Origin of the sequence: Stenotrophomonas sp. SI-NJAU-1 (genome assembly GCF_020883215.1) — a bacterium.
Lineage (GTDB): Bacteria > Pseudomonadota > Gammaproteobacteria > Xanthomonadales > Xanthomonadaceae > Stenotrophomonas > Stenotrophomonas indicatrix.
The window spans coordinates 170,859-362,500 of sequence record NZ_CP086598.1 but is presented as its reverse complement, the minus strand read 5'-3'; the positions used below and the strand labels follow the sequence as shown (position 1 = coordinate 362,500).

The window sequence follows — 191,642 nt, the reverse complement described above, 5'->3', positions numbered from 1 at the left end:
ACTTCACCGTCCACCTTCACCGCACGCTCCTTGAGCTTGCGGTTGGCCTCGGAGTTGCTCGGGGTCAGGCCGGCGGCGGTCAGCAGCGCCGCGATGCGCAGGCCCTCGGCCGGAACGGCCACATCCTGCAGCGGCAGCTGGGTGATGTCGCCCTGCCCGGTAACGGCCGCTTCCCAGCCGGCAATCGCCTGCTCGGCCGCTGCCGCATCGTGGAACCGGGTAGCCAGTTCACGGGCCAGGCGCAGCTTGACCACGCGCGGATTCAGGCCGGCGGCGATCTGCTCGCGCAGGGAGGCCGCTTCGGCCTGGCTGATATCGAAGGACAGCAGCTCGATCCAACGCCACATCAGGGCATCATCGACCTTCATGGTCTTGGTGACGATGTCGATGGCCGGCTCGCTGATGCCGATGTAGTTGCCCAGCGACTTGGACATCTTGTTGACGCCGTCCAGGCCTTCCAGCAGCGGCATGGTCAGCACCACCTGCGGCTTCTGGCCGTGGTGTTCCTGCAGGCCACGGCCCATCAGCAGATTGAACTTCTGGTCGGTACCGCCCAGCTCGACGTCCGCTTCCAGGGCCACCGAGTCGTAGCCCTGCACCAGCGGGTACAGGAATTCGTGGATGGCGATGGACTGCTGGGCGGCATAGCGCTTGGCGAAGTCGTCGCGCTCGAGCATGCGTGCCACGGTGTGCTGGCCGGCCAGGCGGATCATGTCGGCCGCGCTCATCTTGCCGAACCACTCCGAATTGAAGCGGACCTCGGTGCGGCTGCGGTCCAGCACCTTGAACACCTGCTCCTCGTAGGTACGGGCGTTGGCCAGCACGTCGTCACGGCTGAGCGGCTTGCGGGTCAGGCTCTTGCCAGAGGGGTCGCCGATCATGCCGGTGAAGTCGCCGATCAGGAAAATGACCTGGTGGCCGAGGTCCTGGAACTGACGCATCTTGTTCAGCAGCACCGTGTGGCCCAGGTGCAGGTCAGGCGCGGTGGGGTCGAAGCCGGCCTTGATGCGCAGCGGGCGGCCTTCCTGCAGGCGCGCGCGCAGATCCTCGAGCTTGAGGATCTCGTCGGCACCGCGGCCGATCAGGGCAAGGGCTTCTTCAATCGAGGACACGTGACTACTCCCGGCAACGCCGTTTCTTATGTGGGGTGTTAAAGCGAAGTTAACCCGATCGGCTTCACAAAAGCCAATAGGCACAAGGGTTTGACGCGAATTTGTTAGGTGTCTATGTTACCGGCGTTTGGGCCCGCGTTCCCGGGTCAGCCAGAGACCGACATCTGATGCTCAATTCCGATCAAGGCCGCGCTCGCAAGCAGCGCTTCCAGGAACGACTCCACGTCCTGCACGACAACGCCCTGCACCGGAAGCTGAGGCAACACCTTCCCGCTGCGTTCAATGAGCGCTGGACGCGGCGTCATTGGATGCACGCCAGCCTGTTTGTGACCATCGGTGCGCTGGTGGCCACGATCGTGCCGGGCTTCTCGCACACCATCGATGCACCCTACGCCGACAGCCACACCAGTCTGGTGCTGCCGCTGCCGCCGTTGGCAATGGCGCGCCAGCAGCAGATTCCCGGCGACAGCTGGCAGGTGCTGCGGGTGCAGCGCGGGCAGACGCTGAGCGACCTGTTCGACAAGGCCGGCATCTCCGCCACCACCCTGCACCGGGTGCTGGACCATCCGGGTGCGCGCGAATCGCTGACCAAGCTGCGCCCGGGTGCCGAGATCGCCTTCGACATGCCGCTGTCCGGTGACCTGCGCAGCATCCGCTTCGACCGCGATGCCGACAACCGGGTCGAACTGAGCCTGATCGGTGATGACATCAAGGAAACGGTGACCAAGCGCGAGACATCCACGCGCACGGTGGTCACCAGCGGCGAGATCACCAGTTCGCTGTATGCGGCCGCGCGCCGCGCCGGACTGTCACCGTCGGCGATCGCGACGATGACCGACGACATCTTCAAGTACGACATCGACTTCTCCAAGGACCTGCAGCCGGGTGACCGCTTCAGCGTGGTGATGGATGAGACCTGGCGCGAGGGCGAGAAGGTCGATACCAGCAAGATCCTGGCGGCGACCTTCACCACCGGCGGCAAGACCTATTCCGGCTTCCGCTTCGACCGCAACGGCAAGTCCGAGTACTACGACATCAATGGTCGTTCGCTGAAGAAGAGCTTCATCCGCATGCCGATCCCGTTCGCGCGGCTGAGTTCGACCTTCGGCGCGCGCAAGCACCCGGTGCTGGGCAAGATGCGCATGCACAAGGGCGTGGACTACGCCGCGCGCACCGGTACCCCGATCATGGCCGCCGGCGATGCACGGGTGCAGTTTGTCGGCGTGCAGCGCGGTTATGGCAACGTGGTGATCCTCGACCACGGCCGTGGCCACACCACCCTGTACGGCCACATGTCGCGCTTTGCCGGGATCAAGAATGGCCAACGCGTGGCCCAGGGCACGGTGATCGGCTACGTCGGCTCGACCGGCCTGGCCACCGGCCCGCACCTGCACTACGAATTCCGGGTCAATGGCGAGCACCGCAACCCGCTGACGGTGACCATGCCGCCGCCGGAGCCGTTGAAGGGCGCCGAGCTGGTGGCCTTCCGGGCGCAGACTGCGCCGGCGATGGCCCGCATCCAGGGCATGGAGAAGCTGATCTACGCCGACGCCAGCCCCGCGCCGGCCGCCGAAAGCGCGAGCACCGAGGTGGCCAGCGCCAAGGACAAGGCGCCGGCAGGCCGCAAGCGCGGCTGAGGCCTGCGTTGACGAAGGAGGACACGGCAGCACAAGCTTGCCGTGTCCTTTTTTTATGCCCGCCATGAACACCACTGCCGATCCGTCCCTTCCCCTCTACCTGGGCCTGATGTCGGGCACCAGCGCTGACGGCATCGATGCCGCGCTGGTGCAGTTCCCGGCCGACGGGGGATGCCGCTTCGTGCATGGGCTGACTGCCCGCTGGGAACCGGTACTGCGCGCACGGCTGGTGGCCCTCGGCGAGGGCGGCCCGCTGCAGTCGATTGAGGAGCTGGGCGAACTGGACGCGCGGATTGCGATCAGCTTCGCCGCCGCCGCCAACCAGCTGCTGGAAGAAGCCGGTGTCGACCGTGCGCAGGTACGGGCCATCGGCTCGCACGGGCAGACGGTGCGCCATCGACCGTTGGCCGACCCGGCTTTCACCGTGCAGCTGGGCGACGGCAACCGCATCGCCGAACTGACCGGCATCACCACCGTGTGCGATTTCCGCCGCCGTGACGTTGCCGCCGGCGGCCATGGGGCGCCGCTGATGCCGGCTTTCCACCTGGACATGCTGGGTGCGGCCGATGAGGACCGTGCGGTGCTGAACCTGGGCGGGATCGCCAACCTGACCCTGATTCCGCGCGAAGGCGTGGTGCGTGGCTTCGATACCGGCCCGGCCAATGCGCTGATGGATGCCTGGTGCCAACGCCATACCGGGCGCAGCTTCGATGCTGACGGCGCCTACGCAGCCAGCGGTGCGGTGGATGACAGCCTGCTGGCCGGCTGGCGCGCGGATCCGTGGTTCGCGTTGCCGCCGCCCAAGAGCACCGGGCGCGAGCAGTTCCACCTGCCGTGGGCCGAGGCACACATGGAGGAAGGCCAGTTCGCCGCCGCCGATGTGCAGGCGACACTGCTGGAGCTGACCGCGGCCACGGTGGTTGATGCGCTGCTGGCCCAGCAGCCGCACACCCGGCGGGTGCTGGTGTGCGGCGGTGGCGTTCGCAATACGCAGTTGATGCGGCGGCTGGCGGCGCGGTTGCCGGGCGTGGTGGTCGAGTCCACGGCTCTGCACGGGCTGGATCCGGAGTATGTGGAGGCGATGGGGTTTGCCTGGCTGGCGCAGCGGACGATGGACGGGCTGCCGGGCAACCTGCCGAGCGTGACCGGGGCGACGGGGCCGCGGATTCTCGGGGCGATCCATCCGGCGTGAGGTGACGCCATCCGCCGGGCATGGCCCGGCGCTACCCGTCGGCGGCGCACGGTAGCGCCGGGCCATGCCCGGCGACCCGACATCAGATCAATCGAAGCCCTGGCCGGCGGGAAGCGCCTGTAGTGCGGCGATCGCGTCGGAAAGCGCGTCGACTTCGGGATCGCCGAAGCCGGAGCGGACCTCCAGTTCACTGTTGAACAGGCCCTGCTCCAGCAGGACCGCGCAGGTCTGTTCGTGGGTCCAGCCACGGGCCACCGAGACCCGTTTGATGCGTTCCAGCAGCAGCGGGTCCAGGTCCCGCAGCACTACGTCGGCCATGCTCACTTCCCCGTTCGCAAGGCACCGCCCCCTCGGCGCGTCGGGGCGATCATCCCGCACGCCGGGGGCGCCGGCAACTGTCAGGTCACGGCGCGCCGGCGCTGCTGCAGAATCAGCATCGCGCACAGGATCACCACCGGGATCGCCACCAGGGCAGTACCGATGAAGAACAGCGCGTAGCCTTCCAGCAGCGTGCGGCCCTGTGCCAGGGTCTGGACCGACCAGCCGGAAAAGCCCTTCAGCGCCTTGCCGGGCATCGCGTAGAACGAGCTGAGCAGGGCGTACTGGGTGGCGGTATAGCCGATGCTGGTCAAGCTCGACATGTAGGCGATCAACGCGGTACCTGCGAAACCGCTGGCGAAATTGTCGATCGCCATTGCGACAGCAAAGTGGGTGGTGTCCGGCCCCGAACAGGCCAGCCAGGCGAAGGCGAGGTTGGAGGCCGGGCCAAGCACGGCGCCAGCCAACAGCGCTGCCAGCACGCCCCAGCGCACGGACACCAGGCCAGCAGCGGCGATGCCGATGAAGGTGGCCACCAGGCCGACCGAACCACGCACAGCGCCCACGGTGTCCTCGTCCAGTCCGAGATCGACGTAGAACGGATTGGCCATCGGCCCCATGACGAAGTCGGCCATGCGGTAGACGCTGATCGCCACCAGGATCAGGATCGCGCCGCTGCGATGTTCGCGTACGAACGCCACGAACGGGCCGACCACTGCATCGAACAGGCCGCGCGGCGTCCACAACGAGGCGGCCTGCGCCTGCACTGCCTGGATCTCGCGGGCCGGCTCGCGGGCCATGACCACCGCCACCACGCCCAGTGCCATCAGCGCGGCCATCAGCTCATAGGACACCTGCCAGCCGACGCGGGCGGCGATGATCAGGATCAGGGCATCGGTGACCAGCAGCGCTGTGCGATAGCCCAGCGCCGACGATGAAGTCAGCAGGCCAAGCTGTTCACTGTTGTCTGCGCTCTCGATGCGCCAGGCGTCGATCACGATGTCCTGGGTGGCCGAGGCGAAGGCCACCACCACGGCCATCGCGCCGAAGACCACCACATGTTCCCAGGCGATTCCCAGCAGCAGCAACTGGCCGCCCTTGGGCTGGATCAACGCCATGCCGACCAGGCCCACCGCGGCGACGATCTGCGACAGCAGCATCCAGCCACGACGACGCCCCAGCCGACCGAACAGTGGCACGTCGGCCTTGTCGATGATCGGCGCCCACAGGAACTTCATCGTGTAGGCCAGGCCCACCCACGACAGGAAGCCGATGGTGCTCAGCTCGATGCCTTCCTTGCGCATCCAGAAGCCAAGCGTGTTGCCCACCAGGTAGATCGGAAGCCCCGAACTGAAGCCCAGCAGCAGCATCGCCAGCACCTTGCGCTGGCGCAGGTTGGCCAGCACCTGCCGCCAGGATCGGCGCGGCTTGGCAGCCTCGGTCACAGGTCGTAGTCCACGATGAACGGCGCGTGGTCGGAGAAGCGCTGGTCGCGGTAGATCGAGCAGCTGCGCAGGCGGTCACGCAGGCCCGGGGTGATGAACTGGTAGTCGATGCGCCAACCAACGTTGTTGGCGCGGGCGGCGCCACGGTTGCTCCACCAGGTGTAGTCCTCGCCGGTCGGGTTGAGCAGGCGGTAGGCATCGGCCCAGCCGCGACCTGCGCCCACATCGGTGGCCTGGCCATGGTCGGCACACAGCGCATTGAGCCAGTCGCGTTCCTCGGGCAGGCAACCGGAGTTCTTCTGGTTGGACTTCCAGTTCTTGATGTCCAGCGCCGAGCGGACGATGTTCCAGTCGCCGCACAGCACGTAGTCGCGGCCGCTGCGCGCCCATTCCTCGAGGATCGGTCGCAGCCATTCCATCACTTCGAACTTGAATCCCTGGCGCAGGTCGCCCGAACTGCCGGACGGGATATAGAAGGAGACCACGCTGAGGTTGCCGAAGCGGGCCTCGATGTAACGGCCTTCATCGTCGAACGGCGCCCAGCCCAGCGAGGTGATGACCTGGTCCGGTTCGCGCCTGCTGTAGATCGCCACACCGCTGTAACCCTTCTTGGTAATGGCATCGCGGTAGAAGCAATGGTGGCCGTCCGGGCGGAACATCGGGTCGGTCAGCTGGTCTTCCTGGGCCTTGGTCTCCTGGATGCAGAGTACGTCGGCGTCCTGGCCACGGAACCAGTCGAGGAAGCCCTTGGTGGCGGCCGAGCGGATGCCATTGGCGTTGAAGCTGATGATGCGCATGCGGAAGAACCTACGGCGGGAAACCGGGCAAGCATACCGGTTGCCTGCCGGACTGAGCAGCCCGCAGGGGCCACCCCGGAGACCCGCGTGAAGGCGCCGGACGAGCGCGGAAAGCCCAGCTGGATTAGGATTTGCGCTCCAAATGAAGATGAATCGAGTTTTGATGAGCGACCACCGTCACCGTTTCCTGCAGCTGGCCCTGACCGCCGATGCCCTGCGCTTCGGCCAGTTCACCCTCAAGTCCGGCCGGCTGAGCCCCTATTTCTTCAACGCCGGCCGTTTCGACTCCGGTTCCCTGCTGTCGCAGCTGGGGGCGTGCTATTCCGACGCCATCGACGCCACCGGGATCAAGTACGACGTGGTGTTCGGCCCGGCCTACAAGGGCATTCCGCTGGCCACCGCGATGGCCTGCGAGCTGGCCCAGCGGGGCCGCGACCTGCCGCTGTCGTTCAACCGGAAGGAAGTGAAGGACCATGGTGAAGGCGGCCAGTTGATCGGCGCCGACATGACCGGCAAGCGCGTGCTGATCGTCGACGACGTGATCACCGCCGGCACCGCCATCCGCGAGGCGCTGGCGATCATCCGCGCTGCCGGCGGCATTCCGGCCGGCATCGTGGTGGCCCTGGACCGCCAGGAAATCGCCTCGGACAGCGACCATCGCTCCGCCGCACAGGCCGTGGCCGAAGAAGCCGGCATCCCGGTGATCGCCGTGGCGACGCTGGCCGACCTGCTTGATTTCGCGTCCGGAAATCCGGAACTTGTAGGCTACCGGCAGCCGCTGGAGGCCTATCGCGCCCAGTACGGCGTCCGTTCCACGCGCTGACCACCAGGGGGGAAGGTCGCATGTTCCGAGTTCCTGCCATCGTTGCTGCCAGCCTGCTGCTGGTGATGCCGCAGACGCTGCTGGCACAGTCCAGGAGCAAGGCCGCAGACAAGAAGCTGTACTGCTGGAACGAGGGCAAAGAACGGATCTGCAGCGACGCGCTGCCGGCCGATGCGGTCAACCACGCCCGTGATGAGTTCAGCGCCAACAGCGGCCTGCGCAATGCGCAGGTGCAGCGCGCGTTGAGCGATGAGGAACGCGCTGCCGCCAGCACGGCGGCAGCGCAGGCCGAGCTGGACCAGATGGCCGAGCAGACCCGGCAGCGCACCGAACAGGCGATGCTGACCACCTACGGTGATGAGAACGCGCTGCGGCGCGTGTTCGCCGAGCGCCAGGAGGTGCTCGACAACAACCTCAAGACCGCCCAGTACAACGTGGCCAGCCTGCGCGAATCGCTGGTGGCCTTGCTTGCCGCCGCCGGTGACCGCGAACTGGCCGGCGCCAAGGTGGCCGACAAGCAGGCCCAGGCGATCGGCCAGCGCCATGCGCAGCTGCAGTCGCAGCAACGGCTACTGGCCAGTTTCGAACAGCAGCAGCAGGCATTGAAGGTCGAAATCGAAAGCAGCCTGCAGCGCTATCGGCAGCTGAAGGGATTGGCGCCGGTGGACGTGCCGGCACAGCCCCCGGCGGGTTGAACGGCGCGCTGCTCGCCGGGCATGGCCCGGTGCTACCGCATGCCGGGTTACGGCCTGGCCCCCGAAATTTATGCACTTTTTATGCGTCGGCCCTGTCCGGCGCGTAGTGCGTTTATGGGGGCGGGGACGACGATGGCGGCCTGAGGTGGAGGGGTTCCACCAGGTCTCAATTCCATGTCCCCCTGGCTGTCGTTGCTGTGTGGCGTGCTGGTGCTGGTTGCCGCCGCCTATCTTCTTTATGTCGTGCTGCGGCCCGAGTCGTTCTGAGCGGAGCCTGCCATGACTGAAATTCTTGCCATTCTTGCCGCCAGCCTGCTGCTGGCCTGGCCCCTGGGCCTGTATCTGGCCCGGGTAATGCGCGGCACGCCGATGAAGGTCGACGTGCTGTTCCACTGGATCGAAAAGCCGTTGTACAGGGTGCTCGGCGTTGATCCGTCACGTTCGATGTCCTGGCGGGGCTACGTGCTGGCATTCGTGCTCAGCAACGTGGTGATCGCGGTGCTGACCCAGGCCGTGTTCATGACCCAGGCGTGGTTGCCGTTGAATCCGGACCAGATCCCGAACATGCGCTGGGATACGGCGCTGCACACGATGATCTCGTTCCTGACCAACACCAACCAGCAGCACTATTCCGGCCAGGCACAGCTGTCCTACTTCTCGCAGATGACCGGCATCACCGGCCTGCAGGTAGTGACGCCGATGATGGGCCTGGCGCTGGCCGTGGCCACGCTGCGTGCGTTGTTCTCGCGTGCGCCGAAATCGGTCACCGCGCCTGCCGCGGGCGATGACCGCCAGGTGGCGGTGGGCAATTACTACGCCGACGTCGTGCGCCTGTGCGTGCGCTTCCTGCTGCCGCTGTGCCTGGTCTGGGCGCTGCTGCTGACCAGCCAGGGCGTGCCCTCCACGATGGCTGGTGGCCCGCAGGCCACGCCGATCGATGCCAGTGCCGGCATGGCGCAGCAGAAGCTGCCGCTGGGCCCGGTTGCGGCGATGGTCGCGGCCAAACAGTTGGGTGCCAATGGTGGCGGCTGGTATGGCCCGAACAGCAGCTTCCCGCTGGAGAACCCGACCCCGGTGTCGAACATGCTGGAGGTGATCGGCATCCTGCTGGTGCCGATGGCGGTGATCTTCATGATCGGCGCGTTCACCGGGCGCCGTCGTTTCGGCGCGCTGGTGTTCAGCTGCATGCTCGGCATGTCGCTGCTGTCCACCGGTGCGATGGTATGGAGCGAGGGCCATAGCGCCAGCGCGGCCACGCCGCTGCTGATGGAAGGCAAGGAAGTACGCTTCGGCGCCGATGGCACCGCGCTGTGGGCGGCGGTGACCACCCAGGTCTCCAACGGTTCGGTCAACGGCATGCACGATTCGCTGAGCCCGCTGTCTGGCGGCCTGGCGATGGTCAACATGCTGGTCAGCGCGATCTGGGGCGGCATCGGCTGCGGCCTCCAGCAGTTCATCGTGTACCTGCTGCTGGGTGTGTTCCTGGCCGGGCTGATGACCGGCCGTACACCGGAACTGTTCGGCCGCAAGCTGGAAACGCCGCAGGTGCGCCTGCTGGCCCTGCTGGTGCTGCTGCAGCCGATCACCCTGCTGCTGTTCACCGCGATCACGCTGGCCGTGCCCGGTCTGGCGGGCACCTCCAATCCCGGCTTCCATGGCATCAGCCAGGTGTTCTACGAGTACGTCTCGGCCTACGCCAACAATGGCTCGGGCTTCGAGGGGCTGGGTGACGCCACGCCGTGGTGGAACCTGAGCTGCTCGCTGGTGCTGCTGCTCGGCCGCTTCCCGCTGCTGATCATCCCGCTGGTGGTGGCCGCGCAGCTGGCCGCCAAGCGGCAGGCCCCTGAATCGGCCGGCAGCCTGCAGATCGAAACCCCGACGTTCGCCCTGACCCTGGTCTCGGTGATCGTCATCCTGACCGTGCTGCAGTTCATGCCGGCGCTGGTACTCGGCCCGATCGCCGACCACCTGAGCCTGGGACTGCACTGAGGACACCCCATGAGTAGTCACGCAACCGCAAACCGTTCCTCTTCCGTGGCTTCACGCCCGGCCCTGCTCGATGCCGCCGGCCTGCGCCGCGCGCTCATCGAGGCCGTACGCAAGCTGTCGCCGATGCATCTGGTGCGCAGCCCGGTGATGGCGGTGGTGATGGCCGGCACGATCGTCGCCGCGATCATCACCCTGACCGGCAATGCACCACTGGGCTTCGGCCTGGCGGTGACCGCGATCCTGCTGGTCACCGTGCTGTTCGGCAATTTCGCCGAGGCCGTGGCCGAAGCACGTGGCCGTGGCCAGGCCGCCTCGCTGCGCCGCGCCCGCCAGGACCTGGTGGCGCGTCGCCTTGCATCGGCGCAGGCCGGCGCAGGCGAGACCCACGTGCCCGCCGCGGAACTGCGCCCCGGTGACCATGTGATCGTCAGTGCCGGCGAGCTGGTGCCGGCCGATGGCGAGATCGTGCAGGGCCTGGCCACCATCAACGAAGCGGCGGTGACCGGCGAGTCGGCACCGGTGCTGCGCGAGGCGGGTACTGATCGCTCCGGCGTGATCGGCGGCACCAAGGTGCTGTCCGACCAGATCGTCGTACGCATCACTGCCGAGCCGGGACACAGCTTCCTGGACCGCATGATCGCGCTGGTGGAAGGCGCCAACCGGCAGAAGACCCCGAATGAAATCGCGCTGACCCTGCTGCTGGCGGCGATGACGCTGACCTTCCTGGTGGTGGTGGCGACGCTGCCGGCGATCGGTGCGTCGGTGGGCGTCAAAGTGGATCCGCTGCTGCTGATCGCGCTGCTGGTGTGCCTGATCCCGACCACCATCGGTGGCCTGCTGCCGGCCATCGGCATCGCCGGCATGAACCGCGCGCTGGCGGCCAACGTGCTGGCCAAGTCGGGCAAGGCGGTGGAAGTGGCCGGTGACGTCGACGTGCTGCTGCTCGACAAGACCGGCACCATCACCTACGGCGACCGCCAGGCCAGCCACTTCCACGCACTGGCCGGAATCGACGCCGACCAGCTGCGTGAGGCGGCGCTGCTGTCATCGCTGGCCGACCCGACCCCGGAAGGCAAGTCGATCGTGCGCCTGGCCCGCGAGCAGGGCTGCACCACTGCCGAGCCGGACCAGGCCGATTACCTGGCCTTCAGTGCGCAGACCCGCATGTCCGGTGTCGACCTGGTGCACGGCCGGCAGATCCGCAAGGGCGCTGCCGATGCGATCCGCGCCCATGTGCAGGCACTCGGCGGCACCGTACCGGCCGAACTGGCCGGGCGCGTGGACCAGGTCGCTCGCAACGGTGCCACGCCGCTGGTGGTGGCCGAGGGTCGCCATGTGCTGGGCGTGATCGAGCTGTCGGACGTGGTCAAGCACGGCATGCGCGAGAAGTTCGCACAGCTGCGTGCGATGGGCATCCGTACGGTGATGATCACCGGCGACAACCCGCTGACGGCTGCTGCGATCGCTGCCGAAGCCGGCGTGGATGACTACATCGCCGAGGCACGGCCCGAGGACAAGCTGGCCCGCATCCGTGCCGAGCAGGCCGGTGGCCGCCTGGTGGCGATGGTCGGCGACGGTACCAACGATGCGCCGGCGCTGGCCCAGGCCGACATCGGCCTGGCGATGAATTCGGGTACGCAGGCGGCCAAGGAAGCCGGCAACATGGTCGATCTGGATTCGGACCCGGCCAAGCTGCTGGCGGTGGTGGAGGTGGGCAAGCAGCAGCTGATCACCCGCGGCGCGCTGACCACGTTCTCACTGGCCAACGATGTTTCCAAGTACTTCGCGATCCTGCCGGCGTTGTTTGCCGCCACCGTGCCTGCGATGGCCGCGCTGAACGTGATGCAGCTGTCGAGCCCGCGCAACGCGGTGCTGGCGGCGCTGATCTTCAACGCCCTGGTGATTCCCGCCCTGATCCCGCTGGCGTTGCGTGGTGTGCGCTTCCGCCCGGCCACCGCAACGGCGCTGCTGCGCCGGAACATGCTGGTGTACGGCCTGGGTGGCGTGCTGCTGCCGTTCGCGGCGATCAAGTTGATCGACCTCCTTCTTGTCCTGGTATTCGGCGCATGAACCGTTCTGACTCCCCTTCCCTTTCCCGCGGGCTGAAGCGCGAGGCGCGCGTGGCCACGCTGCAGGATGGCGCCAGCTGGCGCCCGGCCATCGGCCTGGGCGTGGCCACCCTGCTGCTGGCCGGTGCGGTCTACGCCGGCATCGCCACCGGTTTTGCCGGCCTGTCCTTCCCGGCGCAGGCCGAAGGCAGCCTGCTGCGCGATGGCAGCGGCCAGGTGCGTGCGTCGGCATGGCTGTCGCAGCCGTTCACCGGCGATGGCTACTTCCAGGCGCGACCGTCGGCCGCCAACTACGACCCGATGGCGGCGGCCGGCTCCAACCTGGCCCGCAGCAACCCGGCGCTGGCCGAGCGTGTGGCGGCGAGCACCGCAGCAGTGGCCGCGCGCGAAGGCGTAACGCCCGCGCAGGTGCCTGCCGATCTGGTCACCCAGTCCGGCGGCGGCCTGGATCCGCAGTTGTCGCCGGCGGCAGCGCAGCTGCAGGTGGCCCGGGTGGCGCGTGCGCGTGGCCTGCCCGTCGAGCAGGTGCAGGCGCTGGTGAAGGCCAACACGCAGGGCCGGCAATGGGGCGTATTCGGCCAGCCGCGGGTGAACGTGGTGACGCTGAACTTCGCACTGGACCACGCGGCACGCGCGCCGTGATGCAGCTGCGCGCACAATGGCGGCCATGACAGCGGCTCCCATGACTGATCTGCGGACCCGCCAGGCCAACGCCCTGGTGGAAGGACTGCAACGCGAAGCCGGTGGCAAGCTCACCGTGTTCCTGGGCGCTGCGCCCGGCGTCGGCAAGACCTACGCCATGCTGACCCGCGCGCAGGAACAGCTGCGCCGTGGCGTGGACCTGGTGGTCGGGCTGGTGGAAACCCACGGCCGTGCCGATACCCAGGCCCTGCTGGAAGGCCTGCCGCGGCTGCCGCTGAAGGACGTGGCCTACCATGGCCACGACCTGCAGGAAATGGACCTGGACGCCGTGCTGGCGAGGAAACCCGCACTGGTGCTGGTGGACGAGCTGGCCCATCGCAATGCGCCGGGCAGCCGCCACGAACGGCGCTGGCAGGACGTGATGGAACTGCTGGACGCCGGCATCGACGTCTGGACCACGGTCAACATCCAGCATCTGGAAAGCCTCAACGATGTGGTGATGCGCATCACCGGCGTGCGTGTCAGCGAGACCGTGCCCGATGGCGTGCTCGACCGCCTGCATGACATCGTGCTGGTCGACCTGCCGCCGCGCGAACTGATCGCGCGCCTGCAGCAGGGCAAGGTGTACGTGCCCGAGCAGGCCGCGCAGGCCCTGCAGGCGTTCTTCTCGCCGGCCAACCTGACTGCATTGCGCGAGCTGGCGATGCAGGAGGCCGCCGACCGTGTCGACAGCAGCCTGCGCGAAGCCCGCGCCGCGCGCGGCGAGAGCAATCTGCCGTTGCGGCGTGGCGTGCTGGTGGCCATCGATGGCGGTGGCCAGAGCGAATACCTGGTGCGGGTGGCACGGCGCATCGCCGAACGCCGCGATGCACCGTGGACGGTGGTGACGGTGCAGGGGCGCCGCCAGGACGAAGCGACCCGGCGCGAGATCGATGCTGCGTTCGCGCTGGCCCGCCGCCTGGGCGGCGAAGCCGAGCTGCTGCACGGCTCAAGCATTGCCGATGCGTTGCTCGACCACGCCGCGCACAACGGCGTATCGACACTGGTGCTGGGGCGTACCCGCGAACGGCCGCTGGCGCGGATGTTCAACCGCACCCTGACCCAGCAGCTGATCCAGCGCGGCGCGCACTACGAGATCACCATCATCAGCACGCCGCAGGCGCGTGCGCGTTCCCGTCGAGAGGGGCTGCTGCCACCGATGCGCGGGGTCAGCCACGAGCCGTTGCAGGCCCTGATCGCCACCGCCCTTGCCTGCGCGGTGGCGTGGCTGGTCGAACGCTGGGTGGGCATGGCGGACCTGTCGATGGTATTCATCGTGGCGGTGGTGCTGGTGGCCGCACGAACCCGCGCCAGTGTCGCGGTGATGGCGGCGATCCTGTGTTTTCTCGCTTACAACTTCCTGTTCATCGCGCCGCGCTTCACCTTCGCCATCGGCGCGCGGCAGGGCGTGATCACCGTGTTCCTGTTCCTGGCGGCGGCGCTGGTGGCCGGACGCCTGGCGTCGCGCCTGCGCATGCAGGTGATCGCCCTGCGCGCGGCCAACCGCCATGCGCGCGCACGCCAGCAGCTGGGCCGTCAGCTGGCCAGTGCGGCCGGCAACGGTGAAGTGGCGCAGGCAGGCCGGCATGCGCTGGAACAGGCCATGGACGTACCGGCCTGGCTGCGGATCGGCGCCGATACCGCGACCGGTGGCCGCAGCCTGCCCGGTGATACCGATCTGGCGGCAGCCGACTGGGCCCTGCGCCATGGCCAGCCCAGTGGCCGCTTCACCGATACCCTGGCCGGCGCGCAATGGTGGTTCCTGCCGCTGCTGGACGGCGAAGACCGTGCGATCGGCGTGGCTGGCCTGTACCTGCCCGGTGCGCAGGCGCGGCTGCTGCCCGAACAGCGCCAGCTGGCCGAAGCAATGGTCGACGACATCGCCCAGGCGGCGTTGCGCACGCGCCTGGTGGCCGAGCTGGAACAGGCGCATGTGAGCAACGAGACCGAGCGGCTGCGCTCTGCCCTGCTTTCCTCGGTGTCGCACGACCTGCGTTCGCCGCTGGCAGCGATGATCGGCTCGGCCGACAGCCTGGCCAGCTACGGTGCGGCGATGGATCTGGCCGACCGCCGCGCCCTGCTGGACACCATCCTGATCGAAGGCGAGCGCTTGGACCGCTACATCCAGAACCTGTTGGACATGACCCGGCTGGGCCACGAGGGCCTGAAGATCAATCGCGACTGGATAGGCGTGGACGAGCTGATCGGTTCGGCGGCCCGTCGCCTGCAGCGCTACCAGCCGAAGGTACGGCTGGAGCTGGACATTCCGTCAACGCTGGCACCGATCTGGGTGCATCCGGCACTGGTGGAACAGGCGGTGTTCAACGTGATGGAGAACGCCGCCAAGTTCTCGCCAGCCGATGCCGCCGTGCAGGTGCAGGCACGAGAACTGGACGGTCAGCTGCGCATCGACGTGATCGATGCCGGCCCCGGCATTCCCGACGAAGAGCGCGCGCGCATCTTCGACATGTTCTACAGCGTCGAACGCGGCGACCGCGGCCGCCACGGCACCGGCCTGGGCCTGACCATCTGCCAGGGGATGATCGGCGCACACGGCGGCAGCGTGCAGGCGCTGCCCGGGCGCGACGGTCGCGGTACCCTGATCCGCATTACCCTGCCCCTGCTCAAGCCAGCCTCCCACGATGAGTCCGACCCCGACTGATGCCAGCGCGCCGGCCCCGCGCGTGCTGGTGATCGACGATGAAACCCAGATCCGCCGGTTCCTGGACATCAGCCTGCGCGCCCAGGGCTACCAGGTGCGCCAGGCCGCCACCGGCCAGGAAGGCCTGCAGATGGCCGCCAGCGAGGACATGGACCTGGTGATCCTGGACATCGGCCTGCCGGACATGGAAGGCCACGAGGTACTGGAGCAGCTGAGGCAGTGGAGCCAGGTGCCGGTGATCATGCTGACCGTGCGTGCCGGCGAAACCGAGAAGGTGCGTGCGCTGGACAATGGCGCCAACGACTATGTGACCAAGCCCTTCGGCACCCAGGAGCTGATGGCACGGGTGCGGGCGCTGCTGCGCACGCGCAGCGTGCCGACCGATGGCACGCCGCCGGTGTTCGACGATGGCCACCTGCACGTGGATCTGGTTCGCCGTGAAGTGGCGATCGATGGCGAGCTGGTGGCATTGACCCGCAAGGAGTACGCATTGCTGTCGCTGCTGCTGCGCAATGCCGGGCGGGTGGTCACCCAGCCACAGATCCTGCAGGAAATCTGGGGGCCCACCCACCAGCACGACACCCACTACCTGCGCATCCTGGTCGGCAAGCTGCGGCACAAGCTGGGCGACTCGGCGCTGGATTCACGCTACCTGTTCACCGAACCGGGTGTGGGGCTGCGGTTCAAGGGGTGAGGCGTGCCGACCCACGGTCGGCACCCACCAAAGCGAATTCGGAAGAGCCTCCACGCGTGGCGTGGATCTACTGTGTCGACCAAGGTCGACACCTACCAACAGCCATCGGAATCTGTCAGAGGTGGGGCGGTGTCGGAGTGCGGGGTGTCAGCCGCATGGATGCGGCTGCCAAGCCTACAAGGACGTACTTGCGGCGTCCCCGCACTCCGACACCACTCCACCAACCCACGGAGTGCCCGCTGTTGCTGTTGAGGTTGCCGGCCAGCGGCCGGCACTACCGCGGGTGCCGGGCGCAGCCCGGCCTCACCTCAGAATCCCAGCGGGGTGTCGCCCAGCACCGGCTGCAGCTGGCTGCGGAACAGCGCCTGGATGCGCTCCAGTGCCGCTTCGTCGTTGCCTTCGAAACGCAGCACCAGCACCGGCGTGGTGTTGGACGCGCGAACCAGGCCCCAGCCGTCGGCAAAGTCCACCCGCAGGCCGTCGATGGTCGACAGGCGCCCGCCGACATACGGGTTGTCCGGCGACTGCGCGGCGGCCACCAGCATCGCCACCAGCGCGTGCGGGGTGCCCTCGGCCACCGGCACCTTCAGCTCCGGCGTCGCCACCATTTCCGGCAGTTCGGCCAGCACTTCGTCCGGCGTTTCCTCGCGCTGGGCGAGGATCTCCAGCAGGCGTGCAGCGGCGTACAGGCCATCGTCAAAGCCAAACCAGCGTTCCTTGAAGAAGAAGTGGCCGCTCATCTCGCCCGCCAGTTCGGCGTCGGTCTCGCGCATCTTCGCCTTCATCAGCGAGTGCCCGGTCTTCCACATCAACGGGCTGCCGCCGTTGCGCAGCACGTGATCGGACAACCTGCCGGTGCACTTCACGTCGTAGATCACCATCGCGCCCGGGTTGCGCATCAGCACGTCGGCGGCGAACAGCATCAGCAGACGGTCGGCGTAGATGACCTTGCCTTCACTGGTGACCACGCCAAGGCGATCGCCATCACCATCGAACGCCACGCCGAGGTCGGCGCCAAAGCGCTTGACCGTCTGCACCAGGTCTTCCAGGTTGGCCGGCTCGCTGGGATCGGGGTGATGGTTGGGGAAGGTGCCGTCGACATCGCAGTACAACGGGATGACTTCTGCGCCGATCGCTTCCAGCAGCTGCGGGGCGAAGGCACCGGCCACGCCGTTGCCCGCGTCGGCCACCACTTTCAGTGGGCGGTCCAGCTGCACGTCATCGGCAATACGCTGGATGTAATCGGCGGCGACCTCGCGCTGTTGGTAATCCCCCGGTTCCACAGCCTGCACCAGACGACCTTCAACAATGCGCTGGTAGAGGTCGGTGATCGCGTCGCCGGACAGGGTCTCACCGCCGATGACGATCTTGAAACCGTTGTAGTCCGGCGGATTGTGGCTGCCGGTGACCGCTACACAGGTACCGGTGCGCAGGTGGAAGGCGGCGAAATACACCACCGGGGTCGGCGCCAGGCCGATATCGATGACCGCACAGCCGGCACGCCGCAGGCCTTCGGCAAGACCGGCCGACAGTTCGGGGCCGGACAAGCGCCCATCGCGACCGATCACCACCTCGCGGAGGCCCTGCTCAAGGGCGACCGTGCCGATGGCCTGGCCGATCAGCGCGGCGGTGCGCGCGGTCAGCTCGCTGCCCACGACGCCGCGGATGTCGTAGGCGCGGAAGATGCCTGCAGCCAGCTCGTCGGCCGGAACCGGTGGCGGCGGAGGTGGCGCAGCCTCGGCCACCGTCTCGCCGGGCACAGTTGGCGGGACCATCTGCAGGCTTTCGCGCAGGGTCGGGCCGTGATCGGCGTCGGCCACCGCGCTGCGCCGGCTGGGCAGCGGCAGCGACTTCGGCAGCCGGCCACGACCCACCACCAGCAGTACCGCGATGAAGGCCAGCAGCAGCGCGACAATCGCGCTGGCCAGGGCTCCCAGCCCCAGCGGGCCGGGTTCCACATTGGGCACTCCGGCGGCCAGCCGCAACGGCGTTCCCGCCACCGGGCGCGCCATTGCTTCGGCGCTCTCGGACAGGCCGGTATCACCCTGTACCACGATGTTGTGCGTCCCCTGGCGCAGCGCCAGGAAGCCATTGCCGGGGGCCTGTACCTGGTCCAGCGGCGCAGTCAACCGCAGCAGCGGCTGGCGGACATAGACCACCGCCGGTCCGACACCGGCAAGCTGCACCGGTGCGGCCAGACCCAGGCGGTTGCCGCCGCCATCGCGGACCACGCGCAGGCTTGCCTTGCCGTCGGCCAGCGCCGATTCCAGCAGGGCCAGGCGTGCGTATCCAAAGGTGGCCGCATCGGCATAGCCTGCGGCCAGGTCAGCGCCCAGCACCTCCACCTGCTCGACGCCGGTCCAGCTTTCCCGCAACGCCAACGCGGCGCCGGCGGCATCACCGGCCTGCAGCGCCTGCTGCACGCGGTCGCCCTTCAACTGCTGCTGCAGCTGCTGCAACTGGCCGGAGGCAGCCTGCTGCAGCCCCTGCACAGCCTGGTCGCGCGCCTGTTCCAGCGCGTCCCCGCTGGCCACCTGCCGCCACTGCTGTACCGCGCTCCAGCCGAACCAGGCCGCCAGCAGTACCAGCAGCACGCCCAGCAATGGCGCGCTGCGCCCCAACGTCTTGCCCCGCTGTGCTTCCCCGATGCCGCTCATCGATGTCCCCTGTCAACGCACCCCGGTATGGCCGAATCCACCCGTTCCCCGCACGCTGTCGGTGAAAGTATCCACCACCTGCAGGCTGACGCGCGCAATCGGCACGACCACCAGCTGGGCGATGCGATCACCCGGTTCGATGGTGAAGGCCTCGCGGCCACGGTTCCAGACGCTGATCAGCAGCGGCCCCTGGTAATCGGCGTCGATCAGGCCGGTGCCGTTGCCGAGCACGATGCCATGGCGGTGGCCCAGGCCCGAACGCGGCAGGATCACCGCACACAGGTGCGGATCGGCGATATGGATGGCCAGGCCGCTGGGGACCAGTGCGGTATCGCCCGGCTGCAGGGTCAGCGCGGTTTCCAGCGCCGCGCGCAGGTCCATGCCGGCGCTGGCTTCGGTGGCATAGGCCGGCAGCGGCCAGCTGTCGCCGAAGCGCGGGTCGAGCAGCTTGACCTGCAACGGTTGCGGGGAGAACCCCTGGGGGGTGCTTGCCTGGGTCATGCCTGAAGCCTCCGCGCGATCAGCGCCAGCAGTTGTTCGGCCAGCTCACGCTTGGAAGTAGCCGGGAATACCTGTTCGCCATCCTGCCAGAAGGCCGTGGCGGCATTGTTGTCGCTTTCGAAACCACCGCCGCTGATGCCCACCTGGTTGGCGATCACCAGGTCCAGGCGCTTGTCGACCAGCTTGCCGCGCGCATATTTCTCCACGTCGTGGGTCTCGGCGGCAAAGCCGACCACCAGCTTCAACGACTGCGTCTGCGCGGCAACCTCGGCCAGGATGTCCGGGGTGCGCACCAGCTCGATCACCAGGGACTGGCTGTCGGCGGTCTTCTTCAGCTTCTGCGGGGCAACCTGGCGCGGGGTGTAATCGGAAACGGCGGCAGCACCGATGTAGATGTCGGCCGGCAACGCAGCCAGTACCGCGTCACGCATCTGCGCGGCAGAGCGCACATCGATGCGCTGCACGCCGGGCGGCGTCGGCAGCTGCACCGGGCCGCTGACCAGTACCACCTGGGCACCCAGCCCGGCGGCAGCGGCGGCCAGGGCGTATCCCATCTTGCCGCTGCTGCGGTTGCCCACGTAACGCACCGGGTCGATGTCCTCATAGGTCGGGCCGGCGCTGATCAACAGCCGCAGGCCCTGCAGGGCGCGCGTCTCCGGCGCCGCAGCAGCGGCAGCAGCAGTGCCGTTGGCGGCCAGGGCGGCGACGATGTCGGCCGGCTCGGCCAGACGACCGGGGCCGGACTCGCCTTCGGCCAGCGGCCCATCGACCGGACCGATCACCTGTGCGCCACGCTGGCGCAGCAGGGCGATATTGGCCTGGGTGGCCGGATGCAGCCACATCCGATGGTTCATCGCCGGGCACACAGTCAGCGGTGCGGTGCTGGCCAGGCACAAGGTGCTGACCAGATCGTCGGCGTGGCCCTGGGCCAGGCGGGCCAGCAGGTCGGCGGTACCCGGCGCGATCACGATGCGATCGGCCCAGCGTGCCAGTTCAATGTGGCCCATGGCCTGTTCGGCGGCGCTGTCCCACAACGTGGTGCGGGTCGGCTGTCCGGAAAGGGCCTGGAAGCTGAGTGGGGTGACGAACTGCTGGGCGCCGGCCGTCATCGCCACCTGCACCAGCGCACCGGCATCACGCAGGCGTCGAACCAGCTCCAGGGCCTTGTAGGCCGCAATCCCGCCACCGACACACAAGAGCAGTTTCTGGCCTTCCAGCGCGCGGATCCGCGTCGGGGAAGCGTTGGGAGAATCAGCCACCTGGAATTCCTGTGCAAACGAGGGCGTTAGCTTACCCGAAGGCCAGCAACCTCCCGGTGCACGCAGCACATAGCCGGCGGCTATCAGCACATGGGCAAGGGCCCAGGGCGTTTTCCGGATTTGCTGCGCGCCGATTCGGAACTTTCCTATACCTCTGCGCGTCCCCGCTTTGCAGAATCGTCGCTGGCCACCCAGGTGTGCCGTTCGATTTTCGAGGAGTTCCCCGTGCAACCGCGCATCATCATTGCCGACGACCATCCGGTCGTCCTGCACGGCATCCGAATCGTGCTTGAGCGTCACCAGATGGACGTGGCCGGTACCGCAGCAGACGGTGCCGGACTGCTGCAGCTGCTGGTGCGGCAGCCCTGCCATGCCGTACTCACCGACCTGTCCATGCCCGGCCCCGGCCCGGATGGGCCCGAACTGCTGGCCGAGCTGCGCCAACACCATCCCGACCTGCCCGTGGTCGTGCTGACCGGGGCCAGGCACCCGGGGTTGCTCGATGGCCTGCTGCGCGATGGCGTACACGGCCTGGTCGACAAGGGCGCCGACTTCGCCGAACTACCCCAGGCTCTGCATGCCGCCATGGCCGGGCAGGTATTCGTTTCCGACCAGCTGCGGCGCCACCTGCAGGCCCGCGACCTGCTGTTTCCCCACCCACCGGCCGCATTGTCGGCGCGCGAACTTGAAGTGCTGCAGCTGTTGACCGACGGCCTGAACATCAATGCCATCGCCGACCGCAGTGGACGCAGTCCGAAGACGATCAGCCGGCAGAAGGCCGAAGCCATGCGCAAGCTGGGCCTGCGGACCAACCAGGAACTCTACGACTACCTGCAGACCCGGCGCGGCTGAGGGCTTGACCGACCCGCAGGTGCGGTAAGGGCTTATGGGCCCGATCAACGATGAGCGCCATGATGGGCGCCATGCCCATCCATGAATGGCCCGAAGAAGAGCGCCCCCGCGAGAAGCTGCTGGCCAGGGGTCCCACCTCACTGTCCGACGCCGAACTGCTGGCCCTGTTCCTGGGTTCCGGCATTGGCGGCCGGGATGCAGTACAGACCGCGCGCGACCTGCTGCTCGCCCACGGTCCACTGCGGGTGCTGCTGGACCGTCCTGCGCGCGAACTATCGAAACTCCCTGGGTTGGGGCCGGCTCGCAGCTGCACGCTGGCCGCAGGGCTGGAACTGGCCCACCGCTACCTGGCCGCTGAACTGCAGCAGGGCGAAGCGGTGGGCAACAACCCTGCCGCCGTCGGCCGTTACCTGCAGCACCGTCTGCGTGGGCAGGCACGGGAACTGTTCGTGGTCCTGTTCCTGGACAACCGCCACCGTCTGATCGCCTGCGAGGAACTGTTCGCCGGCACCATCAACGCGGCCCCCGTCTATCCCCGCGAAGTAGTGCGCAGAGCCTTGCTGCACAACGCCGCCGCAGTCATCCTCAGCCATAACCATCCCTCCGGCGACCCGGAACCCTCGGCCGCCGACGCGCAGATCACCGAGGAGCTGCAACGGGCGCTGGCACTGGTCGACATCCGCCTGCTGGACCACTTCGTGGTCGGCGAGGGGCGTCCGGTTTCGTTTGCTGAACGGGGCCTTCTGCCGCCGCTTCAGACGCGCCTGGTCGGATGAGCCCCCAGCAGCAGGCCGCGACACGTGCCCTGGCAGGCAGGTCCCGGTCAGCGTTGAGGCCGGCATCTGCGCTAAAATGGGCGATTCCGCCGCTCATTCTCACAGCAGGCCTCGTGAAAAATCTCCTCCGCGCCCTGATCAGCCAAGGCATCGAAGCCTTGCGCGCCAATGGCACCCTGCCCGTCGACTCCCTGCCGCCGGACTTCGTGGTCGAGCGCCCGAAGACCCGCGACCATGGCGACTTCGCCACCAACGCCGCGATGCTGCTGGCCAAGGCCGCGCGCAGCAATCCGCGCGCACTGGCACAGGCGCTGGTCGATGCACTGCCGCGCAGCGAAGACGTCAGCAAGATCGAGATCGCCGGTCCCGGCTTCATCAATTTCCACCTGGCGCCGGCCGCGTACCAGCGCGAAGCCGTCACTGTCATCAAGGAAGGCGCCGATTACGGCCGCAACCTGTCCGGCAATGGCCGCACGGTAGGCGTGGAGTATGTGTCGGCCAACCCGACCGGTCCGCTGCATGTCGGCCACGGCCGCGCCGCGGCCATCGGCGACTGCGTGGCACGCGTGCTCGATGCCAACGGCTGGAATGCCAAGCGCGAGTTCTACTACAACGATGCCGGCGTGCAGATCGAGAATCTGGCGCTGTCGACCCAGGCCCGCGTGAAGGGCATTGCCCCGGACCAGGAAGGCTGGCCGGAAGGCGGCTACCGTGGCGACTACATCGCCGACGTGGCCCGTGCCTACATGTCCGGCGCCAGCGTCGACCTGGAAGGCACCCTGGTGGTCGGCGCCAAGGACCCGGACGACCTGCAGGCGATCCGCCGCTTCGCCGTGGCCTACCTGCGCAACGAGCAGAACCTGGACCTGGCCGCGTTCGGCGTTGATTTCGACATCTACTTCCTGGAAAGTTCGCTGTACGCCGATGGCAAGGTCGCCGAGGCGGTGGCCAAGCTGCAGGCGTCGGGTCATACCTATGAGGAAGGCGGCGCGCTGTGGCTGCGCAGCACCGACTTCGGTGACGACAAGGACCGCGTGATGCGCAAGTCCGACGGCACCTTCACCTACTTCGTGCCTGACGTGGCCTACCACCTGTCCAAGTGGCAGCGCGGCTACGAGCGTGCGATCACCGAGCTGGGCGCGGACCACCACGGTTCGCTGGCGCGCGTGCGTGCCGGCCTGCAGGCCATGGAAGTGGGCATCCCGCAGGGCTGGCCGGAATACGTGCTGCACCAGATGGTCACCGTCATGCGCGGCGGCGAGGAAGTGAAACTGTCCAAGCGTGCCGGCAGCTACTTCACCCTGCGCGACCTCATCGAAGAAGCCGGCCGCGACGCCACCCGCTGGTTCCTGATCGCGCGCAAGCCCGATTCGCAGCTGACCTTCGACATCGATCTGGCCCGTCAGCAGAGCAACGACAACCCGGTGTTCTACGTGCAGTACGCGCATGCCCGCGTCTGCAGCCTGCTGCGCCAGGCGCAGGAGAAGGGTCTGGTCTACGAACAGGTGACCGGCCTGTCCAATCTGGGCCGCCTGGCCGATGACGCATCGCTGGCCCTGATGAACGAGATCTCGCGTTATCCGGAAGTGGTGGAGACGGCCGGCGTGGCGCTGGAACCGCACTTGATCGCGCAGTACCTGCGCGAATTGGCGCACGCCTTCCACACGTGGTATCACGGGACGCCGGTGCTGGTGGACGACGCGACCGATCGCAATGCCAAGTTGACCCTGGCCTGCGCGGCGCGCCAGGTACTGGCCAACGGCCTCGACCTCCTGGGCGTTTCCGCCCCGGAAAAAATGTAAGCCTCAGGAGACGCAGTAGACATGGCAGCACGACGCGGCAAGACACAGGCTCGGCGCAACAGCAGCCAAGGCACGCCCGGATGGGTGTGGCTGGTTGCCGGCGTGGCGATCGCCGCCGTGGTGTTCCTGGCGGCGCCGAACCTGTTCAAGGGCGAGGGCGATGGCTTCCTGCGCGCCGGTCCGCAGCCGAACCCGAACGCGCAGCCGGCGCCGGTGGCCGATGGCGAAAGCGATGTCGGCACCCAGCCGGCCGCACAGCCGGCCACGCCGAAGCCGGCTGAGCCGGAAAAGCCGGCGGCCACCCAGTACGACTTCTACACCCTGCTGCCTGGCAAGGAAGTGGAGATGTCCGACGCCGAACTGGCCGCCAGCGCGCGCGCCGAGGAACAGCGCCGGAGCAAGGCCGAAGCGCAGCGCGCGCAGGCCGCACTGGAAGGCAGGCCCGTGCCGGCGGCGGTTGCGGCCGCAGCCCCTGCGGCGACGGCGAGCGTTGCCAGCACCGCGCCGGTGACCGCTACCAGCCGTCCGCTGCCGACGCCGGTGAGTGAACGCCCGACGACCGCCGCGCCAGCGGCCACCACCGCGCCGGCCAGCACCAGCACCGTTGCCGCCGCTCCTGCGGTACGCAGCGAAACCGCGCCGGCCGCCGCCAGCACTGCAGCAGCCCCGGCACCGGCCGACAACGCCCGCTACATCCTGCAGGCCGGTGCGTTCGGCGCGTCCGGCGATGCCGAAGCGACCAAGGCCAAGCTGGCGATGATGGGCCTGGCCGCACGCGTGGAGTCGGCGCAGATCAACGGCAAGACCGTGTACCGCGTACGCATGGGGCCCTATGGCACCGCCGGTGAGCTTTCCGAAGCCAAGCAGAAGCTGGATGGCACCGGCCTGCAGGCGATGGCGATCAAGGCACAGTAAGCGTGCGGGCATAATGAAAAAAGCCGGGCATTGCCCGGCTTTTTTTTTGCCCGTGCAGCGCCGGGTTCGACGCTGCAGACAGCGGATCAGCTCTCGCGGGCAACCTGGAAACCGGCGAACGACTGGCTGACCGGCATCAGTTCCAGGCGATTGATGTTCAGGTGCGGGGGCAGGCTCGCCACCCAGAAGATCTGCTCGGCGATGTCTTCGGCGGTCATCGGGTTGGCGCCGGTGTACAGCTTGTCCGACGCAACCTGGTCGCCGTGGGTGCGGACCACGGTGAACTCGGTTTCGGCCATGCCCGGCTCGATGGTGGTCACGCGTACACCGGTGCCGTGCAGGTCCGAACGCAGGCCCAGCGAGAACTGGCTGACGAACGCCTTGGTGCCGCCATAGGCGTTGCCGCCCGGATACGGATAGACACCGGCCACCGACGAAATGTTGATGATGGCGCCCTTGCGCTCCACCAGCTGCGGCAACAGGCGATGGGTCAGGGTGACCAGCGCGGTGATGTTGGTGTCGATCATCGTCGTCCAGTCCTTCAGGCTGGCGCTCTGCGCCGGCGCGGTGCCTTGGGCGAGACCGGCATTGTTGACCAGCAGATCGATGTCAGCGAAGGCCGGCGGCAGCGCCAGCAGTGCCGCTTCCATCGCGACCGGATCACGCACGTCGAACACGGCCGCGTGCACCACCTCCTTGCCGTAGCGCTCGACCAGCGGCTGCAGGCGTTCGCTGCGACGGCCGGTGGCGATCACTTTCCAGCCCGCTTGGGCGAAGCGGTGTACGGCAGCGGCGCCGAAGCCGGAAGTGGCGCCGGTAATCAGGACGGTTCGGGTCATCAGACAACTCCGTGGGAAACCAGACCGCCATTCTGGCACCGTCGGCCCACGGCTGCGTTGCCTGATCGGCCCGCTGCGGTGCGCGCGGTCAGCGCAGGCGGAACACGCGTGCCTTCGGCAGATCTTCGTCGACCTGCAGGAACCAGCGCCCGGCGATACCCGGAATCACCTCGATCTGCGGTGCCTGCAGGGTCTTGCGCAGCTTCATCTGGCCCTTCATCACCTGCCACTGCTGACCGTTGTCGAGGGTGAACACCGTGCCCGGCTGCCAACCCGCGACGTCGCCGACCACGCGGGCGCTGACCGGCCCCTCTTCCAGGCCCAGGTGCATCGCCGCCGGGGCGGGAACGTTGGCCGGCAACGGCGCGCCGGTGTTGGCCGCAACCGCCGCCCGCGTGGGTACGGGCGTGGATGCCTCGGCCTCGCGCAGCACACGGTTCAGGGTCTGCAGCTGGGTCGCGTCCAGGCCCACTTCGGCCAGCTGGGCCGCGCTGAGACGCTGCTCCACGGGCACGAAACGGTCCTGGGCGGTGGCGGCGAAGCTGCTGGCGGCCAGCAGAACGGAAAGGAGGTACCGGCGCATCGGAGAGGGTCTCTGCAGAACAGCGCTCACGATGCTGCAATCCGGTGACAGTCCGGTTACAGCCGCAGGGCCGGTACAATGGGCCATGATCAATAACGATGTACTGCGCAGCGTGCGCTACTCCCTGGACCTCGGCGACCACCACGTGGTGACCCTGTGCCAGATGGCCGATCCGGCGTTCGAAGTGGATGTCGACCAGGCCAAGGCTTGGCTGCTGCGTGAAGACGAGCAGGGTTTCCAGCCGATGAGCGACAGTGCGCTGGCGCACTTCCTCGATGGCCTGATCCTGCACCTGCGCGGTCACGATGAGGGCCAGGCGCCGCGCGCGGTGGAAACCCGCATCGACAACAACCTGGTGTTGAAGAAGCTGCGCGTGGCCTTCCAGCTGCGCGATGTCGACATGATGGAGATCTTCACCAGCATCGGCTTCAATGTCTCCAAATCCGAACTCGGCGCGCTGTTCCGCCAGCCCGGCCACAAGAACTACCGGCGCTGCCTGGACCAGATGCTGCGCAACTTCCTCAAGGGCCTGAGCCTGCGCCTGCGCGGCTGAGCACGGCGTCGACGAAGGCGCGTGCGGCCGGCGTCGGCAGCCGCTGCCAGACCAGATGTACGCGCCGGGTCGGGGTCGGTTGCAGCGGCACCTGCACCACCCCTTCGAAACCGTCGGCGATCCGCACCGGCACGATGCCCACCGCCAGGCCGTGGCGGACGAAACGCTCGACCAGTTCCATCAGGTTGACCTCGAAACGCACCTGATGCGGCAGGCCCGCTGCGGCGAACGCATCATCGGTCTGCCGGCGCGCGCCGGTCCCCCGCGGGAAATCGACCAGTGCCTCATCCTGCAGCGCCGCCAACGGCAACCGCTGGCGCGTGGCCAGCCGATGCTGCGGCGCCAGCACGGCCACCAGATCCTCTTCCTGCAGCATCTGGTGGCAGACGCCCTCCAGATGGGCCGACGGCGCCAGCCCCACCAGCGCCACGTCCAGTGCGCGCGACTGCACCTGCTGCAGCAGGGTCTCGCTCTTGTCCACCCGCAACTGGAACTCCACCTGCGGGTGCTGCTGCTGGAAGGCAGCCAGCATGGCCACCACGTCGACGCCGGTCAGCGACGAGATCTGCCCGATCGCCAGCAGCCCGCGCACCTCACCACTGACGGCAGCGACATCGGCACGCAGGTGGCGCAGGCTGGCCAGCACCTGCCGGGCGTGCACCAGCAACGCCTCTCCCGCCGCGGTGGCGCGCACCTGGCGCGGCAGCCGCTCGAACAACATCGTGCCCAGCTCCTGCTCCAGATGGGCAATCTGATGGCTCAGGGCGGACTGCACGACGTGGCAGCGCGCGGCCGCTCGGGTGAAGTTGCCCTCTTCGGCCAGGGCCACGGCGAACTCGAGCTGCTTGAGGTTCACACCCGTATCTCAATTCCAGATGACAGCGATGATGATGATTCATTTCCATCATGAGAGCAGCAGGCGGACACTGTGCTGCCCTGCTTCACGGAACATCGCGTGTCCCCTTCCCTTCCTCCCCTCCGGCGCTGGCAGATCCTGTTGATGTCGGTCGCCACCGGTATCGCGGTGGCCAGCAATTACTACGCGCAGCCGTTGCTGCATACCATCGCCGATGCCTTCGGCGTGCCTTTCGGCCAGGTCGGCATGGTGGTGACCGCTGCGCAGTTGAGCTACGCCGCTGGCCTGATCCTGCTGGTGCCGTTGGGTGACCTGTTCGAGCGCCGCCGGCTGATCGTGGTGATGACGTTGTTGTCGGCCAGCGGGCTGGTGATCAGCGCGTGCGCGCCGTCGTTGCCATGGCTGCTGGCCGGTACCGCGATCACCGGGTTGTTCTCGGTGGTGGCGCAGGTGCTGGTGCCGTTCGCCGCCACCCTGGCCGCACCGGAGCATCGCGGCCGCGTGGTCGGCACGCTGATGAGCGGGCTGCTGCTGGGCATCCTGCTGGCACGCACCGTGGCCGGGCTGCTGTCGAGCCTGGGCGACTGGCGCCTGGTCTATGCGATCGCTGCAGGTACGCTGGTGCTGACCGCGCTGGCCCTGCAGCGCGGCCTGCCGCGTTTCCACCACAGCGCCGGGCTGAGCTACTTCGCGCTGCTGCGCTCGATCGGCACGCTGTTCGTGCAGGAACCGGTGCTGCGCCAGCGCACCCTGCTCGGCGCGTGCAGCTTTGCGATGTTCGCGATCTTCTGGACGCCACTGGCCTTCCTGCTGGCGCAGCCGCCGTATGCCTACAGCGACGCCACCATCGGCCTGTTCGGGCTGGTCGGTGCCGCCGGTACGCTGGCTGCCGGCCTTGCCGGGCGCATGTCCGATCGTGGCCAGACCGGCCGGGCCACGGCCATTGCGCTGGTGCTGTTGCTGCTGTCCTGGCTGCCTCTGGGGCTCTCGGCGCATTCGCTGCTGGCGCTGCTGGTCGGCGTGGTGGTGCTGGACCTGGCCGCGCAGCTGCTGCACGTCAGCAACCAGAACCTGATCTACGCACTGCAGCCGGAGGCACGCAACCGCCTCAATGCCGGTTACATGACCGGCTATTTCATCGGGGGTTCGCTGGGCTCGCTGCTGTCGGCGCAGGTCTACCCGCGTTTCGGCTGGACCGGCGTGTGCGTGGCCGGTACCGCGGTGGCGGTACTGGCCCTGCTGGTGTGGCTGCCCAGTGCCTGGCGCGCCCGCCAGGCCGCGTCGGCCGACTAGAAGCTGCCCTGCAGCGCCAGTTCCCAGCGTCCACCGGCATTGCCCGGGAACAGACGCTTGGCGGCGCTGTCGGTGTCATGCACGGTGGCGCGCAGTTCCCAGGCCGGCGTCAACATGGCAATGGCACTGAGCTGGCCATGCAGGTAGTCCGGCCCCTGCGCGGTGGCCAGCCAGTACTGCCCCACCGCCGCTTCCAACCGCACGCGCTCGTTCAACGGCACCCGCACGCCCAGCTGTGCGTAGGTGCCGCGACGGCCGCCGGCCAGGGCATCGTTGGAGTGGGCAACCTGCAGCCAGGCGCGTTGCTTCCAGGTGGTGGTGACATTGAGTTCGGTCCAGTCCAGTGCGCGGCCAGTGCCCGGATAGACATACCGGGTGAGGTTCGCATCCAGGCTCCAGTCCGGCGACAGCGCGCCGGACCAGCCGGCGACGAGATCGAACTCGCTGCGTGCCCCGCTGTCCGGCGTGAACGAGACATTCGAGCCCCATGCGCTGGCATACCAGCCCGAACCCACCGTGACCTTTGCCCCCACCTGCGCGGCCGGATCGCCCTCGCTCTGCGAACTGCCGCGCCAGACATAGTCGCTGGTCAATGCCGCCGTGCCACTCACCTGCACCTGCGCCTGCACGCTGCCGGCGCACAGCAGCTCCGCCAGTGCTGCCGCGCTGGCCACGATCATCCCCTTGCTCTTCACTGCACTCACTTCCTCGTCGAAGGCGGTCTGTCCGCCGGGACGGCAGTGTCGATGGCAGGGCCGTAACGGTTCGATGGCGATGCTGCCGTGCCAGCGCAAATTCAGCGTAAATCCGCGCTGCGGTGGGCGCGGTATCATGCGGGCCTGTTTCCAGGAACCAACCACGTGGACGCCATCCTGACCCCGGTATCGATCGGCGAGCTGATCGACAAGATCACCATTCTCGAGATCAAGGCCGAGCGCATCGACGATGCGACCAAGCTGGCCAACGTGCGCACCGAGCTTGACGGCCTGCTGCCGCTGCTGCAGCAGCAGCTTGACGCGCAGCCGGCACTGGCCGCGCTGAAGACGCAGTTGAAGGCCATCAACGAGCGCATGTGGGAGATCCAGGACCAGCTGCGCGACAAGGAAGCGGCGCAGGTATTCGACGAGGCGTTCATCCAGCTGGCGCGCGGCGTGTACGGCACCAACGGCGAACGCGTACAGGTGAAGAACGAGATCAACCAGGTTGCCGGTTCGGCGCTGGTCGAGGAAAAGCAGTACCAGGGCGAGTAAGCGCGCCCGTCAGCCACACTCCAGCAGGTGGCGGATGCGGAACAGTTCGAGATCGCTGCGGATGCCGAGCTTCTGGTAGGCCGCTTTCTTCTGCGTGCTGATGGTGCTGGCCGAGCGCTGGAAGCGCCGGGCTACTTCGCCGGTGCTGCACCCCTGCAGCACCAGCCGCAGCACTTCGCGTTCACGCCGGCTCAGTGGCGTCAGGCTGGGCGCCGACATGCGCCGCGCACGTGATCGATTCAGCTGCGTGCGCAGCTCCGGGGGCACGAACCGCCCACCGCGGGCCACCACGTCCACCGCGCGCAGCAGCATTTCCGGCGTGGTCGCCTTGGACAGGTAGCCGCGTGCGCCGGCCTGCATCGTCGTGGCCACGGTGCTGGCATTGCAGTGCGCCGACAGCACCAGTATCGGCAGGCTGGGCCAGCGCCGGGACAATCCGCGCAGCAGCTGCAACCCGTCGCCAAGATCCCCCAGCGGCAGCGCATCGATCACCAGCAGGTCAACGCAGCCGGGTTCGCGTTGCAGCAGTTCCACCAGGTCATCTTCGTTGGCGTAGCTGCCGCGCACGTGCACGCCGCTGTGCTGGTGCAGCAGCACTTCCACCCCCAGCCGCAGCACCGGATGCGGATCCAGCAGCGCCAGACGGCGCGGCCGGTCGGGGAGCAGCGGTGGGAGTACGGGCGGCATCGCGGTGTATCCGGCAGCACGGGATATCCACCGTAGGCCGCCACTGGCGGTGGCGGAATCCAATTCATTGCAATGCAACATGACGCCGCGCATCGCAGTCAGACTCCGTTCTGATTCCCCACAACGCAACAGGCCCGGCAATGCCGGGCCTGTTTCAGCACGAACAGCGCGCGGGCGCCGTAGATGCAATTACCAGCTGAAGCGCGGGCCGACGGTGTATTCCTTGTCGCCGTGGCGGTTCATCTTCAGCTCGCCGTTCAGGCCCCAGTTCTGGTTCAGCTTGACCTGACCACCCAGGCGGCCGTACCACTGGCTGTCGATGTCCACGCCGTGCTTCTTCGAATAGTCTTCGTAACCGACCAGGCCGTAGACCTCAGCGTGGGCACCGAACGCGGTACGGATACCGGCTTCAGCGCTGTAGCCGTTGAAATCCAGGCCGTGCTTCTGGTCGAACTTCTGGTAGGCGACGCGGGCAACGAAGTCGGTCGACGGAGCGATTTCGACGTTGTAGCCAGCACCGACCTTCCACTGGTCAACCTTGATGTTGGTGTGGTCGACTTCCTGGCGGCTGTACTCGCCGAAAGCGTGGAAGTTCGGCAGGAAGCCGTAGGAACCCTTCACGCCCCAGCCATCAGCCTTGATGCCGTCAACGTCGGTCTTGGCGTAATCAGCCTCGGCGTAGTTGTAGGACAGGTTCTCGGCGGCCGAAGCGGTGAACGGCAGGGCAGCGGCCAGAGCCAGAGCAATCAGCGAATTCTTCATGGGGGTACACCTTTACTTTCTTATGGTGTGCAGCAGCGCCAGGGCGCCATCGCATCGGGAATGTAAATTCTCCGTTATTCGCCACAACGCTCCCTGAAAACAGCGGTCTTCGCATTGCTGAATTTTCTGCATTGATTCAGCAAGGCTCAGGCATACGCGCGCGGTACGCGCACGCGCTTCGATTCAATGGTCAATGGTGCGGCAATCGATGTCGATTTGCCGCGCCCTGAAGCGTCGACTCAATGAAGGCCGTGCACCTGGTACGGTCCATTCCGGAGGCAAGCGATGAGCTACATCGATGGTTTCGTCCTGGCGGTGCCGACCGCCAACAAGGAGAAGTTCCTCGCCCACGCGCGCAGCGGCGACGTGGTGTTCCTCGAACACGGCGCGCTGCGCGTGGTCGAGTGCTGGGGCGATGACGTGCCGCACGGCAAGACAACCGATTTCTTCGGCGCGGTGAAAGCCACGGCGGAGGAGACCGTGGTGTTTTCCTGGATCGAGTGGCCGGACAAGGCCACCCGCGATGCAGGCATGCAGAAAATGATGGAAGACCCGCGGTTGGACCCGTCGAAGAATCCCATGCCGTTCGACGGTGCACGGATGATCTACGGCGGATTCGAGCCGATCTTCGAACTCAAGCGCTGACCCGGGCGGGCGTCCTCAGCGGGCGCCCGCTTCATCCTCACCGGCGGCGTGGCCGGCACCCAGCGCAGCACCGGCACCAACACCCAGTCCGCCCATTCCGGCACCCATGCCGCCGCCACCGCCCCCACTTCCACCGGTGCGACCGCCCTTGGCTTCGTCCTCGTTGCGGCCCTTGCCACTTCCGCCACCGCTGCCCGCAGGGCGGGTAGGCCCTTGGCGCGGGAGCTCCAGGTCGGCCGGTACCGGCGCAAGGTCCAGCGCCTCGCGGACGAAGTCGCGCAGCGAGATCACCAGTTCGTGTGTGTGCACCGCACGCCCCTGTGCCAGTTCACTGGCAGCGCGCGCGGCCAGCCGTACCTGCTCGTCGGTGCCCAGCAGCAGGATGTCCGACAAGGCCGCTTCGACCGCATCGCGGATGCGCCGGGCCCGATCCGAGCCCGGCTCGACGATGCCTTCTTCGTGGGCCCGCTGGCGCAGGTCGCGCAGGTGGGTTGGATCGACCCCCAGCTCACCGGTGAAGGAGCCGCCCAGCGTCTTGTAGGCCGCCATCAAGGTACGCAGCCGCTCATTGATCTGCCGGTTCTCTCGTTCGCGGCGCTGCTGCAGGGTCTGCATCACCAGCAGGCGGATGCCCACGCCGAGCAGGGTGATCAGGACCAACCCGGCCAGAGTGGACAGCACGCCCTGCCAGGAACTGAAATCGATGCCGCGCATGGTCAGGGCTCCTGCGGAAGACCTTCATCTTGCCCCAGGCTGCTGCCGCAGATCCACGCCAGGCAATGATCAGTCCCCCCGAAAACGCAGAAGGCCCTCCCGCCCGATGAGCGGAAGGGCCTTCGAACCACGCGCGATTACTTGCGCTTGGCAGCCTTGCGCACGGCCTTCTTGGCCGGAGCCTTCTTGGCCACGGCCTTCTTCAGCGGTGCAGCCTTCTTGGCGACCTTCTTGCGGGTAGCGGCGACCTTCTTGCCGGCAACCTTCTTGGCAGCAGCGGTCTTCTTGCCGACAACCTTCTTGGCAGCGACGGTCTTCTTGCCGACGACCTTCTTGGCAGTGGCGGTCTTCTTGCCGACGACCTTCCTGGCAGCGACGGTCTTCTTGGCCGCAGCCTTCCTGGCGGTAGCGACCTTCTTGCCGACGACCTTCTTGGCAGCGACGGTCTTCTTGGCCGCAGCCTTCTTGGCGGTAGCGACCTTCTTGCCGACGACCTTCTTGGCGGCCACGGTCTTCTTGGCCACAGCCTTCCTGGCGGTAGCGACCTTCTTGCCGACAACCTTCTTGGCAGCAGCGGTCTTCTTGGCCACAGCCTTCTTGGCGGTCGCAACCTTCTTGGTGGCGGCCTTCTTCACGGTAGCGACCTTCTTGCCGGCAGCCTTGGTGGTCTTCTTGGCAGCAGCAGCCTTCTTGGTCACGGTCTTGCCGGCAGCCGCCTTCTTCTTGGCCACTTCCTTCTTCAGAGCAGCCGCTTCGGCCTTGGCGTTCTTCTTGGCCGCTTCCAGCTTCTTCTTGGCGTTGGCAACGGTCTTGCCGACCGACTTGGCGGCCTTCTCGGCCTTCTTGGCAACGGTCTTCTCGACCTTGGCCACGACCTTCTTGGCCTTGGCGACGCGGGTGGTGGCAGCCTTGCTGGCGCGCTTGACGGTCTTCTTGACCGACTTCACTGCGTCTTCGGCGGCGTGGGCGATGGTCTCGCCGACGTTGGTGGCGGTTTCTTTCACGTTCTCGACGGCGTCGGTCACGACCGACACACCATTACCGTTGCTCATGTTGCCCTCCTGGGGGCCTGGATTGTCAAAACGGGGCGATGCTATACCGACAATGGCGATCGTGGAACGGGCACGCCCGGTCAATCGCATCCGGTGCGACGCAGCTGATGTAGGCGATGGTGGCAGCTGACGCGCCCCGCAGTCAGGAAACCCCTTTTTTTAAGCAGTGCGCTGCGCAGCCTGCCTGCTGCTGGCGTGCCGATGCAGGCACGAGCAGCAGCCACACATCCGCGCAGCACTGAGCGTCATCGCAAGGTCGGGATGCGCGGAACTGCGCAAGTGTCGCGGTGTATCAGGGCGCTGCCGGCGTGCCTTGCGGCGCTCGCTCGCGGCTGTCGCGAACAGCGTTGTGGTGCGCGCGTCAGCTTTCCGGCGCCTGCGGCGAGGGTCGGATTTTCATGGGGCATTTATCCAGATCGCGACACACTCATTCAGCTTGTTCTACCGTATGCGTCAACGGCCCACACACCCCAGCCTGCGAACCGACTCCCATGCGACCGCTTCCCACCCTGCTTACGCTCGCAATCGCCGCTGCCTTCGGCGGCTTCGTTGCCACCGGCCTCAATGCGCACCTGGACAACCGTGCCGATGCCGCTCCGCTGCCGGCGGTACTGCCCACCTCCGCAGCGCTGCCGGCCGCGGTTGCCGGGCAGGCGGTGCCTTCGCTTGCACCGATGCTGGAAAAAGCGATGCCGGCGGTGGTCAGCGTCAACACCAAGCAGGTGGTGCGGGTACGCAACCCGTTCTTCAACGACCCGTTCTTCCGCCGCCTGTTCCCGGACATCCCGCAGGAGCGGATCAACGAGTCACTCGGTTCGGGCGTCATCATCGATGCCACCGAAGGCCTGGTGCTGACCAACCACCACGTCATCGACAACGCTGATGACGTGCAGGTGACACTGGCCGATGGGCGCACGGTGAAGGCCGAGTTCCTCGGCTCGGACCGCGACACCGACATCGCGCTGATCCGCATTCCGGCGCAGAACCTGACCGACATCAAGCTGGGCAACAGCGACCAGCTGCGGGTGGGCGACTTCGTGGTCGCCATCGGCAATCCGTTCGGTTTCAGCCAGACGGTCACCTCGGGCATCGTCTCGGCGGTGGGCCGCAGTGGCATCCGCGGGCTGGGCTACCAGAACTTCATCCAGACCGATGCATCGATCAACCCGGGTAATTCCGGAGGCGCGCTGGTCAACCTGCAGGGCCAGCTGGTGGGCATCAACACCGCCAGCTTCAACCCGCAGGGCAGCATGGCCGGCAACATCGGCCTGGGCCTGGCGATTCCATCGAACCTGGCCCGCAGTGTGGTCGACCAGCTGGTCAAGCATGGTGTGGTGGTGCGCGGCACACTGGGCATCGAAAGCCAGAACCTGAGCGCGCAGATCGCGCAGGGCCTGGGCCTGGGCGAAACCCGTGGCGCCCTGGTGACCCGCGTGCTGGCCGGTTCGGCCGGTGCCGCCGCAGGGCTGAAGCCGGGCGACGTGGTGGTCTCGGCCAACGGCCAGCGTGTGGACAGTGCCGAAGCACTGCACAACGTGGAAGGCCTGGCGGCGGTGGGCAGCGTGCTGACCCTGGACGTTCGCCGCGAAGGCAAGCCGCTGCAGATCAAGGCAACATTGAAAGAACAGGCGCGCGTGGTCAGCGGCGAGAGCCTGGACCCGCGCCTGACCGGTGCCAGCTTCGTCGACCTGCCCGAATCGCTGCGTCAGTCTGGCGTGGGCGGCGTGCTGGTCAGCGAGGTCAAGCGCGGCAGCCGCGCCGCGACCAATGGCCTGCAGCAGGGCGACATCATCACCGACGCCACGGTGGGCGAGTTCGCCGACCTGGCCAGCTGGCGCGCCAATTTCCAGCAGCGCCCGCCCACCCTGGTGCTGCGCGTGCTGCGCAACAATGGCCAGCAGCAGGGCCAGTTGGTGATGCGCTGATCGCCTGGCCGTAACGCCCCCTATACCCACGTGATGCTATTGCTGTACGTCCAGGTCGGCCAGGCGCCGATCGCCCGTTCCCCCATCGCAACAGGAGTGATTCGATGAGCCCCACCAATACCGAGAACCTGAAGGACCACCTGGGTGAAGCCGGTTCCCACCTGAAGCAGGCCGCCAGCGCTGCCGGCGGTGCGATCAAGGGCGCTACCGGCGCCGCGACCGACGAACTGCGCATCGGCAAGGCCAACGTCAAGGCTGAACTTTCCGACAGCGCGCTGTCGGGCTTGGCTGCTGCCGAGTTCGGTGGTGCCGCCGCCAAGGAACAGGTCGATGCGCTGATGGACAAGGGCAAGGACCTGATCGACAGCGCTGCTGAACTGATCCGCGAACGTCCGCTGGCCTCGTTCGGCGTGGCCTTCGCTACCGGCTGGATCATCGCCAAGCTGGCCCGCGGCAGCGACAAGTAAGCTGCGGCGTGAGCGAAGACACCACGCAACGTCCTGATCCGGCGGCCACGCCGCCGTTGGACGAAAGCATCCGCCAGGTCGGCGCAGCCGGCCGGGCGACTGCCGATTCGGCCAAGCACTCGCTGCGTTCCCTGCGCCGGCTGGCGTCGGCGGACTTCGCGCTGGCGCGCAGCGCGTTCGGCCGCGCACTGGCCTGGGCCGGCGTGGCGATCGTGTTCGGTGCGTCGGCCTGGCTGTTGCTGGCCGCCACCCTCATCGCCCTGCTGCAGAGCTTCGGCCTGAGCTGGCTGCAGGCCCTGCTGATCACCTCGCTGCTGAGCCTGGTCGTCACCGGCTATGCGATCTGGCGCGTTTCCTACTTCTTCCACCACACCGGCATGCACGCCACCCGGCGTCAGTTGTCCCGGTTGGGCCTGTTCGACGAGCCCACCGATGATGATCCCGATGCCGGCGTGCAGATTCCGGAGGGCAAGCCATGAAGTTCGGTGCACTGCAGCGGCGTGTGAAACGTTGCGAACAGGTGATGGCCGTGCGCCTCGGCGAGACCCAGGACCACTGGAACGTGCTCAGCCAGGTCTGGCGACAGGGCTGGTCGCCATTGCGCATCGTGGTGGTGGGTCTGGCCGGCGGGTTCATCGCCGGCAAGCTGGAGGTTCCGGGCAAGGTCAACGGAGCGCGTTGGCTGCAGATGGTCGGTTCGGTATCCAGCCTGTTCGCCAGCGCCCAGGCCGCGTTTGCTTCGGTGGTGGCGGCGCAGGCGGCGGAAACCGCAGACGATGCCGCCGGCCAGGTGGATGAAGCGGCCGCGCCGCCACCCGCCGCTGCGGCACGACCGGCAGCACGCCCGGTGGCCGAGCCGGAGCCGCATGAGCCCCGTCCGGCCGAAGCGGCGACCGAGTTGTCCGAACGTTGACGAACTTTACCCGCCGCGTTGATCGCGGCGGGCCGATAATGGCATCTCTTTCTGGTCGGTGCGTCGATGAGCGAGCCCCTGTTGTCCCCGTCGTCGCCTGCGCCGGACGAGTCCGCCCCCCTGCCGCCCCCCTCGCGCCCCCGTGGCCCGATGTCGCTGGTGATCCTGGCGACCCTGGCCGTGGCGTTCACCCTGTGGGCGGCGCAGGACATCATCCTGCCGGTCCTGCTGGCGATGTTCTTCGCCCTGGTCGGCAACCCCATCCTGCGCCTGCTGCAGAAGCTGTGGATTCCGCGCGCGCTCGGCGCCCTGCTGGTGCTGGGCGCCGGCCTGGGCGTGACCGGTGCGTTGGCTGTGCAGCTGATCGGCCCGGCGATGGACTGGGCACAGGAAGCACCGCAGCAGCTGCGCAAGGTTGCGCGCCAGGTGCAGGACCTGACCAAGCCGGTGCAGCAGGCCAACCAAGCCGCAGAGAATTTCGCGCGCGTGGCCGGCGGCGACGGCAACCGCAAGGTGCAGGTGATCCGCACCCAGCTGGACGACCCCTACCGAATGCTCACCCGTGCGCCGCGGCTGGCCGCCTCGGTGCTGGCCGTCGTGCTGCTGACGCTGTTCTTCATGATCTACGGCCAGAGCCTGCAGCGTGCAGCGATCGCCCTGTTCCCGAACCGGCAGCAGCAGCGTTTCACCAGTGACATCCTGCGCTCGATCGAGCATGAGGTGTCGCGCTACGTATTGACCATCAGCGTAATCAACACGGTGGTCGGCCTGCTGTTGGCCGGGGTGCTGATGCTGCTGGGCATCGGCCTGCAGGAGGCGCTGCTGTGGGGAACCGTGGCGGCGCTGCTGAATTTCGCGCCCTATGTCGGCCCGCTGCTCGGCGTCGCGTTGATGCTGCTGATGGGCTTTGTCGAGTTCCGCGACCCGCTGCAGGCACTGCTGCCTGCGGCTGCCTACCTGGCCCTGCATACCCTGGAAGGGCAGCTGGTGACGCCGATCGTGCTTGGCCGGCAGATGAAACTGTCACCGCTGGTGCTGATCCTGGCGCTGATGGTGTTCGGCTGGGCCTGGGGCATGATCGGCCTGCTGCTGGCGGTGCCGCTGCTGGTCTGCATCAAGCTGGTGCTGGCGCGGCTGGACGGCATGCACGGCTGGGCGCGGCTGCTGGAGTGAGGCGCGCTCCATCGACGGGCGGCAGCGCCTGCCCGCCGCGCGCATGAAAGCCCGCGCGGGCAGGCGTAGAATGGTGGGGTGAAATTCCCTGTCCTTGCCATCACCCTCGACCTCGACGATACGCTGTGGCCGTTCGCTCCGATCGGCGCCCGCATCGACCAGGTCCTGTTCGACTGGATGCGCGAACACAGCCCCGCCACCGCCGCGATGTATCCGGTGGCGGCCATGCGCGAACTGCGCGAGCGCTCGTTCCGCGACAACCCCCACCTGCATTTCGACCTGAGCGCGCTGCGCCGGCTGACGATCCAGGAGGCGCTGGAAAACAGTGGCGCCAGCCTGGATCTTCTGGAGCCGGCGTATGAAGTGTTCTACGCCGCGCGCAACCAGGTGGAGTGCTACCCCGATGCGCTCGACGCACTGGCGCGTATCGCCGCGCGGGTGCCGGTGGCCGCGTTGAGCAACGGCAACGCCGATCTGGAACGGATCGGCCTGGCCCATCACTTCAGCTTCCAGCTGGGCGCCCGCGAGCATGGCGCGGCCAAGCCCGAAGCGAGCATTTTCCACGCTGCCTGCGACCGCCTGGGCGTCGCCCCGGCGCAGGTGCTGCACGTGGGCGACCACGTCGAGATGGACGTGGCCGGCGCGATGGCTGCCGGCCTGCGCGGCTGCTGGATCAACCGCGAAGCGGCCACCTGGAACCATCCGCAGCTGCAGCCTGACCTGCAGTTCGACACCCTCACCGGCCTGGCCGATTGGCTCGATGCCAACCTCGACGCCGCCGACGCTGACGCATCCCGGAGTACCTGACGCATGAGCGAGATCACTGGCTTCACCGCCGACACCACCGCCGCACTGCCGCTGCACGTGCTGGACCGCAGCCAGTTCGAGGCGTGGAAGAACAGCCAATCTGCTGCCACCCAGGCGTGGTTGAAGTCGCAGGGTTTCACTGCGGGCGCGCATTCGGTTGCGCTGCTGCCCGGCGCCGATGGCCTGGCTGGCGCGGTGATCGGCGTCGGCGATCGTGCCGATGCCTACAGCTACGCCCATGCACCGCATGCCCTGCCGGAAGGCAGCGTGTGGCAGCTGGCCAGCGAACTGCCGGCCGCCGAGCAGGCGCTGCTGCAGCTGGGCTGGGGCCTGGGCAGCTACCGCTTCGACCGCTACCGCAAGCGCAACCGCGCGCCGGCCCAGCTGGTGGCTGCACCGACCGGCGAAGTGGCCGACCTGATCGCCGCCAGCCTGCGCGTGCGTGACTGGGTCAACACGCCGACCGAAGACATGGGCCCGCAGCAGCTGGAAGACGCCGCGCGTGCCCTGGCTGAAGCGCATGGCGCGCAGGTGGAAGCCATCACCGGCGACGAACTGCTGGCGCAGAACTTCCCGGCCATCCATGCGGTGGGCCGTGCCTCGCACCGTGCGCCGCGGCTGATCGTGCTGCGCTGGGGCAAGGAGACCGACCCGGCGCTTGTACTGGTCGGCAAGGGCGTGTGTTTCGATACCGGCGGCCTGGACATCAAGCCGGCCGATGGCATGCGCAACATGAAGAAGGACATGGGCGGTGCCGCCCACGCGCTGGCGCTGGCCGGGCTGGTGATGGCCCAGCAGCTGCCGGTGCACCTGACCCTGCTGGTACCGGCGGTGGAAAATGCGATCGGCCCGGATGCCTTCCGCCCGGGCGAAGTGATCGCCACCCGCAAGGGCCTGAGCGTGGAGATCGACAACACCGATGCCGAGGGCCGGGTGATCCTGTGCGACGCGCTGACGTTCGCCGGTGAGCAGAAGCCGGACCTTGTGTTGGATTTCGCCACACTGACCGGCGCGGCGCGCATCGCGCTGGGCCCGGACCTGCCGGCGCTGTTCAGCAACGATGACACGGTTGCCCAGCAGTGGCTGCAGGCTGGCGACGCCACCCGCGATCCGGTGTGGCGCATGCCGTTGTGGCGTCCGTACCTGCGTTACCTGAGCAGCGGCATCGCCGACCTGGCCAATGCCGGTTCGCGCATGGCCGGCTCGGTCACCGCCGCGCTGTACCTGGAACGCTTCCTGGAAGACGGACAGCGCTGGGCACATCTGGACGTGTATGCCTGGAACGATGGCGAGCGCCCCGGCCGCCCGGCCGGTGGCGAAGCGCTGGCCCTGCGTTCGGCGTGGACGATGCTGAAGGCACGTTACGGCTGATGGAGGCGCCGGGCATGGCCCGGCGCTACCCATGGCGGTGGGTGCCGACCTTGGTCGGCACTGCATCACCCTGCAAATCTGACGAAAAATTGAATTTCGGCACCGGCCGGGTTCTGCGAGGATGTCGTGGTCGCCCACCCACACATCCGTGAAGGCAGGACTCCGACCATGTCGCTCTTCCGCTATACCCGCGCCGGCCGGGAGCCGGGCGCGCCGCGCCGGCATTCACCCTTGCCCTGGATCGCGCTGATCGCACTGATCCTGGGCATTGTCGCCCTCGCCTTCGCCTGGCTGGCGGGCTGGATCGGCCGCGACCGGCTGACCGCACAGCGCTTCACCGACACCATCGAGGCCACCGGACCTGCGCATCCCGGCTTCCGCCGCGCGCACAGCAAAGGGGTGTGCGTGAGCGGCTGGTTCGAACCCAGCGCGCAGGCGCCCACGCTGTCCAGCGCACGGGTGTTCTCGCAGGCGAAGGTTCCGGTGCTGGGCCGGCTGTCGATCGGCGGCGGCGATCCGCACGGCGCCGATGGCAGCGCGCGCGTGCGCAGCATCGCCGTACAGCTGGTGGGCGATGACGGGCAGGAATGGCGGATGGCGATGAACAGCTTCCCGTTCTTCGCCGTGCCCACCGCCGAGGCGTTCTACGAGCAGACCCGCGCGCAGATTCCGGATCCGGCCACCGGCAAGCCCGACCCGCAGAAAATGGCGGCCGTGCTGGCCAGGTACCCCAGCGCACAGGCCTTCCAGCAGTGGGCCAAGAGCGCACCGTGGACCAGCAGCTGGGCCAACACCACCTTCAACAGCGTCAACAGTTTCTGGTTCACCAACGCGCAGGGACAGAAACGCGCGGTGCGCTGGCGCTGGCAGCCGCAGGCGCCGCTGGTGGAGATGGATGCAGAGGCACGCAAGCAGGCCAACGTCGATTTCCTCAGCCAGGAACTGCAGCAGCGCCTGGCCAGCGGCCCGGTGCGCTGGAACTTGGTGGTCAGCGTGGCCGCGCCGGGCGATGCCATCGATGATCCCTCGGTGCCGTGGCCGGAATCGCGCGAACAGGTGATGGCCGGCGTGCTCAGCCTCGACCGCATGCAGTCGCAGGAAGAAGGCGCCTGCGGCCAGCTCAACTTCGATCCGCTGATCGTGCCCAGCGGCGTGCGCGGCAGCGATGACCCGATCCTGGCTGCGCGCTCGGCGGTGTATTCGCAGTCGTTCAACCGCCGCGAGCGCGAGCGCGCCAGCGGTGCGGCGGCACAGACGAAGGGGGAAGCACGATGAGTACCGGCAACGGCCACTTCAACCTGCTCGCCCGGGTGCTGCACTGGTCCATGGCGCTGATGATCATCGCCATGCTGTTCATCGGCGTGACCATGGTCGCCTCGCTGCACCTGCGCCCCATGCTGATCGACCTGCACCGGCCGCTGGGTATCGCCATCCTGCTGCTGGCGGTGCTGCGCCTGTACAACCGCCTGCGCCATCGCCCACCGCCGCTGCCAGCGGATCTTCCCGCGTGGCAGGTGCTGGCGGCGAAGGCTTCGCACTGGATGCTGTACGCGTTGATGCTGGCGATGCCGCTGATCGGCTGGGCGATGCTGTCGGCCGGCGGCTACCCGATCGTGCTGGGCGGTGGCCTGCACCTGCCGCCGATCGTGCCGCACACGCCAGCGCTGTACGCCGCGCTGCGCAATGCGCACAGCCTGCTGGCCTACGTGTTGTTCGCCACGGTGCTGATGCACGTGGGTGCGGCGCTGTTCCACCTGTGGGTGCGCCGCGATGGCGTGTTCCAGGCGATGGCACGTGGGAAGGATTGAATGGGTTTTCCGGGGGTTCCCGGCTGCCCTTTTTCGCGACTGCGGAGGGGTGTCACTTTCTTTGCTCGTGCACCGCGCTGCAGGAGCAGCGCGGAACGGCGTAGCCGGCCCGTAGGGTGGCGCACATGGATGTGCGCCATCAAGAAAGTAACCAAAGAAACACGCCGCCGGCCGCGAGCCGGTGCTGCGCACCGGTACCCTGCGCTTCTCGGTGAATCAGGGGACGGCGCCGAACTCGCTGCGCTCAGACATCGGCGCCTCTTCGCCCCTGATTCCCCTGCGATGCTCGGCTCGCTATAAGGCGGACCCAACGTCAAAAGCCGCAGCTGCACCCAGTAGATCCACGCCATGCGTGGATACCTTTGCCGTTGATCTTGACCTTCCATTCCGCCTTGAGCGAGCCGAGCACCACAGGTCCGGCGAGGGCGAAGAGGCGCGGGTGTCTGAGCGCAGCGAGTTCCCGCGCCGTCCCTCGACGGACCGAGGAGCACAGGGCGCCGGTGCGCAGCACCGGCTCGCGGCCGGCGGCGCGTTTCTTTTGGTTACTTTTCTTTTCGCGCGAAAAGAAAAGTGACACCCCCTACAACCACCCCTTCTGCCGCGCCAGCCGGTACGCCTCGATCCGGTTGGCCACACCCAGCTTGCCGATGCATTCGGACAGGTAATTGCGCACTGTGCCGTGCGACAGCCCCAGCTGATCGGCGATCTCGCTGGCGGTGCGGCCCTCGCCTGCCAGGCGCAGCACGCGGCGCTCGCGGTCGGTCAGCGGGTCGGCCTGCGACCATGCATCCAGCGCCAGCTGCGGATCGATCGCACGGATGCCCTGTTTCACCTTGCGCAGTGCCTCGGCCAGGTTCTCGGCCGGTGCATCCTTCAACAGATAGCCCAGCACGCCTGCTTCCAGCGCGCGGCGCAGGAAACCGGCGCGGGCGAAGGTGGTCACGATCACCACCTTGATCGGCAGTTCATGGCGGGCGATGCGCTGGGCCAGTTCCAGCCCGCTCAGCCCCGGCATCTCAATGTCGGTGACCAGGATGTCCGGCTGCAGCTGCTGCAGCATGCGCCAGGCGGCTTCGCCGTCGGCAGCACTGCCCAGTACCTCGATATCCGGTTCCAGACCCAGCAGCGCCGACAGCGCGCCGCGCACCATCGCCTGATCTTCGGCCAGCAGGATGCGGATCATGCCGCGCCTCCATGTACCAGCGCCGGCGACAGCGGCGTGGTCGCGGCCACAAGGGGCACGCGCACGGTCAGCAGCGTGCCTTCCCCGCGCGGCGACTGCAGCGTCAACTGGCCACCCAGCGCCGCTGCGCGCTCACGCATGCCACACAATCCGTTGCCCTCGGCCTGCACGCCACCACGGCCGTCATCGCGTATCTGCATCACCAACTGTCGGTCCTCAAGCATGAAATCCACCTGCACCCGGGTCGCCTGCGCGTGGCGCACGATGTTGGTCGCCGCCTCGCGCAGCACCAGTGCCAGCCCACGCTCTACCTCCACTGGCATCGGTGGCGGCGGCATGTACTGCAGGTGTACCTGTTGGCATTCCAGCAGCAGGCGTGCCGAGGCCAGTTCGCCGGCCAGGTCGCTGGCGCGGATGCCGGTGACCGCACTGCGTACCTGCGCCAGCGCCTCGCGGGCAATGTCCTCGGCCTCGCCGATTTCCTGCCGGGCACGCGCGTCGTCGCGGTCGTACAGCTTGCGCGCCAGTTCCAGCTTCAGCGTGATCAATGACAGCGTATGCCCCAGCAGGTCATGCAGATCACGGCCGATGCGCTCGCGCTCGGCGGTGGTCGCCAGGCGCCGCACCTCGTCCTGGGACAGCTGCAGGGCAACGTCGCGCTGATGGCTCAAGGCCTCCACGTTCACCACCAGCCCGACAATGAACGACACCGCCGGCATCCACACCATGGCCTGCCACGGATAACCGAAGTAGAGCGCGGTGCTGCAGAACAGGAGATTCAGGCCAGTGAGCTGCAACAGGTACACCCACCAGCCGCCGCGGCTGCTCATGCGGATCATCACGCAGCCGAACACGAAGTAGCTCAGTCCCGACGGATACCACGGCAGCAGCACCAGCGCCATCGCAATCATGCCCAGGGCGTAGCGCCAGGCGTGGTGCCGTGGCGCCAGCATCACTCTGGCATAGAACAGCAGGAACAATGGATAGCTGGCCAGCGTCAGCAACAACCAGCGCAGCGTGAAGCCATTCCCGAGCACCGGGGTAAGGAAGATCCAGACCGACCACAGCAGGTGGATCGCACCACTCCAGGGCGACTTGCCACGCCGCAGCAGTTCGGCCACCGCCGAATCCGGGGCAGGGCGCAGCAGGGACGCAAGCCAGCTCGGTGGCACGGAGGATTCCAGGCGGGGACGATCGCTGCCGATCATGCCAGTTCAGCCGACCCGGCGCAGGCGGCGGCGCGCCTGCGCCACCAGTTCATCCACCTGCAGCATCGGCGACAGGCTGGTGCTCTGCAGCATCACGCCGAGGCCGAGCCGCTGATCGCGCTGCTGCGGATCACCGCCCAGCAGCTCGACCTGGCCGGCGTCGGCACGGCGCAGGCCCAGCAGCACGCTGATCGCGGTACTCTTGCCGGCACCGTTGCGGCCCAGCAGGGCCAGTACCTGGCCAGCGCGCACCTGCAGGTCGATGCCGTGCAGGGCGGTATGGTCGCGGTAACGCACCTGCACCTGCTGCAGGCGGGCCAGCGACGGAGCGATCGTATCCATGGGCGGTACGGGTAGCGGGGACGTTGCCATCCTGTGCCGCCGTGGTCACATTTCGCAGTTGCCGCCGTCAATGACATCGGATGACAGCTGTCACTGCCATCGCCGATGCACCTGCCTTCATGCTGTGCCGCACGCTCCACCGCCGGAACCGCCGCTGCCTGCCCTTCCGGTCACACCCGCCCGAACGCCTGTGATGGAACGAATGAACGCTTCTGCCGAGCTGTTGAAGGAACTCCGTATCGACCGCAAGTCGCCGCCGCCCGCCTCCAGTGGCGGCAGTGGTGGCCGCCGCTGGCTGTGGATCGCCGTGGCCGTGATCATCGTGCTGCTGGCCGGTGGTGCATTCGCACTGTTCGGCCGCGCGCCCACCGTGGAAGTGGACACCGCGCCGGCGGTGGCCATCCAGCAGGGCAGCGCCAGCAGCTCGGTGCTCGACGCCAGCGGCTACGTGGTCGCCCGGCGCATGGCCACGGTGTCGGCCAAGATCACCGGCAAGGTTCGCGAGGTGATGATCGAAGAAGGCATGCGGGTGGAACAGGGGCAGATCATGGCCACCCTGGACCCGATCGATGCCGACGCGCAGCGCAACCTATACGCCTCGCAGCTGCAGGCCGCACGCAGCCAGGTGGTCGGCCTGGAAGCCCAGCAGAAGCAGGCCGCCGCTGAAGCCAGCCGCCTGCAGGCGCTGGTCGGCCAGCAGCTGGTCTCGCGTTCGCAGTACGACCAGGCCGTGGCCCAGCGTGACAGCCTGCGTGCGCAGCTGGAAACCGCACGACGCAACGTCAAGGTTGCCAACGACCAGCTGTCCATCGCCGACCTTGGCGTGGACAACAACATCGTGCGCGCGCCGTTCTCCGGCGTGGTCACCGCCAAGGCCGCGCAGCCCGGCGAAATCGTCTCGCCGCTGTCGGCCGGTGGTGGCTTCACCCGTACCGGCATCGGCACCATCGTCGACATGGAATCGCTGGAGATCGAAGTCGAGGTCGGCGAAGCCTTCATCGGCCGCGTGCAGCCGAAGATGCCGGTGGAAGCCACGCTCAACGCCTACCCCGACTGGAAGATCCCGGCCGAGGTGATCGCCATCGTTCCCACCGCTGACCGCGGCAAGGCCACGGTGAAGGTGCGGGTGGCACTGAAGGTGAAAGACCCGCGCATCGTGCCGGAGATGGGCGTGCGGGTCAGCTTCCTGGAACAGGCCAAGCCGCAGACCGAAGCCAAGCCGCAGGGCGTGCGGGTTCCGGCCACTGCGGTGGTCGAGCGTGAGGGCGCGTCGGTGGCCTTCGCACTGGGCGATGACAACCGTGTGCAGCAACGCACGGTCGAGGTGGGCCAGGCGATGGGCAAGGACCGCCAGATCCTCAAGGGCGTGAGCGCAGGGGAGTCGGTGGTGGTCAACCCGCCGGACACTCTGCGCGACGGCACCAGGGTCAAGCAGACGCAAGCGCAGTAACGGCCCGGCGCCCGCATGGCGCCACCGGCAGTACCGCTGGAAAGCACCACTGTTCGACGCGTGCCGGCCGTTGGCCGGGACGCATCCCCGTTTCCCGCCTTTCGTGGAGAACCACCCATGTCGACCCTGGTTTCACTGCGCAACATCACCAAGACCTACCAGCGTGGCCCCGAAAAGGTGCAGGTGCTGCACGGCATCGACCTGGATATCGCCAGCGGCGATTTCGTCGCGCTGATGGGCCCGTCCGGTTCCGGCAAGACCACCCTGCTCAACCTGATCGGCGGCCTGGACAACCCCACCGGCGGCGAGATCAGCATCGAAGGCGAGCGCATCGACCAGATGAGCGGCGGCCAGCTGTCGACGTGGCGCAGCCACCATGTCGGCTTCGTGTTCCAGTTCTACAACCTGATGCCGATGCTGACCGCGCAGAAGAACGTGGAACTGCCGTTGCTGCTGACCCACCTCAGCGCGGCGCAGCGCAAGCGCAATGCCGAGATCGCGCTGACCCTGGTCGGCCTGGCCGACCGCCGCAGCCATCGCCCCAACGAACTGTCCGGCGGCCAGCAGCAGCGCGTGGCGATCGCCCGCGCGATCGTCTCCGACCCGACCTTCCTGATCTGCGACGAACCTACCGGCGATCTTGACCGCCAGTCCGCCGAAGAGATCCTGGGCCTGCTGCAGCAACTCAACCGCGAACACGGCAAGACCATCATCATGGTCACCCATGACCCGAAGGCTGCCGAGTACGCCACCCACACGGTGCACCTGGACAAGGGCGAGCTGGCCGACGCGCCGCTGGCCCACTGACGGAGGCCACAGCGATGAAATACTTCTCGTTGGTCTGGGCGCAGCTGTTCCGCAGCCGCACCCGCACCCTGTTGACCCTGCTGTCGGTGGTGGCCGCGTTCCTGCTGTTCGGCATGCTCGACTCGGTGCGCGTGGCGTTCTCGTCCGGTGGCAGCGTGGAAGGTGCCAACCGGTTGGTGGTGGCTTCGCGCCTGTCGATCACCCAGTCGCTGCCGATCCGCCTGGAGACGCAGATCCGCCAGGTCAGCGGCGTGCGCGATGTCACCTACGGCATGTGGTTCGGCGGCATCTACCAGGACCCGAAGAACTTCTTCCCCAACTTCTCGGTAGCGCCCAACTACTTCGATGTCTACCGCGAGCTGCAGATCGACCCGGCGCAGCTGCAGGACTGGCAGCAGACCCGTACCGGCGCCATCGTCGGCGAGACGCTGGCCAAGCAGTTCGGCTGGAAGATCGGCGACACCATCCCGCTGCAGGCCACCATCTTCCCGCGTGGCGGCAGCAACGACTGGCCGCTGGAGCTGAAGGGCATCTACCGCTCGAAGGATCGCGCACTGGCGGCCAATGAAGAACGCCAGTTGATGATGAACTGGAAGTACTTCGATGAGTCCAACGACTACATCAAGAACCAGGTGAGCTGGTACACGGTGACGCTGGACAACCCGGAGCAGTCGTCGAGAGTGGCGCAGGCCATCGATGCGATCTCGGCCAACTCCGACCACGAAACCAAGACCCAGACCGAATCGGCGTTCCAGCAGGCGTTCGTGAAACAGTTCGCCGACATCGGCATGATCGTCACCTCGATCATGGGCGCGGTGTTCTTCACCCTGCTGCTGTTGACCGGCAACACCATGGCCCAGGCGGTGCGCGAGCGCGTTCCGGAACTGGCCACGCTGAAGACGCTGGGCTTCAAGGACAGCACGGTGCTGACCCTGGTGATGGTCGAATCGGTGCTGCTGATCGGCCTCGGTGGACTGATCGGCATGGGCCTGGCGGCGCTGATCCTGCCGGCCATCAGCCCCAAGAGCATGGGCATGCTGCCGCCGCACGTACCGACGCCGACCTGGCTGGTGGGCATCGTCCTGATCGTGGTGATCGGCATCGTGGTCGGGCTGCTGCCCGCACTGCGCGCCAAGCGCCTGAAGATCGTCGACGCGCTCGCCGGCCGCTGAAGAGGACACCGACATGAACAAGCTCAAGAAGTGGCTGGGGAACGCGGTGACCGTGCTGCTGCTGGTCGTTGGCCTGGTGGTTTGGATCAGCCTGCCGTGGATCGGCGTCGCTGCCATCGCGGTGCTGCTGGGGCTGTGGCTGGCGCTCACCCGCAGTGGTCGGCTGGCCCTGGCCGCCACCCGCATCGGCATCGCCAGCCTGCCGCAACGCTGGGGTGCCTCCTCGGTGATCGTGGTCGGCATCGCCGGCGTGGTCGGCGTGCTGGTGGCGATGCTGGCGATGGGCGAAGGCTTCCAGGCCACGCTCAACAACACCGGCGATGACACCACCGCGATCGTGCTGCGCGGCGGTTCGCAGGCCGAGACCAACTCGGTCATCACCCGCGAACAGGTCCCGACGCTGTCCACCCTGCCCGGCATCACCCGCGATGCGCAGGGGCGGCCACTGCTGTCGCCGGAACTCTCGCAGGTGGTCAACCTGGTGTCCAAGGCCGATGGCACCGACGTCAATGCGCAGTTCCGCGGTGTCGGCCCGCAGGCATGGGCCGTGCATGACAAGGTCAGGATCGTCGAAGGCCGCCGGTTCGCCGCGGGCCTGCGCGAGATCGTGGTCGGCCAGGGCGCCAGGAGCCAGTTCCGCGACATGGATGTTGGCAAGACGCTCACCCTGGGCAACCAGACCTGGACGGTCGTGGGCGTGTTCGCTACCGGCGATGCGCATGACTCGGAACTGTGGACCGACGCCGACACGCTGGCCACCACCTACCAGCGCAGTGCCTGGCAGTCGATCAGCGTGCGTACCGACGGCAAGGCCGGCTTCGAGCAGTTCAAGGCCGCCGTGGCCGCCGATCCGCGCCTGAAGCTGGACGTGGAGACCACCCGCGTCTACTACAGCAAGCAGGGTGGTGGATTGACCAAGCTGATCGACATCCTCGGCAAGGTGATCGGCACCATCATGGCCGTAGGCGCAGTGTTTGGTGCGCTCAACACCATGTATGCCGCCGTGGCCACGCGCGCACGCGAGATCGCCACCATGCGTGCGATCGGCTTCCGTGGCCTGCCGGTGGTGACTGCGGTGATGCTGGAAACCATGCTGCTGGCCCTGCTCGGCGGACTGCTTGGCTGCGCGGTGGCATGGCTGCTGTTCAACGGCTACAGCGTGTCCACCATCGGCAGCAACTTCAGCGCGGTGGTGTTCAAGTTCCATGTATCGCCGGAACTGCTGTGGAGCGGGCTGAAGTGGGCGCTGGGCATCGGCCTGGTGGGCGGGTTGTTCCCGGCACTGCGCGCGGCACGCTTGCCGATCACCACGGCGCTGCGCGAGACCTGAGCATCACGCATTGATTGAATGAACGTTGCGCAGGGGACGGAGCGAAGGCTCCGTCCCTTTTTTTTGCGCGTCATCCACGCATGGCGTGGATCTACTGGCCCATCCACGCATGGCGTGGACGCCGACGTTGTTGCAGTAGATCCACGCCATGCGTGGATGGATGCGTGTACGCACGCAACAACGATTACAGATTGCGCAAACACCGCCGCTATCGGTGCCTCTGCCCATCGCAAACGCATCGCGCGTGACGTTGCGCACAGTGCACCTGTGGATTGTTGGTTGCGATTCATTTTCGCGGCGTTACAGCGCGCGCGGACAAACAGTTACCGATGAAAACACTCTAGAATCCGGCCCCCACGTTGGTTTGCAGCACCCCACGCGTCCATAGAACGGACGCATGTTTTTTCTGAAACACGAGATTTCACGGATGTCCCTGAAGACCACCCCGCTGCGCAACGCGATCGTCATCGCGCTGGCCGCCAGCTGCACCACGCCCGCTTTCGCACAGGAAGCCGGCGATACCCCCACCAACCTCGACCGCATCGAGATCACCGGCTCGCGCATCCGCCAGGCCAGTGTCGAGACCGCGCAGCCGGTGGTGGCACTCAACCGCGCCGACATCGAGAAGAAGGGCTACGTCAACGTTGCCGACATCCTGCAGGACGTCACTGCAGCCGGCGCACCGAGCCTGAGCCGTTCGTCCTCGCTGAGCTCCTCGCGCGATTTCGGTGGCATGTATGTCAGCCTGCGCAACCTCGGCCCGGAACGCAGCCTGGTGCTGATCGACGGCCGCCGCATGGGCGTCAGCGCCGGCGGTTACTCCGACCTGGCCTCGATTCCGTCGGCGATCGTGGAACGCGTGGAAGTGCTGACCGATGGCGCTTCGGCGCTGTACGGCTCGGACGCCATCGCCGGCGTGGTCAACATCATCACCCGCAAGAACTTCGACGGTGGCGAAGCCAGCGTCTATGTCGGCCAGTACGGTGAAGGCGACGGCCAGAAGCGCTCCTACAGCGCCACCTTCGGCAAGACCTTCGACCGCGGCTGGTTCAGCGTCGGCGCCGAGCGCACCAAGGAAGACGAGATCCTCGGCGATGCGCGCGAGTTCAGCCGCTACCCGGGGGGCCCGCGCCATGCCGACGACGTCGACGCGCTGAGCCCGACCACCCAGTGGGGCACGGTCACCGTCGGTGGCAAGCCGCTGACCGTGGGCCCGGGCGGCGACCCGAGCAGCGCCGGCAACTTCCACACGCCGGATCCGGCTGACGGCGCCAACGCCAAGACCAACATGAGCCTGCTGAGCGGCCTGGAGCGCACCTCGGTGTTCGCCAACGGCGGCTTTTCGATCACCGACAACCTGCGCATCGTCGCCGATGCGCTGTACAGCAAGCGCGAGTCGACCAAGCACCTGGCCGGCTACCCGTACTCGGTCTCGGCTGCGCAGTCGCGCAACGGCACGCGCGCTGCGCTGTCCAAGGACAGCACCTTCAACAAATGGGGCCAGGACGTGCTGTTCTCGCACCGCACCGAAGAGCTGCCGCGCGGTACCGAGAACACGCTGGAAACCAAGCGTGCCAGCCTCGGCCTGGAAGGCAGCTTCGAAACCGGTTCGCGCTACTGGGACTGGAACGTCAGCTACATGTACAACCGCAATGAAGGCGAGCGCGTTGGCACCGGCAGCATGTACCAGCCGAACGTCAACCTCGCCGTCGGCCCGTCCTTCATGGACGGCGACGTGGCCCGCTGCGGTACGCCGGGTGCGGTGATCGCTGGCTGCGTGCCGTGGAATCCGGCTGCACCGATGGGCTACACCGGCCCGGGCTCGCTGGGCAACCAGGACGTGCAGGACTACCTGTTCACCCGCTTCGTCGACAAGATGCGCAGCACCACCAAGGTCGCCAGCGCCAACATCTCCGGCTCGCTGTTCACCCTGCCGGCCGGCGACATCATGGGCGCGATGGGCGTTGAGCACCGCAGCGAAGAAGCCAGCTACACCCCCGACCTGATGGTGCAGAAGGGCCAGATCGCCGGCACCACCGGCCAGCCGACCCGTGGCGACTACTCGCTCAACGAGGTCTACCTGGAAATGCAGGTGCCGCTGCTGGCCGACATGGCCTTCGCCCGCGAGCTGTCGCTGGACCTGGCCGGTCGCTACACCGACTACAACACCTTCGGTTCGACCACCAACAGCAAGTTCGGCCTGAAGTGGAAGCCGATCGACAGCCTGCTGGTGCGCGCCACGTACGGCACCGGCTTCCGTGCACCGACCTTGGACGATCTCTACGGCGGCGCGGTTTCCAGCCGCGATTCGTTCACCGATCCGTGCGATACGAAGTTCGGCATCGCCGCCAGCAGCCCGACCGTGGCAGCACGCTGCCAGGCGCTGAACGTGCCCGCCAACTTCCGTCAGCAGACCGGTTCGGACGGCAACCTTGCCAACCGCCCGGGCCAGCAGGCCACCTCTGATTTCAACTCCGGTTCCAACCCGGAACTGAAGCCGGAAACCGCCAAGACCTGGACCGTCGGCCTGGTCTACAGCCCGGAATTCGTGCAGGGCCTGGACGTCAGCCTGGACTGGTGGAAGATCCGCATCGACAACGCCATCGTGGGCGAGTCGGCTACCGACATCCTCAACCAGTGCTACGTGCAGGGCGTGGATTCGGCATGCGGTCGCTTCACCCGTTCCACCGCTGCGGCCACCCGCGGCCAGGTTTCGGCGCTGGATCGTTCGCTGGTCAACGCCGGCTACCGCGAAACCGCCGGCTATGACATCGGTGTGCGTTACCGCCTGCCGGAAACCGCCTACGGCAAGTTCGCCATCAACTGGAACACCACCTACACCGACTACCTGGAGCAGCGCAACGACAGCGCCGCCACCACCCCGGTGGAGCAGCGCGTGGGCTGGGCCGGTGACTTCCGCGTACGTTCGACCTTCAACCTGGATTGGCAGTACGGCAACCTCGGCATCGGCTGGACCGCCCGTTACTACTCGGGCATGAAGGAAGCCTGCTCGTACGACCTGGGCGGTGGCCCGGACTGCAACATGGCCGACTTCGTTTCGCCGTATACCGATGCACAGCCGAGCCGCAAGGTGGGTTCCAACACCTTCCACGACCTGCAGGTGCGTTACAGCCTGCCGTGGGATGGCACTGTGTCGCTGGGTCTGAACAACGTGTTCGACCACCAGGGTCCGATCATGTACAGCCAGCCCAACAGCAGCTTCACCTACTACGGTGGCTTCGACATCGGTCGTTTCATGTACATGAAGTACCAGCAGCGCTTCTAAGCCTGCAACCGCGTTCCCGCCCCGGCCAACTCTCTCCTGGCCGTGGATGGAAGCAGAACGGCGCCCCTCGGGGCGCCGTTCTTTTTTGCGGGGTCGGATCCCTTTGCATCGCGAAGGGATCTGACCCCGGAGGCGCTACCGTTTCGCGCCGCGCATCGCCCGTACGTTGTCACCGACGTACAGGACCAGGCCGGCCCAGATCGCGGCAAAGCCGATCGCCTTGGCCGTGTCGAACGCTTCGTGGAAGAAGAACACGCCCAGCAGCAGCTGCAGGCTCGGTGCGATGTACTGCAGGATGCCGACCAGCGACAGCGGGATGCGCTTGACCCCGTAGGCGAAGCCGATCAGCGGCACCGCCGTGATCACCCCGCCGAAGATCAGCATCAGGTCGTTGGCCCAGCCCCAGCCACCGAAGAAGCCACCGCCATGGCCGTTTTCCGACCACAGCGCGAAGCCCAGCGCGGGCAGGAACAGGTACAGGCTTTCAACGCCCAGGCCGGCCACCGGATCGACCGACACCAGCTTGCGCAGCAGGCCGTACAGGCCGAACGAGCACGCCAGGCCCAGCGCGATCCACGGCGGCGTGCCCGCATCGATGGTCAGCCAGGCCACGCCCACCGCAGCGATGGCCACCGCCAGCCACTGCACGCGGCGCAGGCGCTCCTTCAGCACCAGCACGCCCAGCAGAACGTTCACCAGCGGGTTGATGAAGTAGCCCAGGCTGGTTTCGATCACATGCCCTGCGTTGATCGCCCAGATGTACAGGCCCCAGTTGAAGGCGATGGTCAGGCTCGATACCGCCAGGATCGGCAGCGCGCGCGGTTGCGCGGCGATCTTCTTCCACCAGCCCAGCCGCGAGGCGATCAGCAGCCAGGCCACCACCAGCACAGCGCTCCAGATGATGCGATGGGCAATGATCTGGAACGAGGGCACTTCGTTGAGCAGATGCCAGTACACCGGCACCAGCCCCCACAGCACGAAGGTGGAGGCAGTGATCAACAGGCCCCGTCGCTGTTCTTTCTCGTCCATGCTCATCGCTTGCGTGTCCTTGCCATCGTCAGTACCACCACACCCAGAAGTATCACCGCCATGGCCAGGAAGTCGCGCCAACCAAAGCGTTCACCATTCAATGCAGCCCCCAACAGGACAGCAATCACCGGATTGACGTAGGCATAGCTGCCGGCCAGCGCCGGGCGCACGTTCTGCAGCAGCCAGACGTAAGCGGTGAACGCCACGATCGAACCGAACACGCACAGGTAGGCCATCGCCAGCAGGCCACCGCTGTCGGGCAGGGTGGTGGGGCGCTCGCCGACGACCAGGCCGATCAGCACCAGCAGCACGCCACCGCAGATCATCTGCCCGGCCGCCGTCATGAACGGCCCCGGCAGGTCCTGCCCGCGTGCCCACACCGAGCCGAACGCCCAGCCGACCGGCGCGATCAGCAGCAGCACCAGCCCAGTGGGCGATGCGGTCAGGCTGCTGCCGGCGTTGAGCCAGACCACGCCGACGAAGCCAACGGCGATGCCCAGCCATTCGCCCTTGCTGGCATGCTGCCCGCGCAGGGCCGAGAACAGCGCCATCCACAACGGCACCGAGGCCACCGCGGTAGCGGCCAGGCCGGATGACACCTCGCGTTCGGCCAGCACCACCATGCCGTTGCCCAGCACCAGCATGGTCACGCCCATGATGGCGAGGTTGCGCCACTGCCGCAGGCTCGGCCGCGGCATCTTCCAGAACAGGCGCAGCGCCAGGTACATCAGGCCGCCGGCAATGATGAACCGGCTGCCGGAGACCATCGTCAATGGCAGCGCGCCGCCATGCAGGGCCTTGGCGATACCCAGGTAGGTCGAACCCCAGACCACATAGACCAGCAGCAGTGCCAGCACGACAAGGCCGCCCCGTGGGGCAGCCGCAGACGGAACGGGGGGAGCCGACATGACACACCAGGGCGCTGGGGGAACACGGATTTTAGGACGTTTTGGTTATGGTCCGGCAGCCCATGTAGTGGCACGCTGTCATCCATCCATGCCCCGCCCGCCCCTTCCGGCACCCGGCGTTGACGTGGGTTGCAGTACCAAGGAGGCTGGCCGGCAGCGCACCGCGCGCCTGGCAGCGCAATTTCCCGCATGGACGCACCGCATCGAGGATCCCCACCCGGATGAGCACTACGTCCCAATCCGCTGTCCCCAGCACCGACGGCGCCGCCCTGCGGCGTTCCATCTCCAACACCCTCAAGGGCTCCGCCGGCAACCTGGTGGAGTGGTATGACGTCTACGTGTACTCGGTGTTCGCCGTGTACTTCGAATCGCAGTTCTTCTCGCCTGAAGACAAGAACTCCACCCTGTACGTGTGGGCGATCTTCGCCGCGACCTTCCTGATGCGCCCGATCGGTGCCTGGTTCTTCGGTCGCTTCGCCGACCGTCATGGCCGTCGCCTTGCGTTGACCGTGTCGGTCACGCTGATGGCCTTCTGCTCGTTCATCATCGCCATCACCCCCACCGCTGCCAGCATCGGCATCTGGGCGGCGATCATCCTGCTGTTCGCGCGCCTGCTGCAGGGCTTCGCCACCGGTGGCGAGTACGGTGCCAGCGCCACCTACATGTCCGAGGCCGCCATTCCGGGCCGCCGCGGCTTCCTGTCCTCGTTCCACTACGTCACCCTGGTGGGCGGCCATGTGCTGGCCCAGCTGACCCTGTTCGTGATGCTGACGTTCTGGGCCAAGCCGGAAATCTCCGAATGGGGCTGGCGCATCGCCTTCGGCATCGGTGGCATCGCCGCCGTGGTCGTGTTCTGGCTGCGCCGTGGCATGGACGAGTCGCTGTCGGAGTCCTCCATCGAAGCCGCGCGCGAGGGCAAGGACAAGAAGTCCGGCTCGATGTACGAACTGTTCGTGCACCAGTGGCGTCCGCTGCTGCTGTGCTTCCTGATCACCGCCGGTGGCACCATCGCCTTCTACACCTACTCGGTGAACGGCCCGAAGATGATCCAGAGCGCCTTCGCCGGCAACGACCCGATGACCGGCACCCTGATCAACCTGGGTGTGCTGGCCTTCCTGATGGTGCTGCAGCCGGTGGGCGGCTGGCTGTCGGACATCATCGGCCGCAAGAGCCTGCTGGTGTTCTTCGGTGTGGGCGGCGTGCTGTACAGCTGGTACCTGATCACCCAGCTGCCGCACCAGCACGATGCCACCCTCGCCTTCCTCACCCTGGCACTGGGCTTTGTCATCCTCACCGGCTACACCTCCATCAACGCCGTGGTGAAGGCAGAGCTGTTCCCCACCCACATTCGTGCGCTGGGCGTGGGCTTCGGCTATGCATTGGCCAACTCGCTGTTCGGCGGCACCGCGCCGCTGCTGTACCAGGGCGCATTGAAGACCGGCCACGTGGACTGGTTCGCCATCTACGTCACCGCGACGATCGCGGTATCGTTGGTGGTCTATGTGTTCTTCCTCACCAACAAGGGCCCCAACTGGCTCGACGGCACGCGCAAGTAAGCGCGCCGTAGTGATCGCGGCCACCGGTGCAATGCCGGTGGCCGCCGCGTGGCTGGAGATGCGGTAGTGCCGGCCGCTGGCCGGCAACTGCACATCCTTTCGGAAGGTTCATGAGGTTGCCGGCCAGCGGCCGGCACTACCATGCGTTTGGGGGTTGCCGGCCAGCGGCCGGCGTTGCCGTGCGTTTGGAGGTTACCGGCCAGCGGCCGGCATTGCCGTGCGTTTACCGGCGGGCGGCTTCGCTCTTCTCGCGGGCGCCGTGGAATTCCGATTCCTTCTCCCACTGCGGCCAGCGACGGCTGTTGGCCAGTTCGGCGCCCAGGTCGTAGACCAGCAGGGTGTCGGCCGCGTGGCCCGCCGGATCCCAGCTCGGCGTCCATGCATCGCAGGCCTGGTGGTAGCAGTCGGCGAAGTACTTCTCGCGCAGCGCGCGACCGGCCTCGACGCCGCCCTCAAGCTTGTCCAGGCCCGGGCCGATGGTGATCGCCGGCACGCCCAGGCGGGCGAAGGCGAAGTGGTCGGCACGGTAGAAGAAGCCGGCTTCCAGGTTCGGATCCGGGCTGTAGCTGCGGCCACGGGCCTTGGCCACGCGTTCCAGGTCGCCTTCCAGCGACACCCGCCCCTTGCCCCACGAGGCGATGTCACGGGTGGCACCATCCGGGCTGAACATTTCGATGTTCAGCACCGCAGCGGTCTTGTCCAGCGGCGCCAGCGGGTGCGCGGCGTAGTAGCTGGCGCCCAGCAGGCCCTTCTCTTCGGCGGTCAGGGCGACGAAGTACAGGGTGCGCTGCGGCTGCGGGCCGGCGGCGAACACCCTGCCCAGTTCCAGCACGGTGGCCACGCCGGTGGCGTTGTCGATCGCACCACGGCGGATGCGGTCGCCCTTGGCGTCGGCCTGGCCGATGCCGAAGGCATCCCAGTGCGCCGAGAAGATCACCGCCTCATCGGCGTGCTCGCCGCCGGGCAGCTTGGCCACCACGTTGCGGGTCACCACCTGCTCGCGCTTGAGCGCGAAATCGACGCTCAGCTTCGCGTTGTCCAGCGCAACCGGGCGGAAGTCCGCACTCATCGCCTTGCGCTTCTCGGCATCGAAATCCAGGCCGGCGTCGGCAAAGATCTGTTCGGCCAGCTCACGCTGCATCCAGCCACGCAGCGGCGTGTGCTGGGCCATCGCCTCGGCCTGGCCGCGCTCGATGTCGAACAGCGGCGAGGTGCCCGAGCTCTTCACCGTGGCCCAGCCATAGGCGGCCGGTGCGGTCTCGTGCACGATCAGCACGCCTTCGGCACCCCGGCGCGCGGCTTCCTCGAACTTGTAGGTCCAGCGGCCGTAGTAGGTCACCGCCTTGCCATCGAACGCACCTGGCGCGTCGGCTTCAAAATCGGCATCGTTGATCAATACCACGGCGATCTTGCCGTGCAGGTCCACGTCCTTGTAGTCATTCCAGTGGCGCTCGGGCGCGTCGATGCCGTAGCCGACGAACACCAACGGCGCCTCCTTGATCTGCACGCGCTTGCGCGGCTGCAGGCTCTGCAGGGTCACGTCCACGCCATTGGCCAGCGCGCGCTTGCCGCCCTTCAGGGCAAGACTGGCCTTGGCCTGGCCGTCCAGCTGCGCGCGCACCAGCGGCACCGGCTGTACCCAGCTGCCGTCCACGCCACCCGGCTGCAGGCCATAGCTGCGGAACTGCTCGATCAGGTACTGCACGGTGCGTTCTTCGCCTTCGGTGGCCGGTGCACGGCCTTCGAATTCGTCCGATGCCAGCACGCGCACATGACGCGACAGCGCCTGCGGATCGATGCCGCCGCCGGGCAGGTCATTGGCCGCATGGGCCAGGCCACCGACGAACAGGCAGGACGACAGCAGCAACACGCGCATCGGGTTCACGGCAACACCACGGCTAGCTTGAAAGTCACCAGAGTGTAACGTGGTCGTGACATCGCGGCGCGGCCCGGGACCGTGCCATCCACGCATGGCGTGGATCTACCAGGGGCGCAGCGGATCTCCGTCGCCAGGGCGTGCGCAGGTCAGCGCGATGCACGGTCCAGCCAGCAGGCCAGGCCCTGCGCATTGAGTTCGATATCCATCGCCAGTACTTCGCTCACTGCAGCCTGGTCCAGCGCGCAGCCATGCTGCTGTGCACGCTCCAGGTACAGCGCCTGCAACGCGGCCAACAGGCAGCGATGGCGATCGGGGCGACCGTCGCACTGGCGGCCGATTGCCGCCATCGCATCGATCTGTTCGAACAGATCCTCGGCCAGCTTTTCGACCTGTTCCACACGACCATAATGGGTCAGGTACATCGCCTGCGGTGCGTAACCGAGCATGCGCTGGATCGACGCCTTCATCGCGTCCGGATCGAACTGCACCGGCGATGAGGTGGGGAAGATGAAAGCGCCCTGCGCACTGTCCAGCTCGCGGTAGGAGATACCGAAGGTATCGCCGGTGAACCAGCTGCGGCTGCGCGCATCCCACACGCAGTAGTGGTGCAGCGCGTGGCCTGGGGTATGCAGCAGCACCAGCTCGCGGCCGGCGAGGTCGATGCGCTGGCCGTCGTCAGCCACCACCACGCGCTGCTCGGGAATCGCTTCGATCCGGCCATAGCTGCGGGCGATTTCCTCAGCGCCATAAACGGCCGTGGCTCCGGCGATCAACCGGGTCGGATCGATCATGTGCGGCGCGCCGCGCGGGTGCAGCACCGCACGCGCATTGGGCAGCTGCTGCATCAGCAGGCCAGCGCCACCGGCATGATCCAGGTGCACGTGGGTCAGCAGCAGCCAGTCCACCGCCTCCACGCCCAGCCCGTTGTCGGCCAGGGCCTGCAGCATCGCTGGTACCGACAGGCCGGTACCGCAGTCGACGAACGCAGCACGACCATTTTCGATGATCAGGTAGGCGGCATCGAAATCAGGCCGTTGGAAACCGGTATCGATGGTGTGGATGCTGGGATCTGCGGTCATCGACGCGCACCTGGCAGGATCGGGAACAGACACCCATGGTAGGCGCGCCGGCATGGCGTGATCGATGCGGCTTTGGTCGGATGGTGCCGGCCACTGGCCGGCAACCCCGGGTTAGCCAGTTGAATGCAGTTGCCGGCCAGCGGTCGGCACTACCGATCAGCCTGGCGCAATGCAAATCGCGGCCGCAGCAGCAGCGCCAGTACCAGCACCGCCAGGAACGCGCCATAGGCATACAGCACCGCCAGCACCTGCGGCCAGATCGGCCCGGCGCCCGGTTGTACCAGACCGATGTGGTGGCCCCACAGCATCGCCACGATGCTCAGGGCCAGCGCCATTGCCAGCGCAGCGCCATCGAACAGGCGTCGCCGCGCGCTACGCGGCTGGCGCGGAAACAGCCAGTACAGGCTGCCCAGCAGGATGAACCAGGGCAGGAACAGCAGCAGCGACAACCAGGCCATTGCAGACTCCATGTCATCGCGCCGAAGGCGCGCGCACATCATGCCATGGGTGCACTGCCGTGGTAGTGCCGGCCGCTGGCCGGCATTTCGCCCTCAACAGCGCCGACCAAGGTCGGCATCTACCGATCAGTCGGCGCGCAGCACAGCCAGCGCCGCCAGTACCGCATCCACCTCGGCTTCCAGCTTGAACAGATCGCTCTGCAGCTGGTCACCCTGCTCGGCCTGCTTCAGCACGGCGATCAGCTGGCCGGCATCGCGCGGCGAGTCGAAGCCTTCGCTCTGGATCAGCAGCGTGCCGTCACCGGCGGTGAGCTTGAAGTAGAAACGGCCGTCCTTCTCGCGGTACTGCTTGAACAGCGGCGGAGCGGCGCGGGCTTCACCGGCATCTTCGCTGGCGATGTTGCCGGCATCGGACAGATCACGCAGGCCCACCGCATGGCGCAGTTCTTCCAGCAGCGGTGCTGCCAACTGCTCACGCAACTGCTGGCCACGGCGCTTGAGCAGTGCTTCGATCTTCTCCGGCTCGGCCATCAGCGCGTTGTAGCGCTCGCGCAGTGGCGACAGTTCGCTGTCGATGCGCTCGAACAGCTGCTGCTTGGCATCGCCCCAGCTGATGCCATCGGCGAAGGCCTTGGCGAAGGCAGCGGTCTGCTCCGGGGTGGCGAACGCCTGGTACATCTGGAACAGCGCCGAACCTTCGGTGTCCTTCGGCTCGCCCGGGGCACGCGAGTCGGTCAGGATCGAGAACACCAGCTTCTTCAGCTCCTCGCGCGGCACGAACAGCGGAATGGTGTTGTGGTAGCTCTTGCTCATCTTGCGGCCATCCAGGCCCGCCAGGGTTGCCACCTGCTCGTCGATCACCACGTCCGGCAGCGGGAAATATTCCTTTCCGTACACATGGTTGAAGCGCTGGGCGAAGTCGCGCGCCATCTCGATGTGCTGGATCTGGTCACGGCCCACCGGTACCTGGTTGGCCTTGAAGATCAGGATGTCGGCCGCCATCAGCACCGGGTACATGAACAGGCCGGCGCTGACACCTGCGTCCTCGTCCTGGCCTTCCTCCCGGTTCTTGTCCACCGCCGCCTTGTAGGCATGGGCGCGGTTGAGGATGCCCTTGCTGGCGATGGCGGTCAGGAACCACATCAGCTCGGTGGTCTCGCGGATGTCACTCTGGCGGTAGAACCACACGTGTTCCGGGTCCAGGCCACAGGCCAGCCAGCTGGCAGCGATCTCCAGGGTCGCGCGCTGGGTGCGCTGCGGGTCCTGCGACTTGATCAGGCTGTGCAGATCGGCCAGGAAGAAGAAGCTCTCGATGTCCGGCGCGCGGCTGGCCGCAATGGCCGGGCGGATGGCGCCAACGTAGTTGCCCAGGTGGGGCGTGCCGGAGGGGGTGATGCCGGTAAGGACTCGGGTCGTCATGACTGCGTGCGGAAACCTTCTATGAACGCGGCCAGTTTACCGTGCACACGGTCAACCCCGTCAGGGCCTCCGGCGCGTTCATTCACCCAACCCCGCTGGAGACGCCCGATGAAACGCCTGCTGCCCCTGCTGCTGATCCTGCCCCTGGCCGGCTTCCGCCCGGCTCCGCTGCCCCCGCCGATGCCGCAGGACGGCCCGGTGCGCGTGGCCTTGGTCGACCGCGACCGCGGTACCGAGCTGCGCAGCTACCCGGCCGACGGCCAGCGCTGGGTGGCCGGTGAGCGCGGCCACCGCTATGCCGTGCGCCTGTACAACGACAGCCCGCGACGGGTGCTGGTGGTGCTGTCGGTGGACGGGGTCAACGCCATCTCCGGCGAAGACGCCGATCCCTCGCAGACCGGTTACGTGCTCAACCCTGGCCAGCGCGCCGATATCACCGGTTGGCGCAAGACCCAGGACGAAGTGGCCCAGTTCGTCTTCAGCAGCCCCAGCGGCAGCTATGCCAGCCGCACCGGCCGCCCGGACAACGTCGGCGTGGTCGGCGTGGCGGTGTTCGAGGAAGCACGTCGCTGGCGTCCAGAACCGATCCTGCGCCGTGGCCTGCCGGTACCTGCGCCGGCCGCCGAGGCCGCAGCCGATGCGAGTGCCAGCCGCATCGAAGGCTACGCCACGAAGTCGCCCGCGCCGGCGCTTGGCACCGGCCACGGTGCACGTGAGCGTTCATCGGTGCGCGATACCGATTTCGAACGCGCCACCCGCAGCCCGGCACAGGTGCTGCAGCTGCGCTACGACAGCGCCCGCAACCTGCGTGCACGCGGCATCCTGATCGATCCGCCCTCGCGCCTGGACCGCCAGCCGCAGGCCTTCCCCAACCGCTACGTGCCCGACCCGCCGGTACGCTGATCTCCCCACAGCACGACGCCCGCACCGGTAGGGTGCGGGCGTCGGACGTGGGAGAAGAAGCCGGGTGTTACTTGTAGTCCGGATAATCCTTGCGCACGCTGGCCTCGAAATCACGGACCTCGCTCTCGGCGCGGTCCTTGGCCCAGCCATAGCGCTCCTGCAAGCGGCCCGCCAGATATTCGGCATTGCCCTCTGCCACATCGAAGTCGTCGTTGGTCAGATCGCCCCACTTGGCCTGAGCCTTGCCCTTCAGCTGCGACCACTTGCCGGAAATGATGTCTTTGTTCATTGCTGGAACTCCTGGGTTGCAACGGCGTTCTTACCGTGCATCCAGCCTGCCGCATCAGCTGTTGAAGAGCGGTCAACCCGTAATGAAATGCATGCTCACCTGCTTGAATGGTTCACCGCTCCGAAGGAATCCCGCGGACAGACGCGCATGAAAAAAGGCCGGGAAGATCCCGGCCTTTTCCGTAGTGCGCACCACCTCAGGCTCAGTTGCCCTTGGCGGCATCCTCAACCTTCTCACCAGCCTTCTGCACGTCCTTGCCGGCACCGGCAACGGTGTTGCAACCGGCCAGCAGGGCCACCGAGAACATCGACAACAGCATCAGGGCAACTACGCGCTTCATGGGCTTCTCCTTGGGTTTGCCGCTACACCGCTCAATCACGGGGTTCGGTTGTATTGATCGGGGCGGCAGGCTGGCTCGAAGCAAACACTGCCGCGTGAGGTGCAATCTGGCGGCAGGGGCGTGGAGCGCGTGTGAACGGTTCGTCCAACCGTTCAGGCTGGATCCTCTCAGTCGCGCATCAGGGTCGATTTCCCGAACAGGCTTTCGACCAGGTCCACGGCCAGTTCGGCGGTGCTGTTGTGGTTGTCCAGCAGCGGATTGAGTTCGACGATATCCAGCGAGCCCATGCGGCCACTGTCGGCGATCATCTCCATCACCAGCTGCGCTTCGCGGTAGTTCACCCCGCCCGGCACGGTGGTGCCCACGCCCGGGGCGATGCTCGGGTCGAGGAAATCGACGTCGAAGCTGACGTGCAGATGGGTGTTCTCGTCGATGCCGGCCAGCGCCGCTTCCACGGTGCGCTTCATGCCGTTCTCGTCGATGTAGCGCATGTCGTAGACATCGACTTTGTGGGTCTTGATCAGGCGCTTTTCTTCCGGGTCCACCGAACGGATGCCGATCTGGTGCACCTGCGAAGGCTTGATCGCCGGTGAGGTGCCGCCCAGCCTGGTCAGCGCATCCGGGCCGAGGCCGCACAGGCAGGCCACCGGCATGCCGTGGATGTTGCCCGACGGGGTCACTTCACTGGTGTTGAAATCCGAATGCGCATCCAGCCACAGCACGCGCAGGTCCTTGCCCTGCTCGCGGCACCAGCGCGCGACGGCAGTGATCGAACCGATGCCCAGGCAGTGGTCACCACCGAGCATGATCGGCATGCGGCCGGCCTGCAGTTCGGAGTAGCTGGCTTCCATCAGCGCGTGGTTCCACGCCACTACTTCGTCCAGGTGACGGTAGCCCTGCACCGGCGCTGTCCACGGGTTGCGCGGGCCGTCCAGGTTGCCGAGGTCGCGCACGTCCACGCCACGCGCTTCCAGTGCTTCGGGCAAGCCGGCCACGCGCAGGGCTTCCGGCCCCAGCCGGGCGCCGCGATGACCCGCCCCGATGTCGGTGGGGACGCCGATCAGGGTAACGGCGGGATGATGGGCCATGGGTGCCTCCTGCGAACGAAAAAGAAGCACAGTCTAGCCAGACGCATGTGACACCACTCGCGGCGGTGCAGCAGGGCTGCCCGTCGATCACCCATCCAGGCGGCCCCGATGACGGAGGTCGGCTTTCAGCCAAGCGTAGCGTCAGGAATTCCCTTTCCCGGGACAGGCTTCACACGCAGGTCGGTATCGGCTCTATCCATGGCCTGGTGAGGACAGAACAGTGGTCCCGCACGCGCGAACGGCGAAGTGCCAGTCCCATCACCCTCGGTCTTCGAAGGAACTTTCCATGAAACAGCTGATCCACCGCACTCTGTTGTTGTCCGTTGGCGTTGCATGCCTGGCATCCACCAGTGCTTGGGCCGCACCTCAGCGCGTGACATACGCGGTAACCAACGATGAACTTGCACTGCACCAACCTGAAGCCCGCGATGTTTTGACGTGGGTGGGCAGGCACGTCCGCCCGTCATTCGCACCTCTGGGTGCTGGCACGGTCCATGTCGAGCGTAGTGCCTTTTCTTCAGGGGCAGTCGCCCGAATGTCCGATCCTTCTCCTCCGGGAAAGCTGCCTGACAGCGGCTACCCAGGCGAACAGTACAAGGTCGAGAACACCTTGCCGGATGGCACGTACCAGTCGTGGGAATTCCGCTGGGTGGAACCCTCCAGCGGTCATGGCGGCGGCTGGGAGATGACCGGCTACCAGTTCAAGCGGGGCAATGACCCCGTCGAAATCCAGTAGCGCCGCTGCAGGGACAGGACCTGCCATCGCATGGCAGGTCCTGCGCTGTCACCTGTGACTCACCCGCCGCGACGTCGCAGTGGCGTCAGGCTCTGTACTTGGCAGTTGTTGCGCATCATGCACAGGAAGCGGCCCTCGGGATAATCGATGATCAGTTCCCGATAGTCGGTCCTGACCGGTAACTCGGTCACCAGCGTGCCCTGTGCGCCTTTGCTTGCGCTGCACGAACCGAGCGCGGTATCGCCCGCTGGCGCGTTGGCTGCGGCCTTGGACATGTTGCGGAACGTCGCGCGGCAGCCGCCATTGACCCAGACCGAATGCCGCGACAGGCCCCAGTTGCTTCCCTGCTCGCAACGGGTACGGCTGAGCTGGCGCACGATCTCCACATTGCCCCGCGTGTCCATGTCACAGGACACCTGGCGCTGGTCGGTGGATTCGCAGGTCACCTCGCGTGGCAGTGCTGCATCGTCATCGCGATCCTGATCACGGTGGTTCCTGCCCCCCTCCACGGCAGCCGCCGACGTGCCGTTGTTGCTGACCTGGCAGATGCCGTTGGCACCGCCGCTCGACCACGCACAGCAGCAGCTGCTGGCGCTGCAGCAACGCATCCATGCCTTCACCCTGGACGCCGCGGCCGAACATGAACTGGACATCCAGGGCCCAGCCAGCCCGCTGTGGGCAGCGCTGCAGGAGCGGGTGACCGTGGCGCCGTTGTACGGCGGCCTGCACGTGGAGTTCTTCGGCAACCCATGGGAAGAGCCATTCGCGTGGACGCTGGCCTGCCTGTCCGACCAGGGCGTGGCCGATGCGATCATGTCGCTGTCGTTCACCGGCCCGGACGAGGGTGCCAATGGCACGCGCGAATGGGAGTTCACCGCGCTGCTGGACAGCGATGTGCGTTTCCCACGCCTGCGCTCGCTGTCGATCTCCCCCACAGAACCGTCCGACCACAACATGTCGCTGGTGCAGCGCGCGGGCAGCCTGATGGAAGAAGACGGCGAGATCGCCCGCTTCGTTTCCAGGGCGCCGCACCTCAGCGAACTGGTGGTGCCGAATGCACCGGATGCCGCGTTCTTCGAGGTGCCGCTGCCGCACCTGCACAGCCTGCGCATCGGTGGTGGCTCGGACACGCAGCGCTTCATCGACAACCTTGCCGGATCACGCAACCTGCCTGCCCTGGGCCTGCTGGATTTTTGCGAATCGACGGAGCTGCAATTCGTCTGGGCTGATGCCCGTGAGACCGATGCGGTCACGCCTTTCGCGGCTTATGAGCGCTTGTTCGCCAGCCAAGCCTTCGATGCGCTGCACACCTTCCGGTTGCGAAACAGCGCGTTGGATGTGGCGCAGCTGCAGACGCTGCAGGCCATGCGCCCACGGTTGTCGTTCATGGTCATCCAGGCCGCGACGGGAGGCTATGTCAGCCATTTCGCCAAGGATGTGTTCCCGTGGCGGCATCTTGTGCCGGGTGATCCGGGGACGCGTTGATCGCCGCGCGGGTGCGTATGATGGTTGAGTGGGCCGCTTGGGGACGCGGTTAAGTTGGCTTGACACGGCACGGCGGCGTTACGCCGCACGATCGCGGCGCTCCGGCCTGTTTCAGGCTCCAATAGTACGCCGCGCAGAATGTCGTTTGTGCCTCGGGATTGGCCGCAACAAGCCAATTGCGATAATTCATTTTTCCTTTTAATCAGCGCGATGCCATCGGAACAATCGACTGGCAGCCCGTGATTCTGCGTGCGCATGATTAATTGCCACCCACAACTGGTGGCCGGGCTTCCAATCCCGAGTAGTCGATGATGTTTACGCTTGTCAGCCGGCGTCGCCTCTTGCAGGTGGCGCCGGCTGGCAATCCGTCTGCTGCCTTATGGCGGGCGGTGCGTGGGGGCCTTGTGCCCGCCGGTTCATCGACTCCGGTATTGGAAACCACGCATCGCCCGCCACCCTCTGCCGGTGGCGCCTCTGCCGCACCCGAGGATGCCCACATATCCGCTCCTGACTATCCCTATCTGACCGCCACGCTGGGCGAGGCCGCCGAACGCCTGCCCCCCGAGCTTGCGCAGCCGTTGGACGCCGCGTTCGCCGCCGTCGATGTCCCGGACCCGATCACGTTGCAAGGCTGCCTGCAGCGCATCCGCAACGGCGATGGTGCCGACGGTCAGCCGTGGCGCGGGCCAACGCTGACACCCGGCCAGGACATGGCCATGGCGCGCGCCGTCCGCGCCGCTGCCGGGCTGAGCACCTTGCTGGAAATATTCCACGCCGCCGAGCGCGTGCGGGTCGATGGAGGCGACGAGCAGCAGATCGGCGACGGAACGCGCGAAGGGCTGCTGCTGGCGTGCCGGGGATTGGCGGAGTATGTGGAGCTGCAGCTGCATGCGGCGTAGGCACACAGACACTAGCCGGCGCCATGCAACAAAGGGGCAATGGAGATTGTCGGGAGATGGTGCTTATCCGAATCGAACGGATGACCTACTGTTTACAAGGTAGTTGGAGTAAGCCCAAGAATCAATTGCCTAGACGGTTCTTTTTTCCCGGTCAGCGTTCGTGAAACTCAGGCGGTTGCTAGGGAGCGAGACAATTTTTCCCGGTGGCCTTCCAGCGCGTGAGCGGCACCGTGGACCACGGCGCGTGGAAAACGCACACAACGGGCCCTCGAGGATGGCCCCCGGCCTGGCCCACTCGCTGGGAGTCGAGACATTAGCGCTAGCCCGCGTCACGTACTAAGTCGTTCAGACACTGCATATACAATCGCCAATGCTAAACGAGATATTCATCACAGCCATCCGCTCACCATCGTGTTAGATATGTGAAGACGGCGTCGATTCCGTCACGATAATTGCGCGAATCCCTAGACTACGGAGAGATCTAGCATGGTCGTGAAAATTTCGAAGGTTTTAGCCCTTTCTGCAATGGCACTGAGCTCGGCGCTGATCTTGAGCGGATGCGCCATGAAAAGTGTAAGGGCCTATGGCGAATGCAGTGGAAAGCAAGCCGGGGGCGGTGAGTGCAAGGCTGGCGTGGAGGTGATCTGGGAGGGTGGCGGCGACGGCAAAAAGTCACTCTACAACTCTCTTTTGTCCACTCTAGATGTGCTTCCTGATGCGGCAACGTTCGAGTTGGATACTTCTGGCTCCACGATTCCCTATCCATCAGCTGGCAGTGCCGTCCTTCGTGTGAAGAATTCGGCAACCGGTGCAATCAGTGCATCGCAAACGTTCTCATGGGTGCGAACAGGGACAGTGATCCGAGTTGCGGATCCAAACGCTGTGAATGCGTGGATCTATGCCAATGTTGGCAATGGGGACTCCTTGTCCTACGATCTCGTACCATTCGACTCTGCCTATGGGAGTGGCCTGCAGGTAATAGCCGGCCAAGCTAAGCAAGAGGGCGTCACCAAGGCGAGTTACTATCTGGAGTTCGAAGGGCGCGACTGTGTTAATCATCCCTCGCCACATCTTTGCATGGAAATGTAGTATCCGTCGCCTTGAGCGGGCGCGTATCGCGCCCGCTTTCATGTTGGGATGAGATGCATCAGGTCGCACGCCTTCTATTCTATTTTTGCGCCGCCTGCCTTTCTGGCTGCGCAGCCAATGGACACCTGCCCAAAGGGTTGCCACCCACTGGATACACCGAAGTTGTTTCCATACCCCTAGGGCCATTCCGCTATTTCTATACTCGGTCCATTGTCCCCGGCCGACACGCCACTAGCTCCCCGCGAACCGTTCAATGCACAGGTACTGAGCGAGAAATTACCTTGAGGCTCACAGATGAGCCGTCAATCGACGTCCAGAAGCTCTGCACGCGGGTCGATGCGGCGGCAAGGTTCGCCGAATCTTGGATACCGGCCAGTTCCAACAAATATCGAATCCTTCTAGCGCCTGAAGGTATCGCGACAACCGTGCGGGCAAGATCTTTCGGCTGGTATTCAACCGGCAGAACTCTGGCACTCGCCGTACCGGTCCACGCGGATCGAGACAAGACCTTCGCCAATTTGGTTGATCTGGTTGCTCACGAGACCCTTCATGCACTAGGCCACTCAACAGGACATCCGCGAGCTTTGGACGAAAGAAGCGCCTACTACGCGGGGCTCTGCGCGCAACTTGAAATCAATGGCATCGTCATGGAAGAGAGCTTACCGGGAGCTCCCCTCGCCTCAGACGATCATGCGGTAGTCGATTCCTCGCAATCGGCGTATCGGGTCCGCCTAGAAACTTATCCCTTCTTGGAGAACGGGATCATTCAAATAGGATCAAGGAGTGGCGAGCTGATGCTGCTGAGGTGCCAGCAGATTCAAAGAGAAATAGCGAATCTTCGATAGATATAACTGGCTCAGACCTGGCAGACCGTGATCTTGCCAACGTCGTCGCGCAGTCGGTATGACGGGACTGATCGTGTCCGCCCAGCACCGCCCCAGGGAGGAGCTGGAGCCAACTGCGGCCAAGCTCCACGGATTGATTACCGCGTTTCAGAGCCGCTGGCAGGCATACACGAATCCGACTGACGGTCAGCGCCCGCTGCCGATGTGAGCTGCGTCGCATAAGGCTCAGGTAGTCGGCCCCAACTCGAAGGGATTGAATCGGATTACTTCATCGCCCAGCCACTCATTGAGCGCGGTCAGCCGCGTCTGCAGCGGCGATAGCTCCATCGCAGTCCACACGGTCGCCGCCTCGCGGATCGAGCCAAAGCCACCGCTGTTCTGCGGCACGATGCCCAGCAGCTGCGGCGGTGTCCGAAGGGACGCCAGCATGTCGTCACGGGTCACGCTCTTGATGCCGGTGAACTCATCCTTCGCAGCAACCTCGCTGACGGGAATCAGTTTCAACCCGTCCTTGCTCCCGCCCGGCGAGTGCAGGAACAGGTTGCGGAAATTGCCCGGTCCGCGCGACTCGCGAAGCGCGTTTCGGATGCCGTCCACATCATCCTTCTCGGTCAGCAAGTCGGTCAGGTACCGCAGGCAGCTGCCCCCCGTATCTCCCTGCAGTGATGGTGCTGGCCTACGCGGTTCGCTTGCGCGGCATTGAGGTGGACACTCTCACCGACGCCCACCTGCAGCATGAGGGCATCCGTAGCAACCGGCGTAAGGGGTCGCGCGACAACGTGGCCCTGTGGACCAAGGAATTACGCGCGGCTGTGACGTGGCTGCAGGGCTATCGGGACGAACGGATGCAGGCCCACGGCCGACCCATACCGATCAAACCGGAGCAGCGACGCCTGCTGGTTTCGGAGTCCGGCACCCCGCTCACGAAATCTGCTCTCGACAGCGCTTGGCAACGCATGGTCCGCCGTGCGATTGCTGAGGGAGTGATCGAGAAGGATCAACGCTTTGCGCTCCACGGCCTGAAACATCTGGGAATCACCGACAGCGAAGACAAGGGTGCTGGTGGCCGCGTAACGGAGGCCATGCGTCAGCTGTACGACCACTCCGTTCCGGTGGTCAAAGCGGCCGTGAAACCAAAAAAGCGCCGCTAATTTTCCCGGCAATTTTCCCGGTAGACGCAAGAAGGCCAGCGCACCGCGCTGGCCTTCTTCGTTGAAACCCCTGTTTTCAATGGGTTTCGGCGCTTCCGAAGTGGTGCCGCTTATCCGAATCGAACGGATGACCTACTGTTTACAAGATAGATAGACTTAGCTTTGAAATCAGTCGGTTAGATGGGTCATTTTTACCGTCCGGGCGCGTGAAACACTTGTTACACTTGATCATTCCCAGCAATTTTACCGCTCTCTACCGCCTCGATTCACGGACGCAGAAGGGCTTGAAGTAGGAACAAAAAATGGATGTTCTTCGGGATGGCGGGCTGTTTTGGCTGGGCGATGATGATCAAGTGCCGACGTCTTTGCCTCCTCAGGAGGGATGCGTCGCGGGCTTGTTGGAAGTAGCCGATGATGGGCAGATCACGCTCGACTTGATTGGAGTTCTTTTAGACGATGGCGAAGACGGCATCTGCCTTGGGATAGAGGAGGTCGGTCCACGCACCATTCGAGGACTTCTAAAGGGGACTGGCGAGCACGTTTTGCTTACCGGCGCCCGTCCCATCAAGATGCACTACACCGACCAGATATCTTCTCAGGTCATGCGTGCCACCGCCGTCTTGGTGTCTAAGCATCCCATCACCGTGAGTCAATTCACTGAACTCATGATGCCTCTTGAGGGATTTGAGGCTTGGGCTTACCCAGGGACTGTGAGCGGAGAACGGCCTGTGGGCGACGACGGTCAGCGCCACCTGCTTTCTCTGCGGTTGGCCCGCGACTGCGACCGAGTCTACGAAACGTCCTTTGGCCAGCTGACCTTTCAAACTGACTTTGGTGGCTACCTTCCCTCTTACGACAGTACGTCAGTTGATGTCTCCTTGAAGTCGCAGCTAGTGCTCTGCTTGTCTGCACACGCTAGCCTCGACCAGATCCTTGATTACTTCCGGGGATTTGAAGACCTCATCCTGCTTTTGAGTAACAGTTCGCGGTCGCTGCCCTGGCCGATAGCGAAGAGTGCATCACTCGATGGCCTAGTCCGCATCTATTACGCAAGGGCGAACCAGAACAGTGCCGTTTTCAACAGGCACCAATGCTGGCTAAGCTTGACTCGCCTGGGAGAAGATTTCGGTGCGGTGGTAAATCGTTGGTTCGAGCGTCGGCGAGAGCTGGGTCCAGGTCTGCATCTGTTCCTTGGCATGCGCCGCCCTCGGCCTATGTACATCGAACACAAGTTCGCCAACTTGGTGTGGGGCCTCGAGTCGCTGCATCGACGGCTATACGACGGCGACGTCGAATCGAATGAGAAGCTCCGACTCAAGGTTGAGAGGATCATTTCCGTCCTATCACGAGTGGAGTGGGCAAATGCAAGCGACAAGAGATATGCACTTGGAAAGTTCAAAAATGTTGAAGCGAGCCTCGCGGAGAGAATCGAGCAACTTCTGCTGAGCATTGGCCTGGGCTTCGATAACGAAAAGCTGCGCGAATTTTCGGAAAAGTGCGCAGACTTGCGCAACGATCTATCTCACTATGGTGGTGAACGTACCCCAGGGACATACTCGGATGTGATTGAGGGATACGTAGCGTTCTCGATTGCTCTAGGTCACCTTTACCACCTTCTCCTGCTTCATCTGGTCGGGATTTCTGACGTCCATATCCACTGGTTGGTGAACGAACATAGGGACCACGTGCGGCATCACCTTGCACGCGTCAACCTCGTCCCTCAGATGAAGGCTCCATCTGCGTCCTAGGGGAGCAGCGGCGAGCCTTCCTGATGCGCCTCTGTCTGGCTGATAGCTTGCGCGTCTATCCGCACGGATACTCGTACACGGCGGTATCTGCGTTCGGGGATAGAAGATCGCCGACGACCCGCCATCGGGTGGCACCCTCGTCTTCTGCCCCGAAGAGCCACAGGCCTCCCAAGCTCAGGCCCGATAGATCCAACTCACTGACCTGCACGCGCATGTTGCGATTGAGGTGTATTGCTACCGTGAGGTCGTCGGATCTTGGATATCTGATCTTGAGGCTATCGATCTGTTGCTGCAGGCTCTTGATGCCCGCTCCCATTTCTGGGGGAAGCTCCTTCATCTGGACAGGGCTGTATCGCACCTCGTCACCAGAACGCCATCGCATCACGGCGTCGTAGTCAGACTTTTCAGAATAGGCAACCGCAACCAGCGACCGTGTGACCTGCCCCATAAGGAAGGCGAAAATCGCACATTGCCGTCGTTCCAAGTATGGCTTGAGCTCTCTCGTTCGGAGATGCTTTACCTTTGCTGGCAGGCCATCGAGCACACCACTGGTTTCCATAGCCCGTAGTTGGATCAACACCGGTTTGGGATCGTAGTAATCCAACCGTCGCCACTCCTTGAGTCTTAGGTTTCCCACCCTGCGTACCTCGGCTGCTGCCCACGCTTGTGCCCTTCCCGCGAATATACGTGACGCAGACGCCGCAAGTGACAGGCTCACCTTATGTGCGGCCGATTCGCCCAACGTCCCATCCTCGACTTCGGCCTGCCGTCGCTGGTCGACCTCGCGCCGGCGTTGGCCGAGATGCCACCCAGCTACAACCTTGCCCCCACCCAGCGTGCGTCGGTCTTCCTCGATCGGGGATCAGGCCGGCAGGTGTCGCGGCTCACGTGGGGCCTGCTGCCTTTTTGGGCAAAGGCCAAGGGTCTGCAGGGATCCACCATCAACGCCCGCATCGAGACGGTGGCCACCAAGCCGGCATTCCGCGCGGCGTTCAAGGTCCGCCGGTGCCTGGTGCCGATGGCCGGGTACTACGAGTGGTCGGTGAGCGACGTGGACGGGAAGAAAGATCCATGGTTCACCCACACCCCATCGCCAGCGATCACGGTCAGCGGATCACTTGGCCAGCTGGCAGAGCGTGTCGTCCAGTAGAAGTCGGCGGGGAGAGGCATGGGCGGCAGGATACGGCTGGCCGTCGCAAAGGCTGCGACAAGGGCGCAGTCTGCAGGCGTGAGCTGGTGCGGCGGCGCGATGCTTATGGCGCCCTACGCGCGATAAGGTGCAATTTTTGAGGTGGCCACGGGAAACGGGTAACAAAGGTAATCAGCCCGAAACCGACCCATAATTTATCAATGAAATCAAATATTTATATGTTCTATATGAAGGTAACACTTGGGTAACCTTTGAGTAACCTGATTACCTTTTCCAGAGGTAACATTGAACGCAAGAAAAATCCTTATAAATCAATGACATTACTTTGTAGGGATCGGAAAATTACCTCAGATCACCTCGGAAGGTAACTCTATTTTTCTATTGCAGATCAATGCTTTAGACCGCGCATCCGGGGTCCAGTTACCTGGTTACCTCCTTCCCGTGGTCACCTCAAAAATTGGCCCTTCGGCCGCGCCCCCTGTGAGCGCCCCAGACCGGCAAGAAACGCTCCCGTCTGCGCAGGGAACCGCAGGGCCGGCAGGTACGCGGATACCCCAGAGAAAGCCATACAGGGCCTCGCCGGGGGGCTGCTGCAGGGGGTGCAGGAAAAACATCCCATGAAGTGCGCAGGCGTGGCGGGGAGACGAGTGCGCGCGCCAGCATGCAGACAGTACGGATGACCGCGCCGCCGTATGGGAAGCCGCCAGGGTCGACCGCGCAACGACCAGCAACCGTTGCCGCCAAGACAGCAACGGTCGGACAGGAATAGAGACCTGACCCCGAGGCATCGCCCAGCCGCCACCCTTGCGCATGCGGTAGGATGCGGCCCCCACATGGAGCACGAAGACATGGGCACGCAGCAGCGAATGGACTCACTACAGTGCCTGCGCGGACTGGCGGCGCTAGCGGTCGTCCTCTTTCACCTACGCGGTGTGGAGATGAAGTACCTCCAAGGGCCGGCGCTGCTTGACGCTGTCGCCAGGTATGCCGATGCAGGCGTCGACCTGTTCTTCGTGGTGTCTGGCTTTGTGATGACCACAATCGCCGCCGGTCGCTATTCGAAGGCGGGCGCGAGTGCGCAGTTCCTGGTCAAGCGTGCGTGGCGTGTGCTGCCGATGTATTGGATCTTCACCACCCTGGTGGTGGTGCTGATGGCAGTGGTTCCCTCAATGGTGAACAGCTCGTACGCCGGTCAGAGCGTCCTAGCTTCCTACCTGCTGATTCCTCACGCCCAGTTGCCCGTGCTGACGGTGGGTTGGACGCTGGTGCATGAGGCGTACTTCTATCTGGTGTTCGCCGGAGTCATCGCATTCGTACCCGAGCGCTTCGTGCCCGTTTTTCTGTTGCTTTGGGCAACTTCCATCGGCGTTGCGCCGTGGTTGCCGCCAGGACCTATGACGCCCGCCCACGTCCTCGTAACCAACCCGCTGACCTATGAATTCATCGCAGGCGCCATGCTCGGTATCTACTGGCGTCACATTCCGGCGAAGCTCGCGCTGCCGTTGATCGTCGCGGGTACTGCAGTCGCGGTGGCTGCTGCCGTAGCCCTACCCGAGGCCGGACCAGCAACTATGGCGGTCAGCACCCGGGTCGCGTGCTTTGGCAGCGCTGCTGTGCTCCTGCTGGCTGGCGCGGTTGTGTGGGAAGCAAACGGCAGGTTCCGGGCGCCACGCTGGCTCACCCTGTTGGGCGACTCTTCCTACTCGCTGTACTTGACCCACATCTTTGTCATATCCGCCATGGGGCGCGCTTGGGCAATGGTTTCGCCGGCGCCGGGTTGGGCCGGGCACCTGGCCTTCGTGGTGGTAAGCACATTCGCTTGCTGCGTCGCAGGCTACGTTGTGCATGCTCAACTTGAGCGTCCTCTGCTTGTGCTACCCCAACGCTGGGGCGTGGGGCGGAAACAGCTGCCCGGCTAGCAACTCGGGCAATCGGGCCAAAGAAAAGCCGCCCTTAGGCGGCTTTTCACGTCGCGAAGCTCGTTACAGGCTGGGCAGTCGGGACCGCGCCACGTCGGAGTAGTGGCCGGTCATTTCGATGCCGGTCCAGCTGTAGCCCTCAGCATCCGCGGCTACCAGCGTGGTGCCGGAGCCGGCGAACGGATCGAGGATGCGCCCGCCCTGCTCGCAGATCCGCACCAGCTGACGCATGAGGTCGGTCGGCTTCCCGGTCAGGTGGTGCTTGTCCGACTTGCGCACCGCCTCGCGGAAGACACCCGGCAGCGTTGGCGCTGCCCGGTCCAACGGCATACCGCCCTTGCTGCCCCACACCACGTACTCGGCCTGGTTGGAGAATCGGCCACGCTGCGGTCGCACGCCACCCGTCTTGTCCCACACCGCCACACCGCGCCAGGTGAAGCCGGCGCACTGCAGCGCGTCGGTGGTCAGCGGCAGCTGTCGCCAGTCGGTGAACAGCAGCACAGGGGCGCCGTCCCGCAGGACGCGGTTGCACTGCGCCAGCCACAGCTGCATCCGTGCCAGGTGCGAGCGCTGATCGCGTTCGTCGCTGGGGAAGTCAGCATGCAGGTACGGCCCGCTGCTCTGCATGTACTTCTCGTTAGGGCTGCGCTGGCGAGCAGAGGCATGGACGCCGCCGCTGGCATACGGGGGGTCAGTGATGAGAGCGTCGAAGCTGTTGGCCGGCAGGGTCGGCAGGACGGTCAGGGCATCGCCGTGGATCAGTTCGTTCTTCATGGGTAGAGCCTTCTTCGTGGTGTCGCTCGCGGCGATCCGTGGAGAGGCTCTGGGCCTTCATGTGGTTCATATCCCCACAACGGGGGCATTTCATCTGTAGGTCATAGTCGCCTGCGGCCTTGGCCAGCAGGCGGGCACAGGCGCCGCAGCGCAGGTTTTGGCGGCTGGTCATCATGCTGCCACTCCCAGATCGAAGGGGTTGAAGCGGATCACCTCATCGCCGAGCCATTCGTTGAGCGCGGTCAGCCGCGTCTGCAGGGGCGACAGTTCCATCGCAGTCCACACGGTCGCCGCCTCGCGGATCGAGCCAAAGCCACCGCTGTTCTGCGGCACGATGCCCAGCAGCTGCGGCGGTGTCCGAAGGGACGCCAGCATGTCGTCACGAGTCACGCTCTTGATGCCGGTGAACTCATCCTTCGCAGCAACCTCGCTGACGGGAATCAGTTTCAACCCGTCCTTGCTCCCGCCCGGCGAGTGCAGGAACAGGTTGCGGAAATTGCCCGGTCCGCGCGACTCGCGAAGCGCGTTTCGGATGCCGTCCACATCATCCTTCTCGGTCAGCAAGTCGGTCAGGTACAAGATGAACCCGGCGTGCGAACCGTTGTTGTAGTACTTCCGGCGGAACAGCGTCGCCGATTCGTTCACCAGGGCCGACTGAACAGCCGGCATCCATTCCGGTAGCCCGTAAATCTCCTGGTCAACATCGGCCTCGCGCAGCTGGAGGACATCGCCGCGAGCGAACTCATGCTCGATATGGCCGGCGCGGATCTGGAAGAACTCGCCCGGTTCCACCCCCCGACGCACGTACTTCGCCAGCGGCACGGCCAGAGAGTGATTGGCGCCCGACATGGCGCGGCGGCGCTCAACGTAGGCCATGCCGAAGGTGATGTGGTTCGCTCGATCACCTGACCGGGATTTTCAAGAAGTCCAGCGAGTATCTAGACCTCTCCGCCAAGTCGAGGGAGGGTTACGACTACTGCGCAACGAAAGCATGCGGATATCTGTTGCGCGATGGCCGCATGCTCGGCCAACAGCGCGTAGAGCATCTATCGGTGCCGGTACTGCAGCGCGTAGTGGAGACGCTGGCTACCGGCCGACCGGCCTGCGGAAAGCTGCCGGGGATCCCAGCGACCCCGGCAGCGGCGAACCGCGTCGCCAGTTATCTACGACGCCTCTTTGCGTGGGGTATCCGACACGGCCACTGCTCTACCAATCCCGCCGACGGTATCCGCAAGGTTCGTGAGAAGCGCGACGCCCGCATGCCTGACCACGATTCGTTTGACGCGGTGCTGCGATTCGCCCGCGCACGCGCCAGCCGGCAAGCGCATACCGCTGGCAGCTGTCCGCCCTATCTCCCTGCAGTAATGTCGCTGGCCTATGCGGTCCGCCTACGCGGCATTGAGGTGAACACTCTCACCGACGCCCATCTGCAGACGGAGGGCATTCGCAGCAATCGCCGAAAGGGTTCGCGTGACAACGTGACGCTGTGGACCAAAGATCTGCGCGCGGCCGTGAAGTGGCTACAGTCCTACCGGGACGAACGGATGCGGATCCATGGGCGGCCGGTACCGATCAAACCTGAGCAACGACGCCTTCTGGTTTCGGAGTCCGGCACCCCGCTCACGAAATCGGCCCTCGACAGCGCCTGGCAACGCCTGGTCCGCCGCGCGGTTGCGGAGGACGTGATAGAGAAGGACCAGCGATTCGCGCTCCATGGCTTGAAACATCGGGGCATCACCGACAGCGAGGACAAGAGCGCTGGCGGCCACGTGACCGAGGCCATGCGGCAGCTGTACGACCATTCCGTACCGGTGGTGAAAGCGGCCGTGAAACCAAAAAAGAGCCGCTAATTTTCCCGGCAATTTTCCCGGTAGACGCAAGAAGGCCAGCGCACCGCGCTGGCCTTCTTCGTTGAAACCCCTGTTTTCAAAGGGTTTCGGCGCTTCCGAAGTGGTGCCGCTTATCCGAATCGAACGGATGACCTACTGTTTACAAGACAGTTGCTCTACCAACTGAGCTAAAGCGGCACGGGGTGAAACGCCGACGGCAGCGCCGTGGTTTGGGAATTCTAGCGCAGTCGCGTGCATTCCAGCGACCGTTGCTGCGCGGCGCCACTGCGCTGCTGTGCCTGGGCCGGTTCGCTGCCGGTGGCCAGCTGCCCTTCCAGCCACCATTGGCCGGCATCACCACTGGCCACCAGGCGCGGCTGGAAGCCGGCGGCCTGTACCGCAGCCATGCGCCGTTCGGCGCCCTCGCGGTTGCGGTACTGGCCCAGCGCAATGGCGTTGGTCTCGTCGCCCTGGCTGATGATGTAGTAGTCGCTCAGCCCGGCAGCGACGATGCGCTTGACCGTGGCCTGTGCGTCATCGCGGCTGGCGGCGGCAGGCAGCAGCACGCGGTAACGGGCGCTGCCGCTGGCGGCGGGCTGCTCGCGCAGGCGCACCTGGCTCAACAGGTTGCCCGCACGGCTCTGCGCAGCGCTGGCAGCGGCGCGGTCGGCGAACGGGCCCAGCGCCAGGCAACGCGGCGGTACGGCCGGGGCTGCGGGTTTCTCAGCCACCGGTTCCGGCGCTGGCTTGGCGACGGCGGCCAGCGGCTCAGGCGCCTTCACTGGTTCGGCGGGCTTGCTGGGTGCCGGAGGCAACGCCGCTGCCGGCGCAGGTGCAGCGGTCACTGCGGTAGCCGGCGCCGCCTCACGCTCCACCAGTGCTTCAGTGGGGGCCGCTGCCGAGGCCTGCGCGGCCACGGCCGCATCGGTGCCACCGGGCAACCAGCGCAGCTCGGCCACGCCGGTCGGGGGCGGTGGCAACGGCGCCCGCGCGGGTTCATCGCGCAACAGCCACCAGGTGGCAACACCAAGATTGAGGATCGCCAGCACGACGATCAGGGCACGGGTCAGCATGCGCCGATACTAGCCTGCGGGCTGGTGCACCGCCCAGCGGGCGAGGCCATCCAGCACCAGCGAGGGGTGGTAGTCGGCGCCGTCCAGCAGCGGCATCAGCGCGGGTGCACCACCGCCATGCACCAGCAGCGACGGCATGACGCCCAACAGCGCCTGTGCCTGGCGGGCGCTGCGTTCAACCAGCGCCACGGCGGCACCATCGCAGCCGGAGGCCAGCGCATCGGCGGTGTCGTTGGCGAATTCGCTGTAGTCACCGCCGCTGGCCGGCAGCTGCACCGCGCGCGCGTGCAGCGCCTCGCGCATGGTGGTCGGCGAGGCGGAAATGCGTCCACCGTGATGCTGGCCGTTGGCATCCAGCAGGTCGATGGTCAACGCGGTGCCGACACCGACCACCAGCACCGGCCGCTGCGCCTTGGCGGCAGCCAGCAGCGCCAGGAAACGGTCGACACCGAATTTTTCCGGCTTGGCGTAGGCAATGCGTACACCCGCACACTGGGCGCTGGTACGCACCACATGCACGTGCTCGAAGCGGCGCTGCAGCTGATCCAGCATCGCGCTGGTCAGCGACGGCGCGGCAACGCTAGCCACAAACGCGGTGCCGCCACTGGGCAGGCTGTGCGGCGGTTGCCCGGCCATGCCTTCGGCGCCATGCGCCCAGGCCTGCACATCACCGGCACGGTCACCCTGCAACGGCGCGAACTTGAAGCGCGAATTGCCCAGATCGAACAACCAGTCGCTCATGCTCTTCTCACACTGACTTCGCCGGCATGCAGCAGGCGCTCGCGGCCATCGATGCGCACGCGCAGCGCGCCATCGTCAGCCAGACCGAGCGCGGTACCGTGCTGCCATTCGCCATCCAGCTGCACGCGCACTTCGCGCCCGGCCAGCATGTCGAACGCTGCGTAACGCGGCAGGAACGGCGCCAGCCCTTCCCGGTCGAATTCCTCCAGCGCCGGCAGCAGCCGTGCCAGCACCGCGGCCACCACCGTGTTGCGATCCACCGATGCGCCGGCCAGTGTGTCCAGGTCCACCCACGGCTGGGTGATCTGTTCGGCGAAGGCCGGCGGCATGTGCACGTTGATGCCGATGCCGATCACTGCACGCGCCGGGCCGGCGTATTCGCCACCACCCTCGGCCAGCAGGCCCACCAGCTTGCGGCCATCGACCAGCACATCGTTCGGCCACTTCAGCTGCGCCTGCGTATAGCCCAGGTCGTGCAGGGCTTCGGCCACGGCGACGCCGGCCACCAAGCTCAGCCCGGCCAAGCGGCCGAGGCCCCCCTCGAACAGGCGCAGCACCGACAGATACACATGCGCGGCCAGCGGCGACGCCCAGGTGCGCCCGCGACGGCCACGGCCGCCGGTCTGGCGCTCGGCCAACAGGACGCTGACACCGCGCTGGGGCGCGCTGCAGCGCAGCAATTCGGCGTTGGTGGAGTCCACCGTCCAGGCCACCTGCAGGTCGTGCAGCAGTGCTGCGGCCTCCTTGGGCAGGCCGGCGCGGATGGCCCCGGCGTCCAGCAGGTCGACCGGCCGGGTCAGCCCGTAGCCTTCGCCTGCGCGCCCTTCAACCTCGACGCCGGCGGCCCTAAGCCCTTGAATTCGCTTCCAAATGGCGGCCCGGGTCTGGCCCAGCTCACGGGCCAGGGCGTCGCCGGACAGGCGACCGGCAGCGAGTTTGGCCAGCAATTGGCGATCGTCCACGGCAGCTTCCACAAGGTCAGGACGGAATTATGCGGGAAACCCGCCAGCGGCGCCCGCCGGCCCCGGTTCCAGCGGGCTTCCAATCTGGCGCCGGGTTCGGGCTAGAATCGGGAACTCACCTTCCCTTAACGTGGATGTCGTCAATGCGCCGTTATGCCCATTGCCTGATCCTGCTGACGATGCCCTTCGCGGCATCTGCCACAGCAGCGCTTGATGACAGCCGTGGCGCCTGCGTCTATTCGGCCAGCGATGCAGCCTCGCAGCGCACACCGACCAACGCGCCGACAGCGACGGCCGCCAAGCCGGCACCGGTACGTCCGGCCGCCGCGACCAGCAGCGGCGGTGGCGGCGACGACGATGTACTGCAGCGCATCCGGGCGCCGAAGTGGCACAGCTACCTTCCGGGTATGTTCCGCTGATCAAGTCGTTGCTGCAGTGGTTGCGGCCCGCGCCGCGACCGATCGAAGACGCACACTGGAACGATGCCTGCCACCGCGCAGCGTGGTTGCGCGGCCTGGACGACGAACGGCATGCACGCCTGCGCGCGCTGACCACGCGCTTCCTGCATGAGAAGACCATTTCCCCGATCGGTGACCTGCAGCTGCAGCCGGCCGATGGCGTGCTGCTGGCCGCGCTGTGCTGCCTGCCGCTGCTGGAGTTCGGCGAGGTGGGGCTGGAAGGCTGGTCGCAGCTGATCGTCTACCCCGATGCGTTCCGCGTGCATCGCAGCCATATGGACGCTGCCGGCGTACTGCACGAGTGGGATGACGAGCTGATTGGCGAGTCGTGGGACAACGGTCCGTTGATTCTTTCGTGGGCCGATGTGCAGGCCGACCTGGCGGCACCGCATGAGGGTTACTGCGTGGCCGTGCATGAAATGGTGCACAAGCTGGATGCGCTCGACGGCGCGATGGACGGCACGCCGCCGTTGCCGCGTGCGTGGCAACGCGAGTGGGCTGCCGACTTCCAGAGATCGTACGACGCGTTCTGTGCGCAGGTGGATGCCGGCGTGGAAACACTGATCGATCCGTATGCGGCCGAGGCGCCGGAAGAGTTCTTCGCGGTGGCCAGCGAGTACCACTTCTCTGCGCCGGACCTGCTGGCCGAAGCGTTGCCGGAGGTGGCTGCGCATCTGCGGCGGTTCTATGGTGAGCCGCCGGCAATGGTCGGGTGATTCATCCGTCCGCCGGGCATGGCCCGGCGCTACCCGAGGGTGTACGTAGACCGGTAGCGCCGGGCCGTGCCCGGCGGATCGGGTTGCAGCGGATCGTTACGGCCCTGGCGGCAGCCGCACTTCGAAACGGGCGCCGCCCAGTTCGCTGGAACGGGACACCTGCAGCTCGCCGCGGTAATCCTTGATCAGGTCCTGCACGATCGACAGGCCGATGCCGTGGCCCTGTACGCGCTCATCGCCGCGCACGCCACGCTGCAGCACCTTGCCGATGTCCTCCGGAGCAATGCCCGGGCCATCGTCATCCACCGCCAGCAGCAGGCCGGCGCGACGCGCATTCGGCGCCGGCAACGGTTGCGCGGTCAGCAGCACGCGCCGCTTGGCCCACTTGAATGCGTTCTCCAGCAGGTTGCCCAGCAGTTCCTGCAGGTCACCCGGTTCGCCGTGGAAGCGCGCGGCCGGGTCGATGTCGAATTCGCACAGCACGCCCTTGGACGCATAGACCTTTTCCAGGCCACGCACGATTTCCTCGGCGTTGGATTCGATCGGCAGCGGTGCCGAGAACAGCTTGTGGCCCGACGAGGCCGCGCGTGCCAGCTGGTAGGACACCAGGTTGTTCATGCGCTGCAGCTGCACGTCCAGCTCTTCGCGCAGGGCGCCATCGCCGGCGCCGCTGTCCATCTGCGTACGCAGCACCGCAATCGGCGTCTTCAGGCTGTGCGCCAGGTCGGCCAGGGTATTGCGCTGGCGTTCCAGGTTCTCACGCTCGCCCTCGATGAAGGCATTGATGCTGTCGGTCAACGGCTCCAGCTCGCGCGGGTGGCGCTCGCTCATGCGCTCGGTCTCGCCGCGCTGGACCTTGGTCAGTTCGGTGATCACCCGCCGCAACGGGCGCAGGCTCCACTGCAGGATGACCGTCTGCAGCAGCAGCAGGATCAGGCCGATGCCGCCCAGGTAGAACCAGACCCGGCTGCGGAACACGCGCAGCTGCGCACCCAGCGCGCGCGAGTCTTCCATCACGTAGATGGTGTATGGGAATTCGGTGGCCGGGTCGGCGTCGGCATCCCACACCAGGCCCAGGCCATAGCGATACACCGAGCCTTGGCTGCCGTCGATCTGGATCATCGGCAGCGGGCCTTCGAACACTTCCTGGCGCGGGGCCAGCAGGCCACCGCCGACGGTGGGCAGCATCGGGCCTTCGGCGGACATCGAATTGCCCTTGCCGTCGGGCATGACGACCTGCAGGTACAGGCCGCTGCCAGGCACGTCGAAACGCGGATCCGGCGGCTGCTCGCGGATGTACAGCGAGCGGTCGCGGGTGAAGTCGATGCCGGCCGCATAGGCGGTGGCGTAGTTCTTCAGGCGCTCGCGCAGGTTCGCCTTCGCCGTATCGGCGAAGGCGGCATCAAGCGCGTAACCGGCCAGGGCCAGGAACGCGACCAGGCCCACGGACGCGGCGAACATCTGGCGCGCCTGCAGAGAGCGCGGCCGCCAGCGTCGGAAGAACCACAGACGGCCGGACATCGTTTATCGCCTGCTGAAGGCCTCAGCCCTCGTTGCGCGGAATCGCGAAACGGTAGCCACGACCGCGCACGGTCTCGATCGGCTTCAGTTCGCCATCCGGGTCCAGCTTCTTGCGCAGGCGGCCGATGAACACTTCCAGCACGTTCGAGTCACGATCGAAGTCCTGCTGGTAGATGTGCTCGGTGAGGTCGGCCTTGGAGACCAGTTCACCGGCATGCATCATCAGGTACTCCAGCACCTTGTACTCGTAGCTGGTGAGGTCGACATTGCTGCCGGCCACGCTGACGGTCTGCGCTGCCAGATCCAGGGCCACCGGGCCGCATTCCAGGGTCGGCTTGCTCCAGCCGGCGGCGCGGCGCAGCAGCGCGTTGACGCGGGCCAGCAACTCTTCCACATGGAACGGCTTGACCAGGTAATCGTCGGCGCCCTGCTTCAGGCCCTCGACCTTGTCCTGCCAGCTCGAACGCGCGGTCAGGATCAGCACCGGGAACTTCTTGCCTTCGTCGCGCAGGGCCTTGATCAGCTCCATGCCCGACATCTTGGGCAGGCCGAGGTCGATGATGCCGACGTCGAACGGCACTTCGCGGCCCATGTACAGGCCTTCTTCGCCGTCCTGCGCTGCATCGACGGCAAAACCTTCGCGCTTGAGCCGGGCTGCCAGGGTCTCACGCAGCGGGGCTTCGTCTTCGACCAGAAGGATACGCATGAACTCTCCCTAGTGTGCTGGGTGCGGCCCGGAGGCCTGTGGGTACGGGTTGATAGCGACAACTATCCCTGTTCAGGGGTTATCGCCGCGTAGTGATGACATATCCGACCGCGGCGTGCGCGGCTGTGAACGTGCCGGGGCGGGGTCGTCCATGTAGCGGACCCGACCGCGGTCGTCCATGTATTTGACCCGGTTGATGTCACGACCATCGAACGGCACACGCTCGGCGCCCAGGATGTGGCCACCGGTGGTGCGCTGCACGCGGCGCACGGCATCGGACAGCGAGCGCTCGTTGCCGGCGCCACGGCCTCCACGCTCCATCATTTCTGCGCGCCCCTGTTCCCGCTGCGGGTCCTGCGCCAGCGCCGAAGACAGCGGGGCAGCCGCCAGGACCACGCAGGTGGCCAGGGCAATACAGCGGTGGAAGGGAGCGGAAGACATCGATGCGATCCTAGCCGAGCACGGCGATTCGTTCAAAAGTCGTAAATCCGGGCACCGGAATGGAACCCGGCGTTTTACAAATCTTTACAAATCTTTTGCAAATTCTTGGTTTCGGGCAGTGAATCCGGTCTGAACTTTTCCAGATGCTCCAGACCGTTGTTCAGCTAAGTGAACATTCGGGACGAAACGGCTGCCCTTGTCAAGTCAGGAATGTGACTGACGTCACGCAGCGGCGCGGTCGGCTTCGCGTTCGGTGACTGCCAGCGCCTGCTCGACCAGCGCCCAGTCGGCACCGGGGCGATGGGCGCCCTCGCTCAGCACTTGGCGGAATGCGCGGCCACCGGGCTGTCCGTGGAACAGGCCGAGGATGTGGCGGGTGATGTGCTTGAGGGCCAGGCCCTCGCCCAGGCGGGCTTCGATGTACGGGCGCAGGGCGCGCAGCAGCTCGCCGCGCGGACGCAGCGTCGCACCGGTCTGCAGCGCTTCCAGCTGATGCAGCAGGTAAGGGTCGTGGTAGGCCGCGCGGCCCAGCATCACGCCATCGACGTGCGCGGCCTGCGCCTGCACCGCCTCGATGCTGGCCAGGCCACCATTGAGCACTACCGGCAGTGCCGGGCGCTCCTGCTTCAGCCGGTAGGCCCAGTCGTACTTCAACGGCGGAACCTCGCGGTTCTCCTTCGGCGACAGGCCCTTCAGCCAGGCGTTACGGGCGTGCACCACCACCATCGCGGCGCCGGCCTTGACCTGGCGGTCGACGAAACTGGCGAATACCTCGTAGTTGTCGTCCTCGTCCACGCCCAGGCGGCATTTCACCGTTACCGGGATGTCCACCGCCTCGACCATGGCCGACACGCATTCGGCCACCAGCACCGGCTCGCGCATCAGGCAGGCACCGAAACGCCCGGCCTGCACGCGGTCGGACGGGCAGCCGCAGTTGAGGTTGACCTCGTCGTAGCCCCAGTCGGCGGCGATGCGCGCGGCCTGCGCCAGCAGGGCCGGATCGCTGCCACCGAGCTGCAGTGCCAGCGGCTGTTCGCTGGCATCGAAACCGAGCAGGCGCTGGCGATCGCCATGGATGACCGCATTGGCGTGCACCATTTCGGTGTACAGCCGCGCACCCGGCGCCAGCAGGCGGTGGAACACCCGGCAATGGCGGTCCGTCCAGTCCATCATGGGGGCGACGGACAGGCGCAGGGAATCAGCGTAACGGGCGGTGGCGGACGTCATCGGGCGGTTGATCGTGGAGACTGGCATTGCCAGTGAGATCAATAGTTTACACCGCTCGGCTGAATGCGCCCGCGCTGGCCCGGATAGGACTGCCTCCTCTCCGTGCCAACTGACTACCTACCTTCAAAGCTCCTGCGGGCGTTCGGGTTCAACCACCGGGGCATGCATCTCATAGTCTGTCTGCTTCCAGCCACCGCCGCCGCTCCCCGACACCCACTGAAAAGTCCAAGTCTCGATGAAGCCGCCAGGCAATTGGTTGGTAATGGTGATTCTCTCGCCGGGCGCACCCGACGCAGGCAGCGGGACGGGAGGCATCGCGGCCGCTCGAGCCAGGGCGCCGTTTCCGACCCGGCGCTGGCGCACGGTCAGGGTTCCCGGCTCCATCACCCGACGGTCGGCGTCGGGCAGGCCGTCCAGCCAACGGATGATCGCCGCAGCTTCGTGTGTGCCCGCCGGATGATGTGACACGCGCTCGACGAACGCCGCCGAAGGCCCAGCACCGGCAACTTCCGGCATTGCGGCCAAGCCGAGGGCCAGCAGAAGTACGAGGAGAAGAGATTCTTTGTTGCATGCTGCCACTGTTCGTTCCTTGATGGTATGCGCCAATGCACACGGCCAGCATCTGCGGGTCAAGGACATCGCTCCATCAGGAAAGTTGCAGTTCTACACGCGGCAGCCTCAATGCCCCCCGCCCTTGCCACCCACCTGCTCGATCAACGTCTGGCTGGCCGCATTGATGCCCACCACCGTCACCTCGGCGCCGTGCGCGGCCAGCTTTTCCTGCGCCCGCTCCAGCGCGGCCACGGCGGTCAGGTCCCACAGATGGGCGTCGCGTAGATCAATCTGCACCTTCGCTGCTACGTGCTGGTAATCAAATGCCGCACCCAGCTGCCCGGCGGAGGCGAAGAATACCTGGCCGCGCACGCGGTAGACCTGCGCATCGCCCGTATCTTCCCGCTGCACATCCAGCATGTGCCCGACCTTGCGCGCGAAGAACAGCGCCGACAACAGCACGCCACTGAGCACGCCCTTGGCCAGGTCGTGGGTGGCCACGGTAACCACCACGGTCAACAGCATCACCGCCGACGAGCTGCGTGGATGCGTGCGCAGGTCGCGCAGCGAGCGCCAGCTGAAGGTACCGATGCTGACCATGATCATCACCGCCACCAGCGCCGCCATCGGAATCTGCCGCACCAGATCGCTGCCGTACACCACCAGCACCAGCAGCAGCACACCGGCCACCAGGCAGGACAGGCGGCCTCGCCCACCGGAGGTCACGTTGATCACCGACTGGCCGATCATCGCGCAGCCGGCCATGCCACCGAGGAAACCGGTGACCGTGTTGGCCAGGCCCTGGCCGACGCATTCACGGTTGCGCTCACTGGGCGTCCCGGTGATGTCCTCGACAATCTGCAGGGTCATCATCGATTCGAGCAGGCCGACCACCGCCAGCGTGGCCGACACCGGCAACAGGATGCGCAGCGTTTCCCAGGTGAAGGGCACCTCAGGGATGAAAAAGTGCGGCAGGCTGTCGGGCAGCTGGCCCATGTCGCCCACGCTGCGCACATCGATGCCGAAGCCGATGACCACGGCGGTGAGCACGATGATCGCCACCAGCGGCGACGGCACGGCACGGGTGATGCGCGGCAGCAGGTAGATGATTGCCAGCGCGGCGCCGCACAGCACGTACACGGTGGGGCCGCGGCCGATCAGCTCGGGCATCTGCGCCAGGAAGATCAGGATCGCCAACGCGTTGACGAAGCCGGTGATGACCGAGCGCGAGACGAAGCGCATCAGCGAGCCCAGCTTGAACACGCCGGCCAGCACCTGCAGCAGGCCGGCCAGGATGCTGGCGGCAAACAGGTACTGCAGGCCGTGGTCCTTGACCAGGTCGACCATCACCAGCGCCATCGCGCCGGTGGCGGCAGAGATCATGCCAGGGCGGCCGCCTGCAATCGCAGTGATGACGGCAATGGAGAATGCAGCGTACAGGCCGACCTTGGGGTCGACGCCGGCGATCAGCGAGAACGCGATGGCTTCGGGAATCAGCGCCAGGGCGACGACGGTGCCGGACAGCAGATCACCACGGAGGTTGCCGAGCCATTGCTGGCGCAGGGGGTAAGACGTTTGCATGGGAAAACTCCGCGCACACGCGGGCGAGGCCACGTGGCGCTGCAGTGGAAAGACGCGGGTTCCTGCGCCGGTTGGGCCGGCTGCCGAGAGGCGGCAAGGGTCAGGGTGGCGTGATCACTGCAGTGCGTCGTCGGGGGAGCGTGGAAGGGCCGCAGTCTACGGGAACATCCGCCGCCGGGGTAGCGAAGGCGCCTTCTGGAAGCAGCGGAGCATGGCTGCGCTCTACAATCGCGGCATGACCACTGACCGACCGCACTTCTTCAACCCGGCAACCGAGCAGGGTGTGCTGCGGCTGTCCATTGCCGCTTCGCTGCTGCTGGCGGCTGCCGCAGTGGTGTTTGGCCTGCTGGCCAATTCATCGCTGATCATCTTCGATGGCATCTACGGCCTGATCGACGTGGTGATGACGTGGCTGTCGCTGCTGGTTGCACGGTTGATCGCACTGTCCACCCAGACCGATGCGTTGCAGTCACGCCTCAACCAACGCTTCACCATGGGCTTCTGGCACCTGGAACCGATCGTGCTGGGAGTGAGCGGTACGCTGATGATCGGCGCAGCGCTGTATGCCCTGGTCAATGCAGTCGATGCACTGATGTCAGGTGGGCGGCAGATCGCACTTGGCCCTGCGATCATCTTTGCGGCACTGTCGATCGTGGCCGAAAGCGCGCTGGCCTGGTTCGTGCTGCGTGCCAACCGGCGCATCGGCTCGGAGTTCATCGCGCTGGATGCGAAGAACTGGGTGATCGCCGCGAGCATGTCGGCCTGCTACCTGGCGGCCTTCCTCGGCGGCTTACTGGTCCACGGCACCTCATGGGCCTGGGTGGGGCCGTACATCGATCCGGCCATCCTCGCCTTCGTCTGCGTGCTGGTGATGATCGCGCCATTGGGCACGGTGCGGCGCGCGCTGGCCGGGATCCTGCTGGTCACCCCGCCCGAGCTGCAGGCGCATGTGGATGCGGTGGCGCGGGCAATCGTTGCAAAGCATGGCTTCGTCGAACACCGCAGCTACGTGGCGCAGGTGGGCCGGGGCGAGCAGATCGAGCTGTTCTTCGTGGTGCGCGAGGACGACCCGCCGCGGCCCCTGCTGGAATGGGATCACCTGCGTGACGAGATCGGCGATGCGCTGGGCGAATCGTCGCCGGACCGCTGGCTGACCATCATGTTCACTACCGACCGGGAATGGACGATCTAGGCTGATAGGACGATCAATCAAGTTTTTCGGATTTTTTGCAACCAAACGTGTGCAGGATCCGGGCAAAGTAGGCTCCAACGCACTACCCACCCACTGACCAGGAGCATCCCGATGTCCATCGAAAAGGTTCTGTACACCGCCCAGGCCACCTCCACCGGCGGCCGTGAAGGCCGTTCCGTCTCGTCCGACAACGTGCTGGACATCCAGCTGTCGACCCCGCGCGAGCTGGGCGGCGCTGGCGGCCCCGGCACCAACCCGGAACAGCTGTTTGCTGCCGGCTATTCGGCCTGCTTCCTGGGCGCACTGAAATTCGTCGCCGGCCAGGCCAAGGTCGCGCTGCCGGCCGACACCACCGTGACCGGCAAGGTTGGCATCGGCCAGATCCCGACCGGTTTCGGCATCGAAGCCGAGCTGACCATCAACGTGCCGGGCGTGCCGCGCGAGCAGGTGGAAGAACTGGTGCAGAAGGCGCACATCGTCTGCCCGTACTCCAACGCAACCCGCGGCAACATCGACGTGACGCTGATCGTTGCCTGATGCGGTGATGCCGGCCAGCGGCCGGCACTACCAAGCGGCTGGGCAAAAAAATGGGCGGATGCCGGTCGCAACCGGGCATCCGCCCATCCCACCTCGGGTGGGCCCCGGCACGTGGCCGGGGACGCATTCGCTTTCTGTAGTGCCGAGCATGGGCTCGGCACTACACGGTCGGCGCGCATCCATCCTTCTGGAGGAGAGCCCCCTTGTTGTTCAAGGGGGTGCGCCAACGGCGCGGGGATAACGTGGAATGCGCGGACCGGCGACCAGTTACCGGTCGCTGGTGATGAGCTGCACGACGCTGGAGAAATCCAACTTGCCGCGGCCGGCCTGGTGGTTCATCGAGTACAGGTTGCGGGCCACTTCGCCCAGCGGGATCGAGGCGCCGACGCTCATCGCCGCCTCCACCGCCAGGCCCATGTCCTTCAGCATCAGATCGCTGCCGAAGCCGCCGCTGTAACCGCGCGACGCCGGCGCGTTTTCCAGCACGCCCGGCCACGGGTTGCACACTTCGGTGGCCCAGCTGCGGCCGGTGCTGACCGCCATCATCTGCGACAGCACTTTCGGGTCCAGCCCGTGCGCCACGCCCAGGGCGATGGCTTCGCCGGTGACGGCCATGATCACGCCCAGCGCCATGTTGTTGCACAGCTTGGCGACCTGGCCGGCGCCACTGGCGCCCACATGGAAGATGTTCCTGCCCATCGCCTGCAGCACCGGGCGGGCGCGTTCAAGCGCGTCCTCTTCGCCACCGACGATGAAGGTCAGCGTGCCGGCCTGTGCGCCGGCAGTGCCACCAGACACCGGCGCGTCGATCATCTGCAGGCCACGTGCGGCGGCCGCTTCGGATACCTTGCGCGCACTGGCCGGGGCAATCGTGCTGCAGTCGATGACCAGCGCACCGGCGGGAATCGCGGCAAGGATGCCGTCATCCCCCAAGTACACGCCTTCAACGTGGCGGCTGGCCGGCAGCATCGAGATCACCACCTCGGCCTCGGCCAGGGTCTCGCGTGCCGATGCCGCCGCGCTGGCACCCGCGTCGACCGCCGCCTGCACCGCGGCAGGCACCAGATCGAACACACGTACGGTGTGGCCGTTCTTGACCAGATTGGCGGCCATCGGGCCACCCATGTTGCCCAAACCAATGAATGCAACGCGGCTCATGCAAGGCTCCTTTCAGCGACAGGGGTACCCAGGTCGGCCAGCGGATGTGCGGCATCGGCCCAGGGAGAAGCGAAGAACGTATCGGCCCATGCGCGGTCGGCCTCGGCCAGCGTGGCCGGGTTCCACGAGGGATTGCGGTCCTTGTCGATCAGCAGCGCGCGGATGCCTTCAGCAAAATCACCATGCGCAGCGCAATGCAGGGCGGTGATGTATTCCAGCCGGTACACGCTGGCCAGATCCTGGCCAGCGCTGCGGCGCTGCAGTTCGAAGGCCAGCCGTGCCGAACCCGGCGCACCGGCGGCAAGGGTCTTCTGTGCGGCCTGCAGCCACGCGTCATCGGTCTGCAGGGTGCTGATGCGTTCGACGATGGCGGCCAGATCATCGCCTGCGCACAGCGCATCGACCTGCGTAGCGTTGGCCAGCAGCGGGCCGGTAGCCGCATCGCTGGCAAACGACAGCAGCAGCTGTGACAGGCGCTCGTGGTTGCGTGCGGCATCGGTCGACCACGCGACCTGCAGCAGCGCGTCGAACACCGCACTGCGGCGTTCCTCGGCCACATGCACGTCAGCCAGGCCGGCATAGATCGCATCGCCCGGGTTGAGCAGCGCACCGGTCAGGGCAAGGAACAGGCCACCGTTGCCCGGCACGCGCGGCAGCAGCCAGCTGCCACCCACGTCAGGGAACAGGCCCACGGTGATTTCCGGGAAGGCCAGCTTGGAGCGCTCGCTGACAACGCGATGGCTGGCGCCGGACATCAGGCCGATGCCGCCGCCCATCACGATGCCGTGGCCCCAGCACAGGATCGGCTTGGCGTAGGTATGGATCAGGTAGTCGACGCGGTACTCGACGTCGAAGAACTCGGCGGCGTAGTCGTTCCCGCGGATATCGCTTTGGCCGGCGTCGCGGTAGGCACGCATGCTCTGGTACAGGCTGTGCAGGTCACCGCCGGCGCAGAACGCCTTCTCACCGGCGCCCTGCAGCACCACCATGGCGATGGCATCATCGTCGGCCCAGGCGTTCAACTGCTGCAACAGCAGGTGCGCCATCGGCAGCGAGAAACCATTGAGCGTGCGCGGGGCGTTCAGCGTGGCGATGCCGATGCGCGTGCCGTTACCGGCCACGCGCTCTTCGAACAGCACCGGTGCTTGCTCGGCAACGGTGTCGGTGGTCATGCGTTTTTCCACTGCGCGGCGCGCTTTTCAAGGAAGGCACTCACGCCCTCGACCTGGTCGGCGGTGTCGAACAGATCGACGAAGGCCTCGCGCTCGGCCACCAGCGCCGACGCATGGGTGCCGGTGCGCGTGGACTGCACCAACGTCTTGCAGGCGGCAATGCTGGTCGGGCTCTGCTTGCCGGCCTTCTTCGCCCATTCCAGTGCCAGCACCTTGGCTTCGCCCTTGCCGACCTTTTCCTCGGCAAGGCCAATCCGCACGGCGGTTTCGGCGTTGATGCGCTCGCCGAGCAGGATCATGCGCTTGGCCCAACCCTCGCCGACCAGGCGCGGCAGGTTCTGGGTGCCACCGGCGCACGGCAGCAGGCCGACGGTGGCCTCCGGCAGCGCAACTTGGGCATGGTCTTCGATGATGCGCAGGTCGCAGGCCAGCGCGCATTCCAGGCCGCCACCCATGGCATAGCCGTTGATCGCAGCGATCGACACGCCACGGAAACCGGACAGCGCTTCGAAGGCTTCGCCGAAACGGCGTGCTGCTTCGCGTGCGGCAGCCTTGTCGCCGGAGGCGAACTGGTTGAGGTCGGCACCGGCGGAGAAGAACTTCTCGCCGTCGCCGGTGATCACCAGCGCGTAGATGTCGCGGTCTGCATTGAGCGCGCCCACCAGGTCGCGCAGCGCCGACAGGCTGTGCACGGTCCAGGTATGCGCCGGCGGGTTGTGCAGGGTGACCACGGCGGTGTGGCCATCGGCCTCGACCTTCAGGCCCACGTGCTCCTGGGTACGCCAATCCTTCATCGCAGTTCCTCTTCGGTGTTGAGCAGGTGACGGGCAACGATCACCCGCATGATCTCGTTGGTGCCTTCCAGGATCTGGTGCACGCGGCTGTCGCGCAGCAGGCGCTCGATCGGATATTCACGGATGTAGCCGTAGCCGCCGTGGATCTGCAGGGCTTCGTTGCAGATGTTGAAGCCGGCATCGGTGGCAAAACGCTTGGCCATCGCGCACCACACGTTGGCATCGCTGGCACCGGCATCGAGCTTGCGCGCAGCGGTATGCACCATCTGCCGCGCGGCAACCAGCTGGGTGACCATGTCGGCCAGCTTGAACTGCAGCGCCTGGAATTCGGACAACGCCTTGCCGAACTGGCGGCGCTCGCCCATGTAGCGGCGTGCGGCATCCAGCGCGCCCTGCGCAGCACCCAGCGAGCACGCGGCGATGTTGATGCGGCCACCATCGAGCCCCTTCATCGCCAGCTTGAAGCCGCCGCCTTCCTCTCCCAGAAGGTGGCTGACCGGTACGCGGACGTTTTCGAAGGTGATGCCACGGGTGGGCTGGCTGTTCCAGCCCATCTTCTCTTCCTTGCGGCCATAGCTGATGCCCGGCAGTTCAGCCGGCACCGCGATCGCGCTGACCCCGCCTGCACCGGCACCGCCGGTACGTGCCATCACCACCAGCAGCTCGGTGGCACCGGCGCCGGAAATGAAGGCCTTGGCGCCATTCAACACGTAGAAGTCGCCATCGCGCACGGCGGTGGTCTTCAGCGAGGCCGCGTCCGAACCGGCGCCCGGCTCGGTCAAGCAGTACGAGGCCAGTCTGCTGCCAGAAGACAGGTCATTGCCCCACGCGTCGCGCAGCGCCGGCTGGCCCCACGTGGAGACCATCCACGAAGCCATGTTGTGGATGCTGATATAGGCCGCAGTCGACGGGTCGACGTTGGCGAGCTCCTCGATGACGACGGCGGCGTCCAGTCGGCTCAGGCCGCTGCCGCCCACTTCCGGGTCCATGTACAGACCGCAGAAGCCCAGTTCACCGGCCTTGGCGATCGCCTCGCGCGGAAAGATGCCCTCCGCATCCCATCGCGCGGCGTGCGGCGCCAGTTCGGCCTGTGCGAAGTCACGCGCCGCTTCGCGGTACGCCTGCTGCGCTTCTTCCTGTTCCGTCGTCATCGAGTGGCTCATGGCTGCTCCCTGCGGTTACTTCAGGCTGATCGTGGTGTTGACGCCGTGGCTCAGCGTCTCGTCATCGAACCAGCGCGCGGTGACGGTCTTGGTCTGCGTGTAGAACAGCACCACCTGCTTGCCGTACGGACCCAGATCGCCCAGCTTGGAGGCGCGCGAACCGGTGAACGAGAACAGTGGCACCGGCACCGGAATCGGCACGTTGATGCCGACCTGGCCGACGTCAATGTCTTCCTGGAAGCGGCGTGCTGCGGCGCCGGACTGGGTGAACAGCGCGGTGCCGTTGCCGTTCGGGTTGCTGTTGACCATGGCGATGGCCTCATCCAGCGTTTCCGCTTCGAGGATGACCAGCACCGGCCCGAAGATTTCTTCCTGGTAGATGCGCATGTCGGTGGTGACACCGGCAAAGATGGTCGGGCCGACGAAGTTGCCCTTCTCGAAGCCATCGACCTGCGGCTTGCGGCCATCGAGCACCAGCTTGGCGCCCTGCTCCACGCCCGACGCGATCAGGCCTTCGACACGCTCACGCGCGCTGCAGGAAATGACCGGGCCGACGTCGGTGCCGGCGACGGTGCCGGCGCTGACCTTCAGGGTCTTGGCCTTATCGACCAGGTCCTGCACCCAACCGCGCGCTTCACCGACCAGCACCAGGGTGGAGGCGGCCATGCAGCGCTGGCCCGCCGCACCGAAGGCCGCGCCGACCATCGCATTGAGGGTCTGCTCCTTGTTGGCGTCCGGCAGCACCACGGCGTGGTTCTTGGCGCCCATCATGCACTGCACGCGCTTGCCGGCCAGCGATGCGCGGTTGTACACGTGGGTACCGACGCGGGTGGAACCGACGAACGACACCGCCTTGATGTCCGGGTGGTCGCAGATGGCGTTGACCACTTCTTCGCCACCGTGGACCACGTTCAGCACGCCCTTGGGAATGCCCGCTTCCAGCGCCAGTTCGACCAGGCGCATGGTGACCATCGGATCCTGCTCGGACGGCTTGAGGATGAAGGTGTTGCCGGTGGCAATGGCCATCGGGAACATCCACAGCGGGATCATCGCCGGGAAGTTGAACGGGGTGATGCCTGCGCACACGCCCAGCGGCTGCATGATCGAGTAGGTGTCCACGCCGTTGGCCACGTTGTTGGCCAGTTCGCCCAGCTGCAGGTTGCCGATGGCGGCCGCGTGCTCGACCACTTCCAGGCCGCGGAACACATCGCCTTCGGCGTCCGGCAGGGTCTTGCCCTGTTCGGCGGTGAGGATGTGCGCCAGCTCGCTCATGTTTTCGCGGATCAGCTGCTGGTACTTCAGGAAGATGCGCGCGCGGGTACCGATCGGGGTCTTGCGCCAGGTCTTGAAGGCTTCCTTGGCGGCAGCCACGGCGGCATCGACTTCACCCGTGGTGGCGAACGGCACCTGGGCCAGCACGTCCTGGGTGGCCGGGTTGATCACGTCCTGCCAGTGGGAGGTGGCCGATTCAACGAACTGGCCATCGATCAGCATGCGGATACGGGGCGCTGCAACAGTCATGACGACAATCCACGGGGTGCGAAAGATGCTTGGCATTATTCACAGGCCACGCCTCGATTTCCGGCCTTAATCCGCTTAATCTGGCCAATGCCCGCCACGATTCCTGTTAATCTTGTGAATCATTCAGCCCCCCAGCGCCAGCTCGGCCTGCGACTGCTCCGCCTGCGCGAGCAGCGCGGCTACAGCCAGGCCGACCTTGCCCGCGCCCTGGGGCTGTCGGCCAGCTACCTGAACCAGATCGAGCGCAACAAGCGCCCGCTGACGCCTGCGGTGCAGAAGAAGCTGGGTGAGGTGTTGGGCGATGTTTCCACCCTGTTCGACGACGATGAGCCCGCCGCGCTGCAGGAGTCGCTGGGCGAGACCCTGCGCGATCTGGGCCTGGCTGACGTCAGCGCCACCGAACTTCGCGCGCTGGCCGGCAACCTGCCGCAGGTCAGCCGCGCGCTGCTGGACCTGCACCGCCGCCACCTGGCATTGCGCGAGCATGCCGCCGCGCTGGAATTCCAGTTGGGCGAGCCGGGCGCGGGCAGCACGTTGCCGGCCGGCGACCAGGTGCGCGAGTTCTTCAACCGCATGCACAACCACATCCCCGAGCTGGACGAACTGGCCGAGCAGTTGTTCGCCGAATGGGGGCTGGCGCCGGGACACGTGGCGCCACGGCTGCGCCAGCTGCTGGCCGACCGCCACGGGGTGCTGGTGGAAGTGGCTGCGTTGCAGGCCGGGCGCGAGAAGCGCCAGTACGATGCCGGCAGCCGCACGCTGTGGCTGCCCGACTACCTGGAACCGGGCCAGCAGGCGTTCCAGATGGCCGTTGAGCTGGCGCTGCGTGGCTACCTGCCGCAGATCGATGCGGTGATCGCGCGCACCGGCTTCACCGACGAGGCCCGCATCGCGCAGGCGCGGATCGGCCTGTCCAACTATTTCGCCGGTGCGCTGGTGATGCCGTACATGCGTTTCCTGCGCGCGGCCGAGGCCAGCGGCTATGACATCGAGCTGCTGGCGCACCAGTTCGGCGTGGGATTCGAGGCGGTCTGCCATCGTTTGAGTACGCTGGCACGCCGCAGTGCGCCGGGGCTGCCGTTCTTCTTCATCCGCGTGGACCGCGCCGGCAACGTGTCCAAGCGCCACTCGGCCACCGACTTCCACTTCTCGCAGGTGGGCGGTTCCTGCCCTTTGTGGATCGTCTACGAGGCCTTCAACCAGCCCGGACGCATCCTCACCCAGACCGCGCGCATGCCCGATGGCCGCCGCCATTTCTGGCTGGCACGGCAGGTCAGCAGCGGCCCGGTGGGCCACGGCCAGCCACGCAAGACCTTCGCGGTGGCACTGGGGTGTGATCTGCAGCATGCCGATCGGCTGGTGTATTCGCTGGGGTTGGACGTGCAGAGCCCGGGCAATTCGGTGTCGATCGGGCCGGGCTGCCGGGTGTGCCCGCGCGAGGACTGCATGCAGCGCGCGTTTACCCAGTTGCCGGGGCGGTAGGGTTGGTTCGGCAGGGCTGCGCCCTGCACCTGCTTCAATCCAAGGCAACAGCAAAAGCAACAGCGGGCATTCCGTGGGATGGCGGGGTGGGTCCGATTGCGGGGGACGCTGCAAGTACGTCCATGTAAGCTCGGTCGCCGCATCCATGCGGCTCACGCCCCCGCAACCGAACCCACCCCGCCTTCGACAGGTTCCCGCGACTATTGGAACCTGCTGCTGATGGTGGGTGCCGACCGGTTGGTCGGCACCGGGGTCAGAGCCCGTTGCGACGCAACGGGCTCTGACCCCATCTGGATATCCGCTCTGGTAGGTGCCAACCTTGGTTGGCACGCTCTGGCCGTGCGCGAAATGCATCCACGCGCGGCGTGGCTCTACTAGTCCCAGAACACGGTCAGTACGCGGTGGCCTTCCGAGGGCATGGGTGCGTCGATGTGTTGGCCGTACGGCCAGCCTTCGCCGACGCCGTCACATTCCAAACCCTGCAGCCAGCCTTCCACGGTTGCGGCGTCGACGCGGGTCAGCACGTGCACGTTCTCTGCGGCAGGCCATTCGCTGTCGTCTTCCAGCGCACTGCCCCAGTCCTGGTGCAGGCCCACGTAGACACCTTCCACTTCGGGCTTTTCGGCAATCACGGCCAGTCGTGCGTACAGCTCGGCAATCGGCGGGCGGCCGTAGCCCCACTGGTTCGGTGCGATGCATTCTTCGAAATCATTGCCTTCGAAATACGCGGCCAGCGGCACCACCGGCAGGTGCTCCGGATCACGGGCGTCGAGTCGTTCAAGCAGGTCCAGCAGTTGCTGACGGGCGGACATGGGGCGTTCCTTGCAGTGGGGGGCAGCGATTGTATCCACCACGGTCAGTAGATCGGCGTGACCTTCATCTGCGGCAGCGGGCGTGGTGCGCCATCGGTCAGGTCCGGGCCTAGGTCTTCCCAGCTGCGCCCCTGCTCCACCATCTGCGCCCACAGCTGCTGCGACCCACGACGCTTGTCTTCCGAACCCAGTTTGTACGACGGCGGCGGCGGCGTGCCGGTGGCCACCATCGCATAGGCCGCGCGATAGGCCAGCACCTGCTGCGCCGGATCATCGGTGCGCGCTATTTCCAGCGTGTAGCGCTGGTAAGCCGAGGCCAGGTTGCGCCAACGGATCCAGTAATGGTTCTCGAACGAGAACGAACAGAAGCGCGTACCGGCCAGGCTGCCCTTGTCGGCGATGCGGGTCAGTACCTCCTGCGGCATGTCCAGGTTCATGCCACCCTCGTCGCCCTGCAGGCTCACATGCACGATGCGGTCGCGATACCCCGGCGCACGCGCCTGCAGCAGGTCGCGCCAGTTCTGCATGGTGGCCACCACCGCGAACAGGAAGCGGCCCAGCTCACCGGCCGCCAGCGGCGTGGCGATGGACTGGTAATGCCGCTGCCATCCATGCCGGTTCTCGGTGGGCAGGAACACCGAGCGTTCCAGCGCCTGGCGGCTGTCGCCCTCGCGCTCCACCGGTTCGGGGCGTTGCGGATAGACCAGGTTGATGGCAAAGGTCGGCCAGCGCGGCATCGCCGCGTCGAACAGGTGGATGGGGAAATTGCTGCTGATGCCGCCATCGGAAAACCAGCAGATGCGGAAGGCGGTGATGACGGGGCCGCAGGACTGGCCGGCACTTGTCAGCCCTTCCATGCTGTCGGCCACGTTCTGCCCGCCCTCATCTGCAGCCGTCGACGTCGGCTCGCAGCGACGTTCGCGACGCGAGGGCTCATGCAGCGGCACCGCGCTGATCAGCAGCGGGAAGCTGAGGCTCATGCGCGTGGCCACCAGTACCGGCAGCGACGCACCCTGCGGCAGGTGGTAGTAGTTGCGGCCTTCAACCTCGCGCGGTGGGCCGGCACGGTCGACCATCCACTGCACCACACTGGCCGGGAACAGCTGCTCGAACTCCTCGCGCAGGAACCAGAACTGCGCCCCACCCAACGGCAGCGTGCGCGGTTCGTTATGCGATACGCAGGTGGTGATCATCTGCAGGGTGATCGCATGCGGGCTGTCCGGTTCGCCTGCATAGCGCGGCGCGTCATGCAGGTCGGCGAAGGTCAGCGGTGCATCCATCGGCTTGCCCGACAGCTGTTGCAGGCTTTCATGCAGCCACTCGGTCAGCGCCGGCCTGCCTGCATTCCGGCTCAGCCCGCTGCACAGGCCCAGCAGGTTGCGCCGCGCCACCCGGGCCACGCGCAGCGCAGCGGCGGCCACGCCCGCGCCGTAGGCGCACAGCAGCGACGGCAGCAGGGTCGCGGCCACGCCGCTCCAGCCACCGCCCCACCAGCCCAGGCCGAGCAGCAGTGCCAGCGACACCAGCACTTCCAGCGGCGCGATCTGGAACACCGCGATGGCCAGGCACAGCAGCTTGCGTGGCCAGCCGGCGTTGCCGGTCAGCACCACCAGCAGCCGATACGCAGCGCGCGCGCCGGCGGCGGGCTGGAACAGTCTGTAGATGAAACCGCGCCGCGACAGCTGCGCCGACACCGCCGACAGGCCGCCATAGCCGGCGTCGCCAGGCAGCTGTTCACCCCGTTGCTGGCGCCTGTCACCGTATGCCGCAGCGGCCGCCACGGCAGCGGCGATCGCGCCGGCCGAGGTGCCACCGATGCTCTTGAAGCGGTATTCGCGGGCCAGTGCGAGCACCGCGTTGGGATACACGATACCGCTGGTGATGCCGCCTTTCATGACCAGATCGCAGTACTTCGCCGCCACAAGCCACCTCCCGTCTGTCGGTGCCCAGTATGGCAAGAGGCACTCTCACAGCCTGAGAAACGCGCCACAGCCCTGCGTTTTCATCGGCCCTTGACCATTGCCGCCAACGCGTCCACCGTGGGCCCGCCGAAGGTATCCCTGCCGTGGCTTCGATGGCGGCAGGGATTTGAACGGGAATCCGGTGAAGGCGCTTCGCGCGCCCATTCCGGAGCTGCCCCGCAGCGGTGAATGGAAACGAATCCTGCCAACAGCACTGGGCACGCGCCTGGGAAGCGGCAGGTATCAGGTGGGCCAGCCGGCCCGTGTCCATCAGCCCGAATACCGGCCCCGGCCGGGGGACACGAAAGTCCCCTGACTCGACCTGGAATCTCCGCGGGGAGGTTGCCGGGGCCGTCGTCGTGCTGCGCGTGCAGGCGGTGTGGCCGCGCGCGTCCTGTTCACGGTTCCCGTCCAGACCTGCTGCCCACGCCCCGATGCACCCGACGATGACCGAGCTCCAACGCCCCACCCTGACCCTTCCCGACAACGGCCAGCGCCTGTTGCTGCACTCGTGCTGTGCGCCCTGCTCGGGCGAAGTGATGGAGGCGATCACCGCCTCCGGGATCGACTACGCGATCTTCTTCTACAACCCCAACATCCATCCGGTGAAGGAATACGAGCTGCGCAAGCAGGAGAACATCCGCTTCGCCGAACAGCACGGCATCCCCTTCATCGACTGCGACTACGACACCGACAACTGGTTCAGCCGTGCACGTGGCATGGAGAACGAACCCGAGCGTGGCATCCGCTGCACCATGTGCTTCGACATGCGCTTCGAGCGCACCGCGCTGTACGCGCACGAGCACGGCTACGACACCATCAGCTCCTCGCTGGGCATCTCGCGCTGGAAGAACATGGCGCAGATCAACGACTGCGGTGGGCGCGCCGCCTCGCGCTACGAAGGCCTGCAGTACTGGGACTACAACTGGCGCAAGGGCGGCGGTGCCAGCCGCATGGTCGAGATCAGCAAACGCGAGCAGTTCTACCAGCAGGAGTACTGTGGCTGCGTCTACTCGCTGCGCGATGCCAACCGCCATCGTCGCGAGAACGGCCGCGAGCGCATCAGGATCGGTCTGCTGTATTACGGGCAGGACAACGACACCGCCAGCGGCGATTGACGTGCACGCGAGGGGCGGCCACGCTGGTCGCCCCTCCTGCGTTGTACCGGACCTGCCATGACCGCCCTGCCCGCTGATGTCGCCCTGCTGGTGATCGACCTGCAGCCGGACTTCATGCCCGGTGGCGCTCTTGCCTGCGAACAGGGCGATGCGCTGGTGGCACCGATCAACGCGCTGCTGGCCGAGCGCCGCTACCGCACCGTGGTGGCCACCCAGGACTGGCACCCGGCCAACCACGCCTCGTTCGCCAGCCAGCACCCGGGCCATCTGCCTTTTGAAGCCATCCTGCTGCATGCACAGCCGCAGACCCTGTGGCCGGACCACTGCGTGCAGGGCAGCACCGGCGCCGCCCTGCACCCCGGCGTGGACTGGACCGTGGCCGACCTGATCCTGCGCAAGGGCAGCCGCCAGCAGGTGGATTCCTACAGTGCCTTCCGCGAGAACCACGGCCCCGACGGCACGCGCCCGGCCACCGGGCTGGCCGGCTGGCTGCACGAACGCGGCATCCGCGAGCTGCACGTATGCGGGCTGGCCCGCGACTACTGCGTGCTGTGGAGCGCACAGGACGCGGTGAAGTCGGGCTTCCGGGTGAAATTCCTGTGGGAGCTGACCCGCCCGGTGACCGAGGCCAATGACGGCATGGTGCGCGAAGCCCTGGCGAAGGCGAGGATCGCGATCCTCTGACCCGCTTCCGCCGGGCATGGCCCGGCGCTACCCGTCGTCCGATCCTGGTAGCGCCGGGCCATGCCCGGCGAGCGGGCGACGCGGCCGTTACCTGAACACTACCGTGCGGTGCCCGTTGAGCAGGATGCGGTGCTCCACATGCCGGCGTACCGCCCGCGCCAGCACCTGCGATTCGGTATCGCTGCCCAGCCGCACCAGCTCGCGCGGGGTCATCGCGTGGTCCACGCGGGCCACGTCCTGTTCGATGATGGGGCCTTCGTCCAGGTCTTCGGTGACGTAGTGCGCGGTGGCGCCGATGATCTTGACCCCGCGCGCGTGCGCCTGATGGTACGGCTGCGCGCCCTTGAAGCTGGGCAGGAAGCTGTGGTGGATGTTGATCGCCCTGCCCGCCAGCGCACGGCACAGCGTGGGCGAGAGAATCTGCATGTAGCGCGCCAGCACCACCAGGTCGATGCGCTCGCGCTCGACCAGATCGATGATCTGCTGTTCCTGCGCCGCGCGCGTGTCGGCGTTCACCGGCAGGTGCTGGAACGGGACCTGGTAGGACGCTGCCAGTGCTGCGAAGTCGGCATGGTTGGAGGCCACCGCAGCGATGTCCACCTTCAACTGGCCGCTGTGCGCACGGAACAGCAGATCGTTCAGGCAATGGCCCTGCTTGCTGACCAGCACCAGCAGGCGCGGCCGGCGGCGGCCATCATGCAGCTGCCAGTCCATGCCGAAGTCTGCGGCCAGTGCGGCCATCGCGGCGTGCACGGTGTCCAGCGGCAGACCCGCATCGCGGTCGAAGTGCACGCGCAGGAAGAAGCGACCGCTCTCCTCGTCGCCGAACTGCTGGGCGTCGAGGATGTTGCAGCCGTGGTCGAACAACAGGCCCGACACGCGGTAGACGATGCCGGTACGGTCGGGACAGGAGAGAGTGAGGATGGAATCGGGGCGCATCGCCGAAGTGTAGAGCAGCGCGGCCGCGCGAAGGACAACGGTCACCGATGCAACCGACTGCTTGGGACAGACCCAAGCGATACTTGGCCTTCCGCATGGCAAGCTGGGCGGTCATGAACCTGTTGCAGCTCATCCGCAGCTTCACCCGCACCGCAGAGACCGGCAGCATTGCCGCTGCGGCGCGCACCCTTGGCATCAGCGCCACCGCCGTGGGCCAGAACATCAACCGGCTGGAAGCCCATCTGGGCGTCCGCCTGCTGAACCGCAGCACGCGTCAGCTGGCGCTGAGCGAGGCCGGCACGGTGTACCTCGCGCAGGTGCGGCATATCGAAGCCGACCTGGCGCGCGCGCAGGCGATGGTGACCGCCGGCGACGTGGAGCCGGCCGGGCCCCTGCGCATCGCCAGCAGCAGCGCGTTCGGCCGGCACGTGCTGGCACCGCTGCTGCCCTCGCTGCAGCAGCGCTACCCGCAGCTGCAGCTGGAGCTGCGCCTGACTGATCGCGCCGTGCAGCACGGTGCCGAGGCGGTGGATGCCAGCATCCGCATCGGCGCGCAGCTGGAGGACGGGCTGGTGGCACGTCCACTGGCGCGCATCCCGTTCGTGTTCTGCGCCTCGCCGGCGTACCTGCAGGCGCACGGCACGCCGCTGCAACCGGCGCAGCTGGCTGCCCATCGCGGCCTGCTGCATCGCTTTCCCACCGATGGCCGGCCACTGCGCTGGGGCCTGCTGAAGAACGGCGAGCGGGTGGATGCCGCGCTGCCGCCGAGCATGGTCTGCGATGACATCGACGCGCTGGCCGAGCTGGCCGCCGCCGGTGCCGGCATCACCCGGCTGGCGGCGTTCGTGGCCGAGCCCTACCTGCGCGATGGTCGCCTGCAGTGCGTGTTCGGTTGCGGCACCGACTGGCAGCCGGAGCCGATGGACGTCTACTTCTGCGTGAGCGACCGCCGCGATTTCACCGCCAAGATCCGCGCGCTGTTCGAGCACCTGCAGGCCGGCCTGCCGCCGGCCTGGCAGGTGTAGTGCTCAGCGCGGGCTAAACACGCCGCGTGCGTCGCGCGGTTCGCAGCGCAGGTACTGCGGTGCCGGCACCACGCTGTCGCCCAGTGCAGCAGCGGCGTGCCACGGCCAGCGCGGGTCGTACAGGATGCCGCGGGCCAGTGCGATGGCATCGGCCTGGTTGTGGCGCAGGATCGATTCGGCCTGCTCCGGCTCGGTGATCATGCCCACCGCGATCACCGGCATGCGCACCTTCTTGGCCTTGATCGCCGCCGCGAACGGCACCTGGTAGCCCGGGCCGACACTGATCTTCTGGCGCTCGTGCAGGCCGCCGCTGGACACATGCAGGAAATTGCAGCCGCGCGCGTCCAGCACCTGTGCCAGCGCCTCGCTCTGCACGATGTCCCAACCCCCCTCGACCCAGTCGCTGGCGGAGATGCGCACGCCTACGGCGACCTTGTCCGACACTGCGGCACGCACCGCGTCGAACACTTCCACCAGCATCCGCAGGCGGTTCGGCAGCGAGCCGCCGTAGCCATCGGTGCGGCGGTTGCTCAGCGGCGACAGGAACTGATGCAGCAGATAACCGTGCGCGGCGTGGATCTCGATCAGCTCGAAGCCCAGGCGCTCGGCGCGCACCGCACTGGCGGCGAAAGCGGCAACGACTTCGGCGATACCGGCCTCGTCCAGTTCCTGCGGTGCCGGATCGGCGGCATGGAACGGCAGCGGCGAGGGGGCCACGGTCGCCCAGCCGCGGGCATCATCGGCCGGCAGCTGGCCACCGCCGTCCCAGGGACGATTCACCGACGCCTTGCGGCCCGCATGGCCCAGCTGCACGCCCAGCGGCATCGGCGACCAGCGGCGCACGCTGGCCAGCACCTGCGCCAGGGCCGCTTCGGTGCCGTCGTCCCACAGGCCAAGATCGGCCCAGCTGATGCGGCCGCGCGCTTCGACCGCGGTGGCCTCCAGGATCAGCAGGCCCGCGCCGGACTGCGCCAGGTTGCCCAGATGCATGGCATGCCAGTCGCTGGCGCGGCCGTCTTCGGCGGAGTACTGGCACATCGGCGCGACGACGATGCGGTTGGACAGGGTCAGGGGGCCGAAGGAGATCGGCGAAAACAGCTGGCTCACGGCAGTGGGGGTGTACCAAAGGGGGTGCGTATTGCACCGCTGTGCGGCCGATAGATCAACCGTGTGGGTGGATCGCTGTTTCGTGGGGGCGCGTTGTGGGTAACGCCGGGCCACGCCCGGCGAGCGCACAGCGCGGCAGCCCGTTTCCGCCGGGCATGGCCCGGCGCTACCCGATGACGAACCCGGCCAGCGCCTCGGCGCAGTCGCGCTCGTCCTTGAACTGCAGCAGGTCGTCGGCACGGGTGCGGCCACGGTTCAGCGCGGCCACCGGCAGACCCGCCTTGGCCGCGGCCTGCACGAAGCGGAAGCCGGAATAGACCATCAGCGAGGAACCCACCACCAGTACTGCATCCGCCTGCTGCAGGTGCTCATGCACCGCAGCCACGCGTTCACGCGGCACGTTTTCGCCGAAGAACACTACGTCCGGCTTCAGCAGGCCACCGCAGTGCGGGCAGTCGGGCACCGCAAATGCGGAGAAGTCGGTTTCCAGATCGGCGTCACCGTCGGGCGCGATACCGGCCTGCAGCAGTTCCCAGCCGGGGTTGGCCTGCAGCAGCCGCCGCTGGAACGCCTCACGCTCGCTGCGGCGTTCGCAGCCCATGCAGCGCACCAGGTCCAGGCGGCCATGCAGGTCGATCACGTTCTGGCTGCCCGCGCGCTGGTGCAGGCCATCCACGTTCTGGGTCAGCAGCACCTGCAGCTTGCCGCTGTCCTCCAGTGCGGCCAGCGCCTGGTGGGTGCCGTTGGGCCGGGCCTGGCCGAAGCGCGGCCAGCCCAGCAGGCTGCGCGCCCAGTAGCGCTGGCGGGTGGCGGCCTCGCCCATGAAGGCCTGGTAGGTCACCGGCGGCGTGCGCTTCCACTGGCCATCGGCATCGCGGTAATCGGGGATGCCCGAGGCGGTGCTGCAGCCGGCGCCGGTCAGCACGAACAGGCGCTGGGCGCGGTCGATGAAGTCGGTGAGCGGCGGGGTCATGGCAGCCAGATGGGGGCGCACCGGCGCCCCCGCAAGCATCGGCTCAGGCCGCCGGCGCGCCGGGCAGCTGCGGCACGGTCACCGGGTGGCCATCGTCGCCCAGGGCGATCATCACGAAGTGGCCACGGGTGCACAGCTTGCGCTCGCCGCTGTGCAGGTCCTCGGCGATCAGCTCCACCTCGACCTTCATCGAGCTGCGGCCGACCTCGACGATGCGGCCGATCGTTTCCACCATCTGGCCGATGCGGATCGGCAGCTTGAAATCGACCTGGTCGCTGCGCGCGGTCACCACGGTGCGGCGCGAATAGCGGGCGGCGGCGAGGAAGGCGGCCTTGTCCATCCATGCCAGGGCCTGGCCACCGAACAGGGTGCCCATGTGGTTGGTGTGGTTGGGAAAGACGATTTCGGCCATGCGCACTTCGGTCGGCGGCACGGTCTCGGGGATGGGGGTCATGGGGGCGGTTCGGGTGTGGGGTGAGACGGATTTTAAGGCAGGTGGTGTGCAGGCGGCGCTACACTTCGGCACCCCCCACTGCGTGAACCCACCATGCCCGCCACGTCCGACCTGCTGGCCTTCGCCCTTGTCTCGCTGGCCATGGTGCTGACGCCCGGGCCGAACATGATCTACGTGATCTCCCGCTCGATCTGCCAGGGCCGCATGGCCGGGCTGATCTCGCTGGGCGGGGTGGCGCTGGGCTTCGTGTTCTACATGCTGTGCGCGGCGCTGGGCATCACCGCGCTGCTGATGACCGTGCCGTTTGCCTACGACGCGCTGCGCATCGGCGGCGCGCTGTACCTGCTGTACCTGGCCTGGCAGGCACTGAAGCCCGGCGGCCGCTCGCCGTTCGCGGTGCGTGACCTGCCGGTGGACGGCCCACGCAAGCTGTTCGCGATGGGTTTCCTGACCAACGTGCTGAACCCCAAGGTCGCGGTGATGTACCTGTCCCTGCTGCCGCAGTTCCTGCACCCGGACAGCGAGGGCAGCGTGCTGATGCAGTCGCTGGTGCTGGGCTCCACCCAGCTGCTGGTCAGCGTGAGCGTGAATGCGGTGATCGCGATAATGGCCGGCAGCATCGCCGGCTTCCTCGCCGCCCGCCCCACCTGGCAGGCGGTGCAACGGTGGTTCATGGGCACGGTGCTGGCCGGCCTGGCCGTGCGCATGGCGGTGGATGGGCGGCGGTAGCGCCGAGCCATGCCCCGCGGAATGCGCGCGGCACCATGAAAAAACCTTCCGCGCTGCGCGCTCGCCGGGCGTGGCCCGGCGCTACCGTAAAAACGAAAAACCCCGGCGTTGGCCGGGGCTTTTCGCGACAGACCTGACCAGATCGATCAGAAGTTCATGTCGAAGGCTACTTCACCCTTCACGCCCACCTGGTAGGCCGAGGCGCGGCGTTCGAAGAAGTTGGTCAGTTCCTGCACGTCCTGTAGTTCCATGAAGCTCAGCGGGTTGCGCACGTTGTACTTGCGCTCCATGCCCAGGCGATGGAAATGGTTGTCGGCGCAGTGCTGCAGGTACTGGCGCATGTCACGGGTGGAAATGCCAGCCACGCCACCGGACAGCACATCCTCGGCGAACTGCACTTCGCACTCGATGGCCTCGGCCAGCATGTCATAGACATCCTGCTTCATCTTGTCGTCGAACAGGTCCGGCTCTTCCTCGCGGATCACGTCCACGCACTCGAAGGCGAACTCCATGTGCGCGCTTTCGTCGCGGAACACCCAGTTGGTGCCCGAAGCCAGGCCGTTGAGCAGGCCGCGCGAACGGAAATAGTACACGTAGGCGAAGGCGGCGAAGAAGAACAGGCCTTCGATGCACGCCGCGAAGCAGATCTGGTTGAGCAGGAACTGACGACGCTCTTCGCGGGTCTCGATGCGCTTCAGGTCCTGGATCGAATCGATCCACTTGAAGCAGAAATCGGCCTTCTTCTTGATCGAGTCGATGTTCTCCACCGCGGCGAAGGCTTTGACGCGCTCGTCCGGATCCGGCAGGTAGTTGTCCAGCAGGGTCAGGTAGAACTGCACGTGCAGCGCTTCTTCATACAGCTGGCGCGACAGGTACATGCGCGCTTCGGGCGCGTTCAAATGCTGGTACAGGTTCAGCACCAGGTTGTTGGACACGATCGAATCGCCGGTGGCGAAGAAGGCGACCAGGCGGTGGATCAGGTGGCGCTCGCCCGGCGACATCTTGCTGTGCAGGTCGCTTATGTCGATCTGGAAGTTGATCTCTTCCACCGTCCAGGTGTTCTTGATCGCATTCCGGTACATGTCATAGAACTGCGGGTAGCGCATCGGGCGCAGGGTCAGTTCAAAACCGGGATCGAGCAGCATCTGCTTGGGCTTGTCGGCCATGGGTGTTTCCTTGTCTTCTCGGGTCAAAACGCCGGGCATGGCCCGGCGCTACCTTGTTGTTTCCGTAGTCGATCAGCAGTGCCGACCAACGGTCGGCACCCACCGCGCGTTAATCCACCGCGGTGTTACTGGCAGGCTTCGCAGGCTTCCGGGTTCTCCAGCGAGCAGGCGATGGCCTCCTCCGGGCTGAACACCTTTTCCGGCGCAGCGCTGGCCGTGTGGCTGACAGTGGTCTTGGCGATCTTGGTGGCAGGACGCGAACGCAGGTAGTAGGTGGTCTTGATGCCCTGCTTCCAGGCGTACATGTACATGGAGGACATCGCGCCGATGCTCGGGCTTTCCATGAACAGGTTGAGCGAGGCGGACTGGTCGATGAAGGCACCACGGTCGGCGGCCATGTCGATCAGCGAACGCATCGGCAGTTCCCATGCGGTGCGGTAGACGTGGCGCAGCGTTTCCGGAATCTGGGTGATGGCCTGGATCGAACCGTCGGCCAGCTTGATTGCATCGCGCATTTCCGGAGTCCAGTGGCCCAGCTTCTTCAGCTCGTTCACCAGATAGCGGTTCACCTGCAGGAAGTCACCGGACAGGGTCTCGCGCTTGAACAGGTTGGACACCTGCGGTTCCACGCACTCGTAGCAGCCGGCGATGGAGGCGATGGTGGCGGTCGGGGCGATCGCGATCATCAGCGAGTTGCGCAGGCCGTGTTCCTTGATGCGTTCACGCAGGGCATCCCAGCGCGCGGCATCTTCCGGCACCACGTTCCAGGCGTCGAACTGCAGCTCGCCGCTGGCCGCACGGGTGTCGGCGAAGGACGGGTGCTTGCCGCGTTCCTGGGCCAGTTCGACCGAGGTTTCCAGCGCGTGGAAGTAGATGGTCTCGGCAATCTTCTTCGACAGCGCGCGGGCTTCGGCGCTATCGAACGGCAGGCGCTTGCGGAAGAACACGTCCTGCAGGCCCATGCAGCCCAGGCCGACCGGACGCCAGCGCAGGTTGCCGCGGCGCGCCGATTCGATCGGGTAGAAGTTCAGGTCGATCACGCGGTCCAGCTGGCGCACGGCCAGGCGCACGGTGTCGGCCAGCTTGTCGAAATCGAACTCGCCGTTGCCGTCGAAGTGGTTGCCCAGGTTGATCGAACCCAGGTTGCACACCGCGGTTTCTTCAGCCGAGGTGACTTCCAGGATCTCGGTGCACAGGTTGGACAGGTGGATCACGTTGCCGGCGCGCAGGGTCTGGTTGCTGGCGCGGTTGCACTTGTCCTTGAAGGTCATCCAGCCGTTGCCGGTCTCGGCCAGGGTGCGCATCATCCGCGAGTACAGCTTGCGCGCGGAGATGGTGCGGTTGGCCTTGCCCTGTGCTTCGGCCTGCAGGTAGGCGGCCTCGAAGGCTTCGCCGAACAGGTCGGTGAACTCGGGCACCACGCGCGGATCGAACAGCGACCATTCCTGGTCGGCCTCCACGCGCTTCATGAACAGGTCCGGGATCCAGTTGGCCAGGTTCAGGTTGTGCGCACGGCGCGATTCGTCGCCGGTGTTGTCACGCAGCTCGAGGAAGTCCTCGATGTCGGCGTGCCAGGTTTCCAGGTACACACAGGCCGCGCCCTTGCGCTTGCCACCCTGGTTCACCGCAGCCACCGACGAATCCATGGTCTTCAGCCACGGCACGATGCCGTTGGAATGGCCGTTGGTGGACTTGATGAGCGAGCCGCGCGAACGCACGCGGGTGTAGCTGACGCCGATGCCGCCGGAGAACTTCGACAGCTGGGCGATGTCGCCGTACTTGGCGTAGATCGATTCCAGCGAATCCTGCGGCGAGTCCAGCAGGAAGCACGAGGACAGCTGCTCGTGGGTGGTGCCGGAGTTGAACAGGGTCGGGCTGGACGGCAGGTAGTCCAGGTTGCCCATGCGCTTGTACAGCGCCAGGGTTTCCGGCACATCCTCGCTCAGCGCGCTGGCGATGCGCAGGAAGAACTGCTGCGGGGTCTCGATCACCTTGCGGGTGTGCGGGTGGCGCAGCAGGTAGCGGTCGTACAGGGTACGCAGGCCGAAGTAATCGAAGTTCAGGTCCAGCGAGATATCGATGGCATCGTTGAGCTTGCGTGCGTTGGTCTGCACGAAGTTCAGCAGGCGGTCGTTGATCAGGCCCACTTCGTGGCCACGCCCCACCGACTGCGAGAACGCGTGGATTTCCTGGTTGGACACTTCCTTGGCGATGAAGTTGGCCAGCAGGCGCGCGGCCAGGCGGCCGTATTCGGGTTCTTCGCCGATCAGCAGCGCCGCGGTGCGGATGGACAGTTCGTCCAGCTCCTGGGTGGTGGCGCCGTTGTACAGGCCGGAAATGGTGCGGGTGGCCACACGCATCGGATCGACGGCGTGCAGGCCCTCGGAGGAACGCTGCACCGCGCGGACGATCTTGTTCAGATCCACCAGCTCGGTCGTGCCATTGCGCTTGGTCACACTCATCGCGTTGGACGTCGGCGGCGACGTCAACAGGAATTCGCTTTCCTTCTCGATGGTGGCGCTGGTCTCGGTGGTCACGGCGTGTGTCCTCTTGGCGTGATGGATGGTGGCTCGGAGCATCGGGTGACGCGGCCCGGGACGTGACAGTCCAGGGTGGCAGACCGGTGTCGCAGGAATTGAGACCCTGCGCCTGCCGCTACTGCTGACGGTTGCTGGCGGTACCTGCGTGGACGCGGATCGGGGCGGCCGGGGGGCCGTACGATCCTGTCCGTGGACTTGGCGACCTGGGGGTCGCCGCAACCGACAGCCACAAGATAGTGGGGGTAGTGGGGTCCGTCAACGCCAAATGTAGTGAAATTCGGCAATCCCTTGCGCCGCAAGGATCGTGCCATCGGCGCCCGGTTTGGACGCTTTGGACCTGCTGGAACGGGCTGCGCAGTCAAGCCCGAAACACGTCATCGCGGTGGCAATCAGCGCCCCACCAGCGGAACGATGACAGCTTCACATGACAGGACCACGCAGGCGAGGGACAAGTCTGTGGATAGGTGGTGGGCAGACAGTGGGCAGCCGGTGGACGGGGCAGCATCAGGTAGTGCCGGCCGCTGGCCGGCAGCCCATGACCTGCGGAAGCACCAGGCGGATGCAGGCCAGCGGCCGGCATCCGCCCCGGTTGTCACGCCCGGTGCGGGGTACCCAGGTACTCGGCGCTCTGCATTTCGATCAGGCGCGAGGCCGTACGCTCGAACGCGCCCTGCAGCCGGGTACCGGTGTACAGCTCGACCGGCGAGGTGCTGGCGGTGCAGACCAGGTTGACGTGGCGGTCGTACAGCTCGTCGATCAGGTTGACGAAGCGGCGCGCGGCGTCCTCGTTCAGGCGATCGAAGGCCGGAATGCCCCCCAGCAGCACGGTGTTGAACTCGTGCGCGATCTCGATGTAGTCCGACGGCCCGCGCGGGCCTTCGCACAGGGCGGCGAAGTCGAACCAGGCAATGCTCTTGCCGCGCGCGCGAACCGGAATCTTGCGGCTCTCGATTTCGATGTTGCCCGCCTTGGCCGGCTGGCCGCCGCTCAGCTCGCCCCAGCGCGTGGCCAGCCAGGTGTCACTGTCGGCGGCCAGCGGCGCGCGGTACACCGGCGAACGGGTCAGCGCGCGCATGCGGTAGTCCTCGGTGCCTTCGGCGTACAGCTCCACGCAGTAGCGCTGCAGCAGGCCGATGGCCGGCATGAAGCTCTCGCGCTGCAGGCCGTTGAGGTACAGGTTTTCCACCGCCGTGTTGGAGGTGGTGACCAGGGTCACGCCCTCGGCGAACATCCGCTCCAGCAGGCGCGCCAGCAGCATGGCATCGCCGATGTCGGTGACGAAGAATTCGTCCAGCACCAGCACGCGCAGGTTGCTGCGCCATTCCTGGGCGATCTTCGCCAGCGGGTCGCTCTGGCCCTGGTGCTCGCGCAGGCGCTCATGCACGCTGCGCATGAACCGATGGAAGTGGGTGCGGTACTTCTGCTTGATCGGCAGTCCGTCGTAGAACAGGTCGACCAGGAAGGTCTTGCCGCGGCCGACGCCGCCCCAGAAGTACAGGCCCTTGACCGGCTCGGGCTTCTTCCAGAACGAGGACAAGCGGTCCAGCCAGCCGTCCTCGGCGCTGTCCACCAGGGCCAGATGGATCCGGTCCAGCTCGGCCAGGGCCGCATGCTGGGCCGGGTCGTTCTGCCAATCGCCGCGTTCCACCCCGGCCGCATAACGCTGCGTCGGGGTCAGTTCCACCTCGCTCATGCCGCCGTGCCCAGCCAATGCTTGACGCCGTGGGTGAGCGCGCCGCGCAGGTCGATCAGCTTGCGGTGGAAGAAGTGGCTGGTTTCGGGCATGCGCACCAGTTCATGCGGGGCATCGAGGGTGTCCAGCCACTGGTACACGGCCTGCGGGTCGACGATTTCATCCTGCTCGCCCTGGATCACCAGCCAGCGGGCCGGCGGCGTGATGCCATCGAAGTCCCAACGGCCCGCCGGCGGCGCGATCGAGATCAGCGCTTCGGGCTGCAGTTCGGCGGCAGCCTTCAGCGAAACGAATGCGCCGAAGCTGAAACCGGCCAGCCACAGGCGGTCGTCCGGGCGCTGCTGGCGCACCCAGGCGGTGACGGCCTTGAGGTCCTCCTGCTCGCCCACGCCATGGTCGAATTCACCGGCAGAGCCGCCGACGCTGCGGAAGTTGAAGCGCACCGTGGCAATGCCCAGCTCGCGCAGGGTGGTGGCGGTCATGGTGACCACCTTGTTGTGCAGGGTGCCGCCTTCGGTGGACAGCGGATGGCAGATGATGGCCACGATCGGCTGCACCGGCACATCGGCCTTGGGCAGGTCGACGAGCACTTCCAGCGGGCCAACCGGGCCCTCCAGTGCAATGCAGGCGGTTTCGCCGGGGGCGACGGGGAACGAGGGCGTGTGCATGGCACCATGATAGCGTCCCCCGCCGCTGCCCTGTGCCCGCCCCATGCTCTACCTGTCCCTGGCCGTGATCTGCAGTGTGCTGGTTTCGGTGTTGTTGAAGCTGGCTGGCCGTCGCCAGCTGGACGTTGCGCAGATGGTGACCTGGAACTACCTGGTGGCGGCGACGATGACGGCGGTGGTGCTGCAGCCGCCACTGGACGCACTGCGCGGACCGCATGCGCCGTGGCTGTCATTGCTGGCGCTGGCGGTGGTGCTGCCCTCGATCTTCCTGGTGCTGGGCCGCGCGGTGGCGGTGGCCGGCATCGTCCGCAGTGACGTGGCGCAGCGCTTGTCGCTGCTGCTGTCGCTGGCGGCGGCGTTCCTGTTCTTCGGGCAGACCGCAACGCCGTGGAAGCTGGTCGGGCTGGGCCTGGGCCTGCTGGCGATGGTGGCCATCAGCCTGCGTCCGCGCGGCCCGGCAGTGGCCGCTTCCGCCGGCGGCTGGGGCTGGCTGCTGGGTGTATGGGCCGGGTTCGCGGTGGTCGACGTGCTGCTCAAGCAGGTGGCGCTGTCGGGCACGCCGTCGATGGCGGCGGTGCTGGCCAGTTTCAGCCTGGCCTTCGTGCTGATGCTGGCGCTGCAGTTGTGGCGGCATTTCAGTGGGCCCAGCCGCCTGGCCTGGCGCAACCTGGGTGCGGGTGCACTGCTGGGCCTGCTCAACGGCGGCAACATTCTTTTCTATGTGCATGCGCACCAGTCGATGCCGGACAGCCCGGCCACCGTGTTCGCCGGCATGAACATCGGCGTGGTGGTGCTGGGTGCGCTGGTTGGCGTATTCGCCTTCGGCGAGCCTATGAGCCGGTGGAACCGCCTCGGACTGGCGCTGGCGGTAGTCGCGATCACCCTGATCGCGCTGGGTTGATGCGCACAGTTCGCGCCGTTGCCGATAGCCGGTGCAGAAGATTCCGATCCTGCTGCGCATTTCGATTGATACGTTGACGCCGCTCACAGTGCCGTTCCGCCGTGATGGGCACTCCGCTGCCTAGACTCGAACGGACCTGCATCTGGAGAGACGGTGATGAAACACGTGTGCGCTTTCATGCTGCTGACCGCCACCCTGACCGGTTGCAGCAGCATCGGAGGCTATCCCGATTTCAGCGGCGGCATCGGCTATCCATCACATGAACCAGCCTATCCGCGCCATCCCGCCTATCCGCCCCCCGTACAGACCCATCGCGGCGATGCAAGCTCGGAAGTGGTGAGCTGCAGCAGCCGCGACCAGCGTCGCGCGCATTGCCATGTACAGGTCTCACAGAAGGACAGCGTGTACCTGATCAACCGCGAGTCACGTGCCTCCTGCCTGCAGGGACGCGACTGGGGCGTGGACCGCGGCACGATATGGGTCGACAACGGCTGCCGTGCAACCTTCCGCATCGAGCGCTACTACTGGCGATGAGCAGCAGGCCGTCCGGCCGGTCCGCACAGGGCCGGCCGGGCACCCACTCAGCGATCGAAGCCCAGCAGCAGCGGGTCGTGGTCGGAGCTGCGCCATGGGCCCTGCACGTTGCGGCCCTGGTAACCGCTGGCGTCCTGCTCGTCGGCATTGCTGTGCCACTCGGCGGCGCCGGCGAGGCGCTTGGCCATGGTCGGGCTGAGCAGCGCGTGATCGAGGCGGCCGGTGTAGCCGTTGTAGACGTAGCTGTAGGGCTGTTCGACCTTGGCCACCTTGAAGGCATCCTGCCAGCCGAGGTCGTGCAGGGTGCGGATCGGATCCTCCATGGCGTAGGCGTTGAAATCGCCCATCAGCACCACGTCCTTCACCTTCAGGCGCGCGGCTTCGGCCTGCACCCAGGAGTTGAGCTGCCGGGCCGATTCCACGCGGGTGGCGTTCCAGCAGCCCTGCCCGTCATTGCGGTCGGCGTCGGCGCCGCTGGCATCGCGGCAGCCCTTGGACTTGAAGTGGTTGGCAACCACCATGAACGGCCCGCCCTTGCCCTGGAAGGCCTGTGCCAGCGGCGCACGGCTGTGTTCGACGAAGGGGCCGTCGAGCTTGGTCAGCGGCGTGCCGAGCGGCTTGAATTCACTCTTGCGGTAGATGATGCCGACGCGGATCGGATTGCTGCCGGGGCCTTGGCCGGCATCGACAAACGCCCACTGTTTGTCTGCGGCGAGGCCGGCATTGAGCGCATCCACCAGTTCGGCGATGGCCGACTGCGGGCCGTAACCGTCGTTCTCCAGTTCCATCAGCGCGGCGATGTCGGCGCCCAGCGCGTTGACGGTGGCGACCAGCTTGCCGACCTGCGCCTTGTGCTCGTCCAGCGTGCGCGCGCCGCGCAGGGTCGGGAACCCACCGCCCTTGCCATCACCATTGAAGAAATTCTCCAGGTTGAACGCAGCGATGTGCAGGCGGCCGGGTACGCTCGGCACGGCCGGGCGCTGCAGGTCCGGCAGCTTCAATACACCATCCACCTGCAGGCTGGGCCGGCCCTGCGCGTCCACGCGCACGGTGCCTTCCACGTTGCGCAGCTGCATGCCGGTACGCAGCACCGGGTTGCCCGGCAGGTAGGCGACGCTGGCCGGATCACGCGCATCGCTGCCATCGTCCAGCAGCAGGCGGCGGCGCTGGTTGTCGGCCATCACCTGTTCGATCCCGGCACTGCCGGGCGCGGCCACTTCGGTCGGCTGCCACAGGCGGCCATCGAAGGCGACGGTGAGCTGGCCGAAGCGTTCCACGCCATCGGTGCCGGCCACGGTGAGCGGCGCGGCGATGCGCACGTGCTGCCCATCCAGTGCACGCCAGTCGGCCGGCGCGGCGGCCAGGGTGACAGCGGCTGGGCTGCGTGGCGCAGGCGCCGAGGTCGGCGCAACCTGTGGCTGGGCCTGGGCGAAAGCGGATGCCGGCATCAGCAGGGACAGGGCAAGGGCGAGGGAACGGCGACGCATCGACAGACGACTCCACGGAAGAGGCGCACAGACTAACCCCGAAATGCGAAACCCCGCCTGCGCAGCGGGTTCCGGCCTTGGTGGGCAAAGCCGGGGTAGTGCCGGCCGCTGGCCGGCAACCTCATGACCTTCATGCGATGCGTGGTTGCCGGCCAGCGGCCGGCACTACCAAAGATCATGAGGTTGCCGGCCAGCGGCCGGCACTACCAAAGATCATGAGGCTGCCGGCCAGCGGCCGACACTACCAAAGATCATGAGGCTGCCGGCCAGCGGCCGACACTACCAAAGATCATGAGGCTGCCGGCCAGCGGCCGGCACTACCAGCGGACGCGGCGGCGTCCGCTATTTCAGATTGCCCAGCATCCAGTCCACGGTGGCGTGGATCTGCTCCTCGGTGAGCGCCGGGTTGCCGCCCTTGGGCGGCATGATGCCGCCGTCGGGGCCGGTGTAGCCCTCGATGGCGTGCTTGTAGAGGGTGTCCTTGCCCTGCGCCAGGCGCTTGTCCCAGTGCGAGTGGTCCAGCGTCGGCGCCATGCCCACGCCGGTGGTATGGCAGGCGGTGCACAGGTTGTCGAAGATCACCTTGCCGTCCTTGGTACCGCCGTAGGCCACCTGCGAGGCGGCCTTGGCCAGCGCTGCGGCCTTGGCCGCGGCCTGCGCGGCGGCGCCGGTGCTGCCGGCGTATACCGCGCCAGTGGGCGAGATGCGCTGTTCAGTGCGTTTGGCGGCGGTGGGCGACACCTCGGGCGGAATCCGGGTGTGGATGAACGCGGCCAGCAGGATCAGACCGAGGGTGATGGCCATCAACAGCGCGATCACCATGGAGAAGCGTTTCAGGAACTCCAGATCGTAATTCCGCACTCTTCGTTACCCCTGGCTGATAGTCGTTGGACCACGGCTGAGCGACTGCGTGATGGGCCGAGTATAGAACGCACGCCGCGCACGACAACAGGCATCACAGCTGGTGCGGCGCAGCATGCGGCCGTGGCCGCGTGCGGGTGGCGCCGGACCGCGCCCGGCGAGCGCGAAGCGCGGCAGAAGCCGCCCGGCACCCGCAACGGCGGCATCACCCTGCGCCAACAGCCCGCAGGCAGAAACTGCAGATGGCCTGGACCAGCGCGTCTTCGTCGCGGTGCGCTTCGCGGCTGGGTGCGGTCGGGCCCACCATCGCTTCGGTGAAGGCACCCACCAGGCAGGCGGCGGCAGCGTGCGCGTCCTGTGCCGGCAGTTCACCGGCCGCCACGCCCTCTTCCACCAGGCGCAGGAACACGTCACCGAAGGCACGGCGGCCGCGCATGCGCTCGGCTTCCACGTCCGGGTCCACCGGTTCGACGATGAAGGCATGGGCCAGGCCCGGGCCGGCCAGGGCACGGCGCACGAAGGCGGTGATGGCCTGGCGCAGGCGCACGCTGGCCGGCTGCGGCGCACTGGCGATGCGCTCCATGATCGCCACCTCATGGGCCACGGCAGCGTTGAGCACTTCCACGAACAGCTCGGCCTTGGACGGGAAGTGGCGGTAGATCAGGCCGGTGGAGACCCCGGCCTGGGTGGCCACGGCGGTTACCGGCGCGTTGCGCCAGCCGCCGGTGGCGACCAGTTCGCGGGTGGCCAGCAGGATCCGTTCACGGGCCCCGGCCAGGCGTTCTTCCATCAATGCTGAGCGTTTGTAGGCCATGTTCTGAGTCTGGTTTCAATTTTTGAATTTGTATTCACTTCTTACCCGAACCCCGCTACGCTGGGGTCCAATCGCCCGCGCGGGCCGCTGCTGTGAACAGCCGCCCGCTTCCCCTTCCGGGTGCGTCCATTCCCCACCTTCCCTCGTGGAGCCATCGCAATGCACGTCCCATCCCTGAACTTCGACCTCGGCGAAGATATCGACCTGCTGCGCCAGAGCGTGGCCCATTTTGCCGCTGCCGAGATCGCGCCGCTCGCGGCCGAGGCCGATGCAACCAACCAGTTCCCGTTGGCACTATGGCCCAAGTTGGGCGAACAGGGCCTGCTGGGCCTGACCGTGGAAGAAGAATACGGCGGCACCGGCATGGGCTACCTGGCCCACGTGGTGGCGATGGAAGAAATCTCCCGCGCCTCCGGCGGCATCGCCCTGTCCTACGGCGCGCACTCGAACCTGTGCGTGAACCAGTTGCGCAAGAACGGCACCGAAGCGCAGAAGCAGCGCTTCCTGCCGGACCTGTGCAGCGGCGCCAAGGTCGGCGCGCTGGCGATGAGCGAACCGGGTGCGGGTTCGGACGTGGTGTCGATGAAGCTGCGCGCGGACAAGCGCGGCGACCGCTACGTGCTCAACGGCAACAAGATGTGGATCACCAACGGCCCCGACGCCGACGTGCTGGTGGTGTACGCCAAGACCGATGTCGAAGCCGGCGCCAAGGGCATCACCGCGTTCCTGGTCGAGAAGGGCATGAAGGGCTTCTCCACCGCGCAGAAGCTGGACAAGCTGGGCATGCGCTCCTCGCCCACCTGCGAACTGGTGTTCCAGGACTGCGAGATTCCCGAAGAAAACGTGCTGGGCGCGGTTGGCGGCGGCGTGCGCGTGCTGATGTCCGGCCTGGACTACGAGCGCGTGGTGCTGTCCGGCGGCCCGCTGGGCCTGATGGCTGCAGCCATGGACGTGGTCATGCCGTACGTGCACGAACGCCACCAGTTCGGTGAGCCGATCGGCAGCTTCCAGCTGATCCAGGCCAAGATCGCCGACATGTACGTGGGCCTGGGTGCCTGCCGCGCCTATGTGTATGCCGTGGCGCGCGCCTGCGACCAGGGCCGTACCACCCGCCAGGATGCGGCCGGCGCGATCCTGTACGCCGCCGAGAAGGCCACGTGGCTGACCGGCCAGGCGATCCAGATCCTCGGCGGCAACGGCTACATCAATGAATACCCGACCGGCCGCTTGTGGCGCGACGCCAAGCTGTATGAAATCGGCGCCGGCACCTCGGAGATCCGCCGCATGCTGATCGGCCGCGAACTGTTCCAGCGCACCCTGTAAGGCACCCCATGAGCATCCTAGGCAGCCAGCTGCAACCGGGCAGCGAAACGTTTGAAAGCAACCGCGCGGCGATGCAGGCCGTAGTCGACGACCTGCACGCCACCCTCGCCCGCACCGCCCTGGGTGGAAGCGAGGCGGCGCGGGCCAAGCACACCGCACGCGGCAAGCTGCTGGTGCGTGACCGCATCGATGCGCTGCTCGACCCGGGCAGCGCGTTCCTGGAGATCGCACCGCTAGCCGCGCACGGCATGTATGACGATGCCGTGCCCGCCGCCGGCGTGGTCGCAGGCATCGGCCGGGTGAGCGGCGTGGAGTGCGTGATCGTGGCCAACGATGCCACGGTCAAGGGCGGCACCTATTACCCGGTGACAGTGAAGAAACACCTGCGCGCGCAGGAGATCGCCGAGCAGAACCACCTGCCGTGCATCTACCTGGTCGATTCCGGTGGCGCCTTCCTGCCGCTGCAGGACGAGGTGTTCCCGGACCGCGACCATTTCGGCCGCATCTTCTACAACCAGGCCAATCTCTCCGCGCAGGGCATCCCGCAGATCGCCTGCGTGATGGGCAGCTGCACCGCCGGTGGTGCCTACGTGCCGGCGATGAGCGACGAGACGGTGATCGTGCGCGAGCAGGGCACCATCTTCCTCGGCGGCCCGCCGCTGGTGAAGGCGGCCACCGGTGAAGTGGTGACGGCCGAAGAACTGGGCGGTGCCGACGTGCACACGCGCATTTCCGGTGTGGCCGACCACATGGCCGACAACGACCTGCAGGCGTTGGCACGGGTGCGCGCGATCATCGCCCAGCTCAACTGGCGCAAGCCCGAAGCCGCGATGGCGCTGCAGCCGGTGGAAGAACCGCTGCTGCCCGCGCACGAACTGTACGGGGTGATCCCGGCCGATACGCGCAAGCCCTACGATGTGCGCGAAGTGATCGCGCGACTGGTCGACGGCTCGCGCTTTGACGAGTTCAAGCCGCGCTATGGCGCAACGCTGGTCACCGGCTTCGCCCATCTGCACGGCTATCCGGTCGGCATCATCGCCAACAACGGCATCCTGTTCTCCGAGTCCGCGCTGAAGGGCGCGCACTTCATCGAGCTGTGCACCCAGCGCAACATTCCGCTGGTGTTCCTGCAGAACATCACCGGCTTCATGGTCGGCCGCAAATACGAACAGGGTGGCATCGCCAAGGACGGGGCCAAGCTGGTGATGGCGGTGGCCTGCGCCAAGGTACCCAAGTTCACCGTGGTGATCGGCGGTTCGTTCGGTGCCGGCAACTACGGCATGTGCGGCCGTGCGTACTCGCCCAATTTCCTGTGGATGTGGCCGAACGCACGCATCGGCGTGATGGGCGGCGAACAGGCCGCCAGCGTGCTGGCCACGGTCAAGCGTGATGGCATTAAAGCCAAGGGCGGGCAGTGGCCGGGCGAGGAAGAGGATGCGTTCAAGGCACCGATCCGCGACCAGTTCGAGCAGCAGGGCCACCCGTACTACGCCAGTGCGCGCCTGTGGGACGACGGCGTGATCGATCCGGTCGATACCCGCCGGGTACTGGCCCTGGCCCTGTCGGCCAGCCTCAACGCTCCCCCGCAGCAGACGCGCTTCGGCGTGTTCCGCATGTGACCTGTGCCATGACCGAGTCTGTTGCCATGTTCAGCAAAGTCCTGATCGCCAACCGCGGCGAGATCGCCTGCCGCGTCATCGCCACCTGCCGCCGCCTCGGCATCGCCACCGTGGCGGTGTATTCCGATGCCGACCGCAATGCGCGCCACGTGCGGCTGGCCGACGAAGCCATCCACATCGGCCCGGCGGCCGCGCGCGAGAGCTACCTGCGCAACGATGCCATCCTCGACGCCGCACGCCGCAGCGGCGCGCAGGCCATCCATCCCGGCTACGGCTTCCTGTCCGAGAACGCCGACTTCGCCGACGCCTGCGTGGCGGCCGGCATCGCCTTCATCGGCCCGCCGGCCAGTGCGATCCGCGCGATGGGCGACAAGAGTGCAGCCAAGGCACTGATGGCCAAGGCCGGCGTGCCGTTGACGCCGGGCTACCACGGCGACCAGCAGGCGCCGGACTTCCTGCGTACCCAGGCCGACGGCATCGGCTATCCGGTGCTGATCAAGGCCAGTGCCGGCGGCGGCGGCAAGGGCATGCGCAAGGTCGAGCGCAGCGAGGACTTCGTCGATGCGCTGGCCAGCTGCCAGCGCGAGGCGGCCTCGGCGTTCGGCAACGACCACGTGCTCGTCGAGAAGTATGTCGAGCGCCCGCGCCATATCGAAATCCAGCTATTCGGCGGCGGCCATGGCGAGGCGGTGTATCTGTTCGAGCGCGACTGCTCGGTGCAGCGACGCCACCAGAAGGTGCTGGAAGAAGCACCGGCCCCGGGCATGAGCGCCGACCGCCGCGCCGCGATGGGCAAGGCCGCCGTTGATGCCGCGCGCGCAGTGGGCTACGTCGGTGCCGGCACGGTGGAGTTCATCGCCGGCCCGGACGGCGATTTCTACTTCATGGAAATGAACACCCGCCTGCAGGTTGAACACCCGGTCACCGAGTTCATCACCGGCACCGACCTGGTGGAGTGGCAGCTGCGCGTGGCCGCTGGCCAGCCGCTGCCCAAGCGCCAGGACGAACTGGCCATCCACGGCCACGCTCTCGAAGCGCGCCTGTATGCCGAAGATGCCGACCGCGGCTTCCTGCCCTCCACCGGCACCCTGCGCCGCCTGCGCCTGCCGACCCCATCGGCCAACGTGCGGGTGGACACCGGTGTGGAAGAAGGCGACAGCATCACCCCGTACTACGACCCGATGATCGCCAAGCTGATCGTCTGGGACGTGGACCGCGACGCCGCGCTGCGGCGCATGCGCCAGGCCCTGGCCGACTGCCAGGTGGTGGGCGTGACCACCAATGCCGGTTTCCTGCGGCGCCTGGTGCAGACCGACTCGTTCGCCAACGCCAAGCTGGATACCGCGCTGATCGAACGCGAGCAGGCCGCACTGGCGGTCACCGGTGACGGTGAGCAGGCGCTGTGGGAACTGGCAGCGATCGCTGCGGTGGCAAGCACACCTGCCGCTGCCGCCGATGCACGCGACCCGCATTCACCGTGGCAGGCACAGGATGGCTGGCGGCTGGGCGTGCCTGCCGCGCGCATGGTGCCGCTGCAGCAGGGAGAGCGGACACACACGCTGAAGGTGTGGACCACTGCCGATGGCTGGCGCGTGCAGTGCGGTGACGCAGCGCCGAAACAGGTGGTCGGCCATGCCGATGGCCAGACCCTGTCGGTGCAGATGGACGAGCGTCGTTGGCGGCTGCAGCTGCAGCGCGACGGCGATCAGCTGTATCTGTTCGCCAGCGATGGCCAGCACCGCTTCACCCTGCACGACCCGGTGGGTGAATCCGAGCAGGCCAGCGCCGATGCCGGCAGCCTGCTGGCACCGATGCCCGGCAGGATCGTCGCAACACTGGTGGCGGCGGGCACGCAGGTCAAGCGCGGCACGCCGCTGGTGGTGCTGGAAGCGATGAAGATGGAGCACACCCTGCAGGCACCGGCCGATGGCACGGTGAAGGGCTATCGGGCCAAGGCCGGCGACCAGGTGGGCGACGGCGCGGTGCTGGTGGATTTCGAAGCAGCGTGATGGGGGTGGGCCGGGCGTTGCCCGGCCTACCTGCTGCCACGAGGTCAAGGTTGCAGAGCCGGATTCCCGCGCCAGACCTGCTGCAGCGGGTCGAATTCACTGGTGACCTGCGCGTCCGCGCGCCACCCCAGGCCGCATATCATCACCGGGCTGGCATCGATGCCATCCAGCCCCAGCGCCTTCTCCACGTCGATCTCGTTGATCGCCGCGGTCACATAAGCGGCCAGTCCAAGCTCGGTGGCTGACAGCATCCATTGTTGCGACAGGTGCCCCGCATCAATCAGCACCGCCCGGTAGGCCTTTGGATGGTGGCGGTATTTCCAGAAGCTGCGTGGGAAGCGTGCCACCTGGATGAGGTGCAGCGGGGCGTCGGCGAACCAGTCCTGCCCGGAAACAAAACCCAGCATCAAGGTGCGCAGGTCGTCGGTGGCAACGGCGACCGGTCGCAACGCGTGTTCCAGCGGATGGTAGTGATAGACGCCCGGCGCAAGACCGTCGACAGCCAGGGCGACCACATAGGTTTCCAACGGATGCAGGCCGCCGCCGGAAGGAATGTTCTTCTTCAGGAACTCCATGCCATCCCCCGGCCGCAATGCGGCGTGTGCCTGCACGGTCCGCTTGAGTACCTGCGCCAACAGCGGCAGCGCCAACGTGCGCTGCGCGTCGAAGTTTCGGCAGGTTGCACGCTTTCGCAGCAGCTCGTCGCGCGCATCGTCAGGTGTATCGGGCAACATCAAGGGGGCGGTATCGGGCGCATCCACTGCGGCGGGCGGTGCACCGAACCTGGCATGCAGATCCTGCGCCGTGACCAGCTTGTGTTCACGCATCTCACGCGCGCTGTTGATGCCGCCCCAGCGTCCCATCCGGTGCTGCAACGCCGACAGCGGCCACCAGTTGGCGTCGCGCACGCGCTGGTCGCGGTCACGATGCGAAGCCTCACCTGGCTCTTGGCTGATCACCAGACCGATCTCCAGCAGGCGTGCCAGCGCGGCGCCTTCGAGGCCGACCTCTGCAGGTTCCACCCAACGATCCGGCTCGATGCGGCCCAGCACATCGATTTCCTCGATGCTCACCTCCACGGGCGCGTCCAGATGGGCGGCAAGGGCCTGCCAATGCATGCGCGTTACCAGTCCCGCCTGGCCCTGCAGCAGCAGGGAGAGATCCAGCGAGACCTCGCTGCGGGGTTCAAACATCACGATAGCGCAACGTCGGATCTGCATCTTTCATCATCCACCAGTGGAAACCGTAGTATGCGGGTTGCCCACACCCGCCGCGGTACTGTGGAGGCGCTTCTGTGCAATGCACACGTCCCCCTAAATGCCGGGCGCTGGTGGCCGATAACGTAGGTTCAACTCTGGATGATCGACATGGCTACCGACCCCCGCCTTTCCGCTGAAGACGCCGGCGTACTGCTGGACAACCTCATCAACGATGCCGCGTTCCGCGAACGCTTCGCCGAATCACCGTCTCAGGCCCTCTCCAGCATCGGCCTGGACGCCGCCTTGGGTGAGAAGGACTGCATGAAGATCGACTCGCTCGCCTCGGTGGAAGAACTCACCCGCGTTCGTGACGGCCTGCAGAAGCACCTGGCCAGCTCGCTGACCGCGATGAATGTGGTGTTCTGCTTCGAAGCCGGCAAAGTCGACGAGCGCATCGGCGGCTGATTACTGCCTCAGGGCGCGCCGACCGCTTTGGACGGTGCGGCCCAGGTCGATACATCGTGCACGTTCAGCGGCTGCCAGACCTGCATCGCCGTGACCTCAGCAATGGCCTGACCACGGTGACGGGCCAGCCATTCCTGCTCGCGGCGCACGCCGGCGTCATCGCGCTGCGCACGTAACGCATGCAGCAGCACCACGTGTGCCTGCACCGGTTCGCTGCCATCCAGCATCGGCTCGATCAGCGCGCGTGCGGCGTCCGGCCGTTGCCCCTGCAGTTCGCCCATCGCAGCAACCACGCGCATCCATTTACCGACCATCGGGCTGCGCTGAGCGCGCAGCAGCGCCTCGTTGGCATGCAGCCAGGCTTCGGCAACATCGGTCTGTCCCTGCCGCTGAGCCAGATAGACAAGGGCCAGCCACTGCAGGCTGCGGGCCTGCTGCATGGGATCGTCGCGATCTTCCAGCAGCGGCTGCAGCTGCGCTGCGATGGCCTGCAGTTCGGCTTTGTCGCCCGCCGCGCACAACGTGGTCACGCTGGCGTGCTGCAATCGCTGCTGTACCTGCATGTCCGCAAGCTCAGGTGCCGGTGCGTCCGCGCGCACGGCCGCCTGCATCGACGCGCAATCACCTTGGTCGGCAGCCAGCAGCAGCTGTGCACGCAGCCGCATCCGCTGCGCCAGCGCATCTCCGGTGCGCAGCTTCACAAGCAGCTGGCCGGCTTGTACGTAACGGCGCTGCGCCACAAATACATCGACGCCGGTGTCATCGGGATCATCGCGGCCGCGCAGCCCTTGTGCCTGCATCAGCGTTTCGGCGGCCAGCTGCGGTTGGTTGTGGGCGATCTGGATGCGTGCCAACTGCACCATCGGATACAGCCGCAGCGGATCCTGCGGTACGGACGCCGCATGTGCGTAGGATTCGGCTTCGCTGAAACGATTGTCCTGCAACAGAAGCCAGGACGTATTGGACAGCCCGGCGAAGGAATCGGGATAGACCTTGGCCAGCGTCCGCCATTGCTCCAGGGCCCAGCCGCCCGGTTCCAGTTCTTCCTGCCAAGCCTTCAGGTACAGGCGCTCGCGCGGTGGCAGGCGTTCCTGCTGGGCGAGCGCATGCTGCATCGCCTCGCGGGCCTGCCGCCCCTCTTCGGTGCGGGCCAGCAGCTTGGCTACGCCCATGTAGGCCAGCGCGAAACCGGGATCGATGTCGATCGCCGCCTGGTAGAGATTGCGTGCTTCCTCGAAGCGGCGCTGGCCCAGGGCATTCTCGGCCAGGGCATAGGCGCGCAGGGCGCGCAGGTCGCGGGTGGAAGCCTTCGGCAGCGGCAGGGACTGTTCCAGGCTGGCCACCGATTCGCCAAGACCGCGGCGCAGACGACCGACGACATCGTCGACCGCGAACATCATCTGGTCAGGGCCGTCAGCGGCGACGGTGAAGCTGCGCACCACCTGCCCGCTGCCGGGCGCCACCACATCGATTCCCAGCTGATAGCCCCCTGCCTTGGGGCGTACGGTCGGCAGCAGGACCGCTCGTGCGCCTTCGCGCATGGCCACATCGATGGCTGCACCGCGGTTCAAGCGGGTATCGCCGGACAAGCGCGCCATTTCCAGGCTTTCGCGGATCTTGCCTTCGGACAGCACATTCACGTAGCGCGACTGTTCCAGCGCGATCAGTATCGCGTGGCGTGTCGATTCATCGAACACCGGCTCGCCGGTGAAATTCTCAAGGTCGGCCAGCACCACCCAATCGCGTTCTGAGAATGCGATGGCCGGCTCCGGGCGCAACAGAAACCAACCACCCACCACCACAGACGCCAGGATCAGGCTCTCCGCCAGCAATACCACCGGCTGCCGCCACAACGGCAGATCACGCCGCGCCTTGGCGTTGGCGCGCGGCGGGCGCAGCGGAGCAAAGCCGATCTCGCCAACTTCAATCACTTCCTGGACGGTCGGCATGCCCTTGAACCGCCAACGCCCGTGCGACTTCCATAGCAAGCGTTGGCCACGCTCGCCCAAGGCATCCGTGGCACGTCGGGTCAGTGACTCGGCAACTGCCGACATCAGGATCTGGCCTGGGCGCGCCAGGGTCATCAGGCGCGCTGCCATCGGCTTGGCCAGGCCTTCGACTTCCATCGACTTGGCGCCGACCTTGACCGCTTCGGGACTGTTTTCCCAGGTCAGCACATCACCCACATGCAGGCCCGCTCGTGCGCGCAGCTCGACCCTGCGTTGTTCGCCCAGTGCCTGCAGGTCGCGCTGGTAATCCAGTGCAAACCCGAGCGCATCCACCGGGCGTTCGAACAGCAGGAACAGACCGTCGGAACGGTCGATCAACTGCCCATTCCAGCGATGCTGCAATACCAGCACCAGACGGTCGTGCTCCTGGAACAGGGTGGCTGCGGCAGCGTCGCCGATACGCTCCACCAGTTGCAGCGAATCACACAGGTCGGTGAACAGCAGCGCCCGCAGCTGGGCGTTATGCGGGGCCGACGTTCCGTTGTCGCCATTCATCGCCAGGATCTCCGCTCAGTGTCCATCCGGACCATCGGTCCACCGCAGGCAGTTGCCGCCTGCGCGCTTGGCTTGGTACAGCGCACGATCGGCGCGAGCGTACCACTCGCTCCAGTCCGCGTCAGGGGCCAGCAGGCTGGCACCGATGCTGGCCAGGCTGACGTGCGGGGTGCCATGGCTCCGCTCGAGCAGGCCGTGCACCGCGCTGAGGATGAATTCAGCCGCGTGCTGCACGATCTCGACATTGGCCCGGCGCAGGATCAGGCAGAACTCGTCGCCGCCCAGGCGGCAGGCCAGGTCATGTTCGCCGGCCATCGAGCGCAGGATGTTGCCCATGCTCTGCAGCACCCGGTCGCCGGCCTGGTGGCCGTGGCGGTCGTTGATCTGCTTGAAGCGATCACAGTCGATCAGCAGCAGCGCCTGCGGCGGCCCCTCTTCCTGCGTGCGGCATTCCTGCAGGTACAGGGCCAGGCCGCGGCGGTTGTGCAGGCCGGTCAGTTCGTCGGTGCGCACCAGCTCACGCGTGTGGGTCAGCTGGTGGGTGGTGATGTACAGGTTGTCCAGCGCGGCTTCCAGGTCATGGTTGCGCCGCCGCAGCTGGCTGATGAGGGCCTGCTCGTTGGTCAGCACACGCAGGATCGTGCGCCGCAGGAAGTAGGCCACCAGCCCCGGGTCGGACTCGACCAGGCGATGGAAATCAGCCGGTCCCAGTTCCAGCACGTGGCAGTCGGCCATCACCCGCGCGCTGGCGCTGCGCGGATGGTCGCCCATCAACAGGCCGAGCTCACCGAAGAACTCATGCCGGCCGAGTGTCTTGAGCACCAGGTCCTCGCCGAAATCCAGCTCGATCAGGCCTTCCAGGATGATGTACATGCACTCGCCGCGATGGCCGCGGTGGAACAGCCACTGGCCCGCCTGCAGCCGGCAGGGCTGGGCAAACCGGGCAAACAGGGCGACCTCTTCGTCGGAAAGCAGCGCATGCACGATCTCGGCCATCGCCACCTTGGCGATACCGGTTGTCGTGTCGATGTTCTCGGCCGCACCCCTGCCGGTCATTCCCTGCACCCGCCGCCAGCGTCCCCTGGTGAGCCGCGGAGCATATCAGTGAATCAAACTGTGCGCCGCTTCTCAGTTTTGTGAAGATGCGTTGCCCCGCCCTGCATGCCGCAGGGTTGCCTGTTCATACCCGTTGAGCGCGGGGAGAAGACAAAGAATATCAACAGCTTGCAGTGACCGCGACGCCGATTGTCGCAGCAGCCGCAGATACAACGACGCCGGCAGATCCCCCGATCTGCCGGCGTCGTCTGGCCCTTCCCTGGCCACCCTGATCAGCCCGAGCCTTGGTCGTGCCGGCCGCTGGCCGACAGCATCAAGGACGGCGGGAACACAAAGGGTTGCCGGCCAGCGGCCGGCACGACCGGATCACGCAGCCCGTTCGCTGCGCTCGCCATGGAACTGCTCTTCCTCGGTCGAACCGGTCAGCGCGGTGGTCGAGGACTGCCCCTGCTGGATCGCCTGGGTCACCGCATCGAAGTAGCCGGTGCCGACCTCGCGCTGGTGCTTGACTGCGGTGAAGCCGCGCTCGGCCGCTTCGAACTCGGCCTCCTGCAGCTCCACGAAGGCGCTCATCTGACGACGCGCATAGCCGTGGGCCAGATTGAACATGCCGTAGTTCAGCGCGTGGAAACCGGCCAGGGTGATGAACTGGAACTTGTAGCCGTAGCTGCCCAGCTCCTTCTGGAACCTGGCAATGGTGGCGTCGTCCAGGTTCTTCTTCCAGTTGAAGCTGGGCGAGCAGTTGTAGGCCAGCAGCTTGCCGGGGAACTTCGCATGGATCGCCTCGGCGAACTTCCGCGCGAATTCCAGGTCCGGCTTGCCGGTCTCGCACCACACCAGGTCTGCATACGGTGCGTAGGCAAGGCCGCGGCTGATGGCCTGGTCCAGGCCGTTGCGGGTCTTGTAGAAGCCCTCCACGGTGCGCTCGCCGGTGGCGAACGGCTTGTCGTTGCCATCGATGTCGCTGGTCAGCAGATCAGCGGCCTCGGCGTCGGTACGCGCCACCAGCAGGGTCGGCACGCCCAGCACGTCGGCGGCCAGGCGCGCGGCGTTGAGCTTCTCGATCGCCTCGCGGGTCGGCACCAGCACCTTGCCACCCATGTGCCCGCACTTCTTCACCGAGGCCAGCTGGTCTTCGAAATGCACGCCGGCAGCACCGGCTTCGATCATCGCCTTCATCAGTTCGAAGGCGTTGAGCACGCCGCCGAAACCGGCTTCGGCGTCGGCCACGATCGGCTGCAGGAAGTCGATGTCATCCTTGCCTTCGGCGTGGTGCAGCTGGTCGGCACGCAGCAGCGTGTTGTTGATGCGCTTGACCACCGCCGGCACCGAATCGGCCGGGTACAACGACTGGTCCGGGTACATCTGCCCGGCCAGGTTGGCATCGGCCGCCACCTGCCAGCCGGACAGGTAGATCGCCTTCAGCCCAGCCTTCACCTGCTGCATGGCCTGGTTGCCGGTCAGCGCGCCGAGCGCGTTGACGAAGTCGCGCTCATGCAGCGACTTCCACAGCTTTTCCGCGCCCAGCCGGGCCAGCGAATGCTCGATATGGACGGTGCCACGCAGGCGCACCACGTCGGCGGCGCTGTAGTTGCGCTGGATGCCTTCCCAGCGCGGATTGGTGTCCCAGTCGTGCTGGATCTGTTCGGCAGTGGGCAGCGTGCTCATGTCTATCTCCAGTTCGGTTCGTGCGGATGCAGCGGGGAAGGAAGCGGCGGGAAAACCGGCATGCAGCGGTCAGTCGATGCGCGCGTACGCCGGCAGGGTCAGGAAGTCGGTCAGTTCGTTGCTGCGGCTCAACTCGGCCAGCAGGGTGATGGCTTCTTCGATGCGGTCGCCACCGGGCAGCGCCGAGGTGTCGCCGAGGCGCGCCGGCAGCTGCGCCAGGGTGGTATCGAGCAGCGCCAGATCGATGGCAGTGCCGTCGTCCAGCTGCTGGCCCGGGGTATGCAGCCACTGCCACAGCTGGCTGCGACTGATCTCGGCAGTGGCCGCGTCCTCCATCAGGTGGTGGATCGGCACGCAGCCGTTGCCATCCAGCCATGCGGCCAGGTAACGCACGCAGACTTCGACATTGCCTTCGAAGCCAGCGCGGGTGATCGTGCCCGGCGGCCGCGCGATCAGTTCATCGCGACCCACGCGCACATCCTGGCGCAGCACGTGGTGCTGGTTGGGCGTGGGCATGTGCTCGTCGAAGATCGCCATCGCCACCGGAATCAGCGCCGGATGGGCGACCCATGTGCCATCGTGGCCAGCGCTCACTTCGCGCAGCTTGTCGGCACGCACCCGCGCCATCGCCTGCTCGTTGGCGGCGGCATCGTTGTTGATCGGAATCTGCGCGGCCATGCCGCCCATCGCGTGTGCACCGCGGCGATGGCAGGTCTGGATCAGCAGTTCCGAATACGCCTTCAGGAACGGCTGGGTCATGGTCACCTGGCCACGCTCGGGCAGCACGCGGTCAGCGTGGCGGCGGAAGGTCTTCAGGTACGAGAAGATGTAATCCCAGCGCCCGCAGTTGAGGCCGACGATGCGATCGCGCAGGGCGTGCAGGATCTCATCCATCTCGAACACTGCCGGCAGCGTTTCGATCAGCACGGTCACCTTGATCTGCCCGTGCGGCAGGCCGAGCATGCCTTCGATGTGCGACAGCGCGGTCTCCCACAGCGCTGCCTCTTCCATGCTCTGCAGCTTGGGCAGGTAGAAGTACGGACCACGGTCCCTGGACTGCAGCGCGCGCGCATTGTGGAAGGCAAAGACCGCCGCATCGAACAGGCCGCCGGCGAGGAACTGGCCATCCACGCGCACATGCTTTTCGTCCAGGTGCCAGCCGCGCGGGCGCACGATCAGCACCGCCTGCTCCTCATGGGGGCGCAGCGCGTAGTGCTTGCCATTGGGTGCGGTGTACTGCAGGTCGCCGCGCACCGCAGCGGCCAGCGACTGCTGGCCGGCCAGCAGGTTGCGCCAGGTCGGCGAGGTCGAATCCTCGAAGTCGGCCATGAACACCTTGGCGCCGGAGTTCAGCGCGTTGATGACCATCTTCGGGTCGGTCGGGCCGGTGATCTCGACGCGACGGTCCTGCAGCGCGGCCGGCAGCGGCGCCACGGTCCAGTCCCCGCTGCGGATCGCGGTGGTGTCCTGGCGGAAGTCCGGCAGGCCGCCTTGGTCGAAGAATGCCTGGCGCTCGCGACGGGCCTGCAGCCGCGCCTGCCGGCCGGGTTCCACTGCCCGGTGCAGGGACACCAGCAGGGCCAGCAATGGCGCCGGCAGCACGGTGGCCTGGCCCGCCACCTGGGTCGCCAGGGCGATGCCCGGCGTGGCCTTGGCGGCGGTGGAGGGAACAGCGGAAGCGACGGCGGACATGGCAGGACTCCAGCATGGGGGAACGACTCCACCGTGCGGCCGCAGCCTGTATTTGGCAAAACAGTTTTTGCAATGCTTTACATAAGTTGTGCTAATACTTGTGACGCCATGACCACACGCACCTCGCCAAGTCCCCGTTTTTCCTACAAATCTGATCGGCTGAAGCCGCTGCGCGCGTTCTGCCAGACGGTGCGCCTGGGCTCGGTCTCACGGGCGGCTGAGGCACTTTTCGTCAGCCAACCGGCCATCAGCCTGCAGTTGCAGGCGCTGGAGCGTGAGCTGGGAGTACCGCTGTTCGAGCGCAGCGGCCGGCGCCTGGTACCCAGCCGCGAGGGCCAGCTGCTGTATGAAATGGCGCAGCCGCTGGTGGAAAGCCTGGACGGTCTGGAAGCGCGCTTCCGCGACAAGGTGCGCGGGCTGGACGCGGGCGAGCTGAACATCGCTGCCAACAGTTCCACCATCCTGTACCTGCTGCCGAAGATCGTCGAACGCTTCCGCCAGCATTACCCCGACGTACGCTTGACCCTGCACAACGCCATCAGCGCCGACGGCACCGACCTGCTGCGCGAGGATGCCGCCGACCTGGCGATCGGCTCGATGACCGATGTACCGGCTGACCTCAGCTATGCGCCGGCCTACCGTTTCGAACAGGTGCTGATCGCCCCGCATGACCATCCGCTGGCCAGCGGTGGCGAGCTGGAACTGGCCGACATCGCACGATACCCGCTGGTGCTGCCGCCGAAACGGCAGATCACCTACCGGCTGGTGGACCAGGTGTTCCAGCGCCACCGCATCGCCTACACCGTTGCGCTGGAGGTGGGCGGCTGGGAGGTGATCAAGCAGTACGTGGCGATGGGCATGGGTATTTCCATCGTGCCGGCGCTGTGCCTGAACGATGCCGACCGCGAACGGTTGGCCGCACGGTCGATGAAGCGCTGGTTCCCGGAGCGCAGTTACGGGGTGATCGTGCGGCGCGGCAAGGCGCTGTCGGCGCAGGCGCGGGCATTCATCGAGCTGATCCAGCCAGAGTTGTTCAGCCCGCGCGATTACGACCAGAGCGGGCATTCGGAGCGGTGAGGGGTTGTCGGCAGGGCTGCGCCCTGCACCTGCCGAATCAACGGCAACGGCAGAGGCGACGGCAACGGCAACGTCAAAGGCAACAGTGGGGATTCCGTGGGATGGCGGGGCGGTGTGGGTGGGCAGGACACGCCGTAAACCCGTCCTTGGGGGCTCGATGGCGCCATCCATGGCGCCAACGGTCCTGCCCACCCACACCGCCCCACCTCTGACAGATTTCCGCGATCTGTCGGAACGGCATGGCCTGCTCTTGGTGGGTGTCGACCTTGGTCGACACGGTTGATCCACGCCATGCGTGGATGACGATTCCCGGCGTCGGGCTGGATAGACTGCATCCATGTCCATCGAACTTCGCCACCTGCGCTACTTCCTCGCCGTTGCCGATACCCTGCACTTCGGCCAGGCGGCCGAGCGGTTGGGAATGTCGCAGCCGCCGCTCAGCCAGCAGATCCGGCAGCTGGAGGAACTGATCGGTGCGCGCCTGTTCGTGCGCAGCCATCGGCGTGTGCAGCTGACCGCTGCGGGGGAACTGCTGCAGGAACGTGCGCGCGGCATCGTGCAGCAGGTGGAATCTGCGGTGGATGAAGTGCAGCGCGCGCAGCGTGGCGAGCAGGGTGAGCTGCGTATCGGCCTGACCCGGGCCACGCCGTTGTCACCACAGATTCCGCGTTCGATCCTGCAGTACCGCCAGCAGTATCCGCAGGTGCGGCTGCAGCTGAGCGAGATGAACACCCTGCAGCAGATCGATGCGCTGCTCGATGGCAGCCTGGATGTGGGCATCATCCGCAAGCGCACGCTGCCGGCCGAGCTGGTGGCGCACAGCCTGTTCGTCGACCCGCTGGCGTTGATCGTGCATGCCGACCACCCTGCCCTGCGTCGACTGTCGAAAGGCGGGACGCTGGCGTTGCGTTATCTGGCGCAGGAACCGTTCGTGGCGTTCCGCCGCAGCGCCGGGGCGGGCATCCATGACCACATGATCGCGCTGTGCGCGGCAGCGGGTTTCACCCCGCGCATCGTGCAGGAAGCCGGTGAGGCGTCAACGCTGATCAGCCTGGCCGCTGCGGGACTGGGTGCGGCGATCCTGCCTTCCTCGTGCGATCACATCCGGGTGGAAGGTGCGCGCTTCGTGCCGCTGGCCGATGCCGGCGCGCATTCGGAAGTGCAGTTGGCGTGGCGCCGCGAGGGGGTGACACCGTTGATCCGCAATTTCGCCGGGCTGCTGCGCGAGGCGTTTGCGGAGGGGTGATGGGCCGCGCTGCGCGCTCGCCGGGCACGGCCCGGCGCTACCGCTGGCCTACCCAGGTAGCGCCGGGCCATGCCCGGCGGGCGTCAGGCGGTCACCGGCTGCGGCGCGCGCTGCTGCAGCGCCCACACGATGCCACCGCCGATCAGGGTCAGCAGCGCGGCGAATGCGCACACGCCCAGCCAGTCCCACGCGGCATAGGCCAGCCCCCCCACGCCGCCCAGCACGCTCGAGCCCAGGTAGTAGGCAAACAGGTACAGCGCCGACGCTTCCGCACGCATGGAGCCGGCACGGCTGCCGACCCAGCTGCTGGCCACCGAATGGCCACCGAAGAAACCGAAGGTCACCAGCGCGATGCCCACTGCCATCGCCGGCAGCCACGGCATCGCCAGCAGTACGATGCCGACGGCGATCAGGCCGAAGGAGATCGCCAGGATGCGACCGCGCCCATGGCGCGTGGCCTGCTGGCCCATCCACGCCGAACTGAAGGTGCCGACCAGATACACGCTGAAGATCAACCCGACCACGGTCTGGCTGAGGTGGTACGGCGGCGCCAGCAGGTGGTAGCCGAGGTAGTTGTAGAGGGTGACGAACACACCCATCAGCACGAACGAGGTGGCGAACAGCCACGGCAGGCCGGGATCGGCGAACAGCGTGCGCCAGCGCGCGGGCAGCTGGCGCAGGCCACTGCGACTGGCCTGGAAGTGACGCGACGGCGGCAGCTGCAGCCACAGCAGCACGGTGCTGGCCATGGCGATGATCGAGACCACGCCGATGCCCCAGCGCCAGCCCCAGTGGTCGGCGATGATGCCGGCCAGCAGGCGCCCGCTCATGCCACCGATGGCGTTGCCGCCGATGTACAGGCCCATCGCCAGGCCCAGCGCGCGGCTGTCCATCTCTTCCACCAGGTAGGTCATCGCCACCGCTGGCACGCCGCTCAACGCCAGCCCCAGCAAGGTGCGCAGCACCAGCAGCGTGGCCCAGTCGTCGACCAGTGCGGTGCACAGCGACAGCGTGGCCGAGGCCAACAACGCAACGATCATCAGCGGGCGCCGGCCGACCGCATCGGACAGCAGGCCCGCCAGCAGCATGGCCACGGCCAGGGTGCCGGTGGTCAGCGACAGCGACATCGCGCTGCCGGCAGCGGACACGCCGAAGTGGCGACTGAACTCGGGCAGCAGTGGCTGCACCGTGTACAGCAGGCCGAAGGTCGAAAAGCCAGCCAGAAACAGCGCCAGCGCGGTGCGGCGGAAGGCCGGCGTTCCCTGCTGGATGCGGGTGTCGACGGGAGCGTGGTCAGTACGGGGACGGTCGGCGAGGGCCGCCGGGGTATCGCCAGTCATGGGAGCGGTGGGCCGTGGGGGCGGCCGGATTGGAGGGGACGGGCCCCAGACTAGGCCCGTCCATCCAGTCGATCCATAACCTGATAGGTCATGATTGATACTTCTGGCATATCGATAAGCCTACAGCCGCTGCCACTCGAAGCCGTCGCCGCGGCGGTAGTACACCGCCACTGCGCGGCCATAGATCTTGTCCGCATCGACGAAGCCGAAGAAGCGACCGTCGAAGCTGTTGCCACGATGGTCGCCCAGCACCAGCACCTTGCCGGCGGGCACCTGCAGATCCGCGATGTCCGGGCCACCGCCGCTGTCCAGATCGAGGCTGGCGCGGCGCTCACCGAAAGCTTCGGTGTCGGCCAGGTCGGCGATCTGCAGCGGCTGGCCGTTGATGCTCAGGTGGCCATCGCGCAGCTGCACGTGGTCGCCGGCCACGGCGGCGACGCGCTTGATCAGGCGGGTGCCATCGGCCGGCGAATCGAACACCGCCACCTCACCACGCTGCGGCGTGCCGGTAGCCAGCAGCTCCTGGCTGGTGAACGGCAGGCGCAGGCCGTAGGCGCGCATGTCCACCACCACCCGGTCACCCGGTTGCAGCGTCGGCTGCATCGAACCGCTGGGCACGACGTAGTGGTTGGCGAGGGTGTCGCGGGCGGCGGCGAGCAGGCCCAGCATCACCAGCAGCGGCAGTGCCTCTTTCTTCAGCCAGGTGAGCGCGCGTTCTGGAAACGGCGGACGGGCTACAGCATCCATGTCAGGCTCCGGGTGGTGGGTGGGCGTCAGACCGCAAGGGCAGGCGTGAGGTTCCCGGGCATCATGCCGGTCTCCATGCCCGTGCCGATCAACGGTCGGCAGCCACCGGGTGCATTCCGGCCGGTCGTTATGAAGGTTTTACGCCCGGGCCGGGCACTGGGCATCGCACCTTTACGGCCCCCACGCGCATCGTGTGCCTACCGCGCCGCAGGGCGCTTTGCGCAAGGTGTTGTATGACCCTCCTGGTGATCCGGCATGCGTCGCCGTCGGTGCCGCGTCCGCTGCTGCCGGCCGAGTTGTCCGGCCATCCGGTGCTGTGCACCGACTGCGCCAGCCTGGCCGATGTGCGCCAGTGTCTGTGCCAGCCGCAGGCGCGCACCGCGGACTGGGTGCTGCTTGATGTCGGCGTCGCCGACGAGGCGCAATGGTGTGCCGAGGGCGGTGCGCTGCAGGCGGCGCTGGACGGTCTGCCGGCGGAGTACATCGAACTGCAGTCGCCGCACCAGCCCGGTCTGGAAGCGCGCCTGCGCCTGCAGCACGGCCCGGCCGCCGTGGTGGTCGACCAGCGCAGCCAGCAGGCGGGTTATCCGCTGTCATTGGCCATCGTCAGCCGTCGCCTGGCACGGGAGGGCTGAGCCATGTCGATCTTCATCATCCGTGGCCCGGAAGCGGCGGGCGCGTTGATCCGCACCGCCGCGCCGCTGCCGGCGCCGGTACTGAAATCACTGGTGCACCGTGCGATCGATGCGGGCACCAGCGTGGCGATCCGCGCCTGCGGCTCGGAGCAGGAACTGCTGGACGCGCTGCGCGTGGCCGACCACAGCCGTGGCGAGGTGACGCTGCTGGATCCGGGCGCATGTGCCGACAGCCTGCGCCTGCAGCGGCTGCTGCCCTACCTGCACAACGCGTACGTGGAAGTGCATGACGATGGCGCCGTGGCCGAGCCGTGCCTGCCGGCCGGTGTTGGCCAGCGCTTGGGCATCGCCGCCGGGTACGGCGCGCAGAGTTATGTACTGGCGCTGGATATCGCGCTGGATCACCTGGGGTTGGCCGAGCAGGCGAACCGGGTGCATGTAGGGACGTGATGGCCGGGCTGCGCCCGGCACCCGGTAGTGCCGGCCGCTGGCCGGCAACCTCAACAACAACAGCAACAACAGCAGCAACAGCAGAGGCTGGCATTGCGTGGGATGGCGGGGTGGGTCCGGTTGCGGGGGACGCTGCAAGTACGTCCATGTAAGCTCGGTCGCGCCATCCATGGCGCTCACGCCCCCGCAACCGGACCCGCCCCGCCTTCGACAGATTTCCGTGACCTGTCGGAATGGGATGGCCTGCTCTGGGTGGGTGTCGACTTGGTCGACACATGGATCCACGCCATGCGTGGATGAGCGACACAACGAAAAACGGCGGGGTTGCCCCCGCCGTTTTTTCTTTCGTACTTCAGTCCGCGCTTACTTCAGGCCGCGGAACTTCAGCAGCGGCTCCACCGACGGATCCTTGCCGCGGAAATCGCGGTACAGGGTCGACAGCTCCACGCTGTTGCCGCGCGAGAGGATCTTGTCGCGGAATTCCTGGCCGTTGGCGGCGGTCAGGCCACCGTGTTCGGTGAACCACTGGTAGGCGTCATGGTCCAGCACTTCCGCCCAGAAGTAGGCGTAGTAGCCGGCCGAGTAACCGCCACCCCAGATGTGGTCGAAGTAGGTGGTGCGGTAACGCGGCGGCACCTGCGGCAGGTCGACCTTGAACTTCTTCAGTGCGCTGGCTTCGAAGGCGCCGACGTCCTGCAGCGGGGCATCGGCCTTCTGCGTGTGCCAGGCCAGGTCGAGCAGTGCCGCCGACAGGTACTCGGTGGTCGCATAGCCCTGGTTGAAGCTGCGTGCCTTGAGGATCTTGTCGACCAGTTCCTGCGGCATTGCTTCGCCGGTCTTGTAGTGCTTGGCGTAGTTGGCGAACACCTTCGGGTCCAGCGCCCAGTGCTCGTTGAACTGCGACGGGAACTCGACGAAATCGCGCGAGGTGGCGGTACCGGCGATCGACGGGTACTTCACGTTCGAGAACATGCCATGCAGTGCATGGCCGAACTCATGGAACATCGTGGTGACGTCATCGAAGCTGATCAGCGCAGGCTGGCCGGCGGCCGGCTTGGTGAAGTTGCAGACGTTGTAGACCACCGGCTTGGCACCGGTCAGGCCGTCCTGTTCGACGAACACGTCCATCCAGGCGCCACCGGACTTGCTGTCACGCTTGAAGTAGTCGGTGTAGAACAGGGCCAGCGAGGTGCCGTCCTTGTCGAACACTTCGTACACCTTCATGTCCGGGTTGTAGGTCGGAATGTCGGTGCGCGGCTTGAAGGTGATGCCGTACAGCTGGGTGGCGGCGTAGAAGACGCCGTTCTGCAGCACGTTGTCCAGCTCGAAGTACGGCTTGATCTGCGACTCGTCCAGATCGTACTTGGCCTTGCGCACCTGCTCGGCGTAGAAATCCCAATCCGACGCGGCCACCTGGAAACCACCCTTCTGGGCGTCGATCACCCTCTGGATCTCACCGGCTTCGGCACGCGCCTTGGCGGTGGCGGCAGGCACGGTGTCGGTCAGCAGCTTCAGTGCGGCCGCCGGGGTCTTGGCCATCTGGTCGCCCAGCTGGTAGTCGGCGAAGGTGTCAAAGCCAAGCAGCTTGGCCTTCTGCGCACGCAGCTGGGCCAGGCGCTGCACGGTCTGCCGGGTGTCGTTGGCATCGCCACGCTCGGCACGGGTTTCCGAAGCCTTCAGCACGGCGGCGCGCTGGTCGCGGTCGGTCAGCGAACCGAGTACCGGCTGCTGGGTGGTGTTCTGCAGCGGCAGCAGGAACTTGCCCTCCAGCTTGCGGTCCTTGGCGGCGGCGGCGGCATTGTTGACCGCGCCCTCGTCCAGGCCGGCCAGCTTGGCCTTGTCGTCCACCACGACCGCAGCAGCGGCGGTTGCAGCCACCAGGCGGGTGTGGAACTGGGTGGACAGCGTGGTTTCTTCCACGTTGAGCTTGCGCAGGCTCGCCTTGTCGGCGTCGGACAGCTGCGCGCCGGCGCGCACCAGGCCGTCGTAGTAGTGCTCGACCAGGCGCTTCTGCACCGGATCCAGGCCCAGCGTCTCACGCTGGTCGTACAGCGACTTCACGCGCGCGAACAGCTTCGGATCGAGGTTGATCTCGTCCTGGTGCGCGGCCAGCTTCGGCGCCACTTCTTCCTGGATCTTCTGGCGGGCATCGTTGGTGTCGGCCTGGACCAGGCCGAAGAAGATGCGCGACACGCGGGTCAGGGTCTCGCCGCTGCGCTCCATCGCCACGATGGTGTTGTCGAAGGTGGCCGGCTCGGCGCTGTCGGCGATCCTGCGCACGTCGGCCAGATGCTGGCGCATGCCTTCTTCGAAGGCCGGCAAATAATCGCTGTCCTTGATCTTGTCGAACGGCGGTGCCTGGAACGGCAGGCTGCTGGCGGTCAGCAGCGGATTGGTGGAGGCTTCGGCCGGCTGCTGGGCCGGTGCATTCTGGGCTTCGGACACGGGGGTGGACTCCTTGCCGGAACAGGCCGCCAGCGCCAGGCTGATGGCGGCGGCCAGGACTACGGTACGCGACATGTAAAACGCTCCTTGGGCAGACGGTACGGGATGGCAGCCGTCCACCCTACTCCTGTCACGGGCGCCCGGCATGTGCCGGACGTGGCGTCTACGCTGCCGGCGGCGGCTGGCTCAGACCGTGCCGCGGGTCTTGCCGATCCAGGGCCGGTAGAACTCGCGGATGGTCGCCATGTCAGCGGCATCATCGCCGGTCGGCGTGAACAGCGGGCCGATGCCGATGGTCTTTTCCGGGTAGTGGAAATACGCGGCCAGGATCGGCACGTCGGCCATCCGCGCAATCTTCAGGAAGCCGGCCTTCCAGTCCTTCACGGCCTTGCGGGTGCCCTCGGGGGTGATGGCGAACCACATCTTCTCGTTGTTGCGCAGCAGGTCCACGGCCTGGCCGACAGTGCCCTGCGGCGAGCTGCGATCCAGCGGGATCACGCCCAGCTTGTGCAGCAGCGGGCCCAGTGGCCACCAGAACAGCGAGGCCTTGCCCAGCACCTTCACTTTCATGCCCAGTGCGATCTTGGCGGCCATGCCCCACAGCCCGTCCCAGTTGGACGAATGCGGAGCGATGATGAAGACCAGCCTGGGAACGTTCGGCAGCGTACCGGTCACTTTCCAGCCGCCCATGCGCAGCGTGCAGCGCGCCAGCCAGCGCAGGAAACGGTTGGGCTTGACCTGCGGCATGTTCGGCGGAATGGCCGGCAGCAACGGCGTCGGGTTGTTCAAGCAATCACTCCCAGTCACGTGATGAGCGCCCGCGCTTGATCTGCGCGCGCCCGCGTTTGGCGTCCAGACGACGCAGTTTCGACCCGAAGGTCGGCTTGGTGGCCTTGCGTGGTTTGGGCACGCTCAGCCCGGCCTGGATGAAGGCCGCCAGCCGCTCGCGCGCATCCTCGCGATTGCGATCCTGGGTGCGGAAACGTTGCGCGTCGATGACCAGCACGCCTTCGCCGGTCATGCGCCGGTCGCGCCGCGCCAACAGGCGCTCGCGCAGCGGCTCGGGCAACGAGGGCGAGCCGGCCACGTCGAAACGCAGTTCCACCGCGGTGGAGACCTTGTTGACGTTCTGGCCGCCGGCACCACTGGCACGCACGAAACGCTCGACGATCTCGCCGTCGGGGATTTCAAGCTGCGCGCTGATGATGACCGGTCCACTGCCCATCCGCGCATTGTAGCGGCAGCCGCGTTGCCGTGGCTGCCATCGCGCCCCGTATGCCGCCGATCAGGCACCGAACACGCCGCCTTCGCCTTTGCCGGGGGTATGCTTGCCATCCCGTGTACTGCAGGACGCTCCGCATGATCCGCTTCGTTCCCTCCCTGTTGCGCCGCGCGACCCTGCTGCTGGTGCTGGCCGCAGCAAGCGCGCCGGTGCTGGCCGCAGCCCCCACCGATGGCGACATCAACCGCCTGCTGTCGGCCTCGCGTGCGCAGAGCATGATCGACACCATGCTGCCGCAGATCGAAGCGATGCAGCAGCAGCAGTTCCAGCAGGTCGCCGCACAGCGCAAGCTCAACGCCCAGCAGCAGGAACAGCTGCAGCGCATCCAGGCCCGTACCAGCCAGACCCTGCGCCAGGCACTGTCGTGGCAGCAGCTGCGGCCGATGTACGTGGACCTGTACAAGAAGACCTTCAGCAAGGAAGACGTGCTGGCCATGGCCGAGTTCTACGAGAGCCCGGCCGGCCAGAGCCTGCTCGACAAGACCCCGGCGCTGATGCAGAACGTGATGGTGGCGATCCAGACGCGCATGCAGCCGCTGTTCGCCGATCTGCAGAAGGATCTGGAAGCGATCGTCAACGAGCCGGAAAAGAAGTGAGGCGGTAGCGCCGGGCCATGCCCGGCAAGCGCGAAGCGCGGCCGTTTCATCGCAGAAGCCGCCGGGCAGGGCCCGGCGCTACCGCTACGGGACCTGCCAGCCGAACAGGTCCAGCGCCTTCTGGAATTCACCGTCGACCTGCGCGCGCACGTCCACCGTGCCGCCATCCGGATGCGGAAAGCGCAGGCGCTCGGCGTGCAGCAGCATGCGGTGCACACCCTGCATGCGGAAGTTGCGGTTGTGCCGGCCATCACCATGGCTGGTATCGCCGATCAGGTGATGTGACAGGTGCTTGAGATGGCGGCGGATCTGCCGGAAGCGCCCGGTCAGCGGCTGGCAGCGCAGCAGCGCATAGCGCGAGCTGGTGAACTCGCCCACCGGCACCGACAGTTCGCCGGTAGCCAGGCGCTGGAAGTCGGTGACCGCCGGCTTCTTCACCGGCTTGCCGGGACCGCCATCCAGATCGTGGTCGACCTGCCAGGCCTCCTCGGCCGGCCAGCCGCGGCAGATGGCCAGGTAATCCTTGCTCACCTCGCCGCCCATCAACGACTTGCCCAGCGCACTGGCCGTATCACGGTCGAAGGCCAGCAACAGGCAGCCGCTGGTGGCGCGATCCAGGCGATGGACCAGGAAGATCGGCCGGCCCAGCTGCTCGCGCAGGCGATCGGCGAGGAAATCATCTTCGCCACGGGCCAGCTTGCTGTCATGGACCATCAGCCCGGCCGGCTTGTTGACCACGGCCAGCCGTTCATCCAGGTGCAGCAGCTGCAGGGGCGCGGTTTCAGTCTCGACCGCGGCGAGGGTGTCAGGTTCGGTACTCACCGCGCGATTATCCGGATGACGCGCTGAACAGGGTAGTGCCGGCCGCTGGCCGGCAACGTCGAGGTCGCCCGATGACTGCGGTTGCCGGCCAGCGGCCGGCACTACCGCACCAGGCCAGCGACCCGCGCTACCGGGGTGATGCCCGGTCAGGTGTTGCGCAGCGCCAGCAGTTCGCCATTGCCCACCGGCACCAGGCTGGTGGTGAACGCCGCATCGGCGGCCAGCAGGGCGCGCAGCGGCGCCATCTCACCGGCATGCGAGGTGGCGTTGTCGACCACCAGCAGGCCGCCGGGGCGCAGTACCCGACGCAGCTGCGGCCACCAGCCCGCGTACTGCCCGCGATCCGAATCCAAGAACAGCAGGTCGATGCAGCCCTGCTCGGCCTGCGCCAGCCACTGCCCGGCATCACCGTGGACCAGGTTGATGCGCTCGCCCAATCCACTGCGGGCGAAATTCGCGCGGGCCATCGCCACCTTGTCGGCAGCGAACTCCAGCGTGGTCACCTGGCCATCGATCGCGGCCGCCGCTTCGGCCAGCCACAGCGTGGAATAACCGTTGGACGTACCGATCTCCAGCACGCGGCGGGCGTTGCCGAAACGCACCAGCACCGACAGCAGTTCACCGGTGTCGGCGGTGATGTTGAGCATGCGCCGACCGCGCTCGGTTTCGCACGCATCGTTGTCGCTGCCGAACTGCGCCAGCTCCTGTTTGAGCGCGCTCAGCGCATCCATCATCGCCACCACGCACGCACCAGTGCGAACGCTCCCACCGCACCGGACACCCAGCTCCACGCCGGCACGTCGCCCCAGTACCAGCCCGGTGGCTGCAGCACGTACATCAGTGCGGCGATCGCCAGCAGGCCGACGCCGGTGATCGCACCGACCGCATGCTTCTGCAGGCGCTGCACGCTGGCGTCCAGCGCAACCAGATCGCGCGAGCGCATCGCCAGTTCATGGCGACCTTCCACCTGCTGGGTCAGCCAGGCGTGCACCAGGCGCGGCATGTCCGGCGCATGGGTCATGATTTCCGGCAGGCGCTTGCCGATCTCACGCACCACGCGGCGCGGGCTGTAGCGCTCGCGCAGGATCTTCGCCAGCACCGGCTTGGCCACGGCCCAGATATCGATCTGCGGGTCCAGCTGGCGGCCGACGCCCTCGATGTTGAGCAGGGTCTTCTGCAGCAGGATCAACTGCGGCTGCAGGGTCAGCTGGTAGCGCTGGGCCACGCGGAACAGCTTCATCAGCACTTCGGCCAGCGAGATCTGCGACAGCGGGCGGGTGAAGTACGGCTCGCACACCGAACGCACTGCCGCTTCCAGATCATCGATGCGCACGTTGTCGGGCATCCAGCGCGCCTGCACGTGCAGTTCGGCGATGCGGCGGTAGTCGCGGTTGAAGATGGCCATGAAATTCTCGGCCAGGTAGTACTGATCTTCCTGCGAGAGCTGGCCCATGATGCCGAAGTCCAGCGCGATGAAACGCGGGTTGTCGCGGCGCATCGGATCGATGTCGACCCAGATGTTGCCGGCGTGCGCGTCGGCATGGAAGAAGTTGTCGCGGAACACCTGGGTGTAGAACACCCGCACGCCCTTGGCGGCCAGCGCCTTGCGGTCGATGCCGGCCTTGTCCAGCGCGGCGATGTCGTCGGAAGGAATGCCCCATACCCGCTCCAGGGTCAGCGCGCGTTCGGCGGTATGGCTCCAGATCACTTCCGGTACGTACAGGTCGTCGGAGTTCTCCCAGAAACGGCGCAGCACGCTGGCATTGGCGCCTTCGCGCTGCAGGTCCAGCTCGGCGGCCAGGGTGTTCTCCACCTCGGCCACCACTTCGCGCGGGCGGATCTTGTCGGCGCGCGGATGGGTGCGCTCGACCAGCGTCGCCAGCGAGTTGAGCAGGGCGATGTCGGCGTCGATCTGCTTTTCGATGCCCGGGCGCAGCACCTTGACCACCACCTGGCGGCCGTCGGCCAGGGTGGCCGCGTGCACCTGCGCGATCGACGCCGAGGCCAGTGGCTCGGTATCGAAACTGGCGAAGGCTTCGCTGACCGGCAGGCCCAGCGCTTCCTCCACGATGCGGCGTGCGGTCTCGCCATCGAAGGGCTTGACCCGGTCCTGCAGCAGGGTCAGCTCATTGGCCACGTCCGGCGGCACCAGGTCGCGGCGGGTCGACAGGATCTGCCCGAACTTGACGAAGATCGGCCCCAGGTCCTGCAGCGCCAAGCGCAGGCGAGCCCCCCGCGACTGTGCCGCGATGGCGGCCGAGGCGCGCGGCACGAACGGCTTGGCCAGGCGCAGCCAGCGCTCGGCCGGGGTGCCCTGCAGCAGGTCGTCGAGGCGGTAACGCAGGATCACCCGGCCGATGCGGCTGGCCCGCAGCAGCGCCTTCATGCGGCACCCCGCAGGCGCTGCACGCGTGCGCCGAGGCGCTCGACATCGTCGCGCAGCACGTCCACGTCATCGTGGAAGGCATCCAGCTCGGCACGTGGCACCACGTCGCGCGATTCCTCGGTGATGAATTCAGCGGCGCTATGGGCGAGGTCGATCGCCCCCTGGCGGGCATGCTGCAGGGCGCTGCGCAGGGTGTTGGCCACCTGCACGCCCAGCACGTCGCCGAACACGCTGACGAACGGCTGCTGCCAGTCCGGATCGAAGCCCTTGGCCAGCTGCTGCAGGCGGCGCGCCAGCTCGGCATCGCCGGCCACACGTACGCGCCCCTTGCCGTTGTCAGCGCCCTGGCGGGCACGCGCCAGCAGCGGCAGCTGTGCCAGCACGCCGGCCAGGCTGCTGCGCACGGCCAGGTCGGCTTCCTGCGCATCCACCGGGCCGACACGCAACTGATCACCGTCGACGCTGATGCGCATTGCCAGCGGCGGCGCGTCCAGGGTCAGGTCGATATGGCGACCGTCGAGGCTGGCCAGTGCGTGGCGGGTATCCGGATCCAGCGCCAGCGCGCGGTTCAGGGCGATCTGCAGAGCGCGGCCAGCGACCGGCTTGAGGGACTTGAGCAGGGAAAGAGCCATGTGCGCATTCTACCTGCGTGGGTGGGGGGCTTGGGCCGGGCTGCCGCCCGGCACCCGCAGACGCAACGGCCAGAGCAACGGCAACGTCAACGGCAACGTCAACGTCAACGTCAACGTCAAACGCTGGCTTGCTGTGGGGGCGGGGTGGGTCCGGTTGCGGGGGACGCCGTAAACCCATCCCTGGGGGCTTGGCCGCGGCATCCATGCCGCGGACACCCCGCAACCGGACCCACCCCGCCTTCGACAGGTTTCCGGTAGCCATGGTGCTTGCGGTAGTGCCGGCCGCTGGCCGGCAACCTCAGTCGGTTGGTAGGTGTCGACCTTGGTCGACACGGTAGATCAGGGGCATGCGCAATTGACGCGCGCGAAGGGATTCCTGGTTCATCTGTGCCTCACGCGGAAGGCCGATGAAGGTTCATGCTATGGAGCCACGCAACGCACAGGACATCGCATTTCCATGGCACGGACACGGGTTGGCATCATCTTCGGTGGCAGGTCTTCCGAACACGAAGTTTCGCTGCAGTCGGCGAAGAACATTCTCGACGCGCTCGACCGCGAGCGCTTCGAACCGGTGCTGATCGGCATCGACAAGCAGGGCCAGTGGCACCTGAGCCAGCCGGACACCTTCCTGCTCAATGCCGAGGATCCGGCGCGCATCGCCCTGCATCCTTCCGGTACCGCGCTGGCGGTTCTGCCCGGCACCGAGCAGGCCCAGCTGCAACCGACCGATGCGGGCAGCGCGCTGGGGCAGATCGATGTGGTGCTGCCGATCGTGCACGGTCCGCTGGGCGAGGACGGTGCGCTGCAGGGCCTGCTGCGCATGGCCAACCTGCCCTTCGTCGGCTCGCCGGTACTGGGTTCGGCGGTAGCCATGGACAAGGATGTAACCAAGCGCCTGCTGCGCGATGCCGGCCTGCAGGTGGCGCCGTGGGTCTGCATCCGCCGCCATGAAGCCGATTCGGTCGATGTCGATGCCCTGATCGCGGCACTCGGCCTGCCACTGTTCGTGAAGCCGGCCAACCAGGGCTCATCGGTGGGCGTGAGCAAGGTGAAGGACGCCGCCGGTTTCGCCGAGGCATTGCAGACTGCGCTGCGCTACGACCACAAGGTTCTGGTGGAATCGGCCGTGGTCGGCCGCGAGATCGAATGCGCGGTGCTGGGCAACGAGCGGCCGCAGGCCAGCATCTGTGGCGAGGTGGTGCTGCACGACGAGTTTTACGCCTACGACACCAAGTACATCAACGAAGATGGCGCCGACGTGGTGGTGCCGGCCGCGATCGACGCGGCGACGCAGGCGCGTATCCAGGACATCGCGCTTCAGGCGTACCAGGTACTGGAATGCGCCGGCATGGCGCGCGTGGATGTGTTCCTGACCGCGGATGGCCGGATCGTCATCAACGAGGTCAACACGCTGCCCGGCTTCACCCGCATCAGCATGTATCCGAAGCTGTGGGGCGCCAGTGGCGTGGGCTACACGGCGCTGATCACGCGCCTGATCGAACTGGCGATGGAACGGCACGACGCCGATCGCCGATTGCACAGCGCGGTGCGCTGACCGCGCTTCGGCAGTGCCGGCCGCCGGTCGGCAACCCCGGCTAATCGAGGTTGCCGACCAGCGGCCGGCACGACTGCTCAAGCGGTCATGTGCGCTTGCGGAACATCGAGATCACCGCCAGCACCAGGAACACCACGAACAGGATCCAGGCGATGTTGCTGGCGGCACCGGCGATGCCGGAGAAACCGAGCACGGCGGCGATGATGGCGATGACAAAGAAGATGACGGCGTAATGCAGCATGGTGCTCCTCGCAGGTGGTCGGCCGTGGGTGGCGTTGTGTCCATCCTGCGCATCTGCCGGTGTGCAACCGGTGATGGCGATCTCTGCGCGTAATGAAGGCTTCAGCGCGGTGATGCCGCCGTCATGATGCGGCCTTCAGTCGTCGCAGCCCTTCTTCGATGCTGACCTGCGGCACGTAGCCGAAATCACGGCGCGCCGGCTCCATGCTGTACCAGTGCGGCGTGCACAGCTGCTCGGCCAGGAAGCGCGTCAGCGGCGGCTCGCCACGCAGGCGCAGCAGCGGCCACAGCCGCTCGCAGATCGCGCCGATCCGATACGCCGTCTTGAAGCTGATCGCCTTGTCCACGGTTGGAGCGCCCACCGCCTGCAGCAGCTTGTTGACCAGCTCGCGCATCGGCAGCGGCTCGCCATTGGAAATGAAGTACGCCTTGCCGGCGCACGCAGTGCCCGGTGCCAGCGCTTCGAAGGCGAGGAAATGGGCCAGCGCGGCGTTGTCGATGTACGTGGTATCGACCTTGTTGTTGCCGTCGCCCACCAGGCGCAAACGGCCAGCGCGTGCACGATCGGCCAGACGCGGCACCAGCTGCTGGTCGCCCGGGCCCCAGATCAACCGCGGACGCAACGCCACGGTTGCCAGGGTCGCGTCATTGGCCGCCAGCACGCGCTGTTCGGCAATCGCCTTGGTCGCCGCGTACGGCGCCTGGAAATCCTCGCCATACGGCACTTCGTCCGCACCCAGTCCTTCCACCGGGTGCGTGGCGCGGTGGGTCACGCTGGGCGTGGAGGTGTAGACCAGCCTGCCGATGCCATGCGCGCGGCAGGCGGCGATGACGTTGTCGGTGCCGACCACGTTGGCCTGGTGGTAGCTGTCATAGCTGCCCCACGCACCCGCCTTGGCACCGTTGTGGAACACCGCATCGACGCCGGCCACCGCATGCAGCACCGCCTGCGGATCGGCCAGGTCACCGCGGATCTGGCCCACGCCAAGCGCCTGCAGTTGCGGGTAGTGGCTGCGGTTGAACGCCAGCACCTGGTGGCCACGTTCGACCAGGCCACGGCACAGCGCCTGGCCAAGGAAACCACCACCACCGGTGACCAGGATCTTCATGCGCGCTTCTCCAGTTCGGCGCGGGCCCAGACGGCGAGCTTCTCGCGGCCGATCTTGGCGTTGTGACGGATATCGACGGGGAACGCCGGATGCATCAGCACGTGTTCCAGCTTCATCTCGGGCAGACGCGCAGCGGCCGTGGCATGCAGCGCCTCGCGCAGAGCAGGGCTGTCGGACTGGCCACGCTGCAGCTCCACGCACAGCACCGGCACCTGCGCACCGGCCGCGCCGACACCCACCAGCGCAGTGCGTGCCACGCCGGGTACGGTGTTGAACACCGGCTCGACCTGTTCGGTGTACAGCGGTCCGTGGGCGGTTTCCACGCGATGGGTCTTGCGGCCACAGAACCACAGCCGTCCCTGCGCATCGAAGTAGCCGACATCGCCCATGCGATGCACGATGCGGACGCTGCCATCGGACAGGGTTTCGCTGATCTTCGCCGCCGCCGTCGCCTGCGGACGGTTGAAATAACTGTCGGTGGCGGTCGGTCCGGCCACGGTGATCTCACCGATCTCGCCCACGGCCAGTACGCGCGCCTGCGACCAGTCCGGCAGCGGCGCATCATCGATGGCGATGATGCGCACCTCGTTCGGTGCGACCACGCTGCCGACGCAGGTGCCAGCACCGGCCTCGGTGGCCGCGCGCGTACGCTCCAGCTCGCGACCCTCGACCACCGCCACCGGCAGGCACTCGGTGGCGCCATACGGTGTCCAGAACTGGGCATCGGCCGGCAGCAGGCTGCGGATGGTAGCGACCACGTCCGGCGGCACCGGCGCACCGGCCGAGGTCACCCGGGTCACCGTCGGCAACGGCCGCCCGTGCCGCGCCAGCACCCGCATCAGCGCGGGCGAGCCGAACAGCTGGGTCACGCCGAAACGCTGGATGGCGTCATGCAGGCGCGCCGGGTCGGCCTGGGCCGGCCGGGTCGGGTCCATGTCCGGAATCACCGAGGTCAGGCCCAGTGCCGGATCGAACAGCGCAAACGGCGGGAAGGTCGGCAGGTCCACCCCACCCGCCTCCATGCCGAAGGCGCTGCCCAGCAGCTCGATCTGGCCGACGAAGTGGCGGTGGCGGTAGACCACGCCCTTGGGCACGCCGGTGGAGCCGCTGGTGAACAGGATCGCCGCCGTGTCCTCGCCATCGGTGTCGGCCAGCATCGGGCCGCTGTTGGCGCCGGCACGCTCCAGCGCGGCCAGCGTGGTACCGCCCCAGCCCAGGCGGCGGCCAACAGTCACCAGACGGGTCGCCGAAGGCGCCCAGCGCAGCGCCAGCCGCGCCACGTGGGCCAGCGGGATGCCGATGAAGGCCTGCGGCTGTGCCTCGTCCAGGCACTGCTTCAGCGCGCGCTTGTCGATGCCCGGATCGACCAGCACCGGCACCGCGCCCAGCTTGAACAGGGCGAACATCAACAGGAAGAACTCCGGCGACGGCCGCACCATCACCACCGTGCGCACCCCGCGGCCGATGCCGTAACCGGCCAGGCCGGCCGCCATCGCATCGCTGCGGGCGTCCAGCTGACGGTAGTCCAGGGTCACGTCGTAGGCGGCCATGCCGTTGCCGGCGCCGCGGCGCCCGGGGCAGCGGATGGCGATCTGGTCGGGGCGTTCACGCGCCAGCTCGGGCAGCCGCGCGGCGATGTTGCAGGATCGGTTCATCCGTTCATTGTCGCCGCTTACGGAATTTCTTGCGCGGCGGCCGCCAGCGTGGAAAATCCGCATCCTCGTCCCTTTCCCGATGCCGCCCGAGGCGGCTTGCCCATGCAACATCCCTGCATGACCTGCGGCGCCTGCTGCACCCAGTACCGCGTGGCCTTCCACTGGATGGAATCGGACGAGGTCACCCCCGGCGGCGTGCCGCACCAGCTCACCGAGGTGCTTGACCCGCACCGCCTGTGCATGCGCGGCACCCATTCCAAGCCGGTGCGCTGCGTGGCGCTGGACGCGCAGATCGGCGTCTATTCACGCTGCACGATCCACCCCAACCGCCCCAGCGTGTGCCGCGAGGTGGATGCATCGTGGGAGTACGGCAAGGCCAGCCCGCAGTGCGACAAGGCCCGCATCGCCTATGGGCTGGATCCGCTGACCCTGGCCGACTGGCGCTGGCGCGACGGCGCGGACAACGACGACGACCACCCGGACGACAACGGCAACAGCCCCTCGCCACAGGCGCCGATCGCGGCGTGACGGGCGTGCCGACCAACGGTCGGCACCCACCCATCCCTTCCCCGGGCGTGCCGACCAGCGGCCGGCACCCACCCATCCCTTCCCCAGGCGTGCCGACCAGCGGCCGGCACCCACCCGTTCACTCTCCCGGTGGGTGCCGACCGTTGGTCGGCACACTCTTCAGATCGGGTTCTTGTCCAGGAACGCCCGGATCTCCGGCACCAGCACTTCATGCTTGTCTTCCAGCACGTAGTGGCCGGCATCCTCGAAGGCGTGCACCTGCGCCTTCGGCAACGCCGCCTGGAAGCCCTTCAGGAAGTGGTGGTCGAACACAAAATCACGCAGGCCCCAGCCGAGGAAGGCCGGACGATCGGCGAACGACGGCAGCGCCTTGCCGGCGCGCTCCAGCAGTGACCACGCCTTGTCGGCCGGCGACAGCGGAATATCCTGCATGAAGCGGATGGTGCTGATGCGGTTGGCGTAGCTGTTGTACGGCGACACGTAGGCGCGGCGCACATCGGCGGGCATCTTCCGCTCCACGCCCAGCCACGAGGCACCGGAGGAGAACGCATTGAAGGTGCGGATGATCCACTCGCCGATCTTCCAGTGCCGGCCCAGCGCGATCTGCCACGGCATCTTCTTGGCCGCCGGCATCGGGAACGCGGCGGTGTTGAGCACCACCAGCCGCTTGACCTGGTCGTGGTGCGACAGCGCCCAGCCGAAGCCGATCATGCCGCCCCAGTCGTGCACGGCCAGCGTCACCGGGCCGGTGATGCCCAGATGCTTCAGCAGCGCATCCAGATCATCCACCCGCGACTGCAGCGTGTACGCGTAGCGGCTGTCGTCGGGCTTGTCCGACAGGCCCATGCCGATATGGTCCGGCACGATGCAGCGGTACCTGTCCGACAGGCCGGCCACCAGCGTGCGCCAGTAATAGCTCCACGACGGGTTGCCGTGCACCATCACCACCACTTCGCCATCGCGCGGGCCTTCGTCGAGATAGTTCATCGACAGGCCGGGGCGGACCTCGAAACGCTGCGGGTGGGCGGGGTAACCGGGAAGCTGGGACATCGGATCGCACCTGTAGAAAGGGCCGGTAGAACCGGCCCTTGGACACTTGGAAACATCATCGCTGTCCGTCGCGAGCGATTGGCTGGCAGGTGCGGACGGCGCGCAGCAGGTCAGCGGTGACTTTTTTACCAGACCACTTCGGCCATCGAGCAGTTCAGGCCCGAGCCGATGCCCAGAAGCGCGATGCGGTCGCCCTTCTTCAGCTTGCCCAGCTGCTTGAGCTTGCTCAGCACGATCGGCACCGAGGCCGGACCGATGTTGCCGTGCTCGCCGAAGATGGTCATGACCTTCTTCGGGTCGATGCCGAAATTCTTGATGAACGCCGCGGTGTGCGGCTGGCTGACCTGGTGGATGACGAACTGGTCCAGCTCTTCCACGGCCCAGCCCAGTGCGATCTTGGCGGCGGTGAAGGTCTTCTGGGCCAGCTTGATGCCCTCGATCAGCAGCATGCGGGTGTCGGTGACCATGCGGTCCAGGTTGCCCAGGCACAGCTGGTTCCACTCGGTGGCCGAGCGGGTCACGCCACCCTTGTAGCGCGGCGCGTCGGGCACCAGCTCCGAACGGGCCATCACCATCGCGGCTGCACCGGAACCGGTGGTCAGCGCCGCCAGCTCGTTGCGGAAGTCGTCGGCGGTGACGTCCGGCGCGGTCATCCGCTCCAGGGTCTTTTCGTACACCAGGTTGGCGGTCTCGCCATCCACCACCAGCGCATAGTCGATCTCACCGCGCTCAAGCATGCGCGCAGCGATGTCCATGCCGTTGATGAAGGCCAGGCAGGCATTGGCGACGTCGAAGGTCATGCACTCGTCGCTGACACCGAGGTTGCCGGACACGATGGAAGCGGTGGACGGCTCCAGGTAGTCACGGCTGACCGAGGTATTGATCAACAGGCCCACCTGCGTCGCATCGATGCCTGCGTCTTCCAGCGCCTTGCGGCCAGCCATGGTGGCCGCATCGGACGCCAGGACGCCGTTGTCCCACAGGCGGCGCGCGTGGATGCCGGCGATGTCGCCGAGGACGTCGGTACGGATACCAAGGCGATCCAGCGTCGGCTGCAGGCGTTCGTTGATTTCCTTGGTCGTCAGCGTGTGCGGCGCATCAACGTGAGCCAGGCCGGCAATCGAGACATTCTTGAAGAGCATCGAGGTTAGCGCCAAGGCTCAGGCAAAGGGGGCGCTATTCTATAACCCCCCGGGCCTTCACCGCATCTTTACGAATTCAGCCTTGGCCGTATGGTGAAGGATTCAGCGCGGCGGGCACTGGAAAGCGGCAAAGCGCTGGCTGCCATCGGCAGGGGCCGCAGCGGCCTGCACGGCGTTGGCGCCGGTGGTCGGGGCCTCGTTGCGGGCCAGGGTTTCCAGCTCTTCCTGCACGCGCAGCGGGTTACGGTTGTAGAAGCCGACCTTGCTCTTCACGGTCACCACTACTTCACCCTTGGAGATGCAGCCAGCCGGTACCGGGCCTGCCGGCAGCACGCGGGTCGCCTTGCCGGCCGGTTCGATCGGCACCCAGGTGCAGGCGGTGACGGTGAGCAACAGGGACGACAGCAGCAGAACGCGCATGGGCAGGATCCTGGAAGGGAATGTCAGGAGTGTGCCTGAACCGTCTGAATCAGGGATAGCCGAAGAAGGCTGCGGTAGCGCCGGGCCATGCCCGGCGGTTCTTCGAAGGCGTCCAGATGCCGCGCTGCGCGCTCGCCGGGCACGGCCCGGCGCTACCCGCAGGTGCCTGCCCGCCGGAGCGGGCAGGCACATCGCTTACTTCTTGACCGGGTTGCCTTCGGCATCGATCACGGTCACTTCGCCCAGGTTCAAGGCGCGCACGGCCGCTTCGGTCTGCTTGAGGTCACCCACCACCACCCAGGTCAGCGCCTGCGGCTTGATCTCCGCTGCCGCCTGCTGCACCTGTGCCGGGGTCATCGCTTCGATCTCGGCCTTGCGGCGCAGCACGTAGTCGTCCGGACGCTTGAACTGCACGATCGTGCCGATGGTCGAGGCCACCGCGCTGGCGGTCTCGTAGGCGCCGGGCAGGCTCAGCGTCTGGATGTTGCGGATGCGCGCCACTTCCGCGTCGGTCGCCGGCTTGCTGCCGTTGGCGAACTCGGCGATCTCCTTGCGCATTTCCGCCATGGCCGGGCCGGTCTTGTCGATCTGCACCGGTGCCATCGCCATCCACGGGCGCTGGCCCACGGTGTTGCTGGCGCTGGTGCGGGCACCGTAGGACCAGTGCTTGTCCTCGCGCAGGTTCATGTTCAGGCGCGAAGTGAAGTCACCACCGATCACGCCGTTGGCGATGTCGAAGCGGGTCGAGCTGGGATCGCTGGACGGCGGCACGACCTGGCCGGCGAACAGGTTGGCCTGCACCGCGCCCGGCTGGTCGATCAGGAACACGCGCGGGCTCTTCGGCAGCGCCACGGCGGTGGTGGCCTTGATCGTCGGCGCATCACCGGTGGCCTTCCAGTCGCCCAGCTGCTTGTCCAGCAGCGGCACGATCTCGGCCAGGGTGGTATCGCCAACCACGATCAGGGTGCCGTCCTGCGGGCGCAGCCAGTCGCGGTGGAAGTCGACCAGGTCCTCGCGGGCCAGGCTGCGGATCGCTGCTTCGTCACCGCTGCCGGTGAACGGGATCGCGTACGGGTGGCCCTTGCCGTACAGCAGCGGCGGCAGCACGCGCATGGCCACTGCGTTCGGGTTGACCTTCTCCTGCTGGATGCCGGCGATCCAGGTCGCCTTGACCCGGTCGATCTCGCTCTGCTCGAAGCGCGGCTCGCGCAGCAGGCTGGCATACAGCGCCAGCGACGGCACCAGGTTCTCCTTCAGCGCGGACAGTTCCACATCCACCGAATCCAGGCCTGCGGACGCATCGAGATCCGCACCCAGCGCATCGGCTGCATCGGCGAAGGCCAGCGAGCCGAGCTTGCCGGCGCCTTCGGTCATCAGGTTCATGGTGAAGTTGGCGGTGCCCGGCTTGCGGCCCTGGTCGGCAGTGAAGCCACCCGGGAACTGGTAGCTGAACTGCACCACCGGAATCTCATGGCGCTCGGCCAGTACCACCTGGGTGCCGTTCTTCAGCGTGGCGCGCTGCAGGGCCGGGAACTTCAGCTGCGGGAATTCGCGGGTCTGCGGTACGCCCGCCTTGCGGTCCACCTGCTCGGGCAGCGTGCTGTACCTGCTGTCCACGGCCGGCACGTTGAACGGTTTCGGCGCCTGCGAGGGGTCTTCCTTCAGCGCCACGCGTTCACCCGGCTCGACCACCAGGGTATGGCTGCCCTTGTCCAGCCACTGCGCGCCCAGGCGCTTGAGGTCGGCAGCGGTGGCCTTGTCGATGTTGGCCAGCGAGGTGCGGAAGCAGCCCGGGTCGCCGGTGTAGACCGTGCACTCGGCCAGCGCATCGGCCTTGCCACCGAAGCCGCCGATGCGCTCGATGCCACGGATGAACGCCGCGCGCGAGCCGGTCTTGGCACGTGCCAGTTCTTCAGCGGTCGGGCCATCCTTGAGCAGGCGCTCGATTTCCTCATCGATGATCTTTTCGACCTTGGCCGGATCCTGGCCCTGCTTCACCGTGGCCATCACCATGAAGTTGGAACCCAGCTGCGAGGCGTAGGCGCCGGCGCTGATGTTGTCCACCAGCTTGTCCTGGTGCTGCAGGCGCTGGCTCAGGCGCGAAGACTTGGCGCCGCCGAGCACATAGGCCAGCAGCTGCAGCTGGTCGACGTCGGTGGTGCCGACCTGCGCCACGTTCCAGGCGCGGTAGATGCGTGCCTGCGGCACCTTGTCGGTCATCACCTCGCGGGTGTCGGCCGGCCGCTTGGCCACGTCCACCTTCGGCTGCGCCATGGTCGGGCCGGCCGGGATGCTGCCGAAGTACTTGGCCGCCTTTTCCTTGGCGGTGGCCAGGTCGATGTCACCGGCCAGCACCAGTACCGCGTTGTTCGGGCCGTACCAGGTGCGGAACCAGGTCTTGACGTCGTCCAGCGAGGCGGCGTTGAGATCGTTCATCGAGCCGATCACGCTGTGGTGGTACGGGTGGCCCACCGGATACAGCGCGCGGTTGAGCTGTTCCCACACCTGGCCATAGGGCTGGTTCTCGCCCTGGCGCTTCTCGTTCTGCACCACGCCGCGCTGTTCGTCGAGCGCAGCCTGGTCGATCGCACCCACCAGATGGCCCATGCGGTCCGATTCCATCCACAGCGCCATGTCCAGCGCGGTGGTCGGCACGTTCTCGAAATAGTTGGTGCGGTCGGTATTGGTGGTGCCGTTCTGGCCGGTCGCACCCACCTGCTTGAAGGGTTCGAAGTACTCGCCGTCGTGGTTCTCGCTGCTCTGGAACATCAGGTGTTCAAACAGATGCGCGAAGCCGGTGCGCCCGGCGGGCTCGTCCTTGCTGCCGACGTGGTACCAGATGTTGACCGCAACGATCGGTGCCTTGCGATCGGTATGCACCACCACGCGCAGGCCGTTGGGCAGGGTGAACTGCTCGAACGGGATATCGACCTTGCTGGTCGCGGCCGGCTTGGCCGCCAGCGCGTAGGTCGGCGCGAGCGTGCCGAGAGCAGTACTGAGAGCAACAGCGAGCAGCGCGGCGCGCGGGCGCAGGGTGAGCGACATATCCGGGTCCTTGGTCACGAAGGTGAATCCCGATCCTAGCGCGGGCGTGCGGCTACCGGTATCGGCCACCAGTCACTGGGGGTGATCGGCCCCATCGGCCTTCGTGATTGGCCGTTCCCGGGTCACGAACGGCGGTGATTCACGTCCGGACAGTGTCCGCAGCCCCCCGAATGGACAGGTGTCCGCCCTGCGGACACTTTCGGCGAGCCATAAAACCCTTATGAATCAACGGCTAAAAGTTGGCACGGGGATTGCTTTGTACTTCCTGCGCCAGGAAGGGCTTCAGACGAAAGCTGACTGAAGGCTGAACAAAAGCAGGAAATCGAAAATTCCGCTTGCATTCCCAGAACTGGTGTTCTACCTTACTACCACACCACTGCTCACCAACACTAAACAGGCCCCGTCATGAACGCCAAGACCATTGCCATCGCCATCGCCCTGATCGCCGGCACCGCGGTTGTTTCGTCGGTGCAGGCCTCCGAATCCATCAAGACCCTGTCCACCGTGCAGGTCCGCCCGGCCGCCGACCAGCTGATCCAGCAGGCCTGGGAACAGGCCAGCGGCATCCCGACCCTGGCCACTGTCGAAGTGCGCCCCAGCGTTGACCAGCTGGCCGAGCGCGACGGCTACATCGCCAGCCCGGTTGCCGCCGCGCTGCCGATCACCACCCTGGCCTCGGTTGAAGTGCGCCCGAGCCTGGAGCAGCGTGTCGCCCTGGCTGCCGAGCAGGAAGCCCAGCGCTACGCCGCCACCCTGGCAGCGGCCGCCACCAGCGTCGCCAACCAGGTGATCGTCAACCTGCCGGCCCTGCAGGTGCGTCCGAGCGCCGCCCAGCTGCAGGCCTTCGCTGCCGAAACCGCCCAGGTCCTGCTGCGCCCGTAAGCGACGTCCGCCCTGCCCCGCGCGGGGCGTGCGTCGTAAAGGCGGCCGCCGTCGCAGGTACACTGCGCCGATGAATGCCGCGCCCCAGTTCCACGTGATCCTGTTCCAACCGGAAATCCCGCCCAACACCGGCAATGTGATCCGGCTCTGCGCCAACACCGGCGCGCAGCTGCACCTGGTCGAGCCGCTCGGCTTCGCACTGGAAGACAAGCAGCTCAAGCGCGCCGGCCTGGACTACCACGAGTACTCGCGCCTGCAGGTGCATCCGGACCTGGACACCGCGCTGGCGCGGATCGCACCGAAGCGGTTGTTCGCCCTGAGTACGCGTGCCAGCGTCCGCTATGACAGCGTGGCGTTCGACGACGGTGATGCCTTCCTGTTCGGCCCGGAAAGTCGTGGCCTGCCGCAGGACGTGCTGGATGCCCTGCCCGACGGCCGCCGCCTGCGCCTGCCGATGCGGCCGGACAACCGCAGCCTCAACCTGTCCAACACCGTTGCGGTGGTGATGTACGAGGCGTGGCGCCAGCATGGGTTTGCCGGCGGGGCGTAACGCCACGCGTCTCTCTTCCGCCTGATTGCTGTGGCGGGCGCATGCGTTCATGGGCGTTACTTTTCTTTCCGCGCGGAAAGAAAAGTAACCAAAAGAAACGCGCCGCCATCCGCGAGCCGGTGCTGCGCACCGGTACCCTGCGCTCCTCGGCCCGTCGGGGGACGGCGCGGAACTCGCTGCGCTCAGACACCCGCGCCTCTTCGCCCCCGCCGGACCTGCGGTGCTCGGCTCGCTTCAAGGCGGAACCAACAGCCGCTCAGTAGATCCACGCCATGCGTGGATGGCTGTTCCCCGCCCCACTCAGAACGCGTTGATGCCGGTCAGTTCGCGGCCGATCACCAGCTGGTGCACGGTCTCGGTGCCTTCATAGGTGATCACCGATTCCAGGTTCAGCGCATGGCGGATCGCCACGTGCTCGGTGGTGATGCCGGCGCCGCCCAGCAGATCGCGGCATTCGCGGGCGATGTCGATGGCCATGCGGCAGTTGTTCCACTTGGCCAGGCTGACCTGCTGCGGTTGCACCTGCCCGGCTTCCTTCAGTCGGCCCAGCTGCAACGCCAGCAGCTGCGCCATGGTGATGCGCCGGGCCATGTCGGCCAGCTTGATCTGTGCGCTCTGGGTCGCGGCCAGCGGGCGGCCGAACAGCACGCGCTCCTTGGCATACCCCAGCGCTTCATCCAGGCAGGCGATGGCCGAGCCGATCGGGCCCCAGCTGATGCCGAAACGCGCCTGGGTCAGGCAGCCCAGCGGCCCCTTCAGCCCCTTCACGTTCGGCAGGCGGTGGCTGTCGGGTACGCGCACGTCGTCGAAGAACAGTGCACCGGTCAGCGACGCGCGCAGGCTCATCTTGTGCTTGATCTCCTGCGTGGTGAAGCCGGGCATGCCCTTCTCCAGCACGAAGCCCTGGATGCCGTCTTCGGTCTGTGCCCAGACGATGGCCAGGTCGGCCACCGGTCCGCTGGTGATCCACATCTTGCTGCCGTTGATGCGCCAGTCGCTGCCATCGCGCACCGCGCGGGTCTTCATGCTGGCCGGGTCGGAACCACCATGTGCCTCGGTCAGGCCGAAGCAGCCGATCAATTCGCCGCGGGCCATCGCCGGCAGCCATTGCCGGCGCTGTTCTTCGCTGCCGTAAGCAAAGATCGGGTACATGCACAGCGAGCTCTGCACCGACACGAAGCTGCGCAGGCCCGAATCGCCGCGCTCCAGCTCCTGGCAGATCAGCCCGTAACTCACCGCCCCCATGTCGCCGCCGCCGTACTCACCCGGCAGCGTGGCACCGAGCAGGCCCAGCGCGGCGATCTCCGGCACCAGTTCCGATGGGAACCGTGCCTGGTCGAAGGCATCACCGATGATCGGCAGCACGCGCTCGTTGGTGAAGCGCGCCACGCTCTGCTGTACCGCGCGCTCTTCCTCGCTGAGCAGGGAACGGACATCGAACAGGTCGTACGGATCCAAAGCCATGGCACTCACACGCAGTCGGGACTGCCGCCATTGTCGGCCATCCGGGCGGCGTTGGTGTGCGGGTAGAGGCCGACCCTGGTCGGCGCGGGTGTTTCCGCTCACGCCAACCAAGGTTGGCACCTGCCAGACCACGCGCATTACGCTGCATTGCAGCAATTGCGATGTGAACATCGGCGATCTAGCTCGATCACGCCCGTCCCGGTACCCTGACACATTCAAACAACCGTTTCGCCCGTGGCTGCACGCGCGATTCCCAGGCAACCGCCGGTGGCCCCGATGCCGGCACTACCCACGAGTCATGCAATCGATGAGTGCTGAAGCCAACGCCCTGCCCCCGCGTGAAGTCATGGAATTCGACGTGGTCGTCGTCGGTGCCGGCCCGGCCGGCCTGGCCACCGCGATCCGCCTGCGCCAGCGTGCAATCGACGCCGGCCGCGAACTGTCGGTATGCGTGCTGGAGAAGGGCTCCGAACCCGGCGCGCACGTGCTGTCCGGCGCGGTGATGGACCCGCGCGCGCTGACCGAACTGTTCCCGGACTGGGCCGAGCGCGGCGCACCGCTGAAGCAGAAGGTCACCCGCGACGAGTTCCTGTTCCTCAGCGAGACCGGCGCGCGCACCACCCCGCACGCGCTGTTGCCCGAGTGCTTCCACAACGAAGGCAACTACATCATCAGCCTGGGCGAGGTCACCCGCTGGCTGGCGCAGCAGGCCGAGGCGCTGGAAGTGGCGATCTTCCCCGGCTTCGCCGCCGCCGAAGTGCTGTACGGCGATGACGGCGCGGTGATCGGCGTGGCCACCGGCGACATGGGCATCGAAAAGGACGGCACGATCGGCCCGGCCTTCGAACGCGGCATGGCCCTGCATGCGAAGTACACGGTGTTCGCCGAAGGCGCGCGCGGCCACCTCGGCCGCCAGCTGATCAGCCGTTTCAAGCTGGACGAAGGCAAGGATCCGCAGGCCTACGGCATCGGCATCAAGGAACTGTGGCAGATCGACCCGGCCAAGCATGAGCCAGGCCTGGTGGTGCACGCCGCCGGCTGGCCGCTGGATACCGACACCTACGGCGGTGCCTTCCTGTACCACGCCGACGGCGGCAAGGTCGCCATCGGCTACGTGGTCGGCCTGGACTACAAGAACCCCTGGCTGAGCCCGTTCGAGGAATTCCAGCGCTTCAAGACCCATCCGTCGATCCGCAAGCATCTGGAAGGCGGCACCCGCATCGGCTACGGCGCGCGTGCGATCACTGCGGGCGGCCTGATGTCGCTGCCCAAGACCGTGTTCCCGGGCGGTGCACTGGTCGGCTGCGAAGCCGGCTACCTCAACGTCAGCCGCATCAAGGGCAGCCACGCTGCGATCAAGACCGGCATGCTGTGCGCCGATGCCGCCTTCGATGCGCTGGTGGCCGATCGCCAGCACGATGAGCTCAGCGCCTACCCGGCCGCCTTTGAAACCAGCTGGCTGCACGACGAACTGAAGCTGTCCAAGAACTTCAAGCAGTGGTTCAAGAAGGGCCAGACCGTGGCCACGCTGATGACCGGCATCGAGCAGTGGCTGCTGCCCAAGCTGGGCGTGCGCAACCCGCCGTGGACCCTGCGCCACAGCATCCCGGACCACGCCTGCCTGGAGCCGGCATCCAAGCACACGCGCATTGCCTATCCCAAGCCCGATGGCGTGCTGACCTTCGACCGCCTCAGCTCGGTGTTCCTCAGCAGCACCAACCACGACGAGAACCAGCCCAGCCACCTGACGCTGAAGGATGCGAGCATCCCGGTGAAGGTGAACCTGGCCGAGTACGCCGGTCCGGAAGCGCGCTACTGCCCGGCGGGCGTGTACGAGTTCGTCGGCGACGGCAACGATGCGCGGCTGCAGATCAACGCGCAGAACTGCGTGCACTGCAAGACCTGCGACATCAAGGACCCGACCCAGAACATCGTCTGGGTGACCCCGCAGGGCGGCGGCGGACCGAACTACTCCGGCATGTGAGCGGCGATGGGGCTGCGACGGCCGGTCGCAGCCCCACGGCGCCTGCGCCCGTTATCCTGCTCGCCCATGCGTGCCCTTCGCCTGCTTCCCGTTGTTGCCACGATCCTGGTCGCCAGTGCGTGCCAGCGACCGCCCGCCGCGCCCAGCACGCCCGAACAAGCGCGCCAGCAGGCGATGCAGCGCGCGTTCGAACTGTGCGCGGGCTGCCATACCGTCAATGCCGGCGGCATCCACCGCTTCGGTCCCAACCTGCATGGGGTGATCGGCCGTCGTGCGGGCAGCCTGCCCGACTACGGATACTCGCAGGGCATGCGCCGCGCCGACTTCGTGTGGAGTGCGCAGACCTTGGACACCTTCCTGCAGTCGCCCACCCATCTGGTACCCGGCACGCGCATGTACAACTCCTTCCCGAGCGCCGAGCGTCGCGCGCTGGTGATCACTTACCTGCAGGAGCACGCGGCTCAGTGAGCCAGGCGCTGCAGCTGGTGCTGAAGGTGAGCCACGAACTGCCCGGCGTCGGCAACCGCCGATGCGACCTCTGCATCGCCTGCGGCCTGCAACCGTTCCACCAGCGCGTTGGCGCGATCGGCCAGGCCGCGTGCCCCCACCGCCCCCAGCGCACCGGCCTGCCGATGCAGGTGCAGCGCGGCCGTCACCCGGTCGCCTTCGTGCAGCGCGCGCTGCAGGGCCGCGATGTCCTCGTTGCTGGCCTTGACCAGGCTGTCGTGCAGCTGGCGGGCGATCTCGCGCGAACCGAAGCGCCGTTGCAGGGTCGCCAGGTCGGGCAGCCCCTCGTCGCCCTCGGGCTCATCGTCGCTGTCCACCGCCGCCTGCTCATCTTCAGCACCCTCGGCGCGCGGCAACCAGCGCAGCAGCGCCTGCCGCAGCGTCGCCAGCGACAACGGCTTGGCCAGCACGTCGTCCATGCCGGCTTCGCGGCAGCGGCGTGCGTCATCGTCAAGCACGCTGGCGGTCAGCGCCAGCACCGGCATCCGCGGCTGGCCGTTGCGCCCCTCGCGCTCGCGCAGCAGGCGGGTGAAACCAAATCCATCCAGCACCGGCATGCGGCAGTCGGTGATGACCAGATCGAAGGATTCCTCCGCCAGCCGGTCCAGTGCCTGCTGCCCGTCATCGACCAGCACATGCGGCACGCCCAGCTGCTGCAGGCGCCAGGCCATCATCGCCTGGTTGGTGGGATGGTCTTCAATGATCATCACCCGTGCCTGGCGCAGATCAGGGGGCAGCAGCGCGATCTGCTGGTGCTCGGCCTGCAGCGCGATCACATCCTCGCTGCGCGCCTCCACCAGCGACAGCAGCACGTCCACCCGGGTCCCTTCGCCCAGCGTGCTTTCCAGCTTCAGTTCGCCGTCCATCTTCTGCACCAGGCGCCGGCAGATGCTCAGGCCCAGCCCGGTGCCCCCATGGTCGCGCTGGATGTACGCACCGGCCTGGGTGAAGGGTTCAAACAGGGTCGGCAGCTGCTCCGGCGCGATGCCGATGCCGGTGTCGGTGACGCTCAGGCGCAGCGGCTGGCTGCCATCCTCGGCAGTAGGGCCCAACACTTCCAGCTGCAGCCGCACCGAGCCCTTCACGGTGAACTTGATGGCATTGCTGAGCAGGTTGAACACGATCTGGCGCAGGCGCACGCCGTCCACCTCATGGGCCTGTGCCAGCTGTTCGTCGATGTCCAGCTGCAGGTCCAGGCCCCGCGCCGTGGCCTGCGGCAACAACAATCGATGCACCCCCTCCAGCAGTGGCCGCACCGGCAGCGGCACCGGCTCCAGGCGCAGCGCGCCCGCTTCCATCCGCGAATAGTCGAGGATGTCGTCCAGAATCTGCCGCAGCATCTGCGCCGAGTCTTCAATCACGCCGAGGATGCGTTGCTGTTCGGCGTCCAGCGGCGAATGCGCCAGCACTTCCAGCATACCCAGCACACCGCTCATCGGCGTGCGGATTTCATGGCTCATGGTGGCCAGGAAGCGCGATTTCGCTGCCGCAGCCTGCTCGGCTTCGACCTTCGCCGCGGCCAACGCGTCGGCCTGCGCGCGCGCCTGGCTCACGTCCACCCAGTAACCACTCCAGGTCACCGCGCCTGCTTCGGTTGAATACGGGTGCGCCTGGCTGCGCACCCAGCAGGGCGCACTTCCGTCGCGATGGATACGGAACTCGAAGGACAGCGGGGCAAAATTGCGCGCCGCCAGCTCCATCGCACGCAGCACCTTTTCGCGGTCGTCGGCATCGATGCATGCCAGCAGCGCCTGGCCATCCGACTCCGCCTGCTGCCGGCTGATGCCGAACATCGACTGCACATCGCCGGCAATGAAGGGGAAGCTCAAGGTGCCGTCCGCTTCGCGGCGGGCCTGGTAGACGATGGCAGGCAGGTTGTCGGTCACCTCGGCCAGGCGCTGCTCCAGCTCGCGGCGGCCGGCTACTTCGCGGCGCAACCGCCAATGCCCCAGCCCGTGCACCGCCACGGCAGTGGTCAGCACCAGCAGCAGCGGAAGGCCCCAGCGCAGGAGGGTGCTCCAGTCCACCCCATCGCGGTATTCCACCGACAGCCAATCGCCGCGCAGGGCCTCACGCCGGCGCGGCCCCAACTGCAGCAGCAGGCGGTCGAAGGTGGTGGCCAAGGCCGCATGGCGGCGCTCCACCGCCAGCGCCAGCTGGTCGTTGAAGCCAGCTGGCGCTGCCAGTTGCAGGCGCCCCGGGAAGCGGTTGCGCAGCAGCTGGTCGACCAGCGCCAGGTTGCCCACGTAGGCATCGGCCTCGCCATCAGCCAGGCGTTGCAGGGCCTGCTCGGCACTGCGCGCGGCGACGATCTTCACCGACGGCGCCTGCTGCTGCAGGTAGCCACGGATGCGCTCCGGATCGGACAACAGCACGCGTTTGCCGTCCAGGTCCGGCAGGCCCAGCATCGACGGGCTGTCAGTGCGGGTGACGATCACATTGGGCACGGTGATGAAGGGTTGGCTGAACACCCATTCCGGCCCCAGATAGCTCGAATCGGCAGGAATGCCGATCACCGCCTGCAGTTCCCCGCGACGCGCCTTCTCGCGCACCTCGTACCAGTCATGGCTGTATTCAACCTGCAGGTTGGCGCCGGCCTGCAGCAGGCGCTGCAGGTATTCATTGGTCAGGCCACTGGGCTTGCCATTCCTGTCGGCGAACGACAGGGGAGCGGCGTTGGGCGCAAAGCCGATCTTCAACGGTTGCTGCAGCACGCGTTTTTCGGCCTGGCTCAACGCCAGCTGCGCCGACGCCGACCACTGCGGCGGCGGCAGCCAGCGCTGGGCGAGGGTGTCGCGCTGGGTTTCGCTGACAGCGGCAAGCGCCAGATCCAGTGCTTCAGACAACGGCTGTTTGCTGTTGGGCACGCCGAAGTGCAGCCGCTCCGGGGGCAGGTCGCTGGGCCGCAGCAGGGCCACTCCCTTCAGTCCGGCGGCGGCGATCAGTTCCGTGGCCACGTAGGCATTGCCGATGAAAATGTCGGCTTTGTCGTCTCTGACCATACGCAAGGCTGTCAGCGTGTTGTCTGCGACAAGTTGCCGTGCCCTCGGGAACCGCGCGCGCACCTGCGCCCCGGTCATGAAGTCCTGCTCGACCACCACGCGCAACCCATCCAGGTCAGGTGCTTCCGAGGCACGCAGGTCTTGTGGACGCCCGACCAGGGCCAATGGTGCTTCGGCATAGGCAGCGGTATAGACCATGCAACGGGTACGCTCGGCGCTGAGCGCGATGTTCATCACCACGTCAATCTCGCCACGACATGCCGCATCCAGCACGGAGGGCCAGTCCGCAAACCGGCGCGTTACCACCTTCAGGCCAAGCTGCCGGGCCAAAAGCGTCAGGTAGTCCGGTCCGAGGCCCACCTGCTTCCCGTCCTGGATCGACTCAAAAGGAGGCCAGCCACTGTCATACTGTCCAACAACGACAACAGGATGTGCGGCCAGGTACTCGCGCTGCAGGGGGCTGAGTGGCAACGGCCCCGGCGTGGACGCAGGCTGGGCCAGCGCCGGCAGCGCCAGCAGGGTCGCCAACAGGATCAGTCCACGGGCCGCCCAGCTGCGCATCTGCAACGATCTCCTGGAAGTCCTGCCAGGGACCGCGACGGTCGCGGTCCGGCGTGCCGGTGGCCATACTAGAGCATGACCTTGCGCATCATCATCGCAGACGATCACCCCGTGGTCCGCATCGGTACCCGCGCCGTCATCGAGTCCAGCGGCGTTGGCAGAGTCGTTGGCGAGGCCGACAACGCCCAGGCGCTGATGACCCTGCTGACGACCCAGCCCTGTGATCTGCTGGTCACCGACTATTCGATGCCCGGCAGCCCCCAAGCCGATGGTTTCGCCATGATCGGCATGATCCGCCGCCGCCATCCCGACCTGCCGGTGCTCATGCTCAGCGTCTCCAACAACCTGGCGATCCTGCGCATGGTGCTCGACAGCGGCGTGCTCGGCCTGGTCGACAAGAGTTCGTCGATGGATGAACTGCCGCAGGCGATCCAGGCGGTCTATCGCGGCCAGTCCTACATCAGCCGCAGCCTGCGCGAACGGGTGGAGGAAGCGGGCAGCTGGCGCATGCGCGAGGGTGACGGCAAGCCGTTGTCGCCGCGCGAAGTGGAGGTGCTGCGCCTGCTCGGCACCGGCATGACGGTCAAGGAAATCTCGCTGCAGCTGCACAAGAGCGTCAGCACCATCAGCCGCCAGAAGGGGGACGCCATGCTCAAACTGGGCCTGAAGGGCGACGCCGAGCTGTTCGACTACCTGCGCGACGGCAGGATCTGAGATTCTTCGCCCCGCGGTGCTTCTGCATAAGCCGGCGGCCCCTGCCCGCCACGCAATCGGCCACTGGCTGATACCGAGGCCGTGCATTGACCCTTTCCTTTCTGCCAGCTGAGCGCCCGCCGCGCTTTCAGCCTCGCTTCATGCCGCCTGACGCTAGATGAATGCGCAAGCCGCACAGGGATCACGCGCAATGTTCCGGCAATGTCCGGGCACCAGCGTGGTCCCTACGGCAGCCGGGGTGCCCAGCGCCCTCCCTGCCCACCGTGGCATGCACCTCACAGGAGAACCCAACATGCTCAGCACTTCCGCACTCAGCTTCCGTGGTCTGGCGATGGCCCTGGCACTTCTTGCCGGCGTGGCCGTGGTCAGTGATGCCAGCGCGATGTCGAGGAAGGACAAGCGCACCGTGGTCGGTGCCGTCGTCGGCGGCGTGGCGGGTCACCTGATCTCCAACGGCGACCCGGCTGCCACTGTCGGCGGCGCGGTTGCCGGCGGCGCCATCGGCAACCTGACCACCTCCGACCGCCATGATCGCCGTTACGACGGCCGCTACGATCGTCGCTACGATCGCCGTTATGACCGTGGGTACAACCGCGGCTATGGCTACGACCGCCGCGATGACCGTCGCTGGCACCGCGGTCGCCATGACAACCGCTACTACCACGACCGCGGCCGCCATCGCGGCTGGTAAGCGCCCCGGCCACAGGCCGCACGTGGCGTCCCTGACGGGCGGGTCGATGACCCGCCCGTTTGCGTCTGTGGCGTCCATGGCGTTGAATGCGCAGCCTTGGATGTTCCATTACTCACCAGCGGCCGTGGCATGACTTCTTCCCCCCATCGCGTGCAGGGTCTCAACAACGACGAGGTCGCCGCCGACTGGCCGGCGATCGACGCGCAGGAGATCACCTGGCTGCGTGGCCACTTTCCGCAGCTGTGCGCGGACAGCACGCTGCGCTGGCACAGCCCGCGCCCGTTGTCGGCCGCGGCCATCGTCGACGGCACCGGCGGTCCGGTCTTCATCAAGCGCCACCACCACAGCGTGCGCAGTGCTGGAACCCTGGAAGAAGAACACCGTTTCATCGTGCATCTGGCAACTGCCGGCATGCCGGTGGTGCAGGTGCTGGCCAGCAACGACGGCCGCACCGCACTCGAACACGGCCAGTGGACCTACGAACTGCATGCGGTGGGCGCCGGCAAGGACCTGTATCGCGAGCTGCCGTCATGGTCACCGCTGACCGACATTGCCCAGGCCCACCAGGCAGGGCGCATGCTGGCCACGCTGCACCGCGCGGCCGCCAGCTACCACGCCCCGCAGCGCAGCACCCATCTGCTGGTGGCACGCGACGACCTGATCCGCGCCGATGACCCGATCGCCGCGCTGAAGGCCGACCTCGGCAACCGCCCCGGGTTGGCCCGCTACCTGGCGCGCATTCCCTGGGAGGAACAGCTGCGCCGCGATGTGCTGCCCTGGCACCACGGCCTGGCCGCGCGCCTGCAGGACGAACCGCGGCTGTGGGCGCACAACGACTGGCACGTCTCCAACCTGCTGTGGAACGACGACGGCACGATTGCGACGGTGCTCGATTTCGGCCTGGCCTCGCCCACCAGCGCGCTGTTCGACCTGGCCACCGCGATCGAACGCAACGCGGTGGCCTGGCTGCAGCTGGAGCGCGGCACCGATGCTGTTCGCATCGACATCGCCCTGGCCCTGCTGGACGGCTATCGGCAGGAACTGCCGCTGTCGCCCACCCGCGTGCAGCTGCTGGCCGACCTGCTGCCGATGGTGCATTTCGACTTCGCTCTGTCCGAAGTGGAGTATTTCGAGGGCGTCACCGGATCGACCGCGAACGCCGATGTGGCCTGGCAGCCGTTCATGCTCGGGCATCCGGCGTGGTTCGCCACGGCCCCCGGCCAGGCCCTGCTGGCGGCCCTGCACGCCGCCGCGTGAGCTGCGAGCCAGCAAACACGCGGGGTACTCAGTAGATCGACACCATGCGTCGATGATGCGCTCGGCCGGGGTCAGATCCCTTTCCGCTGGAGAGGGATCTGAGCCCGGCTGAAGAGCGGTAGCTCGCAAATCCGTACCATTTGTAGTGAAATGGTCACCTGAAGCGGGGGTGCCTGGATCTGCCAGGCTGAGAGAGTCCCTTGGAACCTGATCCGGTTTGCACCGGCGTAGGGAGCTTTGAGCCGCAGCCACACCCCCGTCATGGGCCGGTGCACCTGCGCGCCGTCGCTTCGTCTCCCTTGTTGTCTGAAGACGAATCGAATGAACCGCTGCCTGCACCCCACACTGCTCGCCCTCGCCCTGTGCGCCGCCCTGCCGCTGTACGCCAGCGAGGCAGGCACCGACGCCGTTGATGCTCCGCCGTCCTCTCCTACCGAACTGGCGGCGGTGCGCGTGCAGGCCGGCAAACCGAAGGCCGATACCTCGCGCGTCAACGCCTTCGGCGGCGGCTCGTGGAAGGACACCCCCGCCTCGGTGAACGTGCTGGAGCGCGACTACCTCGACCGCCGCCAGGTGCGTTCGTTGTCCGAGCTGGCCAGCAATGATGCCTCGCTGGGCGATGCCTATGCGCCGGTGGGCTACTACCAGAACATCGCCATCCGCGGCTTCGCGCTGGATGCAGCCACCGGCTACCGCTTCAACGGCATGTCCATCGCCGGCGAGCAGCGCCTGGCGCTGGAGAACATCCAGGAAGTGCAGATCCTCAAGGGCGAAGCCGGCCTAGCGGCTGGCGTGATGGCACCCGGCGGCATCATCAACTACGTGGGCAAGCGCCCGGCGGACGTGCGCACGGTCACCCTGGGCACCGATTCGGAGGGCTCGCGCTATGCGGCCGTGGATGTCGGCCACTGGCTGACCCCGCGCTTCGGCGTGCGTCTGAACGCCGCCTGGGATGCCAGTGATTCCTACGTCGAGCATGCCGACGGTCGCCGCAACTTCTATTCGCTGGCCACCGACTGGCTGATCGGCGAACACGGCAAGCTGGAAGTGGATGCCAACTACCAGACCAGCGCGCAGCGCTCGGTGTCCGGCTTCCAGCTGCTGGGCGTGCGCGACCTGCCGCGCGGCGTCGACCGCGAACGCCTGCTCGGCTACCAGCCGTGGCAGCGGCCGGTGGACATTGCCAGCACCAACATCACCGCGCTGCACACCTATGACTTCAACGATGCGTGGCAGTCGCGCGTCTCGGTCGGCCACAGCCGTTCGGTGATCGATGACAACGTCGCCTTCGCCTACGGCTGCTACTACACCGCAGGGTGCGCAGACGGCAGCGTGCCGGGCAACTATTTCGCCCCCAACGGCGACTACGACATCTACGACTACCGCAGCCCGGATGACACCCGCCGCAACCAGCAGGCCCGTGCCGAACTGCGCGGCAGTTTCGAGACCGGCAGCGTCGGCCACCAGCTGAGCATCGGCGCCGACTACTTCCGCCGCACCATCGACAAGCGCCCGAGCGTCAACGAGTACGTCGGCACCAGCAACATCCACGACGTGCAGGTGCCGGTGTTCGAGCCCTCGCCGAAGATGCCGGGTGCATCGGCACGGCGCCTGGACAGCCGGCAGACCGCATTCTTCGCGCTGGACCGGATGAGCTTCGGCGATGGGCAATGGCGGCCGGCGGCCGCTCACCGCGCCTACGACAAGCGCGGCCGTGTTCCGCACCTCCCAGCCCTACCAGTACGCAAAGCCCGACGGCAGCGATGTCGGCTACACCTTCGTCGAAGAGGGCCAGCAGACACATACCGGCCTGGAACTGACCGCCAACGGCCAGCTGACCGACGCGCTGCAGATCGTCGCCAGCGCCAGCGTGCTGCAGGCGCGCGCACGCGACACCGGCACCCCGGCCTATGAAGGCCATCAGCTGGTGAACGTGCCGAAGGTGCGCGCCAGCGTGCACCTGGCCTACGCGCTGCCGTTCGTTGAAGGCCTGGATGTGACCGGTGGCTGGCGCTATGCCTCCTCCAACGTGGCCCGCGCCGACGGCGGTGTGCGCGCACCGGACTACTCGGTGTTCGACGCCGGCCTGCGCTTCCAGCACCGCCTGCACGACCGTGCGGTCAGCTGGAACCTGTCGGTGGACAACCTGTTCAACCGCTTCTACTGGCGCGACACCGGCAGCAGCGGCGGTGACTACTACCTGTTCCCGGGTGCGCCGCGGCAGGCGCGCCTGTCGGTGACGTTCGCGCTGTGAGCGACGTCGCGCTCGAGTGGACTGCCGCGCTCTTCAGCATCCTCGGGGTGTGGCTGATGGCAAAGCGGCGGCTGGCCGCGTGGCCGGTAGGCCTGCTGTCGGTCGCGCTGTATGGCGCGGTGTTCGCCGAAGCCAAGCTGTACTCGGACACGCTGCTGCAGGTCGCCTTTGGTGGTTTCCTGGTCTACGGCTGGATCAACTGGCGCCAGCACGCCGCCGATGAAGGCAGCATCCGCATCGTGCCGCTGGCGCGCGGCAAGCTGCTGCGCGACCTGGCCATCGGCCTGTGTGGCGGCGTGGCGCTTGGCGCCGGCATGCACACCTTCACCGATGCAGCGTTGCCGTGGCTGGACGCGATGCTGACCGCACTGAGCCTGGTCGGGCAATGGTGGCAGGCGCGCCGGCACACGGCCTGCTGGTGGGTGTGGATCGTGGTGGACGTGGTCTACGTGGGCGCCTATCTGTTCAAATCGCTGCACGTGACTGCTGCGTTGTACGTGTTCTTCCTGGGCCTGGCACTGTTCGGGCTGCGGGCGTGGCGCGCCGCCGCGCGCGAGCCGCAGGCAGTACCTGCGCAGTAGAGCCACGCCATGCGTGGCTGCGTTGGTAGATGCCGACCTTGGTCAGCAGGTGAGCGCCAACCAAGGTTGGCGTCTACCGATGCCCGGCATCCAGGCATGGCGTGGCTCTACTGGGTAAGGGTCAGCCCCAATCGCAGTGGTTGTCGCATGTCCTTCGGCGGCGCCGCCGGCAACGGCGTGGCCTGCAGCGCCGCACGCAGATCGGCATCGACCTGTGCATCACCCAGGCTGTCGAATTCCAGTTTCGAGATGGCGCCATCGCCGGCGATCCACACGCTCACCACCAACGGCGCCGGCGCATCGGGATGCTCCTGCAGCCAAGCCAGCAGGCGCTGCGCGTGCGGATCCTGCTCCTGCTGCAGACGCTGCTGCAACTCGCCGCTGACGGAGGCGGCATAGGCCATCCAGTGCGCAGGTGCGTCCTGTGCGGACACGCTGGCGCTGCCCAGCGCCAACAGGCCCAGCAACCATGCCAACGGGCGCCAGCCACGGCGCGAGGTGCGCTTGTTTCCTGCAGAAGCCATCACCCACGTCTCCACGTCCATGCCAACGCGTCATGGTCGGCGCCGTAGATGACAGGCAGATGGCGGCGCAGTAGCGCCAGGCCATGCGTGGCTGTTCCGGGCAACCGGTTGATCCATCCACGCATGGCGTGGATCTACCTGGCTGCCCCCACCCGGCGTGATCAGTCGCCCAGGTCGGCCAGCACCTTGCGCGAGGGGGCGAAGAAGGTGACGCCGGTGGTCGCGATGGAGAAATCGAGGATGCGGTCGTGCAGCGGCGCGGGATTGCCGATGAACATCCGCTCCAGCATCTTCTCGATCACCCACAGCCGGCGCGTGTAGCCGATGAAGTAGGTGCCGTACTCGCCGCGCCCCGGATTGGCGAAGGGCATGTTGTCGCGCAGGATCTCGTGCTCGCCGTCGGCATCCTCGATGGTGCACAGCGTCTTGTGCGACTTCTGCGCATCGGCCGGCGCGTCGTCCAGCTCGATGTTGTCGTGCTTGGTGCGGCCGATGATCGCTTCCTGCGCTTCGGTCTTCTGCGCACGCCAGGCATCGAGGTTGTGCAGGTACTTCTGCACCACCACGTAGCTGCCACCGGCATGGTCGGGATCCTCGTCGCCGACGATGGTCGCCTCCGGCAGTGACAGGCCCTCGGGGTTGGCCGTGCCGTCGACGAAATCGAGCAGGTCGCGGCCGTCGAAGTAGCGGAATCCGGCCACGTCATCCACCGCGTCCACCGCATCGCCGAAGGCCATCATCAGGTTGCGCTCGAAGGCCACGATCAGATCCATCGTGCGTGCACGGATGTGGTACAGCAGGTCACCCGGCGTGGAGACCGCCATGTGGGTCGCACCCTTCACTTCCTGGAACGGCTTCAACTCGCGCGGCGGCGTACTGCCCACCAAGGGCGCCCACACGCGGTGGCCGATGGCCACGTTGCAGGTGAAGGTGCGCTCGATCTCGCGGATGGCGGTGTTCTTGATCAGGTCATCGGTGCTGGCCAGCACCTCGCGCACTTTCGCCAGCGATGCCGCATCGTCCTTCACCGTCAGCACCAGGAACGCGGCCGAATGGGTCAGCGGCGCGGTGATCTGCTGCGGCTCGTTGTCGAGCGTGTGGTTGAGGGCGGTGATGGGTGCGGGCTGGGCGTTCACGATGGTTCCTGCTGGCTTGAGGCGGGCACATCGCCTGCGGCAATGTGCGGGCGATCATAGCGGAACGACCTTGCCGGCGACGGAGCGGTTCTCAGTTCGCGGTGGTCAGCCGACGGGCGGGCGCCAGCCCTCATCGGCAAGCACCTGTGCCTGCTGTCCGCTGTCGGTGATCGAGTGCTGCGGCTGTTGCAACCACCACTCTCCGTGCCACTGCGGCCGCATGTGTCCGCGCAGGAACCGCTCGACGCGAAAGCGCTGCCCGACACGAAGGATGCAGGCCAGCCGCGTGCGGTCCTGCGAGACCACCGACGCCTGCAGCTGCCAGCCGTCCACAGCATCGCGCAGCAGATTCGCTCCAGCGATCTCGATCACGTCCATGCTGTGGCTACGCCGTAGTCACGGTGAACTGCTGCGGCGTGCGCCACGCAACCCGGAGGTAGGGTCCCTCCAGCACACCGCCCTCGCGGAGATGCTCGAACACGTCGGCCGGACACCACTCCCTGCCCGCCGAGAAGGCAACGCCGAGATCACGCAGGCGGAGGAAGACGGCGGCCTTGGCTGCATCATCGGGGACCGGCAGGGTGAGGGTGTTTTCATCGCCAGCGGTGAAGCCCAGCGCCTGCAGCGAGGCCCGCGAGCGGCCATTGAACAGCATCACCTTGATGCAGTAGCCGTCGGCCTGCCTTACATAGGCGTCGATGTGCGTTTCCATTGACGGATTGTAGAGGCAGACGGATCAGCTGGCGTCGCTCCACACCGCCAGCACGTAGCCGTCCAGATCGCGGAAATGGAAGCGACGGCCGCCGGGAAAGGCAAACACCGCCTGCACGATCTCGCCGCCCGCTGCGAGGATGCGCTGCTGCGCGTCGGCAAGGTCCACGCAGTACACGATGACCAGCGCGCCGCCTGAGGACGTCACTGCCTCGTCGGCGACAAATCCACCCTTGAGGCGGCCGTCATCGAACTCGGTATAGGCCGGGCCGTAGTCGGTGAAGGACCAGCCGAAGACCTGGCCATAGAACTGCTTGCTGCGGGCGATATCGGCGACGTTGAATTCGATGTTGTCGATGCGGCGTTCGGCAGTGGTGGTGTCTGCGTGGCTCATGGTGCGGCTCCGTTGTTGGAGCGCCCAGCATCGGTCAGGGTCGGGCCCGGGTCTTGAACGAAACGGCCATCAACGTCCCCACTGCTGGCGCAGCGCACTGGCCGTCAGGCCGGCAAGCTCGCGGGCTTCGCGGCTGAGGTGGGCCTGGTCGGCATAGCCGGCCTCCACGGCCAGCATCGCCAGACTGTGCGCGGGTTGGGTCTGGCTGCAGCGCAGGAACCGCTGCAGACGCAGGATCCGCTCCAGCGACTTTGCTCCGTAACCGAACTGCGTCTGGCTGAAGCGACGCAGGGTGCGCGGGCTCATGGCCAGTTGTGCGGCGAGTGCGTCGATGCTGGCATCGCCTCTGGCAGCGTGCGCGAACAGCGCATGCGCGCGGCGTGTGTGTTCGTCCAGCACGGCCGCCGGCATGTTCCGCTGCAGGCTGTCAGCCAGGCGCTGCAGGCGCTGGTCGGGCGCGGCGTCACCGATCCAGGCCGCAGCCTGAGTCGCCCAGCGGGTATTGAATTCGATCAGGGGCACGGCTTGGCCGACGATGCCGGACAAGTCGATGCCGAGCGCAGACGATGCCTGCCCAGGCCGGAACCGCGCGCCCAGCACCTGTGCCCCGGGGGCCAGTTGCGGGTGTGCGGCGGTACGGTCCGGTCCCACCACGAACAGCGCACCATCACGCCAGAGAATGTCCACGCAGCCATCGGGCAGCACGGTGATGCTGCCACTGGCATCAGCAGGCAACTGGCTCTGCCAGAGCTGGCCGAACTGGCCACGCAGCGGCGCAGGCGCCAGGTGTTCCTGGTAGGCCGAGCCGGTGCCAGCGGGAGTGGAGGGATCGCCCATGCCCCATTGTGGCAAAGCGATGCCGGAAAAAGAGAAGCCCGGCACGAGGCCGGGCTTCGCTGGCGTGTGGGAGAGAGATCACACGCCAGTTACACGCACTAACGACAGGCGTTTGTTACCAGCTGAAGCGCGGGCCCACGAACCACTCGCGGTCGCCGGCCTTGGCCAGCTTCACTTCGCCACTCAGGCCCCAGTTCTGGTTGAACTTAGCGGTGGCGCCGACGCGGCCATAGAACTCGCCGTCCGGGTTGATGCCGTGCTTCTTGCTGTAATCCTCGTAACCGGCCAGCGCATAGCCTTCCAGGTACGGGTTGAACGCGGTGCGCACGCCCACTTCAGTGGAGTAGCCGTTGAAGTCCAGGCCGTGCTTCATGTCGAACTTCTGATATGCAACACGAGCCACCAGGTCGGTGTTCGGTGCGATGCCGTAGTTGTAGCCGGCACCGATGCGCCACTGGTCGACATCGTTCTTGAAGGTGTCGGTTTCCTGCTTGCTGTAATCACCGAAGATGTGGAAGTTCGGGTGCACGGCAACCGAGCCCTTCACGCCCCAGCCATCAGCGTCGCCGCCCTTGGCATCGGTGTTCACGTAGCCGCCTTCAACGTAGTTGTACGACAGGCCATCGGCAGCCGATGCGGCGAACGGCAGCGCGGCCAACAGACCCAGGGCAAGCAGCGAATTCTTGATCATCGGGATACACCTTTCATTATTTTGGTTTCGTCGAACGCCCCTCGGGAGGGGAGGGAGGAGAGGCGTTCGACAGGTGTGAATTATCCGTTTGTTGATGAAATCGGCCCTGAATATTGAACTGACCGGTACATGAATGAGGTTCCTGTTCAGGGAACTCTCGATGCGCCGCGTAGCAGCTCGCTGGATGCACGCCGACCTGCCAAGCTGCTTCGGTCATGGATCGCACGAGAGGACTTCGCTCACGGGAGCGCGGTGCGCGCGTCGATGTTGTGCGCCACGCTCATCTGCAGCCATTGAGAGGAACGACATGAGTCGGCTTCAGGCTGATGAATTGGGGAGATCGAAGTGGCACAAGGACATCAACCGATGCAGCAGAGCTCGCTTGTGCCCGCTTGTTAAGGATTGCTGAGTGCGCGACCTTCACAGGCCATCCACGTCTTCCAACTGCAGCTGAAAGCACTTCGCAGCGGCGGGAACAAACGCCGCTATATTCCAGACTCCCCAGACGAAGGAGGGAGTGGAATGTTCCTGACCAAGCAGCAAATCAACGCGGCACGTGCCGTCACCGTAGCCATCGTTGCTACCGTAAGCCTCGGTGCTTGCGCCACCTACAAAGACGAATTTGCAACGATCAACTCGCGTCTCGACCAGCTCGACGTGAAGGTGCAGGGCGCGGCGCAGAGCGCCGAATCGGCCAACCAGTCTGCACAGCAGGCCAACCAGCGTCTGGATCAGATCGAAGGCCGCGTGCAGCAGCTCGAAAGGGTCCCCGGCCGCAAGCCGCGCGGGTAACCGCTCTCCCACCCACTTTGATGAACGCTTGAACCGGACACCAGTGGCCTTCACCGGCCACTGGTGTCTTTCAGCCTCTCGGTCGTCATCCGAAGGAGCCGTCCCATTCGTACGTACTCACTCCCTGCACGCCGGGCCGTATCGGCCACGCTGGCCATCGCGCTGGCACTGGCAGGAACCGGCGCAGCCAGCGCCAGGAACGCCAAGGAAGCCAAGGACGCACCCACGGAAACGGCGACCGCCGCCGATGAACTTCCGCAGGGCCAGGAGGTGTCCGATACGGTGATTGAATTGGCCGGCTGGGTCGTGGCCAGCAAGGACAACCAGGGCTATCCGTTCGCGATCATGGACAAGGCGGCTGCGCAGGTCTTGGTCTTCGGCGGTGACGGCAAGCTGCGCGGCGCAGCGCCAGCGCTGTTTGGTTCGGCCATCGGCGATCACTCGGCACCCGGCGTCGCCAAGCTCGCACTGAGCGCGATTCCCGGCCACGACCGCACCACCCCGGCCGGTCGTTTCATTGGCGCCTATGGCCCGTCCGAGGACGCCGGACGCGTGCTGTGGGTGGACTACGATTCCGCCGTTTCAATGCACCCGCTTCCCCCGGGCACCCCGAAAGAGAAGCGCAGCGAACGACTGGCATCGGCCACGCCGGACGACAACCGTGTCACCCACGGCTGCATCAATGTCTCGCCCGGGTTCTACGAGCAGATCGTGCATCCCACGTTCGAGAAAGGCGGCGTGTTCTACGTGCTGCCGGACAAGGACTCGATCGAAGAAACGTTCCCGGAGTTCGCGCAGAGTCGCGTGTCTGCGAAGGACGTGGATGAAAAAGACGCGCGACACGCCCGCAAATGAAACCCGGTTGAAGGCTGCGGACGTGGTCGCGGCAGACCGCTACGGAAGCTCCAGCCTGCGCATCTTGAACGTGAACAAGGTGCCGGCGGCCGCACTGGACTCCACCTCCAACGTGCCGCCATGGGACCGCGCGATCTCCGACGCAATGTAGATGCCGAGGCCGAGACCCGGCCGCGGACGCTCACTCTTTTCACGTGAGAATGGGCTGAAAATCGCGTCCAACCTCGCTGATGGAATGTGTCCCTCGTTGTGTACGTCGAGCGTGAGCATTTCCGGCTCGGAGTGGACGGTCAGCGTAATCGGGGACGAGCGCTCTCCGTGTACCGCTGCATTGGTGAGCAGGTTGGCCAGGAGCTGTGCCAATCTGCTCGGATCGCAAACCACGTCGTCGTCTATCTGTATGTGGACCTTGATGTCCTGGCGGCCAGTGGCGATTGCCACCTCTTCCACAACCCGTTTCAGGTCTTCTTCCAGCGTGCTTGTCAGCTGCAGCGCGATGGGAATGCCGCCGCCCAGACGTCCCCTGGCGAAATCGAGCACGTCGTTGATCAGTCCGTCCATTCTGGCAACGCCGGAAGTGATGTGCGCGAGCATCCGTTGCTGACGCTCAGTGCCTGCCTCACATGCCAGCGAATCTGCGGCGATGCTGATGGCCTGCAGCGGACTGCGCAGGTCATGACCCAGCACGGCAATGAACTGGTCGCGCAGGTCGGCGACACGATGCGCGTCGGAGAGCGCCGTTTCCGCTCGCTCAAGGCGATCTTCCTTGTCGAGGTAACTTCCTACCAGGTCGGCCAGCAGCTCCATGGAGCGTTGGACGTGGGCTACGTCGAAATTGGCCGGTGTCGAATCAATCGCGCAGAGCGTGCCGAAGAAGCTGCCGTCTGGCCGATGGATGGGAACGGACGCGTAGCTCTCAAGCCCGTAGATCCGTGGCGTGTGATGCTGGGAGTAAACCGGGTGCTCGCTTGCATGCGCAAATACAACTGACGTCGCCGACTGCCTGATCTCGTCACAGATGGTGGTCTCAAGCACCAGTTGGCCACCGGGAACCAGCCCGAACCCCAGGGTGTCGAAGGTGGCGCACGCGGTCCAGGTTGTCTGGGTCACGCGGGCAATAGCCGTGAATCGTGAGCCCGTGATGTGGGCGACGGTCTCCAGGATTCGCGGCACGGCCTGGATTCGACCAATCTCGGCGATGTCGTCCAGCAGATTGGGGTCCGTCAGCTTCTGCATGGTCGCTCGTCCGGTGGGCACCGCATCATCCCATGGAACCGCTGTGTAGGTTGATGCGAGGGTGATTGCGGCCTTTTCAGGCTGGGTCGTGGCGGACACCCGGGTCCCCTGCGGGAGGTGAACGACCGATCTGTCCGAATGCAGACATTGCGCAGGTCAGGCCATCTCCTTGGTCTCGTGGTCGCGCCGATCGTCGATGACCGTTCAGAGCTTGATTTCCAGCGTTGCCCGATACAACAGCGCCGTCTTGCGGCGCCGCTCGATATCCGTCGAGCCGTTCTCGTCGAAGTAGGCGTTCCCCGAAATGATCGCCTGCTGCAGCAGTTGCCCACGCTCACGCGGAGCTTGCTCTTCCTGCTGACGCTCCATCGCACGTCAGGTTGAAGACAGAGGGCACCGAAACCTCCACTGCGGCCGTGACCCAGCTGCTGAAAGGTCTTGTAGGTGCTGCTTCGTGGACAAGCAGGAGGCAGCCGACGACCGGCGCAAGGTGCGGGTGAAGCTGCCGGCCGCCGGTCGAGCGCGCCACCGGCAGCGCGAAGCGAACATCCAGCAGTGGATGCAGCAGGCGCTGGCGCACTCTACGACGCGCTGTAGGCCACCCAGAGGGCTTTACACCATCGCATCAATATTTATAATCGACCGGATGGTTAAATATGGAACCCGGTGATGGGCCGTCGCAAAAGTATTGATCCGCAGCAGCTCCTTGATGCTGCCGAGCGCGTGGTCGCCCAGATGGGCGCGGCGCGCCTGACGTTGGATGCGGTGGCCGCCGAAGCCGGGGTCAGCAAGGCCTCGGTGGTCTACGACTTCCAGTCCAAGGCCGGTCTCATCCAGGCCGTGGTCGAACGTGCGGTGGCCCGCGACAACGCCTTCAACCGCGAGGCGGCCAAGGGGTTCAACCAGGATGCGCTGCTGCGCGGTCGTATTGCCGCAGCGGCCCAGCCCTTTCCCGAGGCATTCCAGCCGGTGGCCTTGGCGCTGTGCGCGGCCATGGCCCAGGATCCACAGCTGCGCGCGCCCATCCAGCACAACCAGGCGCAGATCCTGGCCGAGATCCAGCAGCAGGCCACGCACCCACGCAGCGCGTTGCTGGCATACCTCGCGCTGGAGGGTATGAAGCTGCTGGAGTCGCTGGACTACGTGCAGTGGCCGGCCGCGCAGCGGCAGCAGCTGCTGCAGGACATTGGCGCGTTGATCGAGACGCCGCCGCGCTGAACCCGTTCTCTCCCCCGAGGTAACCCTGATGAGTTCTTCCACCCTCTTCCTGACCGGAGGAAGCGGCTACGTGGGCCGCAATTTGATTCGCCGCCTGTGTGCAGACGGTCACCACGTGCGTGCGCTGGTGCGCAGCCCCCAGGCGGCGGCGGTGGTACAGGCGCTGGGCGCCCAGCCGGTACACGGCGATCTGCTGGACCCCGACATCGCTGCGGCGATGGAGGGCTGCGCCGCGCTGATCCACGCGGCCGCCGACACCGACCACCGAAATGCTTCACCCAGCCAGTGGCAGACCAACGTGGAAGGCACCCGCAACGTGCTGACGGCCGCCCGTACTGCGGGTGTGTCGGTGGCGATCGTGCTGAGCAGCGAATCGGCACTGACCACCGGTGCGCCTTTGCATCAGGCGCGCGAGGACCATCAGTATCCGGCGCGCGCAGCAGGCATCTACGGCGCGAGCAAGGCTGAAGCAGAACGGGTGGCGATCGCGCTGTCCACACCGCATTTCGCAGTGAAGGTGCTGCGACCAAGATTTGTCTGGGGCCGCGACAACACGACCGCTATGCCCTACTTGCTGCAGGCCGTACGCAGCGGCCGCTTCGCCTGGATCGACGGCGGGCACTACCTCACCTCGTCCACCCACGTGGACAACCTGGCTGAAGCGGTCTGCTGCGCCTTGACGCGTGGTGCGGGCGGCCGTGTCTACCACATCTGCGATGGTGCGCCCGTGCCGTTCCGCCGTCTGATTGGCGCTCAGTTGCTGGCTTATGGCGTACAACCGCCTGAAAAACAGGTGCCGCGTGCGCTGCTGCGTGTTTTCATCGGACTGGATGACCTGTTCCGCAGACTGCGGCTGCCTCTGCGTGCGCCAATGACCCGCCAGGAGTTCGCATCTTCAGCGGTGGAGGTCACGCTGGATGACAGCCGTGCACGCAGCGAGCTTCGCTATCGGCCGGCGGTTACGCTGGAAGCCGGAATCGCGATGCTGCAGCGCCAAGTGGCCGAGCAAGGCTGATACTCATCGAGCGATCGGCGGGAGAGCCTCGCGCGGTGCGTGGCCGAACAGCCGACTGAACTCGCGGCTGAACTGAGAAGGGCTCTCGTAGCCCACGGCGAACGCGGTGGCGGAGATGCTGGTGCCGCCCCGCTGCAGCAGGCGACGTGCCTCGATCAGGCGCAGCTGCTTCTGGTACTGCAGCGGTGACAGGCCCGTTGCCGCACGGAAATGCCGATAGAACAGCGCGCTGCCCATGCCTGCACGGCTGGCCAGCGCGGCCGCATCAAGCGGTTGCCGGAAGCTGCGTTGCAGGGTGCGAATCGCGCCCGCCATCCGCCGTGCCAAGGGAGATGGCTGGGCCATCGCCAGCAGTGCTGGCCCTGCTTCACCCTGCAACAGACGAAACAGCAGCTCACGCTGCAGGGCAGGCCACAGCAGCCGCTGGGCGTCGGGCGTGTCGAGGGCCAGCTCCAGCAGACGCAGCAGACAGCTCAATACGGGTGAATCCAGCGCTACCACACTGAATGGCGCAGGATGAGGCGCTTGGCCTGTAGGTGGGTTGCCCAACTGGCTCAGCAACTGTCGCAACAAGACGGTGTCCAACTCCACCACCAGCCCCAGAAAATGCGTCTGGTGGTTGCCCCGGGCGGCCATCCCGCGAGCGGGAACGGGCTGACGGGTGAGTAGTGCATCGCCGGCGCGATATTCCAGCACCGCATCGCCCACCCATACCTGTTTGGCCCCCTGTAGCACCGCCGCCACCGCGGGACGGTACAGAGCCGGGGCCGGAGCGCGCGTTGATCCTGTACGCGCCAGCCAAGCGCCGGGCAGAAGTTCCAGCAGCGGCTCCGCGTCCAGGCTGCGTGCGCGCAGCACCGCCTGCGCCTGCAGCGCTAATGCACGCAGCGGGGCTTGGCGATCACAGGTAGCAGGGAAATCGGGCAAGGATCGTGTGCAATTGGGCAAGTGCGGACGGCACCGTGGGCGCAGCATGTCACGCTCCGTTTCACGAGACAAAGCCACCATGAACAGCGTACACACTCCGCGCACCATCGCCCTGGTTACCGGCGGCAGCCGCGGCATTGGCCGCAGCATTGCCCTCCAGTTGGCCAGGCAGGGTAGCGACGTGATGATTACCTACCAGCATCAGCAGGTTCAGGCCGCCGAAACCCTGCGCCAGATCGAAGCCTATGGCGTACGCGCCGCGATGCTGCCGCTGGATCTGGATGCGGTTGGATCACTGGAGACCTTCGTATCGGCTGTGCGGGCACAATTGCAGCGCTGGGGTGCATCGCACTTCCAACAGCTGGTGAACAATGCAGGGCTGCACGCACCATCGGCGTTCGGTGAGATCCGCGGCGATGACATCGACCTGCTGTACCGCGTGCATTTCAAAGCGCCACTGCTGCTGACCCAGTTGCTGGCGCCGCAGCTGGCCGATGGCGGCGCCATCATCAACATCTCCACCAGCCTGACCCGCCACGTGGCTGCGGGCAGCCTGGTGTACGCAGCAATGAAGAGCGCACTGGAAACCGCCACCCACTATCTCGCGCTCGAGCTGGGACCGAGGGGCATCGCGGTCAACGCCGTAGCCCCTGGCGCCACCGAGACCGACTTCTTCGGCGGTGCAGTGCGCGACGATGCCGCCGTGAACCACTATGTGGCACAGCACACGGCGATGGGACGTACGGGTCGCCCCGACGACATCGGCATGGCCGTGGCAAACCTGCTGGCGGGAGGCAGTCATTGGATTACCGGTCAGCGCATTGAGGCCTCAGGAGGAATGCTCCTGTAAGCGACTAGAGGGCCTCGCGATGTCAGCTTCTGGCCGAAAGCGGAAGCTGGCGTGTGCATGCCATCCGAGTCAGATATTGGTCAGCCCGGCCGGGCGCTACAGGTTGTGGAAATGTCCGGATTACCTGGCAGGTCGCCTTCGGCAACTGTGCCGCAGAGCTGATGTGTAATCGCTGGTTGACAAGGTAGAACGATCGTTCTACCTTGGCGCCATGGATAAGACAACGACCGACACCCGACTGAAGATCCTGGACACGGCGGAGGCGCTGATTTACCAGAACGGAATACATGCGACCGGCATGGATCTGCTGGTGAAGACCTCTGGCGTTGCGCGCAAGAGCATTTACCGACACTTTGAAAACAAGGACCAGGTTGCCGCAGCCGCGCTGAGCGCGCGGGACGTGCGCTGGCTCAACTGGTTCAGGCAGGAATGCGACAAGGCCGGCAGCCCGGAAGCGCGCATCCTGGGCATGTTCACGGTGCTCAAAGGTTGGTTCAAGTCCGAGGGCTATCGCGGCTGTGCCTTCATCAACACGGCAGGCGAGGTCGGCGATTCCCACGACCCGATCCGCAGGATCGCCAAGCACCACAAGCAGAAACTGCTCGATTACACGCTGGAGCTCACCGGGCAACTGAACATCGCGCAGCCGGCCGTTCTGGCGCAGCAGCTGCTGCTTCTGATGGAAGGCGCCATCACCGTATCGCGCGTGATGGGTGACTACGACGCCGCAGACACCGCAAGGGTCGTTGCGCAGTTGTTGTTGAAGCAAGCCACGCGCTAACGCCGCAGTAGCCGAAATCCCGCCGCAGTACCCCGTTCATCCATTTCCACTGGAGGCCCCACCGTGTCCGCAGAAGCACCCCGTCCCCCCCTTCCCCCGTTCACTCTCGAATCGGCGATCCAGAAGGTTCGCTTGGCAGAAGATGGCTGGAATTCCCGCGATGCCGACAAAGTGGCGCTTGCCTATTCGCTCGACACCCAGTGGCGAAACCGCGCCGAGTTCACCAACGGCCGCGAGGAAGCCCGGCAGTTCCTTGCCCGAAAGTGGAAGAAAGAGCTTGAGTACCGCCTGATCAAGGAGTTGTGGGCATTCACCGGCAACCGCATCGCCGTGCGCTACGCCTATGAATGGCGCGACGACTCTGGAAACTGGTTCCGCTCCTATGGAAACGAGAACTGGGAATTCGGTGCGGATGGTCTGATGGAGCGCCGCTTCTCGTGCATCAACGACATGCCCATCAAGGACAGCGAACGCAAGTTCCATTGGCCACTGGGGCGCCGCCCGGATGATCACCCGGGGCTGTCCGATCTGGGCATGTAAGTTGCGGAGCCAACGTGAGGAAGGCCTGCGGGCGTGAATGCGCCCGCGGGCTTTCCATGTCAGCGCGGGGTGCTCCTTCGCTTCAGGGTACGGTTACGGCTGCACTTCAGCGCGGAACGCGATCTCGATCAACTGTTCGGGGAAAGCGAGCGCGGAAACCCCGATGAGGTTGCTGGCCACCTGGGGAACAGGCTGGCCATAGACGGCAGGCCTGACCTTGCTGCTGGCGGCGAACGCCGCAGGCACATCAATGACAAACAGGGTTTCCTCAACCACATCCGCCAACGATCCACCCAGCTCGGCCAACAACACCTGCGCGTTCTCGTAGGTGCGCTTCATCTGCGCTTCCATGGTGCCGAAGTTGGCAGGCTTTCCATCAGCGCCCAAAGCGGCCGGCGCCACCAGCTGTCCCTCTGGCGTGTGCGAGAGCTGGCCCGACACGAAGATCGAATTGTTCACGCGCACGGCCTGTACATACCCATAGGCCGATTCCCACGGCACGCCGAAGCTGGCCGTCTTGCGGTTGGAGGTACTCATTGCGTTGTCCTTCCAAGGATAAGGTCGCCAGTCTGCCGGCAGGCTCGGGTCCCCGCCTGCCCCGAACGGGTGAGGCAAGCGTGATCGTGAGCCTCGTGCGGCTGCTGCTGGCCGGAAGCGGACATACCTGCGGGATTACGAAGCACGATCCTGATCGGCTGCGCGCCCGCCGGCGACTGTGAGCGGGGAAAGCGGACCGGCCCGCGGTTACTGTGACAGGAAGCTTCGCTTGTGCAGATCGCCGACCGTCGCGCTAAACGTCGCCTTTCCTATCACCTGAAGACGTGCGCAGACGTTGCTGCAAATCGACTGAAGCAAGCCGTCAGCGGTTCACATCGACCACGATACGGCCCCGCACCTTGCCGGCCATCAGCCCGTGTGCGCTTTCGATTACGTCCCCAAGACCGATTTCATGGGTGATCGCATCGAGCTTCCGCACATCAACATCTGTTACGAGTCGAGCCCATGCCTGGATTCGCTCCGACGTAGGGCGTGTCACGCTGTTGATGCCGAGAAGACTGATCCCGCGCAGGATGAAGGGAGCTACCGTGGAGGGGAAATCCATGCCTTGGGCCAGCCCGCACGCAGCCACGGCGCCGTCAGCCTTGATCGCGGCACAAGCATTGGCCAGTGTATGGCTTCCCACTGAATCAATGGCAGCGCTCCACCTCTCCTGTTGAAGGGGCTTACCAGGCTCGGATAGGGTCCTTCGATCAATAATTTCGGCGGCGCCCAGGTCTTTTAGGTATTCGGCCTCCTCAAGGCGTCCGGTGGACGCGACCACCCTGTACGCACGTGCCGCAAGGAGCGCAATGGCGAAGCTGCCTACGCCTCCATTGGCGCCTGTGACCAGGACATCTCCGGCCTCCGGCGTGAGCCCATGCCGCTCCAGGGCCAGCAGACTCAGCATCGCTGTATAGCCAGCCGTACCAATAGCCATCGCATGCTGCGGTTTCATGCCTTGAGGTAAGGGGATCAGCCAATCGGCATTTACCCGGGCTGCCTGCGAGAGTCCGCCCCAATACCGCTCCCCAACTCCCCAGCCATTGAGAATGACCCAGTCACCAATCTTGTAGCGGGCGTCTGCAGACTCACTGACAGTGCCGACAAAGTCGATACCTGGCACCATGGGAAACGTTCTGACCACCGCGCCTCCCTGGCCAGTGATGGCCATCGCATCCTTATAGTTCAAGGTGCTGTAGGCAATACGAACTGTGACATTGCCTGGTGGCAGCGCTGACTCCGCCAGTTGCGCGACTGAAACCTCGAGCTTGTCTGCGACCTTGTTGATGTGCACTGCGTTGAACATATCTGCTCCTCACGTTGACGTACGATCACGCCTCGCGATTAAGACCGATCGACTAGAAATGGGCAAAAAAGCGACTACCGAGGCAACCCTGCAATGAAGCACTGCGAGAAGATCTGTAATGGCGCGACGCCGCCCTCCAGCCTGGCGCGCAGGACTGCGCCCTCCCAGCCTATCCAGAAGTAACTCGCAATCGCTTTACAGTCAGCAGCGGAGGACAGGTCACCCCGAGCCTGGGCGAGCCGTAGGCAGTTGGCCAGTCGAAGCTCCCATCCATTGAACACGCTCAGCAGGCAATCTCGGAAAGCGATGGGCAGGGTGCCGACTTCCTGCCCAAGATTGCCGACCAGACACCCGCGGCGGAACTGGAATCGCCGTAGTCCATTGCAGGCATCAGCCATGAACGCGACGATTCGATCCAAGGGATCCCGCGCTACGTCAAGGAGGTGACGATCAAGCTTGCGGCAGAAATAGGCGTCGTACGCCTGAAGCACAGCCAGGCCGTAGGCCTCTTTGCTGTCGAAGTAGTGGTAAAACGAGCCCTTTGGAACTCCCAGACTCTTCACCACAGCGTCAACGCCTGTCGCTGAGAAGCTGCGCTCAGTCAACAATTCCAGACCAACGCGGATCATTTCACCGCGGGTATCCTCGAACCCGCGACCGGGTTTGGGTGGGCGCCCGCGGCGTGGCGGTGTCGGGGTTGAAGAAATGGGCATGCGTTCACTTTAGACCGCTCGGTCATAAATCGCAAGGCTCACTCATACCTGGGCGGCGAGGGGAGCCTTCTTCAACGAATCTGCAAGGCAGTTCAGGCAGCGGACTGGTGCTGGATGTATCAGAGGGAGGAGGTTCCGTCTGCTTTTGCATCGAATTCCTGTCGACAGCTTCGGAAGTCTTCAGCGTGCTGCACAACCCAAGTCCACATAGGGATCATCAGCACCAGAAGGTCTTTGCCCAGAGGGGTGATGCTGTACTCCACGCGAGGGGGCACCTCCCCGAAGTCCTGCCGGCATATCAAGCCATCCCTTTCCAGCTGACGCAGCGTGCGCGTCAGCATGCGTTGAGTGATTCCCGTCATTCGTCTGGCCACGTCCGCGTGACGCAATGTTCCATACACGCCGAGCGTATGTATGATTCCCAAGGACCAGCGGCTACCTGCATGCATAAGCACCTCACGTCGAAGGCCGTCATCATCAGTGCTCATTCCCTCACATATAGATTGGGAATGCCGCAGCAGATCTTCTGAACTCATGAATGGTGCGTCCGGTATCATCGGTGTGCCTTCTTACGTGGCGAGGGTGGAAGGGGCAGAATCGCTTTCATCTTAAGCACACATGGTGGTTCCAATGTCTACACCGATTGATTCTCGCTCGATCTTAGTACTGGGCGCCGGCGAACTCGGGATGCCGGTCATCCGCAACCTTGCCCGCATGGCTAACAACCATGGCGCAACAATCAGTGTGATGCTTCGGAATGCGTCGATCGAATCTACGCTGCCAGAAAAGCGCGCCGTCATCGATGAGATCCGTTCGCTTGGTGTGGCCCTTGTCCCAGGTGATCTCGTCAAGGCAACCGTCAACGAGCTGGCGGAGCTGTTCTCTCGTTATGACACTGTAATTGGTTGCGCTGGCTATGCAGCAGGGCTGGATACCCCGATGAAGGTGGCCCGCGCGGCGGTGAAGTCGGGCATTCCGCGATATTTCCCCTGGCAGTTCGGCGCTGACTTCGACGCCATCGGCCGCGGGGGGCCGCAAGATCTGTTCGATGCGCAGTTGGACGTGCGCGACTATCTCCGCGCGCAGGCGGCGATGGACTGGGTTGTCATTTCCACCGGAATGTTCACCAGCTATCTCTTCGAACCTGAATTCGGTGTCATCGACCTTGCCAACAGAAGTGTCCACGCGCTCGGATCAGGTGCCAACTCAGTTACGCTGACGTCTCCTGACGACATTGGTACCATGACTGCACAGATCATGTTCCACTCGCCGCCAATTCGGAACGAGATCGTCTATCTGGCAGGCGACACGATTCGCTACGAAGAACTGCCGGAAATTCTTGAAGAGCATTTCGGAGAGGCCTTCAGCTACAGTGTCTGGAGCACTCCGCAATTGATGCAGGAACTGGCCGACGACCCGTCAAACATGATCAAGAAGTATCGAGCTGTTTTTGCGCAGGGCAAGGGGGTTTCCTGGGACAAGGATCTGACCTTCAACGTGAAGGCGGGGGCGAAGCTTGAGGGAATCAGAGACTGGATGAAAACCAACCTTAAGGTCTCCTGAGTCCGTAGGCGCAAGCTACGAAGGTACAGCATGCTGTGCCTTCAATTTACATGCTGTGCCTTCAATTTATTGGACGCGTGCTAAACGTACGACCGGCGAACTAGATAGGTTTGTTGCGGGCGTGGCAAATGTCCGCTTTTGGCCGAAAGCGGAAAAAGGCCGAGGACGCCGCTTGGCTGCGGCTCTCCTTTCGGCTAGTGATCCTAGGCGGAAAAATTCATCGGTGATCCTCCGTGGCTTATGAAGCGCACGCCGATCAGATCGCCGGATCCGACCATTCATCTGCTTGCGAGGCTGACCCGCTCACCCTAAGATCGCGTCGTATCATTATCAGGGCCCTCCATGCGGTGCTATGTGAACAAATGGGGTAGCCGGACCCAGCGAGGGGAGCAAACGGCTATTAGGCAGATGGATGGCAGAAGGAAGAGTTTGTGAGCCTGCGTGAGAAACAATTTAGCTTCGCACAGGTCATAAGCTGGATCAGCGCCGCCTGTGCCGCCGTAGCCATTGGTACTTGGACGCTTGCCACCCATTTGCAGTCCAACGAGCTCGCTTCCTATAAGGCGGCGGAAGCATGGAAGCCCTTGGAAACCATCACCGCGCTTCGCGAGGCGAGCAAGTCCGTGAACCTTGCAGCCAACGAGCGCAGTGAACTCGTCGCACTTCGGGCGGATGGCGTGAGGCTGCGAGCGCTGGCAGACCAAGTGCCAAAGCTCTCGTCTGAGCGTGATCGCCTGTCTCAGGAACTGGCGACGATTTCACAGGAATCGCTAAATGTCACCGTTGCAAAAGGCAGCTCCGAGTATCTGATTCCAAACGTACTGCTACTAGGCGTTGTCCGCGCTTACACACACTCCAACGAGTGTGAGTTCATTCTGGGTAATCGCAACACATCGATGAGCGTTGGGCATGAAGTCGAGGCGAACGTGGCTGATTCTAATTTCTTGCTGCGGCTCACGGCGGTAACAGATACGGCTTGCAGGTTCTCCTTTGTGAAGTCCCCTGTAGTTGCTAAGTAAGGCATCATTCAAGCCGACGCTGCCTCGCGGCTCGGCTTAGCTCAGGCCTTGAACGTCTGCCTCTGGCCGGAAGCAGACACAGCCTTCGGTTGCGCCATCCATGCGCCGTTTGTTCAATCCAGCGCGTGCTCGGCCAGACATGATCTATCGGTCCCAATGCAATCCCGCACCGATGACAGATTCCGATACCTGCCGTTCGCCAGTCCAAAGTACCTTCCGACGTTGTGTCATCGGCGGAGAACGAAAGGACAGATCGGCACCGCCGCAGGTTACGGAGGGGGCGATAGCCTTCCCGACCCTGTCTTCCCTGGCCGCAGTATTGAGCGATGAGAACCGCCGGCTGCTGCGACTGCTGCGCGAACTTCAACCCAGGTCGCTCACCGAACTGTCCGAGCACTGCGGGCGCAAGGTTCCAAGCCTTTCTCGTACCCTTCGGATGATGGAAGGCTATGGGCTGGTTGAACTGAAGCGGGTCGGGGCGTCTGTGGTGCCATCTGCCATGGCCACGCGCTTTCTCATAGAGCTCGACTAGCACCACGTTGTATCGCCGCATCGCGGAGTTCTGTCGTTATTGCCTCGTTGACGTGTCAGCCCACTACGCTGGCAATCACGACCCATGTCGCATATTCCTCTATCGCTTAGGGCCCTTGCGCCATCGGCGTCTGGGGCGGCTTAACAGCGTGGGAGAATGCCGAAAGCGTCTTGCATCAAGCGTTGAATGCAACTTGTCTGATTGGCGTTGCGCAGCCACAGAGGTACAGATGACGGGCCATCGAGAAAGGATGGCCGGGCCTCGAAGACCCGTGCGCTTGTTTGATTACGCTTGCCAGCCGGCGTCACCCCGCGTGACGCCGGCTGGCAATCCGTCTGCCGGCTATGGCGGGCGGAGCGTGGAGGCCCTGTGCCTGCCGGCTTCAACAAGCGCCCGGTTTTCGAGCCACGTCTCCGCCCGCCACCTTTGTGTGGCGGCTATCGTCTGTCCTGCACGGAGCCCAGCCATGACTGCACCGGAATTTCCTCGCCCTCACCCCTATCGCGCAGCTGGCGATGCGTCATCAGAACAAGCATCTGCGATCGATCCCAGAGCTTTCATCGCCACGCTGACGCGGATTGGAAAAGGCGCAGCCGCCGACGGCCAGCCGTGGCCGGAGCGTCATCAGATGCCCGGCCGCCGCATGGCGCTGGCCGATGCGGACTGCGCACTGGCGGGCCTGCGCATAGCGCTGGAAATGCTGCTGGCGGCCGAGCGCGTCCGCCAGAACGGACCGGACGACGAATACGTGGGCGATCGGGTGATGGAAGGTTTGATGATGGCGTGCCTGGCGCTGACCGCGCAGGTCAGCGCGCGGATGCGGCCAGAGGCGTAACGCCGGAGAATCTTCCGGCGTTACCGCCCATCACTCGCAGGAATCGCCTTCTTCCTTCAGCATCGCCTCGTCCACCGGCCGCTCGCGCTCGATCAGCGCGCGCTGCTCTGCGTTCGGCTCACCCAGCCACCACACGTTGCAGCGGGCGGTAAGGCGGCCGACCATCTTCGAGTGCGTCGGCGAATACAGCATCGCCAGCGCGGTGGTCGAGCACTGGTGCGCCTGACAGGCGGTGTAGAGCCACCACGGCTCGCCCTGCAGCACCATCAGTTCGCCAGGCCCGCTGGGACCGCTCAGCAGGCGTTCGCGCAGCGAAGGGACGTTCTTGTCGGGCGATTCGGCCGCTGCAGTGTTCTTCATCAGGGCGTCGAACGCGGCCAGCACCTTCGGGTCCTTGCGGCCGCAGTCGTCCACGGTGTTGCCGCCGACCAGGGTGAAGAAATAAGTCGCCAGCGGATTGTCCGCGCAGGTGAGTTCGGCGCCGGGGGGCTCACCTTCCGGCTCGCCTTCGTTGTCCCACACCGACGGGTCCACGCCGTCTTCGACGGAAGGCGCGTTCTCGACCACCGTGGCCGTGGCGGCTGGGGCTTCCGTCGGCGCAGCAGTAGCGGCGGGTGCAGCTGCGGTGCCTGCTTCCGGTGCCGGTGCCTGCGTGCACGCGGCCAGCAACGCGACCAGCCCTGCCATTCCCATCATTCGAGACGTCATTCCCTGTCCTGTGTCCATTCGCCCAGCCGGCGACCGCGTGATTCTACCCGCCAGCCAAGGTGGATACTCTGGCAATCACGCCTTCCATCACCGCCAGGATGCAGACGTATGTGCCATTCAAGACTTGCCGTGATTCTCATCAGTGGCCTGTTGCTGGCCGGGCCTGTGATTGCGCAGGCGTCCGCTGCGCCCTTGCCCATCTCGCTACCCGACGTCCCCCTGCCCGCCGCGCTGGCTCGCGTGCTGCGCGATTACGAACAGGCGTGGCGCACCGGTGATGCGAAGGCGTTGGCGGGATTGTTCACCGAGGATGGTTTCATCCTGCAGGGCAACCAGCCGCCCGTGCGTGGGCGCGCGGCGATCGAGGCGGCGTATGCCGGCCAGGGAAGCAGTCCGTTGCGGCTGCGTGCGCTGGCCTATGCCGCAGAGGAATCCACCGGTTACATCATTGGTGCCTACACCTACGGCAGCAACGTGGGCGATACCGGGAAGTTCACGCTGACGTTGAAGCGCGTGGCGGGTGGGCCATGGATGATTTTTTCGGACATGGACAACACCAACGCGCCGCCGCAGTCGCGGTGATGGGCGCTACGGGTTCCACAGTAGATCCACGCCATGCGTGGATGGGTTTCGCGCACGCACAAAAAACCCCGGCACTGGGCCGGGGTTTTTCGATTCACTTGAACAGCGTGTCCGGATATTCCGGCTTCTGTTCGCGTGCCAACAGCGCACGCAATCCTTCTTCCGGGGTCTGCTCGCCATGCAGCACGGCGCGCACGCGGTCGGAGATGGGCAGGTCGATACCATGACGGCGCGCCTGTCGCATCACTTCGTCGGCGGTCTGCACCGACTCGACCACCTGGCCGATTTCGCGGATGGCGTCCTGCAGCGTCTGCCCGCGGCCCAGGGCCAGGCCCAGGCGGCGGTTGCGCGACAGGTCGCCGGTGCAGGTCAGCACCAGGTCGCCCAGGCCCGCCAGGCCCATCAGCGTTTCCGGCTTGGCGCCGATCGCTGCCGCCAGGCGCAGCATCTCGTTGAGGCCACGGGTGATCAGGCCGGCACGGGCGTTCAGGCCCAGCTGCATGCCATCGGCCACGCCGGTGGCCACGGCCAGCACGTTCTTCATCGCACCGCCCAGCTCGGCACCGACCATGTCGTCGCCGGTGTAGGCGCGGAACGCCGGACCGTGCATCGCCTCGGCCACCGTCTGCGCGAACTCGGGCACGTCGCCGTGCACGGTGATCGCGGTCGGCAGGCCCAGGGTGACTTCCTTGGCGAACGACGGCCCGGTGACAACGGCCAGCGGCACGTCCTCGCCCAGCACTTCGCGCGCCACTTCATGCAGGAAGCGGCCAGAGCCGGGCTCGAAGCCCTTGGTGGCCCAGGCCACACCGGCACCGGCCGGACGCAGCGGTGCCAGCGCGCGCACGGTTTCACCGAATGCATGCGACGGGGTCACCACCAGGATCCAGGCGGCACCTTCCACCGCCGACGCGAGGTCGGTGGTGGCGCGCAGCGATTCCGGCAACGGAATGCCCGGCAGGTAACGCGGATTCTCGTGGCGCTGGTCGATGGCCTCGACCACGGCGGCATCGCGCCCCCACAGCACGGTCTGGCGACCGTGGCGGGCGAGCAGCGTCGCCAGCGCGGTTCCCCAGGAACCGGCGCCGAGTACGGCAACCTTGTCAGCGGTAGTGCTCATCCGTGACGTCGCGGCCGGGATCAGGCGTTGCCGGCCGGCTCGGAGTCAGCCAGCGACGGTGCGTCGCCCTGCTCCTGGCGCTGGCGCAGGGTTTCTGCGTACAGGCCTTCGAAGTTGATCGGCTGCAGGAAGAACGGCGGGAAGCCGCCGGCCTGGATCAGGTCGCTGACCAGCTGGCGCACGTACGGGAACAGGATGTTCGGGCACTGGGTGCCGAGCAGCACGTCGATCGACTGCGGGTCCAGGCCGACCAGGCCGAACACGCCAGCCTGCTTCACTTCGGCCACGTACGCGGTGCGCTCGCCGGCCTGGCAGGTCAGGGTCACGGCCAGCACGACTTCAAAGGCATTCTCGCCCAGACGCTGGACCTGCTGGTTCAGGTTGAGCTGCAGTTCCGGCTGCACCTGGTCGTTGAAGATCGACGGGGCATTCGGCGACTCGAAGG

At 66.3% G+C, this 191,642-nt stretch carries 183 protein-coding genes, 1 tRNA gene, 5 pseudogenes and 2 riboswitches (2 of these 191 cut by a window edge); of the genes and pseudogenes, 88 read left to right on the top strand and 101 right to left on the bottom strand.

The window, feature by feature from the left end; genetic code table 11:
• Positions 1–1,112: the 5' portion of a tyrosine--tRNA ligase gene (tyrS, locus tag LMF57_RS01645; protein WP_117309336.1), read on the bottom strand. The gene continues 97 nt to the left of window position 1, outside the view; only the first 1,112 of its 1,209 coding nucleotides appear in the window; its start codon is at positions 1,110–1,112; its stop codon lies beyond the left edge, outside the window.
• 167 nt (positions 1,113–1,279) lie between these two features.
• On the opposite strand from tyrS, the gene LMF57_RS01640 reads away from it, so the two are divergent.
• Both LMF57_RS01640 and LMF57_RS01635 read left to right on the top strand, forming a co-directional pair.
• A complete protein-coding gene (locus tag LMF57_RS01640) occupies positions 1,280–2,749 on the top strand; it encodes a peptidoglycan DD-metalloendopeptidase family protein (protein WP_229290593.1) in 1,470 nt (489 codons plus the stop codon).
• Between the two features lie 64 nt (positions 2,750–2,813).
• Complete coding sequence (locus tag LMF57_RS01635; RefSeq protein WP_117311830.1) at positions 2,814–3,941, top strand: anhydro-N-acetylmuramic acid kinase; 1,128 nt, start codon at positions 2,814–2,816, stop codon at positions 3,939–3,941.
• Positions 3,942–4,028: 87 nt separating this feature from the next.
• Here the strand turns inward: LMF57_RS01635 and LMF57_RS01630 are convergent, their stop codons facing one another.
• From LMF57_RS01630 to LMF57_RS01620, 3 genes are all read right to left on the bottom strand, one after another.
• Positions 4,029–4,259: a hypothetical protein gene (locus LMF57_RS01630; RefSeq protein ID WP_117311829.1), complete on the bottom strand. Its 231-nt coding sequence runs from the start codon at positions 4,257–4,259 to the stop codon at positions 4,029–4,031.
• Positions 4,260–4,339: 80 nt separating this feature from the next.
• Complete coding sequence (locus tag LMF57_RS01625; protein WP_229290592.1) at positions 4,340–5,704, bottom strand: MFS transporter; 1,365 nt, start codon at positions 5,702–5,704, stop codon at positions 4,340–4,342.
• Positions 5,701–6,501 carry an exodeoxyribonuclease III gene (locus LMF57_RS01620; RefSeq protein WP_208082116.1) on the bottom strand — a complete coding sequence of 267 codons (801 nt, stop codon included), beginning with the start codon at positions 6,499–6,501 and terminating at the stop codon, positions 5,701–5,703. The genes LMF57_RS01625 and LMF57_RS01620 overlap by 4 nt, the downstream gene beginning before the upstream one ends.
• 163 nt (positions 6,502–6,664) lie before the next feature.
• Between LMF57_RS01620 and pyrE the strand changes: the two genes are divergently transcribed.
• From pyrE to LMF57_RS01580, 8 genes are all read left to right on the top strand, one after another.
• Entirely contained in the window at positions 6,665–7,324 is a 660-nt protein-coding gene (gene pyrE, locus LMF57_RS01615; RefSeq protein ID WP_025879424.1) for an orotate phosphoribosyltransferase, read from the top strand.
• 20 nt (positions 7,325–7,344) lie between these two features.
• Entirely contained in the window at positions 7,345–8,019 is a 675-nt protein-coding gene (locus LMF57_RS01610) for a hypothetical protein (protein WP_229290591.1), read from the top strand.
• A 174-nt stretch (positions 8,020–8,193) separates the two neighbouring features.
• Positions 8,194–8,286: a potassium-transporting ATPase subunit F gene (locus LMF57_RS01605; RefSeq protein ID WP_005407770.1), complete on the top strand. Its 93-nt coding sequence runs from the start codon at positions 8,194–8,196 to the stop codon at positions 8,284–8,286.
• Positions 8,287–8,298: 12 nt separating this feature from the next.
• Positions 8,299–10,008: a potassium-transporting ATPase subunit KdpA gene (kdpA, locus tag LMF57_RS01600; protein WP_208082407.1), complete on the top strand. Its 1,710-nt coding sequence runs from the start codon at positions 8,299–8,301 to the stop codon at positions 10,006–10,008.
• Between the two features lie 9 nt (positions 10,009–10,017).
• The gene (gene kdpB, locus LMF57_RS01595; protein WP_208082406.1) at positions 10,018–12,078 is read left to right on the top strand and encodes a potassium-transporting ATPase subunit KdpB; all 2,061 of its coding nucleotides are present in this window, start codon (positions 10,018–10,020) and stop codon (positions 12,076–12,078) included.
• On the top strand, positions 12,075–12,719 hold the full coding sequence (gene kdpC / locus LMF57_RS01590; protein WP_229290590.1) for a potassium-transporting ATPase subunit KdpC: 645 nt from the start codon (positions 12,075–12,077) through the stop codon (positions 12,717–12,719). The genes kdpB and kdpC overlap by 4 nt, the downstream gene beginning before the upstream one ends.
• Before the next feature lie 40 nt (positions 12,720–12,759).
• Positions 12,760–15,420, top strand: a complete 2,661-nt coding sequence (locus LMF57_RS01585) for a sensor histidine kinase KdpD (protein WP_229290587.1) — start codon at positions 12,760–12,762, stop codon at positions 15,418–15,420.
• Entirely contained in the window at positions 15,401–16,114 is a 714-nt protein-coding gene (locus LMF57_RS01580) for a response regulator transcription factor (protein WP_025879418.1), read from the top strand. Before LMF57_RS01585 ends, LMF57_RS01580 begins: the two co-directional genes overlap by 20 nt.
• A gap of 308 nt (positions 16,115–16,422) precedes the next feature.
• Here LMF57_RS01580 and LMF57_RS01575 read toward each other — a convergent pair whose 3' ends face one another.
• Genes LMF57_RS01575 through coaBC form a run of 3 tightly spaced genes read right to left on the bottom strand, consistent with a single transcriptional unit; the run spans position 16,423 to position 20,531 of the window.
• On the bottom strand, positions 16,423–18,771 hold the full coding sequence (locus LMF57_RS01575; protein ID WP_229290585.1) for a phosphomannomutase/phosphoglucomutase: 2,349 nt from the start codon (positions 18,769–18,771) through the stop codon (positions 16,423–16,425).
• 12 nt (positions 18,772–18,783) lie between these two features.
• On the bottom strand, positions 18,784–19,272 hold the full coding sequence (gene dut, locus LMF57_RS01570) for a dUTP diphosphatase (protein WP_117309327.1): 489 nt from the start codon (positions 19,270–19,272) through the stop codon (positions 18,784–18,786).
• On the bottom strand, positions 19,269–20,531 hold the full coding sequence (gene coaBC / locus LMF57_RS01565) for a bifunctional phosphopantothenoylcysteine decarboxylase/phosphopantothenate--cysteine ligase CoaBC (protein WP_117309326.1): 1,263 nt from the start codon (positions 20,529–20,531) through the stop codon (positions 19,269–19,271). Before coaBC ends, dut begins: the two co-directional genes overlap by 4 nt.
• A 225-nt stretch (positions 20,532–20,756) precedes the next feature.
• Here coaBC and LMF57_RS01560 point away from each other — a divergent pair, with 225 nt between their 5' ends.
• The 4 genes from LMF57_RS01560 to LMF57_RS01545 all read left to right on the top strand — a co-directional run bounded on the left by LMF57_RS01560 (position 20,757) and on the right by LMF57_RS01545 (position 24,876).
• A complete protein-coding gene (locus tag LMF57_RS01560) occupies positions 20,757–21,383 on the top strand; it encodes a response regulator transcription factor (protein WP_117311828.1) in 627 nt (208 codons plus the stop codon).
• 71 nt (positions 21,384–21,454) lie between these two features.
• A complete protein-coding gene (gene radC, locus LMF57_RS01555) occupies positions 21,455–22,159 on the top strand; it encodes a DNA repair protein RadC (RefSeq protein ID WP_117311827.1) in 705 nt (234 codons plus the stop codon).
• 113 nt (positions 22,160–22,272) lie between these two features.
• Positions 22,273–23,961, top strand: coding sequence for an arginine--tRNA ligase (gene argS / locus LMF57_RS01550; protein WP_117309325.1), 1,689 nt, complete (start codon positions 22,273–22,275; stop codon positions 23,959–23,961).
• A 21-nt stretch (positions 23,962–23,982) separates the two neighbouring features.
• Positions 23,983–24,876: an SPOR domain-containing protein gene (locus LMF57_RS01545; RefSeq protein WP_229290584.1), complete on the top strand. Its 894-nt coding sequence runs from the start codon at positions 23,983–23,985 to the stop codon at positions 24,874–24,876.
• 86 nt (positions 24,877–24,962) lie between these two features.
• Here the strand turns inward: LMF57_RS01545 and LMF57_RS01540 are convergent, their stop codons facing one another.
• On the bottom strand, positions 24,963–25,715 hold the full coding sequence (locus tag LMF57_RS01540; RefSeq protein WP_117309323.1) for an SDR family NAD(P)-dependent oxidoreductase: 753 nt from the start codon (positions 25,713–25,715) through the stop codon (positions 24,963–24,965).
• A gap of 88 nt (positions 25,716–25,803) precedes the next feature.
• Positions 25,804–26,298, bottom strand: a complete 495-nt coding sequence (locus LMF57_RS01535; RefSeq protein WP_080150422.1) for a hypothetical protein — start codon at positions 26,296–26,298, stop codon at positions 25,804–25,806.
• Positions 26,299–26,383: 85 nt separating this feature from the next.
• Between LMF57_RS01535 and LMF57_RS01530 the strand changes: the two genes are divergently transcribed.
• On the top strand, positions 26,384–26,851 hold the full coding sequence (locus LMF57_RS01530) for a DUF1456 family protein (protein ID WP_229290583.1): 468 nt from the start codon (positions 26,384–26,386) through the stop codon (positions 26,849–26,851).
• Here LMF57_RS01530 and LMF57_RS01525 read toward each other — a convergent pair.
• Positions 26,820–27,707 carry a LysR family transcriptional regulator gene (locus LMF57_RS01525; RefSeq protein ID WP_117309322.1) on the bottom strand — a complete coding sequence of 296 codons (888 nt, stop codon included), beginning with the start codon at positions 27,705–27,707 and terminating at the stop codon, positions 26,820–26,822. The two genes, LMF57_RS01530 and LMF57_RS01525, sit on opposite strands and share 32 nt — an antisense overlap.
• 99 nt (positions 27,708–27,806) lie before the next feature.
• Here LMF57_RS01525 and LMF57_RS01520 point away from each other — a divergent pair, with 99 nt between their 5' ends.
• On the top strand, positions 27,807–29,000 hold the full coding sequence (locus LMF57_RS01520; RefSeq protein ID WP_208082402.1) for an MFS transporter: 1,194 nt from the start codon (positions 27,807–27,809) through the stop codon (positions 28,998–29,000).
• Here the strand turns inward: LMF57_RS01520 and LMF57_RS01515 are convergent.
• Positions 28,997–29,695 carry a TorF family putative porin gene (locus tag LMF57_RS01515; protein ID WP_229291352.1) on the bottom strand — a complete coding sequence of 233 codons (699 nt, stop codon included), beginning with the start codon at positions 29,693–29,695 and terminating at the stop codon, positions 28,997–28,999. The genes LMF57_RS01520 and LMF57_RS01515 overlap by 4 nt on opposite strands.
• Before the next feature lie 165 nt (positions 29,696–29,860).
• On the opposite strand from LMF57_RS01515, the gene LMF57_RS01510 reads away from it, so the two are divergent.
• Entirely contained in the window at positions 29,861–30,250 is a 390-nt protein-coding gene (locus tag LMF57_RS01510) for a DUF6165 family protein (RefSeq protein WP_117309321.1), read from the top strand.
• Positions 30,251–30,259: 9 nt separating this feature from the next.
• Here LMF57_RS01510 and LMF57_RS01505 read toward each other — a convergent pair whose 3' ends face one another.
• Positions 30,260–30,937 carry a response regulator transcription factor gene (locus LMF57_RS01505; RefSeq protein ID WP_117309320.1) on the bottom strand — a complete coding sequence of 226 codons (678 nt, stop codon included), beginning with the start codon at positions 30,935–30,937 and terminating at the stop codon, positions 30,260–30,262.
• 189 nt (positions 30,938–31,126) lie between these two features.
• The gene (locus LMF57_RS01500) at positions 31,127–31,699 is read right to left on the bottom strand and encodes an Ax21 family protein (RefSeq protein ID WP_025878364.1); all 573 of its coding nucleotides are present in this window, start codon (positions 31,697–31,699) and stop codon (positions 31,127–31,129) included.
• A gap of 285 nt (positions 31,700–31,984) precedes the next feature.
• Between LMF57_RS01500 and LMF57_RS01495 the strand changes: the two genes are divergently transcribed.
• The gene (locus LMF57_RS01495; RefSeq protein ID WP_025878363.1) at positions 31,985–32,344 is read left to right on the top strand and encodes a DUF1428 domain-containing protein; all 360 of its coding nucleotides are present in this window, start codon (positions 31,985–31,987) and stop codon (positions 32,342–32,344) included.
• Positions 32,345–32,359: 15 nt separating this feature from the next.
• On the opposite strand, the gene LMF57_RS01490 is transcribed toward LMF57_RS01495, so the two are convergent.
• Together LMF57_RS01490 and LMF57_RS01485 are read right to left on the bottom strand one after the other, a co-directional pair.
• Positions 32,360–33,058: a hypothetical protein gene (locus LMF57_RS01490; RefSeq protein WP_208082400.1), complete on the bottom strand. Its 699-nt coding sequence runs from the start codon at positions 33,056–33,058 to the stop codon at positions 32,360–32,362.
• Between the two features lie 137 nt (positions 33,059–33,195).
• Positions 33,196–34,110 carry a histone gene (locus LMF57_RS01485; protein WP_229290581.1) on the bottom strand — a complete coding sequence of 305 codons (915 nt, stop codon included), beginning with the start codon at positions 34,108–34,110 and terminating at the stop codon, positions 33,196–33,198.
• A gap of 491 nt (positions 34,111–34,601) precedes the next feature.
• On the opposite strand from LMF57_RS01485, the gene LMF57_RS01480 reads away from it, so the two are divergent.
• From LMF57_RS01480 to LMF57_RS01435, 10 genes are all read left to right on the top strand, one after another.
• Positions 34,602–36,035: a Do family serine endopeptidase gene (locus LMF57_RS01480; RefSeq protein ID WP_025878360.1), complete on the top strand. Its 1,434-nt coding sequence runs from the start codon at positions 34,602–34,604 to the stop codon at positions 36,033–36,035.
• Positions 36,036–36,139: 104 nt separating this feature from the next.
• Positions 36,140–36,502, top strand: coding sequence for a hypothetical protein (locus LMF57_RS01475; protein ID WP_025878359.1), 363 nt, complete (start codon positions 36,140–36,142; stop codon positions 36,500–36,502).
• An 8-nt stretch (positions 36,503–36,510) separates the two neighbouring features.
• Positions 36,511–36,981, top strand: a complete 471-nt coding sequence (locus LMF57_RS01470) for a phage holin family protein (protein WP_117309316.1) — start codon at positions 36,511–36,513, stop codon at positions 36,979–36,981.
• Positions 36,978–37,415 carry a protein sip-5 gene (locus LMF57_RS01465; protein ID WP_117309315.1) on the top strand — a complete coding sequence of 146 codons (438 nt, stop codon included), beginning with the start codon at positions 36,978–36,980 and terminating at the stop codon, positions 37,413–37,415. The genes LMF57_RS01470 and LMF57_RS01465 overlap by 4 nt, the downstream gene beginning before the upstream one ends.
• 66 nt (positions 37,416–37,481) lie before the next feature.
• On the top strand, positions 37,482–38,588 hold the full coding sequence (locus tag LMF57_RS01460; RefSeq protein ID WP_229290580.1) for an AI-2E family transporter: 1,107 nt from the start codon (positions 37,482–37,484) through the stop codon (positions 38,586–38,588).
• A 78-nt stretch (positions 38,589–38,666) separates the two neighbouring features.
• Positions 38,667–39,395 (top strand): HAD-IA family hydrolase, encoded by a 729-nt coding sequence (locus LMF57_RS01455; protein ID WP_025878355.1) that lies wholly within the window; start codon positions 38,667–38,669, stop codon positions 39,393–39,395.
• 3 nt (positions 39,396–39,398) lie between these two features.
• Positions 39,399–40,766, top strand: a complete 1,368-nt coding sequence (locus LMF57_RS01450; protein WP_229290579.1) for a M17 family metallopeptidase — start codon at positions 39,399–39,401, stop codon at positions 40,764–40,766.
• Positions 40,767–40,934: 168 nt separating this feature from the next.
• The gene (locus tag LMF57_RS01445; RefSeq protein ID WP_229290577.1) at positions 40,935–42,041 is read left to right on the top strand and encodes a catalase family peroxidase; all 1,107 of its coding nucleotides are present in this window, start codon (positions 40,935–40,937) and stop codon (positions 42,039–42,041) included.
• Positions 42,038–42,574: a cytochrome b gene (locus LMF57_RS01440; RefSeq protein ID WP_025878352.1), complete on the top strand. Its 537-nt coding sequence runs from the start codon at positions 42,038–42,040 to the stop codon at positions 42,572–42,574. The genes LMF57_RS01445 and LMF57_RS01440 overlap by 4 nt, the downstream gene beginning before the upstream one ends.
• Before the next feature lie 352 nt (positions 42,575–42,926).
• Positions 42,927–43,148, top strand: a complete 222-nt coding sequence (locus LMF57_RS01435; protein ID WP_229290575.1) for a hypothetical protein — start codon at positions 42,927–42,929, stop codon at positions 43,146–43,148.
• 6 nt (positions 43,149–43,154) lie between these two features.
• On the opposite strand, the gene LMF57_RS01430 is transcribed toward LMF57_RS01435, so the two are convergent.
• The 3 genes and pseudogenes from LMF57_RS01430 to LMF57_RS01420 all read right to left on the bottom strand — a co-directional run.
• Positions 43,155–43,757, bottom strand: a complete 603-nt coding sequence (locus LMF57_RS01430; RefSeq protein ID WP_229290573.1) for a response regulator — start codon at positions 43,755–43,757, stop codon at positions 43,155–43,157.
• Positions 43,754–44,965 carry a sensor histidine kinase gene (locus LMF57_RS01425; RefSeq protein WP_229290571.1) on the bottom strand — a complete coding sequence of 404 codons (1,212 nt, stop codon included), beginning with the start codon at positions 44,963–44,965 and terminating at the stop codon, positions 43,754–43,756. Before LMF57_RS01425 ends, LMF57_RS01430 begins: the two co-directional genes overlap by 4 nt.
• Before the next feature lie 33 nt (positions 44,966–44,998).
• Positions 44,999–45,307: pseudogene (locus LMF57_RS01420) on the bottom strand (ATP-binding cassette domain-containing protein); the annotation flags it as partial.
• A 202-nt stretch (positions 45,308–45,509) separates the two neighbouring features.
• On the opposite strand from LMF57_RS01420, the gene LMF57_RS01415 reads away from it, so the two are divergent.
• The 5 genes from LMF57_RS01415 to LMF57_RS01395 all read left to right on the top strand — a co-directional run bounded on the left by LMF57_RS01415 (position 45,510) and on the right by LMF57_RS01395 (position 53,352).
• On the top strand, positions 45,510–46,757 hold the full coding sequence (locus LMF57_RS01415) for an efflux RND transporter periplasmic adaptor subunit (RefSeq protein WP_229290569.1): 1,248 nt from the start codon (positions 45,510–45,512) through the stop codon (positions 46,755–46,757).
• A gap of 117 nt (positions 46,758–46,874) precedes the next feature.
• The gene (locus LMF57_RS01410) at positions 46,875–47,564 is read left to right on the top strand and encodes an ABC transporter ATP-binding protein (protein ID WP_025878346.1); all 690 of its coding nucleotides are present in this window, start codon (positions 46,875–46,877) and stop codon (positions 47,562–47,564) included.
• A gap of 14 nt (positions 47,565–47,578) precedes the next feature.
• Positions 47,579–48,736, top strand: coding sequence for an FtsX-like permease family protein (locus LMF57_RS01405; protein ID WP_032978283.1), 1,158 nt, complete (start codon positions 47,579–47,581; stop codon positions 48,734–48,736).
• A gap of 13 nt (positions 48,737–48,749) precedes the next feature.
• Positions 48,750–50,066, top strand: a complete 1,317-nt coding sequence (locus LMF57_RS01400) for an ABC transporter permease (protein WP_093821259.1) — start codon at positions 48,750–48,752, stop codon at positions 50,064–50,066.
• A 427-nt stretch (positions 50,067–50,493) separates the two neighbouring features.
• Positions 50,494–53,352: a TonB-dependent receptor gene (locus tag LMF57_RS01395; RefSeq protein WP_229290568.1), complete on the top strand. Its 2,859-nt coding sequence runs from the start codon at positions 50,494–50,496 to the stop codon at positions 53,350–53,352.
• Between the two features lie 135 nt (positions 53,353–53,487).
• Here the strand turns inward: LMF57_RS01395 and rarD are convergent, their stop codons facing one another.
• Entirely contained in the window at positions 53,488–54,387 is a 900-nt protein-coding gene (rarD, locus tag LMF57_RS01390; RefSeq protein ID WP_117309308.1) for an EamA family transporter RarD, read from the bottom strand.
• Complete coding sequence (gene yedA, locus LMF57_RS01385; RefSeq protein ID WP_117309307.1) at positions 54,384–55,289, bottom strand: drug/metabolite exporter YedA; 906 nt, start codon at positions 55,287–55,289, stop codon at positions 54,384–54,386. The genes rarD and yedA overlap by 4 nt, the downstream gene beginning before the upstream one ends.
• 221 nt (positions 55,290–55,510) lie before the next feature.
• On the opposite strand from yedA, the gene LMF57_RS01380 reads away from it, so the two are divergent.
• A complete protein-coding gene (locus LMF57_RS01380) occupies positions 55,511–56,845 on the top strand; it encodes an MFS transporter (protein ID WP_032978271.1) in 1,335 nt (444 codons plus the stop codon).
• Between the two features lie 223 nt (positions 56,846–57,068).
• On the opposite strand, the gene LMF57_RS01375 is transcribed toward LMF57_RS01380, so the two are convergent.
• The 4 genes from LMF57_RS01375 to LMF57_RS01360 all read right to left on the bottom strand — a co-directional run bounded on the left by LMF57_RS01375 (position 57,069) and on the right by LMF57_RS01360 (position 61,680).
• Positions 57,069–58,721 (bottom strand): M28 family metallopeptidase, encoded by a 1,653-nt coding sequence (locus LMF57_RS01375; protein WP_025878338.1) that lies wholly within the window; start codon positions 58,719–58,721, stop codon positions 57,069–57,071.
• A gap of 149 nt (positions 58,722–58,870) precedes the next feature.
• A complete protein-coding gene (locus tag LMF57_RS01370; RefSeq protein ID WP_229290567.1) occupies positions 58,871–59,803 on the bottom strand; it encodes an MBL fold metallo-hydrolase in 933 nt (310 codons plus the stop codon).
• 149 nt (positions 59,804–59,952) lie between these two features.
• Complete coding sequence (locus LMF57_RS01365) at positions 59,953–60,261, bottom strand: hypothetical protein (RefSeq protein ID WP_208081568.1); 309 nt, start codon at positions 60,259–60,261, stop codon at positions 59,953–59,955.
• Between the two features lie 126 nt (positions 60,262–60,387).
• Positions 60,388–61,680: a tryptophan--tRNA ligase gene (locus LMF57_RS01360; RefSeq protein ID WP_117309304.1), complete on the bottom strand. Its 1,293-nt coding sequence runs from the start codon at positions 61,678–61,680 to the stop codon at positions 60,388–60,390.
• A gap of 108 nt (positions 61,681–61,788) precedes the next feature.
• Here LMF57_RS01360 and LMF57_RS01355 point away from each other — a divergent pair, with 108 nt between their 5' ends.
• Complete coding sequence (locus LMF57_RS01355) at positions 61,789–62,583, top strand: hypothetical protein (protein ID WP_117309303.1); 795 nt, start codon at positions 61,789–61,791, stop codon at positions 62,581–62,583.
• 67 nt (positions 62,584–62,650) lie between these two features.
• On the opposite strand, the gene LMF57_RS01350 is transcribed toward LMF57_RS01355, so the two are convergent.
• The 3 genes from LMF57_RS01350 to rocF all read right to left on the bottom strand — a co-directional run bounded on the left by LMF57_RS01350 (position 62,651) and on the right by rocF (position 64,300).
• The gene (locus LMF57_RS01350) at positions 62,651–62,872 is read right to left on the bottom strand and encodes a CsbD family protein (RefSeq protein ID WP_117309302.1); all 222 of its coding nucleotides are present in this window, start codon (positions 62,870–62,872) and stop codon (positions 62,651–62,653) included.
• A 202-nt stretch (positions 62,873–63,074) separates the two neighbouring features.
• Complete coding sequence (locus LMF57_RS01345; protein WP_019661832.1) at positions 63,075–63,212, bottom strand: entericidin A/B family lipoprotein; 138 nt, start codon at positions 63,210–63,212, stop codon at positions 63,075–63,077.
• Positions 63,213–63,379: 167 nt separating this feature from the next.
• The gene (rocF, locus tag LMF57_RS01340; protein ID WP_229290566.1) at positions 63,380–64,300 is read right to left on the bottom strand and encodes an arginase; all 921 of its coding nucleotides are present in this window, start codon (positions 64,298–64,300) and stop codon (positions 63,380–63,382) included.
• Between the two features lie 286 nt (positions 64,301–64,586).
• Here rocF and LMF57_RS01335 point away from each other — a divergent pair, with 286 nt between their 5' ends.
• The gene (locus LMF57_RS01335) at positions 64,587–65,036 is read left to right on the top strand and encodes a hypothetical protein (protein WP_154879135.1); all 450 of its coding nucleotides are present in this window, start codon (positions 64,587–64,589) and stop codon (positions 65,034–65,036) included.
• A gap of 59 nt (positions 65,037–65,095) precedes the next feature.
• Here LMF57_RS01335 and LMF57_RS01330 read toward each other — a convergent pair whose 3' ends face one another.
• Positions 65,096–65,440, bottom strand: coding sequence for a DUF3011 domain-containing protein (locus LMF57_RS01330; RefSeq protein ID WP_229290565.1), 345 nt, complete (start codon positions 65,438–65,440; stop codon positions 65,096–65,098).
• Positions 65,441–65,558: 118 nt separating this feature from the next.
• Here LMF57_RS01330 and LMF57_RS01325 point away from each other — a divergent pair, with 118 nt between their 5' ends.
• The 3 genes from LMF57_RS01325 to LMF57_RS01315 all read left to right on the top strand — a co-directional run bounded on the left by LMF57_RS01325 (position 65,559) and on the right by LMF57_RS01315 (position 68,509).
• The gene (locus LMF57_RS01325; RefSeq protein ID WP_229290563.1) at positions 65,559–66,521 is read left to right on the top strand and encodes a hypothetical protein; all 963 of its coding nucleotides are present in this window, start codon (positions 65,559–65,561) and stop codon (positions 66,519–66,521) included.
• 497 nt (positions 66,522–67,018) lie between these two features.
• Positions 67,019–67,420 carry a hypothetical protein gene (locus LMF57_RS01320; protein WP_229291351.1) on the top strand — a complete coding sequence of 134 codons (402 nt, stop codon included), beginning with the start codon at positions 67,019–67,021 and terminating at the stop codon, positions 67,418–67,420.
• A 486-nt stretch (positions 67,421–67,906) separates the two neighbouring features.
• Positions 67,907–68,509: a hypothetical protein gene (locus tag LMF57_RS01315; protein ID WP_162887602.1), complete on the top strand. Its 603-nt coding sequence runs from the start codon at positions 67,907–67,909 to the stop codon at positions 68,507–68,509.
• 1,070 nt (positions 68,510–69,579) lie between these two features.
• On the opposite strand, the pseudogene LMF57_RS01310 reads toward LMF57_RS01315, so the two are convergent.
• Positions 69,580–69,954 (bottom strand): annotated as a pseudogene (locus LMF57_RS01310) (Presumed portal vertex protein); the annotation flags it as partial.
• Between the two features lie 23 nt (positions 69,955–69,977).
• Here LMF57_RS01310 and LMF57_RS01305 point away from each other — a divergent pair.
• Positions 69,978–70,505: pseudogene (locus LMF57_RS01305) on the top strand (integrase); the annotation flags it as partial.
• Positions 70,506–70,807: 302 nt separating this feature from the next.
• Entirely contained in the window at positions 70,808–72,253 is a 1,446-nt protein-coding gene (locus LMF57_RS01300) for a HEPN domain-containing protein (RefSeq protein ID WP_140226030.1), read from the top strand.
• A gap of 55 nt (positions 72,254–72,308) precedes the next feature.
• Here LMF57_RS01300 and LMF57_RS01295 read toward each other — a convergent pair whose 3' ends face one another.
• The gene (locus LMF57_RS01295) at positions 72,309–72,857 is read right to left on the bottom strand and encodes a hypothetical protein (RefSeq protein WP_229290559.1); all 549 of its coding nucleotides are present in this window, start codon (positions 72,855–72,857) and stop codon (positions 72,309–72,311) included.
• Between the two features lie 117 nt (positions 72,858–72,974).
• Between LMF57_RS01295 and LMF57_RS01290 the strand changes: the two genes are divergently transcribed.
• Positions 72,975–73,403, top strand: coding sequence for an SOS response-associated peptidase family protein (locus tag LMF57_RS01290; RefSeq protein WP_229290558.1), 429 nt, complete (start codon positions 72,975–72,977; stop codon positions 73,401–73,403).
• 833 nt (positions 73,404–74,236) lie between these two features.
• The gene (locus LMF57_RS01285) at positions 74,237–75,322 is read left to right on the top strand and encodes an acyltransferase (protein ID WP_229290557.1); all 1,086 of its coding nucleotides are present in this window, start codon (positions 74,237–74,239) and stop codon (positions 75,320–75,322) included.
• A gap of 63 nt (positions 75,323–75,385) precedes the next feature.
• Here LMF57_RS01285 and LMF57_RS01280 read toward each other — a convergent pair whose 3' ends face one another.
• The 3 genes and pseudogenes from LMF57_RS01280 to LMF57_RS01270 all read right to left on the bottom strand — a co-directional run.
• Positions 75,386–76,096, bottom strand: a complete 711-nt coding sequence (locus LMF57_RS01280) for a site-specific DNA-methyltransferase (RefSeq protein ID WP_208082612.1) — start codon at positions 76,094–76,096, stop codon at positions 75,386–75,388.
• Positions 76,014–76,268: a Com family DNA-binding transcriptional regulator gene (locus LMF57_RS01275; protein WP_208082622.1), complete on the bottom strand. Its 255-nt coding sequence runs from the start codon at positions 76,266–76,268 to the stop codon at positions 76,014–76,016. The genes LMF57_RS01280 and LMF57_RS01275 overlap by 83 nt, the downstream gene beginning before the upstream one ends.
• Positions 76,268–76,990, bottom strand: a pseudogene (locus LMF57_RS01270) (Presumed portal vertex protein); the annotation flags it as partial. The gene LMF57_RS01275 and the pseudogene LMF57_RS01270, both read right to left, overlap by 1 nt.
• Positions 76,991–77,100: 110 nt before the next feature.
• On the opposite strand from LMF57_RS01270, the gene LMF57_RS01265 reads away from it, so the two are divergent.
• Entirely contained in the window at positions 77,101–77,946 is an 846-nt protein-coding gene (locus tag LMF57_RS01265; protein ID WP_229290556.1) for an integrase, read from the top strand.
• A gap of 101 nt (positions 77,947–78,047) precedes the next feature.
• Here LMF57_RS01265 and LMF57_RS01260 read toward each other — a convergent pair.
• The 4 genes from LMF57_RS01260 to birA form a co-directional block, all read right to left on the bottom strand.
• Positions 78,048–78,123 (bottom strand) — tRNA-Thr (locus tag LMF57_RS01260).
• A 41-nt stretch (positions 78,124–78,164) separates the two neighbouring features.
• Complete coding sequence (locus tag LMF57_RS01255; protein WP_208082613.1) at positions 78,165–78,998, bottom strand: SPOR domain-containing protein; 834 nt, start codon at positions 78,996–78,998, stop codon at positions 78,165–78,167.
• A 9-nt stretch (positions 78,999–79,007) separates the two neighbouring features.
• A complete protein-coding gene (locus LMF57_RS01250) occupies positions 79,008–79,739 on the bottom strand; it encodes a type III pantothenate kinase (protein WP_025878323.1) in 732 nt (243 codons plus the stop codon).
• On the bottom strand, positions 79,736–80,701 hold the full coding sequence (birA, locus tag LMF57_RS01245) for a bifunctional biotin--[acetyl-CoA-carboxylase] ligase/biotin operon repressor BirA (RefSeq protein WP_208082614.1): 966 nt from the start codon (positions 80,699–80,701) through the stop codon (positions 79,736–79,738). The genes LMF57_RS01250 and birA overlap by 4 nt, the downstream gene beginning before the upstream one ends.
• Positions 80,702–80,844: 143 nt before the next feature.
• Between birA and LMF57_RS01240 the strand changes: the two genes are divergently transcribed.
• Complete coding sequence (locus tag LMF57_RS01240; RefSeq protein ID WP_025878320.1) at positions 80,845–81,120, top strand: hypothetical protein; 276 nt, start codon at positions 80,845–80,847, stop codon at positions 81,118–81,120.
• Positions 81,087–81,875 (top strand): M90 family metallopeptidase, encoded by a 789-nt coding sequence (locus LMF57_RS01235; protein ID WP_229290555.1) that lies wholly within the window; start codon positions 81,087–81,089, stop codon positions 81,873–81,875. Before LMF57_RS01240 ends, LMF57_RS01235 begins: the two co-directional genes overlap by 34 nt.
• A gap of 96 nt (positions 81,876–81,971) precedes the next feature.
• On the opposite strand, the gene LMF57_RS01230 is transcribed toward LMF57_RS01235, so the two are convergent.
• The 6 genes from LMF57_RS01230 to LMF57_RS01205 form a co-directional block, all read right to left on the bottom strand.
• Positions 81,972–83,396, bottom strand: coding sequence for a sensor histidine kinase (locus LMF57_RS01230; RefSeq protein WP_032978238.1), 1,425 nt, complete (start codon positions 83,394–83,396; stop codon positions 81,972–81,974).
• A 22-nt stretch (positions 83,397–83,418) separates the two neighbouring features.
• Entirely contained in the window at positions 83,419–84,102 is a 684-nt protein-coding gene (locus LMF57_RS01225) for a response regulator transcription factor (protein WP_004136763.1), read from the bottom strand.
• A 72-nt stretch (positions 84,103–84,174) separates the two neighbouring features.
• Positions 84,175–84,543: a hypothetical protein gene (locus LMF57_RS01220; RefSeq protein WP_033832803.1), complete on the bottom strand. Its 369-nt coding sequence runs from the start codon at positions 84,541–84,543 to the stop codon at positions 84,175–84,177.
• Positions 84,544–84,765: 222 nt separating this feature from the next.
• Positions 84,766–85,797 (bottom strand): tRNA dihydrouridine(20/20a) synthase DusA, encoded by a 1,032-nt coding sequence (gene dusA / locus LMF57_RS01215; RefSeq protein ID WP_229290554.1) that lies wholly within the window; start codon positions 85,795–85,797, stop codon positions 84,766–84,768.
• Between the two features lie 96 nt (positions 85,798–85,893).
• Positions 85,894–86,349: a hypothetical protein gene (locus LMF57_RS01210; RefSeq protein ID WP_117309293.1), complete on the bottom strand. Its 456-nt coding sequence runs from the start codon at positions 86,347–86,349 to the stop codon at positions 85,894–85,896.
• Positions 86,350–86,448: 99 nt separating this feature from the next.
• A complete protein-coding gene (locus LMF57_RS01205; RefSeq protein WP_229290553.1) occupies positions 86,449–87,903 on the bottom strand; it encodes a SulP family inorganic anion transporter in 1,455 nt (484 codons plus the stop codon).
• Positions 87,904–88,114: 211 nt separating this feature from the next.
• Here LMF57_RS01205 and LMF57_RS01200 point away from each other — a divergent pair, with 211 nt between their 5' ends.
• A complete protein-coding gene (locus LMF57_RS01200) occupies positions 88,115–89,095 on the top strand; it encodes a cation transporter (protein ID WP_229290552.1) in 981 nt (326 codons plus the stop codon).
• Between the two features lie 111 nt (positions 89,096–89,206).
• On the top strand, positions 89,207–89,632 hold the full coding sequence (locus LMF57_RS01195; RefSeq protein ID WP_004153735.1) for an organic hydroperoxide resistance protein: 426 nt from the start codon (positions 89,207–89,209) through the stop codon (positions 89,630–89,632).
• 267 nt (positions 89,633–89,899) lie between these two features.
• On the opposite strand, the gene mmsB is transcribed toward LMF57_RS01195, so the two are convergent.
• From mmsB to LMF57_RS01170, 5 genes are read right to left on the bottom strand one after another with little or no spacing between them, the layout of a single operon-like run.
• Positions 89,900–90,790: a 3-hydroxyisobutyrate dehydrogenase gene (gene mmsB, locus LMF57_RS01190; protein ID WP_229290551.1), complete on the bottom strand. Its 891-nt coding sequence runs from the start codon at positions 90,788–90,790 to the stop codon at positions 89,900–89,902.
• Positions 90,787–91,962, bottom strand: a complete 1,176-nt coding sequence (locus LMF57_RS01185; protein ID WP_117309289.1) for an enoyl-CoA hydratase/isomerase family protein — start codon at positions 91,960–91,962, stop codon at positions 90,787–90,789. Before LMF57_RS01185 ends, mmsB begins: the two co-directional genes overlap by 4 nt.
• A complete protein-coding gene (locus LMF57_RS01180) occupies positions 91,959–92,756 on the bottom strand; it encodes an enoyl-CoA hydratase (protein ID WP_117309288.1) in 798 nt (265 codons plus the stop codon). Before LMF57_RS01180 ends, LMF57_RS01185 begins: the two co-directional genes overlap by 4 nt.
• A complete protein-coding gene (locus LMF57_RS01175) occupies positions 92,753–93,919 on the bottom strand; it encodes an acyl-CoA dehydrogenase family protein (protein ID WP_208082620.1) in 1,167 nt (388 codons plus the stop codon). Before LMF57_RS01175 ends, LMF57_RS01180 begins: the two co-directional genes overlap by 4 nt.
• 15 nt (positions 93,920–93,934) lie before the next feature.
• A complete protein-coding gene (locus LMF57_RS01170; RefSeq protein WP_229290550.1) occupies positions 93,935–95,440 on the bottom strand; it encodes a CoA-acylating methylmalonate-semialdehyde dehydrogenase in 1,506 nt (501 codons plus the stop codon).
• 87 nt (positions 95,441–95,527) lie between these two features.
• On the opposite strand from LMF57_RS01170, the gene LMF57_RS01165 reads away from it, so the two are divergent.
• Positions 95,528–96,922 carry a short-chain fatty acyl-CoA regulator family protein gene (locus tag LMF57_RS01165; protein WP_229290549.1) on the top strand — a complete coding sequence of 465 codons (1,395 nt, stop codon included), beginning with the start codon at positions 95,528–95,530 and terminating at the stop codon, positions 96,920–96,922.
• A 374-nt stretch (positions 96,923–97,296) separates the two neighbouring features.
• Here LMF57_RS01165 and LMF57_RS01160 read toward each other — a convergent pair whose 3' ends face one another.
• Both LMF57_RS01160 and LMF57_RS01155 read right to left on the bottom strand, forming a co-directional pair.
• A complete protein-coding gene (locus LMF57_RS01160; RefSeq protein ID WP_229290548.1) occupies positions 97,297–97,734 on the bottom strand; it encodes a hypothetical protein in 438 nt (145 codons plus the stop codon).
• Between the two features lie 44 nt (positions 97,735–97,778).
• Entirely contained in the window at positions 97,779–99,629 is a 1,851-nt protein-coding gene (locus LMF57_RS01155; protein ID WP_208082051.1) for a patatin-like phospholipase family protein, read from the bottom strand.
• A 154-nt stretch (positions 99,630–99,783) separates the two neighbouring features.
• A riboswitch (cobalamin riboswitch) is annotated at positions 99,784–100,001 on the top strand.
• A gap of 140 nt (positions 100,002–100,141) precedes the next feature.
• On the opposite strand from LMF57_RS01155, the gene LMF57_RS01150 reads away from it, so the two are divergent.
• Positions 100,142–100,813: an epoxyqueuosine reductase QueH gene (locus LMF57_RS01150; RefSeq protein WP_208082052.1), complete on the top strand. Its 672-nt coding sequence runs from the start codon at positions 100,142–100,144 to the stop codon at positions 100,811–100,813.
• Between the two features lie 57 nt (positions 100,814–100,870).
• Positions 100,871–101,497, top strand: a complete 627-nt coding sequence (gene pncA / locus LMF57_RS01145; RefSeq protein ID WP_208082053.1) for a bifunctional nicotinamidase/pyrazinamidase — start codon at positions 100,871–100,873, stop codon at positions 101,495–101,497.
• An 87-nt stretch (positions 101,498–101,584) separates the two neighbouring features.
• Here the strand turns inward: pncA and purU are convergent, their stop codons facing one another.
• On the bottom strand, positions 101,585–102,436 hold the full coding sequence (gene purU / locus LMF57_RS01140) for a formyltetrahydrofolate deformylase (RefSeq protein WP_208081694.1): 852 nt from the start codon (positions 102,434–102,436) through the stop codon (positions 101,585–101,587).
• Positions 102,437–102,549: 113 nt separating this feature from the next.
• Between purU and LMF57_RS01135 the strand changes: the two genes are divergently transcribed.
• A complete protein-coding gene (locus LMF57_RS01135; RefSeq protein WP_059064056.1) occupies positions 102,550–103,461 on the top strand; it encodes a LysR family transcriptional regulator in 912 nt (303 codons plus the stop codon).
• Positions 103,462–103,464: 3 nt separating this feature from the next.
• On the opposite strand, the gene LMF57_RS01130 is transcribed toward LMF57_RS01135, so the two are convergent.
• From LMF57_RS01130 to LMF57_RS01120, 3 genes are all read right to left on the bottom strand, one after another.
• Complete coding sequence (locus LMF57_RS01130) at positions 103,465–104,568, bottom strand: NADH:flavin oxidoreductase/NADH oxidase (RefSeq protein WP_105163262.1); 1,104 nt, start codon at positions 104,566–104,568, stop codon at positions 103,465–103,467.
• Between the two features lie 166 nt (positions 104,569–104,734).
• A complete protein-coding gene (locus LMF57_RS01125; RefSeq protein WP_208081693.1) occupies positions 104,735–105,541 on the bottom strand; it encodes an NAD-dependent protein deacetylase in 807 nt (268 codons plus the stop codon).
• Positions 105,542–105,584: 43 nt separating this feature from the next.
• Complete coding sequence (locus LMF57_RS01120; RefSeq protein WP_025875773.1) at positions 105,585–105,995, bottom strand: acyl-CoA thioesterase; 411 nt, start codon at positions 105,993–105,995, stop codon at positions 105,585–105,587.
• Positions 105,996–106,088: 93 nt separating this feature from the next.
• Between LMF57_RS01120 and LMF57_RS01115 the strand changes: the two genes are divergently transcribed.
• Entirely contained in the window at positions 106,089–106,724 is a 636-nt protein-coding gene (locus LMF57_RS01115) for a LysE family translocator (RefSeq protein ID WP_033832763.1), read from the top strand.
• Positions 106,725–106,870: 146 nt separating this feature from the next.
• Here the strand turns inward: LMF57_RS01115 and LMF57_RS01110 are convergent, their stop codons facing one another.
• From LMF57_RS01110 to LMF57_RS01095, 4 genes are all read right to left on the bottom strand, one after another.
• A complete protein-coding gene (locus tag LMF57_RS01110) occupies positions 106,871–107,890 on the bottom strand; it encodes a ribonucleotide-diphosphate reductase subunit beta (RefSeq protein WP_025875781.1) in 1,020 nt (339 codons plus the stop codon).
• 125 nt (positions 107,891–108,015) lie between these two features.
• Positions 108,016–110,427 (bottom strand): ribonucleoside-diphosphate reductase subunit alpha, encoded by a 2,412-nt coding sequence (locus LMF57_RS01105; RefSeq protein ID WP_132826253.1) that lies wholly within the window; start codon positions 110,425–110,427, stop codon positions 108,016–108,018.
• Positions 110,428–111,022: 595 nt separating this feature from the next.
• Positions 111,023–112,123, bottom strand: coding sequence for a cell division protein ZapE (gene zapE / locus LMF57_RS01100; protein ID WP_025875783.1), 1,101 nt, complete (start codon positions 112,121–112,123; stop codon positions 111,023–111,025).
• Positions 112,120–112,791 carry an alpha/beta fold hydrolase gene (locus LMF57_RS01095; protein ID WP_140226052.1) on the bottom strand — a complete coding sequence of 224 codons (672 nt, stop codon included), beginning with the start codon at positions 112,789–112,791 and terminating at the stop codon, positions 112,120–112,122. Before LMF57_RS01095 ends, zapE begins: the two co-directional genes overlap by 4 nt.
• Before the next feature lie 43 nt (positions 112,792–112,834).
• Here LMF57_RS01095 and LMF57_RS01090 point away from each other — a divergent pair, with 43 nt between their 5' ends.
• Positions 112,835–113,692, top strand: coding sequence for an EamA/RhaT family transporter (locus LMF57_RS01090; RefSeq protein WP_229290547.1), 858 nt, complete (start codon positions 112,835–112,837; stop codon positions 113,690–113,692).
• 156 nt (positions 113,693–113,848) lie between these two features.
• A complete protein-coding gene (locus LMF57_RS01085; RefSeq protein ID WP_229290546.1) occupies positions 113,849–114,226 on the top strand; it encodes a DUF3011 domain-containing protein in 378 nt (125 codons plus the stop codon).
• Between the two features lie 47 nt (positions 114,227–114,273).
• Here the strand turns inward: LMF57_RS01085 and LMF57_RS01080 are convergent, their stop codons facing one another.
• The 3 genes from LMF57_RS01080 to LMF57_RS01070 all read right to left on the bottom strand — a co-directional run bounded on the left by LMF57_RS01080 (position 114,274) and on the right by LMF57_RS01070 (position 117,388).
• Positions 114,274–115,713 carry an ExeM/NucH family extracellular endonuclease gene (locus LMF57_RS01080; protein ID WP_229290545.1) on the bottom strand — a complete coding sequence of 480 codons (1,440 nt, stop codon included), beginning with the start codon at positions 115,711–115,713 and terminating at the stop codon, positions 114,274–114,276.
• A gap of 342 nt (positions 115,714–116,055) precedes the next feature.
• Complete coding sequence (locus LMF57_RS01075) at positions 116,056–116,574, bottom strand: c-type cytochrome (protein ID WP_025875793.1); 519 nt, start codon at positions 116,572–116,574, stop codon at positions 116,056–116,058.
• Positions 116,575–116,779: 205 nt separating this feature from the next.
• A complete protein-coding gene (locus LMF57_RS01070; protein WP_229290544.1) occupies positions 116,780–117,388 on the bottom strand; it encodes a TetR/AcrR family transcriptional regulator in 609 nt (202 codons plus the stop codon).
• Between the two features lie 159 nt (positions 117,389–117,547).
• On the opposite strand from LMF57_RS01070, the gene LMF57_RS01065 reads away from it, so the two are divergent.
• Genes LMF57_RS01065 through LMF57_RS01055 form a run of 3 tightly spaced genes read left to right on the top strand, consistent with a single transcriptional unit; the run spans position 117,548 to position 122,339 of the window.
• Positions 117,548–118,711 (top strand): isovaleryl-CoA dehydrogenase, encoded by a 1,164-nt coding sequence (locus tag LMF57_RS01065; RefSeq protein WP_025875795.1) that lies wholly within the window; start codon positions 117,548–117,550, stop codon positions 118,709–118,711.
• Between the two features lie 8 nt (positions 118,712–118,719).
• Positions 118,720–120,330, top strand: coding sequence for a carboxyl transferase domain-containing protein (locus LMF57_RS01060; RefSeq protein ID WP_229290543.1), 1,611 nt, complete (start codon positions 118,720–118,722; stop codon positions 120,328–120,330).
• 26 nt (positions 120,331–120,356) lie between these two features.
• Positions 120,357–122,339, top strand: coding sequence for an acetyl/propionyl/methylcrotonyl-CoA carboxylase subunit alpha (locus LMF57_RS01055; protein WP_229290542.1), 1,983 nt, complete (start codon positions 120,357–120,359; stop codon positions 122,337–122,339).
• Between the two features lie 44 nt (positions 122,340–122,383).
• On the opposite strand, the gene LMF57_RS01050 is transcribed toward LMF57_RS01055, so the two are convergent.
• Positions 122,384–123,532, bottom strand: a complete 1,149-nt coding sequence (locus LMF57_RS01050) for a putative peptide maturation dehydrogenase (RefSeq protein ID WP_229290541.1) — start codon at positions 123,530–123,532, stop codon at positions 122,384–122,386.
• Between the two features lie 174 nt (positions 123,533–123,706).
• Between LMF57_RS01050 and LMF57_RS01045 the strand changes: the two genes are divergently transcribed.
• Positions 123,707–124,003, top strand: a complete 297-nt coding sequence (locus LMF57_RS01045) for an NHLP-related RiPP peptide (protein ID WP_117311822.1) — start codon at positions 123,707–123,709, stop codon at positions 124,001–124,003.
• Positions 124,004–124,011: 8 nt separating this feature from the next.
• Here the strand turns inward: LMF57_RS01045 and LMF57_RS01040 are convergent, their stop codons facing one another.
• The 4 genes from LMF57_RS01040 to aceB all read right to left on the bottom strand — a co-directional run bounded on the left by LMF57_RS01040 (position 124,012) and on the right by aceB (position 130,923).
• Positions 124,012–126,507 (bottom strand): putative peptide modification system cyclase, encoded by a 2,496-nt coding sequence (locus tag LMF57_RS01040; protein ID WP_229290540.1) that lies wholly within the window; start codon positions 126,505–126,507, stop codon positions 124,012–124,014.
• Positions 126,508–126,522: 15 nt separating this feature from the next.
• Positions 126,523–127,563, bottom strand: coding sequence for a GGDEF domain-containing protein (locus LMF57_RS01035; RefSeq protein WP_117309267.1), 1,041 nt, complete (start codon positions 127,561–127,563; stop codon positions 126,523–126,525).
• Positions 127,564–127,929: 366 nt separating this feature from the next.
• Positions 127,930–129,231: an isocitrate lyase gene (gene aceA, locus LMF57_RS01030; RefSeq protein WP_025875808.1), complete on the bottom strand. Its 1,302-nt coding sequence runs from the start codon at positions 129,229–129,231 to the stop codon at positions 127,930–127,932.
• A gap of 69 nt (positions 129,232–129,300) precedes the next feature.
• Positions 129,301–130,923: a malate synthase A gene (gene aceB, locus LMF57_RS01025; RefSeq protein ID WP_229290539.1), complete on the bottom strand. Its 1,623-nt coding sequence runs from the start codon at positions 130,921–130,923 to the stop codon at positions 129,301–129,303.
• A gap of 108 nt (positions 130,924–131,031) precedes the next feature.
• On the opposite strand from aceB, the gene LMF57_RS01020 reads away from it, so the two are divergent.
• Complete coding sequence (locus tag LMF57_RS01020) at positions 131,032–132,000, top strand: LysR substrate-binding domain-containing protein (protein ID WP_229290538.1); 969 nt, start codon at positions 131,032–131,034, stop codon at positions 131,998–132,000.
• Between the two features lie 337 nt (positions 132,001–132,337).
• A complete protein-coding gene (locus LMF57_RS01015; protein WP_229290537.1) occupies positions 132,338–133,246 on the top strand; it encodes a LysR family transcriptional regulator in 909 nt (302 codons plus the stop codon).
• An 83-nt stretch (positions 133,247–133,329) separates the two neighbouring features.
• Here the strand turns inward: LMF57_RS01015 and LMF57_RS01010 are convergent, their stop codons facing one another.
• Positions 133,330–134,586, bottom strand: coding sequence for an MFS transporter (locus LMF57_RS01010; protein ID WP_229290536.1), 1,257 nt, complete (start codon positions 134,584–134,586; stop codon positions 133,330–133,332).
• Positions 134,587–134,706: 120 nt separating this feature from the next.
• Positions 134,707–135,333, bottom strand: coding sequence for a signal peptidase I (lepB, locus tag LMF57_RS01005; RefSeq protein ID WP_025875818.1), 627 nt, complete (start codon positions 135,331–135,333; stop codon positions 134,707–134,709).
• A 233-nt stretch (positions 135,334–135,566) separates the two neighbouring features.
• On the opposite strand from lepB, the gene LMF57_RS01000 reads away from it, so the two are divergent.
• Both LMF57_RS01000 and LMF57_RS00995 read left to right on the top strand, forming a co-directional pair.
• On the top strand, positions 135,567–135,968 hold the full coding sequence (locus tag LMF57_RS01000) for a hypothetical protein (protein WP_032978120.1): 402 nt from the start codon (positions 135,567–135,569) through the stop codon (positions 135,966–135,968).
• Between the two features lie 3 nt (positions 135,969–135,971).
• Positions 135,972–136,418 (top strand): hypothetical protein, encoded by a 447-nt coding sequence (locus LMF57_RS00995; RefSeq protein WP_025875822.1) that lies wholly within the window; start codon positions 135,972–135,974, stop codon positions 136,416–136,418.
• A gap of 363 nt (positions 136,419–136,781) precedes the next feature.
• Here LMF57_RS00995 and dcp read toward each other — a convergent pair whose 3' ends face one another.
• The 3 genes from dcp to arfB form a co-directional block, all read right to left on the bottom strand.
• Complete coding sequence (dcp, locus tag LMF57_RS00990; protein WP_229290535.1) at positions 136,782–138,938, bottom strand: peptidyl-dipeptidase Dcp; 2,157 nt, start codon at positions 138,936–138,938, stop codon at positions 136,782–136,784.
• A gap of 111 nt (positions 138,939–139,049) precedes the next feature.
• Complete coding sequence (locus LMF57_RS00985; protein WP_025875827.1) at positions 139,050–139,652, bottom strand: lysophospholipid acyltransferase family protein; 603 nt, start codon at positions 139,650–139,652, stop codon at positions 139,050–139,052.
• 4 nt (positions 139,653–139,656) lie between these two features.
• The gene (gene arfB / locus LMF57_RS00980) at positions 139,657–140,088 is read right to left on the bottom strand and encodes an alternative ribosome rescue aminoacyl-tRNA hydrolase ArfB (RefSeq protein WP_025875829.1); all 432 of its coding nucleotides are present in this window, start codon (positions 140,086–140,088) and stop codon (positions 139,657–139,659) included.
• 134 nt (positions 140,089–140,222) lie between these two features.
• Here arfB and LMF57_RS00975 point away from each other — a divergent pair, with 134 nt between their 5' ends.
• The gene (locus tag LMF57_RS00975; RefSeq protein WP_032978115.1) at positions 140,223–140,741 is read left to right on the top strand and encodes a DUF2059 domain-containing protein; all 519 of its coding nucleotides are present in this window, start codon (positions 140,223–140,225) and stop codon (positions 140,739–140,741) included.
• An 84-nt stretch (positions 140,742–140,825) separates the two neighbouring features.
• Here the strand turns inward: LMF57_RS00975 and LMF57_RS00970 are convergent, their stop codons facing one another.
• The 4 genes from LMF57_RS00970 to LMF57_RS00955 form a co-directional block, all read right to left on the bottom strand.
• Positions 140,826–141,563: a pseudouridine synthase gene (locus LMF57_RS00970; RefSeq protein ID WP_208081960.1), complete on the bottom strand. Its 738-nt coding sequence runs from the start codon at positions 141,561–141,563 to the stop codon at positions 140,826–140,828.
• A gap of 146 nt (positions 141,564–141,709) precedes the next feature.
• Positions 141,710–142,297: a class I SAM-dependent methyltransferase gene (locus LMF57_RS00965; protein ID WP_099786372.1), complete on the bottom strand. Its 588-nt coding sequence runs from the start codon at positions 142,295–142,297 to the stop codon at positions 141,710–141,712.
• The gene (gene ubiB, locus LMF57_RS00960) at positions 142,294–143,949 is read right to left on the bottom strand and encodes a ubiquinone biosynthesis regulatory protein kinase UbiB (RefSeq protein ID WP_229290534.1); all 1,656 of its coding nucleotides are present in this window, start codon (positions 143,947–143,949) and stop codon (positions 142,294–142,296) included. The genes LMF57_RS00965 and ubiB overlap by 4 nt, the downstream gene beginning before the upstream one ends.
• Positions 143,946–144,581: an SCP2 sterol-binding domain-containing protein gene (locus LMF57_RS00955; RefSeq protein WP_025875838.1), complete on the bottom strand. Its 636-nt coding sequence runs from the start codon at positions 144,579–144,581 to the stop codon at positions 143,946–143,948. The genes ubiB and LMF57_RS00955 overlap by 4 nt, the downstream gene beginning before the upstream one ends.
• 457 nt (positions 144,582–145,038) lie before the next feature.
• Between LMF57_RS00955 and ddlA the strand changes: the two genes are divergently transcribed.
• Entirely contained in the window at positions 145,039–146,136 is a 1,098-nt protein-coding gene (gene ddlA, locus LMF57_RS00950; protein ID WP_229290533.1) for a D-alanine--D-alanine ligase, read from the top strand.
• An 85-nt stretch (positions 146,137–146,221) separates the two neighbouring features.
• On the opposite strand, the gene LMF57_RS00945 is transcribed toward ddlA, so the two are convergent.
• The 3 genes from LMF57_RS00945 to oleC form a co-directional block, all read right to left on the bottom strand.
• Positions 146,222–146,377, bottom strand: coding sequence for a DUF1328 domain-containing protein (locus tag LMF57_RS00945; RefSeq protein WP_025875842.1), 156 nt, complete (start codon positions 146,375–146,377; stop codon positions 146,222–146,224).
• 121 nt (positions 146,378–146,498) lie between these two features.
• The gene (gene oleD, locus LMF57_RS00940; RefSeq protein WP_229290532.1) at positions 146,499–147,485 is read right to left on the bottom strand and encodes a 2-alkyl-3-oxoalkanoate reductase; all 987 of its coding nucleotides are present in this window, start codon (positions 147,483–147,485) and stop codon (positions 146,499–146,501) included.
• Positions 147,482–149,140: an olefin beta-lactone synthetase gene (gene oleC / locus LMF57_RS00935; RefSeq protein WP_229290531.1), complete on the bottom strand. Its 1,659-nt coding sequence runs from the start codon at positions 149,138–149,140 to the stop codon at positions 147,482–147,484. The genes oleD and oleC overlap by 4 nt, the downstream gene beginning before the upstream one ends.
• Before the next feature lie 102 nt (positions 149,141–149,242).
• On the opposite strand from oleC, the gene LMF57_RS00930 reads away from it, so the two are divergent.
• Entirely contained in the window at positions 149,243–149,668 is a 426-nt protein-coding gene (locus LMF57_RS00930; RefSeq protein ID WP_025875849.1) for a YkgJ family cysteine cluster protein, read from the top strand.
• A gap of 159 nt (positions 149,669–149,827) precedes the next feature.
• Here LMF57_RS00930 and LMF57_RS00925 read toward each other — a convergent pair whose 3' ends face one another.
• The 4 genes from LMF57_RS00925 to LMF57_RS00910 all read right to left on the bottom strand — a co-directional run bounded on the left by LMF57_RS00925 (position 149,828) and on the right by LMF57_RS00910 (position 155,325).
• On the bottom strand, positions 149,828–150,718 hold the full coding sequence (locus tag LMF57_RS00925) for an alpha/beta fold hydrolase (RefSeq protein ID WP_229290530.1): 891 nt from the start codon (positions 150,716–150,718) through the stop codon (positions 149,828–149,830).
• 125 nt (positions 150,719–150,843) lie between these two features.
• Entirely contained in the window at positions 150,844–151,860 is a 1,017-nt protein-coding gene (locus LMF57_RS00920) for a 3-oxoacyl-ACP synthase III (protein ID WP_025875853.1), read from the bottom strand.
• 102 nt (positions 151,861–151,962) lie between these two features.
• Positions 151,963–152,280, bottom strand: a complete 318-nt coding sequence (locus LMF57_RS00915) for a DUF4156 domain-containing protein (protein WP_025875855.1) — start codon at positions 152,278–152,280, stop codon at positions 151,963–151,965.
• A gap of 195 nt (positions 152,281–152,475) precedes the next feature.
• Positions 152,476–155,325 carry a pitrilysin family protein gene (locus LMF57_RS00910; RefSeq protein WP_229291350.1) on the bottom strand — a complete coding sequence of 950 codons (2,850 nt, stop codon included), beginning with the start codon at positions 155,323–155,325 and terminating at the stop codon, positions 152,476–152,478.
• Between the two features lie 405 nt (positions 155,326–155,730).
• Here LMF57_RS00910 and LMF57_RS00905 point away from each other — a divergent pair, with 405 nt between their 5' ends.
• Positions 155,731–156,207, top strand: coding sequence for a hypothetical protein (locus LMF57_RS00905; protein ID WP_208081925.1), 477 nt, complete (start codon positions 155,731–155,733; stop codon positions 156,205–156,207).
• 70 nt (positions 156,208–156,277) lie between these two features.
• Entirely contained in the window at positions 156,278–156,757 is a 480-nt protein-coding gene (locus LMF57_RS00900; protein WP_032978095.1) for a tRNA (cytidine(34)-2'-O)-methyltransferase, read from the top strand.
• Between the two features lie 300 nt (positions 156,758–157,057).
• Here the strand turns inward: LMF57_RS00900 and LMF57_RS00895 are convergent, their stop codons facing one another.
• Complete coding sequence (locus LMF57_RS00895; RefSeq protein WP_208081926.1) at positions 157,058–158,221, bottom strand: acyl-CoA dehydrogenase family protein; 1,164 nt, start codon at positions 158,219–158,221, stop codon at positions 157,058–157,060.
• Between the two features lie 307 nt (positions 158,222–158,528).
• Between LMF57_RS00895 and LMF57_RS00890 the strand changes: the two genes are divergently transcribed.
• Together LMF57_RS00890 and LMF57_RS00885 are read left to right on the top strand one after the other, a co-directional pair.
• Positions 158,529–160,205: an electron transfer flavoprotein-ubiquinone oxidoreductase gene (locus LMF57_RS00890; RefSeq protein ID WP_025875865.1), complete on the top strand. Its 1,677-nt coding sequence runs from the start codon at positions 158,529–158,531 to the stop codon at positions 160,203–160,205.
• Between the two features lie 66 nt (positions 160,206–160,271).
• Positions 160,272–160,673 carry a c-type cytochrome gene (locus LMF57_RS00885; protein ID WP_208081927.1) on the top strand — a complete coding sequence of 134 codons (402 nt, stop codon included), beginning with the start codon at positions 160,272–160,274 and terminating at the stop codon, positions 160,671–160,673.
• Here LMF57_RS00885 and LMF57_RS00880 read toward each other — a convergent pair.
• Entirely contained in the window at positions 160,667–164,275 is a 3,609-nt protein-coding gene (locus tag LMF57_RS00880; protein ID WP_208081928.1) for a transporter substrate-binding domain-containing protein, read from the bottom strand. The two genes, LMF57_RS00885 and LMF57_RS00880, sit on opposite strands and share 7 nt — an antisense overlap.
• Before the next feature lie 75 nt (positions 164,276–164,350).
• Between LMF57_RS00880 and LMF57_RS00875 the strand changes: the two genes are divergently transcribed.
• The 5 genes and pseudogenes from LMF57_RS00875 to pnuC all read left to right on the top strand — a co-directional run bounded on the left by LMF57_RS00875 (position 164,351) and on the right by pnuC (position 169,772).
• A complete protein-coding gene (locus LMF57_RS00875; protein WP_025875871.1) occupies positions 164,351–164,989 on the top strand; it encodes a response regulator transcription factor in 639 nt (212 codons plus the stop codon).
• 292 nt (positions 164,990–165,281) lie between these two features.
• Complete coding sequence (locus LMF57_RS00870) at positions 165,282–165,680, top strand: glycine zipper 2TM domain-containing protein (protein WP_117309253.1); 399 nt, start codon at positions 165,282–165,284, stop codon at positions 165,678–165,680.
• A 129-nt stretch (positions 165,681–165,809) separates the two neighbouring features.
• The gene (locus LMF57_RS00865) at positions 165,810–166,937 is read left to right on the top strand and encodes a phosphotransferase (RefSeq protein WP_208081929.1); all 1,128 of its coding nucleotides are present in this window, start codon (positions 165,810–165,812) and stop codon (positions 166,935–166,937) included.
• Positions 166,938–167,092: 155 nt separating this feature from the next.
• Positions 167,093–167,188, top strand: a riboswitch (TPP riboswitch).
• 70 nt (positions 167,189–167,258) lie between these two features.
• Positions 167,259–169,191: pseudogene (locus tag LMF57_RS00860) on the top strand (TonB-dependent receptor plug domain-containing protein).
• A 56-nt stretch (positions 169,192–169,247) separates the two neighbouring features.
• Positions 169,248–169,772 carry a nicotinamide riboside transporter PnuC gene (gene pnuC, locus LMF57_RS00855; protein ID WP_051562400.1) on the top strand — a complete coding sequence of 175 codons (525 nt, stop codon included), beginning with the start codon at positions 169,248–169,250 and terminating at the stop codon, positions 169,770–169,772.
• Positions 169,773–169,879: 107 nt separating this feature from the next.
• On the opposite strand, the gene LMF57_RS00850 is transcribed toward pnuC, so the two are convergent.
• The 7 genes from LMF57_RS00850 to LMF57_RS00820 all read right to left on the bottom strand — a co-directional run bounded on the left by LMF57_RS00850 (position 169,880) and on the right by LMF57_RS00820 (position 174,062).
• A complete protein-coding gene (locus LMF57_RS00850; protein WP_032978314.1) occupies positions 169,880–170,296 on the bottom strand; it encodes a TonB C-terminal domain-containing protein in 417 nt (138 codons plus the stop codon).
• 161 nt (positions 170,297–170,457) lie between these two features.
• On the bottom strand, positions 170,458–171,432 hold the full coding sequence (locus LMF57_RS00845; protein WP_208081932.1) for a Dyp-type peroxidase: 975 nt from the start codon (positions 171,430–171,432) through the stop codon (positions 170,458–170,460).
• A gap of 105 nt (positions 171,433–171,537) precedes the next feature.
• The gene (locus tag LMF57_RS00840; protein WP_229290529.1) at positions 171,538–171,810 is read right to left on the bottom strand and encodes a hypothetical protein; all 273 of its coding nucleotides are present in this window, start codon (positions 171,808–171,810) and stop codon (positions 171,538–171,540) included.
• 7 nt (positions 171,811–171,817) lie between these two features.
• Complete coding sequence (locus tag LMF57_RS00835) at positions 171,818–172,144, bottom strand: hypothetical protein (RefSeq protein WP_229290528.1); 327 nt, start codon at positions 172,142–172,144, stop codon at positions 171,818–171,820.
• A 24-nt stretch (positions 172,145–172,168) separates the two neighbouring features.
• A complete protein-coding gene (locus LMF57_RS00830; RefSeq protein ID WP_229290527.1) occupies positions 172,169–172,537 on the bottom strand; it encodes a VOC family protein in 369 nt (122 codons plus the stop codon).
• A 69-nt stretch (positions 172,538–172,606) separates the two neighbouring features.
• Positions 172,607–173,374: an AraC family transcriptional regulator gene (locus LMF57_RS00825; RefSeq protein WP_080150302.1), complete on the bottom strand. Its 768-nt coding sequence runs from the start codon at positions 173,372–173,374 to the stop codon at positions 172,607–172,609.
• 115 nt (positions 173,375–173,489) lie between these two features.
• The gene (locus LMF57_RS00820) at positions 173,490–174,062 is read right to left on the bottom strand and encodes an Ax21 family protein (RefSeq protein WP_025875896.1); all 573 of its coding nucleotides are present in this window, start codon (positions 174,060–174,062) and stop codon (positions 173,490–173,492) included.
• Positions 174,063–174,587: 525 nt separating this feature from the next.
• Here LMF57_RS00820 and LMF57_RS00815 point away from each other — a divergent pair.
• Positions 174,588–174,857: a hypothetical protein gene (locus LMF57_RS00815; protein WP_025875897.1), complete on the top strand. Its 270-nt coding sequence runs from the start codon at positions 174,588–174,590 to the stop codon at positions 174,855–174,857.
• 156 nt (positions 174,858–175,013) lie between these two features.
• Complete coding sequence (locus tag LMF57_RS00810) at positions 175,014–175,712, top strand: hypothetical protein (RefSeq protein ID WP_229291418.1); 699 nt, start codon at positions 175,014–175,016, stop codon at positions 175,710–175,712.
• Between the two features lie 39 nt (positions 175,713–175,751).
• Here LMF57_RS00810 and LMF57_RS00805 read toward each other — a convergent pair whose 3' ends face one another.
• Together LMF57_RS00805 and LMF57_RS00800 are read right to left on the bottom strand one after the other, a co-directional pair.
• Positions 175,752–176,948 carry an ATP-binding protein gene (locus LMF57_RS00805; protein ID WP_229290526.1) on the bottom strand — a complete coding sequence of 399 codons (1,197 nt, stop codon included), beginning with the start codon at positions 176,946–176,948 and terminating at the stop codon, positions 175,752–175,754.
• Between the two features lie 204 nt (positions 176,949–177,152).
• Positions 177,153–177,317 carry a hypothetical protein gene (locus LMF57_RS00800; RefSeq protein WP_162887586.1) on the bottom strand — a complete coding sequence of 55 codons (165 nt, stop codon included), beginning with the start codon at positions 177,315–177,317 and terminating at the stop codon, positions 177,153–177,155.
• Positions 177,318–177,402: 85 nt separating this feature from the next.
• Between LMF57_RS00800 and LMF57_RS00795 the strand changes: the two genes are divergently transcribed.
• Genes LMF57_RS00795 through LMF57_RS00785 form a run of 3 tightly spaced genes read left to right on the top strand, consistent with a single transcriptional unit; the run spans position 177,403 to position 179,181 of the window.
• A complete protein-coding gene (locus LMF57_RS00795) occupies positions 177,403–177,618 on the top strand; it encodes a hypothetical protein (protein WP_229290525.1) in 216 nt (71 codons plus the stop codon).
• Positions 177,618–178,166, top strand: coding sequence for a TetR/AcrR family transcriptional regulator (locus LMF57_RS00790; protein WP_099786279.1), 549 nt, complete (start codon positions 177,618–177,620; stop codon positions 178,164–178,166). The genes LMF57_RS00795 and LMF57_RS00790 overlap by 1 nt, the downstream gene beginning before the upstream one ends.
• 28 nt (positions 178,167–178,194) lie before the next feature.
• The gene (locus tag LMF57_RS00785; RefSeq protein ID WP_117309209.1) at positions 178,195–179,181 is read left to right on the top strand and encodes an NAD-dependent epimerase/dehydratase family protein; all 987 of its coding nucleotides are present in this window, start codon (positions 178,195–178,197) and stop codon (positions 179,179–179,181) included.
• 3 nt (positions 179,182–179,184) lie between these two features.
• Here LMF57_RS00785 and LMF57_RS00780 read toward each other — a convergent pair whose 3' ends face one another.
• Complete coding sequence (locus tag LMF57_RS00780) at positions 179,185–180,108, bottom strand: AraC family transcriptional regulator (RefSeq protein ID WP_229290524.1); 924 nt, start codon at positions 180,106–180,108, stop codon at positions 179,185–179,187.
• 7 nt (positions 180,109–180,115) lie between these two features.
• Between LMF57_RS00780 and LMF57_RS00775 the strand changes: the two genes are divergently transcribed.
• The 3 genes from LMF57_RS00775 (at position 180,116) to LMF57_RS00765 (ending at position 182,279) form a co-directional block, all read left to right on the top strand.
• Complete coding sequence (locus LMF57_RS00775) at positions 180,116–180,958, top strand: SDR family oxidoreductase (RefSeq protein ID WP_229290523.1); 843 nt, start codon at positions 180,116–180,118, stop codon at positions 180,956–180,958.
• Between the two features lie 211 nt (positions 180,959–181,169).
• Positions 181,170–181,739 carry a TetR/AcrR family transcriptional regulator gene (locus LMF57_RS00770; RefSeq protein ID WP_229290522.1) on the top strand — a complete coding sequence of 190 codons (570 nt, stop codon included), beginning with the start codon at positions 181,170–181,172 and terminating at the stop codon, positions 181,737–181,739.
• Between the two features lie 63 nt (positions 181,740–181,802).
• A complete protein-coding gene (locus LMF57_RS00765; protein WP_025875918.1) occupies positions 181,803–182,279 on the top strand; it encodes a nuclear transport factor 2 family protein in 477 nt (158 codons plus the stop codon).
• Positions 182,280–182,372: 93 nt separating this feature from the next.
• On the opposite strand, the gene LMF57_RS00760 is transcribed toward LMF57_RS00765, so the two are convergent.
• The 4 genes from LMF57_RS00760 to LMF57_RS00745 all read right to left on the bottom strand — a co-directional run bounded on the left by LMF57_RS00760 (position 182,373) and on the right by LMF57_RS00745 (position 185,326).
• The gene (locus LMF57_RS00760; RefSeq protein ID WP_099786284.1) at positions 182,373–182,816 is read right to left on the bottom strand and encodes a Rid family hydrolase; all 444 of its coding nucleotides are present in this window, start codon (positions 182,814–182,816) and stop codon (positions 182,373–182,375) included.
• A gap of 322 nt (positions 182,817–183,138) precedes the next feature.
• Complete coding sequence (locus LMF57_RS00755) at positions 183,139–184,125, bottom strand: MDR family oxidoreductase (protein WP_117309206.1); 987 nt, start codon at positions 184,123–184,125, stop codon at positions 183,139–183,141.
• 74 nt (positions 184,126–184,199) lie between these two features.
• The gene (locus tag LMF57_RS00750) at positions 184,200–184,754 is read right to left on the bottom strand and encodes a TetR/AcrR family transcriptional regulator (protein ID WP_229290521.1); all 555 of its coding nucleotides are present in this window, start codon (positions 184,752–184,754) and stop codon (positions 184,200–184,202) included.
• Between the two features lie 203 nt (positions 184,755–184,957).
• On the bottom strand, positions 184,958–185,326 hold the full coding sequence (locus LMF57_RS00745) for a helix-turn-helix domain-containing protein (RefSeq protein ID WP_229290520.1): 369 nt from the start codon (positions 185,324–185,326) through the stop codon (positions 184,958–184,960).
• Between the two features lie 142 nt (positions 185,327–185,468).
• Here LMF57_RS00745 and LMF57_RS00740 point away from each other — a divergent pair, with 142 nt between their 5' ends.
• From LMF57_RS00740 to LMF57_RS00725, 4 genes are all read left to right on the top strand, one after another.
• The gene (locus LMF57_RS00740; protein ID WP_229290519.1) at positions 185,469–186,401 is read left to right on the top strand and encodes an aromatic alcohol reductase; all 933 of its coding nucleotides are present in this window, start codon (positions 185,469–185,471) and stop codon (positions 186,399–186,401) included.
• A gap of 431 nt (positions 186,402–186,832) precedes the next feature.
• Complete coding sequence (locus LMF57_RS00735; RefSeq protein WP_117309204.1) at positions 186,833–187,420, top strand: hypothetical protein; 588 nt, start codon at positions 186,833–186,835, stop codon at positions 187,418–187,420.
• Between the two features lie 172 nt (positions 187,421–187,592).
• On the top strand, positions 187,593–187,952 hold the full coding sequence (locus LMF57_RS00730; protein WP_117309203.1) for a helix-turn-helix domain-containing protein: 360 nt from the start codon (positions 187,593–187,595) through the stop codon (positions 187,950–187,952).
• A gap of 466 nt (positions 187,953–188,418) precedes the next feature.
• A complete protein-coding gene (locus tag LMF57_RS00725; RefSeq protein ID WP_033832719.1) occupies positions 188,419–188,787 on the top strand; it encodes a hypothetical protein in 369 nt (122 codons plus the stop codon).
• Positions 188,788–188,817: 30 nt separating this feature from the next.
• On the opposite strand, the gene LMF57_RS00720 is transcribed toward LMF57_RS00725, so the two are convergent.
• Complete coding sequence (locus LMF57_RS00720; RefSeq protein ID WP_117309202.1) at positions 188,818–189,495, bottom strand: hypothetical protein; 678 nt, start codon at positions 189,493–189,495, stop codon at positions 188,818–188,820.
• A 129-nt stretch (positions 189,496–189,624) separates the two neighbouring features.
• On the opposite strand from LMF57_RS00720, the gene LMF57_RS00715 reads away from it, so the two are divergent.
• On the top strand, positions 189,625–190,077 hold the full coding sequence (locus tag LMF57_RS00715; RefSeq protein WP_229290517.1) for a nuclear transport factor 2 family protein: 453 nt from the start codon (positions 189,625–189,627) through the stop codon (positions 190,075–190,077).
• Between the two features lie 94 nt (positions 190,078–190,171).
• Here LMF57_RS00715 and LMF57_RS00710 read toward each other — a convergent pair whose 3' ends face one another.
• A complete protein-coding gene (locus LMF57_RS00710; protein WP_032978039.1) occupies positions 190,172–191,197 on the bottom strand; it encodes an NAD(P)H-dependent glycerol-3-phosphate dehydrogenase in 1,026 nt (341 codons plus the stop codon).
• Between the two features lie 20 nt (positions 191,198–191,217).
• Positions 191,218–191,642: the 3' portion of a protein-export chaperone SecB gene (secB, locus tag LMF57_RS00705; protein ID WP_025875931.1), read on the bottom strand. 94 nt of this gene lie beyond the right edge of the window; only the last 425 of its 519 coding nucleotides appear in the window; its start codon lies beyond the right edge, outside the window; its stop codon occupies positions 191,218–191,220.

Bases quoted from the DNA above. Each gene is read 5' to 3' on its own strand.
- LMF57_RS00825 (WP_080150302.1), bottom strand. From the start codon at position 173,374: ATGGGCGATCCCTCCACTCCCGCTGGCACCGGCTCGGCCTACCAGGAA.
- LMF57_RS01440 (WP_025878352.1), top strand. From the start codon at position 42,038: ATGAGTACCGGCAACGGCCACTTCAACCTGCTCGCCCGGGTGCTGCAC.
- LMF57_RS01365 (WP_208081568.1), bottom strand. From the start codon at position 60,261: ATGGCCTGGTTGTCGCTGCTGCTGTTCCTGCCCTGGTTCATCCTGCTG.
- LMF57_RS00925 (WP_229290530.1), bottom strand. From the start codon at position 150,718: ATGTCCCAGCTTCCCGGTTACCCCGCCCACCCGCAGCGTTTCGAGGTC.
- LMF57_RS01300 (WP_140226030.1), top strand. From the start codon at position 70,808: ATGGATGTTCTTCGGGATGGCGGGCTGTTTTGGCTGGGCGATGATGAT.
- LMF57_RS01375 (WP_025878338.1), bottom strand. From the start codon at position 58,721: ATGCGCGTGTTGCTGCTGTCGTCCTGCCTGTTCGTCGGTGGCCTGGCC.
- oleD (WP_229290532.1), bottom strand. From the start codon at position 147,485: ATGAAGATCCTGGTCACCGGTGGTGGTGGTTTCCTTGGCCAGGCGCTG.
- LMF57_RS01220 (WP_033832803.1), bottom strand. From the start codon at position 84,543: ATGTCTTCCGCTCCCTTCCACCGCTGTATTGCCCTGGCCACCTGCGTG.
- LMF57_RS00870 (WP_117309253.1), top strand. From the start codon at position 165,282: ATGCTCAGCACTTCCGCACTCAGCTTCCGTGGTCTGGCGATGGCCCTG.
- LMF57_RS01090 (WP_229290547.1), top strand. From the start codon at position 112,835: ATGCTCTACCTGTCCCTGGCCGTGATCTGCAGTGTGCTGGTTTCGGTG.
- LMF57_RS01085 (WP_229290546.1), top strand. From the start codon at position 113,849: ATGAAACACGTGTGCGCTTTCATGCTGCTGACCGCCACCCTGACCGGT.
- LMF57_RS01110 (WP_025875781.1), bottom strand. From the start codon at position 107,890: ATGGCCGACAAGCCCAAGCAGATGCTGCTCGATCCCGGTTTTGAACTG.
- LMF57_RS01500 (WP_025878364.1), bottom strand. From the start codon at position 31,699: ATGAAGAATTCGCTGATTGCTCTGGCTCTGGCCGCTGCCCTGCCGTTC.
- LMF57_RS01330 (WP_229290565.1), bottom strand. From the start codon at position 65,440: ATGGACACGCGGGGCAATGTGGAGATCGTGCGCCAGCTCAGCCGTACC.
- aceB (WP_229290539.1), bottom strand. From the start codon at position 130,923: ATGTCCGCCGTCGCTTCCGCTGTTCCCTCCACCGCCGCCAAGGCCACG.
- LMF57_RS01285 (WP_229290557.1), top strand. From the start codon at position 74,237: ATGGAGCACGAAGACATGGGCACGCAGCAGCGAATGGACTCACTACAG.
- rarD (WP_117309308.1), bottom strand. From the start codon at position 54,387: ATGAGCATGGACGAGAAAGAACAGCGACGGGGCCTGTTGATCACTGCC.
- LMF57_RS00760 (WP_099786284.1), bottom strand. From the start codon at position 182,816: ATGAGTACCTCCAACCGCAAGACGGCCAGCTTCGGCGTGCCGTGGGAA.
- radC (WP_117311827.1), top strand. From the start codon at position 21,455: ATGCCCATCCATGAATGGCCCGAAGAAGAGCGCCCCCGCGAGAAGCTG.
- LMF57_RS00835 (WP_229290528.1), bottom strand. From the start codon at position 172,144: ATGGAAACGCACATCGACGCCTATGTAAGGCAGGCCGACGGCTACTGC.
- dcp (WP_229290535.1), bottom strand. From the start codon at position 138,938: ATGTCGCGTACCGTAGTCCTGGCCGCCGCCATCAGCCTGGCGCTGGCG.
- LMF57_RS01040 (WP_229290540.1), bottom strand. From the start codon at position 126,507: ATGAATGGCGACAACGGAACGTCGGCCCCGCATAACGCCCAGCTGCGG.
- LMF57_RS01345 (WP_019661832.1), bottom strand. From the start codon at position 63,212: ATGAAGCGCGTAGTTGCCCTGATGCTGTTGTCGATGTTCTCGGTGGCC.
- LMF57_RS00830 (WP_229290527.1), bottom strand. From the start codon at position 172,537: ATGAGCCACGCAGACACCACCACTGCCGAACGCCGCATCGACAACATC.
- LMF57_RS01065 (WP_025875795.1), top strand. From the start codon at position 117,548: ATGCACGTCCCATCCCTGAACTTCGACCTCGGCGAAGATATCGACCTG.
- LMF57_RS01160 (WP_229290548.1), bottom strand. From the start codon at position 97,734: ATGTCCGCCCGTCAGCAACTGCTGGACCTGCTTGAACGACTCGACGCC.
- kdpA (WP_208082407.1), top strand. From the start codon at position 8,299: ATGACTGAAATTCTTGCCATTCTTGCCGCCAGCCTGCTGCTGGCCTGG.
- LMF57_RS01045 (WP_117311822.1), top strand. From the start codon at position 123,707: ATGGCTACCGACCCCCGCCTTTCCGCTGAAGACGCCGGCGTACTGCTG.
- LMF57_RS00725 (WP_033832719.1), top strand. From the start codon at position 188,419: ATGACTGCACCGGAATTTCCTCGCCCTCACCCCTATCGCGCAGCTGGC.
- LMF57_RS01250 (WP_025878323.1), bottom strand. From the start codon at position 79,739: ATGAGCGACTGGTTGTTCGATCTGGGCAATTCGCGCTTCAAGTTCGCG.
- LMF57_RS00930 (WP_025875849.1), top strand. From the start codon at position 149,243: ATGCAACATCCCTGCATGACCTGCGGCGCCTGCTGCACCCAGTACCGC.
- LMF57_RS01185 (WP_117309289.1), bottom strand. From the start codon at position 91,962: ATGACCACCGACACCGTTGCCGAGCAAGCACCGGTGCTGTTCGAAGAG.
- LMF57_RS00975 (WP_032978115.1), top strand. From the start codon at position 140,223: ATGATCCGCTTCGTTCCCTCCCTGTTGCGCCGCGCGACCCTGCTGCTG.
- LMF57_RS01370 (WP_229290567.1), bottom strand. From the start codon at position 59,803: ATGACCGCAGATCCCAGCATCCACACCATCGATACCGGTTTCCAACGG.
- LMF57_RS01395 (WP_229290568.1), top strand. From the start codon at position 50,494: ATGTCCCTGAAGACCACCCCGCTGCGCAACGCGATCGTCATCGCGCTG.
- LMF57_RS01180 (WP_117309288.1), bottom strand. From the start codon at position 92,756: ATGAAGGATTGGCGTACCCAGGAGCACGTGGGCCTGAAGGTCGAGGCC.
- LMF57_RS01405 (WP_032978283.1), top strand. From the start codon at position 47,579: ATGAAATACTTCTCGTTGGTCTGGGCGCAGCTGTTCCGCAGCCGCACC.
- LMF57_RS01170 (WP_229290550.1), bottom strand. From the start codon at position 95,440: ATGACTGTTGCAGCGCCCCGTATCCGCATGCTGATCGATGGCCAGTTC.
- LMF57_RS01485 (WP_229290581.1), bottom strand. From the start codon at position 34,110: ATGAGCAACGGTAATGGTGTGTCGGTCGTGACCGACGCCGTCGAGAAC.
- LMF57_RS00840 (WP_229290529.1), bottom strand. From the start codon at position 171,810: ATGGACGTGATCGAGATCGCTGGAGCGAATCTGCTGCGCGATGCTGTG.
- LMF57_RS01010 (WP_229290536.1), bottom strand. From the start codon at position 134,586: ATGACTGGCGATACCCCGGCGGCCCTCGCCGACCGTCCCCGTACTGAC.
- LMF57_RS00790 (WP_099786279.1), top strand. From the start codon at position 177,618: ATGGGCCGTCGCAAAAGTATTGATCCGCAGCAGCTCCTTGATGCTGCC.
- LMF57_RS01255 (WP_208082613.1), bottom strand. From the start codon at position 78,998: ATGCTGACCCGTGCCCTGATCGTCGTGCTGGCGATCCTCAATCTTGGT.
- LMF57_RS01350 (WP_117309302.1), bottom strand. From the start codon at position 62,872: ATGAACAAAGACATCATTTCCGGCAAGTGGTCGCAGCTGAAGGGCAAG.
- LMF57_RS01425 (WP_229290571.1), bottom strand. From the start codon at position 44,965: ATGATCGGCAGCGATCGTCCCCGCCTGGAATCCTCCGTGCCACCGAGC.
- LMF57_RS01035 (WP_117309267.1), bottom strand. From the start codon at position 127,563: ATGACCGGCAGGGGTGCGGCCGAGAACATCGACACGACAACCGGTATC.
- LMF57_RS01290 (WP_229290558.1), top strand. From the start codon at position 72,975: ATGTGCGGCCGATTCGCCCAACGTCCCATCCTCGACTTCGGCCTGCCG.
- LMF57_RS00730 (WP_117309203.1), top strand. From the start codon at position 187,593: ATGACAGATTCCGATACCTGCCGTTCGCCAGTCCAAAGTACCTTCCGA.
- LMF57_RS01460 (WP_229290580.1), top strand. From the start codon at position 37,482: ATGAGCGAGCCCCTGTTGTCCCCGTCGTCGCCTGCGCCGGACGAGTCC.
- LMF57_RS01475 (WP_025878359.1), top strand. From the start codon at position 36,140: ATGAGCCCCACCAATACCGAGAACCTGAAGGACCACCTGGGTGAAGCC.
- LMF57_RS01000 (WP_032978120.1), top strand. From the start codon at position 135,567: ATGACCCTCCTGGTGATCCGGCATGCGTCGCCGTCGGTGCCGCGTCCG.
- LMF57_RS00890 (WP_025875865.1), top strand. From the start codon at position 158,529: ATGAGTGCTGAAGCCAACGCCCTGCCCCCGCGTGAAGTCATGGAATTC.
- LMF57_RS00850 (WP_032978314.1), bottom strand. From the start codon at position 170,296: ATGGCTTCTGCAGGAAACAAGCGCACCTCGCGCCGTGGCTGGCGCCCG.
- LMF57_RS01640 (WP_229290593.1), top strand. From the start codon at position 1,280: ATGCTCAATTCCGATCAAGGCCGCGCTCGCAAGCAGCGCTTCCAGGAA.
- kdpC (WP_229290590.1), top strand. From the start codon at position 12,075: ATGAACCGTTCTGACTCCCCTTCCCTTTCCCGCGGGCTGAAGCGCGAG.
- LMF57_RS00945 (WP_025875842.1), bottom strand. From the start codon at position 146,377: ATGCTGCATTACGCCGTCATCTTCTTTGTCATCGCCATCATCGCCGCC.
- LMF57_RS01280 (WP_208082612.1), bottom strand. From the start codon at position 76,096: ATGAAGAACGAACTGATCCACGGCGATGCCCTGACCGTCCTGCCGACC.
- LMF57_RS01480 (WP_025878360.1), top strand. From the start codon at position 34,602: ATGCGACCGCTTCCCACCCTGCTTACGCTCGCAATCGCCGCTGCCTTC.
- LMF57_RS01575 (WP_229290585.1), bottom strand. From the start codon at position 18,771: ATGAGCGGCATCGGGGAAGCACAGCGGGGCAAGACGTTGGGGCGCAGC.
- LMF57_RS01225 (WP_004136763.1), bottom strand. From the start codon at position 84,102: ATGCGTATCCTTCTGGTCGAAGACGAAGCCCCGCTGCGTGAGACCCTG.
- LMF57_RS01150 (WP_208082052.1), top strand. From the start codon at position 100,142: ATGACCGAGCTCCAACGCCCCACCCTGACCCTTCCCGACAACGGCCAG.
- dut (WP_117309327.1), bottom strand. From the start codon at position 19,272: ATGACCCAGGCAAGCACCCCCCAGGGGTTCTCCCCGCAACCGTTGCAG.
- LMF57_RS00955 (WP_025875838.1), bottom strand. From the start codon at position 144,581: ATGGCTCTTTCCCTGCTCAAGTCCCTCAAGCCGGTCGCTGGCCGCGCT.
- purU (WP_208081694.1), bottom strand. From the start codon at position 102,436: ATGCGCCCCGATTCCATCCTCACTCTCTCCTGTCCCGACCGTACCGGC.
- LMF57_RS01070 (WP_229290544.1), bottom strand. From the start codon at position 117,388: ATGGCCTACAAACGCTCAGCATTGATGGAAGAACGCCTGGCCGGGGCC.
- LMF57_RS00815 (WP_025875897.1), top strand. From the start codon at position 174,588: ATGTTCCTGACCAAGCAGCAAATCAACGCGGCACGTGCCGTCACCGTA.
- LMF57_RS01355 (WP_117309303.1), top strand. From the start codon at position 61,789: ATGAAACGCCTGCTGCCCCTGCTGCTGATCCTGCCCCTGGCCGGCTTC.
- LMF57_RS00895 (WP_208081926.1), bottom strand. From the start codon at position 158,221: ATGGCTTTGGATCCGTACGACCTGTTCGATGTCCGTTCCCTGCTCAGC.
- lepB (WP_025875818.1), bottom strand. From the start codon at position 135,333: ATGGATGCTGTAGCCCGTCCGCCGTTTCCAGAACGCGCGCTCACCTGG.
- LMF57_RS01335 (WP_154879135.1), top strand. From the start codon at position 64,587: ATGAAACAGCTGATCCACCGCACTCTGTTGTTGTCCGTTGGCGTTGCA.
- LMF57_RS01410 (WP_025878346.1), top strand. From the start codon at position 46,875: ATGTCGACCCTGGTTTCACTGCGCAACATCACCAAGACCTACCAGCGT.
- LMF57_RS01230 (WP_032978238.1), bottom strand. From the start codon at position 83,396: ATGTCCGGCCGTCTGTGGTTCTTCCGACGCTGGCGGCCGCGCTCTCTG.
- LMF57_RS01540 (WP_117309323.1), bottom strand. From the start codon at position 25,715: ATGACCCGAACCGTCCTGATTACCGGCGCCACTTCCGGCTTCGGCGCC.
- LMF57_RS01055 (WP_229290542.1), top strand. From the start codon at position 120,357: ATGTTCAGCAAAGTCCTGATCGCCAACCGCGGCGAGATCGCCTGCCGC.
- arfB (WP_025875829.1), bottom strand. From the start codon at position 140,088: ATGGGCAGTGGACCGGTCATCATCAGCGCGCAGCTTGAAATCCCCGAC.
- LMF57_RS00920 (WP_025875853.1), bottom strand. From the start codon at position 151,860: ATGCTCTTCAAGAATGTCTCGATTGCCGGCCTGGCTCACGTTGATGCG.
- LMF57_RS00880 (WP_208081928.1), bottom strand. From the start codon at position 164,275: ATGCGCAGCTGGGCGGCCCGTGGACTGATCCTGTTGGCGACCCTGCTG.
- LMF57_RS00800 (WP_162887586.1), bottom strand. From the start codon at position 177,317: ATGGAGCGTCAGCAGGAAGAGCAAGCTCCGCGTGAGCGTGGGCAACTG.
- LMF57_RS01495 (WP_025878363.1), top strand. From the start codon at position 31,985: ATGAGCTACATCGATGGTTTCGTCCTGGCGGTGCCGACCGCCAACAAG.
- oleC (WP_229290531.1), bottom strand. From the start codon at position 149,140: ATGAACCGATCCTGCAACATCGCCGCGCGGCTGCCCGAGCTGGCGCGT.
- ddlA (WP_229290533.1), top strand. From the start codon at position 145,039: ATGGCACGGACACGGGTTGGCATCATCTTCGGTGGCAGGTCTTCCGAA.
- LMF57_RS01610 (WP_229290591.1), top strand. From the start codon at position 7,345: ATGTTCCGAGTTCCTGCCATCGTTGCTGCCAGCCTGCTGCTGGTGATG.
- LMF57_RS01155 (WP_208082051.1), bottom strand. From the start codon at position 99,629: ATGAAAGGCGGCATCACCAGCGGTATCGTGTATCCCAACGCGGTGCTC.
- LMF57_RS00745 (WP_229290520.1), bottom strand. From the start codon at position 185,326: ATGAGCACTGATGATGACGGCCTTCGACGTGAGGTGCTTATGCATGCA.
- rocF (WP_229290566.1), bottom strand. From the start codon at position 64,300: ATGGCCCATCATCCCGCCGTTACCCTGATCGGCGTCCCCACCGACATC.
- LMF57_RS00910 (WP_229291350.1), bottom strand. From the start codon at position 155,325: ATGTCGCTCACCCTGCGCCCGCGCGCCGCGCTGCTCGCTGTTGCTCTC.
- LMF57_RS00965 (WP_099786372.1), bottom strand. From the start codon at position 142,297: ATGATGGATGCGCTGAGCGCGCTCAAACAGGAGCTGGCGCAGTTCGGC.
- LMF57_RS01205 (WP_229290553.1), bottom strand. From the start codon at position 87,903: ATGCAAACGTCTTACCCCCTGCGCCAGCAATGGCTCGGCAACCTCCGT.
- LMF57_RS01465 (WP_117309315.1), top strand. From the start codon at position 36,978: ATGAAGTTCGGTGCACTGCAGCGGCGTGTGAAACGTTGCGAACAGGTG.
- LMF57_RS01050 (WP_229290541.1), bottom strand. From the start codon at position 123,532: ATGTTTGAACCCCGCAGCGAGGTCTCGCTGGATCTCTCCCTGCTGCTG.
- pyrE (WP_025879424.1), top strand. From the start codon at position 6,665: ATGAGCGACCACCGTCACCGTTTCCTGCAGCTGGCCCTGACCGCCGAT.
- LMF57_RS01620 (WP_208082116.1), bottom strand. From the start codon at position 6,501: ATGCGCATCATCAGCTTCAACGCCAATGGCATCCGCTCGGCCGCCACC.
- LMF57_RS01060 (WP_229290543.1), top strand. From the start codon at position 118,720: ATGAGCATCCTAGGCAGCCAGCTGCAACCGGGCAGCGAAACGTTTGAA.
- LMF57_RS00805 (WP_229290526.1), bottom strand. From the start codon at position 176,948: ATGCAGAAGCTGACGGACCCCAATCTGCTGGACGACATCGCCGAGATT.
- LMF57_RS01535 (WP_080150422.1), bottom strand. From the start codon at position 26,298: ATGCGCCGGTACCTCCTTTCCGTTCTGCTGGCCGCCAGCAGCTTCGCC.
- LMF57_RS00995 (WP_025875822.1), top strand. From the start codon at position 135,972: ATGTCGATCTTCATCATCCGTGGCCCGGAAGCGGCGGGCGCGTTGATC.
- LMF57_RS01545 (WP_229290584.1), top strand. From the start codon at position 23,983: ATGGCAGCACGACGCGGCAAGACACAGGCTCGGCGCAACAGCAGCCAA.
- LMF57_RS00785 (WP_117309209.1), top strand. From the start codon at position 178,195: ATGAGTTCTTCCACCCTCTTCCTGACCGGAGGAAGCGGCTACGTGGGC.
- LMF57_RS01450 (WP_229290579.1), top strand. From the start codon at position 39,399: ATGAGCGAGATCACTGGCTTCACCGCCGACACCACCGCCGCACTGCCG.
- mmsB (WP_229290551.1), bottom strand. From the start codon at position 90,790: ATGAGCCGCGTTGCATTCATTGGTTTGGGCAACATGGGTGGCCCGATG.
- zapE (WP_025875783.1), bottom strand. From the start codon at position 112,123: ATGAGCGAGGTGGAACTGACCCCGACGCAGCGTTATGCGGCCGGGGTG.
- LMF57_RS00750 (WP_229290521.1), bottom strand. From the start codon at position 184,754: ATGATCCGCGTTGGTCTGGAATTGTTGACTGAGCGCAGCTTCTCAGCG.
- LMF57_RS01125 (WP_208081693.1), bottom strand. From the start codon at position 105,541: ATGACCCCGCCGCTCACCGACTTCATCGACCGCGCCCAGCGCCTGTTC.
- LMF57_RS01200 (WP_229290552.1), top strand. From the start codon at position 88,115: ATGGCTGCGCTCTACAATCGCGGCATGACCACTGACCGACCGCACTTC.
- LMF57_RS01095 (WP_140226052.1), bottom strand. From the start codon at position 112,791: ATGCACACGCCCTCGTTCCCCGTCGCCCCCGGCGAAACCGCCTGCATT.
- aceA (WP_025875808.1), bottom strand. From the start codon at position 129,231: ATGAGCACGCTGCCCACTGCCGAACAGATCCAGCACGACTGGGACACC.
- LMF57_RS01630 (WP_117311829.1), bottom strand. From the start codon at position 4,259: ATGGCCGACGTAGTGCTGCGGGACCTGGACCCGCTGCTGCTGGAACGC.
- LMF57_RS01020 (WP_229290538.1), top strand. From the start codon at position 131,032: ATGACCACACGCACCTCGCCAAGTCCCCGTTTTTCCTACAAATCTGAT.
- yedA (WP_117309307.1), bottom strand. From the start codon at position 55,289: ATGTCGGCTCCCCCCGTTCCGTCTGCGGCTGCCCCACGGGGCGGCCTT.
- LMF57_RS00710 (WP_032978039.1), bottom strand. From the start codon at position 191,197: ATGAGCACTACCGCTGACAAGGTTGCCGTACTCGGCGCCGGTTCCTGG.
- LMF57_RS01360 (WP_117309304.1), bottom strand. From the start codon at position 61,680: ATGACGACCCGAGTCCTTACCGGCATCACCCCCTCCGGCACGCCCCAC.
- LMF57_RS01275 (WP_208082622.1), bottom strand. From the start codon at position 76,268: ATGACCAGCCGCCAAAACCTGCGCTGCGGCGCCTGTGCCCGCCTGCTG.
- LMF57_RS01115 (WP_033832763.1), top strand. From the start codon at position 106,089: ATGCCCGCCACGTCCGACCTGCTGGCCTTCGCCCTTGTCTCGCTGGCC.
- LMF57_RS00770 (WP_229290522.1), top strand. From the start codon at position 181,170: ATGGATAAGACAACGACCGACACCCGACTGAAGATCCTGGACACGGCG.
- LMF57_RS00900 (WP_032978095.1), top strand. From the start codon at position 156,278: ATGAATGCCGCGCCCCAGTTCCACGTGATCCTGTTCCAACCGGAAATC.
- LMF57_RS01240 (WP_025878320.1), top strand. From the start codon at position 80,845: ATGCGCCGTTATGCCCATTGCCTGATCCTGCTGACGATGCCCTTCGCG.
- pnuC (WP_051562400.1), top strand. From the start codon at position 169,248: ATGGCAAAGCGGCGGCTGGCCGCGTGGCCGGTAGGCCTGCTGTCGGTC.
- LMF57_RS00740 (WP_229290519.1), top strand. From the start codon at position 185,469: ATGTCTACACCGATTGATTCTCGCTCGATCTTAGTACTGGGCGCCGGC.
- LMF57_RS01165 (WP_229290549.1), top strand. From the start codon at position 95,528: ATGCCCGCCACGATTCCTGTTAATCTTGTGAATCATTCAGCCCCCCAG.
- LMF57_RS01080 (WP_229290545.1), bottom strand. From the start codon at position 115,713: ATGCGTCGCCGTTCCCTCGCCCTTGCCCTGTCCCTGCTGATGCCGGCA.
- ubiB (WP_229290534.1), bottom strand. From the start codon at position 143,949: ATGAAGGCGCTGCTGCGGGCCAGCCGCATCGGCCGGGTGATCCTGCGT.
- LMF57_RS01635 (WP_117311830.1), top strand. From the start codon at position 2,814: ATGAACACCACTGCCGATCCGTCCCTTCCCCTCTACCTGGGCCTGATG.
- LMF57_RS00915 (WP_025875855.1), bottom strand. From the start codon at position 152,280: ATGCGCGTTCTGCTGCTGTCGTCCCTGTTGCTCACCGTCACCGCCTGC.
- LMF57_RS01135 (WP_059064056.1), top strand. From the start codon at position 102,550: ATGAACCTGTTGCAGCTCATCCGCAGCTTCACCCGCACCGCAGAGACC.
- LMF57_RS00720 (WP_117309202.1), bottom strand. From the start codon at position 189,495: ATGACGTCTCGAATGATGGGAATGGCAGGGCTGGTCGCGTTGCTGGCC.
- LMF57_RS01430 (WP_229290573.1), bottom strand. From the start codon at position 43,757: ATGATCCGCATCCTGCTGGCCGAAGATCAGGCGATGGTGCGCGGCGCG.
- LMF57_RS01605 (WP_005407770.1), top strand. From the start codon at position 8,194: ATGTCCCCCTGGCTGTCGTTGCTGTGTGGCGTGCTGGTGCTGGTTGCC.
- LMF57_RS01120 (WP_025875773.1), bottom strand. From the start codon at position 105,995: ATGACCCCCATCCCCGAGACCGTGCCGCCGACCGAAGTGCGCATGGCC.
- LMF57_RS00905 (WP_208081925.1), top strand. From the start codon at position 155,731: ATGAACGCCAAGACCATTGCCATCGCCATCGCCCTGATCGCCGGCACC.
- kdpB (WP_208082406.1), top strand. From the start codon at position 10,018: ATGAGTAGTCACGCAACCGCAAACCGTTCCTCTTCCGTGGCTTCACGC.
- pncA (WP_208082053.1), top strand. From the start codon at position 100,871: ATGACCGCCCTGCCCGCTGATGTCGCCCTGCTGGTGATCGACCTGCAG.
- LMF57_RS01195 (WP_004153735.1), top strand. From the start codon at position 89,207: ATGTCCATCGAAAAGGTTCTGTACACCGCCCAGGCCACCTCCACCGGC.
- LMF57_RS01530 (WP_229290583.1), top strand. From the start codon at position 26,384: ATGATCAATAACGATGTACTGCGCAGCGTGCGCTACTCCCTGGACCTC.
- LMF57_RS01580 (WP_025879418.1), top strand. From the start codon at position 15,401: ATGAGTCCGACCCCGACTGATGCCAGCGCGCCGGCCCCGCGCGTGCTG.
- LMF57_RS01380 (WP_032978271.1), top strand. From the start codon at position 55,511: ATGAGCACTACGTCCCAATCCGCTGTCCCCAGCACCGACGGCGCCGCC.
- LMF57_RS01585 (WP_229290587.1), top strand. From the start codon at position 12,760: ATGACTGATCTGCGGACCCGCCAGGCCAACGCCCTGGTGGAAGGACTG.
- LMF57_RS00755 (WP_117309206.1), bottom strand. From the start codon at position 184,125: ATGTTCAACGCAGTGCACATCAACAAGGTCGCAGACAAGCTCGAGGTT.
- LMF57_RS01445 (WP_229290577.1), top strand. From the start codon at position 40,935: ATGTCGCTCTTCCGCTATACCCGCGCCGGCCGGGAGCCGGGCGCGCCG.
- LMF57_RS01505 (WP_117309320.1), bottom strand. From the start codon at position 30,937: ATGCCGCCCGTACTCCCACCGCTGCTCCCCGACCGGCCGCGCCGTCTG.
- LMF57_RS01415 (WP_229290569.1), top strand. From the start codon at position 45,510: ATGAACGCTTCTGCCGAGCTGTTGAAGGAACTCCGTATCGACCGCAAG.
- LMF57_RS00875 (WP_025875871.1), top strand. From the start codon at position 164,351: ATGACCTTGCGCATCATCATCGCAGACGATCACCCCGTGGTCCGCATC.
- dusA (WP_229290554.1), bottom strand. From the start codon at position 85,797: ATGCCAGTCTCCACGATCAACCGCCCGATGACGTCCGCCACCGCCCGT.
- LMF57_RS00865 (WP_208081929.1), top strand. From the start codon at position 165,810: ATGACTTCTTCCCCCCATCGCGTGCAGGGTCTCAACAACGACGAGGTC.
- LMF57_RS01315 (WP_162887602.1), top strand. From the start codon at position 67,907: ATGGTCGTGAAAATTTCGAAGGTTTTAGCCCTTTCTGCAATGGCACTG.
- LMF57_RS01400 (WP_093821259.1), top strand. From the start codon at position 48,750: ATGAACAAGCTCAAGAAGTGGCTGGGGAACGCGGTGACCGTGCTGCTG.
- LMF57_RS01015 (WP_229290537.1), top strand. From the start codon at position 132,338: ATGTCCATCGAACTTCGCCACCTGCGCTACTTCCTCGCCGTTGCCGAT.
- LMF57_RS00885 (WP_208081927.1), top strand. From the start codon at position 160,272: ATGCGTGCCCTTCGCCTGCTTCCCGTTGTTGCCACGATCCTGGTCGCC.
- LMF57_RS01490 (WP_208082400.1), bottom strand. From the start codon at position 33,058: ATGCGCGGCATCGATTTCAGTTCCTGGCAGGGCGTGCTGTCCACTCTG.
- LMF57_RS01175 (WP_208082620.1), bottom strand. From the start codon at position 93,919: ATGAGCCACTCGATGACGACGGAACAGGAAGAAGCGCAGCAGGCGTAC.